Here is a 230,686-nt window from a genome sequence, read left to right as displayed (position 1 = left end):
CGCTTAGCTGAAAAGCTCAATGTCCGTCTTGGATCAAAAGTGGTGCTGACCTTTTCCGATCTTGCGGGTGAGGTGACGGGGGCATCGTTTCGCGTGTGTGGGCTGTTTGATACATCATCGACCGCCTTTGATGAGGGGCAACTGTTTGTCCGCCGCGGCGATTTGGCTCACTATTCAGGTTTGGATGGCGCGCATGAGATCGCTATACGACTAAAAAATCGTATCACCCTCGATGAGGATCGACAGGTGATCGCCGCGATGCTCCCCTCTGGAACGGTGGTGCGCGATTGGCAGCAGATTCAGCCGATCCTCGCTTCGATGATGGGAAGTATGGATCTATCCAATGCGATTGTCGCGGGAATCTTCGTTCTCGCCTTGGGCTTTGGTATGGTCAATATTATGCTGATGGCGGTGTTCGAGCGCACGCGTGAGTTTGCCGTGCTGTTAGCAACGGGAATGAGTCGCGTTAAAGTACTGTGTTTGATTTTACTCGAAGCGTTTTTCCTCGGCGCTGCGGGGGCGGTGGTTGGTTTAGTGTCCAGTTGGGCATTAATTGCCGTATTGGCTCAGACAGGTTTACCCCTTGGGGACATGGCGCAGGGACTCGGTGCCTACGGTGTCGATGCGGTGCTCTATCCCACGGTAGCGTTACGTTATTATGTGGCAATCTTGGTGATGGTGGTATCGGTGAGTGTGATCGCAGCGCTCTATCCCGCACGACAGATTTTGATTAAACCGTTGCATGCTGCCCTTGCTGAAAAACATTAGTTATTAAGGCATTAAACTGCTAGGAGTCGATGATTGTGACCATTCACATTGATGATTTAACCAAAATATATAACACCGAAAGCGATTTTCCCGTGACGGCTGTGGACCATGTCAGCCTGACCATTGAACAGGGGGAATTTGTCGCCATCATGGGGCCGTCGGGTTCAGGTAAAACCACCTTGCTGAACATGCTTGGCGGTATCGATTTTCCTACCTCGGGGCGGGTACGCATTGGTGAGCAAGATCTCGCCCAACTCAGCACCCGTGAATTGATCCGCTTTCGGCGTGACCACATCGGCTTTATCTTTCAAGATTTTAGCTTGTTGCCGGTATTGACAGCCAAAGAAAATGTCGAATTCGTGCTGCAATTGCAGGGTGAAAAACACGCTGAATGTGAGCAACGAGCTGTCGCTCTCCTTAGCGAAATGGGCCTTGGTGATCGCTTGAATTCTGTGCCAAGTAAACTCTCAGGTGGTCAGCAGCAACGGGTGGCCGTTGCCCGCGCTCTAGCATCGCGACCCCGTTTTGTTTTGGCCGACGAACCGACAGCAAACCTCGATGCCGTCACTACCCGTGGTTTGTTGGATATTATGCAGCAACTCAATGAGGAGGAGGGGACCACCTTTATCTTCTCCACTCATGATCCGCGCGTTATTGAGCGCGCCAAACGGGTGATTGTTTTTGAAGATGGCAAGGTGAAAGGGGATCAGTAACGTGAGCGTGCGTGTTGTCCTTTTAGCCATCATCCTATTAACTGCCGTTGTGACTGGCGCGCTGGCGCAACCTCCTGGCGTTGCTGCGGAAAAAAAATGGTCCGTTGCGGGCTACGTGAAGCTTCTGGCTTTGGCGGGGCACGTTGAATCAGCGGAGAATTCGGCCAACTTTTTAGTCCATCAACGTTTCAATGTCGAATATCGGCCCAGTTCACATCTGCGTTTCGCTGCTGCACTGCGCAACCGATTATATACTGGAGATACTCTTAGCAGTGATGGCTTCGCACAACAGGTTAGCAGCGATAGCGGTGTTGTTGACCTCACCACCAATTTGTTAGAGCGGGGTGATCTGCTGGCAACCAGCACCATTGATCGACTCTATGTCGATTGGCAGTCGAATGAATATCGAGTGCGCTTGGGAAGACACCGTATCAACTGGGGTATGGCGACACGCTGGAACCCCAACGATCTATTTAATAGCTACTCGGTCTATGACCTTGATTATGAAGAGCGTGCTGGCAGTGATGCGCTGTTGATGAGCCGTAATCTTGGTTTTGCTTCGCGATTGGAGCTGGTGTGGGCGGTGCGTGATCCGCTATCGAACGGCAATGAACACAGTGTTGCTGGCCGTTATTTGTTTAATGTTAATCCGTATGATCTGCAACTTATTGTGGGTGATATTGAAGATGATTACGTGGTCGGTTGCGGTTTTGCTGGCAGTGTCGCGGGGGCGGGATTGCGTGGTGAAATGAGTTGTTTTATCCCGCAGCGTGATGGTGGTGAGGATACTCATTCAGCCGTTGTGGCGACCATAGAGAGCGATTATAGCTGGAAGGGACGGCACAGTGTCCTGACTTCTGTATCGTTGCTCTACTTAAGCGATCCTGCCGATGAGTTGGTGACAAATGCTCTTTACTTGCAACCGAGTTCGGCACGTGATTTAAGCTTTAGTCGTTGGACCGCTTCCGTCGATCTGTCTTTCGATCTTACGCCGTTGAGCCGTCAGTTGGTAGGGGTTAGTTATTATGACGATGATTCATTCTATTTGGTTGCCACCAACGCCATCTCTCTGAGTGATAACTTCGAATTGCAACTGGTGCTACAACATTTTGCAGGTGCAGCCAGCAGTCGTTTTGGCCAGCAGCCGAAGACTTTTGGTTATTTACGCCTGCGCTGGAGTTTTTAGCTGAATTAGACAAAATTAAAACTGGAGGCACCGTATCATTAACACTGGAAAGACCATTAACTTATACGGTTGACTGTGGATATAATTCTGTTACGCTAAATATCTATGTACTGGTTTGTTAAAGACTTAACTGATTGTTCTTCGGTCTTTTTATTAGTTGGGACGTTGTGGCGTTTTGATGGTCTGACCGAGCTGTCGTGGCTAAGGTAAACCCTCTTTTGATGGAGGATCAAGATGTTTCGAAACACATTGTTTGCGAAATTATTTTTGCTCCTTATTGTGGCAGCGGTTCTCCTTGTCCCAAGCATCTACTACTTTACCATCCCCTTTGTTGATCAACATATCTATAGAATTGAGGAACGTTCAGTTAAGACTTCTCTTGATACGATCTACAGTCTACTCAATCGGGCCCATAAGAATCTCACTGCATGGGAACATTATTCGCTTGAAAAACACAAACAATCTTTAACTGATATTGTTGGTATCGCGTCCATGTCATTAAGTCGTATTCGTAAAAAATACGATCAAGGCGAGTTGACACTTGATGAAGCAAAGCAACAGGCTATTGAAGGGATAAGTGGTTTTCGCTACGCTAACAACAATTATCTCTATATCTGTGATTACGATGCAAACTTCATCTACCATCCCGATCCTGAATTTAATGGTGCCAATGGGGCAAATATTAAGGATATTGATGGGCAACCAATTCTGCAACCGATCATTGAACGGGCGCAGATAAGTGGTTCGAGTTATCATGATTATTGGTTGCAACGTTTGGGAGAAGAGTCACCACTTCACAAGCTCACTTATACTAGGAATTTATCTGACTGGGGCTGGGTGATCGGTTCTGACGTTTATCTAGAGGATCTTAATCGAGAAACCATCGTGCGCAAAGAGAAGCTTCTGGCCTATCTTAGTGAGTTTGTTCGTTCGGCTCCGATCGCAGAGAATGGCTATTTATATATTTTTGATGGTGATCTAAATATGATTATCCATCCAAACAGTAATATTGAAAAAACAAATTTTTCTGAACTGCGCAATCCGGTAACTGGGGAATCTGTCGGTCAAGAGTTGATGGCTGCTGCTCATAGTAATGATAATCAATTGGTTTATAAGTGGGATAAGCCCTCCGATATGGGTAACTACCATTATGATAAACTCGCTTGGGTGCGATATTTCCCACAATACGATTACTATGTTGCTTCATCGGTCTACATAGATGATTTGCAACGTAGTGGTAAAGTTTTGGCGCAACGCTTGTTACGCGTTGCTATTTTTACCATATTGGTTTTGACCGCGATGGGTGGAGCACTGATCTACAATGTTACCAGTGCTGTTAAAAAATTAGCCATGGTAGCGAATAAAGTTGTTGGTGGGGATTTGACTGAGCAGGTACTCGTTGACCGTAATGATGAGATTGGCCAACTGGGACGTAGTTTTAATCTTATGGTTGATAAACTCAAAGATCAGATTGATACCTTGGAGGCTAGAGTTGTCGAGCGTACCGCCGAGCAAAGTTTGCTGGTTGGCCAGTTGGAACAGAATAACATTGAAACAACGATGTTGAAGAATGCCAATGAGATGTTGCAGGAGTGCCGGAACGAGGAGGAGATCTATCGGTCAGTACGAATTATTATGAACAAAGCTTTCCCCAAAACGAGCGGCTCTCTTTTTAGGTTGGGACGTGAAGGGCAACAGCTTGAAATTGTTGCTGATTGGAATTGTGCGAGAGAAAATATTGGTCGTAACTATCCCATTGATGCATGTTTTGCCATGAGGCGTGGCTCCGCATATATTTTTGATGGTGGAGAGAGTACCCTTCCTTGTCCCCACTTTGATGGCGATGGCACCATGATGACTCTTTGTACTCCGATAACCGCTTATGGTGATACCTTTGGAATCCTGCATGTTCAACATGAAATTAATGAGGTAGAACAACTCGCTCGAATGGTGGCTGTCGTGGAGGATATTGTTGAATATATTGCGAATAGACTTGCAAACTTACGCTTGCGGGTTCGATTACAGCAACAATCAATTCGCGATCCTCTAACGGGTTTATTTAATCGCAGATATATGGATGAGATTCTACGTCAAGAGGAGAGCCGCGCCATTAGAAATGACAGTCAAGTTGGAATTATTATGATGGATGTTGATCATTTTAAGATTTTTAATGACAACTATGGTCATGAGGCGGGTGATGAAATATTGAGGTTACTGGGTAAAATATTACATCACCACTTTAGAGAGAGTGATGTTGTTTGTCGCTACGGTGGTGAGGAGTTTATCGTTATCATGCCCGATATCTCTTTAGACCAGTGTAAGGAAAAGGCTGAACAACTGCGTCTTGTGGTTGAGCGTAGTGCTTATATCTTCAACAATAGTGAAAAAATTAATATTACCCTGTCGGCTGGTGTGGCGCTGTTCCCGTTACACGGTGATGAGATATGTTCCGTGGTTCGCTTAGCCGATGAAGCTCTTTATCAAGCGAAACAGAATGGCCGAAATCGAATTGTGTGTTCTGAATCGATGCTTTGATGGTATCGTCCTTTCTCGTTTAAAGAGTATTTAACTCTCTTTATTTAAAAAATGACTCTTTTTGTCACTTTTTGATCTGCGTCAATTTTTTCTCGATTCATCTCTGTCATTGTCTGACGCAACAAAAACAAATTCTTTCCTACTTAATATTTTAAAAGGAGTTCAACCATGGGTATGTTCTGTTTTCAATGTCAAGAAGCGGCTAAAGGTACTGGTTGTACAGTTGTTGGCGCCTGTGGCAAGCAAGCCGATACCGCGCAACTGCAAGATCTCTTAGTTTATGTTTTACGTGGTCTTTCTGTTGTCGCCACTGAGGCTGACGCAGCAGGTAAACTTGATGATACTGTTGGTTTATTTGTCGCTCAAGGTCTGTTTGCAACCATTACCAATGCTAACTTCGATAACGCACGAATCACTGATTTGATTAAACAAACCATCACCAAGCGTGACGCGCTCAAGCTTACTATTGGTTCGAACGCGGCGGCTGATTGCGTGACATGGAATGGCGCTGAGGCCGACTTTGCTGCGAAAGCGGCTGAGGTGGGTGTTCTTTCTCAAGCCAATGAAGATGTTCGCTCCCTACGTGAACTTCTTATCTACGGCGCAAAGGGTCTCGCCGCGTATGTTGATCATGCGGCAGTGCTCGGATTCCAAAAATCTGAAATTTACGCATTTCTCGTTGAAGCACTGGCATCAACGACTCAAGATCTCAGTGTCGATGAGATGGTTGGTCTTGTCCTCAAATGTGGTGAGTTTGGTGTAGCAGGTATGGCGCTACTCGATGAAGCAAACACCACAACTTACGGCAACCCTGAACTGACAACGGTTAACATTGGTGTTAGTGACAAGCCGGGTATCCTTATCTCTGGTCATGACCTGAAAGATATGGAAGAACTTCTCAAGCAAACTGAGGGTACAGGCGTTGACGTCTATACTCACAGTGAAATGCTTCCTGCTCATTACTATCCTGCATTCAAAAAGTATGACAACTTCGTCGGTAACTACGGTAATGCATGGTGGAAGCAGGGCGAAGAGTTTACTTCATTTAACGGCCCTATCCTGATGACCACTAACTGCATTACTCCGGTGAAAGATGCGTATAAAGATCGTATCTACACCACTGGTATGGCTGGCTGGCCCGGTGTACCACACGTTGCAGAACGTGCAGAAGGTGGTAGCAAAGATTTCTCAGCAATTATTGAGCAAGCTAAATCCTGTGCAGCACCTGTTGAGATCGAAACTGGCACCATTGTTGGTGGTTTTGCTCACGCTCAGGTAATGGCTCTTGCTGATAAAGTTGTTGATGCTGTTAAGAGTGGTGCCATCAAACGTTTTGTTGTTATGGCTGGCTGCGACGGTCGCCATAAGTCACGTAACTACTTCACTGAAGTCGCTGAAGCGTTGCCACAGGATACCATTATCCTCACCGCAGGTTGTGCCAAGTACCGTTACAACAAACTTAATCTTGGTGATATCGGTGGAATCCCTCGCGTACTTGATGCGGGTCAGTGTAATGATTCTTACTCACTGGCTTATATTGCGCTTCAACTCAAAGAGGTCTTTGGTCTTGAAGATATTAACGACTTACCAATCTCTTACGATATTGCATGGTATGAGCAAAAAGCAGTTATCGTACTGTTAGCACTGCTTCATCTTGGTGTGAAAGGGATCCGCCTCGGACCCACCTTGCCAGCGTTCTTATCACCAAACGTTGCTAAAGTATTGATCGAAAACTTCAATATTAAAGCCGTTGGTGAAGTTCAAGCTGATGTTGATGCGATGATGGCTGGTAATTAATACTGAACAGAAAAAATAAAGCGATAACGTGAAACTGATAAGGGGGGCTCTGATTGTGGAGCTCCCCTTTTTTAATGTGATAACCACCGATCAAATTGATACCGGCGCTATTGACATTGCTATCACTTGCCGTGTTAAATGTCGTATCTGCTAATAAAAACAGAATGTGGCCTGAAGGATAAAAACAGCCAAATGATGACTGACAAAATAAAACTACTTTTCTTATGTACGGGTAATTCATGCCGCAGCCAAATGGCCGAAGGCTGGGCGCGCGCACTCAAAGGCGATCAAATCGAAGTCTATTCCGCTGGCATTGAAACCCACGGTTTGAATCCCAACGCGGTAAAAGTGATGGCCGAAGCAGGGGTGGATATCAGTACTCACCGCTCGCAATTGGTCACTGAGTTTCCTGATGTGGCCTTTGATTATGTTGTTACTGTGTGCGGTCATGCTCACGAAACCTGCCCCTATTTCCCTACGGGGGCCAAGGTGGTGCATGTGGGGTTTGATGATCCGCCGAAGATGGCGTCTAAATTAGAGGGTGAACAAGCGCAGTTTAATTGTTATCGCCGTGTGCGCGATGAGATCCGGGAGTTTGTTGAGACGTTGCCTGAGGCGTTAGGATAACTTTTTATTGCAACTCTAGTTGTTTAAATCTATCGGTTAATGCTGCTCCACCTTAGTTAATCTCAGGTAGGTCGGGCATTGTCCGCCGTCAAGTGACACTCCTCCCTTCTTGCTCTTGCCTGTTTCGTCCCTGTGCTTAAGCGCAGTGTTCGTCGCAGAGAGTGCCTCGGTCTATGCCCCCGCCGACAGACTCCTAACAGGCTTTTACAATATTCCTGCCCCCTCTTTTTGCTTGATAAAGAGCATTGTCGGCACGTTTAACCAGTGACTCAGGAATATCTTGATCTTGCAGTTCCGTATGGCCAATACTTACAGTTACCTGCCCAACTGTTGGAAAGTCATAGTCAGCTACCTTTTCCCTTAATCGTTCAGCTTGTTGCAGGGCGGCGTCTTTACCTGTTTGCGGCAGCAAAATGGAAAATTCTTCACCGCCCCAGCGGGCAATGAGATCCTCTTGACGGATGCCTTCCGTTAGAGCACTGACCAAGGTCTTTAAAACCAGATCTCCAACATTATGGCCATACGAATCATTGACCTTTTTAAAATTATCGACATCGAGCATCAATAGTGAAAGCGGTTCGTGATAGCGCTTTGCCCTGCCAATATTCGTGTGCAACTTATCGTTGAATGCCCTTCGGTTGTCAACGCCGGTCAACTCGTCAGTGGTTGAAAGAATTTGCAGCTGTTCTTCCGCCTTTTTGCGTTGCTCGACCTCAAAGATCAATTCATCCCTGGAAGCCATGGTCTCTTGAAGATTGTGTGCCATTTTTTTTAATGATTTTGATAGATTACCGATTTCGTCGTTTGAGTTTACGCTGTTCCTAGAATCGAAATTGCCTTCACCAATATTCCGGGCGATAGTTGCAAGCTCAACTATGGGCTTGGCTGCCAATTTGCCTAAAAGTAGGGCGGCCACCGCGGTCAGGAGGGTAAAGATAGCTCCAAGAAGAACAATGACAGATGTCGCTTCATGGGCAGATATAATCGCGTCTTCTTCTCTCTGAGAGATGACAACATGCCAAGCTTCGCCTTTATTGCCTTTAATGTGGTCTGTCGATTCCTGATGGCCGCCAAAACCAAATTGCTCTGATCCCATTGTTATTCGTATCGGAGCAAAAGACACCAGTTGATTTTCGTTGTTTTCAACAATGATTGTCGTGCCGCTCTCTTTTGTCTGTAATGGCTCAATGAGGGCCTCGTTTAGCATGGTTGATAGCGGCACGACATCAGGTTCGGATATGATTAATCCACCAGTGCGGACGATTTTTATCTTGCCGGGATTGCGTTGACCAAACTCCTGGACAGCTTCGCTCAGTGCCCCCATGATATTTACGTTGCATTTCAGTATCCCAATGATCTCGTTGCCATCCCTGATTGGAATCACCACTCCGAGCACAGTGCCCTGCACGCTGGAATCAAAGCCACGATCATCCAGAAAAATTCTTCCCTGGCCATCATCAAAGCACGCTACCCACCAATATTTGTGGCGATGAGCAAGGGTTGTCAGTTTGCCGGTCGTGGCAATCATGACCCCATAACGGTTGGTAAGGAATATTTCTCCATACTCGCCGGGCAAGATTGTTTGCTGATACTTAAGATACTCTGCAACGGGGTTGCCCATGTGGGCTTGGATAAGGGGATCTCTAATATCCGCTGTTTCTATCCATTTCTGGTTGCGGTTATCAATTTCTTGTTTTCGTTTAGCATCAGGTAATACGGAAAACATAGAATTGCTTATTAGCAAAGCATCCTTGATAATCGGAGCTGTAGAAAGAGTGGTAGCTATTGCTGCTTTTGCTTTAAGGTGAGCGTTAATATGCAGAGCGACTTCGTTAGAGATGTTTTTAATGTTGTTCAACTCTTTATCTATGACAATTTTGTGACTCAGCATGTCATAACCTAGTGAAAGCATGGTTACAATGACAACACCGAACAGGGTCATTGTTAGTGCCGCCTTATGTTGAATCTTCATGATTATCTCCAGAGGTTGTCAGTAAATATTTCATAATCGGCAGCGCTGCATGGATCATTTATAGTGTTGAGTTTTAAATGCTATACCATGGCAATAATCTGACAGGAAGCATTAATTAAGTTAACTATGATACTTCGCTACTCTTTAGTAGCCTCGGATTCAGGTCGTAAAAGCAACCGATATGCCACAGGGGACATCTTTTGCAATTTACACTGGCAAAAAAAGGGACACTTCCCGCATTAAGTTGATACTGTAGTTCGTGCCGTAAAATTCAGAGCAACCCGATAGTAAGATCTTAAGCAAGAGAATGTACGTGTGCTGAAAGCGATGGAGGTTAGTTTCTAATCCCCACAAAAATAATTAAAATACTCCTTTAACCTCTAACCGACCTCTGTGGAGAATACCATGGCACGACCTAGAGATACCTCGTTTCACCGCACCCTACCTTTAAGCAGCGACCTCGACCTTCGGCGCAGCTTTATGGTGGTTAATGAACCGCTGCTCGGCAATGTGCGTTTTGGTCGATTACTTGAGGTTCTTGATAAGGTTGCTGAAGAGACAGCGCTCAATTATGTTCGCCAGTTCTACCCTGAAGCTCGGGTTGTGACGGCAGCGATTGATGAAATCATGATCATGGGTGCTGCTGATGTTTCCCGAGATATTGTGCTGCACGCCCGCATCAATCATGTCGGTCGCACCTCGATGGAAGTTGGTATCCGCGTCGAGCACCCCGGTAAACCAGGGGTTTATATTGCCTCTTGTTTCTTTACCATGGTCGCCCGATTAGGCGTCGGTGAGCAATCAAAGAGTGTCACCCTTCCGCCTTTAGAATACCTTGATTCTTTGGAACAGAAGCACTTCGATAACGCCGTCAACTGCCGCAAGTCTTACCGTGTTGAACAAGATGCCGCCCAGGAGCCGCCAACCCGTGAGGAATATGAACTGCTCAACCGCCTCCATTGCGCGCAGGAACAGCCGGATTTCACTGGTCTACTTTCGGCTGATTTGGTTGCTGACTCTTGGGAGCGGATGTACCCAGCGAAAGAGAATGTTCCGACCACGATCTTTGGTGGTTATCTGATGAGGCGCGCTTACGAACTTTCCTCAATCTGCGCTGAATTGGTTGCTCCTAACCGGCTAGTCATTGTGGCGGTTAACCGCGTCAACTTTTTCACCCCCGTGAACCTCGATGACAAACTTCATTACACCTGTCGTGTTGTCTATACGGGCAAGACCACAGTCTGCGTTGAGGCAAATATCCGTCGCATCAGCCGAGATCGTACCAGCGAGTCTCTGTCAAACTCGTGTTTATTCACGTTCGTCAACGTCGATGAAAACCTTATCCCTCAGACGGTTCCGACCATCTATCCCACCACGTACCGTGAAGATGCTCTCTATCTACAGGCGTATCGGCGAAGTAAGAAAGTCGGACGGCATCAACATTAAAATGGGCAACAAGGTTACTGCCCGTATTGAATCGTAACGATTGTTTTGCCGCAATTTTATTAAGATAGTTACCTGCGAGGCTTGGGGATGTCTCAGTTTTGCTACCGGATCAAGATGGTGCATATCGGTTTTAATGATCCACTGAAGAATGCGGATGAATTAGAGGATGATCAAGCGCAGCTTGATTGTTATCGTCGTGTGCGCGATGAGATTCGGATGTTTGTTTGAGGCCTTGAGGTAAACTGTTCATTGCAATTTAAATTGTTTGAATCTATCGGTTAAGGGCTGCTCTACTTTAGTTGATTCCGGGTAGGGCGGGCATTGTCCGCCATCAAGTTGTGCCCTCTCTGTTCTTCACCGTAATGTAAATAAGTTCAAAATTTAGTGAGTTTCGATAAGGTTCAGTTGTTATCTGCACTAATTAGCGGGGCTTGTCTAATGGTATCATTGTCTTTTAATAATTTACTTCTTTTAACTAACTGCAGGGTGTGAGATGTTCTCCAGCATAAAGGAGAAATGTCGTGTCAATTCGTGGAAAAATTATCGCACTCGTTTTAGCTTTAGAGCTTGTCTTAATCGTTGCCTTTGGAACGCTTTTTATTAGTGAGTACTACAAAGGAAACGATGAGGTTGCAAAACGTATTGGCACAAATCTCCGCAATAACTTCATTGATCATTCTGTAACCATTGAAAATAAATACAGCACTCGCATTGAGGGGTTTGTGAAGTCATCCCCTGCAATTGTAAATGCTTTCGCAAAAAGAGATCGATCCAACCTAACCATAAATCTTGAACAACGAATTAATACCCTCATAAAGGAAGATCACCTTTTTGCATGTATTAACTTCATTCAGGACGATGGTACTGTTTTTTACCACACAAAGGATAAAAAACTGATAGGACAAAATGTTTCCCATATCCCTTTCGTCAGGGATTCCCTGAAGGGCAAAAAACCCTTAAGCGGACTTGTGCTCGCTTTAGGTGGATTGGGCTATCGATTCAGTTATCCGGTCTACCACAATGACAAGTATGTTGGCATAATTGTTTTCATCGCCGACGCAATGCACAGCCTTGAAATGCTATCCAAGAACTTTGAAATACAATGGGGGATATTGATTAATAAGGAAAATGTTCTTCAAGGTTCCGAGACGCAAATGATAGCAAGCAATGGGAAACTTCTCATTACATCATCTGGAGCCCCCTTTAATGACCAAAGTTTTCTTGAAATTATATCTCAATCTGCCCCTTTAGATATTTTACAAAGTTCAGAAACTTATCACAGCAAACTCTACACTCTACCGCTTAAAAATTATGCTGGAGTCTCTGTTGGAGAAATCATCACTGTTTTAGACATCACAAAACACTTATATGACTTCAGAGCATCTCTATGTAATGCTGGGATGATTATTTTGGCAGTTTTTTCTGTAACGATCTTTGTCCTGTTCCAAGGAATTGGTTTTTTCCTCAAAAAGATAAGAGAATCTCAGCATAAGCTGGAAGAAACAGTCGATCAACGAACAAAGCAATTACAGGAGATAAATCAAAGTCTTTCTCAGGAAATTATTCAGCATGAACTTACCCAGAAAGACCTCGAATCTCTGAGTGAAAAGGATGCCTTAACCGGTCTATATAACCGTAGAAAATTTAACGACCAATATGAAACAGAATGGAATTCTGCATTGAGAGATTCCCGCGTAATTTCATTGATCATGATTGATATCGATTGTTTTAAACCATATAACGACAAATATGGGCATTTGGCAGGGGATGAAGCTCTTAAGACCGTCGCTCAAACAATCCAAAAGAATGTAACAAGGCCTAGGGATTGTGTAGCGCGCTATGGAGGGGAGGAATTTGTATGTATCCTCCCTGAAACATCTATGGATTCAGCAATTCATGTTTCTGAAATGATAAGAAAAAGTGTTGAAGACCTTAACTATGCACACGAGTTTTCCAGTGTCGCTAACGTCATTACTGTAAGCATTGGCTTAATCAGTGCCATTCCTGGAAAGTTTCAGAGCAAAGAGGAGTTGATTGATTTAGCTGATAAGGCGTTATATCGAGCTAAAAGTGTCGGTCGAAATTGTATTAAAGCAAGTTAGTGACAATTTAAACCTAGAGGTGCCAACTTCTCTTTTTTGAGTAGGTGGATGGGGGCTGGCATCAAGTTACAACGTAGCTATTATACTGTTTAAACAAGAAAAGGCACCCTGTGTGGAGTGCCTTTTCTTGTTTGTGCCATATTTTCGTTGAACGTTATTCGCCGCGCTCTTTACGGATAGCAGCGAGAATCTCTGCACCACCTTGTTCCATTGTTAGTGTTGCCATTTGGTGGCCAATATCTTCAGCGTCATCGCGAGAACCGGTGGTAACATTTTTGATCAGGGTTTGACCGTCGAGGCTAATCATGCCACCGGTGACATCGAGTTGATTGTTGTCGGCGAGCTCAGCCATGCAAAAGGCGGGGATGCTGCATCCACCTTTAAGGGTTTTCAAGAAGGCGCGCTCGGCAAGCAGGCAGAACTCTGTTTCAGTGTGATTAATGGCATCGCGAATGATTTGACGTTTTTCAGCGTCAAGAGTGGTTGCTGACTCAATCGCTACGCTACCTTGGCCAACGGGTGGAATGAACTGATCGGTTGACAGTGTTTCAACGATCAAATCGTTGTACTCCATCCGGCTAACACCAGCGTAAGCGAGGATCATGGCATCGCATTGACCGTCATCCATTTTACCGATACGGGTTTGTAGGTTGCCACGCATCTCGATCACTTTAATGTGTGGGTAATACGCTTTGAGCAAGGCGCGGCGGCGAACAGATGAGGAGCCGACGGTCAATGGGCGGCTGGTATCAGCAAAGCGCAACTCTTTGTTGCGGCTAACCACCACATCGTTCGCTTTTTCGCGCACCGTGAAGGCGATGACCTCAAAGCCTTCGGGTAGTTCTGATTGCATATCTTTAGCGCTGTGTACGGCGATATCAATATCACCACTGCGCAGTTGGACTTCCAACTCTTCGGTAAACACCCCTTTGCTACCAATTTTAGCAATGGAAACATCGAGAACTTGATCACCGCGTGTATCGATTTGAACAATTTCAGTTTTCATCCCCGCCTTTTGTAGCAACTCTTCTACATAATAGGCTTGCCACATGGCTAGCTTGCTACGACGGGTTCCAATTTTGATTGTAGTGCTCATAATAATATCACCTTGCGAGAGATTCATAGATTGATGGCGTCGCAAAAAAGTCCGCCACCTGCGTTGCAGCGTTTGGTCAAGACTTCGACATACAACAGGCATGCCTTGTACCCTTGAACAACCGCTACGTCTTGGAGGACGAAGTGTGTTGCTTGGCCATCTAATTCATTTTTGCGAGAGATTCAGAGATTTGGGCATTTTTTCAGGTATTCAAGTTGCTGTCAAGGCGGTTTTCAAGTCACTTTTTTTTCAATCATTACAGGTTTTTATGCGATTCGAGGGGGAGGTATGTTACTTTAGTTTAAGTTTCTTTTAAGATTAAGGCTGTGTGGGGATAAATTTAATGCGAAATATTAGTGTTTTGCTGATCGTTTTTTTGACTGGTTGTGTAGCACCTGCGGCGTATGTAATGGAAGCCGATGAGGTGGGTTATTCGATTATTTCAGAAAAACAGGCTGAAACAGGTCTCGATCATCCCTTTACCATCGCTACCGCCGAGGATCAGCTTCGTCATAGGTTATTACGCGATCAAGCGCTGGTAACGAGTGCTGCTGCTGAGGTGGTTAGTGATGATACGCCCACTTCTCAATCCCACTTCCACTCCGATACCTTTCAGTTATCACTTGATGATGCCCTACAGGTCGCAGCGCGCAACAGCCGAATCTATCAAACGAATAAAGAGACAATTTTTCGTCAAGCTCTAGCTCTTGATTTAGAACGTGATGGTTTTCGTAGCACGTTTTCAGGGTTGATATCGTCGCTGTGGAGCAGCAATAAGGGGCTGGGTGATCGTCGCAATGGCTTACAGTACACTGCTCAGGCTGGCGTAGCGCGTCAGTTTAAGAGTGGCGTATCGTTTGTTACCTCGATTGGCCTCGATTTAGTGCAGTTGCTAACGGCGAACCATGTGTCAGCGCGTGGCTTGGTTGCCGATGCTAGTATCAGTATTCCATTATTGCGTGGTGCAGGGTCTGAGGTGGTGACAGAGCCGCTCCAACAGGCGGAGCGCGATGTTCTTTATGCCATGTGGACGTTCGAGCGTTTTCGGCGCTCATTTGCGGTACAGGTTGCCAGTGAATATCTGTTGGCGTTGGAGCGGATGAATCGAGTTGATACCGCTTACGATAATTATCAACGCTTAGTGGTGGCACGAAAGCGCGCACAACGGCTGGCTGATGCGGGTCGGTTGCCAGGAATTCAGGTCGATCAGGCGTTGCAAGATGAACTGCGCGCTCGGGTAAGCTGGGTGAGTGCCCAACAAACGAGTGCGGCTCGCTTGGATAGTTTCAAGCTCACCCTTGGGTTGCCTATCGATGCCCAGCTAGAATTGGATCGACAGGTTTTGTTGGCACAGGTTAAATCTCTGGGTGACAGTGTTCATGAGCTGGTGGAACCACCGTCATCGCTATTACGTCTTGCGTTAGCTTTGCGTCGCGATCTACGTATTGTGCAGAGTCGCGTGGCCGATTCACAGCGCAAGGTTCGGGTTGCCGAGGATGCCTTACGCGCAGATGTGACGTTGTTCGCCGCAGCAAGTGATGGTGCGCATCGCACGGTGTCGTCGGTAGCGAGCGATAATGTACAACTTAATCCCGATACGGGAGATTATTCGGCGTTGTTAAGTATTGATTTACCGTTTGAACGTACTGCTGAACGCAACGCTTTACGGAATCGATTGATCGATTTTGAGGCGAGTCAGCGGGCGCAGCAGCAATTGGAAGATTTGATTAAATATCAGGTGCGCAGTGCATGGCGTGGTCGGCAGGAATCCTTTGAGCTGATCCAAATTCAACAACAGGCGTTTAAGGTTGCGAAACGTCGAGTGATGAGTACCGATCTGTTTTTGCAGGCAGGGCGCATTCAGATCCGTGATTTGCTCGAAGCTCAGGATGATCTTGTTTCGGCGGAAAATGCCTTGCTCGAAGCGCAGGTGCAATATCGAATTCGGGCGATGGAATTGATGCGCGATGTCGGTTCCTTGGAGATCGATACAGCAGGAGATTGGTTGGAGGATGTAAACAAATATGCAGAATTGGCGCAATAAAAAAAATATTATCCTGTGTGGTGTTGCCGTGTTGGTCGGTGTTGGGCTGTGGCAACTACTGTTTGCCCCCGAAGCGGTTGAGTCGCTCGCGCAGCGACCCGTGTGGTCGTGGGTTGAATCAAGTCGCTTTGAGGTAACCGTGAATGCTGCGGGCAGCTTGAAGGCAAAAGATCAGGCAGTAATCGTCAATACTCTTGCGGGGGTAACCACCATTTTATCGGTGGTCGATGAAGGGACTGAGGTCGATAAAGGGACGCCACTCATTGAGCTAGATGCCAGCTCATTGCAGGATCAATTGGTTGAGCGGCAGATCAATGTTCAGTCTGCACAGGCAAATTTTGTTCAGGCGCGTGAAAATTTAGAGGTGGTTAAAAGTCAGTCGCACAGTGATGTTGAATCGGCTCGATTGGCGTATCAATTTTCTCAGAGTGATCTTGAAAAATATCGTTTGGGTGAATTCCCCAATCAAAAAAAGGAACAGCTCGCACAAATTGCTCTAGCAGAAGAGGAATTACGCCGAGCGGAGGAGAAGTTAGCGTGGTCGAAAGTGCTGTTTGAGGAAAAGTTTCTTTCGCAAACTGAACTTCAGGCCGATGAGTTGGCGGCACAGAAATCGCGCATCGATCGTGAATTGAGCCAAAGTAATCTCGAATTATTGCTTAAATTTACCCATATTCGCCAATTGACCGAGCTGGAAGCGGAAGTTGAAAAAACACGAATGGAATTAGGCCGCAATAAACGTAAGGCCGTGGCAACGCAGGTTCAGGCTGAATCTTCTTTGAGTTCAAAGAAAGCGTTGCTAGAGCGTGAGACGGCGAAGTTAGAAAAGGTGGAATTGGCTATCACTAAAACAGTGATTGTTGCTCCTCAAGCGGGTGTGGTGGTGTATGCCAGTTCATTGCAGCGAAATTGGCGCGGTAATACTGAGCCCCTTAGTGCCGGTCAACAAGTGCGTGAACGGCAAGAGTTAATCTACCTCCCTTCGACGGGTAAAATGGTTGCTGAAACAAAGATCCATGAATCCAATTTAGAAAAAGTGAAAGAGGGACAATCGGCTTTAATTTTTGTTGATTCAATGCCGGGCCGTTCATTTAAAGCGCAGGTGCGTTCGGTGGCGCTGCTGCCTGATGCTATGAGCAGTTGGCTGAATCCTGATCTTAAACTGTACCGTGCTGAGCTGTTGTTGCTTGACCACGATGAGGCATTACGTAGTGGCATGAATTGCCGCATTGAAATTCAGGTGGATCAGTTTGATAAAACGTTAGCCATTCCAATTCAGGCTGTCGTTATAAATCAGGGGACGCCCTTCGTGTATCGCTTACGGGATGGAGAGGTGACCTTGCAACAGGTTGAGCTGGGGCAAAGTAGTGACAGTCGGGTTCAGATTTTATCAGGAGTACAGGATGGTGATCAGGTGCAGCTTAACCCACCGTTAGAGGAGGCTGGAGGGAGTGGCCGCTAAAGTCGACGCACTGATTGTGTTGCAACAGGTGAGTCGATGCTATGGCTCGGGTGATAATCTTATCTCAGCCTTGAATGGCATCGATTTGTCGATCGAATCGGGGAAAACTGTTGCGATTCTTGGCCGTAGTGGTTCGGGAAAGAGTACCCTGCTTAATGTGATTGGCTGCCTTGATTCGATCACTTCTGGAACCTATCAGCTTCATGGTCAAGATGTGAGTGCGTTAAATGATGATGCCCTGAGTGAACTGCGCCTTGTTAGTTTTGGTTTTATTTTCCAAAGTTTTCATCTTATTCCACAATTAAACGTTCTCGAAAATATTGAACTGCCGCTGTATTATTTAGGTGTCGAAGCAAAACAGGCGCGTGACCGAGCGAAATCTCTTGCTGCGACCATGTCTCTTGATGATCGTTGGTCGCATCGCCCGTCGCAACTTTCTGGCGGTCAGCAGCAGAGGGTGGCGATTGCTAGGGCTTTGGCCAACGATCCTGCGATTTTATTGGCCGATGAGCCGACTGGGAACCTTGATGCGGCAACAGGTGGCCAAATCTTGTCTGTTTTGCACCGTCTTGCCGATGAAGGTAAAACGGTGATAACCGTGACCCACGATCAATCTGTCGCTGATACCATGGATCGACGCCTTTATATGCTCGATGGCCGTATTGTGCGCATCGATGAGGGTCGTAATAAGATTGAGGACAGCGAGGCAAGTGTGGAGGGGGATTCTCCATGTTGATCCGTTTCTTACCCTCTTTGGTTTATCGTGATATCCATTTAGGCCTGAAAAATCTCCGTCTGCATGCGATGCGTTCATTTTTAACCATGCTCGGTATGATCTTTGGTGTCGCAAGTGTGATTGCCATGCTAGCCGTGGGGCAGGGGGCGAGCGAGGAGGCCTTAGAGCAAATTCGTCAGCTCGGTAGCGATGTGATTGTGATGGGATCGATTAACACCGTGAGCAAAGACAACCAGCGCCAAGGGCAAAATTATTTTAGTGTGTATGGGGTCACCTATCTGGATGTGGTGCGACTTCGCGATACGATTCCGAATGTTCGCCGGATCGTGCCGATTAAGATTCTCCATGAGCGGGTGGTGACGCAAGCGCAACAGATTGCAGTACGGTTGGTTGGCACCACCTCGCATTGGTTTGATTTGGTTAGCAGACCACTGGTTGCTGGGCGACTTTTGACCCCGCTGGATGAACAGCGCCATCATGCTGTTGCTGTAATTACTGAAAAGATGGCCCAGCAGTTATTTCCACTTCAGGCGGTGTTAGGTAATTTTGTCCGAGCCGGCGGTAACGTTTATCGGGTGGTGGGGGTTATCCGGAGCGCCGAAACGGTGGGAGATAATGTAACCTCACCCGACCGTGATGATGATATCTATATCCCCCTTACGGTGATGCGCGAACATACGGGAGATCTGTTGGTGAGTCGTGTTGCTGGCAGCACGGTAAGGGAAAAGGTTGAGTTACACCAAGTTTTTGTTCAAATGGACTCTGAGTCGGTGGTTGAATCTGTTGCCACCGCTATTGATCATCTTATCGCGCAATTTCATCGCAAAGAGGATGTCGCGATAAAAATCCCCTTAGTTTTATTGCGACAAGCTGAAAAGATCCAGCGCCGCTTTAATATTGTTCTCGGTGCCATTGCAGGGATTAGCCTTCTTGTTGGTGGCATTGGTATTATGAACATAATGTTGGCATCGGTGACGGAACGTACCCGCGAAATTGGTATCCGCCGTGCCATCGGTGCGCGCCGCCATCAGATTGTCAGCCAATTTCTTATCGAAACCGTTGTCCTTTCGTGTAGCGGTGGATTTATTGGCTGCATTGTTGGTTTGGTCCTCCCTTGGGCTATTTCCAAAATAACGGGATTGAGTACTGTGGTGACATCAGGTAGTCTGGTGTTGTCGCTGCTGATCAGTTTGTCCGTCGGTATTATTTTTGGACTCTATCCTGCGATTCGGGCTTCGAAGTTAGATCCGATAACGGCCCTTCGTCACGAATAATATTCTGATTTAACAGCTGAGGTGTTTGAGCCTGAGCCTGTACCTGTGAAAGTATTATGAAAAAACGTCCTCAAAGCAGTCCACAAGCTCCCTGTTTATCGCTATTTTTGCCAACCAACCGTCAGGAGATGAAGCTGCGTGGTTGGGATGAATTGGACGTGCTGTTTATCAGTGGTGATGCCTATGTTGATCATCCCGCGTTTGGCGTGCCACTGCTGGCCCGACACCTTGAATCCAAAGGGTTTCGTGTTGGCATCATTTCTCAACCAGAGTGGAAGGATCCACACGCTCTGAACGTGATGGGGCGGCCTCTGCTGTGTGCCGCAATCTCCGCTGGGGCGATGGATTCAATGGTGAATCATTATACGGCGGCACGAAAAAAACGCCGTGATGATGCTTATACTCCCGGTGGATTAAGTGGCGCACGGCCTAATCGGGCGATTATCGCCTATACTGCTGCGGTTAAGGGTGCTTTCAAAGGGCTACCGATTATCATCGGGGGCATTGAGGCGAGCTTGCGGCGACTGGCGCACTACGATTATTGGAGCGATCAGGTTCGGCGCTCGGTATTGGTTGACAGTAAGGCTGATCTGCTGGTTTACGGCATGGGTGAAAAGCCGTTGCTTGAAATTGTTTCCCGTTTACATCAAGGGGAATCTATCTCTCAGCTTAGCGATATTCGCGGTACGGCATGGTTGAGTAGCAGTCAACCTTCAGGGTTTCTTTTGCCCACTTTTGAACAGGTTCAGAATGATACACAGAGTTATGCACAGGGGTTTTCTGCGACCGATAAACACCGCAACCATACGTTAATACAGGGACATTCGAGCCGTTTTGTTGTCGTTAATCCACAGTCGGCGGGGTTGAGTGAAACTGAATTGGATGAACTGTATGCGTTACCGTTTACCCGGCGGCCACACCCTAGTTATAGTGAGAAAATAACTGCCTTTGAGCAGATTCGTTGGTCGGTTACCAGTCATCGCGGCTGTCAAGGCGGCTGCGCTTTCTGTGCGATTGCTCGTCATCAAGGCCGGCAAGTGCAGTCGCGGTCGGAGCAATCCGTGGTTACTGAAATCGAGCGGATGAGTAGCGATCCACAGTTTCGTGGCACCGTTAGCGATGTAGGTGGACCGACAGCAAATATGTACGGTATTGAACTGAAGGATGCAAAACGTTGCCTGAGTTGTGAGCGCGATAGTTGTTTATATCCTAAAATCTGCTCAAACTTGAATATTGATAACGAACGCGGGGCGAAATTGTTGAGCCGAATCCGCAATATCAAAGCCGTTAAACACGTTTTTGTAGCATCAGGCGTTCGCTATGATCTGCTCGAACATCAGCCAGATTATTTAGCTGCCTTACTCGATCATCATGTTGGTGGGTTACTAAAGGTGGCTCCCGAGGCGTTGAGCGCTCCGTTGTTAAAAGTGATGCGCAAGCCTGCACCGCATAGTTTTGCCCGTTTTGTTGACACCTTTCGTGAGCATAATCGCCACACGGGGCAGCGGCGGGGAATTGTCCCCTATTTGATGGCGGGTCATCCGGGTTCAACATTAAGCGATATGGTCGATACTGCCCTCTTTTTGAAACAGTATAATTTGTCTGTTGAGCAGGTTCAGGAATTTACGCCGACCCCCGGAACTCTAGCGACGTGCATGTACCATACGGGTATTGACCCTCGTAGCGGTGAGCCGGTTGTCAGTAGTTATTCAGAAAAAGAGCGCCGCTTGCAAAAGGCACTTTTACTTTATCATCAACCACAAAACCGCGCTGCGATTCGCGAAGCATTGCGATTATGTGGTCGTGAAGATGAAGAGTCGATACTGTTGGGGCATGGCGGTATAACTTCAACACGCAAGGATAAAGAGTCAACATCAAAAGAAAAAGTGCGGCCACATTCAAAAAAAAGGGGCGGAGGACGATCGACACGGTCTCGACGGTAATTTGATTCCTTAAATTGTTGGGACACAGCACTCACACGTGTGATCGTTTGATGATTTATATGCTGATTATGTGGCACAGAAAGAATAAGCGTTTTATTTAAATGAAGAAGGTGTTAAATATTAGCACGATTGAGGTGACTGGTGTCTGATGACGTAACCATTAAAATTTTAGGCTCAGGAACGAGCACAGGTGTTCCCGTTGTTGGTTGTTCGTGCGACGTGTGTTGCTCCACGGAGCCTCGAAATAAACGCAGCAGATGTAGTGCCTTGTTGTCGTGGGATGGCTATCAGGTCCTTATTGATTCATCACCTGATTTAAGACAGCAGTGTTTATCTCATGGGATAAGTCGAGTGGATGCGGTGTTGTATACGCACAACCATGCTGATCACGTTCATGGTATAGATGACCTTCGCATTTTGAATGGATCTGCTGACCGACCTCTTTCTGTTTATGGGTCACAGACGCTGATCCAACATTTATCGAATAGTTTTCGCTATGCGTTTGAGTCACAATCAAGGGTTGGTTTTCGGCCACGACTCAAAGGAGTTGTTATCGATGATACGCTGTCGCTGTTTGGCCGTAAGATCGTACCGATTCGATTGCTGCATGGTGATGAGATTGCGTTGGGCTACCGTGTCGGAGATCTGGCGTATTTAACCGATTGTAGTGTCGTGCCGCAGGAATCTGTAGCCCAATTACAAGGGCTGCGGGTATTGGTAATTGATGGCTTACGCTTTCGTAATCACCCCACCCATTTTAGTGTATCGCAGGCCATTGACATCGCGCAGAAATTGAAGGCTGAACGAGTGGTTTTGACTCATCTGAGCCATGATGTCGACTATTGTCTTCATCAGCAATTATTGCCGAAAGGGGTCGAGTTCGCTTACGATGGCTTAACGATTGCGTTGAATGATGGAAAAAATTTGTAATTAAAGGTGTTATTTAGCTGCCGCGATTGCGGCAAAGGTGATTCTAATGCAGCAGGAATTGCGTTTACATGGACATATTGACGATACGATTGAGTATTTTGTAACCGTCGCAGCTCGTGGAGCTGAATGTTGTCATTTTTATGAACGCGATGGGGAAGCTCTGCGAATTTTTTCACCCGGTAATGAGATGCGCCTCGACCTTACGGGGTTAAGTCACTGGGGTAATGGTGGCAGCTTTTGTGAATATATGTATGGAATCGATCAGCCTTTAGCGGATTTAATCAAGCCGGAAGTGCGAAATCGCTTAGTTTTGTTTGGTGCAAGTTACCAAAGTGGTGGAGATCTTTCTTTTTCGGATGACACCATGGGTCGTATCCCCTATGACTCAATATTTGAAGAGGGTCATGCGATTAGTAACTGTTTCTTCTTTGTCACCGGTTCAATTTATGGTGCGTTAGAAACGCAGCAGCAGGGATTGCTCTCATTGTTAGGCCGTTTGTTAAAGCGAACACCACGTGTTGCGGATGATGATGATGCGCGACTGGTTGATGAAATGTTTGGCTTACTCGGCCATAAGAGTCATTTTTATCTCGTGCGGTTAATTAACAAGAAACATCAAGCCTATTACGATCTATTCCAAAAACTTTATTTTACCTATCGAGCCATTCCCGATAGTGAATACGGTAACCTAAAAGTCCTCGCCCAACGGTTAGGTATTAGCGACCATCAGCAGGAACGTATCCGGATTGCGGTGATGTATGCGCATCGTGATAATCGTATTGTTGTGGATGAATATCGCAGCATCCTTACGGCGTGCCATCACAATGGCACGATCAGCCGTCAGGAAAATGCGCGATTGACACGCCTTAAAACGTTAGCAACACGAAATAAAATTCCTGTTGCGTTGTTTGCGCCTCTCGACGACAACTTGAAGTACGAAAAAATGGTCGATCAAGAGCAGGATTACATCGCCGAAACGCGTGAAATTTTATCTAGTTTGTTGTCTGGAAATCAACAGTTGGAGCTCACGGTTAATCGCGAAGATATGGTGCGCTTGCTGTTTGACAAGCGCCAAGCAATGCAAAATAGAGATTACCTTTTTGATCAAATATTGCTTGAGACAAGCAAATCCTGTGATGAGCGTGTTCATGCTGGCGCCGATGTCGCTTTGCTGGAACGGATTACATCCATCATCGATTATTTTGACCATTATGAAAATTCTGCGACAGAGATTAACAATCTCGCCTTTATGGTTGGGGTTCGCATCAATGAGCAGATGCTGTATGCCCTACATCGCAGTTATAAAGCATTAGAACGCTTGCAAAAGAATTTATTTGAAGCATTATTATTTGAAGATTTACTAACCAATACGTTTCTTGGCACTTATGGTCGCGAAAAAATTCTGTGTCTTCGCAAAGCATTGCATTCGAATTCACCGATGTTGACGTTGTTAGAAAGCTTAGAGGCGATTACGCAAAATGAAGCACTTTATGGTCATTTGTTGACAACTGTTAAAGATCAATTGCGCAATAAATATTCGCAGTCTGTCAATTGGGAAGATCGGGTGGTATTGCAGAATGAAGTTGAGGATGTCCTTGAGCGTAAAGGGGTGCTTATTAAACCGTTTCCCATCTTTTTATATAAAGAGGTGATGATCGATGTTGAAAAAGAGTTGTTCTATCTGCAAGAGCTGTTTCCAGTAGTTATTGCAGAAAATGATCGTGCACTACGGGAAGATTTTCTTCTCTATGGTGGTTTAGATCGATTCTATGTTGAAGAGTTGGAAAATGATTACCTGATTCGCCACGGGCTAGAGGAGTGTATTTTAGATGGTGTGCGTAAAGGAAATTAGTTCGTTACCGTAAATGGATTATGTGTTAGAGGGCTGGTAGAAGCTCTTGAAGGGAAAAGCGTGTCGAGCATAAAATTAAAAAAAATGAGTGTTTGCCCTTTCATGAAGGCACCTATGGCGAACTGCTATTGTCGTAATTTAAGTAGTGAAAACATTGAAAAGGCTCACGATTATTGTAGTGGTGATTATGAAAGTTGCGAGATTTATAAGACGGTGTTCCGTGTCGATGAAGTAATCAACGACAGTGATGAGTCAAGTCTCTTGTCCCCCGTTATTGGGTTGGCGACTGGAAGTGAGCGCAGCGCACAGCTTCAAGCGCGACAAAAATTATTGTTAAGCATGCTTGAACTTCTGGGTAAAAATACTCTTGCCACGACAATGTACCGTGATTTTGTTTTACTGCTTCGGCACTTTACCGCAGTTGATGACATTACCCTTTATCTTGTTGATAGCGAGCAGCAGCGTTCCTATCGCGTTGTTAGTTGTCAAGGTGACACCGTGACAGATGAACAGCAATCAGGTCGGCTTGAATGCATCTGTGGCGACATTATTGGTGGTTCGATGGATAGCACCAGTTTTAATAAAACAGATGGCGGTGTGTTTTGGTCGAATGATCGTGGTTTACTTTCTGATACCGAAGCAAAAGCATTAAATGTGTGTATCTGCGCCCGTTGTACCGAAGGTAACGGCGGTTCAGTGGTGTTGTTGCCAATTAATTATCGTGGTACACCGATTGGTGTTTTACGTATTCATGATCAGAAAAAGGGGTTGTTTACTCGCGATGATATTCAGTTTTTAGAGGGTTTAAGTGCTGGACTTGGTGTTATTGTGATTCAGTCACGAGCCGATCAGAGCCGGATCTATTCCGAGATGTTCATTGATAGCGTTCAAAACCCAATTGTCGTTGTAGATGCTGATTTTATTTACCGAAAGGTGAATAAGAAGTTTTGTCAGTGTGTCTTATTGTCGGAAGAAGAGGTTTTAGGTAAGACTTTTCAGGGTATTGTAGGCGATACACTTTTCGACACAGTATTTAATCCTCTGTTTCAGCAGGCACTTTGTGGCGAGCGCGCGCAAAGCACAACCGTTGTTGACTTTGTTGGCCGCGGTGCAGCGTGTTATTTGATCACCTGTCAGCCGAACTTTGGTGCTGACGGTATTGTGGATGCTATCAACATGTGCATGCATGAAGAGTTCTGTAAAAGTCCTGAATTGCTGTAGCACAATTATTAATGTGATGATGAAAGCCCTCTTTGAGGGCTTTTTTTTTGTCTTATTTAAAAAAATAGCTGTTGATTGATAAAGTAGATCAGTGTTTGTTGCAAGTTGGTTATTTTATACTAAACTTGTTAAATAGTGCGTTATATACTGTTATATTGTAATGATGATTCAACCGAGATGTAGCACATTCTTTTGGGCGTTACGCTCTGAAATTAATTCTATGTTTTGTGTTTTAAAACAGTTTTCATGTGGAAGCTAGTGGATGTATTTATCTGTAAGTATATGATTGTGCAGTGTTTTAATCGTTTATGCTGCTTATCTGCCGTGAGGAGTTTGTTCGTGTATCGTTTGTTGTTTGTTATTGTTGTTCGATTTTATAACAACATTTTACTTGACCGAAAAAGGTGTGTGTGGGATAAAAATAAAAAGGGGAAACACTCTTTTAGATTAAAACTCGTAAAAGCTTGTATGGATTATGCTGGCTAATGTAGATAAAGCAGAGGAGTTCAGGATGGACGATACATTGTATTATATTCTTGGCGGAATTATCACTGGTGGTGCTTTGATATGCTTTGTTTTCTCTTACTGCCAAGATCACATTGAGAATAGTCCTAAAAAACGACGCTCATTGTATTCACGCATTAATGGTGAAAGACAATCATCTGAAACATAGGGTTTTATTGCTGAAAACATTTATGGTTGACCGAAAGGAGGGTTCAGTCAAAGAAACACGGTTTAAGCGCAATTAATTGTTTAAGTTTATGTGGTTTGTCAGGGTGGTGCCTTGCAAACTTTTACACTAAGGAGGTATGGGTATGAGTAAAGATCTTAATATTAACTTTTTCAAGCCAGTCGGCGACTTCATGAAAAAAGACGTGGCGATGAAAAAGAAACTGATTATTGTTTGGTTTGTAGCCGTTTATGGTTTTCTCTTTCTTTTGAAGGTTGTTGCAGATCCGAATGAGACAGTTCAGATTACGCTGAGTACTGGAGAGGTTATTACGCAGGTCTCAGGAATGAGCTTCCTGACTGAAATGCAGTTCATGGGTTTTCCTTTCCATTACTGGTACTCATCACAGTTTTTGATCGCACTGTTTATTGTTCTGTGCTTCATCTACTGTAAGTTTATTGACAAACTTGAGTCTGAATACGACAAATAAAGAAAGGGAGAACTCGATATGAAAAGAATGATGCATTGGGGCCTGTCCCTATTCTTTGTCTTGATGTCAACCAACGCATTTGCTGTTGCCGACCTCAATCCTGAAGGTAAGTTTAAAGTAATTCCTGCAATCATGATGATCTCACTTTTGGTCTTGTTCGTTATGGTTGGTGTCTTCTCTAAAGCGCAAAATACCGAAGATTACTGGGCTGCTGGTCGTGGCGTTGGCCAAATCGGTGGTGGTATGGCGATCGCTTCTAACTGGATGTCAGCTGCTTCATACTTAGGTATGGCTGGTCTGATCTATCTTAAAGGTTATTTCGCAATATCCTATGTCCTTGGTTGGACAGGTGGTTACGTACTGTTGCTGGTCTTGATGGCTGGTCAGGTTCGTCGCTACGGGAAATATACGGCTCCTGACTTTGTCGGTGACCGTTATTACTCAACAACTGCGCGTTTGATGTCTGCGTTGATCGTTATTACCATCTCTTTTGTTTACGCTGTTGGTCAGTACAAAGGTATTGGTATGATGTTCAACTGGATCTTTGGTATTAACTACCAAACATCTGTTGTCGTTGGTACGGGTGTTGTTCTAACATACGTTCTAATTTCAGGTATGCTTGGTGCAACGAAAAACATGCAGGTTCAGTATGTGGTTATCGTTATCACATTCTTCTTACCTTTGTTTTTCATCGCATCAAAGCTTGGCTACTTCTCAGCGGTTCCACAAATTGGTTATGGTGCTGCAGTTTGGGACATTGGTCACGGTGGTAACGGTATCACAGCTGCGATCTCTGATCCGAGCTACTATCTACCCTTTGCTAAGTACACCATGTATCACTGGTTTGCGTTGTGCATGACTCTGATGCTCGGTACTGCGGGTCTGCCACACGTTATCGGTCGTTTCTATGTTGTTCCTAAGGTAAGTGATGCACGCTGGCAGGTTGTTTGGGGTCTATTCTGTATCGCTCTTGTTTACTGGACTGCTCCTGCATATGCTGCATTTGCTAAGTTCTCTAACTTGTTAGGTACTGCTGGTACCATTACACCTGATGCAATCGTTGTTAATGCTGCTGAGTTAGCGGGTCTTCCTGAGTGGTTTGCAGGTTTCCTTGCTGCTGGTGGTGTTTCTGCCGCGTTCTCAACTGTTGGTGGTTTGTTGATGGCTGGTTCTTCAGCGTTTGCTCACGATATCTACTTCCGTGTTCTTAATCCAAACGCAAGCGAAGATAGCAAGATGAAGGTTGCCCGTATTGGTACCGTCATCTTAGGTGTCTCAATCATTATCGTTGCATTGAACCCACCTGCATTGATCGCTCAGATTACTGCGGTAGCGTTCGCCCTTGGTGCGAATACATTCTTCCCACTATTCTTGCTAGGATTGTGGTGGAGTCGTACAACCAAAGAAGCTGCGATTGCTGGTATGATTGTTGGTCTGGTTGTAACATTCGGTTCTATGCTACTGCCGAAGACTTCACTTTTGGCTTACTACATCCCGTTTACTTCAAGCGCGGTTGTTGGTGTCCCAGCTGTTTTGATCACCATGATCATTGTTTCATACATGACTCCTGAGCCTTCACAAGAGATCAAAGAGTTGTTGTATAAAGTTCACAACGACGAGTAGGCTAAATCGTTTGCTGATCTAAAAAAGCCCCCTTCACTTTATGTGGAGGGGGCTTTTGTCGTTAATGTCATATTCTTTAGAATTATAGTGTTTAGCTGATTAGCCTGTCTTGATGCTCAGTTTGTATAAATCATTGTTCAGAACAGAGGCCTTCGGGTGATTATTGTTGAGTGGATTAGAATGCCTTTCGGTGCAGAATAAAGTTAAGGGGTGATATGAGAAAGGAGCGATATGAAGAATTAACTCTTCATCCTCGTTTGCTCTGCCATGAAGTACTCTTGATCGAAGTGAGTTGATCGAAGTGAGTTGATCGAAGTGAGTTGATCGAAGTGAGTTGATCGAAGTGAGTTGATCGAAGTGAGTTGATCGAAGTGAGTTGATCGAAGTGAGTTGATCGTGGTGAGTTGATCGTGGTGAGTTGATCGTGGTGAAGGTAGTACTACTGGGAATGAGCTGATTTGAGTGGGAGTGGATTTGGTCTTTAAAACCAATACGGCCCCTTTGGGTCAAAGAGGCCGTATTGGTCGTTACTATTAAATTCTGGAACTGGGATGTTAATGCAGTTCGCGTTCTTTTTTCCCTGCTTCAATGTACGGTGTTGGATTAATCTCAAGCATCGTTAGTGAGCGTTCCGCGTTCCCGTTGTCAGGGTTAAATAGAAGCGAGAGGCGAAAGGTGTCCTCAGCTTTATCAAGTTGATCAGCGTATTTGAAGGCCACGCCTAGGTTGGCATAGCATTCAGAAATAGCTTTAGAGTAGCGTTCGTAATCACTTGGATTGTGTTTAAACCACCGAGTATAAAATTCAGCCGAGATCTCAAGGACTTCAGTTGCTAGGGCAAGTTCTGTGTGGTCAATAGTTGCCATGTTGATGTGGCTGCGCTCCGTTGAAAGGTCTTTACCGTAAAGTGCCCAGCTAAGGTGGATGACGCCAATATCATTAAGCACAAAGCCGTAATTGATATAGATATCTTCTCCCTTGTCAGCGCCTACGTTGGGGTGCTCCATCTCAGCACGCGCCATTTCGTAGTATTTTAGTGCCTCGGCTGGTTTTTTTTCTTTTAGCAGGTTTTGGGCGCTAACGGCAGTAAGGTGTGCATTCTTGTATTTTTCGTCTACATTTTGATGCTCTGCACCATATTTGCACTGACTTAAGTACATGATGAGAGAAATTATAATGACAAGAAGGAAAATTGGTTTTAAATTCATAAGTGTAAAGCTCCTTGGGGAAAATTGATGTGTTCAAAGTATAAATGTTCTCAGAATAAAACACCAGTTTATTTTTGGTCACATCAGCGACGCTTTTTGCTATAATGGCCCAGAATGGAAGGGTTGTTTGTTTGAAAAGAGCTGTCGTACTCGTCAGTATCAAGAGGGAGACACGTTAGACGCAATGTGGAAATCACTACTTAAAAATATTGCACCGCGAAAAAAAGAATATAGTCTCGATCCGTTAAGTGATTATATTGCCTGCCTGTGCGGTCGAATCCGTTCGCGTTCCGTGTTGAAAATGGATTTAAGAGAGGCGACCTATTGCATCATAGATTTAGAGACCACAGGTTTAGACTTAACTCGTGACGTGATTATCAATGCCGCCGCAGTTAAAATCAAAAGTGGCCGGATCACAAAAATCTATGAAACCTATGTTAAACCCCCTTTTCCTATTCCGCCTGAGTCAATCCAATGGCATGGCATTACCGATGATATGTTGCTAGATAAGCCAACTATCAGTGAGGTCCTGCCTGAGCTGTTAAGTTTTATTGGTGGGAGCTTGATCGCAGGCCACCATATTAATTTTGATATAAAAATGCTTGATCGTCACGTGCAGGAATCATATGGCTGTAATTTAGACGGAACTCCTTGGCTTGATACCATGTTGCTACATAAGTTAGTGATGGAGAATAATACCAGTACTGAACTTGATGATTTGTTAAATGTGTATTGTATTGAATGCGATGAGCGTCATCGTGCATTAGGTGACTCGATTGCGACAGCGAAGGTTTTTTTGCGAATTTTGCAGGAGATCTCCTCGTCGTATCAGACTCTTAATGATCTGTTCCGCGCTCAGCAAGATATGTCTCGGAAGGATAATATGTAATGGCTCACCCTAAATTAAGTTATCAACGACGTTGTATTACCGCTGAAGATTACGACGCATATCAAAATATGTCTGACAAAGAGCTGTTTGACCAGTTGGGGAAGAAATATCTTGAATGGGAGACCCCTTATCGTAAGGTGCGTGATGATATGGCGCCGCCCCATTACCGTTGGTATACGGGGGGCAAACTTAATGTTTATGAAAACTTGGTTGGTAAACACCTAAAGACTGTGCGCCGCAACAAAGCGGCACTGATCTGGCGTGGTGTCGATCATGGTGAGCGGACCATCACCTATCAAGCTTTAGCCTACGAGGTGAATTGTCTTATCAATGGTTTGGTTCATCTTGGTGTCAAGCGCGGGGATAAAGTGTTTCTCTATCTGCCTAATATCCCCGAGATGGTGATGGCGATGTTGGCCTGCGCCAGTATCGGTGCGGTCCATATTGCTTACCACATGGCTTATTCTGCTGAAGCATTGGCACAACGGTTACAGCATTGTCATGCGAAATACATTATCACCTGTGATGGTGCACCGATGCGGAGTCGCGCCTTGAAGGAAGTTGTTAACGAAGCTCTTGAGCGCATCGATTATGACATTAATCACTGCGTTGTTGTCGAGCATTCAAGGCAACAGGTGTCGATGCGGCCTAAGCGGGATATCTGGTATCGTGATTTAGTCACCGATCCAACATTCTCGACAGGTGCTGAAGTCGATCTGATCCATAACGCCGATGAGCCGTTGTTTATGCTCTACACCTCAACTAAATCAAAGTATCCACGTGGTGCCATCCATAGTTTAGCGGGCTATTTGATGTGGGCACAATTTACCACTGAATTGTTGTTTGATTTAGAGGAGATAGATATCTTCTGGAATACGGCCGATCTGTCGTGGGTGAATGGTCATACTTACGGTGTTTACGGTCCTCTCGCCCTTGGGGCGACGGTGTTTTTGTATGAGGGAACCATCTCCTATGAAAACACCAAATGCTTTTTTGATTATTTGGATAAATACCATGTGACGGTGTTGTACACCAATCCAACCCTGCTGCGTAGCGTGATGCGAGCAAAAAGTACCAAGCGGTTCCTGAACCGTTCCAGTAACTCGTTACGGATGATCGGTGTTGGTGGTGAGAAGATCAGCGAAGATCTGTACGATTGGACCCAGTATGAACTGACGAATATGCGCAATTTGCCAATTACTCAAATTTGGGGTCAAACAGAAACGGGTGGCTGCTTGATTGCAGGTGTTCCCGGAGTACTTGATTACGAAGACGATACCATGATGCGACCATTGCCAGGGGTTGATGCCCGCGTTGTCGATTCTGATGGCCATCCCGTTAAAGCGGGTGGCGAACCGGGTCGCTTGGTGCTTGGCTCTCCATTGCCATCGATGTTGCAGGATCTTTATAAAGATGACATCGGCTATCAGCAAGTGTTTTGGAAGAAGTTTAAGGAACGCACCTATTTTACGACTGGCGATGGTGCGTACTATGATGAAAAGTCTAATCTTAATTTAACGGGGCGCTTAGATAATATTTTGAGTACTGGTTCGGGGCGCCGTTCAATTGATGAAATTGAGGAATCAATTTTAACCCTTGCTCGTGTGCGTGAGTGTGCTGCAATTGTTATCGACCACCCTGCACAAGGGTTCATCCTTGTCACCTATTGTGTCCTCGATGAATCACGTGATGAGAGTTACCGAGAAAAGACCTTACGAGAAATTCGGGAACACATTATTGAAGAGATTGGTGAGCTAAACGTACCGGATCGAATTCGCTTTACCAAGTATTTGCCGAAAACACCGGATAACCGCATTAATCGCGGATTGTTAAAAGAGATTGCCCTGCAAATGGAGGGGATCTAACTAACCGTGCGCGTGATAGGAATTGACGATGGCCTATTATTTCCCCACATACGCTCAAGATACCGTGTATCGCTCCCTGTACGCTCAATTGTCGGCAGTGGAGCGGGGCATGGTACTGCGCGAATTTGTCGGGGTAACCTATCGTCGTCGTTTTCAATTCTTTAAACGGCACCACTTCCATGCGCCACAACGCGCATTTAAGAGCAACTTACAACTCGCCGCTAAACGGCAAGATAAACGTTTTTGCATTCGCAAACATATTTGGCGAAAAAAAGCGCAGCGTCCCGCCTACCTTGAACTGATTTTCCGTCACTATCTCCTTGGTTTCGTCGTTCAATTGATTCGGAAACGCCATGGGGATCATTTGGTTGCTGAACAGGGTTGTTATCCCGATGCCCCGTATGTTCTTGCTGCCCTCGAATGGTTCTTATCCAATAGATCAGTCGTTGATGCCACGATTGCCGAACAGATTGAAGCGGTCGAGAAAGAGGATTGCCGTCGTTTATATCTTTATTGCTTGCGCGCTTTTATCGTAGCCCAGAAGCTGTGTGATGATGACTCATTATCGCTGGCCGTTACGCGTAGCTGTCAATGTCGTGTCGGTGGTCAGGTACCTCTTGGGGCCGAACTTGAGTTTAGTAATCTCGGCCATAAAGCATCATTCGAGCATTCATTTCTACGCCATCAAAGTGATCAACCCTATTGCAATTTTATCTATTTTCATCATTTTTTTCTTGAAGATATCAGTTGGCGCTTAGGTGGATATCTTGATCACCATGTACGCTTGCGCCGTTATCTTCCAGTGCCGTGGATTGGTGGATTTTTTGAGTATAATTTAGTGCGTATCGATTATCCGCGTCGCTTTTCGTTGCCTCTTACGCGCGACCCTGGCTTTTTGGCGCGTTATATCAAGTGTGTTATAGCGTTTAGTTCTCAGATTGCTCCACACAGTTTGCATTTGAATGTCGAATGTGTTGGTCTTGGCCGTAAAGAGGTTCCTGTTTTTAGTGATTACCTGTGCCTGCTGCTTCTCGGTGGCGATTTGGTGCGTGATGAAAAAGGTTCGTTAACTGAGCGTCGATTTGCTCGTAATGAATTAATTAAGATGGTGCAGCAACGGCAACACACCTCGCTATTTGATCACATCAGTCATCATGTCACAGAATTTGCATTTTTACGCCTCAATGCAGACACTACGGATGAATCATGGCTGAGTCTTATTCTTGTTTTAATTGGCTACAACCGCAGCTGTCGTTTTGATCAATACTGTTTGGAACCTTTGGGTGAGCTGCTCCATTGGGCGCACAATCCGCAACCTGTTTCGTCGACGGATATGACCTCGTTTCTAGAAAAAGTGAAGCGCGGTGTCGAGGCAGATAACAGTCTCGATGCTGGCGTGGTTGAGTCACATTTAGAAAATGTGGAGCGCTGGTTGCGACGTGAAAATGATCGCATTGTCAACGCGGTTAGATCAAGTGATTCGTCATGAGGTGGGCTGTACCCTGAGTCCGCATGATTGGCGGTTTTGGCACAGTGCATGGCATGAATGAAGTTTCTTGGCGGTATCAAATAGCGGGTCGTTTAAAAGCAATGGATCAATAATTACTTGTTGGGTGTCATCGCAATAGCTCAGTCGGTCAAACATGGTCTTGAGTTCCTGCTCAGGGTTAGTGTGGCGGTTGAATGCTTTCCACTGACCACACTCAATTCGAACCTCTTTGTGGTGCTCATTGCTTAAATGTTGTTCAGGGTAGGTGTAGACCCATGCGTTGACCATCGTTCTCTGAGTTGGATTCTCTGGGTTTTCTTTGATCAATGTCATTTTTCGTCTGAGGTAGACACTTCTTTGTTCATTCTCAGGGTGATAACATTCCAATCGATCGAGTAATTTCATCATTTTAAGGGGGTGGCGAAATTGCATGATCTCCCCCGCGACCAATGTTGAGCAGGGATCTTCTGGGATAATGAGGCCAGGAAATCCGAGAGGTAAGTTGAACAGATAACCACGACAGTAGCCTATCTCAATAGATGTGACTTTTTTTTTGATGTAGCGATCAAAGTTATGAAACCGTTCCATCAAGCTACCATAAAAGAAAAATGTATCACATTGTTCAAGATCACGGCGACGCAATTCATTGCGCTGCTGCCATCGCGTTGAAAACGTTTTTAACATCGGTGTGCCTGTGTATTTGCGCAACGATTGCCCACTAGGATAGCCCTTTACCGAAGTGACTTCGGGTTGCGCTCTGTAGCTGGCTTACCGCATGGAATGCACTGCGTAGCAGATCTTGTTCGGTTTTGGTTAGTGCGTTGGGGTCGATAAAGCTGCTCGCTGGTTGGTCGTTTTGCAACAATCTGATTTCGTTACGTAGCCGTAGGAATGAAAGTGCTTCGAAGGCGATGCGAATGTGCTCGGCTGTTTCGCTGGAAAAAACGTTGTCATTGGTTAAGTGCTTGAGTCGTTCAAGGGTGGTGAGGGAGCGAATCTCATGTTCTAGGGCGAACATGCGTAAACAGTCGACAATGTAGATAAGCCCACCTTTTTTGAGTGAAAGCCTCCCTTTATTGTCACCACTTTTCTCGGTGGTAAAGCGGCCCCATATTCCTGTCGGTACTTTGTGCGATAGGTTCAGTTGCATCACCTGATATAGAAATCCCGGATGCTCCCGTATTGACTGGAAGACAATACTCTGTAGCGAGTGGGCAAGAGACGGATCACCGACAATGGGAGTAAAATCGAAAAAAATGGATGAGTAGCGTACTTTGTGTGGTTCTGGGTTGGTAGCCCAATCTTTAATGCGATCTTCCCAGTCGCTCAAGCGACCACGCCATACAGGATTGCTTGCCATCACATCCCCTTCACACAGAGGATAACCAACGTGATCTAAGGCGTGGACAACTTTATCAGCAAGGGGGATGAAAAAAGCATCGACCTCATCCTGCATAGAATCAGGGAAATCTTCATAAATAAAACCATTATCCTGATCAGGGGCAAGGAGCATCTCCCGACGGCCCCCGCTACCCATGATGAGGAAGCAATGGCGGATCTCTGGCGGAGTATGGCCGAGTTCAACCATTTGCTGCCAGCACAGAGCGTAGGTACGTTTAATCAAGGCATGGTGGATGTAGGAGAGGATCTCCATCACCTCTGGAGCACTACGGGTTTCGGAAAGAAGGGTGTTGGCAACGCGAACCAGTGTGGCGTGGATGGCAGCAAGCCCTTCAATGGTCCCTGTCTCTTCAATGCTACCGATCATCAGCATCGCTTTTTGACTGCGATAGCGCATTAGATCGCTCATGGAAACCATGCCGACGAGTTCATTGTCGTCAACAATGGGTAAGTGTTTGAGGCGGTGGCCGACCATGTAGGCCATCGCTTCATACATAAAGGTGTCGGGCTTCATGGTGTGTGGGTCGCTAATCATCAGTTGCTCGGCGGTAACCTCTTCGGCGTTGGTTCCTTCAACAGCAACGAGTTTGCCAATAATGTCGCGACAGGTAACAATGCCAATCATCTGGTTTTTGTCATCGAGAACGACCACCGATCGGATTTGCCGTGCCGCCATCTGTTGGGCAATCTTGCGCGCAGGTTGCTGTGGGTGGCAGGTGGCAACAGGAGTGTTCATGATCTCTGAAAGGCGCTTTTTAAACGGGTACGATTCAACACCGGAGAGGGCTTTTTGACTGTGTTCTGAGACGATATCAGCATAGAGATGGCGAACGCGATCTAAAATCATTTGATCAAAATATGTTTTAAATTCGGGAACCTGCTGTGCGGTGTCGAGCAAAACCTGTTGCGGAATGAGATAACACTCGGTCTCTTTAACGGTGCGCGATCCGCCTGTGTACGATTCACTAGTGAAAATAGGGGTACAGCCAAAGGTGTCGCCCTCGTGGCGATAATCAACCACAATCTCCTCACCGCCCGGAGTGAGTAGGGTGATCTCGACAAGTCCCTTCTTGATCACATACAGGTGGCCAGTAAAGGGATCGCTTTGATTGAAAATATGATAATGTGGTGGAAATTTTTTAGTGATAGATGCGGCAAGGAGCGTTTCAAAAACATCATCAGGAAGATGACAAAATGGTTCAGAATCATGAAGTTTCTTGATATCGGCCATTAGGACCTCCGTGCAACAGTTTGAAGGATGATCAAATAAGAAAACAGTTTATCATTCTCATTGAGTTTGACAAAACAAATTTACGCATAAATTAGTTTTTGTGATAAATAAGTCAATTAGAAAAGGGTGTTATCTTTTTTTTAAATATTGAGACATGGTTTTAAAATGTCAAACAATAGAGTGGAGATACGGTATGAAAATAAAAAAACTGTTGCTTACCACGGTAGCCATTGACGCTGTTGAGGTCCGTGGGTGGGTGAGGACTCTACGCGCTGGCAAGACGGTGAGTTTTATCGAGTTGAATGACGGTTCGTGCCTGAGTTCGTTACAGTTGGTGTTAAGCGATGAGCTAGAAAATTACAGCCTAATGGCTAAAATGGGAACGGGAGCTTGTGTGCGGGTTTGTGGCAACTTGGTCGATTCTCCTGCCAAAGGGCAGCACTGGGAGCTTCAGGTGACCGCCATTGAGCAGATTGGCGCGGCGGATAGTGACTATCCCTTACAGAAAAAACGTCACAGCTTTGAATATTTGCGCTCTATTGCCCATTTACGTCCGCGCTCTAACGCTTTTGGTGCGGTGTTTCGCTTACGCAGCGCTCTGTCGTTTGCGGTCCATCAGTTCTTCCAAGAACGTGATTTTCTCTATGTACATACGCCGATTATTACGGCTAGCGATTGTGAGGGGGCCGGTGAATTGTTTCGCGTAACTACTCTTGATCCACTTTATCCCCCCACTGTTAAACAGGGGAATAGTGTCGGGATTGATTGGGATGATGATTTTTTCTCTGTCAAAACGGGGTTGACGGTGAGTGGCCAATTGCAAGGAGAACTTTTTGCCAGCGCCTTTAGTGATATCTACACCTTTGGGCCAACGTTCCGTGCTGAAAATTCGAATACCAGTCGTCATGCCTCTGAATTTTGGATGATCGAACCTGAGATCGCCTTTGCCGATCTAGCTGCCGATTGTAAATTGGCCGAAGAGTTTTTACGTTACCTCGTCCGCTATGCGCTTGAGCATTGTGCTGAGGATCTTCAGTTCTTTAATGACCGCATCGAAAAAGGGTTGATCGATAAATTAACGGCCCTTGTTCAATCTGAATTTGAAACCATGACCTACACCGAGGCGGTAGATCAATTGCTCCGCAGTGGGCAATCGTTTGAATATCCTGTCGAATGGGGGGCCGATCTACAATCGGAACATGAACGCTATTTGTGCGAAAAAGTGGTTAATGGGCCCCTTTTTGTGGTCGATTATCCTAAAGAGATCAAGGCCTTTTATATGCGTGGCAATGATGATGGTAAAACCGTTGCGGCAATGGATTTGCTTGTGCCACGGGTGGGCGAAATCATTGGCGGTAGTCAACGTGAAGAGCGCCTCGATGTGTTACAGGCACGGATGGTTGAGATGGGGATGTCACCAAAATCGTTGCAATGGTATCTCGATATTCGTCGATGGGGGAGTTGCCCTCATGCAGGGTTCGGCCTTGGTTTTGAACGGTTGCTGATGTATTTAAGTGGTATGGAAAATATTCGTGATGTGATCCCATTTCCACGCACACCAGGTCATGCAAGTTTTTAACTGCTATAGTGTGGATACTGGGATAGTCTCCTAGCAGGGGATGCGTCGTTTTTTACAATAACTGCGGATGACAACGGTTGCTTGATTGAGACGCGACATTTTGTTGTTGCGCTTCTTTATAGCTAACGCATCATCTTGAGCAATGGTTTCCTGGCGCAAAGCGCGGGTAATCATAGCAATGTTATTGATCATGATCTTCATGTCAGCCCCTGTATATCGGCGCAGCATTGGTGGTGCCAACGTCATGTAGCCATCAGCAATATCTTGAGCTAATTTTTTTGGACTTCCAGCAATGGCCATGGACGTACCTCGTTAATGGATAAAAGGGAAGAATTATGGTTGAGTATAAGGTTGTAGAAAACACCATTGTAACCGATGAAACGCTAGAGCGCACCATAAACGAATGGGTTTCACAAGGGTGGCTGTTTGAGCGGATTCAATTTGCAATGTACGAGGGCAGTAAACGCCCCGGGATGGCCTTTGTGTTATTTACCCGTGATATAGCCGATTAAATCTTCTCTGGATCTTAGTTTTTGTTGTCGGCGTGTTCAAGAGCAATCAACTTCTCTTTAATCGCCAACCCATGAGCAAATCCCGTTAGTTTCCCGTTCGTACCTACGACGCGGTGACATGGGATGAACAGTGGGATGGGGTTTTTGCTGTTTGCCATCCCTACGGCTCGGGCACCGTTAGAGTTTCCAACCGCGCGAGCAATTTCCTTATAGCTTGCCAGTTCACCATAATCAATCGTGGTTAGTTCGTGCCACACTCGTTTTTGAAAATATGTTCCGTGCGGATTTAGTTTCACCTTAAACTGTTGTCGTTTTCCAGCTACGTACTCGTTGATTTGCTGGATGGTGTCGGCAAAAAACGTACGATCTTCAATCCACTCTTCATCAATGATAAACTGCCGTTTACCTTCTCCTGTATCAAGGTGGAGATGGCAGAGACCTTCTTTATTTCCGGCGAGAATAATCGAGCATAAAGGGGTGTCGAATGTCGTGGTATAGATCATGACTCAACCTCGTGAGACAGAATGAATATTGCCCCACCAAAACAAATTCATGGTGGGGCATTTTAGTCTTTACTGCCAGATGTATTTAGTAGGTCATTCCCGATTTTTTACGAATTTTACGCAATACTTTTGATGCTGCATAACGGGCTTTTTGGGCACCCTGATCGAGGGTCTTGTGCAGTTGTTCTTTGTCGGCGAGAATCGCATTACGACGCTCAGTGAAGGGGACAAAATAATCTCGGACCGTTTCAAAGAGTTCCTGTTTAACCTCGCCGTAGCCCATGCCACCAGCTACGTAGCGTTGACGTAGCGTTTGTTGCTGCTCTTTGTCGAGGAACAAGCGATAGATTTGAAATACGTTGCAGGTGTCAGGATCCTTAGGTTCTTCAACACCTGTAGCATCGGTGACAATACGCATGATCTGCTTACGTAATTTCTTCTCATCCTGAAAGAGATCAATGGTGTTGCCATAGCTCTTGCTCATCTTCTGACCATCGAGGCCGGGAACGGTTGCCACCTCATCATCAATGTCAGGCTCAGGAATGGTGAATATATCACCATATATATTATTCACTTTTGTGGCGATATCACGAGTGACTTCAACGTGTTGCTTTTGGTCTTTGCCGACGGGTACTTTTTCGCTGTTAAACATTAAAATATCTGCGCTCATCAACACGGGGTAGGCGAACAGACCGTGGTTTGCTGCGATCCCTTTATTGATTTTATCTTTGTAACTGTGGCAACGCTCGAGTAAACCCATGGGGGTAAAGTTGGATAAAAACCACGCCAATTCTTGAACTTCTGGCACGTCAGATTGAACCCAAAAAGTGCTCTTCTCAGGATCCATCCCCAAGGCAAGAAAATTGGCTGCAGCCTCTAGTGTTCCTTGTGCCAGCGCTTTGCCATCCTGAACACTGGTCATGGCGTGGTAGTTGGCGATAAAGCAAAAGAGATCGTCGTGCTCCTGATAGTCGATCATTTTTTTCATCATGCCAAAGTAGTTGCCGAGGTGGAGTGAACCTGAAGGTTGAATGCCAGAGAGAATACGCATGATGTGGTCCTTATTGTGAATGAGTTGATAGGTGTATTAAGTGTTGATCCCAGCGAAAAATCGATACAAAAAAAGCCGCGAAGGATCGCGGCTTAATCGGTAAGTACCGCGCAATGTTAGCGCGATCCCAGTTGTTTATCGATAAACGTGGAAACGCGATCAGTTTAAATTCGCTGAGCGCCACCACCATCGCTGTAATGTCTTTGTGTTATTTTTCATATACGGCAGGGTAACAGGTTCAACCTGGTGGGTCAATGGCGATATGACTGTGGTGTTTTGCAGTCCAAAAATTGTCAGAGTGTATCCTCTTTGGTATGCTTGAAGTACTCCGTACTTAACAACGAGGTGAATTATGCAACTGTCTGAATTTGAGATAAAACGTGTTCAACGGTTATTTGGAAATTATTGCGATGTGCGCATCCCTCTAATCATGAAGGGAAAATTGAAGCTAGAGTACCGTATTAAGGACAACGAGGTTATTTTGTACGAATCGCGTGTACCTTACAATCAAGTGGATATCTGGTATTCCACGACGGTTGCACGTTTTTTAAAGGATAATGAACACAATGTATGGCATCTGTTCTCAGCGGATCGAAACGATGATTGGATCGTTTACCAGCCGTATCCTCATGATCGAAATATTGAACAGTTAATCGGTGTTGTCAGTGACGATGTTACAGGAATTTTTTGGGGGTAGGTAATTACTGGTGCATCGCATTGGGTTATTATAAAACGCAACAAAGCCGATTCGACGAGGCATTCGAATCGGCTTTGTTTATTTACTACAAGGAAGAAAGAAGTGTTCAGGGCTCGCCTGCCACAACAGGCTGTGATGGCTGTAACTCTACCAATGTCGCTGGTTTGTCACCACCGTGACATCCGTATTTGTTTGGCCCCAGTTCCACGATTTTATCCTGTACCGTTACACACTTTTCGTCTGTCTGTTCGTCTTGATCGTGAATTAAACCTTCCAGATGCGTGAAGGTCCACGTTGAATTTTCCAGTCCAGTTCCCAGAACATGGTTTCGAGCTCGCTTACATTGTGAGCACGCCCCTCTTCGGTGCGGGCAACCGTGTCACGGGGGTTCGCTCCCATTTCGGCCCAGAAGAAGCTCGCTCCACCCATACCGGGTAAAATGCCGGGTTCGTGGGTGCAGTTGGCAATGGTTGTGTGTGGCATGGCAAGGCGGGTGACGGCGACCACCTGAGCCTGACGAATCTCTGGAATTGTTCCCAATGCCCCCATCCGCGTTCCGGGGATGGGGATTCGTCGCGCAGCGCCGCTAAATACGGGATTTAAGTTAGCGGTATAGTGGATCATCTCGGCAACCTCTTGATCACTGTGTTCAGGCCCCAATGGTTCGACGCAAACGCCGAGTTGTAGTCCTGCCGCTTTAAATTTTGCAATACTGTCGCGGCGTTGTTGTGGTGGGATGTTGGTGTCGATCCCTTCACGTAGGCGCACTGCATGGTAGACACCGTTGACACCGAGCCGTACAAGCTCTTCAGCATGATCGGCACACTGATCACCGACATTGGCGATGAGCGGGGTCTCCTTCTGTAATACTTCACGAATTGCCGCAAGATAAGGGGCGATTTTTTTGAATGGGAAATTTGCCGTGGTCATGACTAAGATGGCTTGACAGCCAACTTTTTCAAATTGACTGGCCATGGCGACCGCCTCGGCAATTGGAACTTCAGTCGCCGTGGTAAATATTTTGTTGCTCTTGGCAAAAGAGCAGAACTGACACTCCTCGGGACAGGGGGCGAGGTTGAGAGCCAGTTGACCATGCACCTCGGCTTCATTGTTTTGCAGTTGGCGCGAAAGGGCGCTTGCGGCAGCCATCAGCTGAAAACTCTCTTCACTGTTGGGTGGAAAACTGAGGAGATATTCAATCTCTTTAGGTGTTAAAGGACAACCATTGATCCCTTTTTCAATCAGTGCTGTTACAGACATTTTAATCAAACCTTCCATGGAATAACAGGCCGGTGTGAGCGAGGACTTCAACGTTTTTCAACCTTTTAATTGGTTGGTTACACCGGTGCGTACGTCGCTGTACCGAAAAACAGCAGTGTAATGATTTTTTGCCGCTAGCTCCAATAGAAAAAAACTGTCATTTCAACATAATCGATCAGGTTATCTGATGGCTAATAACGAGGGGGAGGGAGACTGAGCTTGCTCTTGCTGCAAGCCCAGTTGCGATGTTAGGTTTATTTGTCGCGGTGAACATCTTTTTGTGGATTGACTCTGGAATCACAAAGGTACTGGTTAATTCCTGTCGTTGATTTGGATTGGAAATTTATCCACCGTTATCTGCTTTGGTGCTGTTTTATTTTCATCTTTTAAGATGCTATTCTTTTTAATCCTGTCCACCTAAACCGCCACCGTGTAATGCAGCAAATTGCAGCAATTGCTGAATGTCGAGACCACTCTCTTTAACGATACCGAGAAAAACAGGCAAAAGTTGCATCATAAATGATGGGTCCTGCATCGCTTCCTTAGCCATCCCAGGAAGGGTGTTAAGGATGAATTGTTGTTTTTCTTCAGTTGATAAAGCCATGACTGTTTCTTGAAGTTGTTCTAGTGACATTGCGTTGTTTCTCCTGTTTGTGCGCCATCAGCGCATCGAGTTGGATATTCTTTGAGTCTATTCAGCTTGAAAGGCGACAGTATAGACATCATGGTAGGTTTTTGCAAAGTGAACCTCCAAACCCTCTTTGAGATGGTCTGGAAGCTCGTCAAAATCTTTGCGATTGCTTTCAGGAAAGATCAGTGTTTTCAGACCACTACGACGGGCAGCGATGGTTTTCTCTTTTAAGCCGCCGATTGGTAACACTTGCCCCGTTAAAGTGAGCTCGCCTGTCATACCCAACTTATTGCGTACTGCTTTGCCGCTAATCATCGATAGCAGTACGGTGGTCATGGTCACACCGGCCGATGGGCCATCTTTAGGGGTTGCTCCCGCTGGCACATGGAGGTGAATAAAGTGTTTGTTTAAAAAATCTTCAGGGAGTCCATATTCTTTGAGGTGCCCCATGACGTAGGAGTAGGCAATCTCAGAACTTTCGATCATCACTTTGCCGAGTTGCCCTGTCTGCTTAAACCCCTTACTCTGACTTGGCATCGCCGTCGCTTCAATTTGCAGGGTCACGCCTCCCATGCTTGTCCACGCCAATCCTGTAACAATCCCAGGGGTATTTTTAAATAATTCATCCTGCGAGAAGATCGCCTTACCGAGGTATTCACGGATGTTTTTCTTTAAAATTGTGATCTTTTCTGTTCGGCCACAGGCAAACTCCATGGCTGCTTTACGCATAATTTTTTTTATGCGGTTTTCTAGTCCACGCACCCCAGCTTCACGGGCGTAACTATCGACGATGGTTTCTAGTGCATCTTTACGAATCGTAACTTGTTGTTTTGTTAAGCCGTGATTTTTCAGCGCTTTAGGGATAAGGTAGCGTCGCGCGATCTCAACTTTTTCGGCCATAATATAGCCAGACAGGCGGATGATTTCCATTCGGTCAAGCAGTGGTGCCGGGATGGTATCCAGTTGATTGGCTGTGGCGATAAACAGCACATTGGATAGATCAAACGGCACATCGAGGTAATGATCGCGGAAGCTATTGTTTTGTTCAGGATCAAGGACCTCAAGCAGTGCTGATGCGGGGTCGCCTTGAAATGATGCACCAATTTTGTCGATCTCATCAAGCATGAGAACGGGATTTGAACTTCCTGCCTGTTTAATTGCTTGAACAAATTTACCCGGCATTGCTCCAATATAGGTGCGGCGGTGGCCTTTAATCTCGGCTTCATCGCGCATACCACCGAGGGAAAAGCGGAAAAAATTACGCTTGAGAGCAGCGGCAACGCTTTTGCCTATTGAGGTTTTACCTGTACCCGGTGGACCAACTAAGCACAGAATAGAACCTGAAATATCACCTTTCATTTTGCCGACAGCAATAAACTCTAAAATACGCTCTTTCACATCGTCGAGACCAAAATGGTCACGATCAAGAGCACGTTGTGCTTTGGCAATATCGTAGGAATCTTTGGTATTTTTACCCCATGGCAATATTGTTAACCAGTCGAGGTAGTTACGGCTGACATTGTACTCAGGAGAAGAGGGCTCGATGAGCTGAAGTTTTTCAATCTCTTCATCCACGGCTTTCTGTGCTTCCACATTGAAGATCAGCCCTTTTAGCCGTTGTTGAAATTTTTCAATCTCACTGGTTTTACCCTCTTTTTCGAGTCCCAGCTCTTTTTTGATTGTTTTTAATTGTTCTTTGAGAAAAAACTGCCGTTGTTGCTCAGAGATGTTTTTTTCGATCTGCTTAGAAATTTTACTTTGCAGGCGCGATACCTCAAGTTCTTTTTTGAGCAAAACTAACACCTGCTCAATTCGCTGGCGCACATTGAGAGTAGCGAGTACCCGTTGCAGTTCTTGGCCATCAGCTGAGGTGAGGTTGGCGGCAAAGTCAGCCAATCGGCCCGGGTCGTCCATACTAGAGCGACCGAGAAACATTTTAATCTCTTCTGAGTATAAAGGGTTGATCTGTACCAACTCTTTAAGGGTTGAGATGATCGCCATTGAGTAGGCTTTTAGTTCTTGATGTTTGGCGAGACTTTTTTCAAAGTGGTATTCCACCTCCGCATAAAGACCGTGTTTGGTTTCGTGAAGGGTCTCAATGGAAAACCGCTCAAGACAGTTGACTAAAACCTGAATACTATCCTCTTCAGCATTGAGAACCTTAACGATCTTGCCAGCAACACCAATATGGTGCAGGTTTTCTGGTTCATCTTTACCTTCAATATTTTGCACCAACACTAATCCAATGGTTTTGGTTTCACTCTCGGCAACCTTGCGCATGATAGTCACTTTTTCAACGCCACTGATGTTGAGTGGAATTAAGATTGCGGGAAAAGCGGGGCGTGGTCGCAAGGGAATGATCGGTAGTTGGTGGGGTAATTGTTCACGCGCAAGGACTAAGCTCTCCTCGTCGATCTCAATCTCAATCTCTTCTTCATCTACATGACGGTCCATAATATTTTCCTATGTATGAGTATGTGAGATTACTGAGTTGTAAGAGTATAGCATACCCACTTAAATGGATTGGAATCAAATAATGTCTTCAGATGTTTTTGAATTAATTGATTTTTTAGCGAGAACAAGGTCGTGTCAGCTTTGTTCCACGAATTAATGGATTTTTTATCGTAGCCGAGGCGATTCAATGGTGCCACCGAGGTGGAACAAATAGAGACCATTGCTTTGTTTTTTACCTAACAACGGTAGCAATGAAGAGAGTGCGGGATCTAGATTTTTGTTCGGTTTAATGCTCACGGTTAAATCGATGCGACTGCGAACTAGGTTGCGTTGCAAAACGATTGTACCCTGCCCAGTTAGGTTTAGATCTCCGCCTGTGCTAGAAAATTGGTCGATGGTGATCAGCCGTTCATTTTGGCTCAATTGCAGTTCAATGCGACCTAGATTGAGTTGGTCAACGGGGGCACTTAATTGCTTAAGGCCCGCGACCTTCAGTTCTGACAGGTGAAGTTGCAGTTGCTCAAGTTGATTAATTGGGTCGATAAATCCGCTCGCATCGAGTTTCTCAATGGTGGTAGTGAGCTGAATTTTTGGTAATTGAGGAAGCGGTTGGTCCCAGTGTAAACCGGCGGCAACAAGTTGAAGGTGGCGCGCTGAGTCGAGTTCAGCGTTGAAGGTTCCACCGAGTGTTTCCCCTTGCAAGGCAACGGAAAAGCGTCCTTGTAATAGGTGCAACCACATAGGCCGAGCTTTGAGTTGGTTAAGCTGCACGGTTAAACGCGGTAGGGCCGTGGTTTCAAGGCTGTCGATTGTAACAGTTGAGGGGAGCTCTAAAGCGAGAGGTCCAACGCTGACAGGTCGCTGAAGCTGTTGACTCAGTTCCTGCTCAAGACGGTGTTGCAATGCTTGATCTGGGAAAAATAGCCATAATCCCGCCATGAAAAAGAAACCGACCACCAAAGGGATAAACTTGGCCTGTTGAAGCTTCTCACTAGTTAAATAACTTTTTTTTGCCATCATTATTTCTTGCTATAGGCTGAAATTTGCATTGAGCCATTAAGTTGTTGTGGGTTGTCGAAGCGCACTTTGAGTTGTAGCGTTTTAACTTGTAGCGGTGCTGGAGCGCTATCAATGCTCTGTAATAGTTGCATCATCTGGCCGAGAGAAACCTTCTCAAGTTTAATCTCAACCGCCTGTTCGGTCATATCCTCGTGAGCGATGGTCGGCAATGGCCGCATGGCGGTGAGGTTTTCGCGCTGGGCGATACGCGTTACCCGGCTTTCGATGAAGCTAAACAGTGAAAAGTTTTCGGCACTGGTTTGGCGATTCTCAAGGGCAGCTATTTGTCCTTGAATTCGTTGGTATTGTTGCTGAAGCTGTTGAACTTGCTGCACCTGTTTGCTGCGTGAGGCGATCTTGGTGTCGAGTCGATCAATGGCCGCATTGTAAGGTTGAATCATGGCGAAATAGACCAGCGTGACCAAGCAGCAGAAGCCACCACCGATCACCATCATCTTTTCGCGTGTCGTAAGAGAGTGCATCATGATTGTCCCCCCTGTAGGCCAATGGTGATTTGCAGACGAAAACTAACCGATTGCCCGTCGATACTTGTTTTTGCATCGGCAATGTCGACCTTGGTGAAAATAGCGGATTGCTGTAGTTCACTGGTGAGCCGATTGATACTGTCGAATGAGTTGGTTTCGCCATCAACAATCAACGTGTACTCTTCCAAGTTGAAGTTCTTGATATCAACCTTTAAATCCGTTGGTGTGTGCGTTGAGAACTCGCGTAACACCGAAAGCGCTGATGTTGATTTATCTATCCCCATCAGTGCACTGGTGGTTTGTAGTTGTTGCAAGGCCGATTGAAGCTGCATTGGAATATTGACGATAGCGCGGGTGTTAGGCAACGTTTGACGAAAGATCTGTGTCATCTGTTTGCGGTAACTTTCAGCCACGTCTGTTTTGTGTTGATAGGTGCGAATCGCTGTTGCTCCAGTAATGATGAGGGCCGTAGCCAGCAATGCTGCGCCGGTGTAAAGATGTTTTTTAATCGCCGCCCATTCGCTTTTTAGCGCAAAGGGTCCGGTGCGAAAATTAAGTGTTGCTTGGTTGGCCGCTAATGCTTTCGCGCACACAGGTAAGAATGCAGCGTCAATCGCTTGATTATTGGCGCGAATCGGTAGCTCTATAAGTTCATAGTCGCGTTCAGTAAGCGCCTTGTTGAGCTCCTGTGAAATACCGTCACCCATTAAGCAAACGGGCTGAGAACTTACTCTGGCACTGCGGCAGATCATTAATATTTCGCGGTTTAGTCGGCCACAGAGTGCGTTGGCATCTTCAATCTCTGCGTCATTGATTTGACCACAGGCTTCAAATGATACCACCTCGCCATGTTGAATCAAGCTGATGAGGAGTTGGTGTTGGTGCAGTTGAATGAGAATGCCGTTGGCGAACCATTTTTTTATGCCACTTGCTTCGGTGTAGGGGGACAGCCCAAGAACATGCAGTGGAAATTGACTGTCCTCGAAAGGCTGCAATGCGGCACTAACCTGTTCGGTTGTCGCCGTGGCCGCAGTGATAATCGCATCGCCCTCGGAAGGTAGAGCAGCAGTGATGGCTATAATGTGAGCGCTGATGTCACTGGGAAGTTGAGCGGTTAGTTCCATGCGTGCCGCTGCCGCTATTTTGCGCGCATCACGAAATGGAAAGCTCAGCTGACGAACAAATCCCCCCGTTGCTAAGGTGCTACAGGTGCGATCGGCAAAGCCAGGTCGCGAGCCCAACATCTCAAGGAGCACAGTGCCGATATTGCTGGTGTCGTCAATGGCACATTCAGCATGCTTGATGAGTGTTGGATTCTCTTTTTCATCGTCAAAGATCGCCATGCGAATACACTGCTGCGAGATCTCTATTCCGACCCGTCGTTTCATCATAGGGGTTAACCTCTACGTTGTAATAAGTGGTTTGTGACCATCATTGTTCAATTAAAAAGCTGAAAATACAGCAGATTATTGGTCTCTTTATTTACCGTCGCACTTGCTTGACGCCGACCATCGCCAACTCTGGCATCTGTTGTAATGCGATAGGTGTTGCACTGAACCGTAAAAAAACTATTGATGGCCCAGTAAAAACTTTCCATGTTTGGCAACTGCTTGAGTTCCTCCACCGATTGGTAGGGACTGCTTTGCCGTTGTTCAACGATCATTTGTGCAGTTGAGAGGCTAACCTCTTCTGCTAGGGCCGCTATTACTTCAGCGGTTGCCGAATTGATGTGGAGCTTGTTGTCACCATATACGCTGATATGTTTGCGCAGCGTGTTGACCTCTTTTGTAGTGAACCCTGCCACCATCGCCAATTCCTCGAGGGTATCGAAGGGGCCATTTTTACAATAGCTTGCCGGTGTTTGCAGGGCATAATAACCTGACTCGGCTCCCGCAGGTTGAGGGTCCTCATCGGTGTCGATCCAATCGATGATGGCGTCCACTCGCGATGGGCCGTCACTCATCTCCAATAGGTCGAATAATCGTAAGCATCGATCCATCACCACAACATCAATCTGGCCCGCTGTGGTGATCAGACTATTGATGTTAATCTTGCCATCCAGCGCGGTAATTGTCAGGCTCACTTCGCCAAAATCACCCACGGGATAATTAGCCACCCCTTGTGCCCACAGTTCATCGTTGCCATCGTAGCTGTTGCTATCATTTGCCAAGATCCTTTGGCCAACCTGAATCCCCCCCTTGGCTAAATAATGAGCTCGGGTGGTATCGCGGTAGGTTTCGGTGAGGCGCAAATCAACAAGGGTGGAAAATGATAGTTGACTCAATAGTGCTGCCAGCAGAGCCGTGATCGCCAATACCAAGAGTAGGGCGACTCCGTTTTCATTGCCAAGTGATCTCATTTTTCGATCCTTTGCAGCGAAAGATCGAAGGCTGTTGTCACACTGACTTCATGATCATTGTTCATCAACGTCATACTGATTTCAACAGTTTGCGGCAAGGTGTTACTTTGACTACTATCCCAATCATCCTGCCAATCATTGCCATCATAAAATCGCCACTGGACTTGTTTAATCTGTGAACTAAGTCGCTGGCCCTTTTGTGGATCATCGGGAACAAATAGTGGCACTGAACTGCGTAGAAGCCGACCCACTGTTTTGTTCCGTTCAGTGCTTAACTCGTAACGTAACCGTACCAATCCACCCTGTTGTGCACCTTTGGTGATGGCTGAGGTTGAAGTAAATGCTAGGTACGGGGTGCCGTTTTCGTTGCTAGCACTGAAGGCTGAATTCTCATTGCTGGTTGCGAGATAGCTGCCACTGAGTTCACGCCCTAGTCGATCAAAAATAACCCGGGCCTGATGGTAGAGTTCCGATTCACTTTGCAAGCGTTGCTCTGTGGTGCTGATGGTTGTGAAAATACCATAAACACTGGACATGACAAGGCTGAGCAATGCAACGGCAATGACCACTTCAATGAGGGTAAAACCGCCGTTCGCTGCGACCCTTGGACGCCGTTTATTTGTTGAATAAAAATGAGTCAATACTGACCTCTTCATTGCGCTGACGTTCACCCCAGATAATTGAAACGGTTACCTGTTGAACTCCGCTAACCAGCGTGTCGTTAAAATCAACCTGCCAACGGAACTGATCGTACGGCTCGGCCCAATTGCCTTTTTGAGTGCTATGGGTTAGTTCGCCATTGCGAGATTGCGCTTCAAGTTCGCTCATCTTATGCTGAGCCAGCATGGTGGCAGTGGTGATTCGTTGCACCTGTTCGTGACTTTGGATACAGCGGTTCGCCAAGGTTAAGCAGGCGATGAGAGCGATACCGATAATCACCAATGCAATCATCACTTCAAGTAATGTAAAACCCCGCTCAGTGTTTCGAGAGCTAGCTGGTTGTCGGGCTTGACGATCCGTAACGAGAAACAGCTGGCTTGAGTCCAGATTTTCGACCATTTGAGAGCGAATAGTGAGCCTATTTGTCGAAAATGGACGGGAATATGGGCCAAGCCCAGCTGATTCGCAGTAGGTTCTTGTGAAGTCCGACAGCATGCTATTCAAAATCATGGTAGCCCTCCTCAACCTCTGCGGTACCAGTGAACGGTAGTAAGTGGAGGCTGAGTTGCATTTCACCCTGTTGAAGGTGGAACGTGGTTGCGGGTAGCCATCCTTGTGGATGAAAATCAATGGTCGCAGTGCCTGTGTTCAGACCACCTTTGCCATCGATCCATACCTCTGTTATTTGAACATTGGCTGGCAGTTGGTAGCTACGCACACTGCCGTTAGTCGCGAGCCATTCACCCTGCTCGGAACGTTTCTGTGGCGTACACAGCCCGTCCTCTATCTTCACCACCAAGCGGTGGGCAGTCGCGGTTAACGCCGCTTCGTTGTACAAATATTTGACGATACCACTAAGCCGACGGGTACTGTGATTGAGGTTGTTTTCTCCAACGCTACTGAACAATGGAACTGAGATCACCGCAAACAGGCTGAGCAAAAACAAGACAATGCACAGCTCCATCAAAGTGAATGCGCGCTGGTTATTCAATCTCCCAACTCTGCACATCAGCATCTTTTCCTTCACCACCCGGCTCACCATCAGAACCGTATGAAAGCAGGTCGTAGTCACCGTTTAATCCAGGTGCCAAGTAGATGTATTCGCCACTCCATGGATCAGCAGGGATCTTTTTAATGTAACCACCATCGCGGTACTTTAGCGGGATACGGCCACTCTCTGGTTTGGTCACCAACGCGATTAATCCTTGATCTGTGGTGGGGAAACTACCGTTGTCGAGTTTGTAGAGAGCGAGTGTTTCTTCGAGGCCCTTAATTTGTAACACGGCTTTGGTGCGCCGTGCATCTTCGGGGCGATCAAGCAATTTAGGTACAACGATCCCAGCAAGAATGCCAAGAATCACCACGACCACCATTACCTCTATGAGGGTAAAGCCGCGTTGATTGTGGGTGATGTTACAGGGTGATGTTGTTTTCATATATGATCTCTCCTTGATGATATTTATAAAGACTGGTGTTAACTGATTTAGCCTAAACCTTGGCTAGCTTGGAAAATTGGCAGTAGTACTGCCAGAACAATAAAGCCGATAATTCCACCCATGGCGAGAATCATCAGTGGCTCAAGCAGCGATAGTAGGCCTGACAGTGTGACTTCAACTTGGCGGTCTTGACTGTCGGCAACCTTAATCAACATCTCTTCGAGGTTGCCACTGCGCTCTCCGATGGCAGTCATCTGGGCCAGTAATGGTGGAAATACCGCCGAACGTTTGAGTGGTTCAGCTAAACTGGCTCCTTCGCGCACGGCTACCGTGGTGGTTTCAATGGCTTGCTGTAGGACACGGTTATGTAGCAGTCCACCACTAATCTCTAAGGCACTTAACAGTGGTACACCGCTGTGGAGCAATGTGCCTAGGGTGCGACTAAAGCGAGCTGTTGAAATTTCACGTTGCATGCGGCCAATGAGGGGCAGTTTGAGGGTCCATCCATCACTGCGTAGGCGGCCATGAACTGTTTTGCGGTAACGGCGAAAAAAGACCACGCCTATGGCAATAATGATTGCCATGATCCAGCCGTAGCTGGCTAATACATCGCTAACCGAGATCAGTAGCCGCGTCGGCAGGGGCAATACTTGGCCCATATCCAACAACATGCGGGTAATTTTAGGGACAACAAAACTAACTAAAAACAACAATACACCTGTACCGACAATCGCCATGAGTACCGGATAGGCTAATGCGGCAACGGTGCGTGATTTGAGTCGCGCTTGATCTTCAAGAAAGTCTGCTAACCGCAACAAAACCTTATCTAACGATCCGCTGCTTTCACCAACTTGAACCATCCGCATGTAGAGGTCGGGAAAACTGCTCCCTTGTTCCATCAATCCCTGATAGAGGGAGTTTCCTTGGCGAACTTGTTCTCTTACTTGGTTGTAAAGTCGGGCTTGGGCGGGTTTTTCTACCTGCTCAACGAGTGAAAGAAGTGCTTCATCAAGGGGGACTCCGGCCTGTAGGAGTGTCGCTAATAGGCGGGTAGTAGTTGCCAGATCATTGACTGAAAGTTTACAGCTGCGGTTAAAAGACCACTTGAATTGTTTGCGCCTGGCGCCTTGCTGCTCCTCAAGGGTGCTGATGAAAAACCCCTGCTCTCGCAAGCTATCCAAGGCGACCCGTTTGTTGCTCGCATCGAGGCTGCCTTTAGCTTTTTTTCCTTGGCTGTCAAAGCCATTGTAGTCAAAGAGGGCCACTCCTAGTTTTCCTCCTGAGTGACTCGAACCACCTCTTCTAGGGTGGTGATCCCTTCACGTGCTGCCTGTAATCCTGCTTGGCGAAGCGGAATCATCCCCTCGTTCATAGCGGTATTGCGAATCGATGACGAATCGCTGTTGCCGAGCAGTTGCGAACGAACCTTCTCACTCATTGTGAGCAGTTCATAGATTCCGCTACGACCACGATAACCGATCTGCATGCAGTGATCGCAACCTGTGCCGCGATAAAAAGTTTGCGCTTGGGCGCTATTAAGGCCGAGTTTGTTGAGAATGCTTGCTTCAGGCTGGTAGCCCTCGCGGCAGTGTGGGCAAATGGTACGCACCAGACGCTGGGCGAGAATGCCGACAATGGATGACGCGGCAAGAAATGGTTCGATCCCCATTTCAACGAGGCGAGTCAGGCCGCCAGCGGCATCGTTAGTATGCAGTGTCGAAAACACCATGTGACCTGTTAACGCCGATTGGATGGCAATCTCAGCGGTTTCGTGGTCGCGAATTTCACCCACCATAATGATGTCGGGGTCTTGACGCAGAATTGAACGTAAGCCGTTGGCAAAGGTGAGATCAATCTTGGCATTAACCTGAATTTGACCCACACCGGCCAGTTGATACTCGATGGGATCTTCGACGGTGATAATGTTTTTTTCGCGGTCGTTGAGACGGCTCAAAGCGGCGTAAAGGCTGGTGGTTTTACCGCTACCCGTAGGGCCGGTGACTAAAAATACGCCGTGACTGTTACGGATCAGTTGATCGACTTGTTGCAGCAGTCCGTCAGCCATGCCGATATCTTCGAGGGAGAGCACGTTGTTGCTGGTATCGAGCAAACGCAGCACAATCCGCTCGCCAAAGGCGGTGGGCAATGAGGAAACACGAACATCGATATCTTTGGCGGCAATGCGCACGCGAAAGCGGCCATCTTGCGGCAACCGTTTTTCAGCAATGTTCAGACCTGCCATAATTTTTAAGCGTGAAATAATGCTCGAAGTCGCTTTAAACGGAGGGCGTAGCACCTCATAGAGTAAACCATCAATACGATAGCGAACGATCAATTCCGTTTCAAAGGGTTCGATATGAATATCGCTGGCGCGCTCTTTATAGGCTTGCGTGATCAGGCTGTTAACAAAGCGGATGATCGGCGCTTCATCGTTACTATCGAGCAGATCAGTAGGCTCTAGGTTGCTGACAAAGTCGTCGTCGCTGTCGCTAATGTCGTTGACCACATCATGGGCGGCGCCAGCATGACCTTCATAGCTACGGTTGATGAGGGCAATAATCTCCTCGGTCGGAGCCAAGTTGATCTCAATGCGAGCGTTGGCAATGCTCGCCAAATCGTTGACAACATTGCGCTCAAAAGGGTCGGCCATCACCACGTGTAAACAATCGCCCTGACGGCGTAGTGGCATGATGCAGTGTTGGCGCGCGTAGGCCAATGGTATGAGTTCAAGAAACTCTGGCTCGTTAATCACGTTTGGAAGTTGATCAATAAACGGCAGCTCTAATTGCTCAGCTAAGGCACGATAAAGTTGTTGCGAGGTGATCGCCTGTGCTTCAAGAAGCAGTTCGCCAACACGCTGTGGGCTCTCTTGTTGGCGGTTGAGAGCTTCTTGTAGCGCGTCATCGCTCAAGTCACATTGCTGCTGTAGAATTTCACCGAGAAGTTGAAAGCTGGCCATCGTTAGTTTGGCTCCTGCGCTTGTTCTTCTTGGAGTGTATCCATCTGTTGTCTGTTTGATAACGTTATGGCACTTAGGTCGTCCATATCTTTAATGATTGTTGGGGTGATAAAGACGAGAAGATTGGTCTTAACTTCATCGTGACTGGTGCTTTTAAACAACCAGCCCAATATTGGAATGTCGCCTAAGAAAGGAACCTTTTTGATGGTGTCTGTCTTGTTGGTTGAGATTAGGCCGCCGAGAACTACGGTTTGACCATTTTGAGCCAGAACAGTGTTGCTGATTTTACGGGTGGTGAAGGTCGGGCCGACATCATTAACGTCACCGACACTGGTACCATCTTCGACTAAGTCTGTTGTCTCTTGATAAACATTGAGTCGAACTAAGTCGCCTTGAGTGATTTGTGGAGTGAATCTGAGAGTCAGAGCCACATCCTTGCGTTCAACAGAGACACTTTGAGCGAGACTATCGCTACCAGTACTGTCGGTGAGGCGCGAGGTGATAATTGGCACATTACGACCGACAACGATCTCCGCTTCTTCGTTATCAGAGGTGAGTAAGCGCGGTGCCGATAAAATGTTAACGTTAGTATCGGTTTCCGATAGATCGATTAAAGCCGAGAAGGCAGGAATTGTAATGGGGTTTCCATCGGCATCGGTACCGACCTCGATAAGTTTACTGAATCCACCCGCTAGGATGCCATTAACAGACTGCGCTAGTAAATCTGAACCTACGCTGCTTGCACCACCGCCGAGGGTACTGATGCCCACTGCGCCACTGTCGCCGACTCCAAATCCTCCCTGTAGGCTGACACCGAGAGCTTCGGTCGCATCCATCGATAGTTCCATGATCAACGCTTCAACATACACCTGCTTACGGCGAATATCGAGTTGGCGAATGATGTCTTGCAGGACAACGTAATCTTCAGGAGTGGCATTGACAATTAAAGCATTGGTTGGTTTATCAGCGGTAACTGAGATGTTGGTGCGCAGTGCCGCTGCAACAATTGCTGCTCCGCTAGCCGCTTTCTTGGTTGGTTTTTTAATGCCAGTGATAATTTCGTTGAGAGTTTTACTTAAAGTCTCAGCGTCGGCATTTTCAAGATAGTATAGATTGATACGTGCATGTTCTTTGGTTGGCTGTTGGTCAAGTTTGGCAATGACCCCTTCAAGGGTAGAAATATCATCAGCTGTAGCCATGATGATCAAACTATTGGTGCGCTCATAGGCAAGCACTTTGCTTGCCTTGGTGGTGGTACTGGTCGAAACGTTTTTACTGGCTCGCGATGCTGCTTTAGCTGGAGTGGTAGCGAGAAGATCGTTACAAATTTTCGCGGTCTCTTTGGCGTCAGCGTATTGAAGCGTCACGATGCGTGTTTCTTGCAAGTCCCTAGCAACATCTAGCTCTTTGATGATAGCTGCTAGACGTTGAATATTTGATGAGTTGTCGGAAATAATCAACATGTTGGACGGTTGGTAGACCACGATATTGCTGGTTTTTGGCATTAATGGAGCGAGGATCGTACTGGCGATATCCACTGCGTTAATGTGCTTGAGAGTGATCATCTGCGTGACAAATTGATCTTGGTTCGACGCTGTTGATTGTGTGGGTAGGTTGCTCTCGCGGGCGAGTTTTGTGGCGACAATTTTATGGGTTTTCCCCGTTGGCACAACGGTGAAACCTTTGATGCTCATGACGGTTAAAAATAACTGATAGGCTTCATCTTTAGTCATTTTCTCCGATGAAATAATCGTCGCTTTGCCGCGAATGCTGTCATCGTAAACAAAGTTTTTACCTGTTAACGCGCTGATGGTTTGAATCAGGTCGCTTAGCTCAATATCTTTAAAATCAAGAGTGATGGCAGCATCGCCATTTGAGGCATGAACTGCCGAGGTAAGTGGGCTTACCAAAATTAATGAACAGAACAGCAGCGCTAGGCCAGTGAATTTGAGGCTTTGTATAAACACCAAAAGGGACTCCTTACTTGATTTCATATTGAAAATTCATTGTTTGGCCAGCACGTTTCAGGTCAAGGCTGAGAGCTTTGGCTTCGCGAAGTTGCTGGAATATTTGGAGCCCTTTTTCTGGGCTATCGAGGGTGACACCATTGACAGCATGTAAAACGTCTCCACGTTTAAGACCCATTTGACTGAGTAGCGTGTTTCGTTGAATACGTTTAATTACAAAACCATCTGTTGCTCCATCGACAATATGGGGATCAATCCGTACTTGTTTAATAATCGATGAAATATCAGTGCGAATTCTTTCCGCTTCCGTTGTTGGGATGTGCCAGCGGTTGGTCCCGAGGCTAACAATCGCTGAACGGTTTGCACCACGTTGAGGACTTTTACTGCTCGATGTTTGGCTCGGGCTTGACCCCTTGGCATCAAGTTGTAAAATACTCCGTGCGCCTTGAGCGTTTTCGATCTCAATGTAGTCGCGCCCTACACTAACCAACGTGATGCTATTGGCAATTATTTCATTTAAGCGAATGACTTCGATCTTTTTCCCGGTGTTGATCACCGCAAGGGATTCATCACCAGCAACCACAGTGCCAATCAATGTGAATCGGCTAATGGCTTGTGGTGTTGTCGCGGCGGATTGTGTCGCCGCTGGGCGAGACACCTGAGCCGGTTGCGCCGAGTTGAATATGTTGCGTTGCAGAATAATACGATTATTCGCGGGTTGTTGGCTGCCTTGCGATTGCGCACTATGTGCTGTCGTTGCAGCCAGAGAGGCCGAGCCCGTATTTAAGCGTATTTCAGCTTCGCTGGTAACAAGCCCTGCGAGGGATAAACCAAGCATAGCACACAGGCAGAGATAGAAAAGAGGTAGTCCACGGTGAAACAGAGATAGCATATGTATATCCGTTATTTAATGTGCAAGTGCACAGGGGATGCGCCAAAATTTTCATCTAGTGTAGCAGAGTTATGCAGTAGATAAAATGAATATTCTTTATGTTTGTAATTTGATGTTGTCTGAACATTAGAAAGGGCGGTGGGTCTCCTTCGTGCCGCAAGTTATCGCCCCGTACGCGAGATTTTAAACCGATAGCCTTGATAGCTGAAGATAGCACCATCGGTTGTAATCTCTTCCAGTCGGTAACGACCATCGAGGGTGCTACCTTGACGCATGATTTTGTTGTTAAGACGGATAAGACTATTATTGTCACCTGCATAGCCATGTACCGACATGGTAAATGTTGGCAGTTGCTGTTGGATATGAGCCGGTAGTTCACGGATGGTCACAGCTGTCTGTTGTTTAGGTTCGGCTGCTGGCTCAACTGTGATTACTGTGGGTTGTGCTTCGATTGTTGTCACAGGCGGTGTCACTGGTGCAACTGCAACCACTGCGGGCTGCTGCTGTTTGACGGCAATGGTTTGTGTTTCTACTGCAGTCACAGACTGTGGTACGGCTGACGCGACAGCGACCACCGTGGGTGGTTGCTGTTTGATGGTAATGGGTTGTGTTTCTATTGTTGTCACAGGTTGTGGTGCGGCTGCCACGGCAATTGTTTCTGTGACTTCAGTGTTTATTGGTGGGGGGCTGGACACCAATACTTGCTCTTGAGGTTGAGTCTTCTCTTGTTGCCAGGGGCCAAATAACCAGATGAGAATCAGGCCGTTAAATAGCAGAACGAATAGCACGAACAGCCCGATCCATAGCGGCCGTTTTTTTGGCGCTTTAACGCTACTGTGGTGTTGTGTTTCAAGGTTTGGCGCACTGGACTTTTGACGATTTTTTTCTGATTTCTTTAGCGCTTCGAGGATAAAGGACATCTGTTTAGCCCTCCCTGTTGTTGGTTAGCATTGGGTGGGTTGTGTTTAATTTGTTGTTGAGGTGGATCAGGGTGATTGGGCCAACGATGCCATCGGCCTTAAGTCCTTGTGATATTTGAAATTGGTAAAGATCTTCAAGAAGGAGGCCGTCGAGTTTTAGCGCAGGATTTAAATTCGGAGTACGCTGCATCATTTCGGCAAACTGTCGTTCCAGCCACACAACCATTAGCCCGTTATCGTCAGGACGGATGGCATTAATATAGTCAGCTGGAGGTTGCCATAACAATGAGAATTCACCGTCCCATTGGTTGATTAAGTCACTTGTGGCAACTGTTTGGCTGTTTTGGCCGTAATTAAATGTAGCACTGTTGTTCGAGAGTTGAGTCAATGTTGCATAGAAAACTTGGCCGTATGAGTTGGTCAGGGTTAGCACTGCGGGCCGATTAAGGCGGCTCAGTGTGCCGAGGCTGCCCCGCTTTGTTAGGTAGCGTAAGCCGTTTTGCAGCGCATAGTCGCCAGCCAGTGTTTCAAGCTGGTAATCGTTGTATCCCCATAGCTTGAATAGCTCATGCTGGGCGTGGGTTAAGCTATCGTTGATTGGGATCTCTTCTGGGTAGACTAACGCAAACGGCACGGAGGATGTTTGTTGTACTTTGTCCTCAGAACTTGGTTGCAGTTTCTGTTGAGTTACTTTTGTTGGAATTTGAGGTGTTATCGATTGAAAAAAGTAACCTGCCACGCCTGCGATTGTTGTGATGCAGAGAAGAGCAATGAGGTTGCGAAGCCAGTGTGATGACGCTGGTTGCGATGATTTTTCGTTCTTGTCGCCAAAGACCTCTTTGGCTGTCATGGCCAGTAGCTTGGGCTTGACAATCTGCTGCTCTTGCACGTAGGCACCCAGTAGCGCACGGTCACATAAGAGATTAATCAGGCGGGGAACTCCACCGCTAAGTTGATACAGTTTTCGGATGGATGCGGCACTAAACAGCGGTCGTTCGACGCCAGCAATGGCAAGGCGGTGGCTAATGTAGCCAGCCATCTCCTCGGTGGATAATGGTTCAAGGTGGTAGCGCGCGGTGATTCGCTGAGCCAATTGGCGTAGCTCGGGTTTTGCAAGCATCTCCTTGAGCTCGGGCTGTCCCAACATAATCACTTGCATCAATTTTTGCTTGTTGGTTTCGAGGTTGGTCAGTAAGCGGATTTGTTCAAGGACATCAATTGATAAGTTTTGCGCTTCGTCAATAATTACCACGGTTTTGTGACCTTGAGCATGGGCATCAAGGAGGTAATGATTGATAGTGTCGATAAAGACTTTGATGCTGGTGTTGTTGGGCGGGGTGTCAATCCCCAGTTCGTCACAGATGGTTGCCAGTAATTCAGGCACTGTGAGTTTGGGGTTGAGGACAAACGCGATTTCAGTATCGTCTGGTATCTGCTCAAGCAGGCAACGACAAATCGTTGTTTTCCCTGTTCCCACTTCACCTGTTAGCAGAACAAAGCCACCCTCCGTTTGTAGTCCGTAGATGAGGTGCGCTAACGCTTCACGGTGTCGTTCGCTCATGTAGAGATAGTGTGGGTCGGGGGCGATAGAGAATGGCTTGCTGTTCAGACCAAAGTAATCTTTATACATCGATTGTCCATTGCGAGGGGCAGCATGCTGCTCTATGTGAGATTTTGATTCAAATGGCGAACAAACTCGCTCGCACATTCACATGATAGAATGTTGATTCGGTTTCAGCATAATCAAAGGAAGTGGATATTTCTAGTAAATTCGGTGGAGGTAAGAAGGGGAATAGAAGGGATCGTGTCAATCAGCGTTGGCAGCAGGGTGCGCCGCGATCACAGGAACAGTGACAAGAAACCATGATACTTTCAGCCATACCGCAACCTATTGCCAGTTTGATCCCTTTGGTTTGAACAACCAGCGGGCCGCAATTACTAGAGATCACTTCAAGGGCTTCACCAGGCATTAATCCCATAGAGTGAAGCTTTCCGCGCAGCGAAGAGCCGCCAGTAAACCCCTTTATATAAACGGTATCACCGCTTTTGCATTGCGATAGTGGACACATAGTCTTCTCAAATTTATAGGGTTAAGTCTCTAAATTTAAACTCATTACACTTCCATGTTAACGTGGACGATATGGTGGGTCAAGTGGTAATGAGAATTATTATCATTTAACGGTGTGTCGTCGTTGGGGAATCAGGGCGGCAACGAGATAAAGAACACCAGAAATTAAGGCGGTGGTTGCCCCTGTTGGTAAATCATAGTTGTATGAAATCAATAGGCCGCCGCTGGTGATAATCATCCCCAATACGGTGGCTAGAATCATCATCCCTAGCAAGGTGGCCGAGTGAAGTCGTGCCGTTGCTGCGGGTAGGGTCAACATGGCTATAACCAAAATTAAACCGACAATTTGAATGAGAATGACAACCGTTACGGCAACCATGCATAGCAATAGGGTATTAAGCCATTCGACCCGAATACCACGTAACCCGGCAAACTCAGGGTCGTAACATAATGCAAGTAGCTGCTTGAAGTAGATGAGGGTGAAGAGTAAAACACCACCGTCAAGTAGGCAAATAAGGAAGAGATCTTTCGATGAGATCATCAACACATTGCCGAACAGGTAACTCATCAAATCGACATTGTAGCCCGGTGTTTTAGCGATAAAAATAATGCCAACAGACATCCCGACTGCCCACAGGGCACTGATGATGGTGTCCTCTTGATGGTGGCCGTGTTTGCTAACTCGGCTGACGCGACTGATGATGATGGCTGCAATCAGGGCACTAATAAGGGCGCCGCTCATTGGTTGTTGACCCAAAAAATAGGCGATACCCATGCCGCCTAAAATGGCGTGAGCAATTCCTCCGGCCATATAACCGATGCGTCGCACAACAACAAATGAGCCGATCACACCGCAAGCAAGACTGGCTAGTAGGCCACCGAAAAGGGCGTGTTGTAGAAATGTATGTTCAAGCAGGGCGTTGAAAAAGCTCACAGTTTGTCCTCGGGTGATAAGCGGGTATCGTGATGGATGACACTAACGGGGCCTGAATATAGGTGGTTGATACTGTCGCTGTCTACCGGTGAGGTAGCATGGCAAACCAGCGTGCGATTCAAACAGGCTACCCGCGTGACGGAACGGGAGACAAAACCAACATCATGCGAGATGAGGATCATGGTAATTCGTTCATGGAGACGGTGAAGAAGTTCAAAAATGCTTTCACCATGATGGGGATCAATGTTAGCTGTTGGTTCATCGAGTAGCAAAATTTCAGGTTCGCAGGCGAGGGCGCGAGCAATCAGTACTCGCTGACGTTGGCCACCGGAAAGTGCTGTCATCGCTCGTTTTTGTAGCGATTCCACATCCGCCTCAATCATTGCTTGCTGAGCAATGGCATGATCTTGCTTGTTGTAGCCGAGCAGGGAACGGGTTTTGCCTAGGCGACCTTGAAGCACCGTGTCAAGCACTGTGATCGGGAATGCGCTATCAAATGTAGCAAATTGAGGCACATAGCCAAGGCGTGTTTGAACCTTATTCGGATGTTTTCCAAATACGTTGATCTCGCCTGTACTGGGCGTGAGTAGTCCTAAAATTAATTTTAATAGAGTACTTTTACCGCCTCCGTTTGGCCCGACAACACCAAGAAAATCACGCTCATTTATACTTAAGTTTACATGGTCCAAAATGAGTCGGTCATCGTAGCTAAAGCTGACATCTTTTAGTGTGATGAGGGCGGACATGAGGCCTCCAGTGCTTGGCTTAGCTTCTGAGCGGTAGTGCGTAGCATAAACGGCAAATCTTCCGCTAAAGGATCAAGGGTGATAACTTGGGCACCAATTTGATCAGCAATAGTGGTCGCCGCTTTTTGGCTAAACTGTGTCTGGATGAAAATTGCCGTAATACCATTGTGCTGTGCTTGATGAGTAATCTGCGCGAGGTTGGCACCTTTTGGTTCTTTTCCTGATAATTCAATCGCCATTTGCTGAAGGTGGTAGCGCTCCGCAAAATAACCCCACGATGGGTGAAATACCATGAAGGTGTGTTCTTGATAGGGGTGAAGCAGCTCCTCAATTTCAAGATGAAGTTGTGTGAACTCGTGCCGAAGTTGTTCGAATCGTCGCTGATAATCCTGTTGATGAGCAGGGTCGATTTCTTTCAGGGCATGGAGCATGTTTTCAGCCATCTGAATATCAAGCAGTGGATCAAGCCAGATATGTGGGTCAAGAATCTGGTCTGTAGGTTCAGCTTGAACGTGGTGTGTCTCGTTGTGGTGGTTGTGTTCTTGGAGTGGGCGTAACTCAATCTGCTGGCGCGGATCACGAACTTTCAAATTGGGGAAATTGTTTCGTAATCGTGGCAACCAAACGTTTTCGAATGGTACGCCAACGCAAAATAGGAGATCGGTCGAAGAAAATTGCGCCATCTCACGTGGGGATGGGTCCCATGTTGTCGGGCTTTGTCCAGGTTTAATCATGACGCGAACATTGGCATGCTCACCCGCTAGTTTTTGAACTAGGTATTTTTGTGGTGCAACACTCACAGCAATATTGAGAGTTAGGGGCTGAGCCTGTGCAGATGCACAGGTTAGGGTCAGTAAAATAAACAGCAGGGCGATGCGTATGGTCATGAAAATAGCTCCTGAATGAAACGGTGGACGATTTTATGTTGGCAAGTCTATACGCAAAATGTACTTTGGTCATGTATTTTTAGCAAAAACCAACGATTTGCTGTGGGTGGCAGCAGTGGTATTGTTGTCGCCGTATTTTTAGTAGGTTATTTAAACATTAGCCCCCAAAGGACAATTTCTATGCGTATATGGATAGTTTTACTTGTCAGCTCAGTGCTGGCGTTGTCAGGTTGTAACGAAGAGAAGAAAGATGCGAATATTTCTCTTGAAACCCTAAGTCAAAGAGTCAGTTATAGTGTTGGCTACGATGTGGCTAAGAACTTTAAAGACAATGAATTCAATTTAGATATGGCGATTGTCCTTGCTGGTCTTAATGATGCTCAAAACGGTGCTGAACCTCGTCTGAATCAAGAGCAAATTGCTGCGACAATGGCAGAGTTTCAACAGTATATGGTTGAACAACATCAGAAGAAAACCGATGCTCAATCTCAAGTCAATGTTACGGAAGGCGATGCGTTCTTAGCAGCTAATAAAGCAAAGGAAGGCGTTGTAACCCTTGAAAGTGGTCTGCAATACAAGGTGGTTACTGAAGGGGCTGGGCGTAAGCCTTTGGCCGAGGATGTGGTACAGGTCCATTATAGCGGAACATTGATTGATGGGACAGTGTTCGATAGCTCATATGATCGTGGACAGCCGGCAGAATTTCCAGTTTCTCGTGTTATCGCGGGCTGGACTGAGGCACTTCAGTTGATGTCTGAAGGTTCAAAATGGCAGTTGGTGATTCCATCAAATCTTGCTTATGGTGAACAAGCAATGGGCGGCGCTATCGCACCCAACTCAGTGTTGGTTTTTGAGGTGGAGCTGTTGAAGGTCCTTACTGAAGCAGCCGCTGTAGAGCCTGTAACAACAGAGGGTGGCCATTAGTCTTATCATTGAGTCGGTATGTTGTTGAAAATAAAAAGTCGCTTTTCACGATTGCGTGGAAAGCGGCTTTTTTGTGTCTAAAGTTCTGAGCCACAATCCTTACAGAATAATGCATCTGGCGCATGACCTTCACTACTGCAATCGGGGCATGATGTGGTTGATATTGCTGTGCGATTTGATGCCTGAGTTAGTCCAACGGTAACAATCCCTGTGGGAACGGCAATAATGCCGTAACCTAAAATCATAATAATTGATGCGAGAACCTGACCAAGGTCTGTTTGAGGCGATATGTCGCCATATCCGACCGTTGTTAAGGTGACTATGGCCCAATAAATGCTTCGCGGGATACTAGTAAAACCATTCGCTTCCCCTTCGACCACGTACATAAGTGAGCCGCAGATGACGACGAGTGTTCCCACCGCAAATAGAAATACCGCAATCTTTCGGCCGCTGGAACGTAATGCTGCGAGCAGGTAATTGGCTTCATCTAAATATTGAACCAGTTTTAGAACACGAAAGACGCGTAAGATTCTCAGTACTCGTACCACAAGTAAGTATTTGGTGCCGGGGAGAACGAGGCCGAGATAGGTGGGGATGATCGCGAGCAGATCGACGATACCAAAAAAACTGGTAGCATACTTAATCGGGCGACCAATACACACGAGGCGCAATAGGTACTCGATGGTGAACAGGATGGTGAAAGCCCATTCAGCGATGAGTAACAATTGACCGATAGATTGTTGCCAGTGCGAAACGCTGTCAATCATAACAACAATAATGCTGGCAATAATGCACACGATGAGTAGCACGTCAAATATTTTGCCCGCAGGTGTTTCTGCTTCGAAAATAATTTCGTGCAGGCGATTTCGCCAGTTTAAAGCGAGTTTCTTGTTCGATTGTTCGTCTGAATGGATTCTCTTCATAGTGTCACTCCAGAAAGTCGAAGAGGGTCTTTATGTTGGAGTCATGGCTAAAAAAAAAGCGAAGCCAGTAGGCTTCGCTTTCTTGTGAATCATGTAAGTCGCGATGTCGGCTTACTTTACGTGGCAACCAGCACACTTAGTTGGGCCATCATTGCCTTTGTGGCAAGTCTTGCACAGATCTTTATGAGCGGTTTTTTTGTCTACAGCAATTTTAGCTGGAGTTGCAGCACCGTGGCATGCAGCGTTAGCGCAGCTGTCAACAACTTTTGTTCCGTGCATAGCGTGGTCAAAAGTTACAGCACCTTTTTTGCAGCCTTCAGCGTAGGTTACAACATCAGCAGCAAGAGCGGTAGAGGCTGCAAAAGCAACCAACATCAGAGCAACGATCAGTTTTTTCATGTTTTCCTCCTAAGATAAATAAAAATTCAATCGTGCAAACTTAGATGAAAATTTAAATGGGGTCAAGGTGAAAATTTCACTGCTTTTATCAAAAAAGCTGCGCACTGTTGCAGTAGTAGGCTGTATACTTTTATTTATGACACTTCTTGCAGTCGCTGGATTGTCGTCCGTCTCGGCATAGTTTTGGTGCTATGTTACCTTTTAGGTGGCATTCAAGACACTTGATATGGGCCACAATCTCGCCTCAACCTTGTTGGTATGACTATGGCAAGTACGACACATTTTCCCGTGAGCTGTTTTTTTGTTTAAAACAATTTTGGTCTTTATCCCCGAGACACCATGACACGCGACATTACTGCAACCGTTTTTAACAAAATCACTGTGGCTTTCGTGGTCAAAGATGACAGGGCCTTGACTCGATTCCTGAGCATAGGTGACCGAGTCTGGCCCATTATTGGCGCCAGAAATAGAGGTGCATAGCATTATTATAAAGAACAGAAGAAGTCATTTTGTGCTGTTTTTCATGGCGTTATCTTTCCTGTTTTGGAATCGGATCGTGTAAGAGTTTTTGTTCATCTGAAATAATAAAATTATTAGAGTCACCCCCCCTGCGGTCAATTTCTTTGTTGTGTTTGAGTGGGTTGATGACTGTTTGTTGGGTCGTTGGCGTGTCTTTCTCTGTACGGGTTCAAGTGTTGCCTATTTTGGTATTTATTGATACACATGACTGGTTGTGCTGTTTGTCTCTTGGAGGTTGTTATGGAACAGAAAATTCAAATGTTGCTCGATACGATTAAGAAATTGATACGTCGTGGAGCACATTCCAATATTGATAATTTACTCAAAAAAACTCACCCCGCCGATATTGCTCATCTGTTTCGTTATTTAGACTTAAAAGAACAGCGTATTTTATTTCATATGCTAGAGGATGTCGATACCGCTGCGGAGGTGTTGTCTGAGATTGAACACAGCGCCAGTGCGTTGCTGCTGGAGCAGATTGAAAAAGACACCATTGTCGATGTGCTTCAACATATGTCACACGACGATGCCGTTGATATTATCCAAAATATGCCTGAGGATTTAGCCGATGAGATCCTCGATAGTATGCAGGATGATTGTTCTGAAGAGATTGAAAATCTCATGCAATATCAGGAGGATAGTGCTGGTGGGATTATGTCCACCGAGTTCTTCTCATTGTGTGAAGATTTAACAGCTAAAGAGGCGATTGAGGCGCTACAGGGTGCGGATGACGCCGAGATGGTTTTCTATATCTATGTCACTGATCGCCATAACCATTTAGTGGGTGTTTTATCCCTGCGGCAATTACTCACTGTGCCAGCAGGACGCTGCTTGCGCGACATTGTTTCCGAAGGTGTGATTAGTGTTCGCGTTGATACCGATCAAGAGGAGGTTGCGCAGCAAGTTGCTAAATACAATATTTTAGCAATTCCCGTTGTCGATGATCACAATAAGCTTTTAGGTATTATTACCGTAGATGACGTTATTGATGTTATGCGTCAAGAGGCAACGGAAGATATCTATAAAATGGCAGGTGCCAGCGAAGAGGAGCTGATGTATGGCTATAAGTCATTCAAAATTGCTCGGTTGCGGTTGCCGTGGTTATTGGTTAACTTGTTTGGTGGTGTGGTCACAGGCTACTTAATGTGGTGGTTTCAACTCACCCTTAAAGAGGTGATTTCTCTGATCGCATTTATTCCCGTTATTACCGGTATGGGGGGTAATGTTGGCAGTCAATCGGCGACGATTGTTGTGCGCGGTTTTGCTACAGGACGGATCGACTTTACTACCATGCGCCAGGTGTTTTTAAAGGAACTGCGGGTTGGGATTATTATGGGGTGCGTTTGTGGATTGACGGTAGCTGGTATTGCAACCCTTTGGCATCAGAATATTTATCTGGGTTTAGTCGTCGGAGTGGCCATGGTAACGGCGATGACAGTTGCGGCCTGTATGGGCGTGTTGGCGCCAGCATTCTTTAAACGAATCGGTGTTGATCCCGCAATTGCCTCCACCCCGTTTGTTCAGACGGCAAATGATATTACCGGTATCTTGATCTATTTCGGAACCGCCACCCTTTTTATTGATAAACTTCGCTAAAGCATCAAGTATATGATTGATGCCGAACCCTGCGAAGCGATTATTCTCCGTTATACCAACTATGGTGAAGCGGATCGTATTGTTTCTTTGTTAACCAAGGAGCACGGTGTTTGCAGTGCTTTTGCACGCAATGCACGAAGAAGCCGCCGTCGTTTTGGCGGCGCACTGCAACCTTTTAACCGTATTCGAGTGCTGTGGCAGCAGCGCCGACGAGCTGGTATTGCGCAACTTGCTGAGATTGAGTTGCTTGAAGCTGCAACACCATTAGTCTCAGATCTTGGTGCCCTGTCTATGGCCGCTTATGGTTGTGAGTTGGTCTCCGTTTTGTTGCCAGAAGAACAGCCGGTTGCAGATGTCTACCTTGTTGTTGCCGCCTTCCTCTCTCATCTCCCCCATGCTGAATCCCTTGCTGTTTCACGCCTATTGCTTGAATTGCGCTTGCTAGAACTCGCTGGACTGTTGCCCCATCTTGGTCATTGTGCCAGTTGTTGGGAGCCTTTATGTGATGATTGGTTGGTGTTTGATGGTCGTCGTGGTGGAACGCTGTGTCCTCGCTGTGCACCTGATGGTGTAGGCGTTGCCGTTGCGTCAACAACTTTGGGCAGTTTGGTCCGTTTGCTTCGTGTCGAACCAACTCAGTTTTCTGCTATTCGACTCAGTGATGAGACTCTGCAACAAGGTGGCGCTGTGATGCGCCATGTTCTGAGTTTACATATTGGTCGAACACTGAAAAGTGAGCAGTTTCTTAGTCAAATACAGCAAGCGTTATAAAGGCGTTATGGCCTGTTTTGCCTTGACAGTGACCAAAGGAATAGGCTAGTAATTTTGGTTTTACTTGGGGATGGTTTGTTAGGGTAATATTTGCCCGCCCCTTCTTTTGACTTTTTTCCGTATTCTACGATGTTGGTAGCTTTCTCGGAGGTTTTATTGTGACATTTCAAGATTTGATTTTGTCGTTACAGAATTATTGGGCGCAGCAAGGCTGTATCATTCAGCAGCCTTATGACTTAGAAAAAGGGGCAGGGACCTTTAATCCTGCGACTTTCTTACGTTCTCTTGGCCCAGAGCCTTGGAATGTTGCTTATGTTGAGCCCTCACGCCGGCCAACTGACGGTCGTTATGGCGAGAATCCAAATCGTTTGCAGCATTATTACCAATTTCAGGTAATGCTCAAGCCTGCACCACTCAATATTCAAGATCTGTACCTCGATTCATTGCGTAGCTTTGGCATTGATCCCACGTGTCACGATATCCGTTTTGTTGAGGATGACTGGGAATCACCGACTCTTGGCGCATGGGGCCTCGGTTGGGAAGTCTGGCTTGATGGTATGGAGATCACACAGTTTACCTACTTTCAACAGGTCGGCGGTATTGACTTGAAGCCGATCCCTGGTGAAATTACCTACGGTTGCGAGCGGATTGCTATGTATATTCAGGGCGTTGATAATGTCTACGATCTTGAATGGGCCAACGGGATAAAGTACGGTGACATTCATCATCAAACTGAAGTTGAATTCTCGGCATACAATTTTGAAGAAGCGGATACGACGATGTTGTTCCAACTCTTTGATATGTACGAAAAAGAGTGCATTCAACTGGCCGAAAAAGAGCTGGTGTTCCCTGCCTACGACTTTGTAATGAAGGCGTCGCATGCGTTTAACTTGCTCGATGCACGTGGTGCGATCTCAGTCACCGAGCGTGCTCACTATATTGGTCGTGTGCGAAATCTATCTCGTTTATGTGCTGAAGGGTATGTTGTTCAGCGCGAACGTTTAGGGTTTCCTCTGCTGAAAAAATAATTAATTCTGTTCATAAACCACGGTGCTGCCGTGGTTTGTACTTTATAGGTTGTCGGTGAAAGATTCTCATCGAAACTTACATGGAGTAAAAGTGATGTCCAAAGAACTGTTTCTGGAAATAGGAACTGAAGAGATTCCCGCTGGAATGCTACCAGTGGCTATGCGTGATCTGGAACGGATGATCCGTAAAGAATTAACTGCTGCGCGCATCGAATTTGGTGCCATTACCACCTATGCGACACCACGTCGTTTAGTTCTGGCTGTGGCTGATGTTGCGGAACTCCAACAGCGCCAAGAGTTAAACCTTACGGGCCCATCTATCAAGGTTGCTTATGATGCGGATGGTAATCCGACTAAGGCTGCGCAGGGTTTTGCACGTTCTAATGGTGTAGACGTTTCTGAACTCAGTCAAAAAGAGACAGAAAAAGGGAGTTACCTTTTTCTTTCCAAGGTCATTGAGGGACAACCCGTTTGTGATCAACTTCCGGCGATGTTATTGAAAATTGTATCGAGCCTGTCATTCAAAAAATCGATGCGCTGGAAAGATCTCGATATCCGCTTTGCCCGGCCTATACACTGGATGGTCGCTCTGTTTGGTGGTGACGTGGTTCCTTTTAGTTATGGTGAATTAACCAGTGGCAACGAATCGTTTGGCCACCGCTTTATGGCTCCTCAAGCCTTCACTGTCACAGGGCTCGATGATTTTGTTGCTAAAGCGCGTGAGCACTTTATTATTGTTGACCCTGCCGAGCGTAAACAAATTATCGCCCGCGAGATCGAGCGTGTTGCTCGTGAAGAGGGGGGCGCTCTCAACGTTGATGAGGAACTTCTTGAAGAGGTCGCTTATCTTGTTGAGGATCCCACTCCACTGTGTGGAAGTTTTGACGAAGAGTTTTTGCAACTACCTGATGAGCTGTTGATCACCAGCATGAAGGAGCATCAGCGCTACTTTACTCTCGCTGATGATGAGGGTCGCTTGCTGGCGAAATTTATCACCATCTCTAATACGCGTCCTAAAGATCCAAGTGTCGTTGTGAAAGGGAATGAGCGGGTGCTGCGTGCGCGTTTATCCGATGCGATGTTCTTTTGGAAGGAAGATCAAAAGAAGTCACTCGAATCGCGACTCGAAGCCCTCAAGAATGTGGTGTATCAAGCCAAGCTCGGTACCAGCTATGCAAAGGTTCAACGCTTTACACTTTTGGCTGAAACCCTTGCGAACCAACTTGATCCTAGCTGTCTAGAGCTAACCCGCCGCGCAGCAACACTGTGTAAGTGTGATCTTGAGACGGGAATGGTCTATGAGTTTCCTGAACTTCAGGGGATCATGGGGCGTGAATACGCTAAAATTGAAGGGGAAGATCCACGCGTCGCCACAGCGATTTATGAGCATTACTTACCCATTCAAGCTGGTGGTGAGTTACCTAGTGATAATGTGGGTGCCTTTGTCTCATTGGCAGACAAAATAGATACCGTTTGTGGTTGTTTCGGCGTTGGCTTAATCCCAACCGGAACGGCTGATCCGTATGCTCTACGTCGTTGTACTATCGGTATTCTCAATATCCTCATTGAGCGTGGTTTCCGTATCTCATTGCCATCACTTGTTGCTCAATCTGTGAAGCAATTGGAAGACAAACTCAATCGCAGCGCCGAAGAGGTGACTGCTGAGGTGGTTGAATTTATCCGCCTACGCTTTGTTAATATGCTGACTGGCAAAGGGTTCTCTGCTGATGTTGTTGAAGCGGTTCTCAGTGCAGGGTTTGATGATGTGATCGATGCACGTCAACGTGTTGAAGCGTTGTCGGCGATGAAAGAACAGCAAGACTTCGAAGCACTTGCGGCAACATTTAAACGGGTTGGTAACATCATTAAGGGGGGTGTATCCGATGCCGTTGTCGAGAATGTTTTTGAAGAGGATTGTGAAAAAGAGTTGTTTGCTGAGTTGCAGCGCATTCAACAGGATGTCACTCGCTTAATGGCTAGTGGGGATTATCCTGAAGTGTTGCGAAGCATTGCCACGTTACGCCCAGCTGTGGACGCTTTCTTTGATGGTGTCATGGTTATGGCTAATGACGAAGCGGTTAAGACAAACCGTCTCGCATTGCTGACTCAAGTTGCCGGCTTATTTGCTGGTTTGGCCGATTTTTCTCGTATTGCTGCGTAGACTTATTGCAACGTAGCTCATTTTGGATTAACCAACTTTTTTGTGAGGAGGAAGACTGATGTCAGTCAAATATGTGTACTTCTTTGGCGACGGTAAAGCTGAAGGTACAAGCGAAATGAAAAACCTGTTGGGTGGTAAAGGTGCTAACCTTGCTGATATGACCTCGATTGGCCTACCTGTGCCAGCTGGATTCAGTATCACCACAGAGGTGTGCAATGAGTATTATAAAAATGATCGCAATTATCCTGACGGATTGAAAGATCAAGTTTTAGCAAAGCTCACTGAGATGGAGCAGTTGATGGACAAAAAGTTCGGCGATGCTGAGCGTCCATTACTGGTATCGGTTCGTTCCGGTGCTCGTGCTTCCATGCCAGGGATGATGGATACCGTTCTCAACCTCGGACTTAACGATCAAACCGTACAGGGCATTATTAAGCTCAGCGGTGATGAGCGTTTTGCCTACGATTCCTATCGTCGCTTTATTCAAATGTACGCTAACGTCGTTAAGAATCTCGATGGCGAGCTTCTCGAAGATATTCTTGAAAACATGAAAGAGGATCGCGGTGTTGAAGAGGATACCGCTCTGACCGCTTCTGATCTTAAAGAGTTGGTTGGCCTGTTTAAAAATAAATATACTGAAGAGTTAGGTGAAGCCTTCCCTAATGATCCGCAAGAGCAACTGTGGGGCGCGATTGGCGCAGTCTTCGGTTCGTGGATGAATCAGCGTGCGATCACTTATCGTCGCTTAAACAATATCCCTTCAGAGTGGGGTACTGCTGTTACGGTTCAATCAATGGTCTTTGGTAACATGGGCGATGATTGTGCTACAGGTGTTGCGTTTACTCGTAACCCATCAACAGGTGAAAACCTGTTTTTTGGTGAGTTTTTGATCAACGCTCAAGGTGAGGATGTTGTTGCGGGTATCCGTACTCCTCAACCGATCAACAAAGCGGGCAGTGATGGAACCCTTCTTTCAATGGAAGAGGTGATGCCTGAAAGTTACGAACAGTTGATGGTGATTCAGCAAAAACTTGAGAAGCATTACCGCGATATGCAAGATATTGAGTTTACCATTGAAAAAGGTCGCTTGTTCATGTTGCAGACCCGTAATGGTAAACGTACCGCTAAAGCAGCGGTGGGTATTGCTGTCGATATGGTTCAAGAGGGCTTGATCACTGAAAAGGAAGCCATTCTTCGTGTGGCTCCAGAGCAGCTCGACCAACTTCTCCACCCATCTCTTGATCCCAATGCACAAAAAGATGTCATTGCAAAAGGACTTCCTGCGTCACCTGGTGCTGCCTCGGGTGAGGTGGTTTTCTCTGCTGACGAGGCGGAAGAAGCCAAGAAGCTAGGTCTAAAAGTAATTCTAGTGCGTGTAGAAACCAGCCCTGAAGATATTCATGGTATGCATGCGGCTGAAGGTATCTTGACTGCGCGTGGTGGTATGACATCTCACGCTGCCGTTGTTGCTCGTGGTATGGGTAAGTGCTGTGTTTCAGGTTGTGGCGATATCAAAATTAATTATGAGAAACAACAGTTTGCGGATCGTTCTGGTAAAGTGTTTAACAAGGGCGATATCATCACCCTTGATGGTTCTACCGGAGAAGTGATGTGCGGAACCGTTCCGACGGTTCAACCTGAATTAACCGGTGAGTTTGGTACATTAATGGGTTGGGTCGATCAGGTTCGTCGCCTTAAGGTTCGTACCAATGCTGATACTCCTGCTGATGCCAAAGTCGCTCGTGAATTTGGTGCCGAAGGGATTGGCCTATGTCGTACTGAGCACATGTTCTTTGATGCTGGTCGGATTATGGCGGTACGCGAGATGATTCTTGCTGAAGATCTCGATGGTCGCAAGTTGGCGCTGGCTAAAATTATCGGTATGCAACGCGAAGACTTCCTCGGCTTGTTCCGTGAAATGAAGGGCCTCCCTGTTACGATCCGTCTATTAGATCCACCATTGCATGAATTTTTACCTCATACCGATAAGGAGATTGACGGTTTAGCTCAGAGCATGAATGTTCCTGCTGAGACGTTGAAGCAAAAGGTTGAATTCCTCCACGAATTTAATCCGATGCTCGGTCATCGTGGCTGTCGTTTAGGGATCACCTACCCTGAAGTGTATGACATGCAAGTTCGTGCCATCATGGAAGCAGCGTGCGCTTTGATTAAAGATGAAGGGTTCGATATTGTCCCTGAAATTATGATCCCATTGATTAGTGGCGTGAAAGAACTTGAGATTTTACGTGCTAATGCAGTGAAAGTCGCTGATGCGGTGATCGCTGAGTATGATGTGAAAGTTGAGTATCTAGTTGGCACCATGATCGAGTTACCTCGTGCAGCGATTACCGCTGATCAGGTCGCTACCCAAGCAGATTTCTTTTCATTCGGCACCAATGATCTAACTCAAACAACGTATGGCCTCTCTCGTGATGATGCGGGTAAGTTCTTGCCACTGTATGTTGAGCAAGGGATCTTCGAAGAAGACCCATTTGTTGCTATTGATCAAGATGGTGTTGGCTTCCTCGTTGAGATGGGTTGCCAAAAAGGGCGCGAAACTCGTCCAGATATCAAGCTTGGCATCTGTGGTGAGCATGGCGGTGAGCCATCAAGTGTTATCTTCTGCCATAAAATTGGTCTAGATTATGTTTCATGTTCGCCATATCGTGTACCGATTGCACGTCTTGCTGCAGCGCATGCGGTTCTTCTTGAAGAGCAGTAAGCAACGCACGGCACTCGGTGTCGAATAGTTAGATTGATTCAAAGGCCTCTGGGAAACCAGGGGCCTTTTTTATGAGTTTATTGTGGAGGGTTTCTCTCTGCATTTGGATGTGGTATAAGTTTTAGTTCATGTAGAGATTGATATAGCGATGGCGTAGGTGATATGAATTTATGATCTCGCTACGATCATCGTGTCACATTCAAGATCTTATTCTGGAGGAACCAATGAACGGTATGAAATACACTTTCTTAGCACTTTTAGTTAGCGTGATGTTTTCTGTCGTGCCCTCTGTGCAGGCATTTCCGTATGTTTCGATCAATGTTGATGCGCCGTATCAATATAATGAGGGTGATGCAGAGACCTATATTAAGCAGATTAAAAGTCAAAACCCATTGGCACAGCGCGATGCCGCCAAGCGGATTATCCGTGGTCAGATGTTTGGCCCTGAAGTGATGGATGTCGTCGAAGAATACCTTCTTAAAGGGTTTAAAATTAGAGGCAATAATCGTGATCACGTTGATGCCATGGCATGGATGATTAAGGCGTTGGGTGCAACAAATGATTCGAAATACAGTCCAACCCTTGAGATAATCATGGCTGAGGGCAATCGTAAGTTACGTGGCTATGCCAAAAAGTCCCTAGCGCAAATGTATTAAGTACTATTGGATAATTAAAAACATTAAAGCCCCTGTTGCAGGGGCTTTTTTTGTGGAGTGAAACGTTGAGGAAAAGTTTGTTATGTCCGTTGTGCGCTGATCGTCATGTTGAGTTGTACGCTCAAGATTCGCGTCGAAGCTACTATGAATGTCAGTGCTGTCGCTTGGTGTTTGTCGATCAACAGGATTTTCTCCCCGCAGATGAAGAGAAGAAGGTCTACGATCAGCATCAAAACAATCCGCTAGATCGTGGTTATCGTCAATTTCTAAGTCGGTTGTTCGATCCTGTTTTAGAACAGCTTGGCGATAATGCGCAGGGGCTGGATTTCGGCAGTGGACCAGGGCCAACCTTGTCGTTGATGTTTGAAGAGGCTGGTTATACGATGACCATTTTTGATCATTTTTATGCCAATGATCCATTGGTTTGGCAGCGGTCATACGATTTTATCACCAGCAGCGAAGTGGTGGAGCACATCCATCAACTTGGCACTGAACTTGAGCGGCTATGGTGTCACCTAAATTCTGGTGGAGTTCTCGGTGTGATGACTAAAATGGTTACTGACGCTGAGGCGTTTAGTCGCTGGCATTATAAAAATGATCCGACTCACGTTCGTTTTTTTTCACGCGCAACCTTTCACTGGCTGGCGCAACATTGGCAGGCTGAGTATGAATTTGTTGGTTCTGATGTGGTGATCTTCCGTAAGGCTGTCGTTTAACCTGATTTCCGTTCATTAGCTGATTGTGACAGGATCTTTGAGATTTTTTCACCCTTTGCCGCTGGCAGTCTATTCGAGCGCTGAGCGAGGTCAACCGTTTGTAGCCCCAGTTGTTGATACAGGGCGACAAGGTTAGGGTGATGTTGTTTGAGTTGTTCTAGGTGGCTGGTAATCGTACCATCATCGCCGCGAACAATTGGCCCAGTTAGCGCGGTTTTTGGGCCAAGGGTGAGGCTGTTTTCTACCGCTGTACGAATGAGGGGGCCGAGTACTGATAGGGGAATATCCTGTTGCGGATTGCATTGGCTAAGAACTTCACCGGCACTGTCGATTAAGGTGGTGATATAGTTGGATGCCATACAGGCAGCAGCATGGTAGCGGGCCTTGTATTGCCCTTCAATGATGAATGATTCTCCCCCCAGATCGCTAACAAGTTGTTGCCCCTGTTCAATCGCCTGCGTATCCCCTTCAAGAGAGAAAAAACATCCCGCTAAACTCTTCATCCCCTGTTCGCCACTGGCAAATGTTTGTAATGGATGCATTGCCAGTACCTGCTGGGGCATGTCAGCAGAGTGTTTAAGTATCTGTGCTGGATGCAAACCGCTGCAATGGACGAGGAGGGTGGTCTCGCGAAGTGGCACCGTTGCGCACAACTGTGCCGCGATTGTCGCCAGTTGATCATCCGCCGTGGCGATAAGGATAATGTCTGCTGGTGCACAGCGGTTGATATCGGTGGTGGCCATCAGTTCGGCACCAATAAAGCGCGCCGCGTCAGCCGTACGAAGTCGATCACGGCCAACGATGGCTGTAATCGGGTAGCCTTGTTGGCGCAACAGGGCTGTGACGGCTTGACCCAGGCGACCCGGACCGATTAAGGCGACGGAGGGTTTAGCGCACCCAATCATTTCACGCTAACCTGAAGCGTGCCAATGCCCTCAATCATGGTAGCCATGGTGTCGCCACTGACAACTCGACCGACCCCTGCTGGGGTGCCCGTAAGGATAATATCACCTGGCTCAAGGGTAAACCCTTGAGTGATGGCGGCAATCGTTTCAGGAATACGGCGAATCATGCAGTCGGTGTTTGAATCTTGACGCAATTGACCGTTAACACTGAGTTGAATGGCTAAATTGTGTGGATCAACAATCTTGTCTGCGCCGACAAAACTTGAGATGGGACATGAGGTGTCAAAGCCCTTGGCTTTCTCCCAAGGAAAGCCTTTCTCCTTTAGTTTCGCTTGTGTGTCACGCAGTGTCATATCAATAGCAATGCCGTAACCAGAGATATGGCTCATAGCATCCTCAGCGGCAATGTTTTTACCTTTTGTACCAATGAGAACAGCCAGTTCAACTTCATGATGACAATCATTAGAGTAGGGTGGAATCTCAACGTGTTCACCTTCGAAAATCATGCTGCTGGCGGGTTTGAGGAAAATGACAGGTTCTGATGGGACTTCGTTGCCAAGCTCATGTGCATGCGCGACATAATTTCGAGCTAGGCAAATGATTTTTCCAACGGCAATGGGTGTTTCGCAGCCGTTTAAAGTGATGGTGTGCATGGCGAAATCTCCTTAGTTATCATGAGTGGTCGAAGGTGTTTCCCCGGCGGTGGGTAGCGACCAGTTATAGCGGATAGCCAGTAAGCGTAAAGTGACGACAAGTAGTGCGGAGAGCAGCATGGTCGCGGTGCGTGGAACGCCAAGTTGAGTGAGTACAAAGAACAATATCCCACCTGCTAAACAGGCGGTCGCATAGACCTCTTTTTTTAGGATAAGGGGTACTTGCCCCGAAAGGATATCGCGAATCATGCCACCGGCGGTTGCGGTCATCATCCCCATAATAATTGCGCCAACAAATCCCGTATTGAAGTCCAGCGCCTTACCTGTGCCAATAACCACAAAGGTGCCAAGGCCAATGGCGTCAAAATAAAGCAAAGCATTGCTATAGCGATCGACAACGTGGTGAGTAAAAAATGTGATCAATGCAAAAATGATCGACACATAGAGGTAGGTTTCATCTTTAAGGCAAAACGGTGGGGTATCGCCGAGGAGAATATCGCGTAACGTGCCCCCGCCTATTGCGGTAACAATACCAAGCACTAGAATCCCGAGCAGATCCATTTGCCGGCGTACTCCCGCCAGCGCGCCCGATATGGCAAAAGCCGCGGTGCCGGTCAGGTCAAGAATATAAAGAATATCCACAGGCTCTCACTTTAATCTGATTCCGTTAGACGATTGATGGATTCAGAGGTAATATAGTAGCGGTTAGTTACACTATTTACTGTTGGCGTTGTTGAGCGATAAGCGCTCATGAGCATACTGGTTAAGTGGCGAAAAATCAATCACTTGAGATGGTGTATTTTGCCGAAGGACTGTAATGTTTCTTCCCCTAGCTGATCAACCTAATCCACCCGGCCGACCATATGTAACGTGGGTGCTGATGGCGCTGAATATTCTGGTGTTCGTGGTGATTACGATACCACTGTTACAGTTGCGGCCTGACCCCAGTGACCCGGTGTTGCTTGAATATTTACACCGTATTGGCGTGACCAGTCTACGTCAAGCCCAGATGGTTGCAGCACAGATGAGTGCCTATGACTTGGTGGTGTTTGAGTATGGTTTCAAATCAGCGGTACCGAGTCTCTCAACCCTATTGAGCTCACTGTTTCTCCATGCAGGCATCCTTCATCTCGCTGGTAACATGCTGTTTCTGTGGATCTTTGGCGACAATGTCGAGTATCGACTTGGTTGGTTGAGCTATCTGGTTCTTTATCTGTTTACTGGGATGATGGCGACGCTGTTTTTTGCATTGTTTATGGCCGATTCCCATACCCCTCTTATTGGTGCGTCGGGAGCAATTTCAGGGGTTTTAGGCTGTTATTTTGTCTGGTTTCCGAAAAATAAAGTAAAAACATTTATCTTTTTATTCCCTTTTATTATGGATAGCTTCTATCTTCCTGTGCGTTTGGTGTTGGGGGTTTATTTGATTGTTGATAATCTGTTGCCATTTCTTTTTACTCAGAGTGGTAGTGGGGTAGCGCACGGCGCTCATTTAGGTGGGTTTTTAACCGGTGCGGTCATTGCTTATGGCTTTGACCACCTGCCATTGTTACGACGTGTTCGTCAGTTAAGTGGTCAGAGCGATAGCAAAGAGTTCCATCCTTCAGTGGTGGAACATCTCAATGAATTGATTGAACAGCGGCAATTTTCTGCGGCTGTGCCAGTCTATTTTAAGATACGAGACGAAACACAGCGAAAACAGATATCCGTGTTAGCTCTGCTACCGTTGGCCTATTATCTCTACGAAAACGGCGATGATGATGCAGCATTGGTGATCTACCGCCGTTGTATTGCTGAGCATCCGACCGATGCCGACCTTGATCAGGCGTATTTTGGTGCCGGTAAGGTGCTGTTGAAAAAACGCAATCGTTGGACCAGTGCCTATCATTATTTTCTCGCTGCAGTTGATGTGACCGAAAACCAGACTTTAGCCCAAGCTGCCCGGCAGCATTTGCGTGAGATTGATTGGCGCAGTAATCATTAATTCCTAAAATTTACTTGAATCTATAGTCGGAGATTTTTTCTATGTATTTTCCCATCGCTTATGAAGAACCGGTGTTTCGTCCGCCATCTGAAGGACGTTCGTTGATTCTTCAAGCTACGATCGGCTGTAGCCAAAATCAGTGTCGCTTTTGCGGCATGTACAAAATGAAGAAATTCCGACTGCGCTCGGTGGAGGATTTAACTCAGGATCTCGCTAAAATCTCGCCACTACAGCGGTTGAAGATACAGCGGGTATTTCTTGCCGATGGTGATGCTCTGGTATATCCGCAAGTGCAATTGGTTGAATTATTACAATTGCTGCAACAGCAATTGCCTGGGTTAACACGTGTTTCAAGTTATGCTTCTCCGCGCAGTTTAACGACTAAAACTGAGGAGGAATTACGTTTGCTGCGGGAAAACAAACTACGTATCCTTTATTTTGGTTTAGAGAGTGGTGACAGTGACACGTTGCGTTTGGTCAATAAGGGCTTTGATGCCGAACAGATGTTGGCGTTGTGTCAAAAGGCGAAGAGCGCTGGTCTGAAGTTGTCGGTGACAGCGATTCTGGGCTTGGCTGGTAAAGCACGCAGTCGTGAACATGCAGCTGAGACTGCGAAGTGGATCAACGCACTATCGCCCGAGTATTTTTCGTTGTTGACTATGTTCCGTCGCCATAATGATGATTACTTCACTTCAATTGAGCCGTTGAGTCACGGCGAGGTGATGGCTGAAACACTCGATATTTTACAGCAACTTCATCCGCAAAAGACGATTTTGCGCTCTAACCATGTCTCGAATTTCCTTAATTTAGCTGGCAGTTATCCCAAAGATCGTCAACGTTTGATCGACACAGCGCAACAGGCTCTCGATGCAGGACAACGTGATCCTGTGTGGTTTAACGAAGTACCGAGCTACCGCGAACAGGTGTACTAAATACTCCAAAGCCGTTATCGGCCCCGATAACGGCTTTGGAGTATTGGATCATTATTGGGCGAGTTCGTTAGCAACTCTGTCGAGTAACTGTTGTAAAGAGATAACCACGCTATCATAGCCCGCTTGTTCCTGTTTAGTTTGATAGTCGAATTGGTGCGGGCGAACGTTCGCTTGGCTATCATCCCACCATTGTCCACTAAGCCATACCTCACCAGTCGGCGAACCGTGAAAGCGATCAATCACGACGGTAATAGAGGTCTCTTGTTGAGGTTGACACCCCTGCTGGAGTTGACGCTGAAGGTAACGTTCAATCATACCGGCTAGCGGCTCGGCCCAGCGATGGTAATGACTCGGCTGAATTTGTTGGTCATCAAGTTGAAGAACTAACGATCCCTGAGATAAATATTGAGCGAGTTCAATGCGCAGTTTTGGCGGTGTTGTGTTCAATTCACCTTGCTGGTTCTGCGGCGGATTGAGTAAGTAATAGTGATTCTGTGGTGTTTTTGTTTTAGCACAACCACACAGAGTCATGAATAGCACAACAGTAACGATTATTGCGGTTTTCATCGTGATCCCTCCGGGGATAAATCAGCAGGTCTGGGGTCAGAAAAAATTAAACGACTAGGTTGGGTGTCCACTTGGGTCGACAGTTGTTCAATGCTGTACAGTGTTTGTTGAAGCTGGTCGAGGTTCTGTTCGAGCTGACGATAGACTGGGGAGTCCGATGAATAATCGGCAATAATGGCACTTAACTTAACCCGCAGTTCCAGCAGCGTTTCGTTTAGGTTTTCTGGCAGTTGCTGGATCTCATTACTACCAAGCAGGGTGTCAAGGTGGGCGATAACGGCTTCAGACCGGTTTGCCGCTGAGCTAACTTCACGTAAGGCCAGCCCTGCATCATCGACTGTTTGTTTCAATGCTAATTCGTTAAATTTATCGAGTAGCGTACTGACTTTGGTCTGGATTTGATCAAAACTGTCTGAAACCGTTGGAATTAATGCATACTCAGCAATGGTTTTAGCGCCAGCAGGTTTGGGGGCCTCAATAAAATCGAGAGAAACATAAAGACTTCCTGTGAGTAAGTTTCCTGTTTTAAGACTAGCGCGTAGTCCGGAATCGATCCCTTTGTCAATCCGTTGTTGAAGCCTTTTAAGCGTCAGTTCGGAATCTTCACCCGTCAAGGTCGCGGGAGTAATACGGATGAGGACAGGAATGGAAACGTTATTGTTGTCGAATTCAAGAACATTGCTCGGAATGTAGTCGAATGAGATACCGACAACATGGCCAATATCGAGTCCGCTAAAAGTAACCGGAGCACCGACATCAAGACCACGAACAGAGCTGTTAAAGAGTAAAATATAATCGGAACTGTACAGAAACTGGGTGACATTAATGCTCTGCTGGTTCGGGTACAGGGTGAATTTTTCACCATTGAGAACCACGTCACCTGCGGGAGTATCTTCTGGTAGGGCAAAGGAAACACCACCAATGATCAGAGTTTCTAATGATTCACTGGTTACTCGAACACCTTCTGTATCCATATCAATAGAGATGCCGCTAGCATTCCAAAAACGGCTGGTGCTGCTTACCAGGTCGTTGTACGGAGCATCGATAAAAATATCCGAGCGCACTTGGCGACTTTTCGTGTCAAAAACAGTTTTTTCGACTCGGCCCACTTTAAAACCACGGTACAGAACCGGTTCGCCGACGCTGAGAGATGTATCTCGGTCGCTGATTAAGGTGAGGCGCACCCCTGGTGTATTAGCAGGAGTGGGTGGAATATCCTCCAGTCCGATAAAATTCTTACCCATTTTCTTTGAGCTGCCCGGTGATAATTCAATATAGGCTCCACTCAGTAGGGTACTTAACCCTGATATCCCCGCAGCGCCAAAGCGTGGACGAACCACCCAAAATTGGCTGTCAGTACATAGCAGGGGGCTAACCTCTTTTTTGACCTGTGCTGTGACCAATACGCCATCAAAGTTTGGATTGATTTCGACACTCTGTACGATACCAATATCAACATTTAACGCTTTGATATGGGTTTTATCAGCGACAAGCCCTTCAGCGTTAGCGAACTGAATCGTGATGACAGGCCCTCGTGTGGCATAGTTGTGTAATACCATCCAACCACCAAGAAATACAGCAACAATGGGGACAATCCACACCATTGAAAAGCGACGTTTTTTGCTGATTACTGCGTGTTTATTGGTCACGATTGTTCTCCTCTAATTTATCCCAAATCAGTCGAGGATCAAAGGCCTCGGCTGCGAGCATTGTGATGATGACAACCCCTGAAAAAGCGAGTGCTGCGGGTCCAGGCCGGATGGTGAGTATGCCGCCTATTTGAATTAAGGCAACAAGGATGGCAACAACAAATACATCGACCATTGACCAGCGGCCAACGAATTCAGTAATGCGATATACCGATGTTCGTTGTTTGTAATGTTGGCTGTTTGGGCGCGAAACGCTCCAACTCAGCCACGTTAGCGCACAAAGTTTAGCGCTTGGTACCATAATGCTGGCGATGAAAATGATCAGAGAAACAGGATAGCTACCATGTTCCCACATCAGTATTACTCCGCCCATGATGGTGCTATCAAGCACATTGCCAAATTGGTCTGTATGGGTAATGGGTAAAAAATTGGCGGGTATGTAAAGGACCATTGCCGTGATGAGTAATGAAACAGTGCGTTGTAAACTGTTGGGTATCCTCGTATGTAGGGTTGCGCCACAACGGGGACAATGATGCTGTGTGTTGTTGCTGGTGAGGGTGCAGATGTGACAGTTCGCTAGCCCCTGACTGGCAGCACTCTGCCCTGATATCGCAGGAGTGGATTGCTGGGGCAAGATTGTGCGCCAAAATTGATAACGGTCGAGGGCTGAGAGTGAAATGAGAAAGCACAATGTGAATGCCACATAGGCCCAAAATGATAATCCAAGGACAATGGTCGCCATGCTGGCAATTTTAGTTAAGCTGGCCAGTACTCCGAGGATAAAAACCTCCACCATGCTCCATGGACCAAGGGTAAAGATGAACCTTGCCCACAGGCGTTGGCCTATGACCGGCTGACGTTTTAGAAGAATTGGTATCAGTACCAGTAGTAAGCTTATAATGATGAGTGATGGAACAATTATGATAAACGCCAAAACAAAAAGAGCGAGGATTTTACTGCCATTACGATAAAGTTCTTGAGAACTTTGTAGTAAGGTCATCACCTGCTCTTGACCGTTAACGCTGAAGGAAAGAAATGGATAGATATTGGCGAGGATCAGAAATAGCAGTCCTGCTATGGCGAAGGCGGTGGCGCGTTCAAGAGCACGAATCCTTCGGTGAGTGAGAAGATGTCCACAGCGGGGACAAAAGGCTCGTTGCTTATCACGCAGAGCAACAAACTCGACGATAAGATCGCAATCGGGGCAGGTAAGTTGTTTCATGAGTTATTGCTCAAAGGTGTCAGTGTTAACGTTGACGAGAAATTATCTTACGTTAAAAGCAGTATTTTTAATATGATATTCTTGACAGGTTTTGGTCTTTATGAAAAAGCAAATCGCGTTAGATTGGAAAAAATACGGCAGCTACCGAATTCGATAGCTGCCGCTGTGTGTCACGTTGTTCTCAATCGAAGATTAAGCTTTCCACAGCCCATGTAGGTTGCAATAAGCCCGAGCAATAATATCGTTACTGCGCACCGTGAAGCAGGCCTTAGGTTCATCACCGGGATTTAGAAATACCCGTTGGCTCGCGCCATCAGCAATCACTTCAATCCACTCAATGTAATGCTCTTCGGTCATAGGATGGGCAATGCTTCCAACGGTTACTGTGACGATACCGTCGGCACAGGTGGTAACAGGCACATGCTTCTCTTGCGCCGCATCGGTACTATTTTCCACTAATAAGGTCATCGGTGCACCGCAGCAGATAAGGGTCCCAACACCTTGTGTTAAAACATCAACGATGGTGCCACATACCGAACATTTGTAAATACCGTGTTGAGCTGTCATGTGATTCTCCTTGATAAATTTACGAGATTTGGTGATTCGATTTTGTTTCTTGAAACGCTTCAAACATACTTAATTGTTAGTGTAGCAAATCGTGATCAACATACAAGGCGCTAACACCTTTCTGATGATAGTGAAGCCCACCTCTTCGTATCTAACGAAGCGGACTGTTTTTGTATTCTCTTATGAAAAAAATACATCGTTGTCATTTTTTGCTATGATAGTCAGTATTACTTGAATTGAATAAATGATGATCATAAATAGGAGAAATTGATGAGTGATTTTCGCAACGAAACCGACTCAATGGGTGAGGTCGAGGTCGCCCATCATTGTTACTGGGGGGCACAAACTCAGCGCTCCATCGCCAATTTTCCCATTGGAGTGAACCGTTTTCAATGGCAGCGGCCGGTAATAAAAGCTCTCGGCACGTTAAAAAAATCGGCTGCGCTGGCGAATGCTGAACTCGGTGAACTCCCTGACGAATTGGCGGCTTTGATCAGTCGTGCTGCGGATGAAGTGATTGCGGGATATTTGGATGACCATTTTCCGTTGGTTGTTTTTCAAACGGGATCGGGCACTCAGTCCAACATGAATGCCAATGAGGTGATTTCCAATCGGGCGATTGAATTGGCCGATGGTATTCTAGGCAGTAAAAGTCCTGTTCATCCCAACGATCACGTCAATCGTGGACAGTCGTCTAACGATACCTTTCCCACTGCGATGCATATTGCTGTGGTCGAACAACTCCATCAACAATTGTTGCCTGCTGTGAACACTTTACGAGATACACTCGCAGCTAAAGCTGAAAAAAATATCGACCTAGTTAAAATTGGTCGCACCCATCTGCAAGATGCAACGCCTATTACCCTCGGCCAAGAGATTGGTGCATGGGTCGCACAACTCGATTTCGGCATCAAAGCGGTTCAGGATACTCTGCCGGGGTTGTATGAGCTAGCCATTGGTGGTACCGCTGTGGGTACAGGACTGAATGCACACCCTCAATTTGGCGATCTGGCAGCGGCTAAAATTTCTCAATTAACGGGGTATCCTTTTACTAGCGCAAGGAATAAGTTTTTTGCTTTATCCGCGCATGATGCCTTAGTGCAGACATCGGCGGCGCTACGTACCCTCGCCGGTGGCCTGATGAAGATGGCCAATGATGTCCGTTGGTTAGCCAGTGGCCCGCGCTGTGGCATTGGCGAGTTAAACATCCCTGAAAATGAACCTGGTTCATCCATTATGCCGGGCAAAGTCAACCCCACTCAATGTGAAGCGATGACCATGGTATGTGTGCAGGTGTTTGGTAATGACGCGGCGGTGGCATTTGCTGGAACGCAGGGCAACTTTCAACTCAATGTCTATAAACCAGTGATGGTGCACAATGTTCTCGAAAGCTGTGAACTCCTTGCCGATTCATGCCTCGCTTTCAATGGTCACTGTGCGGTCGGTATTGAGCCAAATAAGGTGAAAATTCAGGAAAATTTGGATAAGAACTTGATGCTGGTCACGGCATTGAATCGCCATATTGGTTATGATAATGCAGCAAAAATTGCCAAGAAAGCCCATCTTGAAGGGCTGACATTACGACAATCAGCTGTTGCTCTTGGTTTTGTCACTGATGAAGAATTTGATCAGTGGATTATTCCCTTGGAGATGACTGATAACTCGGTCTCTTCATAAAATATAATCAGTTTAAAATTATTCTCAGTTTCAGGCATGGAGAGCGGAATTTATGTATGACTGGTTTGCTCAACTAAATCCCATTGTTCAAGCATTATTGGCCACGTTGTTTACGTGGTTCGTTACCGCTCTTGGTGCTAGTTTAGTGTTCTTTTTCAAAACTATTCATCGCAAGGTGCTTGATGGAATGCTTGGTTGCGCCGCAGGGGTGATGATCGCTGCTAGTTTTTGGTCATTGTTAGCTCCAGCAATTGAGATGACAGAACAGGCGGGTGGAATACCGTGGGTTCCCGCTGTTGTTGGCTTTTTATCTGGTGGTTTATTTTTGTGGTCGGTTGATAAGGTGTTGCCTCATCTGCATATCGGTTTTCCGATGAGCGAAGCGGAAGGGATCAAGACCAGTTGGCAACGCAGTACCTTGCTGTGTCTTGCCATTACACTACACAATATCCCTGAAGGGTTAGCGGTCGGAGTCGCTTTTGGTGCGGTGGCAGCAGGTTCGCCCTCCGCATCGTTGATGGGGGCGATTGCCTTAGCTATTGGCATTGGCATTCAAAACTTCCCCGAAGGAACGGCTGTTGCCGTTCCGCTTCGTCGCGAAGGGATGAGCCGTGGTAAGAGTTTTTGGTATGGCCAACTTTCAGGAATGGTTGAACCTGTTGCAGGGGTAATTGGTGCTGCCGCTGTGATTTGGATTGAACCGCTGTTACCCTACGCCCTGTCGTTTGCAGCGGGGGCGATGATCTATGTCGTTGTCGAGGAGGTTATCCCCGAATCTCAATTAGCACGGAATACTGACTTAGCCACTGTTGGCGCCATGTGTGGCTTTGCCCTGATGATGACCCTAGATGTGGCCTTAGGCTAGCAGACTGTCGGACTTCACATGGACCTACTGCGAAATAGCCCGACTTGGCCCATATTCCCGATAATTTTCGACAAATAGGCTTACTGTTAGCTCTCAAATTCTCGAAAATCTGGTCTCAAGCAGTCTATTTCTCGCTACGATCCGTCAAGTCCATCAGTTTGCTAACTTACGCGACACCCGCTTTAACAATAGGCTGTTGGTTACAACTGAAACACTGGAAAATGCCATCGCTAATCCTGCAAATTCAGGTTTAAGATATAGTCCCAACCACGGATAAAGTAGCCCTGCTGCCAAGGGGATACCGACCAAGTTGTAGAAGAATGCCCAAAAGAGGTTTTGTTTGATTTTTCTCAACGTTGCTTTGCCCAACACGATCGCTCGGTAAACATCGCCGAGGTCACTGCGCATTAACACTAAATCCCCTGTCTCTTTGGCAACATCGGTACCTGCTCCAATAGCAATGCCAATGTCGGCTTGCGCCAAGGCTGGAGCGTCGTTAATCCCATCTCCAACCATTGCGACTCGTTTACCCTGATCTTGAAATTGTTGGACAATTTTTTGTTTGTCCTCGGGAAGCACTTCGGCAATAATTCGATTAACCCCTAACACTGCCCCGATGGCATTTCCCGCTTGTTTACTGTCGCCCGTTACCATTGCGGTGGTGATACCCATTTGTGTGAGTCGTTTCAGCAGCGGTGCGGCTTCGGGTTTGACTTGATCCTGAAGAGCGATAATGCCTAATAGCTGCTGATCGCAGCTGACGAAAACCAGCGCTTTACCTGCGCTAGAGAGTTGATTGGCTGTATCGGTGAGACGGCTGGTGTCAATGTCGTGCTGTTGGAGAAAGCGACTGCTTCCAACGTGTACTGTCTGTTGGTTCACTGTGGCTTGTATTCCCATACCGCTTTGTTCGCTAACGCTATCTACCTCTAGGATCGGCCCCACATTTTGAGCGTGTTGAGTAATCGCTTGTGCTAACGGATGGCGGCTTGTTGATTCAACGGCACCAGCAAGTTGCAGGAGTTGGTTCGGATTAATTGTATCCGCAGGGATGAGGTCGGTGACCTTAAATAGACCTTGGGTCAGGGTTCCCGTTTTATCAAATAAGATGGTGTCGAGGTGGGCAATTTGCTCAAGAACTGAGGCTCTCTTAAACAGGATGCCAGCGTTGAGACCGACGGCACTGCCCACCATGATAGCTGTCGGCGTGGCTAACCCTAAGGCACAGGGGCAGGCAATAACCACCACCGATACCGCCATTTTAAAGGCGAAAATAAAGGTTGCACCGCTAACGTACCAGCCCAGAAAAGTGAGAAATGCCAAGCTGATCACGATGGGGACAAAGACCGCAGAAACCCTATCGGCTAAACGTTGAATCGGGGCTTTATCGGCCTGAGCCTCTTCCACCATCCGGACAATTTTTGCTAGTACTGTATTATTCCCGATCTGTACCGCTTCGAGAATGAGTCGACCCGTTTGATTGATTGTTCCACCAGTCACCGCGTCACCGCGCTGTTTAACAACAGGGATCGCTTCCCCCGTAAGCATCGATTCATCTACAGAAGAATTGCCCTCGATCACTCGTGCATCAACGGGAATTTTTTCACTAGCAAAGACGATAACTTGGTCGCCGATTTGCACCTGATCGGTGGCAATCTGCTCTTCGATACCATTACGTCGCACGCGGCTTATCTCGGGTTGTAATTGCATTAATTCACGCATCGCTGCCCCCGCTTTACCGCGTGAGCGTACTTCGAGCCATTTACCCAAACGGATAAAGGTGATGAGCATCGCTCCCGTTTCGAAAAAAACTTCAGGCTGTGGCCCGAGCCAGCCGAGTGCCGCAATGAGTGAGTAGGCGTAGGCAGAGCTAATGCCGAGGGCAACCAGTACATCCATGTTGGCTGAACCATTCTTGAGTGCCTTCCACGCACCACGGTAGAACACTAAGCCTGCTGAAAATTGAACAAGGGTTGCCAGTGTGCCAATTATAATAATGTTGATCGCCGGTGCGGCCGGTGGCCACCACATTAAAGGCATGATGGGGGCGGTCAGAAGTGCTGAGAAAATAAGCCACCTTTTTTGTCGTTGCGCATCAATCTCCTCTTGACCTTCATCTCGTTGATCGAGAGCACCAAAACCAAGCGATGAAACTTTATTGATCACTTCTTGGTGTATTTTATTTTGTTTGATTTTGTTTGAGTCAAAAGAGATTGTCAGTGTGCTTGTGGCAAAATTGACTGTTGCATGATGAATAAAGGCTAGGCTACTTACCCCTTTTTCGATGGTGCTAGCGCAATTAGCGCAGCTCATCCCTTGTAAGGAAAAAGTGATGGTTGTTCCGTTGCTCTGCGGTCGTGGGGTATCGTGGTTTATATCGGCAACTTGCATTATGTCACCTCTCTATCAAGTGTGATGTGACGGTGATTTACTTAATCTTTATGTGTTTGTGAAGAATAGTTTAATTGATTTTGTTTGTGGTGGTTAGAAAAATCTTGAAAAGGGCGTTTTCACGTAGTAGTGTCGCTAAAGATTAGAAAGTAAATTTGAAAAAAATCACGAGTCACCGATAGTTATTACAAGACAACTTTTTACTATGTTGACATATAAATCTACTTATTTAATTAACATCTAACCCAAGGAGAAATATTTTATGAAACTTTATCTTAAGGCGGCAACCTACCTATTAGTTTTGGCTGGCACTCTTATCCTTTCTGTCGGTTATGCTCACGCTCTAGTTGATGCGACAGAACCTTACGAAATTCTTAATATCGCTAAAGGTTATGGCTCTGCAACGCTTACCACTGATTCACAAGGTGATCCGAAGATCAAAGGTCGTATTGATGGAACTCAATATGGCATTTATTTTTATGGCTGCAACGATGACAATGAAGATTGTGATGATATCCAATTCAGCACAGCTTGGGCTGGAATCCCTGTCTCTTTGACACAAATTAATCGCTGGAATGCTAAGAAGCGGTTTGGTAAGGCATATCTAGATAGCGATGGCGATCCTGCAATCCAGATGACTGTTAACATCGATTATGGCGTCAGTACACGTAACCTCGAAGATTCTTTTAACTGGTGGACAAAGGTTCTTTCTGGTTTTAAAGAAGAAGTTTTAGACAAGTAATCGTTTAGATTGTAAAATTTGTAGTAATTAAAAAGTCCGCGCTGGAGCACTCTCCAACGCGGACTTTTTGTTTTGGTTTGCCAGGCTGTTGTCGCTCGAAAACAGCGATTAGTTCTTCTCCTGTTTCTTCTCTTTTTTATCCTTCTTTTGTTTCTTTTTTTCTGCTCTGAAAGTCATAATTTGTGCAAAGAGTGAACCGAATAAAAAGGCAAAGACCACCGCTAAGGGTAACGCACGTTGCCATGGATTGTTGCTAATAGAGATGGCGAACATCACCGCACCGAACGGGATGGCTGCAGCAAAAAAAAGTCTAAAAAAGTGTTTCATTGTGCCCTACCTTTAGTTGAAATAATTAGTCATCCAAGGATTGGTTATCGTTGGTGATTTGATCTGGCTGAATCACAACAATAGATTCTTTTCTTTTAAATAATCGGCCAATCACCGCAAGCACTTTCTTTATCGCGCGCCACATTTTCGGCAAAAGCCAGATTAACAGTATGACAAAAATCACCAGCGCCGCAAGAAATAATAACGGATGGTTCAAGGCAAGCCATAAACCACCAAAGACGGCTAAATCTTCGCTGATAGAGGCTGCCCAGTTACTGACGGGTTCAGGTGAGGTGTTGATCATCACCCGTGATCCTGCTTTAGTGGCATGGGTTGCCGCACATAATGATCCACCGACAATAGCCGCTGCAAGGCTTATGGATGGGTCAACATTTCCTGTTGCCGCTGCCGCAAGGGCTGCACCCGCCGGAATACGGATAAAGGTGTGTATCGCATCCCATCCCGTATCAACGCCTGGAAACTTATCAGCAAAAAACTCAACCGCGTACATCAATGCACTGGCACCAATTACCAATGGTTCCTGCACAATCTGCATCGGTTCAGGCAGTGGCATGGTACCTGAACTGCCCATTAAACCTAAAACAAGGATCGTTGCATAGAGGTTGATGCCACTGGCCCATGCGGCCCCCATGCTTAAGGCGATTGCAGCACTAATTTGTTCAAGATGTTCCATGGCTTTGAGTATCCTTTATTGTGGTGGCGCTTGAGGTCGATCCGTAGTTCTTTTCTCCTCTTTAGCCACTTTTTTCCGTGGTAACCGGGGCGGTAATTTACGCCATAGTCCCTGAGTGCTAAAGCATGTCCAGCCCCATTGTACCCACTTTAATAGCGCTAATGCTAGCCAAAGAGCCCAGAAAAGCATTAACAGTCGATAAATATACATGGGCACGGAAAGGGCCCATGCTTCGGGTAAAAAGCCATTGGAGCGATCTTGAAACCAATTAAGCGCCCAAGCACTGGATCGATTACCGACAATTTGCATCTCTGGCAATCCCAACAGCCCTTGTTGAATCGCGCCAATAATTGTGATCATGGTGATGAAGCTTAGGGCGATAAGGAGCATTTGACTGAAATTAAAGCGCCATGCTGAATTGAGTTGTGCCACATGTTTTTTTCGCAAGCCTAGCAGCAGAAGCCATGCTGCGACAGGGATCAATGCAGGCAGACTGGCTTGACTTAATCCGGCGAACAGAAGTAACCAGTGCCACCAGCGTAAAGGGGTGAAGCGCATGCGGCCAAGAATGAACGCTAGTGCGGTAACGACAAGCAGTACCCCCCAAAACAATACTGCTGGGCCAAGAATAGGGCCACCGGTAAAAAGGGTCCAGCGGTCTTGAGGCAGCATGAGGCTGATCGTTGAATTCACATTTTTGCCACCGAGGTGAATTTGTGGTGTTCGCGTGATCAGGTCAATGCCTTGATTTTGTTGCCATGTCAGTTCGAGGCGATGAGTACCAGGTGGCAATGGAATGGTCACTAACAGGTTCTGCTGTTTAATCGGTTGAGATTGTCCGTTAAGGGTAACTTGTTCCAGCCGTGCCTGAGTTGGCAGAGTGATGACATGGTCACTGCCTTGACTGGTGCGCAAATTGAGCGTTAGTTTGACTTGCGTGGTGCGCTTGCCCGGAGTCATTTCGAGGTGACTGTTATCTATGGTGACGGTTTGCCCTTGAATACCAGTAGGGCGGCTAATGTCGAGGGTTAATTTTTCATTGCCCCACGGCCGCCATTCCGGCTGCCAACGACCATTTTGATAATGATGAATAACGGGAATACCTGAACTTTTAACATGCCAAATGGGCTCAGCAATCAATTGCCAGATCTCGGTAAATTGATCATTGTTTCGCGCTAAAAGTTCTAATTGACTGGTTGTGTCGAGACGAGAGTTCCAACTAAAGGTGCGCGCATTTGGCGCTAAGCTGATCAGTGCTTGATGATCAATGACTTGAATGCTTGAACTGGTAATCTGTTCATTTTGTAACAGTGGAATTTTAATCAGAGCGGCGCTGCCAAGCTGACTTAAGCGGAGCACGGTTGTTTTAACCTGCCAATTGTGACCGAGATGCAGTTCACGGCGGACCTCGACAAAGGGTGGAATCACACCCGCTTGAATCTGCTTATCATTGCGAGTGGTCTGTCGTGTTAACTCAATGGGGCCATGACTGGCTTCACCATCTTTAATCCCCGTTATTTGCCAGTTAGCTGCTGTAATGCGAACCACCCCCGCCGCCATAGGTAATGGCAGTTGGATTCTCTGTAGGGCTTCTGGCACAGACGCATAAATTTCGAGGATGTGCTCCCCTTGAGGGATTCTTGCCCACAGATCTCCCCGTTTGTCGCGGTAAAGCGCTGCCTGATCGCTTTGGTCTAGGCGGGCACTATTCAAGGTGAGTTGTTTGTTTGGCAGTGGTAATGGAACTGCGCTGTTCGTCTGGCTATGGAATGTCATCCGTAGGCGCAGGCGCTGCTGGTCAGCACTGATCTCTAGCTTGTTCAACGCAGTACAGTTCGGGCTGCAACTCGCAGGCTCCATTAACCGTAGTTGTAGTTCCTCTAAGAGCTCTGGTGATGGAAATGCAGCTTGAGCCTGCGTCGGTGGTAATGAAAATAACGCGGTTGCCAAGGCGAGTAATACCAGTGCTGTCGAGCTCGGCTTCGTTACCGATCTTTTCCATCGAGGCAATGGTCCAGGAGTTAATAAGCGCAAGAACAGTAGGGCCATAAGAAGTACGCCACTGAATAATAGCAGACGGGTCGCCAAAGGTGGCAGCAAGTAGAGCTTCAGAGGTTGGTCGGCTGTAACAGGGCCATTCCATGATAGTTGGATCTGTCGCCACTGCCAATGCGGGATTCCTGGACCGGTCTGAACTTTTAGATCTGGATCGTACTGTGGAATGAGTCGCTTCGGTTCACGTGCTTGTGATGCCATCTCGCCATCGGCCATCGACATGACCCGACTCTCCATCCTACTTTTTGATTGTACAGGGAGTGCTGTAACGGCAACTCCAGCACCGTAACCACTTGAGTAGGAGGAGTTCGCTTCAAGCTGTGGGTAGAGAGCGCTACGTATTTGTTGTACCGAAAAGGTTAAACCGAACACTAACAGAAGGAGTAGCCCCGCATTACGGTACCACTGGGTAAGCTGTTTAAAGTGCCCCTCTGGCAAAACACGTAATAGAGCAATAGGGATTAATACATTTAACCAAACAAGTTGAGGCGCATTGGGTTCGTGATAAATTAAAATCATACCGATCAAAGCCCCCAGTCCGGCAACAACACCCCATAATCGCCAAAAGCTCAAAGCTAAGACAAGGACAACAAAAATGTCGAGTAGTGACCAGCTGCGTAACCATGTTGTTGATGCGTTATCAGGACCGCTGGCCTCTAACAGTCGCCAGCCAGGGGGAAGGTTAAGTTCTGTCTGTAGTGAACCCATATTGATTTTCCAGCCCACCGCAGAAAGAGAGTTGACGTTTTCTGGATTGATTCGACTTTCGGCCTCAAGCTGAAGCGCTCCTTGGCGTAGTTCAACCCCAGCAGGAGCTTGCAAATCAAGGTGGGTAATAAATTGATCCTGATTGTTGATGCTGACGCGACCAAGTTCAAGCGTCGCATTTGCTTCAAGGCGCGAACTGTTGGTGAGTTGACCGCTAATAGTATCTTTAGCCGTGTAGCCTTTACCGTCAAAATCGAGCCAAAGAGTCCGTTGCAGATGAAGTTGTTCGGGCGCGGGATCGCTATCACCACGTTTACGAGTGGTCAAAGTGAGTGGTTGTTCGGGAGTCATCAGGTATGCTGGCAGCTGTTTCCACGCGGCAGGCATGGAGGTTTGAGCAGGGTCAATCGCTGTGCCTCCATCAATGGTCACTACACGTAAATTGTTACGAGTTTGGATCGACCAAACTTCATTTTCGGCCCAAGGGCCCTTCGGGTCGGGCATGGTCAAGGTGTCAATGGGGCCAAGATGACGCGCAACGAGGTCAATGGACCAATTACCCGGTTTGAGTTGTATGCGTAGTGTGCCGTCACTTTCAAGGCGTGCAGGAAGTGGGCTTTTGAGCGCAAGGGGGGTAAACCCAGGCGCTAAAACAATCCCGGTACGAACTTCACGCGCTTGGCCTGAAACTTCCAGTTGTAGCCGTGTGGTTAGTTGGAGGGGGATTGTGTCGCTCACATGGCGAAAAACCCGAAAATGGATCTGATCTTGTTCTGTTTTCTTTTCGAGATCGGAGCCTTTGTTGAGCCATAGTAGACCACTTTGGTCGAGTTGCGGTTGAAGAACCAACGCACCGTTGCGGGTAAGTTTAATCAGCGCCGTATGGGGATCAATCGCTATATTCTTTGGCATTGTCTGCCAACGGAATTGCCCCTTGATGATGTGTTGACCCGCTGGGACTTGAACCATTGGTCTGTTTTTGCCGTAGGTGTTTTCATCACTGCGCATTACCAAGGCGGGTTCACCGTTTAATGTTACCTGTTGTGGCCAATGTTGGCTATTGCCAGGCAGTAGCAACCACTGTTCACGATCCATCTGCCAGTTTTGTTGAAACGTCGCGCCAGCATTGTTGATCGTCAGGGTCAATTCTCCCGGCCAGCGACAACGGCGCTGGTCGTTATTTGGCCAAACGGTGGTACAGGTTTGATCCTCTTGCCCATATAGAACCCACTCTTGCCACGGTGCTAATTCAGCGGGTATTTGATCTGATTGAATGGGGGCGCTAAAGACTGAGAGCGGAGTAAAAAGCAGAAGAATAACGAGGAGTATACGGGCAGAGTTCATGAGTCCCATTCCCTTTTGAAAACGGTGACAAAAATAATTGTGCCACGGTTGGTGGGGCGCGTTTGCGAGTTAATTAGAGTAGTGCTAACAGCTGTTTTTCCGTGTGGTCTAAAATGGCAACTAGGCTCGATTCGATCTCTGTTGCCGCAGGATATTCAGCCAGGTAATTGTCACCGATGCTGCGATCAAGAAATAGAGCCGCCAATTGGTTTCGTTCAGATTTTGAGTAGCAATTATTAACACATTGGACTTGCTTGTGATTAAATGATGCTTGTTGATTTTTGGGGATAAGGATCTGTGGGATTTTATCGCTGAACAGCGTAAAGGCACCAAAGAGGGTTTGGCTTGATTTCGGGTCACGATTTACAGCGTGACGAGTATTCATGCATAAAATACCTGAAAACAGATAAAAAAGCTCTTGGCCCATGGTTGGATAGCGTTTCAACGTCTCATGCAGTGGTTCGGCTGTCGCCCGATCGAGAGCCGCAAAAAAAGAGTTAAATAGCTGAGTATAACGATAGGCAAGATGGCTGGATTGTTGCTCTGAGGTTTCATGCATTGTGTTACGAGCCGCCTTATGAAAGAGGGGTGCTACATAATGAATATAACGATTTATAGTAGGCCATTTGACACATTAAGGAAAGAAATTCCTCATAAATTAGCGCATTGCCCCAAGCTTTCGTAATAATGCATCAAGTAAGCGAGCGGGAAGAAAGCGACGGCAGGTTGCCAGAACATAGGTTGGTAGGGTGACGAAATAACGGGGCTGTGGTCGTGGTGACCGCAATGCATGATGCACACGCTTCACCACATCTTGAGGTGTTCCAGTAAAAGGGGTCGGATGATCGCTGGCGGAGTAATAGCCAGTGATTTTTTGGTAATGATGGCGATGAGAACTCTGTTGCCAGTCAACATCGTTGTTAAAAGCTTGTAGGGCATTATGACGAAATTGACTCCGAATCGGCCCGGGTTCAATGAGGCTTACTTTGACATTGGAGTGGTGTAGTTCGAGACGCAGTGTATCGGTCAGCCCTTCGAGAGCATACTTACTGGCGTTGTAAGCACCTTGCCACGGAAAGGCCACTAAGCCGAGAACGGAGCTGATATTGACAATTCTGCCACCACCATCTTGGCGTAGTAACGGTAACAGCCCACATGTGAGTTGATGGGTACCAAATAGGTTGACGGCAAACTGTTGTTCAAGGGCGCTACGGCTGATATCCTCTACGGCACCGGGTTGGCCATAGGCGGCATTGTTGATCAGGGCATACAGTTGGCTGCCACAGCGGCGGTGAACGGCTTCAATGGCTGTCACAACTGAATCCTCATCGGCAAGTTCGATGGTTAAGGTTGCCAGGCCTAATTTGTTTAGGGCCTCATGATCTGTAGCAGTGCGAACTGTCGCCAGAACCGTGTAGCCATGTTGTTGCAGCGACAGGGCCAGCTCCTTGCCAATTCCCGATGACGCCCCCGTTACGACGACCCACTTTTTTACTGAATCTCCCCCCTCACTCATGGCGTAAGCACTCCCTCAATTTCGCGTGAGATCTGGATGGCGTAATTATCCGTTAAGCCAGAAACATAATCAAAGGTTTGCCGCAGCCACCAGTCGTAACTTTGGTGGAAGTTTTTACAGGTGAACTCTTTACCCCATGCGAGATCGAAGCAGCGGCTGGAAATATATTCTAGCTCCGTGTAGTCATTCTTTTCGCATAACGATTGGATTGAAAGAACAAAGGCTTTAATGATGCGGCCAACAATTTTGTACGAGCCGATCTCGTAGCCAAGCTTGCCTCGATGGGAGAAGATTTCGATGTAGTGTTCGTTGATTTTCTTAAAACAGGCTTTGTAGTGCTCAGAAAAATCAGCCTTGATGTCACGTTCCCGTTCACCTGCCATGATGGCCTGGTAATCGTTTTTAAATACTGCAAACGATTCATTGATGAGGGCATTAATCGCCTCACCGCGCGCCATGGCCACAGGTTTCCACGTATCTTCAGGGCAACCAGCAATAGTGAGAAACAGTTCTTGTATTGGTTGTTCAGGGAATATCCCCATACTTACGGCATCCTCCATATCAAGCATGCGATAGCAAATATCATCGGCCGCTTCGGTGAGAAAAGAGAGAGGATGACGGGCAACGGTACCATCGTCACGCAACAAGCCCATTGCGGTGGACATCTCAGTAAACAACTTTTTTTCACTGTCAAAGACGTTGAATTTCTTTTTATCTTGAGCCCGATTATCATCGCTGGCCCACGGATATTTAATCATCGAGCCAAGCGACGCATAGGTCAAACGCATGTAGCCGCACTTGGGGTTGTCGCGCCGGGCTGCAAGGCGGAATCCCTGAGCGTTGCCTTCAAATAGCAACAGGTCTTCGCGTGTTTGTGGGCTGCAGCGCAGAGTGTGGTCGTCATCGAAAAAAACAAGTTGCTCATGTTTGGCGAGCCATTCGCGGATGGCGTATTCTCCTGCATGGCCAAAGGGGGGATTGCCGATGTCATGAATGAGGCAACCGACCTGAACAATCAGCGCCAGTTCATCAAAACTATGTGTTTGCTTAGGGTGTTGTTGTTGTAAAAAGTGTTGAACTTTTTTACCTAACGAGCGACCAACGCTGCCAACCTCAATGGAGTGGATTAAGCGATTGTGGATGTGATCATTGGGCGCCAGAGGGTGGACCTGTGTTTTCTTGGCTAAACGACGAAACGGTTCACTAAATACGGCACGATCATAGTCGGACTCAAACTCACTGCGTTCGGCGGGTTGATCGCTGGAGTGTGCTTTTTTGTCGGGCTTTTGACCAACGCGGTCGTTTGATAGCAATGCTGGCCATTGGAGTTCGATTGGCATAGAGATCCCTCGTTAAAAGTGAGGTCATAGCATAAAAGGTTTTGGCTGTGGATGCAAAAGAAACTCGGATTGTTTTAGTGGGTAACGGAATAGACAGCATAGAAGTGGTTATCTTGAATTGAGAAAACCTAGATCATGAATCATGAACAGGAAGTGTGATGGTAAACTGCGTCCCTAGACCTAAGGTTGTATCCACCATAATTGTTCCGTTATGTTTCTGGATGATATCGTGTGAGATGCTCAGTCCAAGACCAGTGCCTTCTCCCGTTTGTTTTGAGGTATAGAACGGTTCAAAAATGTGGGAGAGATGCTCTGTTTGAATTCCCTCCCCAGAGTCACTAATGCGGATATGTACAGCCGTGTCATACCAGGTTTTAATTGTAATTGTTCCATATTCTTGAATCGATTGAGCGGCATTAAGCAATATGTTCATAAATACTTGGTTGATTTGTTGAGGAATACAGAGAACGTTTGGTAGTTTTTCAAGGTCGAATTGGATATCCGCTTTATCCTGTAAGTTTTTCAAGGCGACTTGGACAGTGCTGTTGAGGCAGGCGTTTATGTCTGTAGGGGTGGGTTTTGAAACCCCTTCATTTGAAAAAAGCTTTAGGTTGCTGATAATCTCTTGGATTCGTTCAAGACCCTCAAGAGATTCTTGAAGGAGTTTCGGGCAATCCTCAAGAATGTAATCTATTTTTAAATCTGACTGACATTTTGTTATTTCTGAATCCGCTGCAGGTTTAAGGACCTGAGATTGTAGTTCAATGAAGGTTGATACGTTTTTTACATATTTGGTGAGTGAACCTAGGTTGCTTTTGGCAAAACTTAACGGGTTATTGATTTCGTGAGCGACCCCTGCCGCGAGCTGACCTATGGTCGCTAGCTTTTCATTTTGCACGAGTCGACTCTGCGCTGATTTGAGTTGAGCGTTTGAATAAGATAATTCGTCGCACGTTTGCTTGATCTCTTGTAACAAGGACTGCCGTTCCATGGAATAGCTCATACTTGCAGCTAGCGTACCCCGTGTTAAATCCCCTTTTTCTAAATAGTCTTGTGCTCCGCTGTGGATTGCAAAGCGGCCCAGACTTTTCATGTGGCAGCCAGTTAGAACGATAATCGGTGTGTTTGGCCAGATACGGGTAAGCACTTCAACGACATTGACGTCCTTACTGTCCGGTAAACCAAGGTCAGTAATGATGACATCAAAACGGCTAGATTCGCTGTGTTGAGAGCCTTCCGCTAAGGATGTCGCCCATGTTAAGTGAACTTTCGGATTGATGCAGAGAAGTTGTTGCACTGACTGAGCATCAGCGTCATCGTCCTCTATAAGCAAGATGCTTGTTTCATCAAAGCGTTTCACAAATTATCCCCTTGATACGAGTCCACCCCCAGGGGCTGTGGATGGACTCAGGATTTATAACTTCTTTATTATAGTGTCACAAGTCTTATGTCTAATGCAAATATAGATGGGCGATATTATTAATTATTCTCTAAATTATCCCCGGCTATGTGAGTTCTATTTTTCTTGCCAGACCGGGGGGCGTTTTTCGAGAAAAGCTGTCACCCCTTCGGTTGCGTCCTGTGTTGCGCATAGGGTCGCAAACAGGTCATCCATGGTGTCGAGCCCTTGATCATAGTGGCTGCTGTCAGCGAGGCGGTTTAAGCCCTCTTTACCAATTTGTAGGGCTAAAGGACTTTTTTTAGCTAACTTTTGAGCCAATTTATCACACGCATCGTTAAGCTCATCGTCGCTAACGACCTGAGTGATAAGGCCTAATTCGAGGGCACTTTGGGCTGAGATAATGTCGCCTGTTAACACCATCTCCATGGTTTTCTTACGGCCAATGATGCGCATCATGGGGGCCGCAGGGCCAAGGCAGATTAAACCAACATTGATCGCCGTGGTTCCGAAAGATGAACTGTCGGTAGCAATGGTGAAGTCGGTCGCAAAGGCTAATCCTGCTCCGTTTGCCAGCGCATAGCCCTGAACGGCAGAGATGGTAATGGTCTTCATTTTTGCTAGGGTGTGGTAGAAGGCATCGATCTGATAGAGGAAGTCGCGAAATTCATTTTGACTTTTATCGTCAAATTGATCGAGAGAGATTCCGGTCGAAAAGTTTTTACCGTTGGCTTTGATGACGATCACTAAAATATCAGGATCGTTCTCCATCTCCCATAGCGCAGAGTCAAGTTGTTGGGCAAAGGGGATTGTGAAAGTGTTCATGGCATCGGGGCGGTTTAATGTGATGGTACCAAGTCGTCCTTGTTTGTCCGTTTGAATAACCTTGTCGTGCATAATGCCCTCCTCTTGAATAAATATAACACTGTTATTTTATTTAAGAATAACGCAGCACTAAGAATCTGACAATGATATTAATGTTGTGATTGCCTTGATATAGTCTTAAAGGAAGTGGCGTAAAAACTGCTGTGCCGCATGAAACGGGTCTTCTGAAGAGATAATCGCTGAAATTAATGCAACCCCTGTTGCCCCCGCCGTCAAGACAGTTGGTACTCGCTCCGGGGTGATTCCACCGAGGGCAAATATGGGCAGTGACGTGTTATGACAAACCTGATTGAGGGCATCAATCCCTTGTGGCGCGCCATATTGCGCTTTGGATGGGGTGAAAAAGATAGGGCTAAAGGTGATGAAGTCTGCCCCGTGCGCTTCGGCTTGCAAGGCGCTCTCAAGACTGTGTGTTGAAGCCGCAATGAGTTTGTTATCGCCGAGTTGCTGCCGCGCCTCAAGGACACTCACTGACGTTTCAGTGAGGTGAACGCCATCAGCGTCAACCGCTAAGGCAATATCGATGCGATCATTAATGAATAATTTGGCATGATATTGACGAGTAAGCTGACGTAATGATTGGGCGAGGGCTAACAGGTCAGCGGTTGCTAGATCTTTTTCACGCAACTGCACAGCCTTGACGCCGCCCTGTAGGGCCGCGTCAATTGCGCTGTGTAATGTATGGTTCGGATGAACCTGATGACGGTCGCTGATTAAGTAGAGCGAAAAGTCGACATCCATAACTTAAATGGAACTAGCATTTAAAAAAGCGGTATCCCAATCTTTCCAAACGGCTTCATATCCTTTTTCTTTAATGATGGCGCTCATTTGCTCTGGGCTACGATCATCATCAATCGCAAATTGTTCTGTGTTTTCACCTTCGTTGGCGTGTCCCCCCGGTGAAGTACAGGAGCCCGCACTCATATGGGTAATGCCTAGTGGCATCAGACTGTCGCGAAGTTCTGAACTTTCGCGAGTGGAGAGAAATAATGGTGCATCGGGGATTAATAGTCGTGTTGCACAGACCATCTGCACCAGTTGAGTATCGTCGATGATATGAAAAGGAGCGAACCCACCGTCAGCAGGGCGAATGCGTGGAAACGACACGCTGACATGGCTACGCCAATAGCGTTTTGATAGATAGTTGGCGTGTAGACCGGTATAGAATGCTTCGGTGGCGAAGGGGCCAAGACCAAGTAGCGCACCCACACCGATACGCCGTAGGCCAGCTTCTCCAGCCCGATCCGGGGCATTAAGCCGATTAGTGTAGTTGCGCTTATGGCCGTAGGGATGCAATTGTTCGTAGAGAATGGGATCGTAAGTCTCTTGGTAAAGGGTGAGGCCATCGACACCAGCATTGACCATCTTTTTGTAGCCGTCAGTATCCATAGGATACACTTCGATACTAATGGAGCTAAACAACGGCTTAATCCGTTTGACCGCTGCCTCAAGATAGCTGTTGTCCTCCATCTTTTTATGCTCACCTGTTAATAACAGGATGGCGCGGAAACCGTAGTCATGAATAATCTTGGCTTCTTTTTCAATCTCGTCGAGTGTTAGCGTCGCCCGAGGTATTTTGTTGCTGGCGTTAAAGCCACAATATTTACACCCGTTACTACACTCGTTGGAGAGATACATCGGCGTGTAAAGTTGAATGGTATTGCCAAAGCGCTGTTTGGTAATTTGATGGGCTTTTTGCGCCATTGTTTCAATATAAGGTTGTGCAGCTGGCGACAACAGGGTTGCATAGTCGCGCATGGTTAAGCGTTCGGCTGCAAGAGCCTGTTCAACCTGATTCGTGGTGGTATTTGCTATCTGCTCTTGGATCAGTTCAGCGGGATACTTTTGTATTTCGTCGGCGAAACTCATGATTATTTATCCCTCAAAAAGCCAGTAAGAGGGCTGGATGCTTCAGCTTGATTCTGTTGCTTTCCTAGTCCGGCAAGGTACGCTTCACGGCCTGCTTCAACCGCTTTTCCAAAAGCCGCTGCCATCATTGGAGGGTTGGCCGCAACAGCCATCGCTGTATTAATCATAACGGCATCGGCACCAAGCTCCATCGCTTCAGCAGCGTGAGATGGTGCACCTAATCCAGCATCAACGACCACGGGAACAATGGCTTGCTCAATAATGATGGCAACATTGTCACGGGTTTTTAAGCCCTTATTGGTGCCGATAGGAGCGCCAAGAGGCATCACCGTCGCCACACCAATTTCTTGAAGGCGTTTGGCTAGCACAGGATCGGCATTGATGTAGGGGAGAACAATAAACCCCTCTTTAACGAGAATCTCAGCAGCCTTTAAGGTCTCAATTGGGTCAGGTAAGAGGTAGTAAGGGTCGGGAGTTACTTCAAGCTTAATCCACGGCTCACATCCCGCAGCGCGTGAAAGTCGTGCAAGGCGGATCGCTTCTTCGGCATCGCGAGCACCACTGGTGTTGGGGAGTAATAAATATTTAGTGGGGTCAATATGGTTGAGGAGGTCATCTTGTTGGTCCTCAATGTTGACGCGTCGTAAAGCGACAGTAACAATTTCACCACCCGATGCAGCAATGGTTTCAGCCATTTGAGTATTCGAAGCAAACTTACCTGTGCCAACCATTAGGCGGGAGCGAAACGAGCGACCTGCGATGATTAAATCATCCATGATGTGAGCCTTTCTGTACCGAGTTTGTTCGCTCAGTATTTATTATCGTAAGTGTACACGGCAGAGAAACTTCTCTTAGCCAGTGTTTGTGTATGTAGCAATAGCGCGATTTCAGCGTCGATTTAGCCGCCGCCCACAAAGTTGACGATCTCGATGGTATCGCCCGCTTGTAATGTGATCGTCGCAAACTGTTCGCGTGATAAAATGTCGCGGTTGTATTCAATAGCAATACGTTTGTCATCTAAACCCATCTCATCGATTAATGTGGTGAGATTTGTGCCCGGATCAACGGTGCGGGTTTGACTATTGATGGTGATTTCCATAGTTTATTTCTCCTCAATCGGATCAATCCCCAGTAACAGGCGGATCACTGTATTTGCTTGATGGTGAGCTGCAATGCCAACGCGTGGCGCCATGAGTCCTGTCCCCGGTTGAACCGCAGTCGTTCCGTCGCCGCAGATGTAGAGGTTTCCCAGTGCGCGGCGTGTTGTAATGCTATTGCTCGGGCCGTAGCCAGCCATTCCCGATGCCGCTACCAGCGGTTTATGTGGAAATGTGCGTAACCAACATTGACTGAGCATTGCTTTTGCCTCGGGGCAATCAAAGGCCTCGACCATCACATTGGCTTCAGCAAACAGTGTGGGAATATTATCTTTATCGAGGGTGATGGTTTCACACTCAAGCGTGCTAAATGGGTTGATGCGTCGCAATGTTTCACTCAATGCATCCACTTTCGGTTGACCAATTTGGTCCAGAAAATAGTGTTGCCGATTGAGGTTCGATGGTTCGACGACGTCGTAATCGGCAATGATCAAGTGACCGACTCCGCAGCGCATAAGGGCGATGGCGATGGCCGAACCCAGGCCGCCAGCACCGGCAATTCCCACCGTGGCATTCTTGAGTGGTTGGTGGACTTCGGGGGTATGGCGAGCTAATAGCAGTGCTTCAAGTTCGTCAATATTAGGCTGTTTGCCGCGCTGAATCAGAACAATGCGCTCTGTGCCATCTAATGATTGATCACACGTGCTCGTGATACCGTTGCAGATGATGAGGTCGGCGTTGGGGGCAACGGTGTCGCGCACTTGAAATAAGCTGTAGTGATCAGGAAACTCACGCAATTTTTCGTTGACCATGATCTGCATAATTATTATCGATAGGCTTAAACGCTCAGCCTTAACCCTGTATCAGTGATTCAATGACTTGTGCTCTTTACCGTCGAGTGTCGTACTGATTTAGGTTGAATAGAAAAAGGTCGCGAAAGCGACCTTCGCTGGGATCACTCCCAGTTTCAGCGCCGCTTCCCTACGCCGGTATCATCCGGATCAGGTTCTAAGGGTCGTCCAATCGCTTGGACTCTCAGTAATAAACTCCCCTAGGGCATCAATGTAACAGATAAAAACTATCAGCCCCGCTTTAGGGAAGTCAACTTTTTTATCGGATTCACATTGATTTTTTTTGGTTCATCTGCTTATATCGGGGACTTTAACTCTCCCGTTATTTATAAACTAAGTTTAGGAGCAAAAATGAGTATTTCAGAACGATATCGCGAATTGGTTACTGAGGTGCAGAGCTTAATTAAGGCGTTACGTTGTGACGAGCAGAGTGATGCAACCGAACGTGTTTTTCGGGTGATAGATCAAGCTGTGGCAATTCTTGCTGAGCATGATGAAATGGTTGGCGAGATTCCAAGGATGAAAATTGAATCCGTGTTAAGCCCTGTGCTACTCGATTCGCATAATTTATTTGATCGCGCGCGGTTACTCCTTGAAGAGGATGAGTGCGATGATGAAGCCGCTAAGGTGTGGGCTGTTCAGAAGAAACTGTATCGCTTGCTGAATGAACTTTAGGCTCGACAGGCTCTTCTTGTTGATCCTCTGGCTGCCGCGAGTCAATGTAGCAGACTTTATTGCGGCCACTGTTTTTTGCTTGGTAGAGAGCTTGGTCAGCTGCTTGCAGCAGTTGATCGACGCTCTCAATTCCCGCCCCCGGATAGCCTGAGACACCAATGCTAACCGTGAGTTTCAGGTCACGAAGTTCACCACTAAATGCTAAGTTTTTAACCGCAACTCTTAGCCGTTCTGCGACCTCAAGTGCGCCATCTATTGGCGTATTAGGGAGCACGAGGGCGAATTCCTCCCCACCAAAGCGTGTGGCAACATCATACGGCCGCAAGTACTCTTTGAGTATCTTTGCTAATGTGACAAGAACCGTGTCACCGTTAAGGTGGCCAAAGGTATCGTTAATCAGTTTAAAATGATCAATGTCGAGCATTAGCAGGGTTAAGGTGTCTTGTGAGCGGCTATGGCGTTGAAACTCCTTGCCGAGTGTTTGCATCAATTTGCGACGGTTAAAAAGTCGTGTCAATGAGTCGGTGCTCGAAAGATTAAGTAGTAGACGATTGCTACGTTTGAGGTTGTCTTGCATGGTTTTCATTTTAAGTTGAACTTTAACGCGTGCGACCAGTTCACCGTTATCAAAAGGTAAAACGATATAATCACTCGCGCCCAACTCAAGCAGTTCAATTTTCTTTTGGGTGTTATTGTCCGAGGTGAGAATGACAACGGGGATATCGCACAACTCATCATTTAGCTGTAGCCTGCGCAACAGTTCCGTACCTGACAGCTCAAACAATTGTAAACCACATAAAATCACATCAATGTCACTGTTGTGGATAATGGCTAACCCTTCAACGCCACTACTTGTTTCGTAGTACGAATTGAACGGAGAGCTCTCCTTCAGCGCGGTGATGATTTTGTGTCGAATTGTGCTCGAATTGTCGATGATCAGGACGCTTGGTCCCATAATTTATATCCTAATGATATCTGTTAGTTAACTTTTAGTACGTGGCAACTGGTGAGTTAAATACACCCTCAATTGTTCACACTACATATCGACACCAGCCCCCACACTCTTTATATCGTTTTTTAATTTTATTTGTAAAGAGTCGCTCTTTTTATTAAAACAGTTATTTCGTTTTTACTGACACGGGTTATACTTAGCTTATGAAGGTAATCTTTAATCGAAGGGAGATTGATGATGGCACTGATTAAAACATGGTACGACGTGGATGCGGCAGCGGATAAGTTTGGCCTCAAAAAGGCGACGTTGCTTTTTTGGGTTGATGAGGGTGTCGTTCGCTGTGAACGTGATGGTGGTGATGTTTTATTGGTTAATATTGATGATGTTCGCTTGCAGGTTGCTGATAAGAATGACGAGGAATCGAAGGGATAATTAAGTCGATGATAACGTGCGATGTAGCGGTAATTGGTGGTGGAATTGTCGGGGCTGCGACGGCCTTAGCATTGACCGAGCAGGCTCCGGGGCGTCGGGTGGTTATTCTCGAAAAAGAGAGTGACTTGGCACGTCACCAAACAGGCAATAATAGCGGTGTGATCCATTCGGGCTTGTATTATCGCCCCGGATCTCTTAAAGCGAAAAATTGTGTTGAAGGGCGCGACGCGCTCTATCGCTTTTGCGCTGAGCATCAAATCCCGCATGATCGTTGTGGTAAAGTGGTGGTGGCAACAAACGAAAGTGAGTTGCCAGCATTAGATGAGCTGGAAAAACGTGGACAGGCCAATGGCTTAACAGGGATAGAGCGACTAGACGCTGCCGGGTTAAAGCGCCATGAACCTCAGGTTGAGGGGATTGCAGGCCTGTTTGTTCCAGAAACGGGTATTGTTGATTATGTCAAAGTCACCCAAGCCTATGGTCGTTTGGTCGAAGAACGTGGCGGCCAAATTATCACCAATGCTGAGGTTCATCGTGTTACGCCTTTGGATGAGGGGTTTGATCTATTGACCTCACAGGGGACGGTGCGCGCCTCTTTTGTTGTTAATTGCGCGGGGTTGCACTGTGACCGTGTTGCGCGCATGTGTGGTATTGAACCTGGTTTACGGATTATTCCATTTCGCGGTGAATATTATAAGTTGAAAAAACAGCGGCGTGATTTAGTGAATCATCTCATTTATCCCGTTCCTGATCCTGAGTTCCCATTTTTAGGTGTCCATTACACGCGAATGATTGATGGTGAGGTTGAGGCGGGGCCGAATGCCGTGCTGGCCTTTAAGCGCGAAGGCTATCATCAATTGAGCTTTTCACCGCGTGATGCATTTGAGATCTTGACCTATCCCGGATTTTTGAAATTAGCTCGGCGTTTTTGGAAAGTTGGTTTTCAGGAATATCGTCGCTCATGGTGCAAGCAAACGTTTGTCAAAGATTTGCGCCATCTGTTGCCATCCTTACGAGCCGACGATATATATCGTGGCGGTGCGGGGGTTCGTGCTCAGGCTGTCGCCGACGACGGTACGTTGTTGGATGATTTTCAGTTGATCGAACAGGCTGGAATGGTTCATGTACTCAATGCGCCATCGCCTGCAGCGACCGCTTCATTAAGTATTGGTCAAACCATTGCAGCAAAAGCGGTTGCCCAGTTTAAACTTTAGCTAGATGTTTTGGTGTGGGTTTGGATGGTCGAATCAAATAAAATAGGGCGCACGACCCAGCGGGTCGTGCGCCCTATTTACAATCAATTGTCACTACGTATATTTATTTCAACGGCCGACCGTTGATTTTTTTGAGTCGATCATGGGTTGAACGTAACAGGCGTTCGGTGGTGGTCCAATCAATACATTTGTCGGTGATCGAAACACCGTATTTAAGTTGATCTGGTGCACCAATCGATTGATTTCCTGCCTCAAGATTACTTTCAATCATCAACGAATTGATGCTGGTGTTGCCATTGGAAATCTGGTCGAGGACATCGTTGATCACGTTCTCTTGCAGGTTGTGATCTTTGTTTGAGTTTGCATGACTACAGTCAACCATAATTGCAGGGCCAAGGTTGCGTGATGTCAGTTTGTCTTCGGTTATAGCAATATCGCTGGGCTTATAGTTGGGCCCGCCACTTCCGCCACGCAACACAATATGCGCATTAGGATTGCCACAGGTTTTGACAATGGAGATTTTGCCGCGACAATCAATACCTAAAAAGCTGTGCTCGTGCTGCGATGCACTCATGGCATCCATGGCGATTTGCAGATTGCCGTCGGTGCTGTTTTTAAAGCCGACGGGGAACGATAAGCCGCTCGACATCTCGCGATGTGGTTGCGATTCTGTAGTTCGTGCGCCAATTGCTCCCCAACTGATTAGATCGGCAAAGTATTGCGGGGTGATGGTGTCGAGCATTTCGGTCGCAATTGGCAAACCGAGGTCGGTAATGGCGCAAAACAGTTGGCGCGCGATGCCTAACCCTTTTGAGATCAGGTGGGTATCGTTGAGGTCAGGATCATTGATGAGCCCTTTCCAGCCCACTGTGGTACGTGGCTTTTCAAAATAAACACGCATGACAATCAGTAACTGGTCATCAAGCTCTTTAGCAATGGTTGCCAGTTTGTGAGCATAGTCCAGTGCCGCTAAGGGGTCGTGGATGGAGCACGGCCCAACGACAACCATTAACCGCGAATCGCGATTGTGGATGATCTCTTGAATTTGATCACGAGATGAGGTGACAAACTCAGCCGAGAGTTCAGACAGTGGAAATACCTGTTTAAGCTCTTCAGGTGCGATGACTTCGGTGATGCTCTGAATATTTAGATTATTGGTTTGCTGCATGATTGATTGTTCCCCTTGGCGCTTCATGGTAGTTTACTTGGCGTAAGAATACGGCATAAAAAATGGCGACATTTACGTGGTAAATGGTGTGGAAATCCCTCCCTTGTCACCAACAAGACTTTGGCACTCTATCGTGTTCAGAATCAGATGTCAAAAGCCGTATTTAAAAAAATGAGATTGTTTTTAATGTTCTTGTTTGTTTCGTGTAGGCTGCTGTTTTTTAAGGCTTTTGGTCGTGTGTGTTCTGTGATTGATTGTGTAGATTCCAGCGTTCGAAACTGTAGATGTTAGCCTCGAGAATGAGGTGTTTTTTAGCAATGAAAGTGAGAAATGATGATTTTACGTGAACTGTTTTTGGCCGTTGCTGGTCTTGTTGATTTAGCTTTTACGATCTATATTTTTATCATTATTGGTCGCGCTGTTATTTCGTGGGTCAACCCTGATCCATATAACCCTCTTGTTCGATTCTTACATGCCGCGACCGATCCTGTTTTGAATCGTATTCAACGTTATGTCCCGCTACAGTTTGGTGGTATCGATTTTACCCCGATAGCACTGCTGTTGGCGTTGTCGTTTTGCCAAAGGATGATTGGCGCTGTTCTCACTTCCATTGCGTATAGCTTTTAATGGTTGTGGTTCCTGTGGCACAGCCTGAGTGGGCTGTGGAACGTAATGATGGCATTGTTTTAGCGATACTCGTGCAACCGCGAGCCAGCAAGAATCAACTGTGCGGTGTTCAGGGTGAAGAGTTGAAAGTCCGTTTGACCTCTCCTCCTGTTGATGGCGCAGCAAATAAATTATGTCGTGATTTTTTTGCCAAGTTATTGCGCTGTTCAAAAAGCAACGTGTCGTTAATCAGTGGCCATAAAAGCCGGCATAAACGATTATTGATTGAGGATTTGACCCGTCAGCAAGTGGTTGAGGTGATTCAAGATCTTTTGAGAGTTTAAATCAATATTTAGAGTAATAAGCTATTTTTTAGAAAGGGATCACGATGCAACCATTTATATTTCATAATCCAACAAAAATTGTTTTTGGACCTAACATGGTCAATAAAGTGGGCAAGAGTACCGCCAGCTATGGCACGAAAGCGTTACTCGTTTATGGCCAAAATAGTATCAAGCTCAGTGGTGTTTACGAGCAGGTTACCGCGTCGTTACAAGCAGCTGGAGTCAGCTGGATTGACCATGCGGGGGTAAAGTCGAATCCTGTTTTGAGTCATGTTAATGCAGGCATTGCCTTAGCGAAGCAACAACAGGTGGATGTAGTTGTTGCTGTTGGTGGTGGTAGCGTTCTTGATGAAGCAAAGGCGATCTGTGCCGGAGCCAAAACCGATGGCGATGTATGGGATTTCTTTTGCGATAAAGCTCAAATAGAACAGGCGCTGCCACTGGTTACCGTTCTTACTCTAGCAGCCACGGGTTCGGAGATGAATTCAGGTGGAGTTGTCACCAATGAAGCGACGCAGCAAAAATTTAACCTCGGTTCTCCGCATCTGTTTCCTAAGGTATCAATTTTAGATCCCTGTTTAACGTACACTGTTCCTCTTGATTACACCGCCTATTCGGCCGTGGATGCCATCTCTCATATCATTGAGGGCTATTTCACTAGCAATGATAGCGCGACACCGCTGCAAGATCGTTTTGTTGAGGGCTTGATCCAAACGATTATCGAAAGTACTGAGCAAATCTTGCTTCAGCCTGATCACCCCGAAGCACGGGCGACAATGATGTGGGCGGCGACATGGGCACTCAATGGCTTATCGACGGCCGGGATTGGTGTGTATGGCTTCCCGAATCATATGATCGAACATTCCTTGAGTGCTCTGTACGATGTGGCTCATGGTGCAGGTTTGTCGATTGTGATGCCAGGTTGGATGGCCTACAAGGCCGAACAACAGCCTGCAAAATTTGCTCAGTTTGCCGAACGGATTTTTGGTTGTAGCGAGGGGGATGAGTTCGCCCGCGCGCAGGCAGGAATTCTCGCTCTTAAAGGGTGGTTTGCTAAAATAAATAGCCCTGTGACTCTTAGTGCTGGGGGCATCCCTGATGGTGATATCCCTGCCATTGCCGACAATGCAACGATGCTGGCGCAAAAATGGGGTCTTAGTGAGTATAGCAGTGACGTGATTGCTTCAATTTTGAAGCGCTGTCGTTAATTCATAACGAGGTGGTTGGAAATGAAGATTGTCTCTTTTAATGTCAATGGTTTGCGCGCCAGATTGCATCAGCTCAAAGCAGTTATAGATCAGCATGACCCTGATGTGATTGCTTTACAGGAAACCAAGGTTCACGACGATCAGTTCCCGCGAGCCGATGTTGAGTCGTTGGGCTACCATGTCGAATATCATGGTCAAAAAGGGCACTATGGTGTGGCGATTTTATCGAAAAAGCCACCAATCAAGGTAGTGCGCGGTTTTGTTGCTGATGACGATGATGCCCAACGACGGTTTGTCGGCGGTTGGTATCCAACAACCGATGGCCGGTTGGTGACAGTGCTAAATGGCTATTTCCCGCAAGGGGAGAGTCGTGACCATCCTACGAAGTTTCCAGCGAAAGAGGCTTTTTACACTAATCTGCGAGGCTATTTAGATGAGTTCGACCCTGAGTGTGACCTTGTCGCTGTGGTCGGGGATATGAATGTTGCTCCATGCTCAAATGATATTGGTATTGGTGCTGACAATGAAAAACGGTGGCTACGGCAAGGGAAAAGCTGTTTTCTCCCTGAAGAACGTGACTGGCTCGCTGCCCTAACAGGTTGGGGTTTGCAGGACAGTTACCGCTGTTTCAATCCAGATGTGAAGGATTGTTTTAGTTGGTTTGATTATCGTAGCAAAGGGTTTGATCGAGACCCTAAGCGTGGTTTGCGGATCGATTTGATTTTAACATCCAAGGCACTACAGGAGTGCTGCACCGATGTCGGGATCGATTACGAAATTAGAGCAATGGAAAAACCGTCAGATCATTGTCCCATTTGGAGTCTCTTTGATTTATAGCGTGAGACCTGTACGTTTCTAATGGATTGGTGGTAGTGCGATTGGAAGTTCAATAGTAAAGGTTGATCCTTTGCCAACAGTCGAAGCAACGTGAATTGTACCCCCATGTTTTTCGATAATACCGTGAGAGATGCTGAGACCCAATCCCGTCCCTTTACCAACCTCTTTGGTTGTGAAAAATGGATCGAATATTTTGGAAAGCTGTTGGTCATTAATGCCGCAACCGGTGTCCTCGACCATAATTTGAATATGGTTATTCGCAACCCGACTTTCAATGCTAATTGTCCCTTTTTTACCGATAGCATGTGCTGCGTTGGTGAAGAGGTTGACAAACACTTGTATTAGCTGATTGGGGAAGCATGGCATAGGTGGAGTAGGGCGTAGGGTTAATTTGACTCCAGCGCACCCCTTAAGCTCGTTGTGAACAATGTTCAGAGCACTGTGGATACAATCGGTTATCGTTCCAACTTGTGCCACTTCTTCGCCACTGTGACAGAATATTCCTAAATCTTCGACAATCCTCTTGACCCTAGTCGTCCCCTCAAGAGACTCCTGAATGGCAGCCAGCATATCTTCACGGATAATCTCCAGTTTTATCTCTTTAGCCCTACCTGAAATGTCATCATTAAGCTGTGAATTATTCAACTCAAAAAGTTGTGACAATAGTTGGTCTGTAAATAGGTTTATGCGGGATGAATAGCGCTCAATTGCACTAAGATTACTTGTTATATAGCCAATAGGGGTATTGATTTCGTGAGCAATTCCAGCGGACAGTTGGCCAAGAGAGGCCATTTTTTCATGTGCCGCAAAGCGTGCTTGGGAGTTTTTCAATTCATCGTGTGTTTTTTTAAGCTTTTTATTTTGCTCTCTGAGCTCGTCACCAATCGTTAGGATTTGTTCAAATTGAAGCCCGTTTTTAAGTGCTAGTCCGCAAATGTCAGCTGTGCTTAATGCAAGGTTGATATAGGGTCGAATATACTCAGCTTGAGCGATCCCTTTAATGCAAACAATCCCAAGCATTTGTTGGTTGTGTTGAATTGCAAATAAAAATCCCTGTTGGTCCATTAGTTGTTTGTAGCCACTGCTATTTAATGAGGTTTCAAAGTGGATAAGCTCTGGGTATGAAATGCTTTGTTCACCCCAAATACTGATTTTCCCAGGTGTTGCACCTGTTTGGCAGCTATATGCGCAGCCCTTAGCATTGAACAGGGTTCCGTACAACGATATGATGCGATCAATGACCTGTTGCTCATTGACTAAACAAGAAATCTCCTTGAGTAACTCAAAGGTGATTGCGTAGTCAGCATTTGTTTTTTGATAATGGGTTATTTGTTGTTTTTGCTGCATACATTCTTCGTGTTGAACGATCTTGTCAATATAGGAAAAGACCCCTTCCATTCCTACGGGGATCGCTTCACAAGGGCAATCTGCGAATGTTGAAAGTTCTTGTAGTTGGTCTGCATAGTCACAGCAAACCCCTGAATCTAAGTAGACGATTTTTTGTATTGCATCATGGAAAAAACTGGGAGCTGTTTGTTTGTTGAATCCCCATTGTTCGATCTTTTCTTTCCATGACTGCAACCAACTTGTCGTGATGAGATAACTGCCAGATTTTATCAATTCACTAATCGTATAGTCACTCGCCAACGGAACAAAACAGTGGTGAGTGATTTGGATTTCACAATTGGCAAAATCATTGGGGGGGGAGGTCAGATTATTTAAACAATCCCCGCCAATGATAATAAGTTTTTTGAACGGTTGGTGCTGCTCCGTCAAGGCGACAATTTGTGTCCAATCAAGTGGAGGCTTACTGCAATTATTGTGATAGGTCGCGAAACATAGCTGAGGGTAGCGCTGAGTCGTGGTAATAAATTCAATTTCTGTTTTAAAGCTTTCGCAGAACAATAGACACGTTTTAGTCATTGGTACCCTTTCTTAATGGATATTGGCCCCAATGATGAGCAGATTTGACAATGTTATGCAGGGTTTCTTCTGATACGTGCCAAGGGATCTCACCGTGGTTGTCTGAAAGGATAAACCCGCCACCATCACCTGCTGAGTTAATGGCTTGGCGAACATGATCATCGACCTGTTCTTTATCCCAACGGCACATTTCGATGCCATTTAGGTTGCCGAAGAGGCCTATTTTGTTTTGGCAGATTATTTTTAACGCTGAGAGCGACTCCATCGCGCTGACACCAATGGCTGCTGTTCCCGTTTTTTGGAGTAGAGGGAGCGTCTCCTGAGCTAAGCCGGAGGCAAGATGCGTAACTGTTGTCCCCTGTATTTTCGATAGGGTCTGGCTGTCTATTTTATGGCCAGTCCTTTTATACATATCAGCAGGAACCATACTCGATGACGCTAGGGGGTTGAAATAGCAGATAGCTGTGGCTCCAGCGTTAAGTTGCGCGTTCGCCCACTGTATACAATATTGCGAATTAAGCTCCATTAGTTGCCAAAAACGGGGTGATTGTTCATAAAGCAGCTCAATATATGCGGCAAAACCCAGTTGCATGACTGGCAACGAAAAAGGGGAGATAACATCGCCAATAATAGGGATCTCTTCGCCGGCGTGTTTTTTTAACCCTGCAGTGACCGTCAGAACGCGTTGTAAAACCTCTGATTTTTTAACATTGGGTGGCTGCAGAAGGTCTATTTGCGAGATCTCTTTTAATAGAGGCTCGGAGTTGTTCGGTGGGCCATCATCAACAAAACGGGTTTTCCCTCCCCAGGCTTCAAGTTCCATTGATGCATAATGGAAGGAGGTGTAGCAGTCGTGGTTGTATTTTTTTTGGAGTAAAATTTGTCCATTAATGACGTTTTCTGGTTTTATGAAATAGTTTTCAATCGACAAATTTAACTCTTTTGCACCATGCAAATTTGGAAATAAAAATACAGGAACTCGATCTGGTTCCTGATGGTTAAGAGTTGTTAGTACGCGTTTCATCGGTGTCCAAACGCTCATAATTGCTCCTTGCTGAGCTGCCGTACGGCGTCCAGTGCTCCGCTCGCTGTTACACTCGTCGCATCAGCGCCGACGTGTTTCCATAAGTTAGGATCTAGACGAAAGGGTGCCCCGCCGACAACTAAACGAGTTTTGAGCCCGTTTTTATCGATCAGTTCTTTTAACGCCTTCACCCGTAATGCTGATGAAAGCATTAACGTTGAAATGAGTAAGATGTCAATTTGTTCCTCATGGATGCGTGACACAACTTGCTCAACCGTAAGGGGGCCATAATCATGAATGATAAGTCCGCTGGCACGCAAGACGGAACAAACAATTCGTTTTCCTAAGGGGTGGGTATCTTCAAGTAAGACGATTGCGATGTTTGGTTGTGAACGGTGTGTTTGTTTTGTATCGATGAGAATTTGTTTTAAAAACTCTTCGCTTAACTTTCCTGCCATAAAAACTTGAGATAAAGAGAGCTGATTATCTTCCCATTCTGAGCCAATTTCTTCAAGTGCTGGAACAAGAATGTTTTCGCAAAAATCTACGGAATCACGAGCCGATTGGTGGAAAAAATCTTGTAACTCAATTCGGTTTAGTGCAAGTAAGTGATGTTTGAAGTTTTGAACGCTTTGCATCTCATTTATCATTTTTTTTCTCAGGTTTCTCGGTGATGATTGGTAGCTTGATCGTAAAGGTTGTCCCCTTGCCGATTTGGCTGTCAACACTAATTTCACCGTCATGGTTCTGGATGATCTCATAGCAGATACTCAGCCCGAGGCCTGTCCCTTTGCCAACGTCTTTTGTTGTGAAGAAGGGATCAAATATTTGAGAAAGGTTTTCCTCTGGTATGCCGCCGCCAGTGTCGCTAATTTTAATGATAATCCACTGTTGCTGCTCAAGGGTTGATATCGTAATGATCCCCTGACCTTTTATCGCTTGTGCGGCATTGACCATCAAATTCAAGAATACTTGATTAAGCTGTTGCGCCGAGCAATAGGTTCTCGGGATGGGTTGATAGTCTTTTTCAATGCTCGCTTTATATTTAATTTCGTTCCAGGCAATGCTGAGTGCTGAGTCGAGGCACTCATGAAGATCAGCAACTGCCGTGGCCGAATCGTCGACACGTGAAAAGCTTTTTAGGTTTTGAACAATGACTTTAATGCGTTCAGCCCCCTCAAGTGATTCATTGACTAAATCATCGATATCATCTTGGATAAAAGATAATTTTATTTTCTTTTGTTGTGCTTTTAACAACTGTGTCATTTCTGGATTAGAAAGTGGTTCGAGTGATTTTTCAAGAAAGGTAATATGGTCAATCAGTCGTGCGGTGTATTTTTTTAAACTGACCAGATTACTCGTAATAAACCCCGTTGGATTGTTAATCTCATGTGCGACTCCAGCAGCGAGTTGACCAATTGATGCCATTTTTTCTTGGTGAACCATTTGGCTTTGTGTCGACTTAAGGTGTTCATATGCTTCGGTGAGGTCGTGGTTCATTTCACGCGACGCGGTTTCATCATGTAATGTGATGATTTGTTTTATGTTGGTCTCAATGTGGGGGTCTGAAAGTGTAAAAATATGATATTTAAGCCATTTGTTGTGATCCGTATCGTAAAACTGTCCCTCTGTAGGAATATTGTCTTGTTTCGAAATCTCATCGGGTAGAATTGATGTCCACTCTTTGCCAATAAAATCAGAGATTTCAATGTTGAGCAACTTCTTGATGGTTCGGTTGGTTCGTTGAACAATGCCATCACTATTGGCTAGGATGACAACATCATTAATACAGTCGAGTGACCACTCCCACTCTCTTTTGCCTGTTTCAACGAGTTTAAAGAGTGCTTGAAGTTCTTCGTGTTGTTCGATTACGCGCTCTTTGTCAAGAATATGTTGAGATATGTCAATTTTTGCGACGAGGAAATGGCTTAACTTCCCAGATTTATCGAATATTGGTGAAATCCTAGTCGTGTACCATTTGCCAAACTTTTCTGCGCTATCTTCTTGCCATATCTCCCCTTTTTCTACTGCCGCCGTTATCTCTTTGATTTTTCGTTGGGATTTGTCGAGTAGAGGCAGAGTGTCACCCGCGCTGAGAAGGATCGTACCCGTTTGCATTGCTCTAAATGCAGGATTCACATATTCGATCACACCATTACGGTCTGTAATAACGATCCCGTACTGATTCTGTTCGACAGCAGTGGCTAGTTTTTGATTGTTTGATTCAGTTCTTTTTATTTCGGTAATATCAATAAAGTTGCCAATAAAGCCTTTGACTTCACCGTTACTATTAAAAATAGGGTTGCAGTTGTGTTCAACCCACACGGTTTCTCCTGACGCATTGATAATGCGGAGTTGAAACTGGTTGTGATTGCCGTGTATATGTTTTTCTATCCACATAGTCTGGTCATCAGGGTGAATGATTTGCAGCAACAGATTATTGTTGTTAATAAAATCATCAGCACTGTAACCGGTAATCTGCAAACACGATATTGAGATGAATCTAATTGTATCGTCAATATCCCTCCAAAGCAGGAACTCATGGCTGTACCTTGCACAGGTAGAAACGAGAACTTGTTTCTCCTCAAAAGACATCTTTGACGGAAAGGAACCAAATGCTTGCATTACAGATATATTTTCAAGCTCTGACGTCATAGTACCTCATTTGATAATTGATTAACTTAGTCGTTCAATTTAACGTAGAGGTCGTATTTGATCTAGTTATTTTTTAAAGTGTTTCTGAGCTTTCCAATGGTGTAATAGTTTGATAGCTTGATATAATTATTTAAAGTATAAATATTAGGAAGTTGTTGAAGGGGGTAGCGTGGACTCTTTGTTGGGGGAAAAAATGGTTAAAATTTTATTTGTTGATGATGAACCTAATATCTTAAGAGCCTTAAGGCGTTTGTTTATTGATGAAGATAATTATGAATTGCTGATTGCTGAGTCAGGTGATGAAGGACTGAAAATTCTCGAACAAGAGGATAACGTGTCTGTGGTTGTTTCTGATTACCGCATGCCGGGGATGAATGGAGTCGAATTTTTAAGCAAGGTGCATGACCGTTGGCCTAAAACAATTCGTATTGTTCTCTCAGGATATGCCGATACCGCATCAGTAGTTGAAGCGATCAATATTGGTCATATTTACAAGTTTATCCCAAAGCCTTGGAACGATGATGAGCTCAGGGTTAATATTTCTAATGCCGTTGAAACCTGTAGCTTAAATCAAAAAAATGATACCCTTTCCGAAGAACTTTCCCTGAAAAATGATGAATTATCTAACCTCAACACCGGTTTAGAAGAGATCATAAAAGAGCGAACTGAAGCGTTAGAGTTACGCAGCCAAGTATTGCAGTTGTCTCAAGATATCCTTGATACTCTTCCTGTTGCAGTTTTAGGGATTGATATTGAAGATAACATTGTTCAGGCGAATTCTTGTGCCAATAAAACCTTGGCACAACAGGGTATTTTACTGGGTGGAAAAGCCTCCAGGTTTTTGTCAAATGATCTTCTTGCCTTTTTAGAACAGGTTAAGATTGAAGGAAGTTCACGTGGGACGGCTATGAGTTCGGGGGAATTATTCACTGTAGCAGGTTGTTATTTAAACGATGATCGAACACGTGGTGTTGTATTAACCTTACTTCCACAGGGTAGGAGTTAGTCAATCATGCATAAATTTCAGTCTGAGATAGATCTAAGTGGGGTTTTACTCGACGATGCGTGCGAATTAAATTTGTCGGTATCCGCTAACGAAGTCATTCAGTTAATCAATGCTGCTGAGGTAAGTGTTGATACTTTAGCTGATGCGATTATTTCTGACCACTTGTTGACATTGCGAGTAATAAAATTAGCTAACTCCCCGTACTATGGTTTTTCACGCAAAATCAATACGGTTAAGGACGCTATTGTTCTATTGGGGCAGAAGTCATTATTGAATATGGTTTTGGCGTTTTCAATTAAAGGGTTGCATCTCAGCATGGGAACCGTTGAGAAGGGGCTGTGGGAGGAGTCTGCTGCATTAGCATTGGCCGCACAGTTTTTAACACATCGATTAGAAGGTGTTAGCTTGGTTCCCGAAGAGGCTTTCATGGCAGGGTTGCTGTGTAATATTGGGGAGCTGGTTGTGAACAGTAGTGATTCTAAATTGTACAAAAAAGTTTTGGATGAAAGTCAAGAGTCTGGTCAACGAGATGAGTATTCTAAGAAGTTGTGTTCTTATTCGTTTTCAAGAATTGGTGCGTCAATTTTACAGCATTGGAACCTTTCATCGCTTCTAGTTTTGAGCGCATATTATGCCGGCGAGAATGATCTTTGTGGAGATGGCTCGGATGAAATGTACCGTTCCTGTAGCCTCGTATCTTTAGCACGTATGATGGTGTGTGCCCTTAATATTGGGAACTATAAGGCATCTAAGGTTTCGTTTAGCGGCGGTTCTGTATCGATGCTTTTTGATTTAAATCAAGAAATTTTTGTCGCATTATGTGACGAATTTGCCGAAGTCTTCGCTGTGAAAGGAAGTCTTCTCGTTAATTCATGATAGTGCACTTCGCCGTCTACTCCTCAATGTTCTTTACCATCGATTCGGGTTGATCTGCCTTGAGAGTCAGCACTGGGCCATCTGGTGGATCTGTATCATAATACCGCTTAAGAGCCGAAATTGATTCGCTACTTAGAGTCGAGCCTTGTTTTAGTAATAAAATTCCTGTACCGCTGTAAACATCTCGTAAGACAACCATTCCTACTCTTAAATCCATTGGATAAAGTTCTTCACGTATGTCTTCTGGCTCTGATGACTTACTTTCCGAGTAATAAAGTCTGGCTGCCTCGGAAACGATGGGTACAAGGTCTGCGTCGAAGCGTGTTCCCGCTTGGGCATCACAGCTCTTGATAACCTGTTCTAAAACTCCATATATACCATATGTCCCAGAGTTGAACTTACGGTCAATATACTTAGCAATGGCAATGATTCTTGATCCGAGAGGAATTTGATCACCTTTTAGGTGGTCGGGGGAGCCACTGCCGTTGAACTCTTCGGTAATATGGCGAATTAACTTCCCTGCTTCTTGAAGCTCGTTGATTGGACTAATGGCTGTTTGGCTGCGAACGGTATAGGAATTAAAGATAATTTTTTCGCTCGGAGTTAATTCCTCTTCTGGTTTTTTAAGTAGAGTATCAGCGATCGCTAACTTACCAATGCCGTGAAGCAGGGCTGCTGCACGTATGTGCTGTAATTCACCCACTTCAAGTTTTAATAGTTGGGCCGCTTTTGTCGCAATGGCTGCGGTGCTAAATGAGTGGTTTCGGAGACTTTTGTCTCGAAGTGAGGTGAGATCCGAAAAGGCTAGCAGGTTTTGTTCAAAGCTCTCACGCAATGCTCTATTCTGTTTAGCGAGATTTTCATGCTTTTCACGTATGAGATTAGTTTGTGAGAGAACCCGTTGTTTTAACCGGTCATTCCATTGTTGAAGCTCTTTATTTTTCTTTTCTATTACACCGTGTAATCGTAAGTTCTCATTCTCTAAATTATAGTGACGAATGGCATCTCGAACTAAAAATACGAGTTGTTCATCATCCCACGGTTTTGTAATATAGCGCCATATCTCACCATGATTGACTGCATCCATGGTTGCATTGATGTCGGCATAACCCGTTAACATGACACGATATGCTGACGGTGTGATTGCCTTCGCCTGTTGTAAGAACTCAACCCCTGTCATTTCAGGCATGCGTTGGTCCGAAATGATAAGAGCAACGTTCGTCTCTTTGTTCAGAACATCTAGACCCTCAGCACCCGATGGTGCTGTTAATACCTCACAGTCTTCATCCATAAGAACGCGACGCAATGATTTTAAAATCGCTTTCTCATCGTCGACACACAGTATTTGCGGTAGAGGTTGTTCGTTGTCTTCCGACATAGGATTTCTTTCAGACGGCTGCTAGGTTATTTATAATGACTTAGATTTCTCTATCCTAGTTGTTTTTTAGCTGCTTTCCAATATAAATAAATGAAACATTGGAAGTGTGTGACGATTAAATGGGCTGAGGTTAGAGGAGGGTTTAGCGTGGATGAAGTGGAGCGACTGGTGGCACTATTGGATCTTTTGCTGTCGATTTTTAACGCTAAGAGGAAGGTGATTGCAAAGGTTTCTAGGTTGAATAGATAGGATGATAACAAAATCCCCGCAATAGATTTTGATATCAATTAGTAGACCTAAGAAGCTTTGGTAAATTGTAAACATAGAACTTAGCGGCAAAAGCAGTGCTCATCAATGGTAGATGGTCAATTACGATAATGGCTGGTTCGATTTTGTTTCAGGGAAGCTCTTGGCAATTTTCAGCATCGCTGTTTGTAGTTCTGACTGCATCTTCTCAAATCCAGTATCACTTAGCAATAATGTGTTGTCATCGATTCGTTGCATCCATTCTTCTTTTTCAAGCTTCTTGAGTGCTTTAAGCAAGGAGAGTTTTATTTTTGAGTGTTCAGTTGTGTCCCCAACCATCTCTGCAAATTTTTGCGCCAGTTCTACATTTTTGGCATTGATAAGTTGTTTTTGCGCGAACTCAACATTGGCTTCGCGAATGAATTTACTTAAAAATAAAAAAATAACGGTTTGCCACAGCGCATGATTATGTGATGCCATTTTAAATTCCTCCATCAACGTCATCCCCATATTGGGGTAAGTTTTGGCGGGATTGTACCGATCTCATCAGCTTCTGTCTAGGTTTCATCGGTGTTGATTTGAATTTTGCCGTGACTGAGTTCAGTTATGTGCAGGCTGAAAGCGTGAACGTGTTCACGTGGCAGGCGTAAGGTGATGACAACGTTGTCAGCGTAGCGGTGTTCGATGATGTCGACTTCATAGTCGTGATAAAGCATTTGAACCTGCTCGAGCAACGGATAGGCGAGGGTGAGTGACAGGGTTTGGTAGTCAATTTTCTCAAGGGTGTTGAGCTGCGCTAGGCCGTTAAGTACCGCATCGGTATAGGCTCTGGCCATTCCCCCTTTTCCTAAACGGGTGCCGCCAAAATAACGTGTTACCACCACACTGATATCACCGATATTAGCATGGAGCAATGCGGTGAGCATCGGCTTTCCTGCGGCACCGCGCGGTTCGCCATCATCGCTCATGCCAGCTTTAAGGGTGGAACCCGGCGCGCCAATAACACAAGCCCAGCAGTTGTGGTTGGCATCGGCAAACTCTCGCTGGATCTGCTTAATGAATTCACGACTGTGTTCGCGGCTGCTGGTTGCTTGAATCGTGGTGATAAAGCGGCTGCGTTTTACCTCAATTTCACTACGCTGCATCGCTTTAGGTACAAGGTAACGATGCAGCGGCGATGATTGATTCACGATTGCGAAAATGAAACGTTAACATCTTCACGATGGGCAGGGTTGATCTCCCACAGTGTCTTTTTAGTGAAATTGAATTTTGTTGCGACAAGAACATCAGGAAATTGTGCGATACGAATGTTGTAGAGATTGGTGTATTCGTTGAAAAATTCACGACGATCAGCGATCTGATCTTCTAGCTCCGAGATCCGATTCCCCAAGCTGCTAAATGCGGCATCTGCTTTGAGGTCTGGATAGCGTTCCGTTACCGCAAACAGCGATTTTAGGGTGTCGGTCAACATGTTTTGGGCGTTGAGCTGATCACCTTCTGTGCGCGCTTCACCAACCATTGAGCGGGCTTTGATAACGGCCTCAAGGGTGTTTTTTTCATGCTGCATGTAGCCTTCGCACACTTTGATCAGTTTGGGTAATTCATCAAACCGTTGCTTGAGCAGTACATCAATATTGCTCCACGATTTATCCGTTTCATTCTTGAGTCGAATAAGACCATTATAGATCATGATGACATAGCTGATGAGAACTGCGAGTAGTAATCCGATAACGCCTAGAACAATAAGTGCAGTCATGAAAACTCCTTAGGATGAGAATAAATCCGTTTTCTGAAACGGTTTAAAGTAGGTTGGAAAACGTACTAACGCGAATAAGCGTCCAAATAAAAGCGCCAACACCGATAGTGAGCAATGGTGGAATATACCAGGTGTAGTTCCGTGTCAGGTTTGCTTCGGATTCTGTTTCAGCAATAATAAAGGGTAGCCCTTTTTGCGCAGGAGCACCAATGACGAGTTGTTGATTGCTACGCTCTTTTGTTTGTTTAAGTTTTTCTTGCAGGGCTTGTTGCTCCATATCGCTGCGAGCGTGATCCCATTCGGCACTATCAATTGTGCCATTACCGTCACTATCGTATGCCATCATTTTATCACGATCTGTCTTCAAGTCGCGCAATTTATTGGCCACCTGTTGGCGGAGATCGTTGTTGCCATTCTTAGACGTGCGCGCAAATCCCATGATATAGAGAATGCTGCCTTCGTGAATAACTTCCTCTTTCCATTTTTCATTGGGATCGTCATCAATTGTGCTGCTAAAGAGAATATTGCTTTGTCCAAATGAGCCTTCATGGGTTGTTTTTGGACTTAGTTTCGCTCCCTGAGGGTCGATTTGAATCTTGCCGGTGTCATCCTCAATGATGAATGGAACCGTGCCACTGGTTGTTATGCGGCTGAGTTGCCATTGTTTGTCGCGGTTAGCACGACGATATTTTTTTAAGCAGTAATAGACGCATGGCTGTTGTGACATCGGTGATACCAGAGCATAGAGCCGTTTAGCGCGACCATGTACTTCGATCATCCCCATTGCTGCCGAACGTGCCTTGCTGGTTGGAGTGTTTTCAATCCGCCGTTTTAATCGCCAAAAGTGGCCTGCTGACCAAAGTGCTGCACCACTAATGAGGGCAGGGACGATACCTGTTTGGATACCGTAGTGGTAAACACGTTCCATCGCATTGTCGTTTTGTTGAGTGAAAAAGACAATGATGATACCAAGGATTCCGGCACCCAGCCGCCAGCCTGACGTATGGAGCTTAATGCCTGACAACGTTTCAATCTCTGGGGGCGGTGGTAATGTCGCTGTACTGGGTTGTTTTGTAACGCTAACGTCATCCTCATCAGGTTCAGAATGGGTGAAAACACCTGCTGTTAACGGCGCAATGATTTCATCAAGTCCCGATGCTTCGACAACTTCTGCGATGATTGGATGCCGTTGATTTGGCTGTAGCTGGGAGTCACTGTTTTGATGCGAGATCTGTACCTGTAACTGTCCGTATCGGGTTAGGGCGAGTTGATTCCGTTTAGGGTCAGCATTGTCGCCTGTATCGTGTAGGCGACAATCGGGTAAAAAGCCAAGCCCAAATTGTCGGTTGATCTCTAAGTGGCTGGCGTACTCTTTGATACAATCGAGAAGGTTGGACAAATTTCCGTTGCGACTTAGGCGGGCTTTATCTCCTAATTGACGGTGATTAAAGCTCCCTGGCTTGATCCTAACAGCTTGGTTAGGTTGATGTTCGTTATCGCCATTGAGCCAATACAGGTCAATGATTGGTGCGTGTTTGAAGATCTCTTGATGTAGCTCCTGTTCGTTCATTGCTGCGGGGGCAGCACCCTGATAGGTGGTGTGAACGAGAAGTCGTTTGACCTGTTTTTCAGCCAGTTTTCCAGACATGTCAGCGACGATGGCCAACAGAGGAGTTTCGCGCTCTAGGATAATCTCTGAATCGTTGCAGTGAAATATGATCTGTTGTGGCTCAATGGTAAGTGCTTTGATTGTGACGGGTTCAAGCGACGTGATTGATGGTTGAATAATCCAGTGCTTGAGGTGATATTGGCGCAGCAGGTTTGCCATAGGACGTAACTGTTCGAGCGGTCCTTTGGCTAGTTGGGCCAACCCATTGCCAAGGAGTCGTTGGCGAATCGTGTATGCGTCCAGTTCCCCCATTTGGGACAACTGCTGAATTATCGGGGTGAGTTGCTCCTGGTCGTAACTCGCTGCAACAATGAGCTGGTGAATATCGTTAGTGGTTTTCATCATGTGCCGGTGTCTGCTGTTGGTGCTGGTATTGGGCAATGTTACACCCTTTGACGATGACTGCAAAAGCCATCAGGGCGATAATTAAAAGAAAGAAACCAAGATAGTTTTCATTCTTTAAGTGTTTTGGATCAGACATCAAGGTGACTTTCGTAAAATTGGAGAGAAAATTGTTTTATATCGTTGGGCGGCTGTTAGCTGAGCATAATCGCAACCCAGCGTAGGTCTTCTGTCGCTTCTAGAGCAATTTTAACAATCATGGTCAGCGGTACAGAAAGTAGCATGCCAACTGGCCCGAGTACCCATCCCCATATCACTAACGACAGGAGAACAACCAAGGGTGAAAGACCGAGTTGTTTTCCCATATAGCGCGGTTCAATAATGTTGCCAACCACAACATTGACAACGACATAGCCCATAATTGCTAGTAATGCGTGGCTGATCCCGTGTTGGATAAATGCCAGAAGAAATGCCGGAACGCTGGCGATGATTGAACCAATATTGGGGACATAGTTAAGCATAAATGCAAGAAGACCCCATAAAACAGGATAATCAACATCGAGAAACAGCAGCCATAACGTAATACTAATTCCAGTTAACAGGCTAACGGCTGTTTTGATCACCAGATAGCCTTGAACACTGGTGGTGATGCGTGAAAATTGGTTGAACGATTTCTCAGGGTTCTTTAGTGCCAATTTGAGTTTGCGCGGCATTGATCTGGCTTCAAATAGAATAAAAATGACGGTGAGCAAAATCAGAAAGCCGTCGGTGAGTACCGCTCCTAATCCGCTTAAGGTGTTCGCCGCGATCTTCATCGCCGCACTGGGGTCAAAATAGTCCAACATGATTTGTGGCGAGATATCGAGACCGCGCTGGTTGATCCAGCCAAAGATGGCGCGCGTCTCGTCATGGAGGCGCTGTTGGTATGTCGGTAGTGTCAGTGAGAAATCGTGTAACGAGGTGCCGATAAACAGGGCTAAGAGCAAGCCTGTTGCCAGTGAGATGCTGATGACAAGAACAATATTGATCGCTGTCGGAATATGATGTTTTTCGAGCCAATTTAGGATTGGTAAACACAATACGGCAATAAAGGCCGCTAGCAGAAAAGGGATAACGAGATCTTGAGCACTCTTGAGCCCAGCAATGATGATCACCATGGAGGCTGCAGCAACGATGAGAGAGAAACACTTAGAGTTGGATGGTGCTGTTTGCATCATGTGAGGTCCTGTCGAGCAAGGGGGCGATCTAATTTAAGAGACGAGTAATTCTAAACCAGATGCGTTGTTTGGTTCAATATAAAATCGGAGTAATCCTTGATCCATTTCTGTGTTATTAATGAAAGGTCTGTTTTACATGATAAGCATGTTCCGATTCTGGTGAGGAGAGATTAAGCATGGCGTTCTTATGTAGGAGCCGCACCTTTTTTTGTTGGATGTTCACGGTTGGAGTGTGTGTTGCCTCATTGATGTTGGCAACGCCTGCACTGGCGGTTAATTGGTTTATGTTGCAAGGTGTTGAGAGCGAAAATGCGCCGAAGTTTCGCTTTGGTGGTTTTGCTCTATTTGATTATCAAAATTCAGGTGGTGGTGATCTTGCTGCTGGGCCGTTCAAAGGTCAACCGATGGCGTCTGGCCTTGTTGGTCCTGATATGAACTCCTCGGCAGAAAGTAATCTGCGAAAATTACGCTTAGGCGTGCGGGGAGCTTTAACCGATCAGTTCTCCTATAGTTTGAAAACAATCTCAGGCAACAATAGTGTGACGGGAATTGATGAAGGGAATAGACTGCGTATTGTTGAATCGAGTGTCACCATAAATTCGGTTCCGCATGCTCGGCTTCGGATCGGTCTGATGAAGGCCCCTGGCGCTGAAGAGTCACTGGGCTTTGTACCGCCTTGTTACTATATTAATCTTACTGGCATGAGCAATATGCTGATGCAGGAGCGCTTCTTTGAAGCTGATGGGCAAGATCCAACGCAAGAAAACAATCCTGTAATTGCAGGGTGTTGCCGTGATATTGGTGTGATGATATTTGATGCATTTCACTTGAGCCAGTGGGAATTGAGCTACGCGGCCATGCTGGCCAATGGCTCTGGAATGCGCTTAAATGATAACAATAGTAATCCCGAAGGTTATATGTATCTTTCTGCAGAATACCTTTTTGGGGCAGGTAAAAAAGTTCACCGTGAAGGGTGGAAGTTTTTTAGTTGGTACCAAGAGGGGCAGCGGACCCTTGAGGTGGGACTAGCTCATGATGAACAAAAGTTTCATCGTTCACGTTATGGTGTCGGTACGGCGTTATTGTGGCAAAAGGTTCGCTTTGGGGCTGAAATTATTAAAGCCGATGGAATGATATTTTCTGGTACCGACTTTAACGCCCCCGCAGGAACAGTGAGTACGGATGGTCTTAAGGTGTCGAGTTTTAATATCCGACCAGAAGACCAAGCCTTAGGTTGGTATATCGACTTTGGTTACAAAATCTTGCCCAAGCTTTGGTTGAATGCTCGATATGACCGCCTTAACTTGAATACCGAGACGATGGCGGAAAAAGAGTTTGAAACGGTAACGCTAGGAGTTTTGTGGCAAGTCAGCCGCCACATTCGGGCAAAAGCGAATTATGAGTTTCGTCACGCATGCGCCCCCGATCAACAAACGACATCAGTGGTAAACCAAATCTTGGATGATCTACCAGATCGTTTCTCCGCTCAGTTGCTGTATCTATTTTAAGCGAAGGGTTAGCAGGCGGTCGGATTTAACGTGTACTGCTCGCTACGGTACATATTCTCCCAGCTTCCTAGCGACGATTAAACCACAGGGCGATCACGAGCACGATTGATCCCATTGTCAACTGCGACCAGTTTACTAGCTCGCCGAAGACCAGTGCTGAGCAACCAATTGCAAGGGGAATCTTCAAATTATTACAGATGGCCAGAGTGCCCGTATCTACCCGGCGTGCGCCAAAATTCCACAAAAAGAAGCAGACCCCCGAAGCTAGAATCCCTAAGTAAACGAGTGAAAGAGTTTGATGACTCGTTAACGTTGAGAGCGCCCATGTTTGCGGCGCGGGTAGGAATGGTAGTGTCGATAAAATTGCACCAAGGTAGAGCAGTGAAAATACGTGGTGATCTTTGAGCTGTACTGTTTTCATCACTTTTTTATACGCCACCTGGCCAAAGGCAAAACTTAGATTGGCAGCTTGAATGAGTAAAAATCCTGTCCTGAACTCGGTTAAATGTAACTCGCGGTACAAGATGATGCTGGTGCCGAGTACCGCAAGTAGGGATGCGTACATGAAGCGACGATGAAATTTGAGAGTAAAGCAGTCATTTATCACCGTAACGTAGATGGGGGTGAAAATAGTGAATAGTGCTACTTGGTATCCCTTTAGGTAGTGAAACGAGGCAGTGTAAGCCATATACATGACACCATACTGAATGGCACCAATTGCCAACAGTGCGACCATTGTCATTATGCGGCAGTGTTTAAGGCGCGTGAAGGGGAGGAACACCAGCCATGCGAGAAAAAGTCGTACTGCTGTGACCAGTACGGGGTCAATTCCCGTGAGCTGTCCTTTGATTAATCCAAACGAGAAAGCCCAGATCAGGGAAACAAGTATGAGAGATGGCATAGGTGGTTAGTTGTTTCTTGGGGGTTGGAGTTTGGGTCAGTGAACGGGTGTTGTGTGCGTAATGTTGCCCACGTTGTTACAAGGGGAGGCTCACGCAATTTTTCCCTTTATTCTTTGAGCGGTAAAGTCCCGCATCCGCAATGGCTATGATTTGGTTTTTGGTGAGATTCGCGTTCTTGGAGCAATAGAACGAGACGCCAATGCTCACTGTTGCCGAGAGGGTCTCACCGTGCCAGTTAACGGTTAGCTGGCTGATGTCCTCACGTAAGCGCTCCGCAATTTCACCTGCAACTTCAAGAGTTGTTTCTGATAAAATAACGGCGAATTCTTCACCACCATAGCGGGCGACAAGGTCCGTATTGCGCATGGTTCGTAGCGTGGTATTGGTAATTTCTTGTAATAATTTGTCTCCTGCTTGGTGACCAAAGGTGTCATTGATGACCTTAAAGTCATCGACGTCAAACATGAATAAGGAGAAAATCGTATTGTAGCGTGAAGCACGTTGAAGTTCGCGGTCAAAATGGTCGTGAAAATAACGTAAGTTGTACAGCCCAGTAAGGCTGTCTTGGAAAGCAAGGCGGCTGAGCTCGGCGTTGGCTTCGGTGAGCTTAGCGCTTGTTCGCTGAGCGTGTTCTTTCTCTGTTTTATATTGTTTTTTTAATTGAGTGGTCGAAAGGTTCAGGTTTGACAGTGCTTCGTTGGCTTCCTGTAGAAGCTCAGTAGCACTTTTGGCTAACTTGGTGGAGATGTCAAAGAACGATAGTACCTCGCTGCTTTGTTCCGAGATCTCTTGAATTAATTGATTGATTTTGTCGTCGCTGAGTTGGTAGTGCTGCTTTAACTCGTCGCGGAATGTTTTAAGTTTATGTTTCGCTGGCTTGCCGTGAAACGCAGCAGATAACTTATCCGATAGATTAATCACTCGAGCAGGGCATTCAGCCTCTGCGGGAGCCATGTCGGGCTGTTGGTGCCATGCTATCGGAATTGTGATTTGATCCGGTAGTCCCCATTGTTGCAATAGTTCGCTACCAAGTTGTGCATGTGAAAAACTGAAATGTTCTTGTTCTATCTCGTTGATGCTTGTGTGGGGGTGCTCAGTCCTGAAAATTTCTCGGTAGCTTGGCAGGCAATTGTCGGCGATAAGGATGCCAATGTCGTGCAATAGGGTGGCAATAAAAATATAGTCGTTGGATCGGCAAATTTTACGAGCAATAATATTTGCGCCAACGGCAGCCGTTACAGACCGTTTCCAGAAATATTCAACATTGAAGTCACTGTCAGGTATTTGTTTGAAATTAGCGACGAGCACAAAAGATAGAGCTACGTTTGTGAGTAGCATTGTGCCCATTCGCGTAATGGCTTTGTCTAAAGTGTCAATTCGGATAACTGGTGCGAAAATAGATGAGTTGGCGATTCTCAGGACTCGTGCTGTCAAAGCTGGGTCGGTATTGATGAGTTCTGTTAATCGTGTAAAGGAAGGTTCTTCTTTCTGGACCTCTTCTAAAATTCGTAGAGCAATTGCCGGCGGTGTTGGTAACTTAATGCTAGAATTGTTTGCCAGTAGTTTTTTGATGACTGTCATAAATTAAACCCTCCACTCCCAACTTTAGCATAAATTACGTCTTTTATGTGTGAAATACTGGCTCTATTGTTGACAAAGTGGTTTGGTCTGACTATTTTAGCCACGAGTAATTGTGATGCGAATTTATTGAAAGATTTAGTTTGCTCGGGTTACTGTTTTATTTATGACCCAAAATTGAAAAGGAATTTATTGTGCCATTATATGAGTATAAATGTTTATCATGCGAACTACTCTTTGAAGTACGGCAAAAGTTTTCTGATGCACCACTAAAAACATGTCGTGAATGTGGTGCTGAAGTGACAAAGGTTATTTCTCAGGGTGGATTTGCCTTAAAGGGTGGTGGCTGGTACGAGCAGGGTTATTCGGCCTCCAAGGCCACTGCGGGCTGTCCTGCCTCTTCAACTTCAGGTTGTGGTGGTTGTTCTAAATCTAGCGAAAAATAAGTATGAAAGTAGTGCTATTTCTTAACTCAATGTGTTTTATTCGGAGGTCAAAATGAGTCAACTGATTGATGGAAAGGCCCTTGCTGCCCAAATGCGTGAGGAGATGGCAGGTCGTGTTCAGGAACTCGAAAACAAAGGGGTGACACCAGGCCTGGCTGTTGTATTGGTTGGTGAAGACCCAGCAAGTCGCGTATATGTCGCAATGAAAGAGAAGGCTTGTGCTGCGACAGGGATCTATTCTGCGGAACATAAGCTTGCAGTTGAAACGACTCAACAGGAGCTCTTAGACCTTGTTGATCAACTGAATAACGATGAAAGAATTGATGGTATTTTGGTGCAGTTACCATTGCCTGCTCATATCGATGAAGACTGTATTCTTAATGCGATTTCTCCACTTAAGGATGTTGATGGTTTTCATCCCTTCAACGTTGGTTGCTTAGCGACAGGGAATCCAACATTCCGCTCCTGCACTCCGTACGGTATTATGAAAATGTTGGAGTCGATCCCTTATGATTTGAATGGTAAGGAAGTGGTTGTTGTCGGTCGATCTAATATTGTTGGTAAGCCTGTGGCTCTTATGTGTTTAGCTGCAAATGCTACGGTAACCATTTGTCACTCGCGCACTAAAGACCTTGAGGGACATGTTGGTCGTGCTGATGTCGTGATTGCCGCTGTGGGTATCCCTGAGATGATCAAGGGCTCTTGGATTAAAGAGGGTGCCGTAGTGATTGATGTTGGTATTAATCGTGTTGCTGACAAAAAACTTGTCGGTGATGTTGAGTTTGATGCAGCCGCTGCGCGCGCCAGTTATATTACGCCAGTACCCGGTGGTGTCGGCCCTATGACCATCACCATGTTACTATTCAACACGATTCAAAGTGCTAGTCAACGTACGGTAAAGTAGATGGTGCTTCGCTGAGTCTGTAATTGATGAAAAAAGGGGCCGTTTGGCTCCTTTTTTTATTGACGATATATGTTTTGTCTCTGGCCGGAGATGTATTCAAAGTAAGCATGAATGGTCAGTTGGTCATCTTCATAGCTGTCGGGTAGGGCACCATAAGGTTGCCCCTTAAAGATGGCGGCAATGGCTTCACGATCAAGACGCTCAAACCCCGATCCGCTTACCAGTTCAACATCATCGATTGTGCCATCTTTGTTTATAGTGATTTTCAGTAAGGAAACACCTTGTTGTCTCTTCCTGATTGACTCTTCTGGGTAGTTCCAAACACTATAAATCCCTTTTTTGAAGCGATTGAAAAAAGAGAACAGTTTGTCTTGTTTCATGTTCAGTAACAGTTCATCTCCATTTTCAATATTGGGTCGTTGCTTTGTTTGTGCACCCTGGGCAATGTCTGCTGCAGCATTAACCCCGGTTTGAAAAAGATCCTTTAGGGTCGGTAGTTCCTCAGGCTGATTAATTGGCCGATCTGCCACAATTGACTCAACGTGCTCGCGAACACTATTTTGTGACGGTTGCGGTTTCTCCTCTTTGGGTTGAGGAGGCTGAGGCTGGGCAACGCTTGGCGAGCTATCCTCCATGTCGTTTGCTTGAGGAGCTTGCTCCTTTACAACATGCTGGTCGATAGCGCCTTGGCGCTGCGTTGTTGTTGGTGGTGTTTCAGGCTGTTGTGGTAAAATGGTTTCACGCTGCGGCTCTGAAGGGGGGATTTCGACGTAAAAAGGCTGTGTCTCTTTTGGTTGGTCGGCTTGCTTTGGTGCCGACAGGTTTAACCCTATCCAGTGAATGAGTAGGGATAGGATTATACCAATAATTAAAGGATAGCGAGTTGAGGTAAAATTCATAATCTCATGGTTGCGTTGGCACTAAAATAATGGCTCGTAAATTAACATATCTTGTCATTATAGCACTATGCTTTTGTTCAACCTATCCTTCTTTTGTTCAGTTCTGTTGCTGGATTTAAGTTGACGCTGGATTTAAGAATCAGGTATAAGTTTTGGATAATCAAACTATGTTTTATAAACAGGAGGAGATATGCATCTCGTAGAACAGATTAAGGCAAATGCACGTACGAATATGCAAACCGTAGTTTTGCCTGAGGGTTATGATGACCGCATGGTAGAAGCTGCAGGAAAAATAGTAGCCGATGGCTTGGCTAACATTGTATTACTTGGCAATCCTGATGTACTTAAGGCAAAAGCTGATGAATTAAATGTGACCCTTGATGGCGTGACATTGCTTTCACCAGCGTGTGCACCGCAGTTGGATGATTATGTTGCTGAGCTGGTTGAGCTTCGCAAAAAGAAGGGGCTTACTGATGAGCAGGCGCGTGAATTACTAACTGCCGATGATAACCTCTTTTTTGCCTCCATGATGGTTCGCAAAGGTGATGCTGGCGGTGCTGTTGCTGGTGCATTTAATACCACTGGTGAAGTCCTTCGGGCTGCGTTTCAAGTGATTGGTACTGCCGCGGGAATGAAGACTGTATCGTCGGTGTTTTTGATGGTAACAAAAAATCCAGAGTTTGGTGAAAACGGTATTTTGCTGTTTGCCGACTGTGCTGTAAATCCAAATCCAAATGCCCAAGCTCTGGCTGAGATTGCAGTATCAACAGCGCAAAGTTGCAAAAGCTTTTTAGGTGTTGATGCCCGTGTCGCAATGCTCTCATTCTCAACAAAAGGGAGTGCGCAACACGAAGATGCCGATAAAGTTTTAGAAGCTCTTGCCATTGCTAAAGAGCTTGATCCGTCATTGTTGATTGATGGTGAGTTGCAGCTTGATGCCGCTCTTCTTGCTAACGTTGGTGAGAAAAAAGCCCCCGGTTCACCTGTTGCCGGTAGGGCCAATACTCTTATCTTCCCAACCCTTGATGCAGGTAATATCGGCTATAAGCTGGTTGAACGTGTTGCAGGGGCTGAAGCTGTTGGGCCTATCATACAGGGGCTAGCTAAGCCCGTAAATGATCTGTCTCGTGGTTGCTCTGTTGATGATATTATCAATGTTTCGGCTATAACAGCGGTACAAGCTCAAGGATGATGGCGGCGCAAAAAAAATCCGCCCACCTGCGTTGCAGCGTTTGTTCAAGACGTTGACATACAACCTGTATGTCTTCACCCTTGAACAACCACTACGCCTTGGGGTACGAAGTTTTTGCTTAGCCATCTAATTCGTTTTTGCGAGACCATCAATATATAATAAAAAGGGCCATCTTCCAGTAGGAAGATGGCCCTTTTTAGTGTGCTATGAAAACAGCCTGCTAAGGTACATATTCAGGTGTGGTGAATGTGTAAGGGAATTTGGTGTGCTCGGTGTAGGTGCCGTTAAGAATACCCACAACATCCTCAACGAATACCAGCTCTTCGTTGGTAGGAATCACAAAAACTTTGACTGGAGAATCGGGCTTAGTGATTTCGGTTTCACCACTTTTGCTGAAAGTTTTGGCATTCTTTTCGAGGTCGAGATGGATCCCCATAAATTCAAGACCTTCAACCGCCTTTTCACGAATGACAGCGGCATTTTCACCAACCCCAGCAGTAAATACAATGGCGTCAACACCACCAAGTGCAGCAGCATAAGAACCGATATATTTTTTTAGGCGGTATGCTTCGATATCTAATGCAAGTTGGCAGCGCTCATTTCCCTCTTGTGCTTTAGTAATGACATCACGACGATCTGTGTAGCGACCGGTAATTCCAAGGAGTCCCGATTTTTTGTTGAGAATTGAATCAATCTCACGTGGAGTGCAGCCTTCTTGGTCCATGATGAAAGGCGGAATTGCTGGATCAATGTCACCACATCGTGTTCCCATCATAGCACCTTCGAGAGGGGTTAATCCCATGCTGGTGTCGATGGATTTTCCGCCTTTGATGGCACTATGTGATACGCCATTGCCGATATGGAGGGTGATGATGTTGCATTGATCTAACGGTTTGCCTAGGTTGATTGCCGCTCGTTTCGAAACATAGAGGTGGCTCGTGCCATGAAAACCATAGCGGCGAACGCTGTATTCTTCATACCACTCGTAAGGGAGAGGATAGATGTAAGCGTGAGCTGGCATAGATTGATGAAATGCTGTATCAAAAATTGCAATATGTGGCACATTGGGGAGGACCGCTTGCGCCGCTTCAATTCCTGAAATGTTGGGTGGATTGTGCAGCGGAGCAAGGTGTTGAACTTCACGGATTGCATCGAGAACTTCCTCGTTGATTGGAACAGAGCAGGTGAATTTCTCACCACCGTGAACAACGCGGTGGCCGACGGCCGAGATCTCTTCCATTTTCTTCACCACACCGTGGGTCGGGTGGGTTAATGTTTTAATGATGAGATCGATGGCGATGCGGTGGTCTGGGCACTCAGATTCCTCTTTGTAGGTATCTTTACCTGGGACGTCATGGGCAATAAATGAGTCACCGATGGTCACACGCTCAACTACCCCTTTAGCAATAACCTCTTTTTTATCCCAGTTGAATAACTGGTACTTAACCGATGAGCTGCCACAGTTCAAAGCGAGTATATCCATGTGTCTATTCTCCTCCCCATTGGGACCTATATTTTATAAAAAGATATATAATGCTGTTTTAATAGGTGTTTATACTGCTGTAGTGCTATTTGGTAACTACTTGTTTTTAAGGCGAAAAAGTAATCGCAAGCCGTTATGAAGCATAGCTAAATATCATTTCTATTGCAAGAAGTTTTGTCCTTTTTTAGTGCTGCTAAACAGTTTTAGTATAAACTTTTCGCTGAATAATGGTGGCGGAATTAAGGTGTGGGGTGCTAGTGGGTAATAAGACATGTGAATTTGCGCTGATTTACTGAGATGTGTTGTGAACTAAGTGGTGTGAATATTTATTGCTGGACGAGTTAATTTTAATATCAATAAAAAAAGAAAAAGCCGTAGCGATACGAGATCGTTACGGCTTTGATGTTGTGTCTGGAAGAGCGAGTCTTTAGTTTGATGCTGCTTTAGAAGATAAAGGTTCTACGCTGAACTCATTGAGTTCGTCCGGTAGATCGGTAAAAACAATCATGAAAGGCAATGATTGTCCTGGAGCAACATTGACATTGGAAAGCGCTGAGCCAAAAGGATTTGCCATTTGATTGTTTAAACTGTTCATTGGGGCAGATTTTAATTCTTCATCACTGATAATATTGCCACAAAAAACGGTTTGATGAAGCAACGGAGCTCCTTTTTTTTGATATAATGTCCCCTTCACGCAAAGTTCCGATTGGGTGGTGGTAGAGGCATTCGTAGCGATGCCTTTAATCACGAAAAGTTGGCCTGAAGTGCTATTTTCAACATAATAACTTTGTGTGGTACTAATTTGAATGTCGTTTTGCTGATTTTGGGCCGCTGGTTGTAGTTGCTTTTGGACGCTTTGGATCATTTCAAATACATCCGTTGTTCCTAATGTAACAAACAGGTAACCATATGCTCCCGCAATCATAAGGACGATTAACAGTACAAAAATCATAAATTTGGATGTTTTACGTTTTTCAGCTTTAGGTTCTGGCGTGTCATCGACTTCCTCTTCTGGGAAAATTGGTTCGTCGCTGACTGGTGGTGCTAGTGGCGTAATAACCTCTGGCTCAGGACTCTCAAAGGTGAATTCTTGTGGTGCCGGTTCTTCTGAGGTCGTTGCCGATTCTGAACTTGTTCCAGAAAGGGTAGGTTCCTCATTGTCAAAGCTGAAAGCTTCCGTAGAAGAAAAGCTAAAAGCATCACTATCAGCATTCCATTCAGGCAACGGAATGGGCTCAGGTTCAGGGGCCGTTTGTAAATCAGCGGCTTCGACCATTGGCTCAGGAGCTATCTCGGGTTCAGTTTTAGGGAGAGGCTCGATTGGTTGAGCAATGATTGCTGAAGTTGAATCGATGGTAAAAACATTTTCACAGCGTACGCAGCGAACTTCGATTTGTCCCCCATGCAGTGCTGAATCATCAAAATTGTACGTTGTTTCGCATTGCTTGCATTGGATTATCATCAAGCGTCTCCTTGGGCTAGCTGTTGAGTGGGGTCAAAAGTATAAATCGCATCAAGATTGCGATAAAGTTCATCGTAATCAAGGCCGTAGCCAACGATAAATCCGTCATCCATTGTTATGCCGTAATAGTCACTCTCAATTGGCACACAGCGGTGTTTTGTTTTGTCAATCAAGGAACATATTTTTATTGTCGCTGGGTTACGTTTTAGTAAGTGCTTTTTTAACACTTGAAGTGTCAAACCTGTATCAATAATATCTTCGATAATCAGAATATGTTTGCCCTGAATATCGGTTTCAATGTCTTTTTTGAAAATTATCTCTCCAGATGACGTAGTCTTCCCGCCGTAGCTGGATACGCAGATAAAGTCCATGGAAAGGGGCCGATTTATTTCTCTCGCGAGGTCGGCGGCAAACATCATCGCTCCCTTAAGGACGACAATCATTAAAATTTCTCTGTTGTGATAGTCTTGATTGATTTCACTGCCAAGACGAGCAACCTGTTGAGCGATATATTCTTTAGTGTAAAGTTGTTTCATGGTAATAAATATGGTCCATAGGTGTTAATAAAATTATAACGCTTAATTCTATAACAAGTTCGGCAGTTGATGTCAATTTACACTGAAATTATTGGAGGATTTATGCGGTTTATTTTTGTTGGTCTTACTCTGTTATTGTGTGGAGCAACAACAAGTTTTGCCTTACCGCAATTGGCGGTTGAGTCATCACTGATTGATTGGGGCAATATCTACTCAGGGGAGAAAAGAGAACATCGCTTTGTCTTGAAAAATGACGGAGATAGCCCTTTAGTGATTCAGCAGGTAAAAAGCTCGTGTGGGTGCACTGCGGCAATGGTAGATAGTAAAACGATCCTCCCTGCGCAGCAAACAGAACTACGTGTTCGCTTTAATTCAAAGAACTTTCGCGGACGGGTGACAAAGAAGGTCACTGTTGTCAGTAATGATCCGCAGCAACCGCAAAAGCGTTTTACATTACAAGCACAGGTTGTTTCAGAGTTGTCAGTCACCCCATCACGGTTGTCGCTTGGAGCGATTGCTGCTGGTAACGACATTGAGAAAACGGTTACATTCGTCAATCGTTCCGATGTTTCCATTGCAATTAAGGCAGTTCGTTCAACCTCGCGCTACATCACGTTGAGTAATGTTCCAGATATCCTCCAGCCGGGGCAGGAGGCCATCGTGACGGTGACTATTCGTCCGACATCGTCAGCGAAGGCTGTGTTGAATGGATATCTTTTGATCGATGCGCAGGGGCATGTTCGTAATCAGTTGAGGATCCCTGTGTTAGCGAAAGTTGTTCGTTGATAGTGTGAAAAAATTATGGTGCTGGTGTTGTCTTGCGGTAGCGTAACCATTTATAACTCTCACATAAAATGAAAATAGGCGCTGATATCACTAGGATGATACCCCAGTCTGTAAGGCTCAATGGTACGGTGTGAAGGGCTTGTTGTAAAAATGGGAGATACACCGCACACAGTTGCAACCCGATGGTGCCGAACCATGCAATAATGATCCATGGGTTTGAAAACACGCCAATTTTTATTAGCGGTGTATGCAGGGCGCGAAAATTAAAAACGTTAACCTTTTCGAGAATGATGATGGCAGTAAAGGCGACGGTTTGAGCGACGGCAATACTGCGCTGATCGCCTGATGCAAGATAGTGGTGGAATAGCCATAAGGTTGTTAGGCCAATATAGCCGCCCAATAGCAAGATCATCATCAATGCATTGCGATTCAAAATAGAATCGTGTTGCTGGCGCGGTGGGCGTTGCATCACTCCTTGTTCGGTGGGTTCAAGACCTAAGGCTACAGCGGTTAGGCCGTCAGTGACTAAATTCATCCATAAAATTTGCACTGGCAGTAAAATGAGTGGCCCACCGAGGAGGATGTTGATGAAAATCGCGACCACTTCACCCATGTTAGATGAAAGCAGATAGCGGACAAATTTTTGAATATTATCGTACTGCCGCCGCCCCTCTTCTACCGCGCCAACAATCGAGGCGAAGTTGTCATCAGTTAAGATCATGTCGGCAGCACTTTTGGCCACATCGGTTCCGCGTAACCCCATAGCGATACCAATGTTCGCTTGCTTTAGTGCCGGTGCATCGTTGACACCATCCCCCGTCATTGCAACGACCTCATCCATCTTTTGAAGGAGTGTGACAATTCTTAATTTGTCTTCAGGAGTTGTCCGCGCAAACACGATGTCATCGCTTAATTTCTGGCGCAGAGAAATATCGTCCAACTCCTTGAGTTCTGCACCTGTTATGGCCTGTTGTGTCGGCCAGCCAATGGCGTGGGCAATTGCTAAGGCTGTGGTGGGTGAATCACCGGTAATCATGATGGTTTTAATTCCCGCGCTTTTAACACGCTTAATCGCCTGAGGTACTTCACTGTGAGGCGGATCAATGATGCCGACAATGCCGAGCAGAGTGAGGTCTCTCTCGATTTCATCCTCATCAAGGGGGGTGTCTTTTTTGATTTCGCGTCGAGCAATCGCCAGAGTTCGTAAGCCTTGTGTTGCTAGAGAGTGATAGGCTGATTTTGCCTTGCGACGATCCTCTGCGATAAAGGGTGTAATTTCACCTCCTGTTAATATGGAAGTGCAGCGTTCAAGGACAACTTCAGGGGCACCTTTGGTGTGGGCGATGAAATGGTTGGGACGATGTTCAATCACCGTCATTCGCTTGCGGTTTGAGTTGAATGAAAATTCACTGACCGTGTAGGGTGTTTCTGCCTTAGTGAGACTAGCCTTGTAGGCGGCAACCACCAGCGCTGCTTCTGTGGGTTCGCCAAACTGCTGCCAGCCATGATCACCCTTAGAAACCTGGGCATGATTACACTGTAAACCGCTGTGTAATAACGTAATGAGATCGTGTCGAACGGAGCGAGATAAGGGCTGGCCTTCACAGCTGAAATCACCTTTTGGCGCGTAGCCGATTCCTGATACCGAAACTTCGCCCGCTGGTAGCCATATCTGCTGAACTGTCATTTGGTTTTGGGTTAGAGTGCCGGTTTTATCGGTGCAGATCACCGTTGTCGCACCGAGGGTTTCACCTGCCTGAAGGCGGCGTAATAGCGCGCGCCGTTTCACCATAGCGCGCACTCCCAAGGCTAAGGTGATGGTCACTACGGCTGGGAGTCCTTCGGGAACCACCGCTACCGCAAGTGAGACCCCTGTTAAGAACATCTCCAGTAGTGGTTTGCCGAGTAACCAGCCAGTAATGGCCACAAGTAGCGAGATTGCGATAGCTGTTAACCCTAATTTTTTACTCAATCGGGCGAGGGTTTGTTGCAGCGGTGTAGGTTCTTTGCCGACTGTTTGAGTTAGGGTTGCAATGCGACCAAACTCTGTTCTCATCCCAGTTTCAATCACCACCCCTTGCGCGCTGCCGTTGGTCACTGCGGTTCCCATCCAAGCGATGCAGCTGCGTTCGGCGAGGGGACACTCCTGTTCCACGGCATCCGTATGTTTTTGGCTTGATTCAGATTCTCCCGTCAAAGATGACTCATCAATCCTGAGGTTGATCGACTCAATCAAACGTAAATCGGCGGGAACTCGGTCACCCACTTCGAGCACCACGATATCGCCGGGGACAAGATGTTTAGCATCTAAACGTTGCTGTTGACCATTGCGGATGACGTTGCATTGTGGTTCAAGCATCTGCTGTAGGGCTTCGATAGCACGTTCTGCTTTCCATTCTTGAACAAAGCCGAGAACGCCGTTGAGGGCAATAATAATTAAAATCGTAATGGCATCGCCAACTTCACCCAAGCTAAAGGCTATGGCTGCGGCAACAAAAAGGATAAGGATAAGTCCATCAATAAATTGCCGACCGAAAACGCGATACCATGGTGTCGCGCCTGTTTCAAGGAGTAGGTTTGGCCCGTATTGGAGGCGCAAAAGTGCTCCCTGTTGGTGGCTTAAACCATTTTTAGCATCGCTATTGAGGGTGGCGATACACTCTTCGCTCCGTTGTGCATGCCACAATGTTGGTGGTGTGTTGCCGCTGTTGTTCTCTGGAACGGTCACGATGAGAGACCTCCATTATTAGGTGTCGAGGGGGATGGTGTGCCTCGCTGCCATCTTATTCTAGTAGTATCATTGATTTAGAAAAATTCAAGAATGTCTAGATGGTGAATTTTGACTGCTGGCAGCAGCTATCCCCCTTTTTTTGTTCATTATAGAAACACATTTGAGATTAGAAAAACGTCGAAGCTCTAGCTATTGGAGATTTGTACAGTATAATTATTTTTTAGTTAGGATCTTCTCGATAGTTACTGAATTAAGTAGCGAGTGGTGGGATTAAATGTTGGGGATGAAACATGGCAACTGGATACAAAAACTTGTGCGATGCGCTAGCGTTTCAGCAATTAAATTCGTTGGCTAAAAACAGAACAACGCCATTAAAACTTAATTCCTCGCGTTTAAAGCGTATGACCGTTTCAATGGGAACGGGTTTATTTTATAACTATGCCGCTAAGTTAGTTGATGAGCAAATTTTGACGGTATTACAAGATTTAGCCGACGAGATGGACGTGTTAGGTCAGTATCGCCAATTGATTGCTGGTGCGGTGATGAATGGCAGTGAACAACGACGAGTGTTGCACCATCTCACGCGAGGGCAGCTAGGCCCAGCCGTGATAGCCCAAGGATGTGATAAACGGTTGTTTTATGAGGGGCAACGGCAGCGTATCAGTGCTTTTGCCGAAAAAATCCATAGGGGCCAACTGCTTGGTAGCACAGGTGAGCGGTTTCGTCATGTGTGCCAAATTGGTATTGGCGGTTCGGCCCTCGGGCCGCGCGCCCTTTATTTGGCTTTAGCTCACGGCGCACATTGCCGCGACCAGCAGTACATGACGGCTTCATTTATCACCAATGTTGATCCCGATAATGCCGGTCAGATACTGGCCGATCTCGATCTTTCTGCAACACTATTTATCGTCGTTTCTAAATCGGGCACAACGCAGGAAACCTTGAGCAATGAAGCCTTGGTGTGTCAGGCGTTGCAACAGGCAGGTTTAGATCCAGCGATTCATCTGGTCTGCGTTACCAGTGCAGGTTGCTCCATTGCATCGAGTGTACGTTATTTAGATCACTTTTATCTCGATGATGCAATTGGGGGTCGCTTCTCATCAACCAGTGCTGTGGGGGCCACGCTGTTGACATTGACCTTTGGTGCCAATGTGTTTGCGGCTCTTCTCGATGGTGCACATCACCAAGATAACTTGGCACTTAATCCTTCTGTTACCAAAAACCCTGCATTACTTGATGCCCTGATTGGCGTTTATGAACGCAACTGCCTTGGTTATGGTTGCAGTGCCGTGTTGCCATACAGTCAGCCATTGATCCGATTTGTTGCCCATCTGCAACAGTTGGATATGGAATCGAATGGCAAGTCAGTTAATCGTGATGGTGTTCCCTTGTCGTACAACAGCGGTCCGATTATTTTTGGTGAACCAGGTACCAACGGTCAGCATTCATTTTATCAACTGTTGCATCAGGGCACTCAGATTGTGCCATTGCAGTTTATAGGCTTTCAGCATTCACAGGGGGGAACCGATCTTCAAGTGGGTGGCTCTACCAGTCAAGATAAACTTAATGCCAATCTTGTTGCACAAATTTTTGCCTTTGCCAACGGACAGCAAAGCAGTGATTGTAATACTTTTTTTGCCGGTCAGCGACCCTCAAGCCTTATCTATGGCGAACAGCTCACTCCGTGGGTGTTGGGAGCGCTGCTCGCCCATTTTGAAAATAAAGTGATGTTTCAGGGGTTTTTGTGGAATATCAATTCGTTTGATCAAGAGGGGGTTCAGTTGGGCAAGCAACTTGCTCAACAAGTGTTATGTAATCATGTTGACGAAGAACCGCTTAAAGTGTTGGCTGAAATGTTGAAAATTCATACCATGCACTCATAAAATTTAGGCCAACCTCTTGCTATATCCATGGTGATGGGGTTGGTGCAATATTTCTTTCTAGGGTGGTTCGCGGAGGGTAGAGTGATACTCATTGCTGGTGATATAGGTGGAACGACATCCCGTTTTCAGTGGCTTGATACGGACACGCCGAACCTTATCTCTGCACCTATCTATTACCAAAGTAACCGCTACGACTCCTTTACTTTCCTGTTGGAGACGCTGTTGCACGAGTATCCGATTCCTCCCATTGATAGTGCCTGTTTTGCTCTCCCCGGGCCGACGGACGATTGCAGTGTCGATGTTACCAATCTGCCATGGAAGGTTACTCTATGCGCCGTATCTCACACATTGAATTGTCGGCAGGTGAGTCTTATCAACGATTTTCATGCCACCGCTTTAGGACTTGATTCGTTGGCTACAGAATCTCTGATCTGTTTGTGGCCAGGGCAATATCGTGCAGATGGCAATCGTTTGGTGGTAGGCGCTGGCACAGGGTTAGGTGTTGCGCCTATTTGTCACATCAACCAGCACTTTTACCCGCAATCGTCAGAAGGGGGGCATCTCTCCTTTGCTCCTGTTAACGACCAACAGCAACGATTGTTGACTTGGACGCGCGGCGATCAACGCCGCGTTAATTACGAATACTATTTGTCGGGCAGAGGGCTGGAACGGCTGTATCAATTTTGTTGTCATGATCACAAAAAATCTTCGAAGCCATTGAACGCAGAGTGTCTTCATCACCGAGCCGAGGGTGGTGAGTTGGCTGCTCGTGAAGCACGGCAGTTGTTTGTAATGATCTATGGTCAGTTTATTGGCGAGATGGCACTACTTTGGCCCGCACGAGCTGGAATTTATATCGCTGGCGGGATTGCCGCTAAAAACCCTTCGTGGCTAAAAGGTAAAGAGTTTACCGATTCGTTACACGCTAAAAATGAGATGCGTGACCTAGTGGAACGCATGCCTGTGTACTTGATTACCGATGAGCACGTTGGCTTAACGGGAGCGTTAATATGCGCAGGTATTATGAAAAAAAATCGCCTTGTGATGGAGAAAGTAGGAAATGAAAAATTATTCGAAAATCACCGAGTTGACTCGTAATACTCTAGCCTTGGTGTTGGCAGGGGGTGAAGGGAGCCGCCTTAAAGATTTGACTCAGTGGCGCGCCAAGCCGGCCGTACCCTTTGGCGGTAAATATCGGATCATCGATTTTGCTCTGTCCAATTGTGTCAATTCCGATATCCGCCGCATTGGTGTTTTAACCCAATATAAATCGCACTCATTGATACGCCATATTCAACGCGCGTGGAGTTTTATGCGTTACGAAGTCGGTGAATTTGTTGAATTATTGCCAGCGCAGCAACGTTTAGGTAAACAGTGGTATCAAGGGACGGCCAATGCACTCTATCAGAATCTTGATATTATACGCTGTCACAATCCTAAATATGTTCTGGTTCTAGGTGGTGACCATATCTATGCCATGGACTATCGGCCGATGATTGAAGCGCATGCTGAATCTGGTGCCGATGTCACCGTCGGTTGTGTTGAGGTGCCACGCCTTGAAGCCACCGGGTTCGGTGTGATGTCTGTCGATGATTCCATGCGCATTACCAGTTTCACCGAGAAACCTAAACAACCAGAAGCGATTCCCGATAAGCCAGATAAAGCATTAGCGTCAATGGGAATCTATATTTTTTCCCCTGAATTTTTATTTGAAAAGTTAATCAAAGACAATGCTGATCCTTTGTCATCAAAGGATTTTGGTAAAGACATTATCCCGTCAATTATCGCAGATAGCCATGTCCAAGCTTATCCTTTTGTGGATGAAAATGGTGAGCCTAGTTATTGGCGCGATGTCGGCACCATTGAATCCTACTGGAGTGCCAACATGGATCTGTGCTCCATCCAGCCCGAACTGAATTTATATAATAATGATTGGCCTATTTGGACCTATCAAGCACAAATGCCGCCGGCTAAATTTGCTTTTGACGATGAAGGTCGTCGCGGTGAGGCCATTGATTCGATGGTGTCATCGGGGTGCATTTTATCCGGTGCACGGGTCAAGCGTTCTGTGGTTTTTAGTGGCTGTTTTGTCCGTAGTTATTCCTCTATTAAGGATAGTGTTATTTTACCCCATGTAGAGATTGGACGAAATTGTCGCATTACCAAGGCGGTTATAGATAAATCCTGTGTGATTCCGCCCCATACTGTGATTGGTGAAAATCGCGCCGATGATGAACAACGTTTTTGTGTCGATGAACATGGCATTGTGTTGGTGACCCCTGACATGCTGGGGCAAAACATCCATAGCGTGCGTTAGCAGGCTGTCGAACTTGACAAGAACCTACTGCGAATCAGCTGGACTTGGCCCATATTCCCGTCCATTTTCGACAAATAGGCTCACTATTCGCTCTTAAATAGTCGAAAATCTGGTCTCAAGTCAGCTGTTTCTCGCTACGGCTCGTCAAGCCCGACAGCCCGCTAGAACAATTTCATTGTTTTGACTCGGCAGTCACGAGGAGAGCTGGTTATGACAGATAAGGTTAAGGTCGCGTTATGTTGGCACATGCATCAACCCTACTATTGCGATGGTCTTGACGGCTCCTACCATTTGCCTTGGGTGTATCTTCATGCCATCAAAGATTATGCTGATATGGTTGCCCATTTGGAGTCTTTTCCAGCGGCGCGTGTTGTGGTCAATTTTGCACCTGTTTTGTTAGAGCAGATCGATGATTACGCGCACCAGATACGCCAGTGGCTTCAGCATGAAGCGCCAATGCATGATCCGTTGCTGAACTTGGTCGCTGGAGAAACGGAACTGCCGGCCAGCCCTGAAGCGCGAGGTGAAATTATTACCGCCTGTCAACGGGCTTATGCGCCAAACATGATCGACCGCTACGCACCGTATCGTGCTCTGGTCGATATTGCTTTAGATCAATACAGTGCTGGTGAGTTAGATACCCTTCGTGTTAGCTATTTGCGACCACAGTTTTTTGTCGATTTGCTCATGTGGTACCACTTGGCATGGTTAGGAGAGAGTGTCAAACGGCAAGATTTTCGTGTTGAGCAACTGATGGCGCGTAAGAATAACTTCACTCGCGTTGATCAGAGGATACTGATCGATGTGATTGCCAATGTGATCGAAGGGATTGTACCGCGCTACCGAGCGCTGATGGAAGCGGGCCAGATTGAATTATCTATGACCCCTTACGGTCATCCCATTGTGCCGCTGTTGATCGATTTTAAGGTGATGCAGCAGAGTCAACCAGATGCTGTGGGGCCACGTTATAAAACATATCCCGACGGGATGGAGCGCTCGCGCTGGCATATTGAGCGCGGCCTAGCAGTATTTAAAGATCATTTTGGTGTGCACCCTAAAGGGGTTTGGCTCTCTGAAGGGGGAATTAGCGGCGAGGCCTTGTCGTTGCTTGATTCATTTAATATTGCCTGGACGGCTTCAGGTGAGGGGGTGTGGCGGGCCTCTTGCGAGGCTTCAAAAGTAAGTCCCAAATTGATGGAGCATAAAAAGGTGCTGTACCAGCCACTACGCCACCCACCGCATCAATGCCTGTTGTTTTTTCGTGATGACGGACTCGCCGATCTGATTGGCTTTCAGTATAAAGATTGGGATGCCGAAGATGCCGCACGTGATTTGTGTAAACATCTGGAAAACATCGGTGGATTTTTAGATAAGGAAGCAGGTGAACATGTGGTGAGCATTATTCTTGATGGTGAAAATGCGTGGGAATATTACCCTGATAATGGCTACCATTTTCTGCGCGCCTTGTATCAAAACTTGACAGAAAGTAACCTTCTAGAGATGGTGACGTATAGTGATCTGTTGCCCGTACTTGATCCCAGTAGTGTTCAGGAGTTGGCGGTTTTAAAGGCGGGCAGCTGGGTCTATGGCTCCTTTTCTACTTGGATTGGTGATAAAGATAAGAATGCAGCCTGGGATCTGTTAGTGGAAGCCAAGAGCTGTTACGATCAAGTGCTCGCCTCGGGGTTGTTGTCGGCGAAAAAAGAGGAAGACGCGAAACGGCAACTGGCTGTCTGTGAAGGTTCTGATTGGTTCTGGTGGTTTGGTGATCATAATCCCGCCGAGAGCGTGCGTGATTTTGATCAGCTCTTTCGCCGACATTTGATCCGCTTGTATCAAATGCTCGAAAAAATTCCACCGCAAAAATTGAAAAATCCACTGTCTCACGGCGGCGGCGATAGTGAAAATTCTGGAACGATGCGGCGTAATTAAACTATTTCGCCACTTTGATTAAGGGTTAGTCACAGCACACAATGAACTGAAAGCAGAGTGCCAGATGAGAAAAGCAGGGGTCTTATTACATCCTACATCGTTACCGCATGGGGTTCTGGATCACCATGTCGAAATATTTCTCGACTGGATGGTAGCGGCCGGCCTCTCGGTGTGGCAAATGCTCCCACTCGGTGTGCCACATCAAGACCGTTCTCCCTACCAGTGCTATTCAGCCTATGCTGTGAATCCAGCCCTACTGCCAAGCGGGGAAGGTTGGCATGACAGCGATGAGGAAGGTTTTGCCCTTTTTTGTCATAACGAAGCCTTTTGGCTCAACGATTACGCCCTTTTTATGGCGTTGAAACAACATCATGATGACCGTTTATGGTCGCGGTGGCCCGATTGTTATCGTTATCGCGATACGACAGCGTTAGCGCAGTTTTCGCTGGATCATCAGCACGTGTTGCGAGCCATAAAAAAAGAGCAATACACACTATTTACTCTGTGGCAACGGGTACGCGAATCCGCGCACCAACGGGGTATTCAGCTCTTTGGTGATGTGCCCATCGCTGTTTCTTACGATAGCGCCGATGTGTGGTCGCAGCCACAGCTGTTTAAGTTAGATGAGCAATTACAGCCAACGGTGGTGGCGGGCGTGCCGCCCGATTATTTTTCTGAAAAAGGTCAACTGTGGGGCAATCCTCACTATAATTGGTCCGTGATGCAACGGGATGATTTTAGCTGGTGGCGCGCCAGGATGGCCAGTACGTTACGTCAGTTTGATTTTGTCCGAATTGATCATTTTCGCGGATTACAGGCGTTATGGGAAGTGCCTGCTGCTGCTGAGGATGCCGTGGCTGGCCGCTGGGTTGAAACCCCTGGTCGTGAGTTACTAACAGTATTGGAAAACGATTTCCCCCATATGCCGTTTGTCGCCGAAGACCTTGGCTTGATTACACCTGAAGTAACGGCACTGCGTGATGATTTCAAACTACCAGGAATATCGGTTCTCCATTTTGGCTTTGATGGTGATCCCAGTAATCCTCACGATTTAGCGAATCAAGAAGAGAACACGGTTGTTTACACAGGAACCCATGATAACAACACCACCTGTGGCTGGTTTGATTCACTCCCCCCCCATATCCAACAGCAGGTGCTAGCAAAATTGCCAACAAATAGTGGCGAGATGCCTTGGCCTATGATTGTTGCTGCGTTGTATTCACCCGCACGTTTAGCCATTATCCCTATGCAAGATTGGTTAGCACTGGATGGCACCCATCGTACCAATACGCCAGGTACGGTGGTTGAAAACTGGCGGTGGCGTTTTCATTGGCAACAGGTTCCCGAAACCTTGGCAATGACAATTCATGATTGGCTACAAGACAGTGGTCGGATTTTATCTGAGGATATTGTGAATGAATAGTGACATTTCGAACCATAAAGACTTTGACTTATGTTGCTTACAGCAGGGGCGTCATTATGACCCTTTTGTGTTATTGGGCTGCCATCCACTTGATGAACAGTGGGAGGTTCGTGCGTGGTTGCCTTGCGCCAAAACAGCACGACTGATTGATGGCCCACCATTACAGCGTAGTGCCAAGAGTTCACTCTTTACCGCTCGACTCAGTGCTGAGGAGAAAAAGGTGTTACCGAGTCATTATGAAGTCGAGTGGTGTGATGAACAGGGGGCGGTGCATTGTCGAGTTTGCCCCTATACTTTTGAGCCACAGATTGGTGAACTCGACCTCTATTTGTTTGCTGAGGGTCGTCATTGGAATCTGTATGATGTTCTTGGCTCACGCTTGTGTCTGATTGATGGCATTGAAGGGGTTCAATTTGCCGTATGGGCACCTTCGGCAGAGCGCGTGTCAGTGGTGGGTGACTTTAATGGTTGGAATGGTCAGTGCCATCCGATGCGTTCACGTGGTCGATCTGGAGTGTGGGAATTGTTTATCCCCGGGGTGCATGTCAATGAGCGCTATAAATTTGATATTCGCACCATGCATGATGGCTTGTGTGTGTTAAAGGCTGATCCGTACGCGCAATCAATGGAGATGAGGCCGCGCACGGCATCCATTATTTGTCAGAGTACTCATCAGTGGCAGGATGGTGACTGGTTAGCTGCACGGCGACATCTTGATTGGCAACATGCGCCAATCTCAATTTACGAGGTGCACCTTGGCTCGTGGCAACGCGACGAGAAGTGTCGCTTCCTCAATTATCGCGAAATAGCCCATCGTCTTGTCGATTACGTAACATGGATGGGCTACAACTATATTAATTTAATGCCCGTGAGTGAACACCCTCTCGATGAATCGTGGGGCTACCAAACCTCGGGATATTATGCGCCCACGCGCCGTTTTGGTGACCCCGATGATTTTCGCTATTTTGTCGATTACTGCCACCAGCATCATATTGGCGTGTATCTGGATTGGGTCCCCGCCCATTTCCCCAAAGATAGCTTTGCCTTAGCACGTTTTGATGGTACGGCTCTGTATGAGCATGAAGACCCACGCTTAGGCGAGCACAACGAGTGGGGGACCTATATCTTTAATTATGGCCGTAACGAGGTGCGTAATTTTCTGATCGCCAACGCCCTGTATTGGATTCGCGAGTTTCATCTTGATGGTTTACGCGTTGATGCGGTGGCGTCGATGCTGTATCTCGACTATGCCCGCAATGACGGGGATTGGCTGGCTAATGAGCATGGTGGCAATGAAAATCTCGCTGCGGTTGAATTTATCAAAACACTAAACACCGAAGTTCATGGACAATTTCCCGGCGTGGTTCTCATGGCCGAAGAATCAACCTCATGGTCTATGGTGTCACGACCAACGTGGATGGGAGGCCTCGGCTTTTCGATGAAATGGAATATGGGGTGGATGAACGACACCCTCGCATATTTCTCACATGATGCGATGTACCGCTCCCATCACCATAACCAACTCACCTTTAGTCAAATGTATGCGTATAGCGAAAACTTTATTTTGCCGTTATCTCACGATGAAGTGGTGCATCTTAAACGCTCATTGGTGAGTAAAATGCCAGGTGATCACTGGCAACAACTGGCAAATGTTCGTCTGCTGTTAGCTTACCAGATGATGAACCCCGGCAAAAAACTTTTGTTTATGGGGGGCGAGTTTGGCCAATGGGAGGAGTGGAATGACGCGATGCCACTCGATTGGGCATTGTGTGAGCACCCGCAACATAAGGCGCTACAGCTGTTTGTTCGTCAACTTAATCAGCTTTATATCGATGAAGAAGCACTCCACCGTTACGATTTCGAGCCACAAGGCTTTAAGTGGATTGACTGCAACGACAGCGAAAAATCAACGTTAAGTTTTATTCGTCAGGCTGGTGATGCGCAGTTGATCTGTGTGTTCAATTTTACCCCTGTGGTGCGTGATGAGTATCGTATCGGCTTGCCACGCGCTGGTCGTTATGTGCTGCGACTTAATTCGGATCGTATGATCTATGGCGGCAGTGGTGTGTGCTCTGATGAGCCGATCACCGCCTCTGATCACCCCTATATGGGGCAAGACGCCAGTTCTTTGATCACATTACCCCCCTTGGGGATGCTTGTGTTACAGCGGGAGAATCAATGATGAAAAAGATATTGTTTGCCACATCTGAAGTATATCCCTTAGTGAAAACAGGTGGTTTGGGCGATGTGTCTGCGGGGTTACCCATGGCGTTACGTGACTTGGGTCAGGATGTCGTCATCGTTCTACCTGCTTATCGTGATGCAATAGAGTGCTTAACGGTGTGTGAGTGCGTTGCGACAATAGACGTTTTAAGTTGTGGCAATCAGCGTCAGGTGCAGGTTTTTCGCGCTCAAGCCGATGGACTCACCTGCCCACTTTTGTTAGTCAAAATCGACACCCTATTTGACCGCTCAGGATCGCCTTATCAGGATAGCGACGGCAACGATTGGTGGGATAACGGTGAGCGGTTTGGTCTTTTTGCTAAAATTATCACCGAATTGGCCTGTGATAGACTTGGTCTTAACTGGCGACCTGATGTCGTTCATTGCAACGATTGGCAAACAGGATTAGTTCCGGCGCTGCTTCAGCTTGAAACGGAACCTGCGTTAACGGTGTTTACCATCCATAACCTTGCCTATGGTGGCCATTTTCCCCATGAACTTTTTGTTGGTCTCGACCTTCCGCAATCATGGTGGCATTACGAACGGATTGAATTCTACGGTGGCATGTCGATGCTGAAAGCTGGAATCGTTTTTGCCGATCACGTCACCACCGTGAGCCCCAGTTATGCGCAAGAGATCTGCACGGCTGAATTGGGTTGTGGCTTACATGGTGCGCTACAGCGGCGGCAACAACAAGGGCGGTTGTACGGGTTCATCAATGGCATCGATACCAACGTATGGAATCCACAAAAAGACCCCTATCTTAGCTATAACTATTCGCTAAAGAGGGGGCGTGTTGCCCAAAAAAAACGTAATAAGCGCGCTTTGCTCGAACAGTTGCATTGTGAAAATATTGACGCAGTTTGCGCTGCGCCGCTGTTTGGCTTTGTTGGCCGCATGGTCGAACAAAAAGGGGTCGATCTTATTTGTGCTGTGATCCCAGACTTCATTCAGAAAACAGATGCCTGTTTTGTTCTCATAGGTTCAGGTCGAGTGATCCTTGAGCAAGCTGTTATCGAATTAGCGCAGCGTTTTCCACAGCGCGTATTTGTTCATATCGGCTATTCGGAAGCCCTTGCTCACCTGCTAGAGGCTGGAGCTGATCTGTTTTTGATGCCATCGCGATTTGAACCCTGTGGCTTAAATCAAATGTACAGTTTGACCTATGGAACGCCAGCAATTGTTCACGCGACAGGCGGCTTAAAAGATACCGTTGTCGATACGTGCAACGAGTCATTAGAGAACATGTGCGCTACGGGTTTTGTTTTTCAGCCAGATACTGCTGACGCATTACGTCAGGCCATGCAACGTGGGCTTGATCTATATCATCGCCCACGTGCATGGCAAAAATTACAAAAGATCGGCATGAGTCAAGATTTTAGTTGGCAATGCCGTGCACAATGTTATTTAGATCTTTATCTCCACGGAGGGTCGTATGATTATTCAGCAACCTGATAAAGAAAAGCAAGCCGTTGTTGACAAGGCGTTGCACTGCCTCGGAAATGATGTTGAGAGTTTAGAGACCAGTTTTTTGCACTACCTCTACAATACCTTTGGCCGACAGCTCCAATCTCCTGGTTATTATAGCTTTAAGGCGCTGTCCTTTTGTCTGCGTGATCGATTGATGGCAGATTGGAAGAAGACATGGCTGGCCCATTACCAAGCGGGAACTAAAAAAGCATATTATATGTCGATGGAATTTCTAATCGGCCGGTCATTGGGGAACAATATCCTCAATATGGGGATTGAAGATGAGGTCGGTCAGGCTTTAAACTATTTAGGCTTGCAGCTCGAGCAGGTTGAACAAGATGAGCGTGATGCGGGGCTTGGTAACGGTGGCCTTGGTCGTCTCGCGGCCTGTTTTATGGATAGTTGCGCGACCTTGCAACTTCCTGTAATGGGCTATGGCTTACGCTACAAATATGGCATGTTCCGTCAGCGAATTCAAAACGGCTACCAAATCGAGGATCCCGATCCATGGCTTCGTCAGGGAGAATATCCGTGGGAGGTTCAACGAGCTGACTATACCTGTGTGGTTCGTTTTGGTGGTTACACTCGTTCCTACACCGAACCCCACGATGGTCGTCTTATTGTCCATTGGGAGCATGCTGAAGAAGTGCTTGCTGTCCCGTATGATGTGCCGATTGCTGGGTTTCGCAATAATACCGTCAACACCCTCCGTTTATGGTCCTCCGCTTCAGCTGAAGATTTTAATTTATCAGAATTTAACGCGGGTTCCTATTTTGAAGCCGTTGCCCATCAAAATGATGCTGAAAGCATTACCATGGTGTTGTATCCGAATGACGCCAATGGTAGCGGTAAGGAGTTACGCTTAAAACAGCAGTATTTTTTGGTCTCTGCTAGCTTGCAGGATGTTTTAAAGCATTGGAAGCGTAGCCACGGCAAAGATTTTAGTACATTTTCTGAGCTGAATGTTTTTCAGCTTAACGACACCCACCCGAGTTTAGCGGTGGTTGAGTTGATGCGTTTACTCCTTGATGAAGAGCAGATGGTGTGGGAGGAAGCGTGGGATATTGTCACGAGAACAATGGCCTATACCAACCATACCTTGTTACCTGAGGCCCTTGAAACATGGTCGGTCGAGTTGTTTGGTGCACTGTTGCCTCGATTGCTTGAAATTATTTATGAGGTAAATGGTCGCTTTTTATCTCAGGTTTCGATGAAGTGGCCAGCGGATCAAGATCGATTGCAACGGATGTCGATAATCTCCCCTGAGCATCGGGTTAGAATGGCCCATTTAGCGTTGGTGGGAAGTTTTTCTGTGAATGGCGTTGCTGCGCTTCATTCTCGATTATTGAGAGATGGTTTGTTCCGAGATTTTTATCAACTTTGGCCGTACAGATTTAATAACAAAACAAATGGCGTGACACCTCGGCGGTGGATTGGTTCGGCAAATAAGGCGTTGAGAGGTTTACTTCATGATGCGATTGGTGATGGTTGGTTGACCGATTTAACCCAATTGCAGCGTTTAGAAGAGTGGATTGATGATCCTGATTTTATCTTGCGCTGGCAACAAGTTCGCCAGCAAAATAAACAGCGCTTAGCCGAGCTTATCTATGACCGTACTGGTGTGACCTTTAACTGCAGTGCCTTGTTTGATGTTCAGGTAAAGCGGATACACGAATATAAGCGTCAACTCCTTAATGTCCTGCATTTGATCCATCTATACGCACGGATTAAAGAGGGTGATACTGAGTTGTGGACAAATCGTTGTGCCATTATCGGTGGCAAGGCCGCACCAGGCTATGACATGGCAAAAAACATCATAAAATTGATCCATAATGTGGCCCATGTCATCAATAACGATCCTGATGTTGGTGATCGCCTTAAACTTGTTTTTTTCCCAGATTACAATGTGTCAGCGATGGAGGTGATCTGTCCTGGAACTGACTTGTCCGAACAGATTTCGACTGCGGGCAAAGAGGCTTCAGGTACAGGAAATATGAAGTTTATGATGAACGGTGCTGTCACTATTGGCACTTACGATGGTGCCAATGTTGAAATTCTTGAAGCGGTGGGGGAGGAAAATTTTTTCCTATTTGGTTTACATGCTGAAGAGGTCGTTGCGTTGTCAGGTCATTATGATCCATCTCGTATCATCAATGGCGATCCTGATCTCCAGCGGGTGATTCAACTGTTACAATCGGCGCATTTCAACCATTTTGAACCTGGAATTTTTGATCAATTGATTGCGTCGATGAAATCATGTGATGATCCGTGGATGACTTTAGCTGATTTTCGTTGTTATGTTGACGCACAAGAGCGTGCTGCGATGAACTTTAATGACACCGTAGCATGGGCGAAGATGGGTATTTTAAACAGCGCTCGAAGCGGTAATTTTTCAACAGATCGCACTATGACTGAATATAATAATGATATATGGCACTTACATCCAGTTGAGGTGAATTGAAAAATTTGTTACGCTCACGCAAATTATTATAAGAGTGAAAGAACGTTACCTCGGTTATTCGCCCCATTGCAAGGAGCACCCATTATGGGACTATCATTACAAGAGCAACTACTTAAAGCTGGACTTGTGAATCAAAAGCAGGTCAAAAAAGCACAACACGATCAAAGGGTTCAAAAGAAAAAGGGTAAAAATGGGGCACAGTTAAACTCAGGTGACGCCAAAGAACGGCTAAAGAAGCAGCGGGCGCAACAGGCCGAACATGATCGGCAATTAAATCGTCAGCGCTTGGAGCAGGAGCAACAAAAAGAGAATCATGCTGCGGCGCGACAATTGATCCAAAAAAATCGCACCAAAATTGAGCCAGGCGAGGTTCCTTTTCATTATGTCACTGGTGGCGGACAAATTGAGCGACTTTATGTTACTCAGGATATTGCCGATCAACTTGGAACTGGGGTGTTAGGTGTGGCGGTCAACTCAGGTGAGAATGTTCTGGTCTCTGCCGATACAATCGCAAAAGTACTTCAACGTGATGAAAGTTTGATTGTTGCATTCAACGACCCTAGTGAGATCGATGACGACTATCCTTCAGAATGGTGATGTGTTGTGATGGTTTAGTGATGAAATAGAAAAAGGCTAGCTGATGATCAGCTAGCCTTTTTTATTTTTATGGTGCGCGATGCAAGATTCGAACCTGCGACCTTTGGCTTCGGAGGCCAATGCTCTATCCAGCTGAGCTAATCGCGCATGACTTAGGTGTATAACTTAGAACTGGGTGAAAAGCAACTGCAAACTTGGGTGTTATGTCGTGCGACTAATCGAGGTCAGTCAGTGCTTTGTCCAGTTGCTTTTTTTTGATTTTTTCTAAAAGTGTTGTTCGTTTCAAGTTGAGCAGTTCAGCAGCTTCCTTCTTGTTTCCACCTGCTTGAACCAATGCTTGTAGGATGAGACGATCTTCAAACTCACTGACACGCGAATTGAAATCTGTAGCACCACTTTCATTTATTAATCCCGCGGTCGTCTCTTCCTTTTGATGATACAAATACTTTTCAGGAAGATCTTTAGGGTGGACAATCTCTCCCATATGAAGAATGGAGAATCTTTGGACTAAGTTTTCAAGTTCCCGTACATTGCCCGGCCAGGGATAACGTGTGAGATATATCAGCGTTTGATCTGAATACGTGAATACATTTCGCCTTTTATTGGTGCAAAAACGTTGAGTGAACGTATCAAGTAATAGACTGATATCGCCACCACGCTGACGAAGTGGTGGAATGTGCAACGGAATGACATTTAAGCGATAGTAAAGGTCTTCTCGAAACGTCCCTTTGGCGACCGCTTCATCTAGGTTACGGTGTGTGGCTGCAACGATGCGCACATCGACTTTAATGCTCCTAACGCTGCCAACTGGTTCAAACTCTTTCTCTTGTATTACACGCAAAAGCTTGGCCTGTAACGAGGGCTTCATATCCCCAATTTCATCAAGAAAAAGGGTGCCTCCATGGGCGTGTTGAATGCGCCCTTTTTTGTTGTTTATTGCACCAGTAAATGCCCCTTTTTCGTAGCCAAAAAGCTCACTTTCAAGGAGTTCCTCAGGGATTGCTGCACAGTTGAGGGGGACAAAGTTGTTTTGTTGCCTTGGACTGTGGGTATGCAGTGCTTTAGCGACAAGCTCTTTACCTGTACCGCTCTCACCTTGGATGAGAATCGTGCTATCGCCATCATCACCTAGACGTTGAATCAGGTTAAATAATTGGCACATTGATTCTGATTGGCCGATAATATTTAGAAATCCGTTTTCACGGTGTGCTTGTGGTGTGGCAAGTTCTTGAGAAAGGTGTTGCTGAAGCGCACGTTGTGAAATTCGTGCAACCTCTAGTTGTGTGTAGGGAGCATGGAGAAAAAAGTGTGCGCCAGATTGAAGAATCGTTTTAGTCGAGATCGTAGTGTCTTCAGGAACGAGAAGAACAGAAACAATTGATGTTGATTTTCTGTTTAACTCGATGAAAAAATCTAGGTTTACATGTTCGTTTTGAGGAAGTTGGAAAAATAGTACAGAACACGGTCGTTGATCTAGAGCTTCGCGTGCTTGCTCAACGGTTGAAACCTCGATAATGTTTGTCGTGGTATCAATATTGAGATCGCTGGCAAACTTAGTTCTGGTTGCATCATTACTGTCGAACAAAAGGATGTGTGACACGGCTGCTTCCAGAAGTGAGGATTATGAGACAAATAATTTAGAAGTTCATTGTCTCTTGTTGCTGCACTAATGGCAAGTGGTTTTCAGGTTTGTTTTTGCTTTTTCGCAGATTTCATCATTTGTGGCAGGAGTAAGGATAATATCTGTCGCACCATAGCGAACGGCCTTGATGACATCAGATCGTGTCCATTGCGGTCCAGCAACAATAAGTGGCCGACCTTGGGGAAGTTCAGAGCGTATTTTGATGATGGTGGCAAACCCTTTTTCATTTACACCATCAATGATAAGGAATGCGCCTGTTACGCTGTATTGGCGGAGCTCGTTAAAATTCTCATTGCTACTTAGTTCGATTGTCTGGTGTTCTGTGGTGCTGAGGCTTTCGCTAAAGTGTCCTCGTATCGATTGGTCGTCACAGACCACTGCAACAATGGGTGGTAGTGGCTCTGCCGCTGTTTTTTCCGTTGGCACACTTTTCGTTGTTGCTGCTGTTTTGTTTGCCTCGCTTGGCGGTGTATCTTGCTCGGAGGTAGGTGTTCCCCATCCGGTTTCGGTAGGGCGAGCAACCATGTGCAATACATCGATTGGACAGATAAAGGATACTTCACTTAAATCTCTCGCATCGCAGCTTAGTGTTCCTGTTACGGCATAATATTCACCTGCAGGAAACGGTGTTGGATCTTCTACTTTAACTTTTGTTGGTGTGAAAAGTTCTTGTTCACCTTTTTTGAGGTGAAGCTTACGAGGGTACATCTCTTGAAAGTTTTGAACTAATCCACCACTGATGATGTTCGCAACTTCGCCAAAAGCATCCGCTTCATCTTCGCCATATTCGCCTGCTTTGATATGGTTGGCAATCTCTTCAGCGGGTAGCATGATCATTGTGCCAGCAAAGAAAATCGCATCTTTTAAATCGGTTAAAAAGTATGCGGTACCTTCACTGTCACCACTAATCAACATTTCTGTTGAGATTGTTTTTTTACCAGGCTTGGAAAAAAACTCTTTTTTGCTCGTGTAACGTCCAGTGAGCCCCTCGATTTCAAGCTCTAAGCCAAGCATGCCGCCAATCTCTTCGGCACATTGCGTCAAGGCCGCATTGATAACACGGTTTACGACCTCTTGTTCGACACGGTCCTCTTCCGGCTCTGGCTCCGGTTCAGTGACTTCATCTACAACAGCTTCTTCGTGATCGATTTGAGGGGAGGAGGTTTCTTGTTGAACTGCTGGCTCGACGTTCTCAGTCTCAGCGACGTGCTCTGCTGTCGTTTCTGCCCCGAGGATTCTTGCTGGAATGATGACCTCTAACTTATTCAGGTCAAATCCCTCAATTTTCATGCTACAGCAACTGTAAACGTATTCGTTAGGAGGGAAGGGGGTGTCGCTATTGGGGTCGATTTGGCTGGGAACAAAATCGGCAACTGTCGTACGTTTAAAATGGAGATTGTCAGGATACATGTCTAGAAAGACAGCGGTGTAAACTCCTGAAATAATATTAGCTACTTCGCCGTAAGCGTCAGCGGCTTCACCATCGAACGTTCTTAATTTACAATTTTCCTCAATTTGTTCTTGAGGAAGCATAATCAATGTGCCGCCTAGAATAACCGAATCTTTTAGATCACTAATGATGAATGCGTCACCACTTTGATCTCCAGAAACGACCATTGTCGACAGTACTGAGCGACCGCGACTTATTGCAAAAAGAGAGTCTTTGTTAAGGACTTCAAGGCAGTGGTCAGTTAACTCAATAGGCGCACCAAGAAGCGCACCAATCTCTTCTGAGAGTTGATCTAGTATTGTGTTGAAAACTTGTTCAACAACCGCTGATACTGCCACAATGTACCTACTTAGGCGCTTTTAGTTTAAGTTCAACGAGGAATTCACCTTCGTCAAGATAGAATGGCACGGTGGTCCACATCGCATCATCCATTCCACTTACACGATAAGAGCGGCCTGCTAAAATGGTTGGGACCGCTAAGTTGATCTCTATTCCCTGCTCAGTAAAGCCATCTTTAATGCCACCAAGAACCATATTGGCCATTTCGCCGATAGTGTCTTTTACGTCGGCATCGACTTCATCAACATCAATTCCAAGTAATGCACTTGTGATGGCGAAAGCAACATCCTCAGGGCAGTGGATGGTTAGCATCCCCTGAATCTCACCAGCAAAGCCAAGCATTCCAGAAATGCTGCTCTGAAAGCTATAAACTTTTTCTGAAAGAGTGATCCCAGGTGTTAATGGCATCATAAGCATGGTGTCAAAAAGTAACTGCGTGCTGTCGATAATTTGTTGTTGAAGGTCTAAGTTCACATACTACTCCAAAAAGGCAGGCTAATGTTGATATGTGGCAAATCTTAGCGTGTTGTGTTATTGACAGCCGTTTTTAATCTGTAATTCAACAAGGAATTTTCCTGCATCAATTGTGAAAGGAACAACAACCCATTCTGCATCAGCAACACAGTCCATGCTGTATTCGTCGCCGTGGATGCATGAAGGGATGGAGATTGTGACATCTTTTCCTGCGGCATCGAGCACCATTTTGATGTTGCCAGCTAACATGTTGGCAAGTTCACCGATGGCGTCAGTTACATCATCATCGACCTCTTCGACATCCATGCCAAGAAAGCTACTGGTGATTGCTTTAGCAACAGAGTCGGGTGTGTGGATAGCTAACATTCCTTGGCAGGTTCCAGCTAGGCCAATAACACCGGAAACTGAACATTTGAAACTTGTAACACTTTCAGCAAGAGGGTCACCAGCGGTGATGTCCAGCATGATCATTGTTTCAAAAATCTCTTTAGTCGCCTCTTTGATGTTTTCCAATAGATCCAAAATGAACCCTCCACTTTATATACTTGTAATTAGCGCATTAATTAAAAGGCTAATAGCTCTTACTGTGAACTCGTTAGCTCGAAATTAAGATGATCTTTGTCGTGTGAGATTGTGTTTCATCTTCGACGCAGCACTAGGCTGCGTCGAGAAAAAACTATCTACATAATACCGCTAATGACTTCATTGATTTTGTCAGGAGTAAATGGTTTTTTAATATTCCCCGCAGCGCCAAGCTCTTTTGCTTCACCAATAATATCGGCACCACCCTCAGTTGTAATCATGACAACTGGAATGTTTTTGATTCCGTCAATTTCTCTCTTTTGGCGAAGGAATTCGATTCCGTCCATATTTGGCATATTGATATCACTAAGGATAAGATCAACATTCTCCTTTTCAAGAAGATTCAGAGCTTCCTGACCGTCGCTAGCTTCAAGGATTTCATCAAAATCTAGGCCAGCTTGGCGTAGTGCTCGTGAAACAATTTTTCTCATTGTGCTTGAATCGTCAATGACAAGTACTCGTTTACCCATGGGGTTGGTTCCCTTCAAAGATGCTTTAGATTAGTTGTTTAATAATGTATTAAGGTTATCCATTTCAGCTGCTTTAATTTCAACAGAGAGAGGGAAGTCTTCGGCAATGTAATTAAATTTAAATTCCGAGGCACTTTCTTCATCGTCAGCAAGTTCAGGAATGCTGAGGGAAAAGTCAGATTCTGGTGGGAGAATCTCGGTCATGAATCGACCTGCCAGTGTGTTAAGGATTTCAGCAAGGAGATCATTGATGAGTTGATCACTTAATTCATCTCTGTCCATGGTATACATGGTTTCGGCAATCTGGTAAAGCAATTCCTTGGACACGTCTAAACGCATCTCTAAAAGTTCTGGTTCCGTGATTAGAAGGTTAACTCCGAGCATCTGTTGTTTAAGATTTAGTGCTTCCTTAGGCGTACATTCTTCGATGCTAATAAAGGCCATGTTCTCAAGTGTTTCTTCGAGAACAGTTGTGGTCTTTTGGTGGAGAAATGATGATAGTTCAGTCATGTTAACCATCCTCGTTGTTGATTAATGGTGCAAGTACGTCACTGAGCATTGCTGGATTAATGGGCTTGTTGAGGACAGCAAAGGCTCCCATTTCAAGAAGCTTGTCCGTTTTTGCCTGATTTCCAGCGCTTGTTATAATTAATACGGGTAGGTCAACCAACTTCGGGCTGGCTTTTACCCATTTCAACAGTGATTCGCCATCCATTATTGGCATATTTAAATCGCTAATAAGGAGGTCCGCGGGTTCTTGCTTGACCAGCTTTAGCCCTTCTTTGCCATTTTCTGCTTCAGCAAATTCGGCATCAGCGAGACCAATAATCTCAAGGCAGCGACAAATCATCATTCGTGCTGTACCCGAATCATCTGCTATTACGATGCGTTTCATTTGGTATCCTTCCTATGCGTCCGTCATGGCATTATGCATGGTGTTGAATGTTTCATTAACTTCAAGCATAACGAGTGCCAGTTGTTCTGATGTTAGGTCAATAAAGTTAGTGTAGTTTTGGTCTAAATGGTATTGCAATGAATCTGAAGATTGACTGCCACACATCATGGCGACAATGCAGCCAAGGTGGACAGCGTAAACAAGATGTTGATATTCAGGCGGTGCATCAGCTGGGCTATGGTGATAACGGATCGCACATTGTAGCGACTCTGGCAGCTCCCAGTTTTTCGCCAGTTCATATCCCGCTTCAGTGTGATCGATGCCAAGAAGTTCTCTTTCTCCAGCAAGGTAGTCCGTGACTTCGTTGCCATCGATACCAGCCAAAACTTCATTCGCAGTTTGTTGCAAGAAATCAGATAGAACCGCTTTCCCAACCGCATGTAGAATTCCTGCTGTAAATGCTAGGTCTGGGCTAAGTGGCTGTTTCGATTGCTTTGCAATCTCTCTTGAAGCGATGGCTGTTCTAAGGTCATGGTTCCATAATTCACTTTTGGGGCCATCGTAGCCTTCTAGTTCCTTATGGAAAAGGGCAGATGCGCTATCGCCAAGGGCTATCCCCGCAACCATTCTCTCGCCAAGGTAACCAACTGCACGCTCAATGGTTGTTACTTCATGGACTAGGCCGTAGGCAACAGAGTTGACTATTTTCAGTACCCGAGCTGTGAGCGCCGCATCACATTTTACAATATCAACGACTTCACTGATGTCGTGGTCAGAGCTTGCTGAAAGTTGTAGCAGCTGTGAGGCGCTAGGTGAAAGCAGTGGCACCTCTTTAATTGCTGCGATAATCTCTTCTTTGCTGGCTCGTTGTTTCATCGTGATCCCTCTTTTGCTAAAGTTTCCAGTCGCTACGACCAGGTGACGAGAGTGTGATTTCTCCTGTTGTAACGGAAACCGAAACAGTACGACTGTAGGTGGCTCCGAGGTCTTCAGCAACGGGACCGAGGGCGTACTTCCAAAGCGTTTTCTTTACAGCTAATGCGTTGCGTTTGCCGATATTAAATGTGTTGTTGGGATCCATGATTTTGGCCCCCCCTGCGAGTTTAACAATAAATCCGCGACCACGCGGGTCACAACCCATCCCCGCCATTTGCTTTAAAAGTGCTGGAATGCCGGTATCTGCAAAGTATCCAGGGCGAGTCTTGACCTTGTCTGGATTTATTTTCGACTCAGGTAGTGCAACGTGAACCATACCAACAGTGCGAGTTTTTGGGCACATCAGCACAACTGCAACGCATGATCCTAGGGCAAAAGTTTTAACAATGTCTGCTTGGTCTTTGGATGCCCCAAATTCTCCAACACCCAATATCAAGTTGCTCATAGGGTTTATTTTCCTGTTAGCAGTGAGATAACATTAGAAGCGATGTTGTCGATAGGGACCAGTTTTTCAGCCCCACCCTTTTCAAAGGCAACTTTTGGCATGCCAAAAACAACCGATGTTGCCTCATCTTGCGCAATATTTCGAGCGCCAGCTTTGTGCATGGCTAGCATCCCTTCTGATCCATCAGAACCCATCCCTGTGAGCATTACACCCACGGCGTTTCGTCCTACTTGTTTTGCTGCTGAATTCATGATTACATCAACGGATGGGCAGTGGCCACTTACTTTTTCGCCAGCATAGCATTTTACTTGGTATATCCCGCCGGAGCGAACAATTTCCATCTGCATCGCTCCTGGCGCGACAAGTATCCTTCCTTGTCGTATCCTGTCTCCCGTCTCAGCTTCTTTCACTTCCATTGAGCAGAGTTGATTGAGGCGCTCAGAAAACATTTTGGTGAAACCAGGGGGCATATGTTGCACAATAACCACTCCAGGTGCGTTTGATGGAAATTTGGTAATTACTTTTTTTATTGCTTCAGTTCCACCTGTGGAGGCGCCGATTACAATAACCTTGTCAGTTGATTCGTCCAACGCTTGATTAACTGTGGCGCTTGGTGCGCTACGTCGGCTGATCGGTTTATTCTTCCAGTGCGAAACATTGGCGTTCGAAGCAATTTTAACCTTCGCACGCAGTGCCATAAGCATAGCGTTAAGTCCCTGAGCAACATTGGTGGTCGGCTTGGTTACGAAATCAACCGCACCGGCTTCAAGTGCTTCCATCGTGATTTGCTTCCCTTTTTGCGTCAAGGAGCTCACCATTACGATTGGAATAGGGAACTGAGGCATAAGTTTGCGCAAAAACGCGACACCGTCCATACGGGGCATTTCGACGTCTAGCGTTAACACGTCAGGCTTCAGCTGAACAATTTTATCTCGGGCAATATAGGGATCAGCAGCCGTTCCGACAACAATAATATTTGGATCAAGCGAAAGTCCATTGCTTAGGATCTGACGGACAAGAGCTGAATCATCAACAACAAGTACGCGAATCTGTTTTGCCATTATGCGTTTCCTTTCTGATATGCAGCAGGCATTAGGTACTTGAAGAATTCGCTATCGCGTCCAAGGGTTTCAGAGTGCCCAATGAAAAAATAGCCTTCAGAATCCATGCTTGCATTAAATCTTTGAACAAGGGCATTGCGTGTTTTTAGGTCAAAATAGATCATCACGTTTCGGCAAAAAACAATTTGGAACGGTTTCTTAAATGGAAACGTTTTGTTCATGAGATTGAAACGCCGAAATGTAACTTCGTTGCGGATCTTGTCACACACCTGCATTTGACCATTTGGCAACTTAGTGAAATATTTTCGTTGTAACGTTTCTGGTAATGATGCGACCTTGTCGGCACCGTAGATTCCGAGTCGAGCTTTTGATAATACTTGTTCGGAAATGTCAGTGGCCAAAATTCCAGCATCCCAACTACCGTACTGAGCTCCTAAATATTCATGCATTAACATAAGTAACGTATAGGGTTCTTCACCGGTTGAGCAGCCAGCGCACCAAACACGGATGTCCTTGCGGTTCTGTTTTTTTAATTGTTCACAGATCGCAGGGAGTGCTGTTTTTTGAAAATAATCAAAGTGGTCTTTTTCGCGATTGAAATATGTATAATTAGTTGAAACCAAGTCAATTAAGTCACTGGCCGCCTTACCGCTGGTGTCCGTTTTTAAATAATCATAGTAGTTATGAAATGTTCCGAGCTGTTTATCGCGGATCAGTTTTTGTAAGCGACCAACAAGCAAAGACCGCTTTTCTTCCGTTAAGTTAATTCCAAAACGATCATAAATCAATTGACGCAATGAATTAAATTCTTGGTCAGAGATGGGCATCATCGTTGAGTTGTGTGTTTCTGTGGTTGGCATGGATTCTCCCAAGTGACCTTTACTTTCTCTCAACAAGATTACCGACATCTAGGATCAGGCTAACATCGCCGTTACCAAGGATTGTGCAACCAGAACAACCGCGAACATTGCCAACGTACTCAGATAGTCCTTTGATGACCGTTTGTTGTTGGCCAAGAATCTCATCTACCATGAGGCAGATACTGCGATCTTGGTACTCAAGAACAATGAGGATCCCATCCTCAAGTTTCGAATGGTCTGGCTGCACGTCAAGCATCTCGTGGAGGCGGACAACGGGGAAGAAGTTTTCGCGAACGCGCACGAGCTCTTCAGAGTCTGGAGTAATTGTTAGTGCTTCTGGTTGGGGACGGAAAGCCTCTTTTATCGATAAAATTGGTACGATACAACGCGCATCACCGACACGAACAAGCATACCATCAATAATAGCAAGGGTGAGTGGGATGCGAAGTTTGATCGTCGTTCCTTGTCCTGGAACGCTGTTGACGTCAACTTTCCCTTTAATTTTCTCAAGATTCTGTTTAACGACATCCATGCCAACACCGCGGCCAGAAATATCTGTTATTTTCTCTGCTGTTGAGAAGCCTGGCTGGAAAATCATATTGTATATCACACGGTCGCTCAGGTCCGAGCCGTCACCTTCAATTAAACCGTTTTTGATCGCCTTCTCAAGAATTTTTTCTTTATTGAGTCCTCGTCCGTCATCTTTAAGCGTGATCCACACTTCACCCTCTTCGTGGCACGCATCTAGTTGGACCGTCCCTGTCTCACTTTTTCCTGCTGCAAGGCGTTCTTCTGGGGGCTCAAGCCCGTGATCCATTGAGTTTCTTAAAATATGAACAAGTGGGTCGGTAATGGTTTCGACCACTGTTTTATCAACTTCTGTTGCTTCGCCGGTGAGTTTTAAGTCAACTTGTTTACCCGATTTTACCGATAGGTCATGAACCAGACGGATCATGCGGCGGAAGAGTCCAGAAACGGGAACCATGCGGATGATCATCGCCATCTCTTGGAGTTCACGTACGAGTTTTCCCATCTGTTGTGCGGCTTTGTTGAAGCTTTCAAGCTCGAGGCCGTCAAGGTCGGGATTGTGAATCAGCATATTTTCAGCAATCACCAGTTCACCGATGAGATTGATCAAGTTGTCAAGTTTGTCGAGGTCAACACGAATATCTTGCTTCTTAACTGCTTTAGCTTTTGCTTTTGGTTTTGCTTTTGGAGCGGGCGTTGGTGGTTGCTTTTTGATTTCGCTCTGAGAAGAGAGTGCTTGGTCTACTTGCTCGGCAGAAGCCTTGCCCATGTCGACCAGGACATCACCGAGGGGTTTCTTTTGTTGTGCAAGAGCTTCATTGACACACTCTTGGCTGACGACCCCTTTTTCAACTAATACCTCGCCGATCTTAGGCGCAGGAAGGGCTTTAAGTGCCTCAACATGAGTATCAAGATCAGCGATCTGGTCCTTGCCGTCTGAACTGAGGCAAGCGACACCCTCTTTAAGAGCATCGACAGCTTGAAGCAGGGTGTCGAATGGGTTTTCTGTTGCAAAGGAGCCACCACTCTTAACAATGTCAAGAACGTTTTCAATTTGATGACTGAGGGCTTCAAGGTTTCCGTAGCCAAAAAAGCCACTATTTCCTTTGAAGCTATGGATGCTGCGGAAGATGACTGGGACATATTCAGGGCTGGCGGGCTCTTTCTCCCAAGAAAGAAGACCTTGTTCTGAGGCTTCGAGGAGTTCGTCACCTTCTTGAATAAAGCGTTCGACCATGTCACCGGTAATTTCAAGCATGAAATCATCGGTTGTTTTTGGTTCGACTGCTTCAGGATCTTCAGTGGCATCCGGTGCAGTGATCTCTTCTTCCGGTGCAACTGTTTGGACGATCTCATCGCTTGTTTCACTGGCAACAGGAGCTTCCATGGCAGTGTGGAACTTTGCTGCCATCGTGATACTTTCCTCGGCGAGAGCTTCATCGTTAAAACTCTCATCAACACAGTCAAGCGCCTCTTTCATGAAATCGCAGGATTCACATAGGAGCGTAACGTGTTCAGGAAGGAGAACTATTTTGTCAGACCGAACCATGTCGAGCAGACTTTCTGCTGCGTGAGCAACGCCTGTTACGTTGTTGAACTCGAGAAATCCAGCGCTGCCTTTCATGGAGTGGAAGAGTCGAAATACCGCGTTGATGGTTTCGTTGTCAGTGTTCTGTCCAAGCTCAATGATCGTGGGTTCAAGTTGCTCGATCATGTCGCGACTCTCTTGTGAAAACTCTTGGATAATCTCTATTTGATCACTGCTTAGCTCGTCAGTCATGGCTTCTTTGACTCTCCGTGGAAAGGGGTACAAAAATTAATAGCAGATTTTGTGTTTGAAATTTTTTATGTTCTCGAAAGCAAATTTGCCGGAAATTTGAAATGAAATTCTTGTTCCAATGTTGCTTCAATTTTAATGTTGCATTTGAGTATAGTGTAAAACGCAAAAATTCTGAACTTGTTTTTCACTTATTTGACTGTCAAATAAATGACTTTGTTTGGTTTTTACTTTAGCTGGATTGACTTTTTAGTGTGGTTATCTGTGGTGATGCACTGTTGCCGCGCCTGTGGCGGGCGCTGAAGGTGTGGCTCGTTTATTGCATTGTAACAAATATTACTTGGGTTGTTTCTGGTGTGAAACGTGGCTGTGTGATGCGGTCAAGAAAACCCTCAGTCTGTTAATTAAGAAAATTGGGTTGGAGTGTAGGTTTGAGCATTAAGACAATTCTTGTGATTCTGTTACAGCTCGGATTGATCTGCATTGCGTCCCCTTTTGCCGTTTGGGGGCAGGAAAAGTATGTACTGCTCTCGGTGGAAAAGCATGATGAAGTAAATGTCAGCCGTTTGTCTCTACAGTTTAATCGATTGCCAGAATTTCAAGTAAAGACATCGGGACAGCGACTTGAGGTGGTTTTGCCCGAGACGCACGTTTCACCACAATTGTTATTGCCTGCAGAGGATGAGCGACTTGTTCGTGTTCTGATCGGTCAATCTCAAAACAAAATGTTGCTTTCGTTTTTATTGCGGCGGCCACCCTATTTTGTCAATAGCGTCAAAGATATTCAGGATCGCCGTTTGGTGATTGATTTGCACTGGAAAGACTCACAGCGTGGTACTCGACCTGCCATCTCGCGCAGCGTTCCAGGGCAAACAGCAGTTCAGGGCGGCGGGGGAATCTCTGGCCGTGCCATTAATTCAAAATATCGTGGAGACTGGCTACGATTTTTTGCCGAATATGAACGGCCTGTTTCGCTTAGCGCACCAATTAAGTATACGTTAGCACCTTTCCCGTGTCTTTCCTTAGTTGATGATGTGTCAGATGTTTTGCCTTTAGATGTTGCGGCCTTGGCAGATCAAGGTGAGTGGGACGGCGCGATTACTGCGCTAGAGTACGTTGGACTAGAGGCGGAACGAGGCGATGCTCCGTTACGAATGATGTTGGTTAAGGCTGATCTATATCAGCGAGCAGGAAATGATAGAAAAGCGCGACGGTTTTTAGATAAAATAACGTCTCTGCTTAACGAGCAGCAACAACAACTTGCCGCCTGTGTATCGTTGCAGCGATTGTATCTTGCGATCAATCAAGCGAGCAGTCCCTTTGAGCTATTAGCTGAATTAACGTTGGCCGCTGATCAACGCTACCCGATTGAGATGCAGAAATATATTGACCTGTTTCAGGCTGAAGTACTGATCTCGGCTGGTGATGTAAGACAGACTTTACCTATCCTTGAAGGGGCATTAATTGAGGGAGTGGGGGAGTTGGAACCCCTCTATCGTCAGCGCTTAGCTGATGTGGCTTATTTGCGAGGTAACTACAAGGGGGCAATTAACCAATATTCCCCACTTGTTGATCAGCTATGTGGACAGCCGTTTTCGTTAGCAGGCTATACAACAAGTCTTTATAAAGATAAGCAGTATGGTGCCACGATTGAAATGGCAAAAAAATTGCTCGAAATTTTAGAAGACGCAGATCATCGTGACTTGGTTCGATATTTAATGGGACTTGCTTTGATACATCGCGGTGATGGTGGCGCTGGTTACGATTTATTTCACCAGATTCTTCCTGGGACAATAGGCTCGATTTTAGCCCAAGCAAAAATTGCTGATCTGAGCATTCAGGCCGATGATTTTTTTAGTCGGCGGAGGTCTTTGAGTGACTTTGAAGCGCTGATCGATGTTATGCCAACTCGCAGCGGCCGTGCAGAAATGCAGTTTAAACATGCGGTTGCAATGTATCTCATGGGGTACAGGATGGCCGCGATCGAAGAGCTGCAGCACTTTCTCAGATCGGATCGAATGACTGATCTTGTGCCACATGCTCAGGCTTTGTTGGTTGAGATTTTGCCAGGGGTAATACACGGACTCGTTGATGAAGGAAAACACTTCAAGGCCTTAGTTTTAGTTGAGCAAAATAGGGATCTTTTAGTTGCGAGTCAGAAAAATTTTCTATTTCTTGTCGAATTAGGGCAAGTCTTTTCGAAACTTGAATTTTCAGAACGAGCGGTTCGTTTGTATTTGTACCTGCTCGATGTTACTGCTGTTGGTGAACGCCAAGAGCAAGTTTATGCGCCATTGCTGGAATCGTTGACCCAGCAACAAGAGTTTCAACGTGTTATTGAATACGCAGGTCGATATGGTGCACTTTATCCTCAAGGTGCAAGTCGAGCTAAGGTGTTTTTGTTGAAAGTGCAAGCCTTGCAGGATTTAGACAGAGGTGATGAGGTTCGGCAGCTGTTAAGTGATTCGCAGCGACCTCAATCTGATGAAATTAATCGACTTGCTGCTAAACTTGATTGGCAAAACAACTCCATCCGGTCTGCAGAAGAAAATATTGCACGAGTTGTTGGAGATGATGTCACGCAGGCTGAGAGTGCAGACGTGTTATTTCAGGCAGAGATCATGTTCAGTCAGGGTAAATTAAATAGTGCTTTGAGTCGTTATCAACACCTGAAGTCGCTACCTGAATACGCTGAGCAAGCTCAGTATCGCGAAGCAACTATTTTGCTAAAGCAAGGGTTTAAAAAGCGAGGGTTAAATCTTTTGGTGCAACTGGTCGAAAATAGTAATGATGGACAGTGGCGGATCTTGGCACAGGAAACTCTTCAAATAGAACGCTTTAACCGTTGAAAGGATGACTCATGTTAGGCAATGGTTTTGTAGATAAAACGGCTTTACTGCTAAAGAAGTCACTTGATTTGCGCATGCAAAATCAACAAGTGATTGCTAGTAATGTTGCCAATGCACAGACTCCTGGTTATAAAGCGCAGCGACTTGAGTTTGAAGGGGCATTGCGTCAAGCAGTTGAAGGCCGGGGACAGGATGTTGCGGTGACTCACCCGCGACATATTTCGTCTCATGGTGGATCTATTGCCCGCGTTGAGGCAACCGTGTCAGAAGTTAGTGGCGGCGGTGGTCTTGGTGATGGAAATACCGTGAGTGTCGACCAGGAGATGATTCTTTTGGCTCAAAATCAAATCATGTATGAGGCTTCGGCTCAGCTTCTAAGTAAGAAGATGAGTATTATAAAATACGTTGTTCAAGGCAATTAAGGGGGGCATGTAGATGGGAATTTTCACGTCATTGAATATTAGTGCTTCGGCCCTACAGGCCCAGCGAACGCGGCTTGATACGATTAGTTCAAATATGGCAAATGCTGAAACAACACGCACCCCTGAGGGTGGACCGTATCGACGTAAAATGGTGGTGTTCGAGACTCAACAAATGTCATTTGCTGACCACTTGTCAAGTCGCTCCAATAAAGCGATCAATGGAGTGAGGGTCGGTCGGATTGCTGTCGATCAGCGAGATCCAAAGTTGGTTTACGATCCACAACATCCAGATGCTGATGATCGAGGCTACGTAGCGATGCCTGATATCGATATTCTAAAAGAAACCACCGATATGATGATGGCAACGCGCGCCTATGAAGCAAATATTACCACCATTAAATCAGCCAAGCGGATGGCATTAAAAGCGCTGGAAATTGGGAAGTAGAAAGGGGTAGTCTATGTCTGATATTTCAATAGATAGTCATCTGAAATCAATGATGCCATCGTTAGGTCAACCACAGTCTCAAACGGAAACTACCTTTGGTGACATGTTGACGCAGGCCATTTCAGAAACGAATGAAGCTCAACTTAACGCCGATCAAGCCGCTACAGACTTGAGCACAGGGCGTTCTGATAACCTCCATGAGGTGATGTTGGCAATGGAAGAAGCGGATATCTCAATGCGAATGTTAGTTCAGATGAGAAATAAAGTTGTTGATGCATACCAAGAAATCATTCGAATGCAGGTGTGATGTGTGTTCGGTTGGCTTTGTTGTGATTAGAGCAAGTTATAGTGTGTACAGGCGGGGATAAGGGGAGCCATGGCTGAGTTAGATAAAGGAAATATTTTTGCCGTATTGAGTGGTTGGCCGCTGTCGCGAAAAATCAGTCTTGCAGCGGTAGCCCTTTTTTCGTTGACCTTGTTTGCACTGATTATTTTGCAGGCACGACAGTCTGATTACCAGTTGTTGTTTGCAAATTTGCCTCAGGGCGATGCTTCATCAATCGTTGTCTGGTTAAAAGATAAAAAGATCCCTTATGAAATAGAAGGCGGCGGCAGTAGCATCTATGTCCCCGCTGATAAGGTGTATGAAACACGCCTAGAGCTTGCCGGGTCAGGCCTTCCTCAAGGTGGTGGTGTCGGTTTTGAAATCTTCGATAAACAGAGTCTTGGAATTACTGATTTTGTACAAAAGGTAAATTATTTGCGGGCGATGCAGGGGGAACTTTCTCGTACGATTGCATCACTGTCACCTGTTGCTGCGGCACGGGTTCATCTTGCTTTACCGCAAAAGAGATTATTTAAGAGTCAGCAACAGGCTGTTACAGCATCTGTAATTGTTAAAATGGTGGCTGGGACAAATTTAAGAGATTCACAGGTGCAGGGGATTGTAAATCTTGTTGCTGGAAGCGTTGAAGGCCTAGAACCTGAATACGTAACGGTTGTCAACTCCTCTGGTAAAGTTCTGTCTAAGCGAGCAGAGCAGGGGTTAAGTGGACCCATGACACCTGGAATGCTCGAGTACCAACAAGCTGTCGAGCGACAAATGGAAAGTCGTGCTCAGGAGATGCTCGATCGGGCACTTGGCATCTCTAATTCCTTGGTCAAAGTCACCGCAGTCCTTGATTTTTCACAAGTTGAAAAGTTGGAGGAGTTATATGATCCAAAAAGTGCAGTGCCAAGAAGTGAGCAAATTCAAGAACAAAAAGATTCTAGTGGTAGTTCCGTTGGCGGTGTCCCAGGTGTGCAATCAAACCTCGAAGGTGGTAATGCCGTTGGTGGCGGAGGCTCAAGTGGCAGTAGCAACAATGCTGAAACGACAAATTATGAAATTAGCAAAGTTGTTAATCGCACCGTTGCCTCTGTTGGAAGTATTCAGCATCTTTCAGTATCTGTTCTTGTTTCCGATGTTGTCTCTGAAGTGGCAGATGGTGAAGAAGGTGAGACGAAATTGCAGCCTCGTTCAGAACAAGAACTGCGGACGATTGAGAAGATGGTGCAAAGTGCTTTGGGTATTGATGTTTCGCGAGGCGATCAACTTAATGTCGTATCGATGCCCTTTGCCGATGAATTTTATACAAAACCTGTCGTAGTTGAGCCCTCAATGAGTGACAATATTTATTCATATTTACCTCTGGTTAAGTATGCTGCGGGAACATTAGGAGCGTTGTTCTTCTATTTTATGATGGTGCGGCCAACTTTGAAAACATTGCAATCTGAATCAACAGTGCAACATTTTAAAACTGTTAAGGAGCTTGAGGCTGAAATGGCATCAGGGAAAAGTGCTCCTGTGCAGCTCGATCCAACAGAACAAATGAGACAAAATATTTTAAAGGCTGAAAATTCACCTTCACAAGTGATTCGGACTTGGATGACGGATGAAAAGTAACGGTTTGATGTAGGAGTATTTGCGTGGAAGTAATGCAATTAAATAGAATGTCGGGTCACGAGAAGGCTGCAGTGTTGTTGCTGTGTCTCGGTGAGGCTGCAACCTCTGCTGTGTTCGCTGAATTAAGTGATGAAGAAGTCCGTACCCTAACGCGGATCATGATGACCGTTGAACACATCCCGTCTGAACTTGCCAATGATATTATGGCTGAATTCCAAAATGATCAAAAGAGAAACCCTGGGATGTATATTAAAAGTGAAGAGTTCGTTCGTAATGCCATCACAGGAACTGGTGGCGAAAAGTCAGAAATATTATTGCAAGAGATCATGAGTGGCAATGAAACTAGGCCGCTTGAAACCATTGCAACCATGCAGCCACGAATGGTTGCGAGTCTTCTGGAAAATGAACACCCGCAGACTTTGGCTTTGATTTTGTCGACACAACGCTCAGAGCATACGGGTAAGGTATTAAAGTTTTTATCCGATGAGGTCGCTGGCGATGTGATGTATCGCATTGCAAAAATCGATAAAGTTATGCCAGAAGTCATTGCTCAAATAGAGGAAGCATTGCGCCGTGAAATTGGAGGCGTTAGCAAAAAAGAGCAACAGGACGTTGGCGGTGTGGATAAAGTTGTGGATATCCTCGGTCGTGTCGAAAAAGGTTCTGATCGGATGATTGTCGATAGCATTGAGTCCGTAGATCCTGAGCTTGCTGAATCCATTCGCAAGAAGATGTTTACCTTTAGCGACCTGGTTAACATTGATGGCCGCGCGATGCAGATGATTCTACGTGAAATCAACAACGATACCCTAACGCTATCATTGAAAACGGCACCTGACGATCTTAAGAATTTGATTTTCGGCAATATCTCAAATCGAGCTGCCGAGATGATAAAAGAAGACCTCGAAGCGATGGGGCCAGTACGATTGTCCGATGTTGAAGCGATGCAGCAAACTATCGTCAAGTTGGCACTGAAACTTGAAGAAGAGGGGCAGATCGTTATTCCAGGACGTGGTGCAGGTGATGAGCTTGTCTAAAATTATTCGAAATGCTGACGAACTTGCTTATCGTCGTGTGACGATGACTGAACTTGGTACTGTCACACAGGCCAAATCGGGTAGTTTTGTCGTTTTGGATTCGAACCTCATTGAACAATCTATTGTTGAGTCTGCAACTTCCTCGAATGAATCTATTGCTGTTGAAATTGATGAATTGAAACAGCAACACCTCCTAGAGCTTGACGCTAAATTTGAGGAGGGTAAACTGAGTGGGGTTGCTGAAGCAGAGAAAACTTTCTCTGATGTGACTCAATCCTTCGCTTCAGCCTGTGATGAAATATCTAAATTAAAAGAAAAAATGCTAGAACGTAGTCAGTCCGATATGCTGAGACTCGTCCTTGCCATTGCTGAGCGCGTGGTTCAAGCTAATATTGAAATTGATACTGAAGTCGTAACTCGAACCGTTAAGCAGGCGATACTTTTGGCTGTGAGTGCCGAGGAGTTCCACATTAGGGTCAATCCTGAAGACCTTCAGGTTGTCAATGAACATAAGCCCTTATTCATCGCTAGCTTAAGTGGTTTAAGTAATATTGAGTTTGTACCAGATCAGACGATTATTCGTGGAGGGTGTATACTTGAGTCACCGTTAGGTCGAGTTGATGCAACCCTAGAGGCTCAAATGGAAGCGATATCGACGTGCCTCCATGAGGCGATCAAGGGGGAGTGATGTCAAACCTCGAAGGTCTAGTTCGATCCTGTAACACTGTTAAGGTCTGGGGTAAGGTCACTAAGATTGTTGGTTTGGTTGTTGAGGGCTATTGTCCTGCCGCTTCCGTTGGTACCCTGTGTGAAATCACACCATTGTCTCAATCTGGCCCAGTCTTGGCTGAAGTTGTTGGATTTAGAGACGGTTTAGCGCTATTGATGCCATTGGGTGAGCTTCGAGGGCTAGGTCCTGGTAGCCTTATTCGTGTCATACGTAGTAGTGCAACGATGGGTGTTGGTGATGCGTTACTCGGCCGAGTTGTTGATGCAATGGGCAACCCAATTGATGGATTACCGCAACCAGTTTTTGAAAAAGAGATGCCCGTTTATGCTTTGCCACCTGGGCCGATGGAGCGAAGCAAGATTTGCCAACCGCTCGACTTAGGGGTACGCGCCATTAATGGTTTGCTAACCTGTGGTCAGGGCCAACGCCTGGGGATCATGGCGGGCTCAGGTGTTGGTAAAAGTGTTCTTCTTGGCACGATGGCCAAGCATTCACGTTCAGATATCAACGTTATCGCATTAATTGGTGAGCGTGGACGTGAGGTGCGTGAATTTATTGAGCGTGATCTAGGTGAAGAAGGTCTCGCTCGCTCGGTTGTTCTTGTCGCAACCTCTGATCAATCTCCATTGTTGCGAATGCGCGGTGCTTTTGTTGCGACCACATTAGCAGAATATTTTTGTCAACAAGGACATAATGTTCTGTTGATGATGGACTCTGTTACCCGTTTTGCCATGGCGATGCGTGAAGTAGGGTTGGCAATTGGTGAACCGCCGACGACAAAAGGCTATACACCATCTGTTTTTGCAACACTGCCAAAATTACTTGAACGAGCAGGTAGCTTTAAAAAACAAGGGAGTATTACTGGGCTTTATACGGTTCTTGTTGAAGGTGATGATATGAACGAGCCGATTGCTGACTCGGTTCGATCTATCCTTGATGGTCATATTGTTTTGTCACGTGATCTTGCTGCAAAGAATCATTACCCGTGCATTGATATTCTCCATTCGTCCAGTCGTGTCATGCGCGATATTGTTGAACCTGATCATACCGAAAGTGCGGCCAAGATTCGCGAGATTTTAGCGACTCACAAAGAAGCAGAAGATTTGATTAATATTGGTGCTTATGTTGCGGGCAGTAATCCTAAGATTGATTACGCAATCTCACGCATTGATGCAGTTAATGAGTTCTTATGCCAAGGGATGGAAGAAAGAGATACTTTGGCAGGAACAACTGAGGCTATGACAGGGCTGGTTTTAGATCGTCGCGCAGAACATCGAAAATAATGTAAGTTCCCACACTGTCATCTCTCCCCCCCCCCTTTTTTTCGTATCAACTGCTTTTTTTTAATTGCGGAATGTCTTAACGATTTACTCCAATGCGCCGAAAAGAACAGTGCGTTCAATTTATTCATCATTAAAAACATATATAATTGCAAGTTATTTGAAGGGGAGCGATGAAGTCATTTAAACTTCAAGTGGTTTTGGAGCATCGACAACGTTTAGAGGATCAGGCTCGTCAAGCTTTAGCTGAAGCAATACAGTACGAACAGGGAACTATCTGTAAGTTAACCGCTGAAACGGCAGGGCTTGCAGAGTTATGTTGTGAGTATGAAGAGCGACAGATTGTTGGCATTCAAAGTCATGAATTTATGCTGTATGAAAACAGGATTGAGCACATGCGGCAAGTTTTGATTGATTTAGATCAACAGCTCGGTATTGCACGGGAGTTGGTTTTAGAGTGTCGGAAAAAATTAGGCGACGCCAGTCGAGAAAAAAAATTGATGGAAAAGCTAAAAGAGAAAAAACTTCTAGAAGTAAAAAAAGAACTTCATCGCAAAGAGATGGCACAGATTGATGAAGTTGCAATTATGTTTAGAAAAGAGGATGGCCGATGAAATTTAATATGAAGTATGCCTTCTTGCTCTTGATAGCTCTGATTGCGTTCGTTACAACTCAAGGTATTGCTGAGGATAGTCTCCTAATGGATGAAGGGGTGCAGTCTTTAGAGCTCGATATTGAGACTGTTGAAGAGCGTCGCTTGATTGTCCAATTACGTGAAAAAAAACAAAAAAATGAGGAGGAAGCTCAAGCATTAAAAAAGGAACGAAATGAGCTAAACCTCCTTCGTGTTGAAGTCGATAAGAAACTAGACGAGTTGCAGCGATTAAGGAAAGAGATTCAAGGTTTGCTCGCAGAAAAAGACGCCATTGAGTTGGCTAAGGTTCAAGAGTTAAGCCAAATGTACAATAAGATTGATCCCGCTAGGGCTGCACAAATTATAAGGTCATTGGAACGTGAGTTGGCAATTGGAATTCTTGGTGGTATGAAATCAAAAAGTGCCGGAAAAGTTCTTGCAAATATAGGTGGCGAAGAAGCCGCAGAATTAAGTACAGCGTATTCAACACTACGTGAAGATTAAGTTTTAAGGACAATAGGGTAAAAGAAAGGAGGTAGGTTTGATGCAAGCAATGCCAATGATTAATCAGCCCGCAGTGATCAATGACGCTGTTGCGCCAAGGGCTACGCGTTCTGGTAACGCAAAAAGTGATGGCAGCTTTGCGCCGGTGTTGGAGCAAGCATGCCGTGAAGACAATGGCGATGAGCTTGCAGGAGCTGCCATGGTTGTTCAGAATCAAGAGGGGCAACAAGAGGTCGTTGTAGAGCCCCGCGCAACAGGGCAGGCGAATGGACCGCAGAGCGATGCAAAGGGGTTTGTTGCAACCGCTGAAGTGATTGCTAATATTCCAATGGTTGCTGCGCCAGTTGTCAGAGAACCGGTGTTAACTGCCGGCGGTGACATTGGTGCTTCGGAGTTTTCTCGTGCAGAGGTCGAGGTTGCAGTAGCGGTTGAAAATTTAACGTCACAGGCTGTTATCGCCCCTTCTGCTCCACAGGTTGTAAAGGCTCAAGTAGCGCTAGGGGGCCAAGAGGCTATAATCGCCCCTTCTGCTCCACAGGTTGTAAAGGCTCAAGTAGCGTTCGGAGCCCAAGAGGCTGTTATCGCCCCTTCTGCTCCACAGGTTGTAAAGGCTCAAGTAGCGTTCGGAGCCCAAGAGGCTGTTATCGCCCCTTCTGCTCCACAGGTTGTAAAGGCTCAAGTAGCGTTAGGGGTCCAAGAGGCTATAATCGCCCCTTCTGCTCCACAGGTTGTAAAGGCTCAAGTAGCTCTAGGGGCCCAAGAGGCTATAATCGCCCCTTCTGCTCCGCAGGTTGTAAAGGCTCAAGTAGCGTTCGGAGCCCAAGAGGCTATAATCGCCCCTTCTGCTCCACAGGTTGTAAAGGCTCAAGTAGCGCTAGGGGGCCAAGAGGCTATAATCGCCCCTTCTGCTCCACAGGTTGTAAAGGCTCAAGTAGCGTTCGGAGCCCAAGAGGCTGTTATCGCCCCTTCTGCTCCACAGGTTGTAAAGGCTCAAGTAGCGTTAGGGGTCCAAGAGGCTATAATCGCCCCTTCTGCTCCACAGGTTGTAAAGGCTCAAGTAGCTCTAGGGGTCCAAGAGGCTATAATCGCCCCTTCTGCTCCGCAGGTTGTAAAGGCTAAAGTAGCGTTCGGAGCCCAAGAGGCTATTTCTACAACACGAGTTGTTGAGGCTCAAGCAACGACCTCAGTCCAAGTTGCTGCATCCGTTGGGGACGGAGGATCCTTACAGTTACAGCAACTCAATATCACGCCATTGTCGAAGAGTGCCAGTCGGGGTGTCGGTACTGAAAAATCTAACACTAAGGGAACCAGTGGTGGTAGTGGTGTAGTGGTAACAGATCAACGGTTTGCGACATTGTTAAATAAACCCGTTGTTGGAGAGTCGTTGCGGCAACAGCAAAGCCTAGAATCACCCGTCGTTCCATCGGTGAATTCATCCGTTACAGCATCTGAAGGTGAAGGTCTTCCTCTGACGTTGAATCCTAGTGCCCCTGTAGGCGGCACCTCTATATCGCCAACTATTGATTCTCTAGGAGGGGGAGAACCCTTTACCGCGAATCTCGGATCAAGTCACAATGGTGATGGAGCGGTCACCAGTGTAGCTCAATCACAACTAGGGCCACCTGAAGTTGGGACAGCCCGTGCAACTGAAGTTGATATCCCGTTAAAAGATGGTTCCAGCCTACCAGAAAGCCGAGTTGTCCAGCAAACGATTGACCATTTAACACTTCATGCCCGTGGAGATAGTAGCAGCGTTACAGTAAAACTTCACCCCGAGGAACTTGGTGAATTGCAGTTACGTATGGTGATGGAAGGTGATCAACTAAAGGTTCACTTACAAGCTCAGAGTCAGCAAGTTCAAGAGGTGCTAGAACGCAACTTCCCGCGTTTACGCGATGCCCTGCAAGAGCAGGGTGTAACGGTTGATGATTTTCAGGTAAGTGTTGATTCTGGCGAACGTAGTGATCACCAGACCCCAGAGCAGCGAGAATTCGTCGCTACCAAACAGATGGATCATTTTTTATCTCATGATAATAGTGATGATGTTGACGATGCGGTCCATGCTGTTGCGTCGCGGACCGATGGTCGCAGTATAAGTATACACATTTAAGGAAAGGAGGTCGTTATGGCAGAAGTCTCAAGTGTTCTAGGCAGCAAAACGAGTGCAGATTTAGCGAAGTCTCTTTCAAGTGGAGCTAACGCACTTGGTAAGGATGAGTTTTTGACACTGATGGTGGAGCAGTTAAAAAATCAAGATCCAATGAATCCAGCGGATGCAACAGAATTTACTGCTCAATTGGCTCAATTTAGTTCTTTAGAGCAGCTTTTTAACGTGAACGACAATCTTGAAAGTATGGGGAATACCTCAGCCGAAGTTCAACGGTTATCAGCGCTTTCGATGATTGGTACTGAGGTGGTGACCGCATCATCAGAATTTAAGTTTAACGGAACTCCAATTAAACTTGGTTACGACCTTGATGCGCCTGCTGATAGTGGCAGCCTTTATATTCGTGACGCAGCGGGTAACAGTGTTGGTAGCTTTCCACTGGAAAATATGGACGCAGGGACTCACTTTATTGAGTGGGATGGTACGGATGGAAACGGTAATACTCTCATCGATGGTAACTATACTTTAGGTCTCTCAGCGTTTAATGGTGACGATACTGTCGCCGCGAAATCATTGATTCGTAGTCGCGTAATAGGTGTCGATATGGCTGATGGCACTGAAACGTTGGTAACGGATTCTGGTGATTATCGTTATTCCGATGTTCAAAGTGTTCGAGGCTTATAACGTGTCGAATTCAATTTTTATTCATCCTCAGCCGATTCAGCCTGCGGCTTTAAAAAAGGATACGGGTACCGCTGCTGCAAAAAGTGGCATATCGTTCAAACAAGTTTTAGGCGATCAGCTTGATCGCGGTGGGGTTCGTTTTTCAAAACATGCTACCCAGAGGATGCAAACCCGCGGGATAGAAATGAGTGAAAACGCTCTTGGAAGACTAAACCAAGCCGTACGAATGGCCGATGAGAAGGGAAGCCGTGATTCATTGGTTTTACTCGATAGTGCGGCACTGGTTGTCAGTATTAAAGATAATACGGTAGTTACCGTAGCAGATAAAGAGCAACTCAAGGGAAACGTTTTTACTAATATCGATAGCGCAATTATTGCTTAATCGGGCCGGTCCTCGTGTAGGGGGCCCGTTGAATGTCATCTGTTTATGACATCTTAAAGGGAGATTAAATTATGGGAATTCAAAGTTCATTGTACAGCGGTGTTAGTGGCCTTAATGCAAACGGTAGTGCTCTCACTGTTTTAGGTAACAACATTGCTAACAGTAATACCATTGGTTTCAAAACAAGTCGTACCGTTTTTGCTGACTTACTTTCTGCGGAAATTGCTGGTTCAGGTGGAGCATCACAGGTTGGTCGTGGTACAGGCATGTCCACGGTTGATACTGTTTTCAGTCAAGGAACGTTTGAATCAACAGAATCAAATACTGATCTAGCGATTGAGGGTCCAGGCTTCTTTATGGTTAGTAGTCCCGAGGAGGCGACGGTTAACTATACTCGAGCAGGGGCGTTTCGTTTCGATGAGGGCGGTACGCTTGTTAACCCCGAAGGGTTTGCTGTGCAGGGATACGCTCTGAATGAAGATGGCGAAACCATGGGCGATATTGCCGACATCGCCATTTCTACGCGCTCATTCTCTCCCGCAGAGCCAACAGCAAAAATTACCCTTGCGACAAACCTTAATGCAAATGACCCTTATCTCGGCCTGTCTGGTGATGGGGTCTCCCCTTTTACTATTGTCGATCCTGCTGCCGCGAGTAATTATGCCTCGTCAGTTCGCATTTTTGATTCACTAGGCAGTGAGCATCTTGTTACCACGTATTTTAATAAGCTCGATCCCACTGATAATCCGTCTGGTGTTATGCAATGGGAATCACATACTGTTGTTGCGGAATCAGAACTTGAGTCTCCAGCGCAGATTCTCGCTGATGATGTGGCATTGGCTGCGGCAACAACGGCAACGGCAACCGCTACTACCGATTTAGCAACGGCTGAAACGGATTTGACCGCCAATGCCTATGTTGATTTACTTGCGACAAGAGATAGTGCTTATAGTGACATGGAAGCTGTGCTTCCGTCTACGACAGCACCTTATGTTGTATTGCTGGCTGCTGTGACAACGGCTCAAAATGCTTTGGATGACTACACGGGTTCGATGCTGACAACCGAGACAGCTTATACTGATTTGCTTGGCAATTTAGATACTGCTCGCGGCTCGGTCTATGCCCAAGCCGTTGCGGACGCTCCTGCGTATGATACTGTGGCTGCGGCATATAATACCGCCAACCTTGATGTGGCGACTGCAAATGCAGACCCACTTGTTGTTGATGCCTATAATGTTGCGGTTGCGGATCGTGATGCTGCAATTACAGACCTTGAGTTTGCTACTGCAAATCTGGCCAGTAAGGACGCGGCTGCTTCGGATTGGGTCGAAGTTGGCCGAAGCGTTCTTTCTTTTGATACTGGTGGTCGGTTGGTTAATGTTAAAGATATCAACTCTACCATTGCTACTGGAGCTTCAGTAGTGGCAGATCGTGCTTACGATGCTGCCGGCGATCTGTATATATCTAGTAATGCTGCAACAGGTTATTCGTTACCGACTGATGTTGAAGAGGTGGCCTCCGCGCCTAATATCTCAACAATTAACAATAAATTAACCTGGCTTAACGAGTCAGAGTCGACACAGGTGTTCGATTTAACCTTTAATGCGACACAGTATTCGAGCGAGTCAGATGTTATTTCTCAAACACAAGATGGTTATGGAACGGGAACCTTGGTCAGCTTAACGATTGACAATGATGGTAATATCCTTGGGAACTATTCAAATGGCGAACCCCGTAAATTGGCTAAAATTGCACTAGCTAAGTTTGCAAATCCACTTGGGTTGTCAAAAGTAGGTAATAATATGTATGGCTCCACAGAGTTTTCAGGAACCCCTATTGTTGGTACGGTTGGTTCTGGTGTTGGTCAAATCTTCACCAATTCACTTGAAATGTCGAATGTTGACTTAGCTGCTGAATTTGTGAAAATGATTACAACTCAACGTGGTTTTCAGGCAAATTCAAAGATTATAACAACGACCGATGAGCTTTTGGGTGAATTAATTAACTTGAAGCGATAAGCAACTTCATTAGCTACACAAATAGATAATATTAGACAAATTTCTAAATTGTTTAAAAGATGCCAAGAGACACTTTTCAGATCTCTTGGCATTTTCTATTAAAACACAAGCGTTTCATTGTTTAAGAATATAAAGGTTGGGGGTTAAGCCACTTTTGCAGTTCCCTCACAAGGCAGAAGTGTGTAGAATGACAGGTTAAGAAAATGGTAATTGGCTGGTTTTGCTTAGGTGTTTTGCTTGACGTTCTATTTCTAATGTTCTAAGGGCTTTTGTATGGATATTTCTACAATATTAGGTGCTGTCGTTGCTTTTGGTCTTGTGTTAGCCGCAATGATGAACGGTGGGTCTATCTTACTCTTTGTCGATCCTGCGTCACTCATGATTGTTGGTGGCGGAACCGTTGGCTCCACACTCATACATTATCCTTTTAAGGAAGTTGTTCGGGCGATATCTGTAGCCAAAAAAACGCTTTTCCATAAAGAACAGGATTCTGGTGAGATCATCGGCCAATTAATTGAGTTTTCAGGTAAAGCTCGAAAAGAGGGGATCTTGTCGTTGCAGTCCGTTATGTCTCAAGTTGAAGATCCTTTTTTTCTCAAGGGGTTACAGATGGCGGTTGATGGCCAAGAGCCAGAGGCGCTACGAGATATGATGGAACGTGAGATCGAATATGTGATGGAACGTCATGACAGTGGCGCGGATATTTTTACAACGATGGCTGCGTACTCACCTGCGATGGGAATGATTGGTACCCTTATCGGCTTGGTGCAGATGCTGCAAACCATGGATGATCCTGCGTCTATCGGTCCTGCAATGGCGGTTGCTTTGTTGACCACTTTTTATGGTGCGGTAGCAGCGAATATTTTGTTTACACCGATGTCGGGTAAATTGAAGCATCGTTCCTCTTGTGAGGTTTTGGGTAAAACATTAATTTCTGAAGGGATGAATTCCATCTTAGCGGGTGAAAATCCTCGTGTCATGGAGCAACGTCTTCATGCCTTTGTTGCACCTGCTCTACGTGAAAGTAACTTTAATAAGAAATAGCGTTGGTTGTTGTCCATATTGATTTGTGCTGGCTGGAGATTTCGTGGAAAAAAAACCAAAAAAACAGGCTGCCGGCGCTCCCGCATGGATGGTTACCTATAGCGACCTTGTCACACTGTTGTTGACTTTTTTTGTTCTTTTGTTGTCAATGGCGAATATGGATCAAGTTAAGTTTAGTCAGGCTGCAGGTTCATTACGTGGAGCTTTTGGTGTTTTTGGTGGCAAGGACCAAAAGGAGATATCTCCACCGTCTCTGGTTGAAATTGCCCCTGTACATGATGATTTAGTACAACGGCTCTATTCTCGAATCATGACACAGATGAATCGTTTACGCCTTGATCCATCAATTAAGCTCGTTAAAGATCGTGGCGCGGTTATTCTGCGCATTAATGATTCGATACTCTTTTCACCTGGCACCTCACAATTGAAACCATCAGCTTTTCCAGTTTTGGCAAAGATTGCTGGTTTGATTCGCCCCTTGCCGTTACAGCTTCGAGTGGAGGGGCATACGGATGATATTCCCTATAGTCGTGCTGATATAAGCAATTGGGACCTTTCTGTGGCGCGCTCCGTTTCAGTACTAAAGTATTTTCAAACGGCCGATCTTTTTCCTCTTGATCGGATGTCAGCTGTTGGTTATGGCTCTGAACATCCCCTTGTTGATAATGATACCCCTGAAAATCGTTCTAAAAATCGCAGGGTTGAGTTTGTTCTAGAGAGTTTGGGTAATTATCGTGAAGAGCTGCCGTATTTGATTGATGCCAATGAACAACTACCATTTTAAAATTGGATTTCATCCTTTTTTTTAATAATTTACCATTAAATTGTTTTCGCAGGAGATAGCCAGATATGGCCGAAGAGGAAGATAAAGGATCAGGTGGTGGCAAGAGTAAAATGATGCTTATTGTCATTGTAGGAGTTGTTGTAATGTTGATCGCTGTTGGTGTTGCAGCTTATTTGCTGGGGTCAAAGTCGGCTCAGTCTGCTCCTGTTGCTGCAGAGGTTGAAGAAACTGAGAAGGTTGAAGGTGTTGGGCCAATGGTCGATGTAACTGACTTCATCATTAATATCCTCGATAAAAATGAAACACGTTACCTTAAGGCTGCGATCACTCTGGAACTTGAAAACGAAGAAACTGTTATTGAAGTCAATGAGAGAATGCCTCAGATTCGTGATTCGGTTTTGCTCCTTGTTGGCAATAAATCGTTTGCCGAGCTAAGTGATTTACAGGGTAAACTTCAATTACGTGCGGAGATTATTGTACGTTTGAATAAATTGCTGAAAAAAGGAAAAGTCAAAGGGATCTATTTTACCGAATTCGTCGTGCAATAAGGGGAGGGCCATTTGGAGCGAATACTCTCCAAAGAAGAAATAGCTGAACTACTCTCTGCGGTCAAAGATGGATCGTTAGATTCTGAACTTGCGCCTGACGAAGACTATGGTGAAAAGGTACATGCTGTTTCAGGGTTTAGCTTGGTGCAAAACAGGGGCCAATCTGGGATCCGATTAGCTAATTTTGATATTTTACTCGATGCGTTTTCGCGCAATATGTCATTTTCACTCTCTAGCCGTCTACAGCGGGCGGTAAGTATTTTACGTGAAAATATCGGTTCAATGGAGTACGAATCGCTTATTAATGAATGTAGTAACCATCAACTGTATGGAATAATAACCCTTGATCCATTGAAAAAAAATGGGCTTCTTATTTTTGATGCTAACATTGCCTTTGCTAAAGTTGAAATCATGTTAGGCGGTGGTGGCGCTGATCAGGGAGTTGTTACGCCTAATCGTGGCATGACTTCTATTGAAATCAATATAGTTAAAGAGGTTGTTTCTGAAGGTTGTCGAGAGCTTAACAAGGCCTTTTCGTCGATTGAGGCTTTAGCTTCTGAACTTGTTCGGGTTGAGTCTAATCCGCGCTTAGTAACCATTGTTCCTGGCGATACAGAGATGATGGTTGCATCGTTTAAGGTTAAAATTGATGACACTGTTGGTTTGATGCGTTTGGCAATCCCTTATTCCTCCTTGGATCCGATCCGTGAAAAACTTAAAAGTGAACTCGGTGCGACTAGCTCCGGTAGCCAATGGGGAGGGTATTTCGCCGATGAAGTACAAGAAATGGATGTTGCTGTCTCTGCTCAATTAGCTCAGATACAACTCGACGTGCGAGATATCCTTGATCTGCGCGTTGGTGATATTTTGCCTTTGGGATGTTCGCCTGACAGTCCTGTTACGTTGCAAGTTGAAGGTCATTCGAAGTTCTCAGGATTAATTGGTTTACGAGACGGGAAAAAAGCCCTTCGTATTATAGATAAAGTGAGTAAAAGGAGATAGTTTGTATGGGAGAGACGGAAAGTACCTCACCTGTGTCGCATTCCGAACAGGCTGCTGACGAGCTTCAAGAAGGATTGAAAAATCTTGAATTATTGCTAGACATTCCTCTCGACGTATCGATTGAGGTCGGTCGGACCAAGATGATGGTGCGTGACTTACTTATGATGGATGAAGGTTATGTCATTGAATTAAGTAAGGGGGCCAGTGATCCCTTGGATGTCTATGTCAATTCGCGATTAATTGCTCGCGGTGAAGTTGTGCTGGTAAACGATAAGCTAGGTTTGCGTCTCACTGACGTTGTTAGTCCTGCTGAGCGTATAGAGAATTTGGCATAACTATTATGATGAGAGCATTGCTTTTATCTTTAATACTTCTGCCTACGACAGCTTATGCTCTCGATTCAGTAGAAACAGAACTCGTTCCGATGAGCCTGAAGGTGATGGGTGCTCTTACTCTTGTTTTAGGTCTTGTTCTGTTAATATATGCTCTTTTGAAAAAAAGTGGACGTTGGTTTCCATCAGGTCAGAACCGTGAAATAAATCTGATCGAAGTGCGCTATTTAGCACCCAAGAAGGCCCTTTACCTTGTCGAGGTTAACGGATCAAAGTTGCTTCTGTCTGGCACAAATGATCGAATGGAAACCTTAGCGCAGTGGCCCCTTGATAAGGGGACGCCATCTGCCTTTGAGCAAGTTTTAAATGAAGAGCCTGCTCCACCGTCCCGATCAGATATTTCGGGGGGGGAATGACGTTGCGACTGTCCGTTCGAGTGATCCTTGCCGCAATACTGTTGAGCTACCCCTTATCGGCGCTCGCTATTGATCTGCCGACAATTAGTTTAGGTGTTGAGAACGCAACGACACCTAGCGAAGTTTCTAGCGCTGTTCAGATTTTGCTGGTGCTCACTGTTTTGTCCGCAGCTCCGGCTATTTTATTGATGACGACAGCATTTGTTCGCGTTGTCGTTGTCTTGTCCTTTGTCCGTCAAGCGATGGGTACGCAACAGATGCCACCGAATCAAGTCATCGTTGGTTTGGCAATGTTTCTTACCTTTTTTATTATGTCACCGGTTTATACTGTGGTGAATGAACAAGCTGTTCAGCCTTATTTAGCAGGAAAAATCAATCAACAGGTTGCCTTAGAGCTCGCAATTGATCCGATTCGCCAGTTCATGTTTTCGCAAACAAGAGAAGAAGATTTAGCCCTTCTTATTGATGTATCAGGTCAAGATCAGCCGACAAGTCAGCAGGAAGTTTCCACAACGGCATTGATCCCTGCATTTATGTTGTCAGAATTGAATCGTGCTTTCCAAATAGGCTTCATGATCTATATTCCGTTTCTAGTGATTGATATGATTGTTGCTTCGGTATTGATGTCCATGGGGATGATGATGTTACCGCCACCTATTATCTCTCTTCCTTTTAAGTTGTTATTGTTTGTTTTAGTCGATGGTTGGGGCCTTGTTGTTGGGGCACTAGTAAAGAGTTTCTCTTAATGCTGGAGGTCAATGATGTCGCCTGAATTTGTTATCGATCTCGGTCGCAATGCCGTTAAAACAGTCTTGTTGATCTCTTCTCCCATGTTGCTGTCGGGGCTCATAGTTGGGTTGCTGGTTAGTATTTTTCAAGCCGCAACACAAATCAATGAGCAAACCATGACTTTCATCCCCAAAATTGTTGCCGTTCTAACCGCACTGATTCTGTTTGCTCCATGGATTATCCGCATCATGCTTGCTTTTACCCAAAATATATTTCAGGGCATTTCACTTGTCGGGGGCTAAGACTCATGGAGCTACTATTAGTTCCGGTCGATAAAATACAACTTGCACTGATTTGTCTTGCCCGTGTTGCAGCTATTTTGGGGAGTATGCCGATATTTGGTAGCTTTCAAGTCCCGGCACGTGCCAAAACAATTCTTGCATTGATGCTTACCGTTTTAATCTTACCTGCGGTTGAGTCAACGTTGCCGCAATCGAATTTCACCCCTGTTTCTCTTGGTTTGTTAGTCGCGAATGAAGCTCTGTTGGGGATCATGATGGGCTTTATCGCTCGCCTTATCTTCACTGCCGTTGAATTTGGTGGAACAATTGTTGGCTATCAAATGGGTTTTGCTGCCGCCAATGTTTACGACCCGCAGAACCAACGTCAAGTCTCCCTGTTGTCACAATTTCAAAATGTTTTTGCCATTCTTATTTTCTTGGCACTAGATGTGCATCATATCTTTATTCGGGTTATGGTTGATTCCTATTATTTGTTGCCACCTGGGTTGTTGGACTTTTCGACAGGTGCTGTACCATTTGTAATGGAATTGACTAGCAGTATGTTTGTGCTAGCTATCCGATTTAGTGCTCCGATTTTAGCTGTTTTATTGTTGTCGGGACTCGTTCTAGGAATTTTATCTAGGGTGTTTCCCCAGCTCAATGCATTTATGTTGTCGTTTCCAATTAATATTGGTTTGGCCTTTGTGATCCTCGGACTTACAATGAATTTAGTCGTGGCACTCTTGAGCCAAGAATTTTCAATGTTACCTGATCGTTTTGAGCATCTTTTATTGATGTTGAGAGGCGATTAAATGGCTGAGGAGTCAGGTTCAGAACGGACAGAGGAAGCCAGCAGCAAACGCCGTGATGATTTTCGCAAAAAAGGTCAAGTTGCTCAAAGTAAAGAGATCAATACTGCTGCATTGATGGCGGTATCTATCTTGCTCTGGTATTTTTATGGTCCGATGTTTTGGAGTAAGCTTTCGTGGATGGTCCAGCATATTTGGGCTCAGGCGGGACAGTATGAGGTGACACCGCAGTCTATTGTTCATATCTTTGGTTTTGTCCTTAGACATGGAGCCTTGCTGCTTGCGCCGCTCTTTCTAATGGTTTTGGTGATTGGTTTCTGTGCCAGTTTTTTTCAAATTGGTTGGTTGTTTACAACTCAGCCGCTGATGCCTGATTTTTCCAAATTAGACCCCATAAAGGGTGCAGCTCGTTTTATTTCTAAAAAATCGTTCGTTGAATTAATTAAATCGCTGGCTAAAGTTATTTTGGTTGGCTATGTGGCATATAGGACGGTTTTTAATGAATTTGAAAATGCGTTATATCTCGTTCAAATGGATACAATTGAAACTCTCAGGTATGTGGGTCGTGTTGCTTTAATTGTATTAGCTAAAAGTTGTGGGATCATGCTGTTGCTGGCTTTAATCGATTTTATTTTTGTCCGTTGGGAGATGGAGGAGAAAATGAAAATGACCAAGCAGGAGCAAAAAGAGGAGTATAAAGAGAGTGAGGGCGATCCACAGCTCAAAGCTCGTGTTCGTTCTTTACAGCAGGAGATGGCCCGTAATCGAATGATGTCTGAAGTGCCAAAAGCTGATGTCGTTATCACCAACCCAACGCACCTTTCCATTGCGATACATTATGAGCAAGGGAAAACAGACGCACCGATAGTCGTTGCTAAAGGCGCCGATAATCTTGCTATGAAAATTCGTGAAATTGCACGTGAAAACAATGTGCCATTGGTTGAAAATGTCACCGTGGCACGTGCCTTATACAAAGTTGATATTGGAGCAGTGGTCCCTGAGCAAATGTTTAAAGCAGTTGCTGAAATCCTTGCATATGTCTATAGCCTGAAACGACGTCGATAATTTATGTTTGAAGCACTCACTCAAAATAGATGGTATCAACTATTAGTGCGCAGCGATATTGTGGTCTCGCTCGGTTTGGTCACAGTTCTCATGCTGATGATTCTTCCTCTGCCACCCGTGTTGCTCGACATCTTTCTTTCGTTAAATATCACCATATCAATGCTGATTTTAATCATCAGTTTATATACTTCAAAATCGATGGAATTTGCGGTTTTTCCCGCAGTGTTACTTTCAACAACACTCTTTCGACTTTCTCTTAATGTCGCATCGACACGATTGATTTTGTTGCACGGTGAAGAAGGTCCAGGTGCCGCTGGTTCGGTGATTATGGCCTTCGGACAATTTGTTGTCGGAGGTAATTACGTTGTTGGTATAGTTATCTTTGTTATTTTGGTTTTGATCAACTTTATGGTTATCACCAAGGGTGCAGGGCGCGTGGCTGAAGTTGCCGCACGATTTACTCTCGATGCTATGCCGGGTAAACAGATGGCAATTGATGCCGACTTGAATGCGGGATTGATTAACGACGAGCAAGCAAAAACGCGCCGTGCCGAAATTGCTAATGAAGCTGATTTTTACGGAGCGATGGATGGTGCCAGTAAGTTTGTCAGAGGTGATGCTATTGCCGGAATTATCATCACTTTAATCAATATTGGTGCTGGGTTTATTATTGGGGTTGTGCAAAAAGGGATGCCGGCATTCGAGGCCGCGCAAAACTATACCATTCTTACCGTTGGTGATGGTCTGGTTGGGCAAATTCCAGCATTGATTATCTCAACAGCAGCAGGTTTGTTGGTCACCCGTACCACAGGAACAGGCGATTTCGGTAGCGACCTTAAAGCGCAATTTGTTAAATATCCGCAGGCGGTTTGGGTTGTTTCGGCAATTATGCTTGCCTTTGCGGTTATTCCTGGGATGCCATTTATCCCATTTGTTACCCTGTCAGCGATCTTAGGCTTTGCTGCATACACGATGCAAAAAACTGCGGCTGATATTAAGCTAGCCGCTGAAAATGCTGCTCCTGAGGCACTGCCAGGTTCAGGTTCTGCTCTCAATGAAGAGGAAAACTACGATGAGATGCTCAACGTTGACCTACTGGAACTTGAAGTTGGCTATGGCTTAATTCCATTCGTTGATGCAGGACAAGATGGTGAATTGTTAACTCGTATTCGTTCGATCCGCAAGCAATTTGCCCTTGATTCCGGATTTATTGTTCCCCCTGTCCATATTAAAGACAACCTACAGTTAAAACCGAATGAATATCGATTTATGCTTAAAGGTGTCAAGGTTGCTGGTGCTGAGATGTTACCCGGACATTATATGGCCATGAATCCTGGAGTTGCGACTGAAACGATTAAGGGGGTTGCGACTGAAGAACCCGCTTTTGGTTTGCCTGCAATATGGATCTCTGAGGACAAAAAAGAGCGTGCTCAAATTGCCGGTTACACCGTTGTCGATTGCACAACGGTTATGGCGACCCATATCAGTGAAATCATTAAGCGTTATTCACATGAGTTCCTCGGCCGACAAGAGGTACAGAACTTGCTAGATAACTTAAAGAAGAGTTATCCGAAGCTGGTTGATGATCTTATCCCTGACATGTTGAGTCTTGGTTTAATCATGCGGGTGCTGCAAAATTTACTGCGTGAAGAGGTCTCCATTCGCGATCTGCGGACGATTTTAGAAACAATGGCTGATTATGCTCAGGCAGTGTCAGATCCTGATATGTTGACAGAGCATATTCGCAGTGCATTATCTCGGCAAATTAGCAGTAAGTACGCGCAAGACGACGATGTTTTACCCGTGATGACTCTAGAGCGACAGATTGAAGAGTTAATCCATCAGTCTTTGCAAAAGATGGAGCAGGGGGGACAGTATTTAGCCCTTGATCCACGGCAGGCGCAATCCGTTCTTGATGCCATTGGTGGCGAGATTCAACAGTTTGGTGGTGGCATGACACCGATACTATTATGTTCGCCAACAATCCGACCACATGTCAAAAAACTGACTGAAAGATACCTGCCAAGCTTGGTGATAATTTCTCATAATGAGATTGCATCCCATTTAAAAGTGAGGTCTCTAAGTACCGTGAGGTTAAATGCAAGTTAGGGTTTTCGAATCAGACAATATGGACTCAGCGTTACGCCAAATTAAAGAGGCTCTTGGGCCTGATGCTTTAATTTTGTCGTCGCGCACTGTTCGCAAGGGTGGAATGGGGCTGTTTGGTAAACCTGTTCTTGAGGTGACCGCGGCAATCGACCCTGCTGGGGAAGCACAGAGTGGCCACAATGAAAAAATGGTCGATGATAATTCATCCCGACTAAGCACAGCTCTTTCTAGGCAACTTGAAAAACGTGTGTATGATGAGAACCCTGAAGATCACATTAGTTACCAAGAAATTTGGCAGCAAGAACAAAATAAAGCAATTGATCCACGTCCTAACCCATATGCACGAAATATGCATTCCTGGCAGCCCGAGCAACCTCGATTAAATGAGATCCAATCTGAGGTTGGTGAGCTACGTGATTTGATAAAGAATTTAGTTAAAGAATTGCCTGAACAGATTGAGAAAGCAACACAAACTAAAGCTCAGCCGATTTTTTACCCTGCCGCCAATTTGCAAGGTAGGAAGTCTCTCGATTCGAATCAAATTGTTCTCGAAGCGTTAACACATCTCGGCATTGAAGCTGAAGCAGCTCAAACTATTGCCCACTATGCTGTGAGTCAGTTGTCGACACGACAAATTACCGACCCAGCGGTGCTCAATGCTTTTTTCTCTAAAACCATTGCTGAGTTAGTTCAAACAACAGGATCTATTTTACCGCAATGTGGTGAGCAAAAACGTCTGGCATTAATCGGGCCAACGGGTGTGGGAAAAACAACGACAATTGCTAAGCTGGCCGCTGCATTTCTCCTTGCAGGTGGTAAGCGGGTGGCTATGGTTACCATTGATACGTACCGTATTGCTGCTGTTGAGCAATTAAAAGTATATGGCGAGATTATGAATTTACCAGTTGAGGTGGTGATGAGTGCCGATCAGCTGCGTGATGTCCTCGCCCGCCATAGTAATAAAGATCTCATATTGATTGATACTGCGGGCCGAAGCCCTAAAGATGATGTTAGCTTAAACGAACTACAAAATTTTCTTGATGTTGATCCAGAAATTGAACCGCACCTTGTTCTTTCAGCCACAACTCGCGAGCGTGACCTCTACGAAACGTATAGCCGATTTAGTGCGTTGTCACCGAAAAGTTTGCTCATGACCAAGCTTGATGAGTGTGAAAGTTTGGGCGTGTTACTCAATATTCATTTGAGGAACAATTGCCCCTTATCTTATTTGGCTAACGGCCAAAAAGTTCCCGAAGATCTTGTGCAAGCTGATGCTGAAGGCATTAGTGCACTGATTTTAGAGAACAGTGAAGGGTAACGTAATGATGGAAGCGAACGAACATTCCGATCAGGCAGATACGCTCCGTTCACTTAGTGATCGCTTGAATGACACTCCGCAAATGAATGCAGGGGGTAACAAGACGGCACGTGTATTGTCGATAACCAGTGGTAAAGGTGGTGTTGGCAAAACAGCCGTTGTCTCAAATATCGCTGTTGCACTAGGTAAAATGGGTAAGAAAGTCCTGATTATTGATGCTGACCTTGGTTTAGCGAATATCGATGTTGTATTTGGCTTAGCGCCTCGATATAATTTAAATCATTATTTTTCAGGTCAGCAAAGCTTGGTGTCAATTCTTGTTGATGGTCCAGCTGGGATACAAATCTTGCCCGCCGGGTCTGGCGTTCAACAATTTACACACTTAGATGCTAATCATAAAATTCGTTTTCTTGATGATTTGGAAACACTCCCAGGCGATTACGATGTAGTATTGATCGACACTGAAGCGGGAATCTCGGAAAATGTGACCTATTTTAATCAAGCCGCTCAGGATATTTTAGTGGTTACAACGCCAGAGCCAACGGCGATTACTGATGCCTATGCTTTAATGAAGTTGCTTTCCTCAAAATATCACGAAAAACGCTTCAATCTGATTGTCAATTCAGTTCGCCATTCAGATGAAGCATTAGATGTGTATCGTAAACTGACGATGGTTTCTAATCGCTATCTTGATATCTCCATCGATTTTGTAGGCGGTATTCCCTTCGACCGCAAAATGTATGAATCAGTGCGGCGGCAAAAAGTGATGGTTGAAATGTATCCTGGCCATAAGGTCAGCCTAGCATTTGAGGCCTTGGCCAATAACTTAATGTCTCAGCCTGGCGATGCGCAACCTAAAGGTTCTTTGCAGTTTTTTTGGCAACGGTTACTTTCCCTAGGAAGTGGCACCTAATGACAAGCCCGACCTACAGCTTTCACCCGTCGACGGGTAATGATAAAAATGAATTAGTCAAAGTCCATATGCCATTGGTGCGTCTTGTTGTCGAACGGATGCGCGCTCAGGTGCCTGCCTTTGTCACCAAAGATGATATGACGAGTGCAGCCATGATGGGCTTAATGGACGCTGCAACACGTTACGATTCTGCACGTGGTGTTTTGTTTAAAACCTTTGCCGAGCGTCGAATCCGTGGTGCAATTTACGATGAGATGCGTAAGATGGACTGGTTCTCTCGTTCTTTACGTGAAAAGCAAAGTCGGATCGGTAAAACCATTGCGGCGATGGAGCATCGTCTTGGTAGAACCCCTGATGAATCCGAAGTTGCCGCTGATCTTGATATGGATATTGATAGTTATCGTCACATGTTAAATCAAGTGTGTCATTTAGGCTGCGTTAGTCTCAATGAAACATTGGATGAATGGGATGATGGGCGTAACTTTATGGATATGCTTACCGATGACAGTCCTAACGTCCATCAGAAAATTGAGCAGAGCGAGGTAGCGCAAGAGCTTGCCCGTCAACTTGACAAGCTAACCGAAAAAGAGCGGTTGGTGATCTCTTTGTATTATTACGAAGAGTTGACCCAAAAAGAGATTGCTGATGTACTTGACCTTACTGAAGGGCGAATTTCACAATTGCACAGTCAGGCTTTGGTTAAGTTAAAAGTAAAACTAGATATCCGACGTTAATACGAGGCCAGCGATGAAAGATACCCTACATAGTTGGATCGATAAATTATTTAGTTTTGCCCAACTTGAGTTATTGATCGTATCGGTACTGATCGGCATGTTTGCTCTCGCTTTATTGCGGGTTCAATATCAACTCCGCTATGAACGTCAGCGGCGTGAAGAGTCTGACCGCCAATTGCTCAACGCATTGCAACGAATTACCCATTTGGAAGACTTGCCAACACTTGCGGCACAGTCTCCGCCACGCTTTGAACATGATTTAAATCACGCTGAGCTTAAAAGTAGACTCCAGGCTCCCGCCTCACTAGGTAATGCACCTGACAAATATCGTCATGTCGCTTCACTCGCTGATCAAGGTATGTCTGTCGATCAGATTGCTGAAGTTCTCAATATTTCCCTCCCCGAAGCAAATCAGCTTGTTTCACTCTCCCGTTTAGCACCTCGGCATAATTAGAGCTATTCTTACATTTTAACTCCCTATTATATTTCTAATATCTGCTAAATAATTTGTTCAATCCTAAAGATTCTTACTCCTTTGGTCGAAATGCTATGTAACGAAGGAGTTCATTATGAGTTCAGGAATCTATGCGGCACTTAGTGGCGCTATTGCAAAAATGCAGGCAGTAGAGGTCGTCTCGAATAATTTGAGTAACGTCAATACTGCGGGCTATAAAAAAGATCGACTACATTTTGCTTCTGTTCTTGATGCCGCAACTCAAACAGAACAAAGTAATGGTATGAATTACGCCTATGTTCCTGAAACCGTAACAGATTTCACTGAGGGTGTTATGGAGCCAACGAGTAATGATCTTGATGTTGCAATTAATGGTGAAGGTTTTTTTAAAGTTAATCGTGACGGACTACTTTACTATACTCGGTTGGGTAATTTTGATCGCTCTGCCGATGGAAGAATGGTCACGCGTAACGGTGCTGTTGTTCTGAGTGAAAATGGTAATCCAATTAATCTGCCAGAAGGACCTATCAGTATTGATGAGTCTGGGTCTATTTTGGGTGCAGAGGGAGAAGTTGGGCAAATAGGTGTCTTTGATCCAGATATCAACTTGCTGGAAAAACGAGGGCAAGGCCAATTTATTTATAGTGGTAATGATACTGGTGTTCGTCAGAGTGATAATGTTCAAGTGATGCAGCGAACTCTAGAGCGGTCTAATGTGAGATCGATGGAAGAAACTGTGATTATGATGACCAGCCTTCGCGCATTTGAAAGTTATCAAAAGGCGATGAAAAATTATTATACCATTGATGCCAAAGCCGACGAAATTGGCTCGCTATAAAATTTTACTTGAAAAAACTATGGAAGTATTAGGAGAAACCTTATGATCAGAGCATTGTGGACGGCAGCAACAGGGATGGATTCCCAACAAACAAATCTTGATGTCATCGCGAATAATCTGGCCAATGTTAATACCAGTGGATTCAAAAAGAGTCGGGCTGATTTTCAAGAACTGCTCTATCAGGTGAGTAAAACTCCAGGTAGTGCTACTTCTGCTGACACCGTATCACCAACGGGCATTCAAGTAGGCTTGGGTTCAAGAACGGCTGCTGTACAAAAGATCTTTAGTGTTGGCGATATGATGCAGACCGAAAACGAGCTTGATCTCGCCATTGAAGGACGTGGTTTTTTTCAGATTGATATGCCTGATGGTACGACCTCTTATACACGTTCTGGTGCATTAAAAAAAGATGGTGATGGACGCTTAACGACATCTGAAGGTTACTTACTCACCCCGCAAATTATAATTCCTGAAAATGCCACCAGTATCTCAATTGGCCAGGATGGTACGGTCGATGTCTTTCTCGACGGTGACGCAACCGCTACGCAAGTTGGGGTGATCGAGTTAGCAACATTTAGCAATGAGTCGGGACTGCGTAGCCTTGGACGTAACCTTTATTCTGAAACAGTTTCATCGGGTGGGGCTACAACGGGTGTTCCAGGCGACAATGGTGTGGGTGCCCTGTCTCAGGGATATCTCGAAGGGTCAAACGTTAGCGTTATGGAAGAGATGGTCAACATGATTGCGGCGCAACGTGCTTATGAAGTAAATTCAAAAGCAATTCAAACATCTGATGAAATCCTGCAAATGACCAATAACCTTGTCTAGGGGATATTGATTTGAGTCGAGCAGTAAAAAGTTGTGTGTTGTTGGTTCTGTTTTTGCTAAGCAGCACTGCGTTCGGTTGGGCGCAAAATATTTCCTTGAAATCCCGCGCTGTTGTTCGCAGTTCACAAATAACGTTAGGGATGATTGCAGATCTTTCCCCGGCATCACAACAACTTGCTAACAAAAGAATCGCTCGTGCCCCCGCTCCTGCAAAGGCTGTTGTCCTTAAACGCGGGCAAATAGAGAAAATCCTTCGACAAAATAGTGTCGACATCTCAACCCTTACATGGTCTGGATCGAAGATCGTTAATGTTGTCGGTGCTAGTCAGAAGATCACTTCAGATGATATCCAGCAACAAATAGATGGTTTTTTACGTGATGCAGAGTTTCGCTTACCACATATAATATTTGAATTTATTCCTCACTCACTTCCTGACACAATTATTTTACCCATCGGTTCTCTGCAGGTTGATGTTATTCCTGCGGTGAAAACAATTATTGGTAGCCGTAGTTTTGCTCTGATTTACCGCGTTGATGGTAAAACCATCAAAAACCTTGCTGTCCGGGGCCGCTTGAGTGCAAATGGTGAGATTGTCGTCGTTCAGCAACCACTGCGCCGTGGCGCGATTATTTCAAACGCTGATGTCGACTTAGTTACCTTAGATATTAGTAAGGTTCGCTATCCGCTGTTTGATTTGATTGATGTTGTCGGTAAGCGGGTTGCGCGCAGTATGCGTTCTGGACAGATTGTTGAACGAAAAAACATCGAATTTCCACCCGTTATTAAAAAAGGCGATTTTGTTAGAATTATCGCCCAGCGTGGCAGCATGGTGATAACAGCTTCAGGTGTTGCACGGGAAGATGGACGTATGAATGACGTTATTCGGGTCCAAAATAGTAGTTCTCAAAAAGAGGTGCGTGGTCGGGTATTTGGCCCATCTCAAGTTAAGGTGGAGTTTTGATATGAGATATCTTTATGTAGTTATGATCCTCATTGTGGCGACAGCTTGTGCCCCTATAACCACTCAAGATCCTATCTCAACAAGGCCCGTGACCGTTGAGAAACCAATCATTGAAGCACCCACCCCTAAAACACCTGGTTCATTGTGGACAACGGGTAATGGTAGTTTTTTTGTTGATAATCGTGCCGGTCAAGTGGGGGATATCTTAACCGTGGCCATCTACGAAGCGGCTGAAGCCAATAAAGAGGCAACCACTTCAACGGGCAGGACGACCAGTGCCAGTGCTGACATTACCAGTTTGTTCGGACTTGAATCTAATATTGCCAATATCAATAGTGCAATCGACCCCGCAAAGCTAATCAGTGCGGGTTACACTAACGATTTTAAAGGGTCTGGCACCACCAGTCGTAAAGAGGACCTTGTTGCAACGTTAACGACACGTGTTGTTGAGGTGTTGCCAAATGGTACGTTACGTATATCTGGAAGTAAAAGCGTAACAGTTAACCATGAACAGCAATTGATCCATCTGTCGGGCATCGTTCGTCAGCAGGATATCTCAGCATCAAACTTAATCGATTCGAAGTACATTCTTGATGCGAATATTATTTATACAGGAAAAGGGGTTATCGACGACAAACAGAAACCCGGTTGGTTGTTGAGATTGCTAGATAACGTTTCTCCCTTTTAGCGGATGATGAATTCTATGAATATTCAGATGAAAAAAATTCGACGGTTGTTAATTCAGATACTGTTCGTTACCGTCATTATTGTGTTAGCGACCCCAGCGTATTCTAGTCGAATCAAAGATTTGGCCGATATTGAAGGGGTGCGTAATAACCAATTGGTCGGTTATGGACTTGTTGTTGGTTTGAATGGTACTGGAGATAGTTCAAGTACTGAATTTACTATCCAATCCCTAGTGAATATGATGGAACGACTCGGGATGCGAATAGATCGCACCAAAGTTAAGGTCGATAATGTTGCTGCCGTTATGGTTACCGCAAAACTGCCCCCATTCTCTAAGTCCGGCACCACCATAGACGTACTCGTGTCATCTTTTGGTGATGCGGATAGTCTTGTCGGTGGAACGCTGCTGATGACCCCACTTAATGGTGCCGATGGCCAAGTGTACGCCGTTGCACAGGGGCCGTTAGCTGTTGGTGCCTTATCGTTTGGTGGTAAAGCCGCCAAGGTGCAAAAAAACCATCCAACTGTTGGTCGCATCCCCGGAGGTGCAATTGTTGAGAAGGAGGTTCCATTTCATCTGCCAGAAGATCCTATCTTAACGTACCGCTTAAGAAGTCCTGATTTCACAACGGTTACAAGGATGGCTAAGGCGATCAATCAACATTTCGGTGAAGTTCTTGCTCGTCCTGTCGACAGTGCTGGCGTTCGTATCACTATTGCAGACGACTATCTTAACGCGATGGTCGATTTTATTGCCCAAATCGAGCGGATCGAGGTGCAACCTGATATACCAGCAAAAGTTATTGTCAATGAAAGAACTGGCACTATTGTTATGGGATCAAATGTTCGCATTTCAACTGTTGCAGTCTCACACGGTAATCTTAATTTAGTGATTAGTGAATCGGCTATGGTTTCACAGCCTGGGGCATTTTCTGATGGCGAGACCGTCTCTGTACCAACCTCTGATATCGTTGCAACAGAAGATGCTGGGAACCTGGTTGTGCTGCCTATGGGTGTTAATATTGGTGACGTAGCCCGAGCGCTTAATTCTATAGGCGCGACACCTCGTGACCTGATCGCAATTTTTCAGGCGATCAAAGTCTCAGGTGCACTGCATGCGGAGCTTGAAGTGTTGTAGTCTCGTCATTTGAGTGTTCGATTAATTATCAAAAAGCCTGAAATACGAAGATCTTGTATTTCGGGCTTTTTTTGTTACGAAAATATATTATGCCATCAATTATTCTGTCAGTAATATGCAAATCATCTAAAGATTTCAATGCTTATCCCGATAAGAATAGAGAAAGAGTTGTTGTTTATTGTCGAATCGAATGAGGCCTTTATGAATTTAAATGTTGATCCGCGCATGTATATCAATAAAGCATCACGCCTTGAAACTGGTTCTGTTCCTAGTGATGATGCAAAGCTAAGGGAAACCTGTGAAGAGTTTGAGGCGGTAATGGTGCAGCTAATGTTCAAATCGATGCGCGGTTCAGAAGTTAAGGATGGGCTGATCGAAAAGGATATGGCGAGTGAGGTATATCGTGACCTTTTTGATGGTGAGGCAGCCCGTGAATTAGCTCATCAGCAAAGTATGGGCCTTGGCCAGATGATCTATCAGCAATTAACCATCAATAAATAAAATGCTCAATCCTCAGCCTCACCTTGTCGCATTTCCTCTTAGCTTTACCCGAAATCAACAATATTATCTTTTTTTACTAAACTGATGATCCAAAGTTGTCGATACTACTCATATATAGAGAACACTCAGGCCTAAAACGAGTACGAAATTTTAACCAATATTAGACACAATCTCTGTCGTGTCGTTAAAGCATGACAGTATTTAACTTAAAAGATAGGTGGGGCTTATGACAATGCGAATTAATGGCGATCAGGGAATGATTCAGCAAGGATCTGTTAAAAAGGTTCAAGCGAAACAGGAATCTGTTGCTGATACAAGTAAAGGGCAGGCTGCTGACAAAGTGAGTTTTTCTGCGGTACTACAGCAGGCAAGTCAAACCCAAGGAACAGCGATGCCTGCGCCATCACAGCCGATTGAAGGCTTAACTGCGCCATTACTCAATACGCCAACATATGTTCAAGATGTGGCCGAAACTCAAGAGGCCGAGCGCGCAAGCAAAGTCGAAGAGTTGAAGTTACAAGTGGCGGAAGGTTCGTACCAACCCGATTTGAAAAAAGTCGCAACGAGCTTACTAAAATTCATGGCTGAAGGGCGTCAGGTATGACACACACTGTTCACGAAAAGCTGCAGTCCTTATATGATGTGATCCTTGTTGAGCGCGAGAGTGCAAAAGCTCTTGACCTTGAAGCATTGCAGGAAGCAACCCTTGTTAAAGAAGAGTTGTTGACGCAGCTAAATCTAGAGGATGAATTAAGTCAGGAAGATCGTAAGCTGGCTGAATCCATCCGTTTCGAAAATCGCCGCAACGCGTATCTGTTGTGGGCGGCTTTGAACTGGATTCGTGAATCAATGGAATTTTTTGGCCGTAAATCTGCACCCGATTCCTATAACCCCACAGGGACTTTGGTGTTGAATAAAAACGGAGGGCACTTGCTGTCCGGGAGGGTGTAATGGGCTTAGCTGCTGCACTCAATACAGGGAAAACAGGTTTATTTGCCAACCAAAAATCGATTGAGATTGCTGGTAATAATATCGCCAATGTTAATACCGAAGGCTATTCACGGCAAAAAGCGGTTTATGCCGATTTTCCATCACTCAAATTTGGTAGTTATTTCGTTGGTTCAGGTGTCAAAATAACCGATATCACTCGTGAGTATGATGTCTTTGTCAGCGAACAACTTCTTGATAAAAGTCAATTGCTTGGTTCTGAAGATGCAAAGGCAACACCTCTTGCTGAACTGGAACGTGTTTTTGGTGTTGGTGAAGATACTCTGGCGACAGAAATTGATCGTTTTTTTGATTCGTGGCAAGAGCTTTCAGCTAACCCGAGTGGCCAAGTTGAACGCGATATTGTTATGCAGCGTGGCGAATTACTTGGAGCGGCCTTTAATACCGTCGCCCGTGATCTTGATAATGTCAGTAGTAATATTAACGAAACGATTCTGTCCGAAATTGATGGCGTCAATCTAAAGCTGAACCAAATTGCTGATTTGAATAGTAGTATTCAAACTATTGAGGCTAGTGGCGTTTCGGCCAACTCCTTTCGTGATCAGCGTGATGTTCTTCTGCAAGAAGTGACTTACACCTTAGGTGTTCAATCTTACGAAGAGCCAACAGGGGCGGTAAATGTTCAATTGCCTGGCGGGTTACCACTTGTTCAAAATGGTAGTGCCTTACAGCTTGAAGCTATTTCAAAAGGTGATGAGCTTGTCTTGCAGCTCAACATTGGAGAAAGTTCTTTCAATATCGCAGGGAAAAATCTTGGTGGTAAATTTGAGGGTCTGTTGGAGCTTCGAGATGAATTGATCCCCTCCCTTAAAGAGGATCTCGATCAAACCGCTTATGCCTTAGTTCAAGAAGTTAATACACTTCATGGGCAAGGAACAGGTCTTGATGGTTCGAGTGGAGTTGCATTCTTTAATAATCCCGGTAATCACACCAGCCAAGGGTATCAAGATCCCGACGATACCACTTCTTTTGCTGCTGGAGATGTCACGTTCACTGTTGCTGGCTCTGAAAACGAGTTTCACTTTGACGGCGGGTCATTAAATGACCTTAAAGCTGCGTTCGATGATGAAATCGTTGCCTCCAGTGCGAATGTCACTGCAACGGTAAGTCCGCAGGATAATGGCAGCTGGGCACTTGTTATCACCCCTGGTAACTACAATGAAAGTATTCGGATCGATACGACGGACATTGCAGGTAGTTCACCGAGTCCAGAATTTACCATGCCCAATATCAGTGATTTAATGAGCATGTCATTGACAAACTCGAAGCAGGTTGCCGCAGGCAACAGTAGCTCTCCCGGCGATAATACCAATGCCTTAAAGATCTCAGCATTGAAGGATAAAAACGCCGTAAACAATGAAGATACGTTTGTTAGTTCCTACGGCAAGATGGCGGCACGTGTTGGTATTGAGGCTGGGCAGAACCGATTATCGCAGTCCGGAGCCGCAGATTCATTGACGCAATTGAAAAACTTACGCGATGGAACGGTTGGAGTATCTCTCGAAGAGGAGATGATCAACTTGATTAAATATCAACGTGGGTTTGAAGCCTCTGCGAAGCTATTATCCACTGTCGATGAGATGTTGGTCTCTGTACTCTCCATTAAGAGGTAATTGTTATGAAGTCAACTCAAGCAACGACATTTCGTAGTCTTAAATCCGAGCTAGGCAGTATCAATAATCGCTTAGAGGATCTGCGTAATCAAGCAGCAACGGGTAAAAAGCTGATACGACCCTCTGACAACCCCGCTGCGATACGCCCTGTCCTCTCTGCTCGCACTCAAATCAGATCCACAGATCGGTTTATTGAATCGCTATCGACATCCTTAGATCGCCTCGAAAATCAAGATACCTATCTTGACCAAGCTGAAAACCTGTTGGTGAGTGCAAAAGAGACGGCTATTAACGCGATTAACGGTGCGATGAGCGATGCCGATTTGGATACCTTAGCGGATCAAATTAGCTATATCAAAACCGAGATGATGAGCGTTGCTAACGCGCAAGTTGGCGGTCAATATATTTTTGCCGGTTTTGAAGAGGACACCGTTCCTTTTGTCGCTGATGGTGATGTGGTTTCCTACCAAGGCGATTCAAATATTAAACGTTTAGAAACCTCTCCCGGTGAACTTGTACAAACCAATCTTGATGGCGCAAAACTGTTCATGGGTATGAGTGATACCGATGGTGATGGCGTACTGGAAAAAACAGGTGAAAATGTTTTTGATGTTCTTACCAATTTAGAACGAGCGATTCGTGGTGAAAGCGGTCACGTTTACAATGGCAGTGCCGCATTGCCGAGCAATGATATTGGTTATCTTGATGGCACAAACGGCAATTATACTCCCGTTGTTCTTGATGTGGCTGGAGATCCATTGGTTGATATCAATAGTGGCGGCCCTGTAGCACTACTCACCAGTGCTGGCGATCCGATTAATCTACAGCCTGTGTTAAATACCGAGGGTGATACTCTAACTATTGCAGAGTACAATGCGCATATTGGTCCAGATTTTGTTAAGGATTATTTGGGCGTAGCTATAAGCGGTGATGATTTGGATAACCCAATGTATTTACACGCAGACGGTTCGACACCAGAGTATAGTGCTGCAGGAGAACCGGTTCTAACATACGATGCCGGTGCTTCAGCGTTTTTATTGTTAAATAGTGATTCCTCGCCTATTCAATTGACCGTTGTTCCGACTATGGATGAGATGTTGTCAACTCTCGAGACCGCTGCTGACGAATCACGTAGTGCCCGTGGACTGATGGGTAATAATGCACAGCGGATTGAAACCTCTCGAGAGCATTTAGAGGGTGTTAAGATAGATTTAGCGCAAATCCTCTCACGTTATGAAGATGTTGATCTTATTAGTGTGTTCACTGAAATTACCCAGACTGAATCGGCTTTAGAGGCTGCTTTGAATGTTACCGGTAAGGTGAGTCAGTTATCTATTATGGACTTTATGTAATATTTTTTCGCGCCAAGCCGCAAAGATCGCCAAGATAAGGTCTAAGAAGAAAGAACAAAGAACTTGTATTCGAACTTCTTAGCGTTCTTTGCGCCGTGGCGCGAGATAGCACTGAAAGGTTTTTTATGCTGGTTTTAACCAGAAAAGTTGGCGAAGGTATTATTATCGGTGACGATATTAAATTAACCATTGTCGAGATCAAGGGTGGCAACATTCGCCTTGGTATTGATGCCCCGCGAGATAAAAAAATACACCGTCAAGAAGTTTATGACCGCATTCAAGAACAAAACCGTGCGGCCACCAGTTGGTCACTTGAAGATTTTAATGCATTAACTGACATCATGCCTCAATCCAAGGGGGAAAAATGAATAAGATAGAGAGTCGTTTTGGTGAAATCGAATATGATCCAAGTTTAGTTCTTAATTTTCCAGAAGGTCTCATCGGTTTTGAAGATCTTCGTGATTTTGTTGTTATGCACAACGAAAAAGAGGGGCCACTGTTTTGGATCCAAAGTATTGAGGATCCGCAAGTTGCCTTAGTTTTAACCGATCCGACTAACTTTTTTTTAGATTACAATGTTGCTCCTGAGGAAGAAGAACGCACTAAGATTAACCTCAATGAGGACGACCAATGTTTTTCACTCGTTGTGGTAACGGTTCATCCTGACCGTAAAGTTACCATGAATTTGGCTGCGCCTATTTTGTTTGCGCCACAAAGTAATAAAGCCCTTCAGGTGATTTTAGAAAATAGTGGATACGATATTCAGACCCCACTACCAATGATAGAAAAAGATACTGAAAAATAGATTTTTAATCCAAGGGGCTGTATGAAATTCAGCCCCCTGGTCTCATTTTGATAATTACTCAACACACACCGCATTACCCATCTTAAGAAGCGTCTTTTCACCAATCCCCTGCACCGCGCATAAGTCCTCCACCGTTGTAAATTGACCATGCTGTGAACGATAGGCAATGATTTTTTCTGCCATTTTAGGACCAATTCCTTTAACGGTTTGTAGCTCTGTCGCTGTAGCCGTGTTGAGGTTGATTGGCGTCAGGGCAAAGGTGGTTATCGGCATGCCTAACATTAGGATCAAGGTGAATGTTGCAAGCATTTTTGTCGTCAATTTTAACATTGTTACTCCTTTTGGTGGAAAGATTGGTTACTGACTGCCAATAAGATATTAATAATTAGCGCAAGAAAATGCAATAGTTTTAATGTTTGACTAGTGAAGGTGCAAAAGTTTGGAGAGCGTTTTTGGTGCCTTGGTGTGAGGATGGTTCTTAAGGATTTAGTAATCGTCGTTGTAACAACGCGATCATGTCGCGGCGGCCATCAACAATTAACAATACGTAGATGGTGTTGTTTATGACTCGATAGATGATGCGATATGGCTTGAAAAATATTTCGCGATACTCTCGAATGCCAAGATTTAGCAATTCGTTGGGGTAGTTCCCACGATTCGGCGAACTCGCTAAACTATTGAGTCTTGTTTCAATTTCTGACAGGACATAGTCAGCATTGTTCGCACTGTCGTGTTGTTTAATGTAGTTGTAAAGTTCTTCTAGATCATTGGCCGCGCTATCTGTAAGCATCACTGTTAAAGACATCGCTATTAATCCTTAAGAGTGCGTAAGCGGTTAATAACCGAGGTGGCCGACTGAACTTTATTTTCAGCGACCTCGGTAACCCCCAAAGCAAGTATTTTCAGTAATGCCATGGTTTGTTGGGTTTGTTCATAGCTGGCAATATCTTGAATGACCACCTTTGCTTCGCCATTCTGAGTAATGATCATCGGTTCCTGCTTTTCAGCCATCGTACGTACAATTTCTGCTGTGTGCGATTTTAAGTAGCTGATTGGTTTGATTTGTTTTGATAGTTTCATGGCTTACTCCGTGAAATTTATTGTATGACTAAATATGGTCTCTTATTGGGTCGCAGTCAAGGTGGATGTTGTTTAGCTAAATCATTAGGGCCTGTCTGGTCGCGCTAAGACTCAAGTCTGCTAAGAAGAGCACAGTCAAACCGTCACACCTTACCCCTCATTTTTTCACACAAAGCCACCAAGTCACCAAGTCACCAAGAAGAGCAACAATCAAAATTAAGATATTTGGTTGAGATCTTGCCGCCTCGTAGGGGCTCGGCGTGCCGCGCCATACGCATCCCACATGAAACAATCAGGGCACGTCCTTGCCCCTACAATCTTCCGCGTATTTATGTAGAGACGTTGCATGCAACGTCTAATTGTCCCCTGTTCACTGCGTCAACAACATCCCCTGATTGTGCGCTTGAGTTTCACGTCAATTCCCACTTCCGTTGAATTAGCTTGGCTCATGAGGTAACTGAGCCCCGTGCCACAGTGCTACAATCCATATCGTGTTATGCACAACGCGATAAAAAAAACGATAAGGTCTGACAATCACCTCTCGGTGTGGCAGGTCAGGAAATTCCGGTAGTGAACGTCCTGAGTTTGGGAATTTTTCAAGGCGTTGAAGTATCGCTTCGGTTTTGATCCGAAATTGACGTGCCGCAACAGGGTTGTCCTGTCGAATATATTCCAGCGCTTCAAGAAATTGCCTACGAGCTGTTGGGGTAAATTTTACCTTCACAAATCGCTACCCAGCAGCGCATCCGCTTCTTGCATCAAGCTTGACAGGGGCTCTCCTTCACCCTGTTCAATCTCTTTTTCGCCCAGAGCTAAAAGGTGTAATAGTTCACGTTCATGCTCAGACCGTTCATAAGCTTCAATATTTTGAATGACCGCAATGGCCCGCCCGCGTTGTGTAATAACGAATGGTTCTGTTGTGGCTTGCAGTTTTTTAAATACGTTAGCCGCATCTTGACGTAAATCAGATACTGGTACGATGTCGGGTATTTTCATTGTTTTATCCTCCATTGTTACGTTTAACTGTACGCTTAACCGCAGCGTTATGCAATGAGCAGGACGGCAAAACTTTTTATCTCGCGCAAGGGGCCACTGTGAAGAGCAGAAACCAATGGCTTTACGTGGCTCTGCGTGCTGCGCCCTAGATCGCATACCTGCATGATGCAAACAGCGCGTAGTGTGCGGTGAGCTTGAGAACCGCATCGTTTGCAATGAATGCTGCCGCCGTGTTGATGATTTAATGATGCGGTTCGTTCCTCACCACATCCTACGGATCAACCGTCGGGGGAACATGCGACCCTCCACGCATTTAGATGTAGAGATGTTGTCCGCAACGTCTAATTTGCCCTTTGTTCACTGCATCCCGTTCTGCCCACCTTGCTTAGCCGTGTTTGACGCGTTTATGTATGGATGATAGTATGAAAAAGGTTGATACACGTTTGAATGGAGGTTCGTTATGGCTACCGTGAATTAACACTCATTGATGAATTTCCAGATGATTGTTTATTACCGTTACATTATTCGTAAGCTTCTTCTTGTTGACGTATATGATTTGGGTGGTAGGTGTCGGCGTTGATGTGAGGGTTGTTAGGGAGGTAAAATATGTTGGCTGAGCAAATCGAAACAAATGCCCTGAAGCTAGATGTCGTCAAGCGGATTCGTCTAGTAGAATCTTTGCTTGATAGCTTGGATAAGACCGACCCCGAGGTTGAAAAAATATGGGTAGCGGAATCCGAACAAAGGTACCAGGCATATCAAGAAGGACGTATTGAAGGTATTCCTCTTGAGCGGCTGCGCGCAAGAATTGAAAAATGAGCATTATTTTACTCCCACCTGCTAATGATGAGTTGGACGAAGCCATTGCTTATTACCATGATCAACTGCCTGAGCTTGGTAATCAGTTTTACAGTGCCTTTCTTGCAACCACCAATTATATTTCCAAAGCACCCACCGCATGGCGCAAAATTGGAAAAAATACCAGACGAATAAACATTAAGAGGTTTCCTTATTTACTGCTCTATGTTGTGGATGGCGATGATATTCTCATAACATGCATAGCTCACCAGCATAGAAGCCCCAGCTTTTATTTGGATAAACAATATAATCCGCTAGCTTAAAAAGAGTGGGATGCGGTGAATGTGTGAACCGCATAGGTTGCAATCAGTGCGACCGCCGAGTTGATGATTTAATGATGCGGTTCGTTCCTCACCACATCCTACGGTTATCTACTTTGTGTCTTTGTGGCTTTGTGTGAGGCCGTTTTTCGGTTGTGTTCATGCTTTGTTTTTGATCCTCACTGATTTCCGCAACATTTGACCTAAACCTTGGCGTACTTTACCCCTTGGCGCGAGAATGATTTTGACCTATTTTATTTATTTTAAAATAAAAATCACTTTTTTCCTAAACTATCCAAAACAACCTGCCGAAGCGTTAATTACGAGGGGAAATAAAATTAAAAAGGAGGTGTCGACCATTTTGGATACATTCTGCTTTGCTAACTCCTCAAACAAGATTTTGCACCACAAAAAATAATTCACGTAACACAACAGGGCAAGGATGCCCGCCAACAACTCATGGAGGAAACAACTCATGGCCATTTCAATTAACACAAACGTCGCGTCCCTTAATGCTCAACGTAACTTAGGTGCATCACAGGGCAATCTCAACAAGTCAATGCAACGTCTCTCTTCTGGTCTGCGTATCAACAGCGCGAAAGATGATGCTGCGGGTCTAGCCATTTCTGACCGCATGACTTCTCAAATCCGTGGCTTGAATCAAGCCGCACGTAACGCCAACGATGGTATCTCGTTAGCACAAACTGCTGAAGGTGCATTGCAAGAGAGTACCAACATTCTGCAACGTATGCGTGAGCTAGCTGTTCAGTCCGCCAATGATACTAACAGCCAGACTGACCGTGATTCTTTGAACGCTGAGGTCACACAACTTAAGGAAGAGTTAAATCGGATTGCTGAAACAACCGAATTTAACGGTAAGAAACTGCTTGATGGCTCCATGACTGATGCAACATTCCAAGTTGGTGCTAATGCTGGTGAGAACCAAACCATCAGTTTTAGTATCGCAAGCTCAAAAGGTGATGTTTTAGGTACTGTTGATGCCGGCACTTTAAGCGGTGACGTTGCCGCTAGCGGCTCAGGGACAACGAATAGTACGCTGTCGCTTACCGCTGACACTGCAGGTGTTGCTGGTGATGCTATAACAGTTAATATTGTGTCTGCTGCTACGACTGAGACGACCGAAACAGCCGAAGTTACTTTTACTGCTTTAACTGACGGACAAACCTTTACTCTTGGTGGTACGGTAGTGACTGGTGGTAGTACTGGTGCAACGGCTGATGAAGTTGCTGCAGCGTTCCTTAATGGCGTAACGGACGGCACCAAGGTGACTATTGATGCTTCTGGGGCTGATGGCTTGTTTACTTTTGCAGCAGATGATGGTTCCGATACTACAAAATTAGACTTTACTTCCGCTACTGATGGTGTCGTAACTGCACTTACCTTAACTGGCACTAACGCTGCTGAGGCTACTGTTGATACTACGGCAGGTATTGCCGCCGCGGATGCTTCATCTGCCGCTGCTGGTAATGTTATTACCGTTACCGTTGATGCCGAGAACATCGGTACCGCGTCAACAGCAGACATTGCCGCTGCAATCACTGCCGACACTGATTCTGGTAATCTGGTGGACGCGACGGGCACTGCAGCAATTGCCGCAGTAGAGGCTGATATTGCCCTTACTGGTGGTGTTGATGGTACCCTTACGGGTGCTTCTGTTCTGGTTGATAATATCTCAGTTTCAAGCTTAACAAATGCTCAGACCGCTATTACAAGTGTTGATGAGGCGCTATCGCAAATTGATACCATTCGCGGTAACTTGGGTGCGGTGCAAAACCGTTTCGAATCAACAATCTCCAACTTGCAGAATGTTTCAGAGAACCTTTCTGCTGCTCGTTCACGTATCCTTGATGCTGACATCGCTCAAGAAACATCAGCGATGACTAAGAACAACATCCTTCAGCAAGCGGGTGTTTCAATCTTGGCACAAGCAAACCAAGCACCTCAATTAGCTCTTTCATTATTGGGTTAAGTTTTATCGAGGTTGGATAATTAAAAGGGCCAGCTTCGGCTGGCCCTTTTTTTTCCAGAAAGATAGCCAGCTTTCGCAATAATACCAAGTATGATAAATCTGTTAAGTATGGAGGGTGAATTATGAATATCGAAGCAGTCAATATGGCAGGAATTACACAGCAATCGCTGCAAAAACCGAGTGATGATGTCGCGGCAAGTCGTAAAGCGAAAGATAGTGGTGATACGGTTGAGCAAGCTTCAACTGATAAAGCGAGTGTTCAGCCTGAAGAACTACTCAAGCAGATCAAGGGACTGACTGAGGATGGAGCTTACAGTGTGCGCTTTGAAAATGACGAAGAAGCGCAGCAGTTAGTGGTTAAAATTGTCGACACTGCCAGTGATGAAGTGATTCGTCAAGTTCCTGCCGAAGAAGTTTTGGCACTATCATCACGTTTGGAAGAGTTGCGCGGAAATATCGTTAATACTCAAGGGTAATTTCCGTTTTTGTCATGCAATGTCATGGCTTACCTGTGCTGTTATTTGCCGGCTAGGCAGTCAACTCAGCAAATAGTACCGACAAGAATTTCTGAACTAAAGGTTACTGGCGTCAACGAAGGAGTCAGCTATGAGTGAAATAACATTTGGTGGTTTGGCCACAGGCTTACCAACGGATGATATCGTTACTAAATTAATGGATTTAGAACGACGTCCGCTGGATCGTCTTGAAAAGCAAAAAGAGACTGAGACCACCCGACTTCTGGCCTATAAACAGCTCGATGGGCGTTTGAATGATTTACGCGATGCTGTGGCTGATATGAATATCACCAGTGAGGTTCGATCAAGCAGTATCTCGTTGAGTTCAGAGAATGATTTTACCGCTAGCAGTGATGGTGCTTCTTCGGGTAGTTATGATGTGGCTGTGGTCCAATTGGCTCAGGTGCAAAAATCTGTTGGTGACGGTGTGAATTCTCAGATCGATAGTATCTTTGGTACGGGGACATTTACTGTTGCTGGCAGTGAAATCACGATTGATGACAGTAATAATTCATTGATCGGGTTATCTGAAGCTATTAATGCCTTATCTGAAACAACAGGGGTTCATGCAAGTATCATAAATGATGGCACTGGTACCGATGCATATCACCTAGTTTTAACTGGTGAGGATGCGACGACAACATTTGCGGTATCGAGTGATTTTAAGGATGCCGATGACGTTGCCATCCCTTTCAACATGACAGAAACGCGCACTGCTCAACAAGCGAAGGCTATTGTTGATGGCATTGAGGTGGTGAGCGATAGCAACACTTTGAAGGGTGTTATTCCGGGTGTAACCCTGCACTTAAGCGATGTGAGTGAAATAACCTCCGCTGATGGTGATCCCGTAGAGTATGCGACGACATTGATGACGGTAGAACCAAATACCGATGCTTTGAAGGAAAAAATCAATACGTTTGTCACCAGCTATAATGAGGTGATGAATTGGATCTCAGCTGGCTATGCTGAGTTTGGTGCTTCAGCGCCAACGGCGGAAGCCGTAGAGGATGGCGAAGAGGATATTTTAAGTGATGTGCTGCGTGGTGATAGCACGGTAAACGGTGTAAAGCGGCAGTTGCAAAACCTACTTTCCACTACCGTCGATACCAGTGGCTCACTACAACTCTTGGGTCAACTTGGTATTAGCACTCAAAGGGATGGTTCGATTGCCCTCAACGAAACAACGCTTGATGATGCCTTAGAGTCAGACTTTGATGGTGTTGTAAGTTTGTTAGCGGGTGAAGATGATGTTCCTGGTGTCATGAAGAGTTTTAATACTACGTTATTGCAGCTTACGGGTTCAGGTTCGGGTATGTATGCCGAAAAAGAGGACCGCTACGATTCGGCAGTAAGGCGGTTAGATAATTCAATTGAACGGATGGAACCTTTAATTGATAAAAAAGAGGCAACCTTACGGGCACGTTTTTCCGCGATGGAGCTATTGGTGAGTGATATGAACTCGCAAAGTAGTTTTTTAACGCAACAGATGGATATGTTAAACAACATGATGACGGGGAATAACTAATATGAATGCCTATACACAACAATATCAGCAAAACCAGATCCTTTCTGCGTCGCCTGAGAAGATTCTTGTGATGTTGTATGATGGTGCCATTCGCTTTACACGTCAGGCGATGATCGGGATTGAGGATGGACGACCAAGTGTGAAAGTTGAGGGGATCAGCCGCGCTATGGCTATTATCACTGAGTTTGCTAATACTCTTGATCACGAAATAGGTGGTGAAATTGCGGCAAATCTCGATGGCCTTTATACCTTCATGATCCGTGAATTGACTCAAGCGACCTTGAACGATGACATGGAAAAACTTAAAGTTGTTGAGACTTTACTTCTTGATTTGCGTCAAACTTGGGTCGAGGCAATTGAAATTGCCCGAAAAGAGGCGACTGGTCAGGATTCTCAAGCGATTCAAGCCACTCCCGCCAACTATAAACCGTTGTCCGCTGCGGGCTAATCGTAGATTGATTTGATGGATGACGTTTTGCTGACTTATTACAGAATAGGGCAAGGAAGCCCATATATATTCATCCAGGAGACCCCCTGTGGCGTTAACAATTAATACCAATATCGCCTCCCTCAACGCTCGACGTAACTTAGGATCTACTCAAACAGATATTAACAAGTCGATGCAGCGCCTCTCGTCTGGCGTTCGGATCAATAGTGCTAAAGATGACGCTGCAGGACTGGCGATTTCTGATCGCATGACTAGTCAGATTCGTGGCATGAACCAGGCCACTCGTAATATTAATGATGGTATCTCCATGCTGCTTACTGCCGAAGGCGCTTTGCAGGAAGTGACTAACATGATTCAGCGCGGACGTGAACTTGCCGTTCAGGCTGGCAATGATGCGACTTTGAGTGAGAGTGATAAGGCCTCGTTGCAGGAAGAGGTTAGTCAGTTAAAAAATGAGATTGATCGTATTGCTGAAACGACGGAATTTAACGGCATTAGCTTGCTTAATCATGGTCAGGCGAAACCGGCTGAGATTGCTGAACAGCAGGATATTCTTGATGGTTTGAAATCATCATGGCTGACTCAGGCAGAGCAACGCATTCAAGATGAATACAAGTTGTCAGCCGATGGCATTGATTTTAGTGTCGAGTTTGTTGAAGATTCTGGCAACAGCTATGTTGCCTGGGTTGAGAGTACGCTTGATGGCGGAACTGGTATTGCTGTAAGTGCAAAGCTAACCATCGACCTGTCTGACTACGACTCTGGCGATACCGATTATGATCGGATCATCACCCATGAGATGGCCCATGCTGTTATGTCTGCCAATATGGATTTTAGAGCCAGTGGCATGCCGACTTGGTTTAAAGAGGGAACGGCTGAATTTATTTCTGGTGCTGATGAGCGCTTGGCGGGTGATCTTTCTGATACAACGGTTACGGTTTTACATGCAACGATTAGTGGTGGCGATGAATCAATGACCACCAGTGATCAATATTCTGCATCTTATGCTGCGGTACGTTATCTGCACCAAGAAATTAAGACGGCAGGTGGTACAGGCATTGATGAAGTGATGGTCTATCTGCGTGATAACACTGGGGCGAGCCTAGACAGTGCTTTGAACGCCATAGATGCCGCGCATGGCGATGCGTTGACGTTTGACAATGAATCTGATTTTTTGTCTAAATTTAAGGGAGTCGAAGGGGTCGCTTTTACTACGGGTCTTGATCTCGCTAATACCGATGTCGGAGCGATTGGCGGTTTAGATGCCGATGGTGAAGAGATATTGACCGCCGAGTCGGTTATCCCTGATATTAACAACTATACTAATGATCCGTTATTCGGCTTTGATGAAGTTTGGCCGAATGTTGATAGTGGAACAACTTTAACAGATCTAGCATCAATTCAGTTGCAGGTGGGAGCCAATGCTGGCGAAACGATCACTTTTGATTTGGCTGCTGCTGATACTGAATCGCTAAATATTGATATGGTTGATATCTCTGAGGATCCAAGTCTGGCTATTGTCCGTTTTGATGACGCTTTAATCGAAATCGATAGTTTGCGTGGCAATATGGGCGCAGTGATGAATCGCTTGGAAAGTTCGAGTTCAGGTCTGATGAATTCTGTCGAACAGATCTCAACCGCACGTTCGCGGATTCTCGATGCTGATATTGCACTGGAAACAACAGCGATGACTAAAGGTAATATCCTGCAACAGGCTGGAGCGTCAATGTTGGCACAGGCCAACCAGGCTCCTCAATTGGCCCTCTCGCTACTTCAGTAGTTAATTTTCTAAAACACGTCTATTGGCGATTGCTTTAATAATTTTGTCATTTAACTTTTAGCTCACGAGGCGTGTTATGGCCACAATTCAGCTTTTGCCGCAGTTAGAAAAAAGTCTGTTGCTCTCAATAGAACAATATCAAGTAGTGTTGCAGCGGTTACAGCTCATTTCGCAGTCTCTCACTGTGAATGAATCCACGTTGCAAGACCTTGTTCAAAAAATGAGTTCTCAGCAGATGCAAGCACAACAGCACGATGCTGAATTGCTAGAGATGATACGCGAGGCTGCGCCATCTATAAGTGATCATCCTTTATACCTTCAACGTAAAGCTTTAATCGAAGAGGTTATTGAATTGAATCATTTGCTTTTACCAAAGATTAATGGCATGATGGCCCTCGTTTCCCATGAACTGACAGGCCTTAAAAAAGGCCGAACTGTTCTGGGTGGTTATAAGCAAACAACACATAAGCAAGGTCGGCTTGTTAAGTCGAGTGCGTGAATGTGTTGTTGAACTGTTATCCTTTAATTAAGCTTTAAGCTTGGGGCCTGTTATGGCAGACTTTGCGCTTTTTAAACATTTAGATAAACCTACCCTTTTACGGGCATATATTATCCAAGAAGATGGTTCAAAGGTTCGCCTTGAGGCCGTCGCTCGGATTATTGCAGAGCCGTATCTAGAATTAAAGTTTCGACCAAATGAGTTGCCGATTGAGCTGATTAAAATGGCGGGTAAGATACTCCTTTCGCTTGATACGCGTGCTGGTACTGTTTCGATGTACACTCATGTCGATGAAGTGATAAGTCCACGTGTGTTACGCGTGCTTGGTACCGAATCGTTCTCCTTTGCACAGCAGCGTGAGTACTTTCGTGTTAATACCGTTATCAAGGTGCTGTATTGTAAGGAAACCCTGTCTGCAGCACCATCAGAAGTCGAACAATCCGTAACCGTTAATATGAGCGGCAGTGGCGCATTGATTTCGTCAGAATCACGCGCTGCAATGGGTGATACGTTTGAGTTAGAATTTCATGTTCCTGAAGCTGATCCCATTGAGTGCAAAGGTTTGGTTGTGCGGGTTGATGATAAGCTTCGTGGTGGTTATGAATTAGCCCTTCATTTTCATAAGATTGAACCTGAAGGTCGGGATCGAGTTATCTCCTTTTGTTTGGCTGAGCAACGTCTTCAGTTGCGTTCTAAAGTTCAAATCGCAGGTTTTTGATTTCTGTTGGTCGAGATGCCCCTTCGAAAACAACCAGGCCACTGTCGGATCTTCCGCACAGTGGTTTTTTTACGCCAAATTAAAGTATCTATTCTTCTGTGTCGATAAGTAGCCATGGATATTATCGCGCCAATTATACAGCAACCCTATAATGTGACGGCTGTTGTTCCAACAAAAGCACCTGATGGTGCGCTACAACATAATTTGTTGCCACAACAGGTTGTTCAAGCGACTGTACTTTCAGCCTCGGCTGAGCAGGTTGTTTTAGACTTCGGCAAACACACCATCACCGCTAATACTGCTAATACACAGCAGCCGTTGTCTACAGGTCAAAAATTGAACTTGCAGGTGGTGTCCACTGAACCGCAACTCCAATTTCAGGTGGTGGATGGCAAGGGTGATCCGAGTCTGTTACGTTTGTTGCATCTGTTTGATCATCGTTCTGAGTTGGGCTCACAGTTATCTAAGTTATTATTGCAACGCCCATCACCTTCGAATTCAGCAAACTCAGCGAATGTCGCACCGGCCAATACCGCAGCAAACCTTGGCCCTGCAAACCATACCGCGCAGAACTTAGCTGGGCCAGTACCAAGTCCTCCTCAAGGCAGTGTGCCGCAACCGTCAACAGCAACGACTGCACAAAGTACTGCCGGTGAGCCATCGGCATCGACAAGCCAAGGCTTAGAGCGTGGTCAGTTTAATTCCGCTGCGTCACGGCTATCAGTGCCGGCCCTTGCCGCACAAACAACTAATCAAGTTTCTCAGCCACCTCAAAATCAGAATGCCACAGCGTCGAATCAACAAGCTTCCAAGCTGGTTGCTGGTCAAGGCAATGCTTCCACGACTCAACCGCTAACTGTTTCACCAACCACTGTCGGCGGGTCGACAGCCGCAAGTGTTCCCTTGCCGTTAAGCCCTTTAACCGCAGGGAGCTTGGGGCCACTTCAGCGTCAAACCCTTGAAGGGGCTTTGATGCCACAACAGTGGGCTCAACTCGAACATCTATCTACTCAAATTTCTAGCGATATGAGCATTGCAAATAGCAAATTTGTTGTAAACCTTGCTCGCATGTTGGGTCTAGACTTTGAGGCACTGTTAGCAAAGAATCAGCTTGATGATACTAATGCTGGATTAAAAGGAATGTTGACTGCATTAAAGAACCATGGCGAGGTTCCCGAATCTGTTCGTGATACTGCCGCTCATATGTCACAGCAATTAGAGGTGCTTCAATTATGTCGCTTACGTTTAGCTCAAGATGGTATTTTGTTTTTGCCCTTGCCGCTGGAGTTTGTTGAGCAGGGTTATGTTTTGTTTGAACAGCAAGGGCAGAACGATTCTGGGGCTGATGGTGCAGATGGGCATTTGGTCTCCTTGAACTTGACCCTGAAACAGCTTGGTTCTATGCAGGTCAATTTGTTGTTTGAGCAAAAGGCTTTGTTTATCCGTATTAAGTGTCAAGATGAGGCGACGGTAAAGCTTGTTGGGGAATATTGTGATGAGTTGCGTGAATCGCTACAGCCGTTTTCAATTCGTTCTATTCAGGTGGTAACAGGGGCGAAGGATCCTGCCCTAGCCCTATTGGATCGCTTGCAATCGCAAACAGGTCAACACTCACCACTCTTTGATGCGAGGGTCTGATTGTGGCTGATATTGATAAACAAAAAAAAGCGATTGCTATAAAGTACGATAAGGAGCAGGGCAACGCCCCTGTCGTGTTAGCCAGTGGTAAAGGACAAATCGCCGAACAAATTATTAAGGCCGCACGGGAGGCGGGGTTGGAAATTACGCAGGATGCTGATTTAGCTGAACTGCTCGCTAAAATTCCTGTTGGTACTGAAATACCTGTTGAATTATATCAGGCTGTGGCTGAAGTTCTGGCGTTTGTCTATCGGGTGAATAAACGCCAACAGCCGTGATGGTTTCATAATAGGTGTGTTAATACGCTGCTTGGTCAGCGAGAGCGGCTACCATTTGTTGGTCGGCAGGTAATATGTCATAGTCCAGAAGCTGGTGAGGTTTGAGCCATGCGTGGTCTGCCACTTGGTAGTGTTCAACATGCTCCGTTGTACTTTCGCAGCTGTAAAACATGAGCAGTACAGGCCCCCAATCATATTGATGATAGACCACTTCATATATCTGGCAGTTTGAAACCTCTAAGCCAATCTCTTCACGTAATTCACGTTTTAAACCACAACAGGGTGATTCATTCTCTTCAAGTTTGCCGCCGGGGAACTCCCACAGTCCGCCGTGTTGTTTGTTGATTGGGCGTTGAGTAAGTAGGATTTTTCCTCGGTAGGTGACGATGGCAGCGGTGACCAGTAGTGGCGGCATAGTGATCTCTTGAATGCGGGGGATGAGAGGGCTGTGGAAATCGGTAGAGACGTTGCAAGCAACGTCTCTACGTTCTTTGCGATTTAGCTTTAGGGACAAACGCCAACATAAACGGTTGCGATGCCAAACGTAAGGTCGTGGTGACGTACTTCAGTAAAACCTGCTTCGGTCATCATCTGCTTAAACTCAGATTGCGGTGGAAACTCTGCAACGGAATCAGGCAGGTATTTATACGCACTGCGTTGCGAAATGAGTCCACCGATAAATGGCAGAACTTTGTGGAAGTAGGTGGTGTAGATGATTTTGAATAGCGGATTTGCGGGGGTTGAAAATTCTAGAATAACAGCACGGCCACCAGACTTAAGCACCCGACACATCTCTGATAACCCTTCTTGACGATCAACCACATTACGAATGCCAAAAGCAATGGTCACGCCATCAAACAGGTCTGACGGGTGAGGTATCGCTTCACATGGAGCATTGACGAGCATAATCCGATCGCGATATTCCGATGCTGCAATTTTCTCGGCTCCTTTGAGGAGCATTCCTTGGGTGAAATCCTCGCCAATAATCGTCACCGAGTCAGGTGTGCGCGAAGCAATTTCGAGAGCGACATCACCTGTTCCCGTTGCCACATCTAACACCATACCATTCGGTGGCACGCGCAGTTGACCAACGGCAAAGCGGCGCCAACGACGATCGATTCCCAGTGAAAGAAGACGGTTTAGCAGATCGTAGCGTGGGGCAATATCATCAAACATAGCGCGGATTCCCCGCCCTTTTTCGGATAGATTGAACATGTTGTGCTCCTAGAGAGAACTAAATCATCAAAATTCTGAGATTTTTTTACCATAAACACCAAGAGAGTGTCAGTAACTAATCGTTGATGGCGTCGCAAAAAGTCCGCTCACCTGCGTTGCAGCGTTTGTTCAAGACTTCGACATACAACCTGTATGTCGAAGTCTTGAACAACCACTACGCCTTGGGGAACGAAGTTTTTGCTTAGCCAACTAATTCTTTTTTGCGAGACCATCATCGTTGGCTTAATCTTTTGGATTAATAAAAATCTTTTTTGGGTCGGTTATGAGGGTGCCAGGTAGCTTAAGAGTGCGTTTGAAAATGTTGAAAACCTTAGTTGAAATAGAGCTTAGATGGAGCATTTCAACCGTTGGATCTGATGAGGGCCCTGTGACGCTAAAGTGAGTGGTGATAACGGCTTGTTCTTCACCCGCTAAAATCCATCCCGCGATTGGAATGTGTTTGATGACGGTGTCAACCGTACCAAGGGGTTTAATTGCCATAATGAGGTCTACTTTGTTGTTGGTCAGATTGTGTTCGCCAATGACTGACACTCCCATGGCAGGGCTATCGATAACCAGATTTTCACTGTGTAACACACCACGATCAAGGGTGATATCGCCAGTTAGTTTGCGAAAAGGCATCCCCTCTTTGTCCATGTCAGGTAGTTTTAAAGAAAAAAGTTGGGCGACATTGAGGATCGAAAACGCTTTGGAAAGGGTTTTAAATTGTCGCAGCACGCCGTTCTTAATATCTAGATGAAAGTTGCCCTGACTGCGTCCAAGAAATTGAGCACCGATGGGGCCTTGAATGGTGAAGTTACCGTTGAGGGTACCTGTCACGAGTCCAGCGTGATGAAGTAATTGTTTGTATACCTTATCGGCATTAATAGCGGCAAGGGTTCCTTCAATTTTAAGTTGAGAACCATTTGTTTCTCCTGAATTACTCGTTACGGTAACGGTTCCAGTTCCTGTCCCCTTGTCTGCTTGAAAGTGAAGAGGGGCAACGCGCAATTGGCCCATTTTATAGTGGATAGTACCGCGAGCTTGTTGGAATTCAAAGCCGCTGATAACTCCTTTGTCTACATGAGATTTTATGTGGATAAATTCCCCTTTGAGGGGGGGGCTATTGTGTGACATTTCCCTATGGGGCTTTGCATCCTGATCGCTCCACAGGGCAATAATTTCATTAATGTTGGCGTAGGGTGCATCAATGTTGAGTTCAAGGAGTGGCCCCTTGAAAAGCAGTGAACCATCCACGGTGGCATGTGTCCCATGTTCGAGGTCAACGCTGGCAGAAATAAAGTCAATTCCTTTAGCGTGAATCGCAATGTGTCCATCAAGATTGCTTAGGCGCATCTTGGCCGAATTAAAAACAAGATCTCTGGCGATAACACCATCGCCTTGAGCATGGATTTCCGCTACAGGGTGGCGTAAGTCCTTGATGGTGGCACTAGCTGTCATGGGTGAATTGCCAAGCACTAGGGTTAGCTGTGGCGCCTGTGCGCTCAAGTCCTTGACAGAGATCGTTCCATTGATGTGGTGGATGGGGGCAATCACAAATGTTGGTGAAATCGCGCAGTCGCTTAATTGCACTTGACCTGATCCTGTTGCTGATTGGTCTGGTCGCTTCTCTAGGTGATAATGTGCTGAAATTCGCCCTTTCAGCTCCATCCAGTTCAAAATAGGGATCTCGTGGCTAATTGTTTCGAGCTGATATTGAGGCAAGTTCAGGTCAACCTGAAAGAGGTCTTTCGCTGTATGGGTCGCTGAGAATAGGATTCGGTATCCAGGTAATTGCAATTGACCTTTGTTGATCCGCCAGCTGTGATCTTCTTCCGTGGGTGGTTGTAGTTGAAATGAAATATTGCCCGCCTGTTTGGCCGTTTTCTTTAGGGCCCCAGCGAGATCAATCGACCACGGACTGACGTTTGATGTAATGATCCAAACGTTGTTCGAAACGTGATCCATTTTGATCTGAATGGGCCCCTGAATCGAAATCGTGTTGTGCTGGAATGTCAGTGGGGTGGTGTTGAGTTGAAGCTGGTTATCTTTCCACAAGAGAGTTGCGGTGACATTGCTGCCCTGAACCTCTTTAACCGATAATTCTGGTTGCTTAATGCTGATTTGAGTTTCAAGAACATGATCAAGATTGAGAGTGGCGAGAGGGCCATTAACGATCAGCTTTTGGCATTGAACTGTTGCCTGTTTTAATGGTGCTGGGATCTGTTTTATTAGTGATTCGGGCAGCCACCGTTGCGCTTGATTTAAGGGGATTTCGCTAATGTGAAGGTTGGTGTGTAGCCTCGGTTGTGTTTTCCAGTCTTCCAGCGATATCGATCCTGCTACAGTAAGGTCATTGTAGTTAACGGTGAGTTCATCAAACTGTAACTGATTGTTGTCGCAACGTACTGAGGTGTTGAGGTTGAGTGATTGAAGGGGCTGCTTAACGTTCGAACCAACAATAAACAACGGTAGATTGTCGCTGGGCAAGATGGAGGTTTGCACGCTCATGCCAGAGCACAATTGACCATTAATATTAAGTTGGATGTCGAGTGGTCCGTTTACGTGGTAAGGACTTTTGCTGGCAAGCTGTGAGCTGTGAAGGTTTTCTATCAACGCGCGCAGATGAATTTGGCTGTCAAGCCACCGGCTAGTGACCTGAGGTATTTGTCCCTGTAGTGAAAAAGGGGCAGGGGCTAGATTGTTCTGAACCATTTGTCCTTTAAGCGTGATCTTGCGATTTGTATCTATCTCTGCTTTGCTTATTGTTGCATTAAGGTGTTGAACTTCCCATGTCTGGGTTTGTTCTCCTGTGCTGCTATGCTGGACTGTTTGGAGCCGCACAGAGCCGTCAATGATACGTACTCGATCTAGTGATGAGCTGAGGGTGTTGAAGGTTGTTAACGCGGTACTCTGACTGGGAGACTTGTCCGCTGAGGTTGTCATCACCCAATTAATATCGGGTTGAATCATGTCGAGGTGGGCGATATGGAACTCTCCCCTCAATATGTTTTGCCATGAAAATCCAACCTGAAGCTTTTTGATGTTGATTTTTAGGTTTTTATCGACCACATCAACCTGAATATTTTCAATGTCAAGGGTTGGGGCAGGATGGAAACCAAGTACTGGGCTTTGTACTGTGATTGGTAGCTTGAGTTGTTTGCTAAGTTGGGTTGAAATAACGGTGGTAACCTGAGCTTGGTGGGTGTAGATGTAGCCCCAACCGCCAAGACAAAGGAGTATCAATGTCATGATAAGGGTCAGAAGTATTAGGGTGATACGCCGCCGCATGGTTTAAATCCTTCATAAGACGATGTGCAGAGGTGATCCACAGCGACTCGGGTAAAATTATGATTTTATTGAAAAGTTGTACTTTTAATCTGCATCAGTGGGTCCAAGGCGGATAAAGAGTCCAAGTGCTTGGATTGCAAAAGTGTTCTTAAAATCTTAGCTCCACCTGTGGGTTAAGCGGCGATTTTTAGAATGCTTTGGTGTTTTAATGACTTGTGCTATTTACCGTCGGGCGGCTCACTGGTTCAGATTTTAATTCTATCATGCGCTGTTTTTACCCGCACGAATTAATTGTGATGGCGTCGCAAAAAGTCCGCCCACCTGCGTTGCAGCGTTTGTTCAAGACTTCGACATACAGCATGTATCCCTTCCCCCTTGAGCAACCACTACGCCTTGGGGGACGAAGTTTTTGCTTAGCCACCTATTTCGTTTTTGCGAGACCATTAATTGTAGGTTTAATTTGTGCAAAGATCTGTGGTAATTTTAGAAGTTGTCATATGTTTTTGCTAGACCATCGTATTTTATTAACTATTGTCTGAGGATAATCACCCCTTACCTTTATGCAGATTCAGCGGATCGAAATAATTGGCTTTAAATCGTTTGTTGATAAAACCGTTCTCAATTTTGAGGATGGTATCACGGCTATTTTGGGTCCAAATGGCTGTGGTAAAAGTAATATTATCGATGCGATTCGTTGGGGTATGGGGGAACAAAACGCCAAAAATCTACGTGGACAAGCGATGGAGGATGTCATTTTCGGTGGTAGCGAAAAACGACGGGCTCACGGAATGGCTGAAGTTACCATGGTATTTTCGAATCCTGGCAATTCTCCCGACGCGGCGTTAAATGATTATACCGAAGTGATGGTGACGCGGCGCTTGTACCGTAATGGCGACAGCGAATACTTGATGAATAAAACCCCTTGCCGTCTGAAAGATATTGCCGAACTATTTATGGATACCGGAGTCGGAGCCCGTGCATATTCGATCATTGAGCAGGGTAAAATCGGCACAATTCTCCATGCCCGACCAGAAGAGCGTCGGGTGTTGATTGAAGAGGTTGCTGGGGTCACAAAGTATAAGGTTCGCAAGCGTGCCGCGTTACGCAAAATTGAGTTGACTCGGCAAAATCTCACGCGGTTAAATGATGTGATCGATGAGGTAGAGAGTCAGCTTAATGGCTTGAGAAGGCAGGCGAATAAGGCCCAGAGTTTTCGTGACTTGCGCCAAAAGATTAAAGAACTAGACCTTTCTTTGAGTTCTCTGCACTGGCGTGAGCTCGATGAGCAGGCTGCTCGATTTGATAGTGAATTAGCACAAATAGAGGCTGTCGTTGTTGCTGCGGATGCCAAAGTTGGCCAAATGGAATTAACTCTAGAGCGGCAACGTTTGTCCTTGGGCGAGGCCGAAGATGACGCATCAAGGCTTCAAGCCCAACTCTTTCAACGTGAAGCGGAATTGCAGCGGGTTGAAAATCAATTAGCAATGAGCGTGCAACAACGTACCCATCTCACCGCCCAGTTTGACGAACTGACTGCTGAACTTGAATTGACACAGAAACACGATGTCCGGCGGGGGGTGGAAATTGAGAAGGTCAAGGAGCTTAAGGTTGATGTCGAACGCCAACGACAGCAGTTGGAACAGGATCAGCGTGCGTTACTCGATCAGGTGACGCAACGTAACGATCAGGAACAGCTTCTCCGTTGTGATTTGGACGGTCTCAGGCGTTCGGTACTGGAGAGTCATGGCGATCGATTGCGTCAACAGGGGCAACATGATCATGCTCTGCAACGACTGGAATTGCTGGCGGAGCGCAAAGCGCGTTATTGCGCTGAACAGATGACCGTCGCAGAGCGCCAACAAGAGGTGAGAGATGATCAACAACGCTGTGAACAACAATTGGAGCAGGTTGAAAATCTGTATGCCGATGGTGAGCTAGAACAGCAAGTGCTTCAAGATCAGCAGCGCCAGCAGCAATCGACATTGCAACAAATTCGTGCGGAATTAGAGGAGTGTCGTAATCGTTATTTGCGTTGTACCTCACATGTTGAGTCTCTTGAGGAACTCAGTGCGGCACGGGTTGGTTGCCTAGGCGGAATAAAAGAGGTTCTGAACCACCCTAGCTTAGGACATCTGTTTCGTAACACATTAGCTGACGGTCTTCACGTTACTGAAGGCTACGATATAGCTGTTGCTACAGTTTTGGGGGATCAATTACATGGTTTGCCGTTGGACAATGTTGCCGCGTTGCAAGCGGTCGATGACGTTATACCGTCTGATCTGGCTTGTTTGTTTCAGCTTTCTCGCAACGTGCAATCGCCAGCGTTTACCCATGGGATTCCCTTAATTGATTTAATCAACACTTCAGCAACTATTACCCCCTTTTGGGCAACATTGGTTCAGGGTTGCTTTTGTGTTGAAAGTTTACGTCCCTTTATGGCAGAGAACCTTCCTGTTGGTGTCACTCTTGTGACTCGCGAAGGTGAGCAGCTTGATTGGCAGGGCCGTTTTGTTCGTGGCGGTGGCACGACAGAATCTCATCAAGTGTTAAAAAATAAACGTCGCTTAGATGAACTAAGGTTGCAAGTCATCACTCTCGGTGAACAGTTAGCGAATTTGACGGCGGGTGAAGCAGGTTTAGCCGCCAGTGTTGCGCTACGCCAGTCTGAAATTCATGAGCATGAGAAGGACCAGCACCGTCGCCAAATCAATATTGAAGAACTCGTTCGTGAACAGGCCCGTTGCAAACAAGAGTTTGACCGTTGGCGTGATCGAAGCGAGCTTTTGACCTTTGAGCTCGAGCAAGGGGGCGACGAGGAAGACGTGTTGCATGGCGAGAAACAGCGAGCATTGACAGCGGTTCAGGAACTAGAGAAAAAGACTGTTGGCGATGAAATATATGTCAAGGAGTTGGAGCTGCGTTGGCAAGAGTGTGTTGACCTCTTGAAGCAGGAACAGCAGCAACTGACTCAAATTCAAGTACAGATTGCACAAGTGAGAGAGCGCGCACGTTCATTTGAACAAGAGATTGAGCGGGAACAGGGCGCGGCACTCGGCCAGCAGCGGCGGGAAAAACAGCTGCGGGAACGGATCAACGAGTTAGCAAAGCAACAAGCCGAGCTAGTCGAAGAGCGAGAAAATTACGACCAACGGTTACAGGTGTTGATGGCATACCGACAGCAGGATCAGGTACAGCTTGATGGTTTAAAAGAGAAGGTCGCCACTGCCGCAGCAACGGTTGAAGAGGGTGAGCACGCAATTAAAGTGGGCCGCTTAACGGCACAGAGCCAGCATGAGCAGCACAGCATTATGAAAATGTCGGTACAGCAGTGTCACCTCGATCGAGATCATTTGCGTCAAGGGGTGATGGATAAGTATCATATTGATTTTAGAACAAGTGCTGAACATCTTAATCTCATTGATGATAAACTGATCCCTGCCGATGCTGAAAATAAACTCACGCGATTACGTGAGCGCCTTGACGGTTTTGGCGAGGTCAACTTAATGGCGATTGAAGAGTTTAACGCTCTTGATGAGCGCTATACCTTTTTGACTGACCAACGCGATGATCTACAGCGCTCTGTCGATGATCTTCACGCGGCGATAAGTCAGATTAATCGCACTACTCGCCGTCGGTTTAAGGAGGCTTTTGAGCAGGTGAATGCAAAGTTTCAAGAAGTTTTTCCGCGGTTGTTCGTTGGCGGCGATGCTTCTCTGTCGTTGACTGATGAGGGCGATCTGTTGGAAAGTGGGATTGAGATTGTCGCTCAACCCCCAGGGAAGAAGTTGCAAAATGTCAGTTTGTTATCAGGGGGAGAGAAGGCACTGACGGCTGTTGCGTTGATTTTTGCAATATTTTTGATAAAACCGTCTCCTTTCTGTATTCTTGATGAAGTTGATGCGCCACTGGATGATGCAAATATTGGTCGCTTTAACGAAATGGTTCAAGAGATGTCCAGTGCATCACAGTTTATGATCATCACCCATAACACCCGGACGATGGAGATTGCTGATACGCTCTTTGGTGTCACAATGGAGGATCCTGGTGTTTCGAACCTTGTTGCGGTGCGTGTTGGTGATTTCGTCTCTTAATCGTTGAGATAGTTCAATTAAACTAAGTATTGTTATCTATAGCTATTTTATTTTCGTATTGGCTCGAACCTCAGGGTGAGACAGGGTGGGATATTATAAATTATGCCGTTTAAAAAAGTTTTAGCTAAACTTGTTGAAACCAAGCTCGGTGTCTGTAGTGCTATTATTGCCGATTGGGATGGTGAGGCTGTTGATTGGTTGTCTTCTGGACTGTGTGATGACGAATTGAAAATTTTCGGGGCTCATTTAGGCATTGTACTCAGTCGGCTGTATGGTATCGTCGACGGTGAGCAGGCTGGTGATGTTCAGGAAATTGTGATTCGAACAGATCGTGCAGATTGGTTTGTTTTTCCGATCACATCGGAGTATTATCTCGCGGTTGCTGCGGCACAAGCAGGACATCGTGCTGAAATCTGCGCCATCGCTCATCGATGTGTTCGTTTGTTGCAGGCTGAAATTGTTTGACGTTATTGGTTTAGTACGAAGCTGACGTCTGCGGTGATGCTGTACGTTCGTTTGTTAAAATTCCAACTTTTAAATAATAGTCAGGGTGATAAGTTCTATGCAGTGGTCTAAGCTAATGGAAGAAATTTATCAATTTTTGGGCTCAATCGCACAAATGGTTTCCGATGGATTGGCATATCTGCCCGTTGTCGGTGAGCAGTTGTTGCAGTTTGTCTTAGCTCTCTTAGGTCAAATGGGGGTTCCTGAGCCGCAGCGCCTGATGGTGGCCTATGCGTGTGGTTATGCTATCATTACCCTGTTGATCCTGTTCCTTACTTGGCGCATGATCCGCCGCCGTATCCGTCCACGCAAAAAATCTGAGATCGAGAAGCGCGATGATGATCTCGCTGCCGATTCAGCCCCAAAGGCAACGCCTGCGGACGTGGCGCCCGAAGTTGTTGCCGCTAAAATACCAGAGTTGTCACTTTTTGAGCGGATGAAGGCAGGTCTATCAAAAACACAAAATGCCTTGTTGGGCCGTGTTGATGCCTTATTTAGTTCATCATCCACCGTCGATGCTGACTTCCTTGAAGAGCTTGAAGAGATTCTTATTACCGCAGATTTTGGTATGAAAACAACCCAACTTTTGCTTGATGCATTCAAGCAGCGCGTAGCAGATGAAAAGACAGAAGGTGCTTCACAGCTAAGAATCATTCTAAAGGAGGAGATCCTCCGTTTAATGACCTTGAATGTTGATCCGCTCGATATTGAGCGTGACGGGCCATTTGTTTTATTAGTCATTGGTGTGAACGGTGTAGGTAAAACCACTACTATTGGCAAACTAGCCCAACAATATACGCAGCAGGGGAAAAAAGTTATTTTAGGCGCTGCAGACACGTTTCGTGCTGCTGCTGCTGATCAGTTGGCGGTATGGGGTGAGCGAACAGGCGTGACGGTTATTCGCCATGAAGAGGGGTCTGACCCCGCTGCGGTAGCTTTTGACTCCGTTAAGGCTGCCGTGGCACGCAATGCGGACCTGCTTATTCTCGATACGGCTGGCCGCTTACACACCAAGGTAAACTTAATGGAGGAGATGAAGAAAATTCATCGTGTCATGGGAAGAGAGATTCCACAGGCTCCACATGAAACGCTTTTGGTTCTTGATGCAACGACGGGGCAAAACGCTCTTGTTCAGGCCCGGTTGTTTAAGGAGGCGGTAGGAATTACTGGTATTGCTATTACTAAGCTCGACGGCACTGCAAAAGGGGGGATGGCTGTCGCTATTGGGGCTGAACTTGGTCTTCCTGTTCGCTTTATCGGTATTGGCGAAGGAATTGATGACTTACGGCCATTTGATCCTGAAATGTTTGTTGATGCACTCTTTGAAAATCATTAAGCTTCTTGACATTTGATGGAGCTTTACATACTCTCACGCTAATATCGGATAAATAGCTATGGATTTGGATATTTTAGTCCGCCTTGAGCAAAAAATAGATCAACTGGTGCAAAAAAAGCAACAGTTGGAGAATGATTGTCAACGCCTGAATGAGGAGAAAAGTCTTCTAGTTCAGGAAAAAGATTTTGTCGGTCAAGAGATAGACCGAATATTGAGTCGACTCGATTCACTCGATCAGGAGACCTCTTGAAACAAAGCGTTCAAGTGACGATACTGGGGCAGCAATACTCGATTCGAAGTTCTCGCCCAATAGATGAAGTGCAGAAGGTTGCCGCTTTCGTCGATGCGAGAATTGCCGAAGTTCTGGCGAGTGGTGCGACCGCAAATACGATGAATGCAGCTGTTTTAGCCTTTTTGAACGTTGCTGGCTCGTATCTTGAACTTAATGATCACGTTGATGAATCACAGCAAGTTACAGATGGATTACTCAGGTTGGACGATAAATTATCCGCAGCATTAACGGTTGAACGCTAATACTGTCGTGTTGTGAAAGCCACTAGTTTGCGATTGCAAGATCGGGACATGGCGAACGGATTAATATAAATTGAATAGGTGTGGTGATCATTCATTGTCACTATACTTGATATTGTTAACATTCTTTTTCGTTTTTCATCGAGCTTTCATGAAGCTCTCATGTCTTCGCTTGGTAACGACTTCTGTGCGGTTCTTTCGTGCGGGTTGCCACCTTTCTCCATTCTTGTTTTCGATTTCCGTTGAATATTTTGTCTTATATACTGTGGGCTGCACCGCGGCGTGACGCGCGTTGACTCATTTGAGGTTGTTTATGCCAAAAAGGCGTATTCGTCGTTCGCAAATTATGATGCGTGAACAATTAACTGCGCAGCAAAGAGCTGATTTGAGTCGCAGGGCGCAGTCACTGCTCGTTCAGCAAGCATGGTTTGTTGAGGCGAAACAGATCGCACTTTACTCGTCAATTCGGAATGAAGTTGACACGCAGCACGTGTTTGAAACGGCGATCATTTTAGGTAAAAGCGTTGTTTTCCCACGTATTGATGGCGGTAAGATGGTCTTTGTTGAGGTTGAGTCGCAGAGAGACTTTTGTTTGGGTACATTTGGTGTTCTTGAGCCAGTCGGAGCGAATATTGTTCCTGTGAGTTGTGTCGATTTGGTTATTGTTCCGGGGGTTGCGTTTGATCGGAGTGGTTTTCGAATTGGTTTTGGTAAGGGGTATTACGATCAAGCTTTAGAGAATCGACCATTGTCATGTCGACTGGCTGGCTTGGGTTATGCGTTTCAGTTAGAGGATAGTATTCCTCGTGAAGTTCATGATGTCAGTCTCGATTGGTTGGTGACCGACCAAGAAATATTACGTTTTGACAGTGGTGTTAACTTATAACTCTTTATGCGCTAGCGCAGGAGGTTTACGTGAGTATAGAAATAGGAATTGTCCTTGTATTAATAGCGTTGGCAGGTGGAGCCGCTCTCGGAGCGTATGCACGCCGTCGTCTTGATGAATCACAAATGGGTAGTGCCGAGCAACTGTCTGCTCAGTTGGTTGAAACTGGCAAGAAAGAGGCGGAAACGCTTCGTAGGGAAGCTGAGCTCCAGGCTAAAGATACTGTTCTTAAGGCTAAGTCTGAGTGGGAAAGTGAAGCGCGTGAATTGCGTCGCGAACTTCAGGGTCAGGAGAAAAGACTGATCCAGCGTGAAGAGAATTTAGATCGTAAAGATCGCGTTCTTGAGGAGCGTGATACTGATGCACAGGCCCGTGAAAAGCAACTGGCGCGGCAAGAGGCATCAATTCAGGCCCGAGAGGAAGAAGTTGAAGAGTTAGCTCTTCATCAATCTGAAGAATTAGAGCGTGTTGCTAGCATGACATCTGAAGAGGCGCGTCAGCATCTGATGACGACCATGGAGAGTCAAGCGCGTCACGATGCGGCACGAGGTATTAAGCAAATTGAAGATGAAGCCCGTGAAACAGCCGACAAGAAATCGAAAGAGATCCTAGCGTTAGCTATTCAACGTTATGCCGGCGATTATGTCGCTGAGAAAACAGTGAGTGTGGTCGCATTGCCTTCAGATGAGATGAAGGGGCGTATTATCGGACGTGAAGGACGTAACATCCGAGCAATTGAAGCTGCGACTGGTATTGATTTAATTATTGATGATACTCCAGAGGCGGTCATTATCTCCGGATTTAATCCTGTCCGCCGCGAAGTTGCTCGGTTAGCTCTGGAGAAGTTGGTAACAGACGGCCGTATCCATCCTGCCCGTATTGAAGAGATCGTACAAAAAGCGGAAGAGGATGTAAATCAGTCAATTCGTGAGTCGGGTGAGCAAGCAACGTTTGATGTTGGTGTTCACGGTATTCATGCCGAAGTGGTTAGGTTGATCGGGCGTTTAAAGTATCGGACCTCATATGGTCAAAATATCTTGAAGCATTCACTTGAAGTTGCATTTTTGTGCGGTGTGATGGCTTCAGAGCTTGGGATAAATGTTAAGCAGGCAAAGCGTGCTGGCCTGCTGCATGACCTTGGTAAGGCCGTTGATCATGAAGTTGAAGGTTCTCATGCCATGATCGGTGCAGATCTTGCGCGTAAATATGGTGAATCACCAGAAATTATTCACGCAATTGCCGCCCACCATGAAGAGGAAAAGCCCTCGACAATTCTCGCAGTTCTTGTTCAAGCCGCCGATGCACTATCGGGAGCACGACCAGGTGCGCGCCGTGAAATGCTCGAAACGTATGTTAAGCGCCTTGAAGAGCTAGAAAAAATCGGAACCTCATTCGCGGGTGTTGAATGTTGCTATGCCATTCAGGCGGGGCGCGAAATCCGAGTAATGGTGAGCAGTGATCAGGTCTCAGATGCGCATTCTCACGTTCTTGCTCGTGACATTGCCCAGAAGATTGAGGGAGAGATGACCTATCCGGGTCAAATTAAAGTCAATGTGATCCGAGAAACTCGTGCCATTGGTTATGCTAAATAGCTCTCTCAAGGAAATGCTGTGAAAATATTATTTATAGGTGACGTTGTTGGCCGTGCTGGTCGGCAAATTTTGTCACGAAACATCGATCGGCTTGTTGGTGACCATGATGTTGACTTTATTATTGTTAACGGTGAAAACGCCGCGGGTGGTTTTGGACTAACGGATGAAATTGTTAGCGAGTTCCGTAAGCTAGGCGTTCACGTTATAACTTCAGGTAATCATATTTGGGATAAAAAGGATTTTATCCCTAGTCTTGATCGTCACGAAGATGTGTTGCGCCCGGGGAATTATCCCGCAGGAACACCAGGTCGTGGCTTGGGTATATATGAAACAAATATCGGTACAAAGATTGCGGTAATCAATCTTGAGGGGCGTGTGTTTATGAATTCTCTTGATTGTCCTTTTCGTACTGCAGATGCATATCTGGAATCCTTGCCAAGCGATGTGTCTGTTGTGTTTGTTGACTTCCATGCTGAGGCGACTAGTGAAAAGATGGCATTAGGGCACTACCTTGATGGCCGTGTTTCCATGGTTGTTGGCACTCATACTCATGTTCCAACGGCTGATGAACATATTCTTCCTGGAGGTACTGCCTACCAGACAGATGCTGGGATGACTGGTAGCCGAGATTCGGTGATCGGTATCCGTAAGGAAATTGCTGTTGAGAAATTTGTGACCCAGTTGCCGGCACGCTTTGAAGTGGCCAAAAAGGATCCCGTGCTCTGTGGCGTGTTGGTTGATGTGGATGATGCTACGGGTCGAGCTCGTAGTGTTGAACGGGTCATGGAACTGGCTAATTAGGTGCACGTCGGGCCGCTGATGCGGTCATGGCAAGACCCAATGAACTGAATTGTAGGGATTTGAAATGAATTTTGTCGAAGAATTGACTTGGCGTGGCATGATCCACGACATCACACCTGGGGTGGAAGAGCAGCTGAATAAAGAGATGACGTCGGCTTACGTTGGGATTGATCCGACGGCAGATTCATTGCATATCGGCCACTTAGTCAGCGTGATGATGCTCAAACATTTCCAGATCTCTGGTCATAAACCGATAGCTCTTATTGGTGGAGCGACTGGGATGATTGGCGACCCCTCGGGCAAGTCGGATGAGCGCAACCTGCTAGATGAGAAGACTCTCCGTCATAACCAGGCGTGTTTGAAGGAGCAATTGGCAAAGTTTCTCGATTTTGAATCAGGTGCGGCCAATGCTGCTGAGCTGGTCAATAATTACGATTGGATGAAAGAGTTTAGTTTCCTCGAGTTTATTCGTGACATCGGCAAGCATATTACCGTCAATTATATGATGTCCAAGGACAGCGTCAAGAAACGTCTCGGTGAAGAGTCTAAGGTGGGTTTGTCCTTCACTGAATTTACCTACCAGCTGGTTCAGGGGACCGATTTTTTACATCTGTACCGCGAAAAGAACTGTAAATTGCAGATGGGTGGATCTGATCAGTGGGGGAACATCACCACAGGTACAGAACTTATTCGTCGCAAGGAAGCAGGTGAGGCTTTTGCCTTGACTTGTCCCCTTATCACCAAAGCAGACGGTGGTAAGTTTGGTAAGACAGAAAGTGGCAATGTTTGGCTCGATTCAAAACTGACGACACCATATAGGTTTTACCAGTTTTGGCTCAATGTCTCTGATGTCGATGCTGAGAAGTACATCAAGATTTTTACGCTGCTTAGCAGAGAAGAAGTGGCCACTTTGGTTCAGGAACAAGAAGCTGCACCCAGCTTAAGACCATTGCAGAAACGCCTCGCAAAAGAGGTTACCTGTATGGTTCACAATGAAGACGAATACAACAAGTCTGTGGAGGCATCGCAAATTTTGTTTGGTAAGGCAACGACCGAAAGCTTATCAAAGCTGGACAAAGAGACCTTCCTTTCGGTGTTTGAGGGTGTGCCGACTTTTGAAGTCGACCATAGCAAGCTCGATGCTGGCGTGCCAGTCGTTGAGTTGCTCGCCGTTGAAACGGATGTTTTTCCGTCTAAAGGTGATCTGCGCCGTACGATAAAAGGGAATGGTCTTAGCTTGAATAAAACTAAGTTGATTGATCAAGAATATGTGGTGACGGCTACAGACCTGATTAATGGGTCCTATATACTGATACAGAAGGGTAAGAAGAATTACTATATTATTGAGGCTGTGTGATTATGGACGAGTCAGGTAATTGACCCGACACGGTCTTTTGTTTAGCGGTCTGTTGGGTGCCTTTTTTTACGCATCGAATGGTGTATAAATTATTATTTGAAATAAATCTTATTGGTGATTGACAGTGCTCTTTGAGCTCTGTATAACTCTTCTCGCTGCAAGGGAAAACGAGCAGCGAGGGTAGCAA

215 protein-coding genes, 1 tRNA gene, 1 pseudogene and 1 riboswitch (1 of these 218 cut by a window edge) are annotated in these 230,686 nt (G+C 45.8%); of the genes and pseudogenes, 124 read left to right on the top strand and 93 right to left on the bottom strand.

The annotated features are described in order from the left end of the window. From ACZ5KY_RS01085 to ACZ5KY_RS01060, 6 genes are all read left to right on the top strand, one after another. Positions 1-768: the 3' portion of an ABC transporter permease gene (locus tag ACZ5KY_RS01085; RefSeq protein WP_464242065.1), read on the top strand. 450 nt of this gene lie to the left of the window's left edge; the window shows 768 of its 1,218 coding nt (coding positions 451-1,218); its start codon lies off the left edge, out of view; it ends in the stop codon at positions 766-768. Between the two features lie 35 nt (positions 769-803). Next, positions 804-1,481, top strand: coding sequence for an ABC transporter ATP-binding protein (locus ACZ5KY_RS01080; RefSeq protein ID WP_464242064.1), 678 nt, complete (start codon positions 804-806; stop codon positions 1,479-1,481). A 1-nt stretch (position 1,482) separates the two neighbouring features. After that, entirely contained in the window at positions 1,483-2,667 is a 1,185-nt protein-coding gene (locus tag ACZ5KY_RS01075; RefSeq protein ID WP_464242063.1) for a hypothetical protein, read from the top strand. Between the two features lie 234 nt (positions 2,668-2,901). Next, positions 2,902-5,202 carry a diguanylate cyclase gene (locus ACZ5KY_RS01070; protein WP_464242062.1) on the top strand — a complete coding sequence of 767 codons (2,301 nt, stop codon included), beginning with the start codon at positions 2,902-2,904 and terminating at the stop codon, positions 5,200-5,202. A gap of 174 nt (positions 5,203-5,376) precedes the next feature. Beyond that, positions 5,377-6,999 carry a hydroxylamine reductase gene (hcp, locus tag ACZ5KY_RS01065; protein WP_464244604.1) on the top strand — a complete coding sequence of 541 codons (1,623 nt, stop codon included), beginning with the start codon at positions 5,377-5,379 and terminating at the stop codon, positions 6,997-6,999. Positions 7,000-7,194: 195 nt separating this feature from the next. Next, a complete protein-coding gene (locus ACZ5KY_RS01060; protein WP_464244603.1) occupies positions 7,195-7,626 on the top strand; it encodes an arsenate reductase ArsC in 432 nt (143 codons plus the stop codon). A gap of 193 nt (positions 7,627-7,819) precedes the next feature. Here ACZ5KY_RS01060 and ACZ5KY_RS01055 read toward each other — a convergent pair whose 3' ends face one another. Next, positions 7,820-9,598 carry a sensor domain-containing diguanylate cyclase gene (locus ACZ5KY_RS01055; protein WP_464242061.1) on the bottom strand — a complete coding sequence of 593 codons (1,779 nt, stop codon included), beginning with the start codon at positions 9,596-9,598 and terminating at the stop codon, positions 7,820-7,822. A gap of 405 nt (positions 9,599-10,003) precedes the next feature. Between ACZ5KY_RS01055 and ACZ5KY_RS01050 the strand changes: the two genes are divergently transcribed. The 3 genes from ACZ5KY_RS01050 to ACZ5KY_RS01040 all read left to right on the top strand — a co-directional run bounded on the left by ACZ5KY_RS01050 (position 10,004) and on the right by ACZ5KY_RS01040 (position 13,146). Then, entirely contained in the window at positions 10,004-11,044 is a 1,041-nt protein-coding gene (locus ACZ5KY_RS01050; protein WP_464242060.1) for an acyl-CoA thioesterase, read from the top strand. A gap of 87 nt (positions 11,045-11,131) precedes the next feature. Next, positions 11,132-11,272: a hypothetical protein gene (locus ACZ5KY_RS01045; protein ID WP_464242059.1), complete on the top strand. Its 141-nt coding sequence runs from the start codon at positions 11,132-11,134 to the stop codon at positions 11,270-11,272. A 293-nt stretch (positions 11,273-11,565) separates the two neighbouring features. Then, a complete protein-coding gene (locus ACZ5KY_RS01040) occupies positions 11,566-13,146 on the top strand; it encodes a sensor domain-containing diguanylate cyclase (protein ID WP_464242058.1) in 1,581 nt (526 codons plus the stop codon). Positions 13,147-13,300: 154 nt separating this feature from the next. Here the strand turns inward: ACZ5KY_RS01040 and hemC are convergent, their stop codons facing one another. Further along, entirely contained in the window at positions 13,301-14,242 is a 942-nt protein-coding gene (gene hemC, locus ACZ5KY_RS01035; RefSeq protein ID WP_464242057.1) for a hydroxymethylbilane synthase, read from the bottom strand. A gap of 343 nt (positions 14,243-14,585) precedes the next feature. Between hemC and ACZ5KY_RS01030 the strand changes: the two genes are divergently transcribed. The 11 genes from ACZ5KY_RS01030 to ACZ5KY_RS00980 all read left to right on the top strand — a co-directional run bounded on the left by ACZ5KY_RS01030 (position 14,586) and on the right by ACZ5KY_RS00980 (position 28,487). Then, positions 14,586-16,286, top strand: coding sequence for a TolC family protein (locus tag ACZ5KY_RS01030; RefSeq protein WP_464242056.1), 1,701 nt, complete (start codon positions 14,586-14,588; stop codon positions 16,284-16,286). After that, positions 16,267-17,748 (top strand): efflux RND transporter periplasmic adaptor subunit, encoded by a 1,482-nt coding sequence (locus tag ACZ5KY_RS01025; protein ID WP_464242055.1) that lies wholly within the window; start codon positions 16,267-16,269, stop codon positions 17,746-17,748. The genes ACZ5KY_RS01030 and ACZ5KY_RS01025 overlap by 20 nt, the downstream gene beginning before the upstream one ends. Beyond that, the gene (locus ACZ5KY_RS01020; protein ID WP_464242054.1) at positions 17,738-18,484 is read left to right on the top strand and encodes an ABC transporter ATP-binding protein; all 747 of its coding nucleotides are present in this window, start codon (positions 17,738-17,740) and stop codon (positions 18,482-18,484) included. Before ACZ5KY_RS01025 ends, ACZ5KY_RS01020 begins: the two co-directional genes overlap by 11 nt. Continuing rightward, positions 18,478-19,758: an ABC transporter permease gene (locus ACZ5KY_RS01015; protein WP_464242053.1), complete on the top strand. Its 1,281-nt coding sequence runs from the start codon at positions 18,478-18,480 to the stop codon at positions 19,756-19,758. The genes ACZ5KY_RS01020 and ACZ5KY_RS01015 overlap by 7 nt, the downstream gene beginning before the upstream one ends. 56 nt (positions 19,759-19,814) lie before the next feature. Further along, complete coding sequence (locus ACZ5KY_RS01010) at positions 19,815-21,701, top strand: YgiQ family radical SAM protein (RefSeq protein WP_464242052.1); 1,887 nt, start codon at positions 19,815-19,817, stop codon at positions 21,699-21,701. A gap of 141 nt (positions 21,702-21,842) precedes the next feature. Beyond that, the gene (locus ACZ5KY_RS01005) at positions 21,843-22,631 is read left to right on the top strand and encodes a GPMC system MBL fold metallohydrolase (protein ID WP_464242051.1); all 789 of its coding nucleotides are present in this window, start codon (positions 21,843-21,845) and stop codon (positions 22,629-22,631) included. 46 nt (positions 22,632-22,677) lie between these two features. Then, on the top strand, positions 22,678-24,483 hold the full coding sequence (locus ACZ5KY_RS01000) for a TIGR04442 family protein (RefSeq protein ID WP_464242050.1): 1,806 nt from the start codon (positions 22,678-22,680) through the stop codon (positions 24,481-24,483). Positions 24,484-24,597: 114 nt separating this feature from the next. After that, positions 24,598-25,704 (top strand): PAS domain-containing protein, encoded by a 1,107-nt coding sequence (locus ACZ5KY_RS00995; protein WP_464242049.1) that lies wholly within the window; start codon positions 24,598-24,600, stop codon positions 25,702-25,704. A gap of 511 nt (positions 25,705-26,215) precedes the next feature. Then, positions 26,216-26,377 carry a hypothetical protein gene (locus tag ACZ5KY_RS00990; protein ID WP_464242048.1) on the top strand — a complete coding sequence of 54 codons (162 nt, stop codon included), beginning with the start codon at positions 26,216-26,218 and terminating at the stop codon, positions 26,375-26,377. 142 nt (positions 26,378-26,519) lie between these two features. Next, on the top strand, positions 26,520-26,864 hold the full coding sequence (locus ACZ5KY_RS00985) for a DUF4212 domain-containing protein (protein WP_464242047.1): 345 nt from the start codon (positions 26,520-26,522) through the stop codon (positions 26,862-26,864). A gap of 18 nt (positions 26,865-26,882) precedes the next feature. Continuing rightward, a complete protein-coding gene (locus tag ACZ5KY_RS00980; RefSeq protein ID WP_464242046.1) occupies positions 26,883-28,487 on the top strand; it encodes a VC_2705 family sodium/solute symporter in 1,605 nt (534 codons plus the stop codon). A 554-nt stretch (positions 28,488-29,041) separates the two neighbouring features. Here the strand turns inward: ACZ5KY_RS00980 and ACZ5KY_RS00975 are convergent. Then, positions 29,042-29,695: a hypothetical protein gene (locus ACZ5KY_RS00975; protein ID WP_464242045.1), complete on the bottom strand. Its 654-nt coding sequence runs from the start codon at positions 29,693-29,695 to the stop codon at positions 29,042-29,044. A 127-nt stretch (positions 29,696-29,822) separates the two neighbouring features. Here ACZ5KY_RS00975 and ACZ5KY_RS00970 point away from each other — a divergent pair, with 127 nt between their 5' ends. Genes ACZ5KY_RS00970 through ACZ5KY_RS00960 form a run of 3 tightly spaced genes read left to right on the top strand, consistent with a single transcriptional unit; the run spans position 29,823 to position 33,938 of the window. Further along, a complete protein-coding gene (locus tag ACZ5KY_RS00970; RefSeq protein WP_464242044.1) occupies positions 29,823-30,584 on the top strand; it encodes a 3'-5' exonuclease in 762 nt (253 codons plus the stop codon). Then, complete coding sequence (locus ACZ5KY_RS00965; RefSeq protein ID WP_464242043.1) at positions 30,584-32,449, top strand: AMP-binding protein; 1,866 nt, start codon at positions 30,584-30,586, stop codon at positions 32,447-32,449. The genes ACZ5KY_RS00970 and ACZ5KY_RS00965 overlap by 1 nt, the downstream gene beginning before the upstream one ends. Before the next feature lie 28 nt (positions 32,450-32,477). Then, positions 32,478-33,938 (top strand): hypothetical protein, encoded by a 1,461-nt coding sequence (locus ACZ5KY_RS00960; protein WP_464242042.1) that lies wholly within the window; start codon positions 32,478-32,480, stop codon positions 33,936-33,938. On the opposite strand, the gene ACZ5KY_RS00955 is transcribed toward ACZ5KY_RS00960, so the two are convergent. Both ACZ5KY_RS00955 and ACZ5KY_RS00950 read right to left on the bottom strand, forming a co-directional pair. Next, positions 33,933-34,622: a gamma-glutamylcyclotransferase family protein gene (locus tag ACZ5KY_RS00955; protein ID WP_464242041.1), complete on the bottom strand. Its 690-nt coding sequence runs from the start codon at positions 34,620-34,622 to the stop codon at positions 33,933-33,935. The two genes, ACZ5KY_RS00960 and ACZ5KY_RS00955, sit on opposite strands and share 6 nt — an antisense overlap. Positions 34,623-34,656: 34 nt before the next feature. Beyond that, entirely contained in the window at positions 34,657-36,570 is a 1,914-nt protein-coding gene (locus ACZ5KY_RS00950) for a putative nucleotidyltransferase substrate binding domain-containing protein (RefSeq protein ID WP_464242040.1), read from the bottom strand. A gap of 193 nt (positions 36,571-36,763) precedes the next feature. Here ACZ5KY_RS00950 and asnS point away from each other — a divergent pair, with 193 nt between their 5' ends. Next, a complete protein-coding gene (asnS, locus tag ACZ5KY_RS00945; protein WP_464242039.1) occupies positions 36,764-38,149 on the top strand; it encodes an asparagine--tRNA ligase in 1,386 nt (461 codons plus the stop codon). A gap of 30 nt (positions 38,150-38,179) precedes the next feature. Here asnS and ACZ5KY_RS00940 read toward each other — a convergent pair whose 3' ends face one another. Then, entirely contained in the window at positions 38,180-38,449 is a 270-nt protein-coding gene (locus ACZ5KY_RS00940) for a hypothetical protein (protein WP_464242038.1), read from the bottom strand. A gap of 35 nt (positions 38,450-38,484) precedes the next feature. Here ACZ5KY_RS00940 and ACZ5KY_RS00935 point away from each other — a divergent pair, with 35 nt between their 5' ends. Next, positions 38,485-38,661, top strand: coding sequence for a DUF4177 domain-containing protein (locus ACZ5KY_RS00935; protein WP_464242037.1), 177 nt, complete (start codon positions 38,485-38,487; stop codon positions 38,659-38,661). Positions 38,662-38,675: 14 nt separating this feature from the next. On the opposite strand, the gene ACZ5KY_RS00930 is transcribed toward ACZ5KY_RS00935, so the two are convergent. Together ACZ5KY_RS00930 and trpS are read right to left on the bottom strand one after the other, a co-directional pair. Continuing rightward, complete coding sequence (locus ACZ5KY_RS00930) at positions 38,676-39,164, bottom strand: methylated-DNA--[protein]-cysteine S-methyltransferase (protein WP_464242036.1); 489 nt, start codon at positions 39,162-39,164, stop codon at positions 38,676-38,678. Positions 39,165-39,249: 85 nt separating this feature from the next. Next, a complete protein-coding gene (gene trpS, locus ACZ5KY_RS00925) occupies positions 39,250-40,215 on the bottom strand; it encodes a tryptophan--tRNA ligase (RefSeq protein ID WP_464242035.1) in 966 nt (321 codons plus the stop codon). 352 nt (positions 40,216-40,567) lie between these two features. Between trpS and ACZ5KY_RS00920 the strand changes: the two genes are divergently transcribed. Next, positions 40,568-40,912 (top strand): DUF3024 domain-containing protein, encoded by a 345-nt coding sequence (locus ACZ5KY_RS00920; protein ID WP_464242034.1) that lies wholly within the window; start codon positions 40,568-40,570, stop codon positions 40,910-40,912. A 264-nt stretch (positions 40,913-41,176) separates the two neighbouring features. Here the strand turns inward: ACZ5KY_RS00920 and ACZ5KY_RS00915 are convergent, their stop codons facing one another. From ACZ5KY_RS00915 to ACZ5KY_RS00815, 21 genes are all read right to left on the bottom strand, one after another. Next, on the bottom strand, positions 41,177-42,172 hold the full coding sequence (locus tag ACZ5KY_RS00915) for a biotin synthase BioB (RefSeq protein ID WP_464242033.1): 996 nt from the start codon (positions 42,170-42,172) through the stop codon (positions 41,177-41,179). 403 nt (positions 42,173-42,575) lie between these two features. Then, positions 42,576-42,806: a hypothetical protein gene (locus tag ACZ5KY_RS00910; RefSeq protein WP_464242032.1), complete on the bottom strand. Its 231-nt coding sequence runs from the start codon at positions 42,804-42,806 to the stop codon at positions 42,576-42,578. A 57-nt stretch (positions 42,807-42,863) separates the two neighbouring features. Next, complete coding sequence (lon, locus tag ACZ5KY_RS00905) at positions 42,864-45,257, bottom strand: endopeptidase La (RefSeq protein ID WP_464242031.1); 2,394 nt, start codon at positions 45,255-45,257, stop codon at positions 42,864-42,866. A gap of 165 nt (positions 45,258-45,422) precedes the next feature. After that, positions 45,423-46,277: a type II secretion system protein GspN gene (gspN, locus tag ACZ5KY_RS00900; protein WP_464242030.1), complete on the bottom strand. Its 855-nt coding sequence runs from the start codon at positions 46,275-46,277 to the stop codon at positions 45,423-45,425. After that, a complete protein-coding gene (gene gspM / locus ACZ5KY_RS00895) occupies positions 46,277-46,801 on the bottom strand; it encodes a type II secretion system protein GspM (RefSeq protein ID WP_464242029.1) in 525 nt (174 codons plus the stop codon). The genes gspN and gspM overlap by 1 nt, the downstream gene beginning before the upstream one ends. After that, positions 46,798-48,192 carry a GspL/Epsl periplasmic domain-containing protein gene (locus ACZ5KY_RS00890; RefSeq protein ID WP_464242028.1) on the bottom strand — a complete coding sequence of 465 codons (1,395 nt, stop codon included), beginning with the start codon at positions 48,190-48,192 and terminating at the stop codon, positions 46,798-46,800. Before ACZ5KY_RS00890 ends, gspM begins: the two co-directional genes overlap by 4 nt. A 47-nt stretch (positions 48,193-48,239) precedes the next feature. Then, complete coding sequence (gene gspK / locus ACZ5KY_RS00885) at positions 48,240-49,160, bottom strand: type II secretion system minor pseudopilin GspK (RefSeq protein WP_464242027.1); 921 nt, start codon at positions 49,158-49,160, stop codon at positions 48,240-48,242. Then, on the bottom strand, positions 49,157-49,816 hold the full coding sequence (locus ACZ5KY_RS00880; protein ID WP_464242026.1) for a type II secretion system protein GspJ: 660 nt from the start codon (positions 49,814-49,816) through the stop codon (positions 49,157-49,159). Before ACZ5KY_RS00880 ends, gspK begins: the two co-directional genes overlap by 4 nt. Next, positions 49,776-50,330 carry a type IV pilus modification PilV family protein gene (locus ACZ5KY_RS00875; protein ID WP_464242025.1) on the bottom strand — a complete coding sequence of 185 codons (555 nt, stop codon included), beginning with the start codon at positions 50,328-50,330 and terminating at the stop codon, positions 49,776-49,778. The genes ACZ5KY_RS00880 and ACZ5KY_RS00875 overlap by 41 nt, the downstream gene beginning before the upstream one ends. Further along, entirely contained in the window at positions 50,317-50,829 is a 513-nt protein-coding gene (locus tag ACZ5KY_RS00870) for a pilus assembly FimT family protein (RefSeq protein WP_464242024.1), read from the bottom strand. Before ACZ5KY_RS00870 ends, ACZ5KY_RS00875 begins: the two co-directional genes overlap by 14 nt. Next, positions 50,804-51,256: a type II secretion system major pseudopilin GspG gene (gspG, locus tag ACZ5KY_RS00865; RefSeq protein ID WP_464242023.1), complete on the bottom strand. Its 453-nt coding sequence runs from the start codon at positions 51,254-51,256 to the stop codon at positions 50,804-50,806. Before gspG ends, ACZ5KY_RS00870 begins: the two co-directional genes overlap by 26 nt. Before the next feature lie 47 nt (positions 51,257-51,303). Further along, entirely contained in the window at positions 51,304-52,521 is a 1,218-nt protein-coding gene (gspF, locus tag ACZ5KY_RS00860) for a type II secretion system inner membrane protein GspF (protein ID WP_464242022.1), read from the bottom strand. 2 nt (positions 52,522-52,523) lie between these two features. Further along, positions 52,524-54,215 carry a type II secretion system ATPase GspE gene (gspE, locus tag ACZ5KY_RS00855; protein ID WP_464242021.1) on the bottom strand — a complete coding sequence of 564 codons (1,692 nt, stop codon included), beginning with the start codon at positions 54,213-54,215 and terminating at the stop codon, positions 52,524-52,526. Between the two features lie 2 nt (positions 54,216-54,217). Next, positions 54,218-56,182 (bottom strand): type II secretion system secretin GspD, encoded by a 1,965-nt coding sequence (gspD, locus tag ACZ5KY_RS00850; RefSeq protein WP_464242020.1) that lies wholly within the window; start codon positions 56,180-56,182, stop codon positions 54,218-54,220. Positions 56,183-56,195: 13 nt separating this feature from the next. Next, positions 56,196-57,074: a type II secretion system protein GspC gene (gene gspC, locus ACZ5KY_RS00845; protein ID WP_464242019.1), complete on the bottom strand. Its 879-nt coding sequence runs from the start codon at positions 57,072-57,074 to the stop codon at positions 56,196-56,198. Positions 57,075-57,235: 161 nt separating this feature from the next. Further along, positions 57,236-57,994 carry a general secretion pathway protein GspB gene (locus tag ACZ5KY_RS00840; RefSeq protein ID WP_464242018.1) on the bottom strand — a complete coding sequence of 253 codons (759 nt, stop codon included), beginning with the start codon at positions 57,992-57,994 and terminating at the stop codon, positions 57,236-57,238. Positions 57,995-57,998: 4 nt separating this feature from the next. Further along, positions 57,999-59,624, bottom strand: a complete 1,626-nt coding sequence (locus ACZ5KY_RS00835; RefSeq protein WP_464242017.1) for an AAA family ATPase — start codon at positions 59,622-59,624, stop codon at positions 57,999-58,001. Positions 59,625-59,805: 181 nt separating this feature from the next. After that, a complete protein-coding gene (locus ACZ5KY_RS00830) occupies positions 59,806-60,063 on the bottom strand; it encodes a FeoA family protein (RefSeq protein ID WP_464242016.1) in 258 nt (85 codons plus the stop codon). A 102-nt stretch (positions 60,064-60,165) separates the two neighbouring features. Further along, on the bottom strand, positions 60,166-60,996 hold the full coding sequence (locus ACZ5KY_RS00825) for a metal ABC transporter permease (protein ID WP_464242015.1): 831 nt from the start codon (positions 60,994-60,996) through the stop codon (positions 60,166-60,168). Then, positions 60,993-61,742 carry a metal ABC transporter ATP-binding protein gene (locus ACZ5KY_RS00820; RefSeq protein ID WP_464242014.1) on the bottom strand — a complete coding sequence of 250 codons (750 nt, stop codon included), beginning with the start codon at positions 61,740-61,742 and terminating at the stop codon, positions 60,993-60,995. The genes ACZ5KY_RS00825 and ACZ5KY_RS00820 overlap by 4 nt, the downstream gene beginning before the upstream one ends. Further along, the gene (locus ACZ5KY_RS00815) at positions 61,721-62,629 is read right to left on the bottom strand and encodes a metal ABC transporter solute-binding protein, Zn/Mn family (RefSeq protein WP_464242013.1); all 909 of its coding nucleotides are present in this window, start codon (positions 62,627-62,629) and stop codon (positions 61,721-61,723) included. The genes ACZ5KY_RS00820 and ACZ5KY_RS00815 overlap by 22 nt, the downstream gene beginning before the upstream one ends. Before the next feature lie 180 nt (positions 62,630-62,809). Between ACZ5KY_RS00815 and ACZ5KY_RS00810 the strand changes: the two genes are divergently transcribed. Then, positions 62,810-63,553, top strand: coding sequence for an FKBP-type peptidyl-prolyl cis-trans isomerase (locus ACZ5KY_RS00810; RefSeq protein WP_464242012.1), 744 nt, complete (start codon positions 62,810-62,812; stop codon positions 63,551-63,553). Between the two features lie 77 nt (positions 63,554-63,630). Here the strand turns inward: ACZ5KY_RS00810 and ACZ5KY_RS00805 are convergent, their stop codons facing one another. Beyond that, positions 63,631-64,476: an ion transporter gene (locus ACZ5KY_RS00805; RefSeq protein WP_464242011.1), complete on the bottom strand. Its 846-nt coding sequence runs from the start codon at positions 64,474-64,476 to the stop codon at positions 63,631-63,633. A 111-nt stretch (positions 64,477-64,587) separates the two neighbouring features. Further along, positions 64,588-64,875 carry a cytochrome c3 family protein gene (locus ACZ5KY_RS00800; protein WP_464242010.1) on the bottom strand — a complete coding sequence of 96 codons (288 nt, stop codon included), beginning with the start codon at positions 64,873-64,875 and terminating at the stop codon, positions 64,588-64,590. Between the two features lie 759 nt (positions 64,876-65,634). Here ACZ5KY_RS00800 and mgtE point away from each other — a divergent pair. The 7 genes from mgtE to ACZ5KY_RS00765 all read left to right on the top strand — a co-directional run bounded on the left by mgtE (position 65,635) and on the right by ACZ5KY_RS00765 (position 75,044). After that, on the top strand, positions 65,635-66,990 hold the full coding sequence (gene mgtE, locus ACZ5KY_RS00795; RefSeq protein ID WP_464242009.1) for a magnesium transporter: 1,356 nt from the start codon (positions 65,635-65,637) through the stop codon (positions 66,988-66,990). Between the two features lie 12 nt (positions 66,991-67,002). Continuing rightward, positions 67,003-67,761 carry a DNA repair protein RecO gene (recO, locus tag ACZ5KY_RS00790; protein ID WP_464242008.1) on the top strand — a complete coding sequence of 253 codons (759 nt, stop codon included), beginning with the start codon at positions 67,003-67,005 and terminating at the stop codon, positions 67,759-67,761. A gap of 158 nt (positions 67,762-67,919) precedes the next feature. Then, positions 67,920-68,789, top strand: coding sequence for a glycine--tRNA ligase subunit alpha (gene glyQ, locus ACZ5KY_RS00785; protein WP_464242007.1), 870 nt, complete (start codon positions 67,920-67,922; stop codon positions 68,787-68,789). Positions 68,790-68,883: 94 nt separating this feature from the next. Further along, positions 68,884-70,950 (top strand): glycine--tRNA ligase subunit beta, encoded by a 2,067-nt coding sequence (glyS, locus tag ACZ5KY_RS00780; protein WP_464242006.1) that lies wholly within the window; start codon positions 68,884-68,886, stop codon positions 70,948-70,950. A 58-nt stretch (positions 70,951-71,008) separates the two neighbouring features. Further along, positions 71,009-73,672, top strand: a complete 2,664-nt coding sequence (ppdK, locus tag ACZ5KY_RS00775; RefSeq protein ID WP_464242005.1) for a pyruvate, phosphate dikinase — start codon at positions 71,009-71,011, stop codon at positions 73,670-73,672. 224 nt (positions 73,673-73,896) lie between these two features. Then, positions 73,897-74,328 (top strand): hypothetical protein, encoded by a 432-nt coding sequence (locus ACZ5KY_RS00770; protein WP_464242004.1) that lies wholly within the window; start codon positions 73,897-73,899, stop codon positions 74,326-74,328. Between the two features lie 65 nt (positions 74,329-74,393). Continuing rightward, positions 74,394-75,044, top strand: a complete 651-nt coding sequence (locus tag ACZ5KY_RS00765) for a class I SAM-dependent methyltransferase (RefSeq protein WP_464242003.1) — start codon at positions 74,394-74,396, stop codon at positions 75,042-75,044. Here the strand turns inward: ACZ5KY_RS00765 and ACZ5KY_RS00760 are convergent. The 3 genes from ACZ5KY_RS00760 to ACZ5KY_RS00750 are packed head-to-tail and all read right to left on the bottom strand — an operon-like array spanning position 75,041 to position 77,244. Then, positions 75,041-75,949, bottom strand: a complete 909-nt coding sequence (locus ACZ5KY_RS00760; RefSeq protein ID WP_464242002.1) for a Rossmann-like and DUF2520 domain-containing protein — start codon at positions 75,947-75,949, stop codon at positions 75,041-75,043. The two genes, ACZ5KY_RS00765 and ACZ5KY_RS00760, sit on opposite strands and share 4 nt — an antisense overlap. After that, positions 75,946-76,602, bottom strand: coding sequence for a fumarylacetoacetate hydrolase family protein (locus ACZ5KY_RS00755; protein WP_464242001.1), 657 nt, complete (start codon positions 76,600-76,602; stop codon positions 75,946-75,948). The genes ACZ5KY_RS00760 and ACZ5KY_RS00755 overlap by 4 nt, the downstream gene beginning before the upstream one ends. Before the next feature lie 12 nt (positions 76,603-76,614). Then, positions 76,615-77,244: a trimeric intracellular cation channel family protein gene (locus ACZ5KY_RS00750; protein ID WP_464242000.1), complete on the bottom strand. Its 630-nt coding sequence runs from the start codon at positions 77,242-77,244 to the stop codon at positions 76,615-76,617. Positions 77,245-77,419: 175 nt separating this feature from the next. Between ACZ5KY_RS00750 and ACZ5KY_RS00745 the strand changes: the two genes are divergently transcribed. Together ACZ5KY_RS00745 and ACZ5KY_RS00740 are read left to right on the top strand one after the other, a co-directional pair. Continuing rightward, entirely contained in the window at positions 77,420-78,586 is a 1,167-nt protein-coding gene (locus ACZ5KY_RS00745; RefSeq protein ID WP_464241999.1) for a rhomboid family intramembrane serine protease, read from the top strand. 41 nt (positions 78,587-78,627) lie between these two features. Then, positions 78,628-79,518: a radical SAM protein gene (locus ACZ5KY_RS00740; protein ID WP_464241998.1), complete on the top strand. Its 891-nt coding sequence runs from the start codon at positions 78,628-78,630 to the stop codon at positions 79,516-79,518. Positions 79,519-79,569: 51 nt separating this feature from the next. Here ACZ5KY_RS00740 and ACZ5KY_RS00735 read toward each other — a convergent pair whose 3' ends face one another. From ACZ5KY_RS00735 to ACZ5KY_RS00720, 4 genes are all read right to left on the bottom strand, one after another. Then, positions 79,570-80,085: a PqiC family protein gene (locus ACZ5KY_RS00735; RefSeq protein WP_464241997.1), complete on the bottom strand. Its 516-nt coding sequence runs from the start codon at positions 80,083-80,085 to the stop codon at positions 79,570-79,572. Beyond that, the gene (pqiB, locus tag ACZ5KY_RS00730) at positions 80,082-81,734 is read right to left on the bottom strand and encodes an intermembrane transport protein PqiB (protein ID WP_464241996.1); all 1,653 of its coding nucleotides are present in this window, start codon (positions 81,732-81,734) and stop codon (positions 80,082-80,084) included. The genes ACZ5KY_RS00735 and pqiB overlap by 4 nt, the downstream gene beginning before the upstream one ends. Beyond that, positions 81,724-82,956: a PqiA/YebS family transporter subunit gene (locus ACZ5KY_RS00725; RefSeq protein ID WP_464241995.1), complete on the bottom strand. Its 1,233-nt coding sequence runs from the start codon at positions 82,954-82,956 to the stop codon at positions 81,724-81,726. The genes pqiB and ACZ5KY_RS00725 overlap by 11 nt, the downstream gene beginning before the upstream one ends. A 192-nt stretch (positions 82,957-83,148) precedes the next feature. Then, positions 83,149-83,523 carry a desulfoferrodoxin gene (locus ACZ5KY_RS00720; RefSeq protein ID WP_464241994.1) on the bottom strand — a complete coding sequence of 125 codons (375 nt, stop codon included), beginning with the start codon at positions 83,521-83,523 and terminating at the stop codon, positions 83,149-83,151. A 270-nt stretch (positions 83,524-83,793) separates the two neighbouring features. Here ACZ5KY_RS00720 and fumC point away from each other — a divergent pair, with 270 nt between their 5' ends. Further along, a complete protein-coding gene (gene fumC / locus ACZ5KY_RS00715; protein WP_464241993.1) occupies positions 83,794-85,200 on the top strand; it encodes a class II fumarate hydratase in 1,407 nt (468 codons plus the stop codon). A 52-nt stretch (positions 85,201-85,252) separates the two neighbouring features. Next, the gene (locus ACZ5KY_RS00710) at positions 85,253-86,065 is read left to right on the top strand and encodes a ZIP family metal transporter (RefSeq protein WP_464241992.1); all 813 of its coding nucleotides are present in this window, start codon (positions 85,253-85,255) and stop codon (positions 86,063-86,065) included. Between the two features lie 153 nt (positions 86,066-86,218). Here ACZ5KY_RS00710 and ACZ5KY_RS00705 read toward each other — a convergent pair whose 3' ends face one another. Continuing rightward, positions 86,219-88,456, bottom strand: a complete 2,238-nt coding sequence (locus ACZ5KY_RS00705; protein WP_464241991.1) for a heavy metal translocating P-type ATPase — start codon at positions 88,454-88,456, stop codon at positions 86,219-86,221. A gap of 262 nt (positions 88,457-88,718) precedes the next feature. On the opposite strand from ACZ5KY_RS00705, the gene ACZ5KY_RS00700 reads away from it, so the two are divergent. Continuing rightward, a complete protein-coding gene (locus ACZ5KY_RS00700; protein ID WP_464241990.1) occupies positions 88,719-89,198 on the top strand; it encodes a YbjN domain-containing protein in 480 nt (159 codons plus the stop codon). 108 nt (positions 89,199-89,306) lie between these two features. Here ACZ5KY_RS00700 and ACZ5KY_RS00695 read toward each other — a convergent pair whose 3' ends face one another. From ACZ5KY_RS00695 to thiF, 13 genes are all read right to left on the bottom strand, one after another. Continuing rightward, positions 89,307-89,525: a hypothetical protein gene (locus ACZ5KY_RS00695; protein ID WP_464241989.1), complete on the bottom strand. Its 219-nt coding sequence runs from the start codon at positions 89,523-89,525 to the stop codon at positions 89,307-89,309. 25 nt (positions 89,526-89,550) lie between these two features. Further along, the gene (locus tag ACZ5KY_RS00690; RefSeq protein WP_464241988.1) at positions 89,551-90,219 is read right to left on the bottom strand and encodes a DUF4126 domain-containing protein; all 669 of its coding nucleotides are present in this window, start codon (positions 90,217-90,219) and stop codon (positions 89,551-89,553) included. 15 nt (positions 90,220-90,234) lie between these two features. Beyond that, positions 90,235-94,326, bottom strand: a complete 4,092-nt coding sequence (locus tag ACZ5KY_RS00685; protein WP_464241987.1) for a hypothetical protein — start codon at positions 94,324-94,326, stop codon at positions 90,235-90,237. Between the two features lie 73 nt (positions 94,327-94,399). Beyond that, positions 94,400-94,885 carry a hypothetical protein gene (locus ACZ5KY_RS00680; protein WP_464241986.1) on the bottom strand — a complete coding sequence of 162 codons (486 nt, stop codon included), beginning with the start codon at positions 94,883-94,885 and terminating at the stop codon, positions 94,400-94,402. 99 nt (positions 94,886-94,984) lie between these two features. Continuing rightward, positions 94,985-95,842 carry an SDR family NAD(P)-dependent oxidoreductase gene (locus ACZ5KY_RS00675; protein WP_464241985.1) on the bottom strand — a complete coding sequence of 286 codons (858 nt, stop codon included), beginning with the start codon at positions 95,840-95,842 and terminating at the stop codon, positions 94,985-94,987. After that, positions 95,839-97,182, bottom strand: coding sequence for a dGTP triphosphohydrolase (dgt, locus tag ACZ5KY_RS00670; protein ID WP_464241984.1), 1,344 nt, complete (start codon positions 97,180-97,182; stop codon positions 95,839-95,841). Before dgt ends, ACZ5KY_RS00675 begins: the two co-directional genes overlap by 4 nt. A 133-nt stretch (positions 97,183-97,315) precedes the next feature. After that, positions 97,316-98,542, bottom strand: a complete 1,227-nt coding sequence (locus ACZ5KY_RS00665) for a hybrid sensor histidine kinase/response regulator (RefSeq protein WP_464241983.1) — start codon at positions 98,540-98,542, stop codon at positions 97,316-97,318. 156 nt (positions 98,543-98,698) lie between these two features. Then, entirely contained in the window at positions 98,699-99,478 is a 780-nt protein-coding gene (locus tag ACZ5KY_RS00660; protein ID WP_464241982.1) for an enoyl-CoA hydratase/isomerase family protein, read from the bottom strand. Positions 99,479-99,583: 105 nt separating this feature from the next. Continuing rightward, positions 99,584-100,207 (bottom strand): thiamine phosphate synthase, encoded by a 624-nt coding sequence (gene thiE / locus ACZ5KY_RS00655; RefSeq protein ID WP_464241981.1) that lies wholly within the window; start codon positions 100,205-100,207, stop codon positions 99,584-99,586. A gap of 3 nt (positions 100,208-100,210) precedes the next feature. Beyond that, on the bottom strand, positions 100,211-101,335 hold the full coding sequence (thiH, locus tag ACZ5KY_RS00650; RefSeq protein WP_464241980.1) for a 2-iminoacetate synthase ThiH: 1,125 nt from the start codon (positions 101,333-101,335) through the stop codon (positions 100,211-100,213). A 2-nt stretch (positions 101,336-101,337) separates the two neighbouring features. After that, a complete protein-coding gene (locus tag ACZ5KY_RS00645) occupies positions 101,338-102,111 on the bottom strand; it encodes a thiazole synthase (RefSeq protein ID WP_464241979.1) in 774 nt (257 codons plus the stop codon). Between the two features lie 122 nt (positions 102,112-102,233). Continuing rightward, positions 102,234-102,434, bottom strand: a complete 201-nt coding sequence (gene thiS, locus ACZ5KY_RS00640; protein ID WP_464241978.1) for a sulfur carrier protein ThiS — start codon at positions 102,432-102,434, stop codon at positions 102,234-102,236. A gap of 3 nt (positions 102,435-102,437) precedes the next feature. After that, entirely contained in the window at positions 102,438-103,253 is an 816-nt protein-coding gene (thiF, locus tag ACZ5KY_RS00635) for a sulfur carrier protein ThiS adenylyltransferase ThiF (protein WP_464241977.1), read from the bottom strand. Between the two features lie 140 nt (positions 103,254-103,393). Beyond that, positions 103,394-103,495, bottom strand: a riboswitch (TPP riboswitch). A 139-nt stretch (positions 103,496-103,634) separates the two neighbouring features. On the opposite strand from thiF, the gene ACZ5KY_RS00630 reads away from it, so the two are divergent. Then, positions 103,635-103,958: a hypothetical protein gene (locus ACZ5KY_RS00630; RefSeq protein ID WP_464241976.1), complete on the top strand. Its 324-nt coding sequence runs from the start codon at positions 103,635-103,637 to the stop codon at positions 103,956-103,958. Here ACZ5KY_RS00630 and ACZ5KY_RS00625 read toward each other — a convergent pair. Beyond that, complete coding sequence (locus tag ACZ5KY_RS00625; RefSeq protein ID WP_464241975.1) at positions 103,906-104,913, bottom strand: diguanylate cyclase; 1,008 nt, start codon at positions 104,911-104,913, stop codon at positions 103,906-103,908. The two genes, ACZ5KY_RS00630 and ACZ5KY_RS00625, sit on opposite strands and share 53 nt — an antisense overlap. A 231-nt stretch (positions 104,914-105,144) precedes the next feature. On the opposite strand from ACZ5KY_RS00625, the gene ACZ5KY_RS00620 reads away from it, so the two are divergent. Both ACZ5KY_RS00620 and lhgO read left to right on the top strand, forming a co-directional pair. After that, on the top strand, positions 105,145-105,342 hold the full coding sequence (locus tag ACZ5KY_RS00620; RefSeq protein WP_464241974.1) for a MerR family transcriptional regulator: 198 nt from the start codon (positions 105,145-105,147) through the stop codon (positions 105,340-105,342). 8 nt (positions 105,343-105,350) lie between these two features. Continuing rightward, positions 105,351-106,556, top strand: coding sequence for an L-2-hydroxyglutarate oxidase (gene lhgO, locus ACZ5KY_RS00615; RefSeq protein WP_464241973.1), 1,206 nt, complete (start codon positions 105,351-105,353; stop codon positions 106,554-106,556). Between the two features lie 103 nt (positions 106,557-106,659). Here the strand turns inward: lhgO and ACZ5KY_RS00610 are convergent, their stop codons facing one another. Next, positions 106,660-107,724, bottom strand: a complete 1,065-nt coding sequence (locus ACZ5KY_RS00610) for a 3-deoxy-7-phosphoheptulonate synthase (RefSeq protein WP_464241972.1) — start codon at positions 107,722-107,724, stop codon at positions 106,660-106,662. A 330-nt stretch (positions 107,725-108,054) separates the two neighbouring features. On the opposite strand from ACZ5KY_RS00610, the gene ACZ5KY_RS00605 reads away from it, so the two are divergent. Genes ACZ5KY_RS00605 through xthA form a run of 4 tightly spaced genes read left to right on the top strand, consistent with a single transcriptional unit; the run spans position 108,055 to position 110,719 of the window. Continuing rightward, a complete protein-coding gene (locus ACZ5KY_RS00605) occupies positions 108,055-108,351 on the top strand; it encodes a YggT family protein (protein WP_464241971.1) in 297 nt (98 codons plus the stop codon). Positions 108,352-108,365: 14 nt separating this feature from the next. After that, complete coding sequence (locus ACZ5KY_RS00600) at positions 108,366-108,674, top strand: DUF167 domain-containing protein (RefSeq protein ID WP_464241970.1); 309 nt, start codon at positions 108,366-108,368, stop codon at positions 108,672-108,674. Between the two features lie 44 nt (positions 108,675-108,718). Beyond that, a complete protein-coding gene (locus ACZ5KY_RS00595; protein WP_464241969.1) occupies positions 108,719-109,882 on the top strand; it encodes an iron-containing alcohol dehydrogenase in 1,164 nt (387 codons plus the stop codon). Positions 109,883-109,903: 21 nt separating this feature from the next. Continuing rightward, positions 109,904-110,719, top strand: coding sequence for an exodeoxyribonuclease III (gene xthA, locus ACZ5KY_RS00590; RefSeq protein WP_464241968.1), 816 nt, complete (start codon positions 109,904-109,906; stop codon positions 110,717-110,719). Between the two features lie 18 nt (positions 110,720-110,737). On the opposite strand, the gene ACZ5KY_RS00585 is transcribed toward xthA, so the two are convergent. Genes ACZ5KY_RS00585 through ACZ5KY_RS00570 form a run of 4 tightly spaced genes read right to left on the bottom strand, consistent with a single transcriptional unit; the run spans position 110,738 to position 116,321 of the window. After that, on the bottom strand, positions 110,738-112,642 hold the full coding sequence (locus tag ACZ5KY_RS00585; protein WP_464241967.1) for a sensor histidine kinase: 1,905 nt from the start codon (positions 112,640-112,642) through the stop codon (positions 110,738-110,740). Continuing rightward, complete coding sequence (locus ACZ5KY_RS00580) at positions 112,635-113,684, bottom strand: uroporphyrinogen decarboxylase family protein (protein WP_464241966.1); 1,050 nt, start codon at positions 113,682-113,684, stop codon at positions 112,635-112,637. Before ACZ5KY_RS00580 ends, ACZ5KY_RS00585 begins: the two co-directional genes overlap by 8 nt. After that, positions 113,681-114,316: a cobalamin B12-binding domain-containing protein gene (locus ACZ5KY_RS00575; protein WP_464241965.1), complete on the bottom strand. Its 636-nt coding sequence runs from the start codon at positions 114,314-114,316 to the stop codon at positions 113,681-113,683. The genes ACZ5KY_RS00580 and ACZ5KY_RS00575 overlap by 4 nt, the downstream gene beginning before the upstream one ends. Continuing rightward, complete coding sequence (locus ACZ5KY_RS00570; protein WP_464241964.1) at positions 114,306-116,321, bottom strand: PAS domain-containing sensor histidine kinase; 2,016 nt, start codon at positions 116,319-116,321, stop codon at positions 114,306-114,308. The genes ACZ5KY_RS00575 and ACZ5KY_RS00570 overlap by 11 nt, the downstream gene beginning before the upstream one ends. A 193-nt stretch (positions 116,322-116,514) precedes the next feature. On the opposite strand from ACZ5KY_RS00570, the gene ACZ5KY_RS00565 reads away from it, so the two are divergent. Next, positions 116,515-117,327, top strand: a complete 813-nt coding sequence (locus ACZ5KY_RS00565; RefSeq protein ID WP_464241963.1) for a response regulator — start codon at positions 116,515-116,517, stop codon at positions 117,325-117,327. Between the two features lie 6 nt (positions 117,328-117,333). After that, positions 117,334-118,203, top strand: coding sequence for an HDOD domain-containing protein (locus tag ACZ5KY_RS00560; protein WP_464241962.1), 870 nt, complete (start codon positions 117,334-117,336; stop codon positions 118,201-118,203). Between the two features lie 16 nt (positions 118,204-118,219). Here the strand turns inward: ACZ5KY_RS00560 and nosR are convergent, their stop codons facing one another. The 7 genes from nosR to ACZ5KY_RS00525 form a co-directional block, all read right to left on the bottom strand. After that, positions 118,220-119,581, bottom strand: a complete 1,362-nt coding sequence (gene nosR, locus ACZ5KY_RS00555; RefSeq protein ID WP_464241961.1) for a response regulator c-di-GMP phosphodiesterase, NosR family — start codon at positions 119,579-119,581, stop codon at positions 118,220-118,222. 369 nt (positions 119,582-119,950) lie between these two features. Continuing rightward, a complete protein-coding gene (locus ACZ5KY_RS00550) occupies positions 119,951-120,307 on the bottom strand; it encodes a hypothetical protein (protein ID WP_464241960.1) in 357 nt (118 codons plus the stop codon). A gap of 77 nt (positions 120,308-120,384) precedes the next feature. Then, positions 120,385-121,017 carry a YigZ family protein gene (locus tag ACZ5KY_RS00545; protein ID WP_464241959.1) on the bottom strand — a complete coding sequence of 211 codons (633 nt, stop codon included), beginning with the start codon at positions 121,015-121,017 and terminating at the stop codon, positions 120,385-120,387. Further along, a complete protein-coding gene (locus tag ACZ5KY_RS00540; protein WP_464241958.1) occupies positions 121,014-121,583 on the bottom strand; it encodes a LemA family protein in 570 nt (189 codons plus the stop codon). The genes ACZ5KY_RS00545 and ACZ5KY_RS00540 overlap by 4 nt, the downstream gene beginning before the upstream one ends. 43 nt (positions 121,584-121,626) lie before the next feature. After that, positions 121,627-123,597, bottom strand: coding sequence for a GIDE domain-containing protein (locus ACZ5KY_RS00535; RefSeq protein ID WP_464241957.1), 1,971 nt, complete (start codon positions 123,595-123,597; stop codon positions 121,627-121,629). After that, the gene (locus tag ACZ5KY_RS00530) at positions 123,581-123,733 is read right to left on the bottom strand and encodes a hypothetical protein (RefSeq protein ID WP_464241956.1); all 153 of its coding nucleotides are present in this window, start codon (positions 123,731-123,733) and stop codon (positions 123,581-123,583) included. The genes ACZ5KY_RS00535 and ACZ5KY_RS00530 overlap by 17 nt, the downstream gene beginning before the upstream one ends. A gap of 55 nt (positions 123,734-123,788) precedes the next feature. Next, positions 123,789-124,811 carry an AI-2E family transporter gene (locus ACZ5KY_RS00525; RefSeq protein WP_464241955.1) on the bottom strand — a complete coding sequence of 341 codons (1,023 nt, stop codon included), beginning with the start codon at positions 124,809-124,811 and terminating at the stop codon, positions 123,789-123,791. 176 nt (positions 124,812-124,987) lie between these two features. Between ACZ5KY_RS00525 and ACZ5KY_RS00520 the strand changes: the two genes are divergently transcribed. Continuing rightward, on the top strand, positions 124,988-126,319 hold the full coding sequence (locus ACZ5KY_RS00520; RefSeq protein WP_464241954.1) for a hypothetical protein: 1,332 nt from the start codon (positions 124,988-124,990) through the stop codon (positions 126,317-126,319). 67 nt (positions 126,320-126,386) lie between these two features. Here ACZ5KY_RS00520 and ACZ5KY_RS00515 read toward each other — a convergent pair whose 3' ends face one another. Further along, complete coding sequence (locus ACZ5KY_RS00515; RefSeq protein WP_464241953.1) at positions 126,387-127,220, bottom strand: EamA family transporter; 834 nt, start codon at positions 127,218-127,220, stop codon at positions 126,387-126,389. 76 nt (positions 127,221-127,296) lie between these two features. Beyond that, positions 127,297-128,802, bottom strand: coding sequence for a sensor domain-containing diguanylate cyclase (locus ACZ5KY_RS00510; protein ID WP_464241952.1), 1,506 nt, complete (start codon positions 128,800-128,802; stop codon positions 127,297-127,299). Between the two features lie 191 nt (positions 128,803-128,993). On the opposite strand from ACZ5KY_RS00510, the gene ACZ5KY_RS00505 reads away from it, so the two are divergent. After that, entirely contained in the window at positions 128,994-129,245 is a 252-nt protein-coding gene (locus ACZ5KY_RS00505; protein WP_464241951.1) for an FmdB family zinc ribbon protein, read from the top strand. Positions 129,246-129,297: 52 nt separating this feature from the next. Continuing rightward, positions 129,298-130,149 (top strand): bifunctional methylenetetrahydrofolate dehydrogenase/methenyltetrahydrofolate cyclohydrolase FolD, encoded by an 852-nt coding sequence (folD, locus tag ACZ5KY_RS00500; protein WP_464241950.1) that lies wholly within the window; start codon positions 129,298-129,300, stop codon positions 130,147-130,149. Between the two features lie 56 nt (positions 130,150-130,205). On the opposite strand, the gene ACZ5KY_RS00495 is transcribed toward folD, so the two are convergent. Next, positions 130,206-131,048 carry an energy transducer TonB gene (locus ACZ5KY_RS00495; protein ID WP_464241949.1) on the bottom strand — a complete coding sequence of 281 codons (843 nt, stop codon included), beginning with the start codon at positions 131,046-131,048 and terminating at the stop codon, positions 130,206-130,208. Positions 131,049-131,238: 190 nt separating this feature from the next. Here ACZ5KY_RS00495 and pta point away from each other — a divergent pair, with 190 nt between their 5' ends. Further along, entirely contained in the window at positions 131,239-132,240 is a 1,002-nt protein-coding gene (gene pta / locus ACZ5KY_RS00490; RefSeq protein WP_464241948.1) for a phosphate acetyltransferase, read from the top strand. A gap of 220 nt (positions 132,241-132,460) precedes the next feature. Here pta and ACZ5KY_RS00485 read toward each other — a convergent pair whose 3' ends face one another. From ACZ5KY_RS00485 to hpt, 3 genes are all read right to left on the bottom strand, one after another. Then, positions 132,461-133,723 carry an acetate kinase gene (locus ACZ5KY_RS00485; protein WP_464241947.1) on the bottom strand — a complete coding sequence of 421 codons (1,263 nt, stop codon included), beginning with the start codon at positions 133,721-133,723 and terminating at the stop codon, positions 132,461-132,463. Positions 133,724-134,150: 427 nt separating this feature from the next. Further along, on the bottom strand, positions 134,151-135,185 hold the full coding sequence (locus ACZ5KY_RS00480; RefSeq protein ID WP_464241946.1) for a DUF3426 domain-containing protein: 1,035 nt from the start codon (positions 135,183-135,185) through the stop codon (positions 134,151-134,153). Further along, on the bottom strand, positions 135,185-135,721 hold the full coding sequence (gene hpt / locus ACZ5KY_RS00475) for a hypoxanthine phosphoribosyltransferase (RefSeq protein WP_464241945.1): 537 nt from the start codon (positions 135,719-135,721) through the stop codon (positions 135,185-135,187). Before hpt ends, ACZ5KY_RS00480 begins: the two co-directional genes overlap by 1 nt. 102 nt (positions 135,722-135,823) lie before the next feature. On the opposite strand from hpt, the gene ACZ5KY_RS00470 reads away from it, so the two are divergent. Further along, positions 135,824-136,507: a DUF1573 domain-containing protein gene (locus ACZ5KY_RS00470; RefSeq protein ID WP_464241944.1), complete on the top strand. Its 684-nt coding sequence runs from the start codon at positions 135,824-135,826 to the stop codon at positions 136,505-136,507. A gap of 13 nt (positions 136,508-136,520) precedes the next feature. On the opposite strand, the gene ACZ5KY_RS00465 is transcribed toward ACZ5KY_RS00470, so the two are convergent. Beyond that, positions 136,521-139,235, bottom strand: a complete 2,715-nt coding sequence (locus ACZ5KY_RS00465) for a cation-translocating P-type ATPase (RefSeq protein WP_464241943.1) — start codon at positions 139,233-139,235, stop codon at positions 136,521-136,523. 293 nt (positions 139,236-139,528) lie between these two features. Here ACZ5KY_RS00465 and ACZ5KY_RS00460 point away from each other — a divergent pair, with 293 nt between their 5' ends. The 9 genes from ACZ5KY_RS00460 to ACZ5KY_RS00420 all read left to right on the top strand — a co-directional run bounded on the left by ACZ5KY_RS00460 (position 139,529) and on the right by ACZ5KY_RS00420 (position 153,544). Continuing rightward, positions 139,529-141,121: a glucose-6-phosphate isomerase gene (locus ACZ5KY_RS00460; protein ID WP_464241942.1), complete on the top strand. Its 1,593-nt coding sequence runs from the start codon at positions 139,529-139,531 to the stop codon at positions 141,119-141,121. Positions 141,122-141,202: 81 nt separating this feature from the next. Further along, entirely contained in the window at positions 141,203-142,219 is a 1,017-nt protein-coding gene (locus ACZ5KY_RS00455; RefSeq protein WP_464241941.1) for a glucokinase, read from the top strand. Beyond that, positions 142,182-143,438, top strand: a complete 1,257-nt coding sequence (gene glgC / locus ACZ5KY_RS00450) for a glucose-1-phosphate adenylyltransferase (RefSeq protein ID WP_464241940.1) — start codon at positions 142,182-142,184, stop codon at positions 143,436-143,438. The genes ACZ5KY_RS00455 and glgC overlap by 38 nt, the downstream gene beginning before the upstream one ends. A 210-nt stretch (positions 143,439-143,648) precedes the next feature. After that, positions 143,649-145,370 carry a glycoside hydrolase family 57 protein gene (locus tag ACZ5KY_RS00445; protein WP_464241939.1) on the top strand — a complete coding sequence of 574 codons (1,722 nt, stop codon included), beginning with the start codon at positions 143,649-143,651 and terminating at the stop codon, positions 145,368-145,370. Positions 145,371-145,434: 64 nt separating this feature from the next. Next, on the top strand, positions 145,435-146,793 hold the full coding sequence (gene malQ / locus ACZ5KY_RS00440; protein ID WP_464241938.1) for a 4-alpha-glucanotransferase: 1,359 nt from the start codon (positions 145,435-145,437) through the stop codon (positions 146,791-146,793). Then, complete coding sequence (gene glgB, locus ACZ5KY_RS00435) at positions 146,786-148,975, top strand: 1,4-alpha-glucan branching protein GlgB (RefSeq protein WP_464241937.1); 2,190 nt, start codon at positions 146,786-146,788, stop codon at positions 148,973-148,975. The genes malQ and glgB overlap by 8 nt, the downstream gene beginning before the upstream one ends. Continuing rightward, positions 148,972-150,471 (top strand): glycogen synthase GlgA, encoded by a 1,500-nt coding sequence (gene glgA, locus ACZ5KY_RS00430; RefSeq protein WP_464241936.1) that lies wholly within the window; start codon positions 148,972-148,974, stop codon positions 150,469-150,471. The genes glgB and glgA overlap by 4 nt, the downstream gene beginning before the upstream one ends. Continuing rightward, the gene (locus ACZ5KY_RS00425) at positions 150,452-152,947 is read left to right on the top strand and encodes a glycogen/starch/alpha-glucan phosphorylase (protein WP_464241935.1); all 2,496 of its coding nucleotides are present in this window, start codon (positions 150,452-150,454) and stop codon (positions 152,945-152,947) included. Before glgA ends, ACZ5KY_RS00425 begins: the two co-directional genes overlap by 20 nt. Before the next feature lie 84 nt (positions 152,948-153,031). After that, positions 153,032-153,544: a DUF2058 domain-containing protein gene (locus tag ACZ5KY_RS00420; protein WP_464241934.1), complete on the top strand. Its 513-nt coding sequence runs from the start codon at positions 153,032-153,034 to the stop codon at positions 153,542-153,544. A 70-nt stretch (positions 153,545-153,614) separates the two neighbouring features. On the opposite strand, the gene ACZ5KY_RS00415 is transcribed toward ACZ5KY_RS00420, so the two are convergent. The 13 genes from ACZ5KY_RS00415 to ACZ5KY_RS00355 all read right to left on the bottom strand — a co-directional run bounded on the left by ACZ5KY_RS00415 (position 153,615) and on the right by ACZ5KY_RS00355 (position 165,006). After that, positions 153,615-153,691, bottom strand: a tRNA-Arg gene (locus tag ACZ5KY_RS00415). A 67-nt stretch (positions 153,692-153,758) separates the two neighbouring features. Continuing rightward, the gene (locus ACZ5KY_RS00410; RefSeq protein ID WP_464241933.1) at positions 153,759-155,144 is read right to left on the bottom strand and encodes a sigma-54 interaction domain-containing protein; all 1,386 of its coding nucleotides are present in this window, start codon (positions 155,142-155,144) and stop codon (positions 153,759-153,761) included. 66 nt (positions 155,145-155,210) lie between these two features. Beyond that, positions 155,211-156,974, bottom strand: a complete 1,764-nt coding sequence (locus ACZ5KY_RS00405) for a hypothetical protein (RefSeq protein ID WP_464241932.1) — start codon at positions 156,972-156,974, stop codon at positions 155,211-155,213. Between the two features lie 7 nt (positions 156,975-156,981). Further along, positions 156,982-157,449 (bottom strand): chemotaxis protein CheX, encoded by a 468-nt coding sequence (locus tag ACZ5KY_RS00400; RefSeq protein ID WP_464241931.1) that lies wholly within the window; start codon positions 157,447-157,449, stop codon positions 156,982-156,984. Positions 157,450-157,506: 57 nt separating this feature from the next. Then, positions 157,507-157,971, bottom strand: coding sequence for a chemotaxis protein CheX (locus ACZ5KY_RS00395; RefSeq protein WP_464241930.1), 465 nt, complete (start codon positions 157,969-157,971; stop codon positions 157,507-157,509). Between the two features lie 158 nt (positions 157,972-158,129). Beyond that, a complete protein-coding gene (locus ACZ5KY_RS00390; RefSeq protein ID WP_464241929.1) occupies positions 158,130-158,501 on the bottom strand; it encodes a response regulator in 372 nt (123 codons plus the stop codon). A gap of 30 nt (positions 158,502-158,531) precedes the next feature. Beyond that, on the bottom strand, positions 158,532-159,011 hold the full coding sequence (locus ACZ5KY_RS00385; protein ID WP_464241928.1) for a chemotaxis protein CheX: 480 nt from the start codon (positions 159,009-159,011) through the stop codon (positions 158,532-158,534). A gap of 1 nt (position 159,012) precedes the next feature. Then, a complete protein-coding gene (locus ACZ5KY_RS00380; RefSeq protein WP_464241927.1) occupies positions 159,013-159,396 on the bottom strand; it encodes a response regulator in 384 nt (127 codons plus the stop codon). Positions 159,397-159,408: 12 nt separating this feature from the next. Then, the gene (locus ACZ5KY_RS00375) at positions 159,409-160,272 is read right to left on the bottom strand and encodes an HDOD domain-containing protein (protein WP_464241926.1); all 864 of its coding nucleotides are present in this window, start codon (positions 160,270-160,272) and stop codon (positions 159,409-159,411) included. A gap of 16 nt (positions 160,273-160,288) precedes the next feature. Further along, positions 160,289-160,777 carry a chemotaxis protein CheD gene (locus ACZ5KY_RS00370; RefSeq protein ID WP_464241925.1) on the bottom strand — a complete coding sequence of 163 codons (489 nt, stop codon included), beginning with the start codon at positions 160,775-160,777 and terminating at the stop codon, positions 160,289-160,291. A gap of 5 nt (positions 160,778-160,782) precedes the next feature. After that, positions 160,783-161,838, bottom strand: coding sequence for a protein-glutamate methylesterase/protein-glutamine glutaminase (locus ACZ5KY_RS00365; RefSeq protein ID WP_464241924.1), 1,056 nt, complete (start codon positions 161,836-161,838; stop codon positions 160,783-160,785). Beyond that, positions 161,838-162,698 carry a CheR family methyltransferase gene (locus ACZ5KY_RS00360; RefSeq protein ID WP_464241923.1) on the bottom strand — a complete coding sequence of 287 codons (861 nt, stop codon included), beginning with the start codon at positions 162,696-162,698 and terminating at the stop codon, positions 161,838-161,840. Before ACZ5KY_RS00360 ends, ACZ5KY_RS00365 begins: the two co-directional genes overlap by 1 nt. Positions 162,699-162,717: 19 nt before the next feature. Further along, positions 162,718-165,006 (bottom strand): chemotaxis protein CheA, encoded by a 2,289-nt coding sequence (locus tag ACZ5KY_RS00355; RefSeq protein ID WP_464241922.1) that lies wholly within the window; start codon positions 165,004-165,006, stop codon positions 162,718-162,720. Between the two features lie 428 nt (positions 165,007-165,434). On the opposite strand from ACZ5KY_RS00355, the gene ACZ5KY_RS00350 reads away from it, so the two are divergent. The 41 genes from ACZ5KY_RS00350 (at position 165,435) to ACZ5KY_RS00150 (ending at position 202,310) form a co-directional block, all read left to right on the top strand. Beyond that, positions 165,435-167,852 (top strand): tetratricopeptide repeat protein, encoded by a 2,418-nt coding sequence (locus tag ACZ5KY_RS00350; protein ID WP_464241921.1) that lies wholly within the window; start codon positions 165,435-165,437, stop codon positions 167,850-167,852. Positions 167,853-167,863: 11 nt separating this feature from the next. After that, positions 167,864-168,274, top strand: a complete 411-nt coding sequence (gene flgB, locus ACZ5KY_RS00345) for a flagellar basal body rod protein FlgB (protein ID WP_464241920.1) — start codon at positions 167,864-167,866, stop codon at positions 168,272-168,274. A gap of 13 nt (positions 168,275-168,287) precedes the next feature. Further along, a complete protein-coding gene (flgC, locus tag ACZ5KY_RS00340) occupies positions 168,288-168,719 on the top strand; it encodes a flagellar basal body rod protein FlgC (protein ID WP_464241919.1) in 432 nt (143 codons plus the stop codon). A 13-nt stretch (positions 168,720-168,732) separates the two neighbouring features. Further along, the gene (gene fliE, locus ACZ5KY_RS00335; RefSeq protein WP_464241918.1) at positions 168,733-169,026 is read left to right on the top strand and encodes a flagellar hook-basal body complex protein FliE; all 294 of its coding nucleotides are present in this window, start codon (positions 168,733-168,735) and stop codon (positions 169,024-169,026) included. Positions 169,027-169,095: 69 nt separating this feature from the next. Further along, complete coding sequence (gene fliF / locus ACZ5KY_RS00330) at positions 169,096-170,664, top strand: flagellar basal-body MS-ring/collar protein FliF (RefSeq protein ID WP_464241917.1); 1,569 nt, start codon at positions 169,096-169,098, stop codon at positions 170,662-170,664. A 32-nt stretch (positions 170,665-170,696) separates the two neighbouring features. Further along, entirely contained in the window at positions 170,697-171,701 is a 1,005-nt protein-coding gene (fliG, locus tag ACZ5KY_RS00325) for a flagellar motor switch protein FliG (protein ID WP_464244602.1), read from the top strand. Continuing rightward, positions 171,694-172,389 (top strand): FliH/SctL family protein, encoded by a 696-nt coding sequence (locus tag ACZ5KY_RS00320; protein ID WP_464241916.1) that lies wholly within the window; start codon positions 171,694-171,696, stop codon positions 172,387-172,389. Before fliG ends, ACZ5KY_RS00320 begins: the two co-directional genes overlap by 8 nt. After that, positions 172,389-173,714 (top strand): FliI/YscN family ATPase, encoded by a 1,326-nt coding sequence (locus ACZ5KY_RS00315; protein WP_464241915.1) that lies wholly within the window; start codon positions 172,389-172,391, stop codon positions 173,712-173,714. The genes ACZ5KY_RS00320 and ACZ5KY_RS00315 overlap by 1 nt, the downstream gene beginning before the upstream one ends. 170 nt (positions 173,715-173,884) lie before the next feature. Beyond that, positions 173,885-174,325, top strand: a complete 441-nt coding sequence (fliJ, locus tag ACZ5KY_RS00310) for a flagellar export protein FliJ (protein ID WP_464241914.1) — start codon at positions 173,885-173,887, stop codon at positions 174,323-174,325. Next, positions 174,322-174,849: a MotE family protein gene (locus ACZ5KY_RS00305; RefSeq protein WP_464241913.1), complete on the top strand. Its 528-nt coding sequence runs from the start codon at positions 174,322-174,324 to the stop codon at positions 174,847-174,849. Before fliJ ends, ACZ5KY_RS00305 begins: the two co-directional genes overlap by 4 nt. Positions 174,850-174,889: 40 nt before the next feature. Beyond that, positions 174,890-176,959 carry a flagellar hook-length control protein FliK gene (locus ACZ5KY_RS00300; protein ID WP_464241912.1) on the top strand — a complete coding sequence of 690 codons (2,070 nt, stop codon included), beginning with the start codon at positions 174,890-174,892 and terminating at the stop codon, positions 176,957-176,959. A gap of 15 nt (positions 176,960-176,974) precedes the next feature. Then, the gene (locus tag ACZ5KY_RS00295; RefSeq protein WP_464241911.1) at positions 176,975-177,640 is read left to right on the top strand and encodes a flagellar hook assembly protein FlgD; all 666 of its coding nucleotides are present in this window, start codon (positions 176,975-176,977) and stop codon (positions 177,638-177,640) included. 1 nt (position 177,641) lies between these two features. Beyond that, positions 177,642-178,022 (top strand): TIGR02530 family flagellar biosynthesis protein, encoded by a 381-nt coding sequence (locus tag ACZ5KY_RS00290; RefSeq protein WP_464241910.1) that lies wholly within the window; start codon positions 177,642-177,644, stop codon positions 178,020-178,022. A 71-nt stretch (positions 178,023-178,093) separates the two neighbouring features. Beyond that, positions 178,094-180,040: a flagellar hook protein FlgE gene (locus ACZ5KY_RS00285; RefSeq protein ID WP_464241909.1), complete on the top strand. Its 1,947-nt coding sequence runs from the start codon at positions 178,094-178,096 to the stop codon at positions 180,038-180,040. 273 nt (positions 180,041-180,313) lie between these two features. Next, positions 180,314-181,084, top strand: coding sequence for a motility protein A (locus tag ACZ5KY_RS00280; protein ID WP_464241908.1), 771 nt, complete (start codon positions 180,314-180,316; stop codon positions 181,082-181,084). Between the two features lie 43 nt (positions 181,085-181,127). After that, positions 181,128-181,868, top strand: coding sequence for a flagellar motor protein MotB (locus tag ACZ5KY_RS00275; RefSeq protein ID WP_464241907.1), 741 nt, complete (start codon positions 181,128-181,130; stop codon positions 181,866-181,868). A 65-nt stretch (positions 181,869-181,933) separates the two neighbouring features. Next, positions 181,934-182,416, top strand: a complete 483-nt coding sequence (locus ACZ5KY_RS00270; protein ID WP_464241906.1) for a flagellar basal body-associated FliL family protein — start codon at positions 181,934-181,936, stop codon at positions 182,414-182,416. Between the two features lie 12 nt (positions 182,417-182,428). Next, positions 182,429-183,418, top strand: a complete 990-nt coding sequence (locus ACZ5KY_RS00265) for a flagellar motor switch protein FliM (RefSeq protein WP_464241905.1) — start codon at positions 182,429-182,431, stop codon at positions 183,416-183,418. Positions 183,419-183,423: 5 nt separating this feature from the next. Beyond that, on the top strand, positions 183,424-183,753 hold the full coding sequence (fliN, locus tag ACZ5KY_RS00260) for a flagellar motor switch protein FliN (protein ID WP_464241904.1): 330 nt from the start codon (positions 183,424-183,426) through the stop codon (positions 183,751-183,753). A gap of 5 nt (positions 183,754-183,758) precedes the next feature. After that, the gene (locus ACZ5KY_RS00255; RefSeq protein WP_464241903.1) at positions 183,759-184,166 is read left to right on the top strand and encodes a flagellar biosynthetic protein FliO; all 408 of its coding nucleotides are present in this window, start codon (positions 183,759-183,761) and stop codon (positions 184,164-184,166) included. Then, positions 184,163-184,912 (top strand): flagellar type III secretion system pore protein FliP, encoded by a 750-nt coding sequence (gene fliP / locus ACZ5KY_RS00250; RefSeq protein ID WP_464241902.1) that lies wholly within the window; start codon positions 184,163-184,165, stop codon positions 184,910-184,912. Before ACZ5KY_RS00255 ends, fliP begins: the two co-directional genes overlap by 4 nt. A gap of 15 nt (positions 184,913-184,927) precedes the next feature. Then, positions 184,928-185,197, top strand: coding sequence for a flagellar biosynthesis protein FliQ (gene fliQ, locus ACZ5KY_RS00245; protein ID WP_464244601.1), 270 nt, complete (start codon positions 184,928-184,930; stop codon positions 185,195-185,197). A gap of 5 nt (positions 185,198-185,202) precedes the next feature. Further along, entirely contained in the window at positions 185,203-185,988 is a 786-nt protein-coding gene (fliR, locus tag ACZ5KY_RS00240) for a flagellar biosynthetic protein FliR (protein WP_464241901.1), read from the top strand. Continuing rightward, a complete protein-coding gene (gene flhB, locus ACZ5KY_RS00235) occupies positions 185,989-187,050 on the top strand; it encodes a flagellar biosynthesis protein FlhB (protein ID WP_464241900.1) in 1,062 nt (353 codons plus the stop codon). Between the two features lie 3 nt (positions 187,051-187,053). Further along, complete coding sequence (flhA, locus tag ACZ5KY_RS00230; RefSeq protein WP_464241899.1) at positions 187,054-189,159, top strand: flagellar biosynthesis protein FlhA; 2,106 nt, start codon at positions 187,054-187,056, stop codon at positions 189,157-189,159. Continuing rightward, positions 189,149-190,477: a flagellar biosynthesis protein FlhF gene (gene flhF / locus ACZ5KY_RS00225; protein ID WP_464241898.1), complete on the top strand. Its 1,329-nt coding sequence runs from the start codon at positions 189,149-189,151 to the stop codon at positions 190,475-190,477. Before flhA ends, flhF begins: the two co-directional genes overlap by 11 nt. A 4-nt stretch (positions 190,478-190,481) precedes the next feature. Next, complete coding sequence (locus ACZ5KY_RS00220; RefSeq protein WP_464241897.1) at positions 190,482-191,390, top strand: MinD/ParA family protein; 909 nt, start codon at positions 190,482-190,484, stop codon at positions 191,388-191,390. Beyond that, positions 191,390-192,124 (top strand): FliA/WhiG family RNA polymerase sigma factor, encoded by a 735-nt coding sequence (locus ACZ5KY_RS00215; RefSeq protein ID WP_464241896.1) that lies wholly within the window; start codon positions 191,390-191,392, stop codon positions 192,122-192,124. The genes ACZ5KY_RS00220 and ACZ5KY_RS00215 overlap by 1 nt, the downstream gene beginning before the upstream one ends. Positions 192,125-192,137: 13 nt before the next feature. Further along, positions 192,138-192,578 (top strand): RNA polymerase sigma factor, encoded by a 441-nt coding sequence (locus ACZ5KY_RS00210; RefSeq protein ID WP_464241895.1) that lies wholly within the window; start codon positions 192,138-192,140, stop codon positions 192,576-192,578. 115 nt (positions 192,579-192,693) lie between these two features. Next, positions 192,694-193,416 (top strand): flagellar basal-body rod protein FlgF, encoded by a 723-nt coding sequence (gene flgF / locus ACZ5KY_RS00205; RefSeq protein WP_464241894.1) that lies wholly within the window; start codon positions 192,694-192,696, stop codon positions 193,414-193,416. 42 nt (positions 193,417-193,458) lie between these two features. After that, complete coding sequence (gene flgG, locus ACZ5KY_RS00200) at positions 193,459-194,244, top strand: flagellar basal-body rod protein FlgG (protein ID WP_464241893.1); 786 nt, start codon at positions 193,459-193,461, stop codon at positions 194,242-194,244. Positions 194,245-194,255: 11 nt separating this feature from the next. Further along, entirely contained in the window at positions 194,256-195,206 is a 951-nt protein-coding gene (flgA, locus tag ACZ5KY_RS00195; protein ID WP_464241892.1) for a flagellar basal body P-ring formation chaperone FlgA, read from the top strand. Position 195,207: 1 nt separating this feature from the next. After that, positions 195,208-195,894: a flagellar basal body L-ring protein FlgH gene (locus ACZ5KY_RS00190; RefSeq protein WP_464241891.1), complete on the top strand. Its 687-nt coding sequence runs from the start codon at positions 195,208-195,210 to the stop codon at positions 195,892-195,894. Positions 195,895-195,909: 15 nt separating this feature from the next. Continuing rightward, entirely contained in the window at positions 195,910-197,031 is a 1,122-nt protein-coding gene (locus tag ACZ5KY_RS00185) for a flagellar basal body P-ring protein FlgI (protein ID WP_464241890.1), read from the top strand. 201 nt (positions 197,032-197,232) lie between these two features. Then, positions 197,233-197,532 carry a rod-binding protein gene (locus ACZ5KY_RS00180; RefSeq protein ID WP_464241889.1) on the top strand — a complete coding sequence of 100 codons (300 nt, stop codon included), beginning with the start codon at positions 197,233-197,235 and terminating at the stop codon, positions 197,530-197,532. Positions 197,533-197,758: 226 nt separating this feature from the next. Next, on the top strand, positions 197,759-198,136 hold the full coding sequence (locus tag ACZ5KY_RS00175) for a flagellar biosynthesis anti-sigma factor FlgM (protein WP_464241888.1): 378 nt from the start codon (positions 197,759-197,761) through the stop codon (positions 198,134-198,136). Further along, positions 198,133-198,483, top strand: a complete 351-nt coding sequence (locus ACZ5KY_RS00170; protein WP_464241887.1) for a flagellar protein FlgN — start codon at positions 198,133-198,135, stop codon at positions 198,481-198,483. The genes ACZ5KY_RS00175 and ACZ5KY_RS00170 overlap by 4 nt, the downstream gene beginning before the upstream one ends. Next, complete coding sequence (flgK, locus tag ACZ5KY_RS00165) at positions 198,483-200,153, top strand: flagellar hook-associated protein FlgK (RefSeq protein WP_464241886.1); 1,671 nt, start codon at positions 198,483-198,485, stop codon at positions 200,151-200,153. The genes ACZ5KY_RS00170 and flgK overlap by 1 nt, the downstream gene beginning before the upstream one ends. Positions 200,154-200,158: 5 nt before the next feature. Beyond that, positions 200,159-201,505 (top strand): flagellar hook-associated protein FlgL, encoded by a 1,347-nt coding sequence (gene flgL, locus ACZ5KY_RS00160; protein WP_464241885.1) that lies wholly within the window; start codon positions 200,159-200,161, stop codon positions 201,503-201,505. A gap of 125 nt (positions 201,506-201,630) precedes the next feature. Beyond that, complete coding sequence (gene csrA, locus ACZ5KY_RS00155) at positions 201,631-201,873, top strand: carbon storage regulator CsrA (RefSeq protein ID WP_464241884.1); 243 nt, start codon at positions 201,631-201,633, stop codon at positions 201,871-201,873. Next, positions 201,870-202,310 carry a flagellar assembly protein FliW gene (locus tag ACZ5KY_RS00150; protein ID WP_464241883.1) on the top strand — a complete coding sequence of 147 codons (441 nt, stop codon included), beginning with the start codon at positions 201,870-201,872 and terminating at the stop codon, positions 202,308-202,310. The genes csrA and ACZ5KY_RS00150 overlap by 4 nt, the downstream gene beginning before the upstream one ends. Positions 202,311-202,364: 54 nt before the next feature. Here the strand turns inward: ACZ5KY_RS00150 and ACZ5KY_RS00145 are convergent, their stop codons facing one another. The 5 genes from ACZ5KY_RS00145 to ACZ5KY_RS00125 form a co-directional block, all read right to left on the bottom strand. Then, a complete protein-coding gene (locus tag ACZ5KY_RS00145) occupies positions 202,365-202,640 on the bottom strand; it encodes a ComEA family DNA-binding protein (RefSeq protein ID WP_464241882.1) in 276 nt (91 codons plus the stop codon). Positions 202,641-202,788: 148 nt separating this feature from the next. Next, positions 202,789-203,115 (bottom strand): type II toxin-antitoxin system RelE/ParE family toxin, encoded by a 327-nt coding sequence (locus tag ACZ5KY_RS00140; protein WP_464241881.1) that lies wholly within the window; start codon positions 203,113-203,115, stop codon positions 202,789-202,791. Positions 203,116-203,120: 5 nt separating this feature from the next. Continuing rightward, positions 203,121-203,390 (bottom strand): type II toxin-antitoxin system Phd/YefM family antitoxin, encoded by a 270-nt coding sequence (locus ACZ5KY_RS00135; protein WP_464241880.1) that lies wholly within the window; start codon positions 203,388-203,390, stop codon positions 203,121-203,123. Positions 203,391-203,826: 436 nt separating this feature from the next. Continuing rightward, the gene (locus ACZ5KY_RS00130; RefSeq protein ID WP_464241879.1) at positions 203,827-204,114 is read right to left on the bottom strand and encodes a type II toxin-antitoxin system RelE/ParE family toxin; all 288 of its coding nucleotides are present in this window, start codon (positions 204,112-204,114) and stop codon (positions 203,827-203,829) included. Beyond that, the gene (locus tag ACZ5KY_RS00125) at positions 204,111-204,386 is read right to left on the bottom strand and encodes a type II toxin-antitoxin system Phd/YefM family antitoxin (RefSeq protein WP_464241878.1); all 276 of its coding nucleotides are present in this window, start codon (positions 204,384-204,386) and stop codon (positions 204,111-204,113) included. The genes ACZ5KY_RS00130 and ACZ5KY_RS00125 overlap by 4 nt, the downstream gene beginning before the upstream one ends. 606 nt (positions 204,387-204,992) lie before the next feature. Here ACZ5KY_RS00125 and ACZ5KY_RS00120 point away from each other — a divergent pair. The 12 genes and pseudogenes from ACZ5KY_RS00120 to ACZ5KY_RS00065 all read left to right on the top strand — a co-directional run bounded on the left by ACZ5KY_RS00120 (position 204,993) and on the right by ACZ5KY_RS00065 (position 214,895). Further along, positions 204,993-205,205 carry an addiction module protein gene (locus ACZ5KY_RS00120; protein WP_464241877.1) on the top strand — a complete coding sequence of 71 codons (213 nt, stop codon included), beginning with the start codon at positions 204,993-204,995 and terminating at the stop codon, positions 205,203-205,205. Further along, a complete protein-coding gene (locus ACZ5KY_RS00115) occupies positions 205,202-205,507 on the top strand; it encodes a type II toxin-antitoxin system RelE/ParE family toxin (protein ID WP_464241876.1) in 306 nt (101 codons plus the stop codon). The genes ACZ5KY_RS00120 and ACZ5KY_RS00115 overlap by 4 nt, the downstream gene beginning before the upstream one ends. A gap of 439 nt (positions 205,508-205,946) precedes the next feature. After that, positions 205,947-206,348, top strand: a pseudogene (locus ACZ5KY_RS00110) (flagellin N-terminal helical domain-containing protein); the annotation flags it as partial. A 54-nt stretch (positions 206,349-206,402) separates the two neighbouring features. Beyond that, positions 206,403-207,494 carry a flagellin gene (locus tag ACZ5KY_RS00105; protein WP_464244600.1) on the top strand — a complete coding sequence of 364 codons (1,092 nt, stop codon included), beginning with the start codon at positions 206,403-206,405 and terminating at the stop codon, positions 207,492-207,494. A 122-nt stretch (positions 207,495-207,616) separates the two neighbouring features. After that, positions 207,617-207,970, top strand: coding sequence for a flagellar protein FlaG (locus tag ACZ5KY_RS00100; protein ID WP_464241875.1), 354 nt, complete (start codon positions 207,617-207,619; stop codon positions 207,968-207,970). Positions 207,971-208,100: 130 nt separating this feature from the next. Then, positions 208,101-209,534: a flagellar filament capping protein FliD gene (gene fliD / locus ACZ5KY_RS00095; protein ID WP_464241874.1), complete on the top strand. Its 1,434-nt coding sequence runs from the start codon at positions 208,101-208,103 to the stop codon at positions 209,532-209,534. A gap of 1 nt (position 209,535) precedes the next feature. Further along, entirely contained in the window at positions 209,536-209,982 is a 447-nt protein-coding gene (gene fliS / locus ACZ5KY_RS00090; RefSeq protein ID WP_464241873.1) for a flagellar export chaperone FliS, read from the top strand. An 88-nt stretch (positions 209,983-210,070) separates the two neighbouring features. Beyond that, positions 210,071-211,762, top strand: coding sequence for a flagellinolysin (locus ACZ5KY_RS00085; protein ID WP_464241872.1), 1,692 nt, complete (start codon positions 210,071-210,073; stop codon positions 211,760-211,762). A 76-nt stretch (positions 211,763-211,838) separates the two neighbouring features. Continuing rightward, on the top strand, positions 211,839-212,261 hold the full coding sequence (locus ACZ5KY_RS00080; RefSeq protein ID WP_464241871.1) for a hypothetical protein: 423 nt from the start codon (positions 211,839-211,841) through the stop codon (positions 212,259-212,261). A 52-nt stretch (positions 212,262-212,313) separates the two neighbouring features. Next, positions 212,314-212,979 carry a PilZ domain-containing protein gene (locus tag ACZ5KY_RS00075; protein WP_464241870.1) on the top strand — a complete coding sequence of 222 codons (666 nt, stop codon included), beginning with the start codon at positions 212,314-212,316 and terminating at the stop codon, positions 212,977-212,979. A gap of 114 nt (positions 212,980-213,093) precedes the next feature. Next, entirely contained in the window at positions 213,094-214,617 is a 1,524-nt protein-coding gene (locus ACZ5KY_RS00070) for a DUF5585 domain-containing protein (protein WP_464241869.1), read from the top strand. Positions 214,618-214,619: 2 nt separating this feature from the next. After that, positions 214,620-214,895, top strand: a complete 276-nt coding sequence (locus tag ACZ5KY_RS00065; RefSeq protein WP_464241868.1) for an EscU/YscU/HrcU family type III secretion system export apparatus switch protein — start codon at positions 214,620-214,622, stop codon at positions 214,893-214,895. A 19-nt stretch (positions 214,896-214,914) separates the two neighbouring features. On the opposite strand, the gene ACZ5KY_RS00060 is transcribed toward ACZ5KY_RS00065, so the two are convergent. The 3 genes from ACZ5KY_RS00060 to ACZ5KY_RS00050 form a co-directional block, all read right to left on the bottom strand. Beyond that, positions 214,915-215,310, bottom strand: coding sequence for a (deoxy)nucleoside triphosphate pyrophosphohydrolase (locus tag ACZ5KY_RS00060; RefSeq protein ID WP_464241867.1), 396 nt, complete (start codon positions 215,308-215,310; stop codon positions 214,915-214,917). A gap of 89 nt (positions 215,311-215,399) precedes the next feature. Continuing rightward, the gene (gene ubiE, locus ACZ5KY_RS00055; RefSeq protein WP_464241866.1) at positions 215,400-216,110 is read right to left on the bottom strand and encodes a bifunctional demethylmenaquinone methyltransferase/2-methoxy-6-polyprenyl-1,4-benzoquinol methylase UbiE; all 711 of its coding nucleotides are present in this window, start codon (positions 216,108-216,110) and stop codon (positions 215,400-215,402) included. Between the two features lie 243 nt (positions 216,111-216,353). Beyond that, a complete protein-coding gene (locus tag ACZ5KY_RS00050) occupies positions 216,354-219,401 on the bottom strand; it encodes a YhdP family protein (RefSeq protein WP_464241865.1) in 3,048 nt (1,015 codons plus the stop codon). Positions 219,402-219,961: 560 nt separating this feature from the next. On the opposite strand from ACZ5KY_RS00050, the gene smc reads away from it, so the two are divergent. The 9 genes from smc (at position 219,962) to tyrS (ending at position 230,499) form a co-directional block, all read left to right on the top strand. Next, on the top strand, positions 219,962-223,492 hold the full coding sequence (smc, locus tag ACZ5KY_RS00045; protein ID WP_464241864.1) for a chromosome segregation protein SMC: 3,531 nt from the start codon (positions 219,962-219,964) through the stop codon (positions 223,490-223,492). Positions 223,493-223,594: 102 nt separating this feature from the next. Continuing rightward, on the top strand, positions 223,595-223,957 hold the full coding sequence (locus ACZ5KY_RS00040) for a roadblock/LC7 domain-containing protein (RefSeq protein ID WP_464241863.1): 363 nt from the start codon (positions 223,595-223,597) through the stop codon (positions 223,955-223,957). Positions 223,958-224,054: 97 nt separating this feature from the next. After that, positions 224,055-225,332: a signal recognition particle-docking protein FtsY gene (gene ftsY, locus ACZ5KY_RS00035; protein ID WP_464241862.1), complete on the top strand. Its 1,278-nt coding sequence runs from the start codon at positions 224,055-224,057 to the stop codon at positions 225,330-225,332. Between the two features lie 58 nt (positions 225,333-225,390). After that, a complete protein-coding gene (locus ACZ5KY_RS00030) occupies positions 225,391-225,582 on the top strand; it encodes a cell division protein ZapB (RefSeq protein ID WP_464241861.1) in 192 nt (63 codons plus the stop codon). Further along, on the top strand, positions 225,579-225,866 hold the full coding sequence (locus tag ACZ5KY_RS00025; protein WP_464241860.1) for a cell division protein ZapA: 288 nt from the start codon (positions 225,579-225,581) through the stop codon (positions 225,864-225,866). Before ACZ5KY_RS00030 ends, ACZ5KY_RS00025 begins: the two co-directional genes overlap by 4 nt. 310 nt (positions 225,867-226,176) lie before the next feature. Further along, positions 226,177-226,749, top strand: a complete 573-nt coding sequence (locus tag ACZ5KY_RS00020; protein WP_464241859.1) for a 5-formyltetrahydrofolate cyclo-ligase — start codon at positions 226,177-226,179, stop codon at positions 226,747-226,749. 29 nt (positions 226,750-226,778) lie between these two features. After that, on the top strand, positions 226,779-228,341 hold the full coding sequence (gene rny, locus ACZ5KY_RS00015) for a ribonuclease Y (protein ID WP_464241858.1): 1,563 nt from the start codon (positions 226,779-226,781) through the stop codon (positions 228,339-228,341). 18 nt (positions 228,342-228,359) lie between these two features. After that, positions 228,360-229,142, top strand: coding sequence for a TIGR00282 family metallophosphoesterase (locus tag ACZ5KY_RS00010; protein WP_464241857.1), 783 nt, complete (start codon positions 228,360-228,362; stop codon positions 229,140-229,142). A gap of 64 nt (positions 229,143-229,206) precedes the next feature. Continuing rightward, the gene (tyrS, locus tag ACZ5KY_RS00005) at positions 229,207-230,499 is read left to right on the top strand and encodes a tyrosine--tRNA ligase (RefSeq protein ID WP_464241856.1); all 1,293 of its coding nucleotides are present in this window, start codon (positions 229,207-229,209) and stop codon (positions 230,497-230,499) included. The last annotated feature ends 187 nt before the right edge of the window (positions 230,500-230,686 follow it).

Source organism: Desulfuromonas svalbardensis, assembly GCF_055389415.1.
The sequence above is the reverse complement of the archived record's forward strand: the minus strand, read 5'-3'. Positions and strand labels throughout refer to the sequence as shown.

What these genes read in the sequence shown, in the direction of transcription:
- flhA (WP_464241899.1), top strand. Translation starts at nt 187,054, where the DNA reads ATGTTTGAAGCACTCACTCAAAATAGATGGTATCAACTATTAGTGCGC.
- ACZ5KY_RS00510 (WP_464241952.1), bottom strand. Translation starts at nt 128,802, where the DNA reads ATGACAGTCATCAAAAAACTACTGGCAAACAATTCTAGCATTAAGTTA.
- gspC (WP_464242019.1), bottom strand. Translation starts at nt 57,074, where the DNA reads ATGCTATCTCTGTTTCACCGTGGACTACCTCTTTTCTATCTCTGCCTG.
- glgC (WP_464241940.1), top strand. Translation starts at nt 142,182, where the DNA reads ATGAAAAATTATTCGAAAATCACCGAGTTGACTCGTAATACTCTAGCC.
- ACZ5KY_RS01030 (WP_464242056.1), top strand. Translation starts at nt 14,586, where the DNA reads ATGCGAAATATTAGTGTTTTGCTGATCGTTTTTTTGACTGGTTGTGTA.
- fliP (WP_464241902.1), top strand. Translation starts at nt 184,163, where the DNA reads ATGACGTTGCGACTGTCCGTTCGAGTGATCCTTGCCGCAATACTGTTG.
- ACZ5KY_RS00575 (WP_464241965.1), bottom strand. Translation starts at nt 114,316, where the DNA reads ATGATAAATGAGATGCAAAGCGTTCAAAACTTCAAACATCACTTACTT.
- ACZ5KY_RS00950 (WP_464242040.1), bottom strand. Translation starts at nt 36,570, where the DNA reads ATGGCCGATATCAAGAAACTTCATGATTCTGAACCATTTTGTCATCTT.
- ppdK (WP_464242005.1), top strand. Translation starts at nt 71,009, where the DNA reads ATGTCAGTCAAATATGTGTACTTCTTTGGCGACGGTAAAGCTGAAGGT.
- ACZ5KY_RS00735 (WP_464241997.1), bottom strand. Translation starts at nt 80,085, where the DNA reads ATGAAAACCGCAATAATCGTTACTGTTGTGCTATTCATGACTCTGTGT.
- ACZ5KY_RS00360 (WP_464241923.1), bottom strand. Translation starts at nt 162,698, where the DNA reads ATGCCAACCACAGAAACACACAACTCAACGATGATGCCCATCTCTGAC.
- recO (WP_464242008.1), top strand. Translation starts at nt 67,003, where the DNA reads ATGATTGATGCCGAACCCTGCGAAGCGATTATTCTCCGTTATACCAAC.
- flgL (WP_464241885.1), top strand. Translation starts at nt 200,159, where the DNA reads ATGAAGTCAACTCAAGCAACGACATTTCGTAGTCTTAAATCCGAGCTA.
- thiH (WP_464241980.1), bottom strand. Translation starts at nt 101,335, where the DNA reads ATGAGTTTCGCCGACGAAATACAAAAGTATCCCGCTGAACTGATCCAA.
- ACZ5KY_RS00835 (WP_464242017.1), bottom strand. Translation starts at nt 59,624, where the DNA reads ATGTATAAAGATTACTTTGGTCTGAACAGCAAGCCATTCTCTATCGCC.
- fumC (WP_464241993.1), top strand. Translation starts at nt 83,794, where the DNA reads ATGAGTGATTTTCGCAACGAAACCGACTCAATGGGTGAGGTCGAGGTC.
- ACZ5KY_RS00375 (WP_464241926.1), bottom strand. Translation starts at nt 160,272, where the DNA reads ATGAAACAACGAGCCAGCAAAGAAGAGATTATCGCAGCAATTAAAGAG.
- thiS (WP_464241978.1), bottom strand. Translation starts at nt 102,434, where the DNA reads ATGGAAATCACCATCAATAGTCAAACCCGCACCGTTGATCCGGGCACA.
- flgB (WP_464241920.1), top strand. Translation starts at nt 167,864, where the DNA reads ATGTTAGGCAATGGTTTTGTAGATAAAACGGCTTTACTGCTAAAGAAG.
- ACZ5KY_RS00270 (WP_464241906.1), top strand. Translation starts at nt 181,934, where the DNA reads ATGGCCGAAGAGGAAGATAAAGGATCAGGTGGTGGCAAGAGTAAAATG.
- ACZ5KY_RS01010 (WP_464242052.1), top strand. Translation starts at nt 19,815, where the DNA reads ATGAAAAAACGTCCTCAAAGCAGTCCACAAGCTCCCTGTTTATCGCTA.
- ACZ5KY_RS00100 (WP_464241875.1), top strand. Translation starts at nt 207,617, where the DNA reads ATGAATATCGAAGCAGTCAATATGGCAGGAATTACACAGCAATCGCTG.
- ACZ5KY_RS00170 (WP_464241887.1), top strand. Translation starts at nt 198,133, where the DNA reads ATGACACACACTGTTCACGAAAAGCTGCAGTCCTTATATGATGTGATC.
- ACZ5KY_RS01025 (WP_464242055.1), top strand. Translation starts at nt 16,267, where the DNA reads ATGCAGAATTGGCGCAATAAAAAAAATATTATCCTGTGTGGTGTTGCC.
- ACZ5KY_RS00920 (WP_464242034.1), top strand. Translation starts at nt 40,568, where the DNA reads ATGCAACTGTCTGAATTTGAGATAAAACGTGTTCAACGGTTATTTGGA.
- ACZ5KY_RS00985 (WP_464242047.1), top strand. Translation starts at nt 26,520, where the DNA reads ATGAGTAAAGATCTTAATATTAACTTTTTCAAGCCAGTCGGCGACTTC.
- ACZ5KY_RS00050 (WP_464241865.1), bottom strand. Translation starts at nt 219,401, where the DNA reads ATGCGGCGGCGTATCACCCTAATACTTCTGACCCTTATCATGACATTG.
- hemC (WP_464242057.1), bottom strand. Translation starts at nt 14,242, where the DNA reads ATGAGCACTACAATCAAAATTGGAACCCGTCGTAGCAAGCTAGCCATG.
- ACZ5KY_RS00185 (WP_464241890.1), top strand. Translation starts at nt 195,910, where the DNA reads ATGAATATTCAGATGAAAAAAATTCGACGGTTGTTAATTCAGATACTG.
- gspM (WP_464242029.1), bottom strand. Translation starts at nt 46,801, where the DNA reads ATGATGCACTCTCTTACGACACGCGAAAAGATGATGGTGATCGGTGGT.
- ACZ5KY_RS00220 (WP_464241897.1), top strand. Translation starts at nt 190,482, where the DNA reads ATGATGGAAGCGAACGAACATTCCGATCAGGCAGATACGCTCCGTTCA.
- gspE (WP_464242021.1), bottom strand. Translation starts at nt 54,215, where the DNA reads ATGGCCAGCTTTCAACTTCTCGGTGAAATTCTACAGCAGCAATGTGAC.
- ACZ5KY_RS00570 (WP_464241964.1), bottom strand. Translation starts at nt 116,321, where the DNA reads ATGACGTCAGAGCTTGAAAATATATCTGTAATGCAAGCATTTGGTTCC.
- ACZ5KY_RS00420 (WP_464241934.1), top strand. Translation starts at nt 153,032, where the DNA reads ATGGGACTATCATTACAAGAGCAACTACTTAAAGCTGGACTTGTGAAT.
- gspK (WP_464242027.1), bottom strand. Translation starts at nt 49,160, where the DNA reads ATGAGATCACTTGGCAATGAAAACGGAGTCGCCCTACTCTTGGTATTG.
- ACZ5KY_RS00560 (WP_464241962.1), top strand. Translation starts at nt 117,334, where the DNA reads ATGCATAAATTTCAGTCTGAGATAGATCTAAGTGGGGTTTTACTCGAC.
- ACZ5KY_RS00280 (WP_464241908.1), top strand. Translation starts at nt 180,314, where the DNA reads ATGGATATTTCTACAATATTAGGTGCTGTCGTTGCTTTTGGTCTTGTG.
- ACZ5KY_RS00145 (WP_464241882.1), bottom strand. Translation starts at nt 202,640, where the DNA reads ATGTTAAAATTGACGACAAAAATGCTTGCAACATTCACCTTGATCCTA.
- ACZ5KY_RS00585 (WP_464241967.1), bottom strand. Translation starts at nt 112,642, where the DNA reads ATGACTAAAACGTGTCTATTGTTCTGCGAAAGCTTTAAAACAGAAATT.
- ACZ5KY_RS00610 (WP_464241972.1), bottom strand. Translation starts at nt 107,724, where the DNA reads ATGCAGCAAACCAATAATCTAAATATTCAGAGCATCACCGAAGTCATC.
- ACZ5KY_RS00060 (WP_464241867.1), bottom strand. Translation starts at nt 215,310, where the DNA reads ATGCCGCCACTACTGGTCACCGCTGCCATCGTCACCTACCGAGGAAAA.
- fliD (WP_464241874.1), top strand. Translation starts at nt 208,101, where the DNA reads ATGAGTGAAATAACATTTGGTGGTTTGGCCACAGGCTTACCAACGGAT.
- ACZ5KY_RS01015 (WP_464242053.1), top strand. Translation starts at nt 18,478, where the DNA reads ATGTTGATCCGTTTCTTACCCTCTTTGGTTTATCGTGATATCCATTTA.
- ACZ5KY_RS00520 (WP_464241954.1), top strand. Translation starts at nt 124,988, where the DNA reads ATGGCGTTCTTATGTAGGAGCCGCACCTTTTTTTGTTGGATGTTCACG.
- smc (WP_464241864.1), top strand. Translation starts at nt 219,962, where the DNA reads ATGCAGATTCAGCGGATCGAAATAATTGGCTTTAAATCGTTTGTTGAT.
- ACZ5KY_RS01045 (WP_464242059.1), top strand. Translation starts at nt 11,132, where the DNA reads ATGTCTCAGTTTTGCTACCGGATCAAGATGGTGCATATCGGTTTTAAT.
- ACZ5KY_RS00180 (WP_464241889.1), top strand. Translation starts at nt 197,233, where the DNA reads ATGAATTTAAATGTTGATCCGCGCATGTATATCAATAAAGCATCACGC.
- trpS (WP_464242035.1), bottom strand. Translation starts at nt 40,215, where the DNA reads ATGCGTATTCTCTCTGGCATTCAACCTTCAGGTTCACTCCACCTCGGC.
- dgt (WP_464241984.1), bottom strand. Translation starts at nt 97,182, where the DNA reads ATGCCAATCGAACTCCAATGGCCAGCATTGCTATCAAACGACCGCGTT.
- ACZ5KY_RS00625 (WP_464241975.1), bottom strand. Translation starts at nt 104,913, where the DNA reads ATGGGACCAAGCGTCCTGATCATCGACAATTCGAGCACAATTCGACAC.
- ACZ5KY_RS00105 (WP_464244600.1), top strand. Translation starts at nt 206,403, where the DNA reads ATGACTGATGCAACATTCCAAGTTGGTGCTAATGCTGGTGAGAACCAA.
- ACZ5KY_RS00705 (WP_464241991.1), bottom strand. Translation starts at nt 88,456, where the DNA reads ATGCAAGTTGCCGATATAAACCACGATACCCCACGACCGCAGAGCAAC.
- ftsY (WP_464241862.1), top strand. Translation starts at nt 224,055, where the DNA reads ATGCAGTGGTCTAAGCTAATGGAAGAAATTTATCAATTTTTGGGCTCA.
- fliR (WP_464241901.1), top strand. Translation starts at nt 185,203, where the DNA reads ATGGAGCTACTATTAGTTCCGGTCGATAAAATACAACTTGCACTGATT.
- ACZ5KY_RS00125 (WP_464241878.1), bottom strand. Translation starts at nt 204,386, where the DNA reads ATGAAAATACCCGACATCGTACCAGTATCTGATTTACGTCAAGATGCG.
- hcp (WP_464244604.1), top strand. Translation starts at nt 5,377, where the DNA reads ATGTTCTGTTTTCAATGTCAAGAAGCGGCTAAAGGTACTGGTTGTACA.
- ACZ5KY_RS00605 (WP_464241971.1), top strand. Translation starts at nt 108,055, where the DNA reads ATGATGATTTTACGTGAACTGTTTTTGGCCGTTGCTGGTCTTGTTGAT.
- ACZ5KY_RS00975 (WP_464242045.1), bottom strand. Translation starts at nt 29,695, where the DNA reads ATGAATTTAAAACCAATTTTCCTTCTTGTCATTATAATTTCTCTCATC.
- ACZ5KY_RS01060 (WP_464244603.1), top strand. Translation starts at nt 7,195, where the DNA reads ATGACTGACAAAATAAAACTACTTTTCTTATGTACGGGTAATTCATGC.
- mgtE (WP_464242009.1), top strand. Translation starts at nt 65,635, where the DNA reads ATGGAACAGAAAATTCAAATGTTGCTCGATACGATTAAGAAATTGATA.
- ACZ5KY_RS00695 (WP_464241989.1), bottom strand. Translation starts at nt 89,525, where the DNA reads ATGAAACACTTTTTTAGACTTTTTTTTGCTGCAGCCATCCCGTTCGGT.
- ACZ5KY_RS00760 (WP_464242002.1), bottom strand. Translation starts at nt 75,949, where the DNA reads ATGATTGGGTGCGCTAAACCCTCCGTCGCCTTAATCGGTCCGGGTCGC.
- fliJ (WP_464241914.1), top strand. Translation starts at nt 173,885, where the DNA reads ATGAAGTCATTTAAACTTCAAGTGGTTTTGGAGCATCGACAACGTTTA.
- ACZ5KY_RS00820 (WP_464242014.1), bottom strand. Translation starts at nt 61,742, where the DNA reads ATGTCCGCCCTCATCACACTAAAAGATGTCAGCTTTAGCTACGATGAC.
- lhgO (WP_464241973.1), top strand. Translation starts at nt 105,351, where the DNA reads ATGATAACGTGCGATGTAGCGGTAATTGGTGGTGGAATTGTCGGGGCT.
- flhB (WP_464241900.1), top strand. Translation starts at nt 185,989, where the DNA reads ATGGCTGAGGAGTCAGGTTCAGAACGGACAGAGGAAGCCAGCAGCAAA.
- ACZ5KY_RS00385 (WP_464241928.1), bottom strand. Translation starts at nt 159,011, where the DNA reads ATGACTGAACTATCATCATTTCTCCACCAAAAGACCACAACTGTTCTC.
- ACZ5KY_RS00540 (WP_464241958.1), bottom strand. Translation starts at nt 121,583, where the DNA reads ATGACTGCACTTATTGTTCTAGGCGTTATCGGATTACTACTCGCAGTT.
- ACZ5KY_RS00840 (WP_464242018.1), bottom strand. Translation starts at nt 57,994, where the DNA reads ATGTCCTTTATCCTCGAAGCGCTAAAGAAATCAGAAAAAAATCGTCAA.
- ACZ5KY_RS00995 (WP_464242049.1), top strand. Translation starts at nt 24,598, where the DNA reads ATGGCGAACTGCTATTGTCGTAATTTAAGTAGTGAAAACATTGAAAAG.
- ACZ5KY_RS00080 (WP_464241871.1), top strand. Translation starts at nt 211,839, where the DNA reads ATGGCCACAATTCAGCTTTTGCCGCAGTTAGAAAAAAGTCTGTTGCTC.
- xthA (WP_464241968.1), top strand. Translation starts at nt 109,904, where the DNA reads ATGAAGATTGTCTCTTTTAATGTCAATGGTTTGCGCGCCAGATTGCAT.
- ACZ5KY_RS00935 (WP_464242037.1), top strand. Translation starts at nt 38,485, where the DNA reads ATGGTTGAGTATAAGGTTGTAGAAAACACCATTGTAACCGATGAAACG.
- glgA (WP_464241936.1), top strand. Translation starts at nt 148,972, where the DNA reads ATGATGAAAAAGATATTGTTTGCCACATCTGAAGTATATCCCTTAGTG.
- ACZ5KY_RS00630 (WP_464241976.1), top strand. Translation starts at nt 103,635, where the DNA reads ATGAGTATTTCAGAACGATATCGCGAATTGGTTACTGAGGTGCAGAGC.
- flgC (WP_464241919.1), top strand. Translation starts at nt 168,288, where the DNA reads ATGGGAATTTTCACGTCATTGAATATTAGTGCTTCGGCCCTACAGGCC.
- ACZ5KY_RS00680 (WP_464241986.1), bottom strand. Translation starts at nt 94,885, where the DNA reads ATGCATGAAACCTCAGAGCAACAATCCAGCCATCTTGCCTATCGTTAT.
- ACZ5KY_RS00805 (WP_464242011.1), bottom strand. Translation starts at nt 64,476, where the DNA reads ATGAAGAGAATCCATTCAGACGAACAATCGAACAAGAAACTCGCTTTA.
- ACZ5KY_RS00740 (WP_464241998.1), top strand. Translation starts at nt 78,628, where the DNA reads ATGTATTTTCCCATCGCTTATGAAGAACCGGTGTTTCGTCCGCCATCT.
- csrA (WP_464241884.1), top strand. Translation starts at nt 201,631, where the DNA reads ATGCTGGTTTTAACCAGAAAAGTTGGCGAAGGTATTATTATCGGTGAC.
- ACZ5KY_RS00565 (WP_464241963.1), top strand. Translation starts at nt 116,515, where the DNA reads ATGGTTAAAATTTTATTTGTTGATGATGAACCTAATATCTTAAGAGCC.
- asnS (WP_464242039.1), top strand. Translation starts at nt 36,764, where the DNA reads ATGAAAATAAAAAAACTGTTGCTTACCACGGTAGCCATTGACGCTGTT.
- ACZ5KY_RS01070 (WP_464242062.1), top strand. Translation starts at nt 2,902, where the DNA reads ATGTTTCGAAACACATTGTTTGCGAAATTATTTTTGCTCCTTATTGTG.
- ACZ5KY_RS00675 (WP_464241985.1), bottom strand. Translation starts at nt 95,842, where the DNA reads ATGAGTGAGGGGGGAGATTCAGTAAAAAAGTGGGTCGTCGTAACGGGG.
- ACZ5KY_RS00725 (WP_464241995.1), bottom strand. Translation starts at nt 82,956, where the DNA reads ATGAAACAACTTACCTGCCCCGATTGCGATCTTATCGTCGAGTTTGTT.
- thiF (WP_464241977.1), bottom strand. Translation starts at nt 103,253, where the DNA reads ATGCAGATCATGGTCAACGAAAAATTGCGTGAGTTTCCTGATCACTAC.
- ACZ5KY_RS00285 (WP_464241909.1), top strand. Translation starts at nt 178,094, where the DNA reads ATGGGAATTCAAAGTTCATTGTACAGCGGTGTTAGTGGCCTTAATGCA.
- flgF (WP_464241894.1), top strand. Translation starts at nt 192,694, where the DNA reads ATGAGTTCAGGAATCTATGCGGCACTTAGTGGCGCTATTGCAAAAATG.
- tyrS (WP_464241856.1), top strand. Translation starts at nt 229,207, where the DNA reads ATGAATTTTGTCGAAGAATTGACTTGGCGTGGCATGATCCACGACATC.
- folD (WP_464241950.1), top strand. Translation starts at nt 129,298, where the DNA reads ATGAGTCAACTGATTGATGGAAAGGCCCTTGCTGCCCAAATGCGTGAG.
- ACZ5KY_RS00720 (WP_464241994.1), bottom strand. Translation starts at nt 83,523, where the DNA reads ATGACAGCTCAACACGGTATTTACAAATGTTCGGTATGTGGCACCATC.
- ACZ5KY_RS00075 (WP_464241870.1), top strand. Translation starts at nt 212,314, where the DNA reads ATGGCAGACTTTGCGCTTTTTAAACATTTAGATAAACCTACCCTTTTA.
- glyS (WP_464242006.1), top strand. Translation starts at nt 68,884, where the DNA reads ATGTCCAAAGAACTGTTTCTGGAAATAGGAACTGAAGAGATTCCCGCT.
- ACZ5KY_RS00990 (WP_464242048.1), top strand. Translation starts at nt 26,216, where the DNA reads ATGGACGATACATTGTATTATATTCTTGGCGGAATTATCACTGGTGGT.
- fliE (WP_464241918.1), top strand. Translation starts at nt 168,733, where the DNA reads ATGTCTGATATTTCAATAGATAGTCATCTGAAATCAATGATGCCATCG.
- ACZ5KY_RS00515 (WP_464241953.1), bottom strand. Translation starts at nt 127,220, where the DNA reads ATGCCATCTCTCATACTTGTTTCCCTGATCTGGGCTTTCTCGTTTGGA.
- ACZ5KY_RS00880 (WP_464242026.1), bottom strand. Translation starts at nt 49,816, where the DNA reads ATGAAGAGGTCAGTATTGACTCATTTTTATTCAACAAATAAACGGCGT.
- malQ (WP_464241938.1), top strand. Translation starts at nt 145,435, where the DNA reads ATGAGAAAAGCAGGGGTCTTATTACATCCTACATCGTTACCGCATGGG.
- ACZ5KY_RS00620 (WP_464241974.1), top strand. Translation starts at nt 105,145, where the DNA reads ATGATGGCACTGATTAAAACATGGTACGACGTGGATGCGGCAGCGGAT.
- flhF (WP_464241898.1), top strand. Translation starts at nt 189,149, where the DNA reads ATGCAAGTTAGGGTTTTCGAATCAGACAATATGGACTCAGCGTTACGC.
- ACZ5KY_RS00190 (WP_464241891.1), top strand. Translation starts at nt 195,208, where the DNA reads ATGAGATATCTTTATGTAGTTATGATCCTCATTGTGGCGACAGCTTGT.
- ACZ5KY_RS00755 (WP_464242001.1), bottom strand. Translation starts at nt 76,602, where the DNA reads ATGCACACCATCACTTTAAACGGCTGCGAAACACCCATTGCCGTTGGA.
- ACZ5KY_RS00525 (WP_464241955.1), bottom strand. Translation starts at nt 124,811, where the DNA reads ATGATGCAAACAGCACCATCCAACTCTAAGTGTTTCTCTCTCATCGTT.
- fliN (WP_464241904.1), top strand. Translation starts at nt 183,424, where the DNA reads ATGGGAGAGACGGAAAGTACCTCACCTGTGTCGCATTCCGAACAGGCT.
- fliS (WP_464241873.1), top strand. Translation starts at nt 209,536, where the DNA reads ATGAATGCCTATACACAACAATATCAGCAAAACCAGATCCTTTCTGCG.
- ubiE (WP_464241866.1), bottom strand. Translation starts at nt 216,110, where the DNA reads ATGTTCAATCTATCCGAAAAAGGGCGGGGAATCCGCGCTATGTTTGAT.
- ACZ5KY_RS00070 (WP_464241869.1), top strand. Translation starts at nt 213,094, where the DNA reads ATGGATATTATCGCGCCAATTATACAGCAACCCTATAATGTGACGGCT.
- ACZ5KY_RS00030 (WP_464241861.1), top strand. Translation starts at nt 225,391, where the DNA reads ATGGATTTGGATATTTTAGTCCGCCTTGAGCAAAAAATAGATCAACTG.
- ACZ5KY_RS00140 (WP_464241881.1), bottom strand. Translation starts at nt 203,115, where the DNA reads ATGTCTTTAACAGTGATGCTTACAGATAGCGCGGCCAATGATCTAGAA.
- ACZ5KY_RS00150 (WP_464241883.1), top strand. Translation starts at nt 201,870, where the DNA reads ATGAATAAGATAGAGAGTCGTTTTGGTGAAATCGAATATGATCCAAGT.
- ACZ5KY_RS01000 (WP_464242050.1), top strand. Translation starts at nt 22,678, where the DNA reads ATGCAGCAGGAATTGCGTTTACATGGACATATTGACGATACGATTGAG.
- ACZ5KY_RS00300 (WP_464241912.1), top strand. Translation starts at nt 174,890, where the DNA reads ATGCAAGCAATGCCAATGATTAATCAGCCCGCAGTGATCAATGACGCT.
- ACZ5KY_RS00815 (WP_464242013.1), bottom strand. Translation starts at nt 62,629, where the DNA reads ATGACCATACGCATCGCCCTGCTGTTTATTTTACTGACCCTAACCTGT.
- ACZ5KY_RS00550 (WP_464241960.1), bottom strand. Translation starts at nt 120,307, where the DNA reads ATGGCATCACATAATCATGCGCTGTGGCAAACCGTTATTTTTTTATTT.
- gspN (WP_464242030.1), bottom strand. Translation starts at nt 46,277, where the DNA reads ATGATGGCAAAAAAAAGTTATTTAACTAGTGAGAAGCTTCAACAGGCC.
- ACZ5KY_RS00965 (WP_464242043.1), top strand. Translation starts at nt 30,584, where the DNA reads ATGGCTCACCCTAAATTAAGTTATCAACGACGTTGTATTACCGCTGAA.
- ACZ5KY_RS00810 (WP_464242012.1), top strand. Translation starts at nt 62,810, where the DNA reads ATGCGTATATGGATAGTTTTACTTGTCAGCTCAGTGCTGGCGTTGTCA.
- ACZ5KY_RS00535 (WP_464241957.1), bottom strand. Translation starts at nt 123,597, where the DNA reads ATGATGAAAACCACTAACGATATTCACCAGCTCATTGTTGCAGCGAGT.
- ACZ5KY_RS00120 (WP_464241877.1), top strand. Translation starts at nt 204,993, where the DNA reads ATGTTGGCTGAGCAAATCGAAACAAATGCCCTGAAGCTAGATGTCGTC.
- ACZ5KY_RS00380 (WP_464241927.1), bottom strand. Translation starts at nt 159,396, where the DNA reads ATGAAACGCATCGTAATAGCAGATGATTCGGGTACAGCACGAATGATG.
- ACZ5KY_RS00460 (WP_464241942.1), top strand. Translation starts at nt 139,529, where the DNA reads ATGGCAACTGGATACAAAAACTTGTGCGATGCGCTAGCGTTTCAGCAA.
- nosR (WP_464241961.1), bottom strand. Translation starts at nt 119,581, where the DNA reads ATGTCGGAAGACAACGAACAACCTCTACCGCAAATACTGTGTGTCGAC.
- ACZ5KY_RS00915 (WP_464242033.1), bottom strand. Translation starts at nt 42,172, where the DNA reads ATGTCTGTAACAGCACTGATTGAAAAAGGGATCAATGGTTGTCCTTTA.
- ACZ5KY_RS00710 (WP_464241992.1), top strand. Translation starts at nt 85,253, where the DNA reads ATGTATGACTGGTTTGCTCAACTAAATCCCATTGTTCAAGCATTATTG.
- ACZ5KY_RS00215 (WP_464241896.1), top strand. Translation starts at nt 191,390, where the DNA reads ATGACAAGCCCGACCTACAGCTTTCACCCGTCGACGGGTAATGATAAA.
- ACZ5KY_RS00175 (WP_464241888.1), top strand. Translation starts at nt 197,759, where the DNA reads ATGACAATGCGAATTAATGGCGATCAGGGAATGATTCAGCAAGGATCT.
- lon (WP_464242031.1), bottom strand. Translation starts at nt 45,257, where the DNA reads ATGGACCGTCATGTAGATGAAGAAGAGATTGAGATTGAGATCGACGAG.
- ACZ5KY_RS00370 (WP_464241925.1), bottom strand. Translation starts at nt 160,777, where the DNA reads ATGAGCAACTTGATATTGGGTGTTGGAGAATTTGGGGCATCCAAAGAC.
- ACZ5KY_RS00980 (WP_464242046.1), top strand. Translation starts at nt 26,883, where the DNA reads ATGAAAAGAATGATGCATTGGGGCCTGTCCCTATTCTTTGTCTTGATG.
- ACZ5KY_RS00890 (WP_464242028.1), bottom strand. Translation starts at nt 48,192, where the DNA reads ATGATGAAACGACGGGTCGGAATAGAGATCTCGCAGCAGTGTATTCGC.
- ACZ5KY_RS00580 (WP_464241966.1), bottom strand. Translation starts at nt 113,684, where the DNA reads ATGAGCGTTTGGACACCGATGAAACGCGTACTAACAACTCTTAACCAT.
- ACZ5KY_RS00390 (WP_464241929.1), bottom strand. Translation starts at nt 158,501, where the DNA reads ATGGGTAAACGAGTACTTGTCATTGACGATTCAAGCACAATGAGAAAA.
- ACZ5KY_RS00645 (WP_464241979.1), bottom strand. Translation starts at nt 102,111, where the DNA reads ATGGATGATTTAATCATCGCAGGTCGCTCGTTTCGCTCCCGCCTAATG.
- ACZ5KY_RS00020 (WP_464241859.1), top strand. Translation starts at nt 226,177, where the DNA reads ATGCCAAAAAGGCGTATTCGTCGTTCGCAAATTATGATGCGTGAACAA.
- ACZ5KY_RS00365 (WP_464241924.1), bottom strand. Translation starts at nt 161,838, where the DNA reads ATGGCAAAACAGATTCGCGTACTTGTTGTTGATGATTCAGCTCTTGTC.
- ACZ5KY_RS00870 (WP_464242024.1), bottom strand. Translation starts at nt 50,829, where the DNA reads ATGTGCAGAGTTGGGAGATTGAATAACCAGCGCGCATTCACTTTGATG.
- hpt (WP_464241945.1), bottom strand. Translation starts at nt 135,721, where the DNA reads ATGAAACAACTTTACACTAAAGAATATATCGCTCAACAGGTTGCTCGT.
- ACZ5KY_RS00495 (WP_464241949.1), bottom strand. Translation starts at nt 131,048, where the DNA reads ATGAATTTTACCTCAACTCGCTATCCTTTAATTATTGGTATAATCCTA.
- ACZ5KY_RS00930 (WP_464242036.1), bottom strand. Translation starts at nt 39,164, where the DNA reads ATGATCTATACCACGACATTCGACACCCCTTTATGCTCGATTATTCTC.
- ACZ5KY_RS00470 (WP_464241944.1), top strand. Translation starts at nt 135,824, where the DNA reads ATGCGGTTTATTTTTGTTGGTCTTACTCTGTTATTGTGTGGAGCAACA.
- glgB (WP_464241937.1), top strand. Translation starts at nt 146,786, where the DNA reads ATGAATAGTGACATTTCGAACCATAAAGACTTTGACTTATGTTGCTTA.
- ACZ5KY_RS01050 (WP_464242060.1), top strand. Translation starts at nt 10,004, where the DNA reads ATGGCACGACCTAGAGATACCTCGTTTCACCGCACCCTACCTTTAAGC.
- ACZ5KY_RS00295 (WP_464241911.1), top strand. Translation starts at nt 176,975, where the DNA reads ATGGCAGAAGTCTCAAGTGTTCTAGGCAGCAAAACGAGTGCAGATTTA.
- ACZ5KY_RS00040 (WP_464241863.1), top strand. Translation starts at nt 223,595, where the DNA reads ATGCCGTTTAAAAAAGTTTTAGCTAAACTTGTTGAAACCAAGCTCGGT.
- ACZ5KY_RS00830 (WP_464242016.1), bottom strand. Translation starts at nt 60,063, where the DNA reads ATGTGTCCACTATCGCAATGCAAAAGCGGTGATACCGTTTATATAAAG.
- thiE (WP_464241981.1), bottom strand. Translation starts at nt 100,207, where the DNA reads ATGGATGTCGACTTTTCGCTCTACTTAATCAGCGACCGTCATCAGGTT.
- ACZ5KY_RS00745 (WP_464241999.1), top strand. Translation starts at nt 77,420, where the DNA reads ATGTTTCTTCCCCTAGCTGATCAACCTAATCCACCCGGCCGACCATAT.
- ACZ5KY_RS00425 (WP_464241935.1), top strand. Translation starts at nt 150,452, where the DNA reads ATGATTATTCAGCAACCTGATAAAGAAAAGCAAGCCGTTGTTGACAAG.
- ACZ5KY_RS00480 (WP_464241946.1), bottom strand. Translation starts at nt 135,185, where the DNA reads ATGATAATCCAATGCAAGCAATGCGAAACAACGTACAATTTTGATGAT.
- ACZ5KY_RS00685 (WP_464241987.1), bottom strand. Translation starts at nt 94,326, where the DNA reads ATGAACTCTGCCCGTATACTCCTCGTTATTCTTCTGCTTTTTACTCCG.
- ACZ5KY_RS00485 (WP_464241947.1), bottom strand. Translation starts at nt 133,723, where the DNA reads ATGGATATACTCGCTTTGAACTGTGGCAGCTCATCGGTTAAGTACCAG.
- ACZ5KY_RS00355 (WP_464241922.1), bottom strand. Translation starts at nt 165,006, where the DNA reads ATGACTGACGAGCTAAGCAGTGATCAAATAGAGATTATCCAAGAGTTT.
- ACZ5KY_RS00445 (WP_464241939.1), top strand. Translation starts at nt 143,649, where the DNA reads ATGACAGATAAGGTTAAGGTCGCGTTATGTTGGCACATGCATCAACCC.
- ACZ5KY_RS00700 (WP_464241990.1), top strand. Translation starts at nt 88,719, where the DNA reads ATGAAACTTTATCTTAAGGCGGCAACCTACCTATTAGTTTTGGCTGGC.
- fliG (WP_464244602.1), top strand. Translation starts at nt 170,697, where the DNA reads ATGCAATTAAATAGAATGTCGGGTCACGAGAAGGCTGCAGTGTTGTTG.
- ACZ5KY_RS00800 (WP_464242010.1), bottom strand. Translation starts at nt 64,875, where the DNA reads ATGAAAAAACTGATCGTTGCTCTGATGTTGGTTGCTTTTGCAGCCTCT.
- ACZ5KY_RS00135 (WP_464241880.1), bottom strand. Translation starts at nt 203,390, where the DNA reads ATGAAACTATCAAAACAAATCAAACCAATCAGCTACTTAAAATCGCAC.
- ACZ5KY_RS00910 (WP_464242032.1), bottom strand. Translation starts at nt 42,806, where the DNA reads ATGTCACTAGAACAACTTCAAGAAACAGTCATGGCTTTATCAACTGAA.
- fliQ (WP_464244601.1), top strand. Translation starts at nt 184,928, where the DNA reads ATGTCGCCTGAATTTGTTATCGATCTCGGTCGCAATGCCGTTAAAACA.
- ACZ5KY_RS00875 (WP_464242025.1), bottom strand. Translation starts at nt 50,330, where the DNA reads ATGATTTTGAATAGCATGCTGTCGGACTTCACAAGAACCTACTGCGAA.
- fliF (WP_464241917.1), top strand. Translation starts at nt 169,096, where the DNA reads ATGGCTGAGTTAGATAAAGGAAATATTTTTGCCGTATTGAGTGGTTGG.
- ACZ5KY_RS00305 (WP_464241913.1), top strand. Translation starts at nt 174,322, where the DNA reads ATGAAATTTAATATGAAGTATGCCTTCTTGCTCTTGATAGCTCTGATT.
- ACZ5KY_RS00255 (WP_464241903.1), top strand. Translation starts at nt 183,759, where the DNA reads ATGATGAGAGCATTGCTTTTATCTTTAATACTTCTGCCTACGACAGCT.
- ACZ5KY_RS00770 (WP_464242004.1), top strand. Translation starts at nt 73,897, where the DNA reads ATGAACGGTATGAAATACACTTTCTTAGCACTTTTAGTTAGCGTGATG.
- ACZ5KY_RS01055 (WP_464242061.1), bottom strand. Translation starts at nt 9,598, where the DNA reads ATGAAGATTCAACATAAGGCGGCACTAACAATGACCCTGTTCGGTGTT.
- ACZ5KY_RS00690 (WP_464241988.1), bottom strand. Translation starts at nt 90,219, where the DNA reads ATGGAACATCTTGAACAAATTAGTGCTGCAATCGCCTTAAGCATGGGG.
- flgG (WP_464241893.1), top strand. Translation starts at nt 193,459, where the DNA reads ATGATCAGAGCATTGTGGACGGCAGCAACAGGGATGGATTCCCAACAA.
- ACZ5KY_RS00660 (WP_464241982.1), bottom strand. Translation starts at nt 99,478, where the DNA reads ATGCACGACAAGGTTATTCAAACGGACAAACAAGGACGACTTGGTACC.
- ACZ5KY_RS00210 (WP_464241895.1), top strand. Translation starts at nt 192,138, where the DNA reads ATGAAAGATACCCTACATAGTTGGATCGATAAATTATTTAGTTTTGCC.
- ACZ5KY_RS00530 (WP_464241956.1), bottom strand. Translation starts at nt 123,733, where the DNA reads ATGTCTGATCCAAAACACTTAAAGAATGAAAACTATCTTGGTTTCTTT.
- ACZ5KY_RS00955 (WP_464242041.1), bottom strand. Translation starts at nt 34,622, where the DNA reads ATGTTAAAAACGTTTTCAACGCGATGGCAGCAGCGCAATGAATTGCGT.
- pta (WP_464241948.1), top strand. Translation starts at nt 131,239, where the DNA reads ATGCATCTCGTAGAACAGATTAAGGCAAATGCACGTACGAATATGCAA.
- ACZ5KY_RS00115 (WP_464241876.1), top strand. Translation starts at nt 205,202, where the DNA reads ATGAGCATTATTTTACTCCCACCTGCTAATGATGAGTTGGACGAAGCC.
- ACZ5KY_RS00315 (WP_464241915.1), top strand. Translation starts at nt 172,389, where the DNA reads ATGTCAAACCTCGAAGGTCTAGTTCGATCCTGTAACACTGTTAAGGTC.
- ACZ5KY_RS00960 (WP_464242042.1), top strand. Translation starts at nt 32,478, where the DNA reads ATGGCCTATTATTTCCCCACATACGCTCAAGATACCGTGTATCGCTCC.
- ACZ5KY_RS00940 (WP_464242038.1), bottom strand. Translation starts at nt 38,449, where the DNA reads ATGGCCATTGCTGGAAGTCCAAAAAAATTAGCTCAAGATATTGCTGAT.
- flgK (WP_464241886.1), top strand. Translation starts at nt 198,483, where the DNA reads ATGGGCTTAGCTGCTGCACTCAATACAGGGAAAACAGGTTTATTTGCC.
- gspG (WP_464242023.1), bottom strand. Translation starts at nt 51,256, where the DNA reads ATGAAAACAACATCACCCTGTAACATCACCCACAATCAACGCGGCTTT.
- ACZ5KY_RS00595 (WP_464241969.1), top strand. Translation starts at nt 108,719, where the DNA reads ATGCAACCATTTATATTTCATAATCCAACAAAAATTGTTTTTGGACCT.